This is a genomic window from Corynebacterium efficiens YS-314 (assembly GCF_000011305.1).
Taxonomy (GTDB): Bacteria; Actinomycetota; Actinomycetes; order Mycobacteriales; family Mycobacteriaceae; genus Corynebacterium; species Corynebacterium efficiens.
The window spans coordinates 458,814-689,499 of record NC_004369.1 but is presented as its reverse complement, the minus strand read 5'-3'; the positions used below and the strand labels follow the sequence as shown (position 1 = coordinate 689,499).

Here is a 230,686-nt window from a genome sequence, read left to right as displayed (position 1 = left end):
GGAGGCGGAACCGGAACCGATGAGGGTGGCGGCCCGCAGGATCAGTGAGGGGGTGTCGCTGTTCAGCAGGATCTGCGCCACCCGTTCGCGCGAGCGCATGTGTTTGGACAGGTCCTCCAGTGCGCGGTCGCGGGGATGCAGACCGGACAGGTAGACCATCTGTTTCACCCCGGCGCGGTCGGCGGCGCCGGCGACATTCTCCGCGGTGCGGCGTTCCTGTTCCTCGAAGTCGATGTCCTTGCCACCCATGGAGTGGACGAGGTAGAAGGCCACATCCACATCCTGGAACAGGGCATCCAGGTCGGCGGGTTCGATGAGGTCGGCCTCGACCATCTCCACCTCGGTGTGCCAGTCGAATCGTTCCAGGCTCTCTTTCCGGCGGGAGGTGGCGCGCACGGTGAAACCGGCGGCGAGTAATTCGGTGACGAGGCGACCCCCGACATAGCCGGTGGCCCCGGTGACCAGGACGCGGCGTTGTGGATGGCGGGCGCGGTAGGTGAGGGTGGGCTGGATGTGGCTGTTCATGGGCGCGAGTATAGGGATTTTCCATGGTGTGGCTCATCACAGTGCCGTGAGGTGCATCTTTGCAGAGACATCCCCAAACGAACCGGTTTGTAGTACACTTCAAGAAGTATTAACTTTTAAGATAATATAAACAGAAACAAAGCGAGTTTCATCATGCGCCTGTCCAGAAAACTCACCATCGCAGCGCTGCTGTCCGCACTCTCCATCACCGGGGTCAGCACGGCCCAGGCCCAGGACATCTTCGACGGTGGTCGCCTCGCCGGCGGTTCATCCCAGATCACCAACCTCAGCTCCACCCCGGAGAGCCAGGCACTGCCGGAGGTCGACCAGAAGGTGGACCTCGAGCGCTACCAGGGCAAGTGGTACCAGGTCGCGGCCATCCCACAGCCCTACACCCTGCAGTGCTCCAATGACACCACCGCGGAATACGAGAAGATCGATGAGAACACCATCTCCGTGGCCAACTCCTGCGGCACCCCATTCGGCCCCTCCGTCATCCAGGGCAAGGCGACGGTGCGCTCCGACGCCTCCCTCAAGGTCACCTTCGGGGGCGTGCCCTTCCAGACCGAGGAGGGCGAGCCGAACTACCGCGTGACCTACCTGGAGGACGACTACTCCCTGGCGATCGTGGGCAGCCCCAACCGCCTGTCAGGTTTCGTCCTGTCCCGCACCCCGGACCTGAGCCCTGAGGACTGGACCAAGGTCCGCAACATCACCGAGGACCGTGGCTGGTGGTCATGCGCCTTCGTGACCGTGCCAGCAGCAGGCAGCAAGACCGACGTCGCACCACTCTGCACCCTGTAGAAACCACCGGGAAACACAACAGGCCCCAGGGGGATCATGATCCCCCTGGGGCCTGAAATATTTACGCCACTAGCCGGACTTGGCATCCTGACCTGCTGGCGGTGCAGCAGCGCGCGAACCGGCATCACCCTCGGCCCAGGCGGCATTGGAGAGGGAGAGCTCATTGGCCATATCCTCGAGGAACCGGATAACCACCTCGCGCTCCTCACTGGTGAGGCGTTTGGCGGATTCAAAACGACGCGCCTGATGCCTGCCCAGGGTCTCCATGGCCTCGGCACGGGTGGCCTGGGTGACCTCAAGGGCGAACGCACGACGGTCAACCGGGTGAACCTTTCGGATGATATGTTCACCCTTTTCCAGACGGTTGAGCATCTTGGTCACCGATGCCGGAGACAGGTTGAGGTGTGCACCCAGCATTCCGGGGGTCACCACCTGACCGGTATTGCCCGCCACCATCAGATAATGCAGGGCACGCATGTCCTGCGCGCTGAGCGCCATATAACGCGAGGCGGCCGCGGCGACGGCCCGCTCGGTGTCACGGAGATTCGCCAGCGCCTTCATCAACCGACCGATCTGCGCGACATCAGCTGGTGACACGTCTGAACGGTCGATGAGCTCGCTGCGCGGGTCACTCGATTTCACATCATAGAGATTGTTGAGTGGCGACTCGTCCCCGTGTTTTGTTTCGGATTCCTGCATAGATCAATGATAACGCCTTTTTCTTTCAATGTCAGATACTGTTAAAAATTGAAAACATTAACCTTTAAGATATTATTGTCGGGTATGCAGGTATACTTGCTCACACCACCGTTGTTGGACCCCTATTTCCCACTCGGAGTACAGAAAAGTCGTAAATGGTGACGTGGTGGCGTAACTGACAGGTTTTGACAGGCGATATTCGAAATGGACAACGGCATGACACTGACAACCGAGCAGTTGGCTCCCCCGGGCTTCGACTTCAATGAGGAGATCTACCGGGAACTCAATCGCACCTTCTCCTCCCTGTCTAACCGGTGCAGTGGTTACGGGCCGGAATTCCGGGCCTGCCTCGACACCGCATTCCAGGCACTCCGTGGTGGCAAACTGGTGCGCCCCCGCATGCTCCTGGGCACCCACCGCACCATGACCGCAGATGCGACGGCAGGCACGGCCAACCGCGAGGCCGCCCTGCAGATCGCGGTGGCCACGGAACTGCTGCACTTCGCCTTCCTGGTCCATGATGATGTCATCGACGGGGATCTCTACCGCCGCGGCAAGCTCAACTTCATCGGCCAGATCCTCAAACAGCGTGACCCCGACAACTTCTCGGACAGGGGCCCGGATCCGGAGCATCTGCACTGGGCATGCTCCAATGGCATCCTCATCGGCAATCTCTTCCTGGCCGCCACGCACCAGGTCTTCGCCCGGGTTGATCTGCCCCACCCCACCCGCCTGCGACTGCTGGACCTGCTCGACCACACCATGAACGACAGCCTGGTCGGGGAATTCCTCGACGTCGGACTCAGTAGCCGGGCGATCACACCCGATATCAGCACCGCCCTGGAGATGAGCCGGCTGAAGACCGCCACCTACACCTTTGAACTCCCTCTTCGTGCCGCGGCCATCCTGGCCGGGCTGTCGGAGGAGGATGAGCAGAAGGTCGGTGTGATCGGCACCCACCTGGGCACCGCGTACCAGCTGCAGGATGACTACCTCTCCACCTTTGGCGAAGCAGCCGAACACGGCAAGGATTCCTTCTCCGACCTCCGGGAGGGCAAGGAGACCACCATCATCGGGTTCGCCCGCGCCACCCGGTACTGGAAGGACATCGAGGTCAACTTCAACAACGCCGAGCTCACCACCGCGCAGGGGGAACAGATCCGCGATCTGCTCATCCAGTGCGGTGCGGAGGAGTACTCCCGCGACACCATCAGGCACCACCTGGATGCGTGCCGCGCCTCCATCGCAGACCTGCGCAGCAACCTGAACCGTGAGGTCATCGACCTGCTGTTCGCCCAGGTTGATCAGCTGGACAACCGCCGGTCCTGATCACCTCCATCCACCACCCACCCCCTTTGTGAAACGGAAACGACCACCATGTCTACTCGCATCAGCACACCCCCCGACCCGGTTCAGGGTGATAAGCCCCGGAAAACCGGGCCTGCGCGTTGGGTCCGGGTCCTCCTCCCCGCGGTCCTGATCCTCGTCTGGCTCGCCGCCGCCGGGGTCGGGGGACCGTACTTCGGCAAGGTCGGTGAGGTCTCCTCCAATGACCAGACCGCCTACCTGCCCGAGTCCTCTGATGCCACGCAGGTGCAGCAGCAGCTGGGTGAATTCAGTGACTCTGACTCCATCCCGGCGGTGGTGGTCATGGTCGGTGATGAACCGCTGACCGAACAGGAGATCGGTGAGCTCAATGCGGTGGTGGCCGGTTTAACCGAGTTGGAGGGTGTCGGTGCGGAGGTGTCCCCGGCCATCCCGTCCGAGGACGGTCTGGCGGTCCAGGCGTTCGTGCCCATTGACAGTGGTGCGGAAGTGGCGGATGTCGTCGACAAGCTCTCTGAGACGTTGAGTGGGCAGACGCCGGACAACGTGACCACCTATGTCACCGGACCCGCCGGGTTCAGCGCCGACCTCGGCGCTGCGTTCGCCGGTATCGACGGGTTGCTGCTGGCGGTCGCCCTCGCGGCGGTCCTGGTGATCCTCGTTTTCGTCTACCGTTCCTTCATTCTGCCGATCGCCGTGCTGACCACCAGTATCTTCGCCCTGACCGCCGCACTGCTGGTGGTGTGGTGGCTGGCCAAGTGGGAGATCCTGCTGCTGTCCGGCCAGACCCAGGGCATCCTGTTCATCCTGGTCATCGGTGCAGCCACCGACTATTCACTGCTGTATGTGGCCCGTTACCGCGAGGAGCTGCGCCAGTACCGGGATAAGGCCACGGCCACCCTCAAGGCCATCCGCGCCACCATCGAACCGGTGCTGGTCTCGGGCAGTACCGTCATCGCGGGTCTGCTGTGCCTGCTGTTCAGTGACCTGAAATCCAACTCCACCCTGGGGCCGGTGGCCTCCATCGGCATCATCTTCGCCATGCTCGCCGCCCTGACCCTGCTGCCCGCGCTGCTGTTCGTGTTCGGTCGTGCGGCCTTCTGGCCGAAGCGCCCCGCGTATGAGCCCGAGGTGGTCCGCGAGGAGGGCGGCATGCCGTCCAAGGGTATCTGGACCAAGGTGGCACGCCTGGTGAAGAACCATCCCCGCGCCATCTGGGTTACCACCCTCATCGTCCTGCTCGCCGGCGCTGCCTTCGTGCCCACCCTCAAGGCCGACGGTGTCTCCCAGTCCGATCTGATCCTTGGCGCCTCCGAGGCCCGCGACGGCCAGGAGGCCCTGGGCGAGCACTTCCCGGGTGGTGCGGGCAGCCCCGCCTACGTGCTCACCGATGAGACCAATCTGCAGCAGGTCGCCGATGTCCTGCTCTCCGATGACAGTTTCGACGGTGTCACGGTCTCCAGTACTGAATCCCCGGCCGGTTCCGCACCGCTCACCGCGGACGGGATCGCCCCCATGGGCCCCGGTCCCGCACCTGCCCCGACCGTGGTGGACGGGCAGGTTCTCATCCAGGCCACCCTGGTCGATGCACCGGATTCCCAGGAGGCACAGAACAGTATCCGTGACCTGCGGGCCACCTTCGCCGATGAGAACATCGACGCCCTGGTCGGTGGTGTGACCGCCACCGCCCTGGATACCAATGAGGCCTCCATCCAGGACCGCACCCTGATCATCCCGATCGTGCTGGTGGTCATCCTGGTGATTCTCATGCTCCTGCTGCGGTCCATCGTGGCCCCGGTGCTGCTCATCATCACCACGGTGATCTCCTTCGGCACCGCCATCGGTGTCTCCGCGCTGCTGTTCAACACCGTCTTCGACTTCCCCGGCGCGGACCCGGCCGTCCCGCTCTACGGGTTCGTGTTCCTGGTGGCCCTGGGCATCGACTACAACATCTTCCTGGCCACCCGGGTGCGGGAGGAGACCGTCAGGCACGGCACGAGGGAGGGCATCCTGCGTGGTCTGGCTGTCACCGGTGGTGTCATCACCTCAGCCGGTCTGGTGCTGGCCTCCACCTTCGCGGCGCTGTATGTCATCCCGATCCTGTTCCTCGCGCAGATCGCCTTCATCGTGGCCTTCGGTGTGCTCATCGACACCTTCCTGGTCCGTGCCTTCCTGGTGCCGGCGTTGTTCTACGATATCGGGCCGAAGGTCTGGTGGCCGTCTAAACTTGCTTCCCAGAAGCACGAGGATTCCGTGGCCGCCGACAAGGCCCGCGCCGCACACAACCCCCGCACTGAGGAGCTCGTAGAGGCATGACGCAGCATCAGCTGACCAACCGGTCGGTATCTTTTCTCAACAGCGCACTGGGGCTGTACAACAGGGTGGCGGTCAAGGCCTCGCACCAGGTGATCAAGCGGTACTCCACCAGTTTCAGCATGGCCACCCTGATGTTGTCGCCGCAGATCCGGCGGGACATCCGCAACCTGTACTCGGTGGTGCGCATCGCCGACGAGATCGTCGACGGCACCGCGCTGGCCGCCGGGTACACCCCAGCCGAGCTGGGCACGCTTCTCGACGACTACGAGGCCGCCGTCCTCGCCGCGCCCGCGCAGCATTTCCACACCGATCTGGCCCTCCAGGCCTACGGCGACACCGCCCGGCGCTGTGATTTCCAGGAGGAGCACGTGGTGGCGTTCTTCGCCTCCATGCGTCGGGACCTGACGGCCAGTGAGCACGACCCGGGTAGTTTCGAAGCCTATGTCTACGGTTCCGCCGAGGTCATCGGCCTGTTGTGCCTGAGCGTGTTCAACCAGGGCCGACCTGTCAGCGAGGCCCGCCAGCAGCGCATGCGGGAGGGCGCCCGTGCCCTGGGTGCCGCCTTCCAGAAGATCAACTTCCTGCGTGATCTGGCCGAGGATCAGCAGGAACTGGGGCGGACCTACTTCCCCGGCACCACCGCCGGGGCACTGACCGAGCCGCAGAAACAGCAGCTCATCGCTGATATCCGGGTGGATCTGTCCACTGCCGAACGCACCTACCCGGCACTGCCGGTGCAGGCGCGGATCGGTGTGATCGCGGCGGCCCTGCTGTTCGAGGGGCTCACCGACCGGATTGAGCAGACCCCGGCAGTGAAACTGCTGGAGGAACGCATCAGTATCCCCATCACCACCAAACTCATGATCCTGGGCAGGGCCACCGTGAAGGGTCTGTCCATGAGCATCTACAGAAAGAAGCAATAGGCATGACCGGAAACAACAGGGTTGGTTCAGCAGTAGTCATCGGTGCCGGCGTGGCAGGACTTGCCACCGCCGCCCTCCTGGCCCGCGATGGCTGGGATGTCACCGTTGTGGAGAAGAATGCCGATGTGGGTGGCCGCGCCGGCTCCCTCGAGATCGACGGTTTCGACGGTTTCCGCTGGGACACCGGGCCGTCCTGGTATCTCATGCCCGAGGCCTTCGACCACTTCTTCGCCCTGTTCGGCACGAAGACCGAGGACCACCTGGACCTGGTGGACCTGACCCCGGGTTACCGGGTGTTCTCCGGGGATACGACCACGGTGGATGTGCCCACCGGTCGTGAGGAGGCCGCTGCGCTGTTCGAGTCCATCGAGCCGGGCGCCGGGGAGAAACTGCTCACCTATCTCGACGGGGCGGAGGATGCCTACAACATCGCCATCGACCGTTTCCTTTACAACACCTTCTCCGAACTCGGCCCCCTGCTGCATAAGGATGTGCTCAGCCGTGCCGGCCGCCTGGCCTCCCTGCTGACCCGTTCACTGGAGTCCTATGTCAACAGCCAGTTCGAGAACCCCATCCTGCGGCAGATCCTCACCTACCCGGCGGTGTTCCTGTCCTCACGCCCCGAGGGCACCCCCTCGATGTACCACCTGATGAGCCACACCGACCTGGTGCAGGGTGTGAAATACCCGATCGGCGGGTTCACGGCGGTGGTCACCGCGCTGCACAAGCTGGCCACCGAGCACGGGGTGAACTTCCGTCTGTCCACCGAGGCCATCTCCATCAACACCACCAAGGTCGGTGGCAAGACCATCACCACCGATGTCAGTGTCCTGCACGACGGTGAGCTGGAGAAGATCCCGGCGGACATCGTGATCTCCGCGGGCGATCTCCACCACACCGAGAACAACCTCCTGCCGAAGAAGCTGCGCACCTACCCGGAGCGCTACTGGTCCACCCGCAACCCCGGCATCGGTGCTGTGCTGGTCTACCTGGGTGTGGAGGGCAAGTTGGAGCAGCTGGACCACCACAATCTGTTTTTCAGCGAGGACTGGACCGATGACTTCGCCGTGGTGTTCGACGGCCCGCAGGCCACCCGTCCCTCCAATGCCTCCGAGTCGATCTACGTCTCCATGCCATCCGCCTCCGAGGACGGTGTGGCACCGGAGGGGCATGAGAACCTGTTCATCCTCGTGCCCACCAAGGCCACCAGCAGCATCGGTCACGGGGATGCCTACCTGCCGGAGGCCTCCGCCGCGGTGGAGGCCATCGCCGAACATGCCATCGACCAGATCGCAGCCCAGGCCGGGATTGAGGACCTGCGGGAGCGGATCGTCGTCAAGCGGACCCTCGGCCCGGCCGACTTCGAGCGCCGCTACCACTCCTGGCTCGGCAGTGCGCTGGGCCCGGCGCACACCCTGGCGCAGTCCGCGTTCCTGCGCGGACGCAACAAGTCACGCAAGATCGACACCCTCTTCTACGCCGGTGCGACCACCGTGCCGGGTGTGGGCATCCCCATGTGCCTGATTTCCGCGGAGAATATCCTCAAGCGACTCCACGCCGACACCACACCCGGTCCCCTTCCGGAGCCGGTGCCCAATGCTGCCAGATCAGTAGGGTAAATACGTGACTGATTTCCTGATGTCCTTCATCTATCTGGGTTCGCTGATCGTCTTCATCGGCTGCATGGTGTTGTGTGACCACCGGTGGAAGCTCGGCTTCTTCCGCAACGCACCCCGTGCCGCCCTGGCGATCGGTGTCACCTATGTCGGATTCCTGCTGTGGGATGTGCTCGGCATTGTCACCGGCACCTTCTACCGTGGTGATTCCCCCTATATGACGGGCATCGACTTAGCTCCCCACATGCCGATTGAGGAGCTGTTCTTCCTGTTCTTCCTGTGCTACCTCACCCTGAATCTGACCTCCGCGGTCAGCCTGGTGTTGAAAACCCCGCTGCCTGAGCAGCGGGGGGCCACCACCCAGCCCGCCAATACCGGCGCAACCACCGGGGAGGCCCAGCCATGACCTATGTCCTCATGAGCATCCCCTTCCTGGTGTTCGCACTCGTGGCCTTCGTGCTCAAACGGGCCAACGGCACCAGGCAAATCACCTGGGTCACCCTGCTGACCACCCTCATCCTGTTCGTGTTGACGATCATCTTCGACAACATCATGGTGTGGGCCGATTTCTTCGGTTACGGCGACACCCAGCACTTAGGCATCTGGATCGGCCTCATCCCGATCGAGGACCTCTTCTATCCGCTGTTCGCTGCCCTGCTGATCCCCGCGATCTGGTTGCCGGGCAAACTGTGGCGCAGGAACACCACCACCGCGGACACATCTTCTGACGCTGAAAGGGCATAACTCATTGTGATGGACACGATCCGTGTGGTGTTCTCCTCCTCCCGCCCCATCAGCTGGGTCAACACCGCCTTCCCCTACGGCCTGGCCTACCTCCTCGGGGGTGGCAGTATGGACTGGCTGTTCTGGGTGGGTGTGATCTTCTTCCTCATCCCCTACAACATCGCGATGTACGGGATCAATGATGTCTTCGACTATGAATCGGATATCCGCAACCCCCGCAAGGGTGGTGTCGAGGGCGCTGTGGTGCCGAAGAGATACCACCCCACGCTGCTGTGGGCGTCGTCGATCACCACCATCCCCTTCCTGGTGGTGCTCTACGTCGCCGGCACCTGGATGTCCACACTGTGGTTGACCATCTCGGTGTTCGCGGTCATCGCCTATTCCGCGGCGGGCCTGCGGTTCAAGGAACGTCCGCTGCTGGACGCGATCACCTCCTCCACCCACTTCACCTCCCCGGCGCTGGTCGGTGCGACCATCACGGGTGCCGATATCTCCACCGCGATGTGGCTCGCCCTGGGGTCGTTCTTCCTGTGGGGCATGGCCAGCCAGATCCTCGGGGCGGTGCAGGATGTGCGTGCCGACCGCGAGGCCGGCCTATCCTCCATCGCCACCGCCATGGGTGCCCGCGGCGCCGCACGACTGGCCACGATGCTCTACCTCGCCGCCGCCGCCCTGGTGTTCCTGCTGCCCTCACCCGCGTGGATCGTCGGCACCGCCGCGTTGACCTATGTGCTCAACTCCGGTCGTTTCTGGAACATCACCGATGACACCTGCGAAAGCGCCAACCGTGGCTGGAAGGTCTTCCTCTGGTTGAACTACCTGGTCGGCGCGGTGGTGTCCATGACCCTGATCAGCGTCTACCTCGTGTAGGGGAGCTTGTCGACGCCCCGATCCCGCTCACGGTTACGGGCTCAGGGAAAGCCCACCTGCTGAAGGAGTCCCTCAGCAGGTGGGCTTTATTGTGGGGTGTCAGGGGGTGGGGACAGCTTCGTTCTGTGCGGGTGTCACCGCGATTTTCTGCTCGGTGCCCAGGTAGGGGCGGATTCCGATGAGCGCCACCGCTGCCAGGACCACGACCACCGCAACCGCTCCGTAGAGGTAGGGCGGGGTCCATCCGGCGTCGAGAAGCGCTCCGACGGTGATGGGGGCGAAGATGGCTCCGAAGCGACCCACTCCGATGCCCCAGCCCACTCCGGTGGTCCGGAGAGCAGAGGGGTAGGACGCCGGGGTGACGGTGTACAGACCGGCCACGCAACCGTTGATGAGCATGCCCACCAGGACACCGCTGCCGAAGGCGAGCATCGGGATGGAGGTGGTGGTGATGAAAACCACCAGGGTCAGTGCCGACAGCACCGTGAACACCATGAGGGTGTGCCGGGAGTTGAAGCGGGTGGTGATCACACCGTAGATCAGGGAACCGAATGTGCCACCCAGGGTCAGTGCGAGACCACCGATGATGCCCTGGTTCTCCGTCATGCCCGATTCCACCAGCAGTTTGGGGGTCCAGGAGTTGGCGAAGTAGAACCCGAACATGATGAAGAAGAACGCTGCCCACAATTTGAGGGTGGTCACCTTGAACGGGCCCGAGAGCAGGTCGGATAGCTTCGCCTGGGCGGAATCGGCGGGATTGACGGTGCCCAGACCAATGGTGTCGGGCTTGCCGATGCGTCGGGCGATCTGCAGGGCCTTCTCCTCCGCACCCGCGGGGCGCTTCACCCGCAGGTAATCAACGGATTCGGGAATGCTCACCACGACGAGGATGACGCTGACCAGGGTGGCTGCAGCACCCGCGAGGAAGACTGAGCGCCACCCGAATTCCGGGATGAGACGGGCCGCCAACAGGCCTCCCAGTGTCGCACCCAGTCCATACCCGGCGGTGTAGATGCTCACCGCCATGCCGCGGTTCTTGTTGTTCGAGTATTCACTGGTGATCACCGTGACCGTGGCCAGGATGCCACCGATGCCGATGCCGGTGACCACCCGCCAGATCGCCAATTCCGTCGAGGAACCGGCGGTGGCTGATAGCGCCAGACCTGCCAGGTTGATGAGCAGTGAGACGATCAGGATGCGGCGGCGCCCCAGTTTATCTGCGAACGGGCCGAGGATCAGCGACCCCAGTGCCATGCCGACCAGCCCTGCGCTGAGGAGGAGTCCGAGCTGACTGCCGTTGAGTCCGAACTCCTCCGATACAGCGTTGGCGGTGAAGGCCATGGCGAGGACGTCGTACCCGTCAAGTGCGTTGAGGAAGGTGGCCAACCCGACGATGTACCACTGGAAACCACTCATCGGGGTGGTGTCGATAGTTTTTCTGATATCCATGTTCTTGCCTTTCAGGGCACGTCAATTGTCAGGTGGATATTCCGCCCACCCGGGGCGGTGGAATCATTGTCCGGGGTGATCAGTTCAGTCAGGGAATTTCCGGGTACCGGGGCAGCGGAGGTGGATGCCACCCGGGATACACAGGCACAGAGTTTCTCGGAGGCCTTCTTCTGCCTGTCGGAGAAGAACACATCACGATGATCGATCTGGCCCTCTCTATCCAACACCTTGACCTGGCAGAGTCCGCATTCGCCGCGTCGGCAGTCGGACATCATCTCCACCCCGATCTTCTCCAGGGCCTCGAGGATGGATTCATTCTCGCTGATCTCGGTGGAGACCCCCAATCGTGGGATGGTGACCCGGAAGCTCTCGGGCAGGAACCATCCGCTGTTGCCGAAGGTCTCGAAACGCAGGTTCGTGGGGTCGAGTTCCCGCTCCCGCCAGGCACGACGGATCGCATCCATGAGGCGGATCGGACCACACATATACAGTTCTGTACCGGAGTCGATGGTGTCGATGAGTGCGGGGATGTCCAGGGTGACGGACTCGGAATCAAGATAGAGATGCAGTCGGTCACCGTGTTCGGCGATCAGTTCCTCGCGGTAGGCCATCGCCTCCGGTGACCGGGCGGCGTAGTGGATGGTGTAGTCCGCACCCAGCCTGCGGAGCAGACCGGCCATCCCGCGGATGGCGGTGATGCCGATACCGCCAGCAACCAGGACGTACCGCGGTGCTCCGATGCGGAGTGGGAAATCCTGTTGTGGTCCCGTCACCGTGATGCGCTGGCCGGGGACCAGGCTGTGCATGAAGGTGGATCCGCCCCTGGAATTCGGGGTGTGGAAGACCGTGAGGGAGACCTCGGCGCCCTCCGGGTCGGCATCCACGATGGAATAGGATCGTTCCGTCTGCTGTCCGTTGATGTCCACCTTCACCTTGAGGTGCTCACCGGGTCGCACCTTGTGTGGGTGCTCCGGGCGGAGGGTGATGCGGCGGATGCGGTCGGCGATCTCGGTGGTGGCGATGACCTCGGCGTTCTGCCACAACAGGTTGGTTGCGCTGCCGGTGTCCATTAGGACTCCTTCCTGACCGGTGCGGATGTGGTGGGGATGTGCAGGCGGTTCTCCGCCTCCAGGGCCTTTTCCAGGATGCGGCGAACCCACATGCCACCGGCGTCGATATTGAGGTTGTAGAACTCGTAGTCGGGGTTGGCGTCGATCGCCTCCTGCTGGGCGGTGAGCATCTCCTCATCCTCCCCGAATACACCGTGCACGCCGTCGCGCAGCTGCGTGGTGATCAGCTGGCTGTCCAGGCGGTAGTTGCGCTGGAAGGACCAGAAGTAGTGGGAGGACCGGTCGGTCTCCGGGGTGATGGTGTTCATGACATAACCGTTGACACCCTGGCTGCGGTCCCCCTCCGGAGCGCCGGTACCGGCCTTGGCCACGCCGACATCAATGCAGATGGTGGATGGGTAGTAGTAGTGGATGATCTGCCAGCGGTCCACCTTGCCCTCATAGCCGGGGAATTTGTCATTCATGTTCTTCTGCCAGAACGGTGGTGGATCGATGTCGCGCATCCAGCGGGACACCGTGACGGAATCCTCGGTGTGGGTGACCTCAAAGTCCGCCTCGCTGAGCTCATCCTGGCCGATGGAGGACGAGTGGACGAATTCCTCGTGGGTCAGATCCATGAGGTTGTCCAGCACCAGCTGGTAGTTGCAGGCGGCGGCGATGGTCTTGCCGTCACCGGTCCACTCGGGGTGGGTCATCTGGTGCATATCCGGGACGGTGGTGGGATCGGCCAGGGTGGGATCGCCCAACCACACCCAGATGTAGCGGTACTGTTCGACGACCGGGAAGGAGGCGACGGCGGCGGAGGGGTTGAGGGTTTCCTGCGCCGGCATGGACATGCAGCGACCCGCGGAGTTGTAGACCAGTCCGTGGTAGGGGCACTGGATGCCATCCCGGCCGGTCAGTTTGCCCTTGGACAGTGGGGCCAGGCGGTGCCAGCAGGCATCGGCCAGGGCCACGGCGCGGCCATCCTGGGTGCGGTAGAGCGCCAGTGGTTTATTGGCGATGGTCCGCGAGATGATGCCCTTGGAGGTGACCTCATGGTCCCAGGCTGCGACATACCAGGCATTGAGTGGATGCGGGAGGATCTTGGCGGTAGTGGTCGAGCTGGCGGTGGAGCTGGCGGCTGAAGTGGTGGTCATCGGTGCTTCTGCTTTCTGGGGAAATGTCAGGCGGCTGGAGTGACTATCTAGAGAACTATCTAAACTCATAGATAGTTGGTGTTGTGAGTCACAATTTAGGCCAGCATGTGCGCTACGGCAATAGAAAAGAGGGTAAAACTTGCGAGTATCACCCCCGCACATTTTTGACAGCCCAGCTCAGGGCGAGGACACCTACACCCGATGGGCATGAGACGGAGAGGACACAGGGTACAAAAGAAGCGTGAGTCTCAGGAATGCACTTTTGGCACTGTTATCGTCCGGCCCCATGACCGGCTACGACGTGGCGAAGCGATTCGCCTCGTCCGTGGGTTTTCTCTGGCACGCCCCGAATTCCCAGATCTATCCCGAGCTGCGGAAGATGGAGCGCGAGGGCCTGCTGGCCACCCGTGAGATCCCCTGGGGAACCAAGGGGGTGACCAAAACGGAGTACTCGGTCAATGATGCTGGCCTGGATGCCCTGACCTCCTGGCAGGAGGAGCCCATGACCTACACCCCGGACCGTGACCCCGCCCGCCTCAAGGCCGCCTATTTCGAGATGGGCTCCCCTGAGGCGGCACGGCACAACCTGCGGGAACACATCTCCCACTTTGAGTACCAACGCGCCCAGGCACTGGATGAGATCAACCGCATCGACTCCGGAACCAGCCCGACGCTCACCCGGCGCCTACAGAACCTGCCGGAGGAGGACCACGCGAAAACCATCGCCTTCAAACGGTTCGCCTACGAGGGTCGTGTCATCCAGGCCGAGGCGGAGATCCGCTGGGCGCAACGCGGACTGGAACTGTTGGAGGAACTCGACGACACCGGGGGTGTGTAGGGCCAGGGCCCCGAACCTCTACCGGAAATCCCTTGAGCCCCTGCTGAGCCACTCCCCGACCGGCAGGGGCTCCAATTTGTCCGCCACCACGTTCACCGCCCCGGTGGCATTCTGCACAATCCCGCGGATGATCAGCGTTTTCGCGGTGCGTGCCAGCACCCGTTGCCGGTCCCACAGTCCGGGCGAGACCATGACGTTCATCAGGCCGGTCTCATCCTCCAGACCGAGGAAGGTCACCCCGGAGGCGGTCTGGGGGCGTTGACGGTGGGTGACCACCCCGGCGATCCGGACGCGGGTGCCGTCCGCCACATCGGTGAGCAGCCTGTCCGCAGGCACGACACCCAGGGCATCCAGGTGGGCACGCAGCAGGGCCATGGGTTGGGCGTCGTGGGTGACCCCGGTGGCCGCAATGCTCGTGGCCATCAACTCGAAGGCACTCATCCCGGGCAGCGCCGGTGCCTCGATCGCGGAGATCCCGGGCAGCATCCCGGGGCGTTCGGTGGCGGCGATGCCCGCCTGCCACAACGCTTCTCGACGACCAACCCCCAGGCAGTCCAGTGCCCCGGCGCGGGCGAGTGCCTCGATGTGGGCCACGCCCAGGTCAGCCCGGCGTGACAGGTCCGGAATGGAGGTGTACGGGGCATGCTCCGCGATGCGACGGGCGGCCTCCTCCCCCAGGCCCTTCACCAGGTCCAGGCCGAGGCGGAGGTGACCGTCGGGGGCGTCGGCCTGCACGCCGGACTCGTTGATGCTGATGGGCAGGATCTCCACCCCGTGGCGGCGGGCATCGGCGATGAGGGACTGCGGGGAGTAGAACCCCATCGGCTGAGCACGCAGCAGACCTGCGCAGAATTCGGCCGGGTAGTGGTGTTTGAACCATGCGGAGAAGTACACCAGGGTGGCGAAGGACTGCGAGTGGGATTCCGGGAAGCCGTAGGCGGCGAAGGCCACCATCTTGTTCCACAGTTTGTCGGCGGTATCCCCGATGATCCCGTGGGTGTCGGCAAGGCCCTGGTAGAAACGCGACCGTAACGCCGCCATGCGGGTGGGGGAACGTTTGGAGCCCATGGCGCGTCGTAAAGCATCCGCCTCCCCGCCGGTGAACCCGGCGGCATCGACAGCGATCTGCATGATCTGTTCCTGGAACAGTGGGATGCCGAGGGTCTTGCCCAGGGATTTCTCCAGGACCGGGTGGTCATAGGTGACGGCCTCCTCGCCGCTGCGTCGGCGCAGGTAGGGGTGGACGGACCCGCCCTGGATGGGGCCGGGACGGATGAGGGCGACCTCCACCACCAGGTCGAAGAAGGTCCGCGGTTTCAGGCGCGGCAGGGTGGACATCTGGGCACGGGACTCCACCTGGAACACCCCCACGGCGTCGGCGCGGCACAACATGTCATAAACGCCCGCATCGGCGAGGTCGAGTTCCCAGAGGTTGACCGTGATGCCACGGTGGTGGGCCACCAGGTCCATCATGTGGTGCAGGGCCTCCAGCATGCCCAGGCCGAGCAGGTCGAATTTCACCAGGCCGGCCGCAGCGCAGTCGTCCTTGTCCCACTGCACCACGGACCGGCCCTCCATGCGTGCCCATTCCGTGGGAACCACATCGGCGATGGGGCGGTCGCAGATGACCATGCCCCCGGAGTGGATGCCCAGGTGGCGGGGTTGTCCCTTGAGCTGCCCGGCCAGTTCCACAACATCCGCCGGTGGTTCGGAGGCGCCCCTGGACCAGGCATCGACGGTACCCTGGGGGTAACCGAGTGCGCGGGCGGCATCACGCAGCGCCCCCTTGGTGCGGTAGGTGATCACATTGGCCACCTGGGCGGCATTGTCCCGGCCATACCGGGTGTAGACATACTGGATGACCTCCTCACGCCGGCCGGATTCGATGTCGATGTCGATGTCCGGCGGGCCATCCCTATCCCGGGAGAGGAAGCGCTCAAACAACAGTCCCGCGGTGATCGGTTCCGCGTTGGTGATGCCGAGGACGAAACACACCGCGGAGTTCGCCGCCGACCCCCTGCCCTGGCAGAGAATGGTGGCGTTGTGACAGAACTGCACCAGGTCATCGACGATGAGGAAGTATCCGGGGAATCCGAGCTGTTCAATGACCCCCAGTTCATGGCGGATCTGCGCCCGGGCCCGCTCTCGCACCTCCGCCGGGCGGGAACGGTAGCGACGGTCGAAACGTGACTCCACCAGGTGGGTCAGCCAGGTCATCTCGGTGTGTCCGTCCGGGGTGTCCCACCGGGGCAACTCGGGGGCCACCAGGTCGAAGGTGAAGGCGCACCCGGAGGCGATCTCCACGGTGGTGGCCAGCAGGTCCCCACACTGCGGGTAGGCACGGGCCAGTGCCCCACCGCTGCGCAGCCAGGTCCCACCCATGGGGTGCAGGCTGCTTTCCGCCTCGGCGAGGTTGGCGCGCAGGGCGAGTGCGCATTTGGCCCCGGCCAGTCGCACGTGGTCCCGGGTGGCGGCCGTGGGCATGGTGCTGAGGATGCCCCGCAGGCCCGTCCGTGTCTGGATGGAGCGAAGAATATCATGGTGGTCGGTGTCCTCCGGCAGCATCCGGGCGGGGAATTCCAGCACCACATTATCGCGCCCGAAACACTCGATCAGGTGATCGATCTTCTTCTGCCATTCCACCCCCGCCAGCACAACCCAGTGACCAGCCCCCTGCTCGGCGACCTGCGGGAGCAGCGGGTAGTCCACACTGCCCTTCTCCCCGGCGGACATGGCGGCACCGGTGATGAGGTGACTGAGCCTGCGGTATCCCTCCACACCCCTGCACAGCACGGTCAGAACCCCTTCCCGCAGTGAAAGCTCCGCACCGAACACCGTAGCCAGACCCACCTCCGCCGCCGCCTCGGCGAAGCGGACCGCGCCATAGAGGCCATCGCGGTCCACCAGTGCCAGCGCGGAAAGGCCCAGTTCATGAGCCCGGTCCACCATCTCCCCCGGATCGGAGGCACCGGCCAGGAAGTTGTAACTGCTGGTGGCGTGCAGCTCCACGAAGGGGATCTCCCCCGACCGCTCCCCCTGCCGACTCCCCCGTCGTTCCCCCGGCACCTCCGTCGAGCCGGGACCTGGTCGGGGCGTCGACAAGCACTCAGGTTCCGCCTCGTGCAGCACCGGCCGCGGGGTGCCCACCTCGCGCCCGGAGAGGATCCCCTCGACCATCGACCAGGGCAGCGGTCGACCGGTCAGCCCCCGCGCACCGGTATCCCATTCCATGCCCACCAAATTACCGGATTAGAACATTCTTTCCATCCCTACCCCACCCCTTCCGCCTCGCCGCCGCACCGACCGAACTAGACCGAGCTGTACAGAATCCGGTCTAGAATGCTAGTGTCCTAGACATCGATTCACCGCCCACCCACCTCAAGACAAAAGGGATGTCGAATACATGAAGCTTGGTCGTATCACCACCACCGCCATCGCGGGCCTGTTCGCCGCCACTGCCCTGGTGGCCTGCGGTTCCGACTCCGACGGCACCAGCACCACCACCCAGGACGGCGACGGCGCCACCATCCGCATCGGCACCACCGATGCCGCCAAGGAAGCCTGGACCGTCTTCGAGGAGAAGGCCGCCGAGGAGGGCATCACCCTCGACGTGGTCAACTTCTCCGACTACTCCACCCCGAATGACGCCCTGGCGCAGGATCAGCTGGACGTGAACCTCTTCCAGCACCTGAAGTTCCTGGCCGCCTACAACGTCGGCTCCGGCGAGGACCTCACCCCGGTCGGTTCCTCCGAGATCGTCCCCCTGGCACTGTTCTGGAAGGACCACGACTCCATCGACGGCATCGAAGGCGAGCAGGTCGCCATCCCCAATGATGAGTCCAACCAGGGCCGCGCCATCAACGTCCTCGTCCAGGCTGACCTGGTCACCCTGAAGACCCCGGGCATGATCACCCCGACCCCGGCCGACATTGACGAGGAGGCCTCCAAGGTCTCCGTCCTCCCGGTGGATGCCGCCCAGGCCCCGACCGCGTACCATGAGGGCACCCCGGCCATCATCAACAACTCCTTCCTGGACCGCGCCGGCATCGACCCGAACCTGGCCGTCTTCGAGGATGATCCGAATTCCGAGGAGGCCGAGCCGTACATCAACGTCTTCGTCACCAAGGCCGAGGATGCCGATGATGAGAACATCGCCCGTCTGGTCGAACTGTGGCACGACGCTGATGTCCAGGCTGCCGTCGACCGCGATTCCAAGGGCACCTCTGTGGCCGTGAACCGCCCGGCCGATGAGCTGCAGGCCATCCTCGACCGCCTCGAGGCCGCCGACGAGTAATTCAGCTTACTTTTAACGCCCCGTTGAGAGCTTGTCGACGTCCCACCAACGTCGCTTCTGCCCCAACGGGGCGTTAAACTGTCCTCCTGTTCCTCTGTAACAGCTCTTCTGTAATTTCCCCCGATCCACCTCATGAAATGAGGACACCGCTGTGTCTACACCCGCGTCCACCCCGGCGCCTGACGGAAGCCATCAGCGCGACCACCACCCCGGTACACGCGTTGAATTCCGTGGAGTGACCAAGGTATTCACCAACAATAAAAATACCGAGACCGTCGCCCTCGACGATGTCAGCCTCACCGTCGAACCCGGTGAGGTCATCGGCATCATCGGATATTCCGGTGCCGGTAAATCCACCCTGGTCCGCATGATCAACGGCCTGGACACCCCCACCTCCGGTGCCCTGCTGCTCGACGGCACCGACATCGTCGGCATGCCCGAGGCGAAGATGCGCAAACTACGCAGCCGCATCGGCATGATCTTCCAGCAGTTCAACCTCTTCCAGTCCCGCACCGCGGCGGGCAATGTCGAATACCCGCTGGAACTGGCGAAGATGGACAAGGCACAGCGCAAGGCACGCGTGCGGGAGATGCTCGACTTCGTCGGCCTGTCCGATAAGGGCAGAAACTACCCCGAGCAGCTCTCCGGCGGTCAGAAACAGCGCGTCGGCATCGCCCGCGCGCTCGCCACCAACCCGTCACTGCTGCTTGCCGACGAAGCGACCTCCGCCCTCGACCCCGAGACCACCCAGGAGGTCCTCGCCCTGCTGCGGAAGGTGAACAAGGAACTGGGCATCACCATCGTGGTGATCACCCATGAGATGGAGGTGGTCCGCTCCATCGCGGACAAGGTCGCTGTCATGGAGGCCGGTCGCGTCGTGGAATACGGCAGCGTCTATGAGGTGTTCTCCAACCCGCAGACCACCGTGGCCCAGCGTTTCGTGGCCACCGCCCTGCGCAACACCCCCGACATGGTTGAGGAGGAGGACCTGCTCTTCCACGAGGGCCGGTTGTTCACCATCGACCTGACCGAGGACTCCGGCTTCTTCGCGGCCTCCGCCATCGCCGCCGACAACGGTGTCTCCATCAATGTGGTCCACGGCGGTGTGACCACCCTGCAGCGGCAGTCCTTCGGCAAGATCACCGTCCGACTGACCGGTAACCCGGCGGCGATCGAGGAGTTCCACCGCTCGCTGACCCGCACCACGACCATCAAGGAGATCACCCGATGAACCAGATGATCATGGCCGCCGACTGGGACCGCCTGGGCGGCACCTTCCGTGATGCCATCCTGGACACCCTCATCATGGTGTCCATCACCATGGTGGTCTCCGGCCTGCTGGGACTGGCGGTGGGCCTGCTGCTCTACACCACCCGCGCCGGCGGCATCCTGCAGAACAAGGTGGTCTATTCAGTACTGAATGTGCTGGTCAATTTTGTCCGCCCCATCCCCTTCATCATCCTGATCGTGGCGATGAAACCCCTGACCATCGCGGTGATGGGCACCTCGATCGGCCGCGATGCAGGCATCTTCGTGATGGTGGTGGCCGCGATGTTCTCCGTCGCCCGCATCGTGGAGCAGAACCTGGTCACCATCGATCCCGGTGTCATCGAGGCGGCCCGTTCCATGGGTGCCGGCCCGTGGACGATCATCCGCACGGTGATCATCCCCGAGGCCCTCGGACCCCTGGTTCTGGGTTACACCTTCATCTTCATCGCCATCGTGGATATGTCCGCCATGGTCGGTTACATCGGTGGTGGCGGTCTGGGTGACTTCGCCATCGTCTACGGTTACCGTGCCTTCGACAATGAGGTGATGTACGTGGCCGTCCTGGTCATCGTCATCATCGTCCAGGCGGCCCAGCTGCTGGGCAACTGGCTGTCGAAGAAGATCATGCGACGGTAGTCACTCCGTCTGATCCGGGTTCGGGATCATTCCCCGTCACATCAGCAGGGGCGCATCCATACAGGGGTGCGCCCCTGTTCTGTTCCCCGGATACCCCACCCGGGGTGGATAATCAACGATTTATCCGCTTTACAACAATTCGTTCACAATCCTCCGAAACCCCCTGACCTGCTTAGGCATAACATGACCCCTGGGGTTACGGTGGGAGAATGATTGTGCAGCGTCCCTTCATCGCCCCTACCCGTCTGAAAATGGCCAGCCTGGCGGTTCTCAGTCTCGGTGCCCTCATGCTCACCGCCTGTGGCACCGAGAACACCGAGGCCGGTGGCACCCCTGCGCAGACCATGGCCGCCACCGCCGATGGGGAAAATGTCACCTCCCCCGGTAATGCGACCTCCGGGCCCGTCCCGCTCGGTTCCGCGGATGCAAGCATGAAGACCCTGCGCCCTGACGCCCCTGCCCAGCTCATGGTCACCGATGTGCGCATCGGTTCCCATGCCGGTTTCGACCGGGTTGTCTTCGATCTCACCGGCGAGGGCGAGCCCGGCTGGTTCATGGACTACACCGACTCCCCCAGCCAGCAGGGCAGCGGAAATCCGATCAGTTACGAGGGTTCCACCGCACTGAACGTCAACATCGACGGCACCGTCTACCCCTTTGATCTGGGCATGGAGGATCCCCAGATCGGCACGGTGAAGGGTGCTGGCAACCTGGTCACCGAGGTCATCAGCGCGGGCACCTTCGAGGGTCGTTCCCAGTTCGTCATCGGCCTGGACGGCAAACGCCCCTACTCCGTGACCGTGCTGCAGGATCCCCACCGTCTGGTCGTGGACATCCTCGCCCAGTAACCCCCTCGGGGCGTTAATAGATCGCCTCAATCCGCCACCTGCCTTCAGCCAGATCAGCAGCCACGCCCGGGGGTCAGACTCGGGCTCGGCCCCCATAGCCCCCAGCGCCCCTAGCGCCCCTGTGGTCCCTGCCCCGGACACCGCCCGCCCCACCACCTGGAGGCGGGCGTATCGCTGCCCGGAGCTGTCCCACCAGCGGTCATCCACCGGCCACGGTCCCGCCCACCCGGTCACCAGATACCGGCGTGGCCCCCAGCCCAGAGCATAGGGTGAGTCGGTCAGCCGCACCTCGGCGGTCACTGTGACCCGTGTGCCCGAGGCGCTGATCAGCACCACCTGGGCCGCCGGATGGTTGATCCCACCGCCCAGGCGCGCCGGCAGCGGGGTGGGCAACCGGCCCAGCCACTCACCGCCGGGCCTGCGCACCGGATCGGGTTGCTCACCGAAGGGCACCAGGATGATGCGCTCGGCCACTCCCCGACCACCGGCGGGTACCGGTTGGAGAACCGCGGTGATGCCCAGGGTGGACTGCACACGTTCAACCACCTGTCGCGCCACCGCCCGGTGGCTGGTGCCGGTATCCCACAACCCCTCGCTGGCCATCTCCGGGGGGACGCATTCCAGCGGGGTCAGCCACAGGGCGGTGATCCCACCATCGGTCTCCTCCACCACACCGCGCGCGGTCAGCCAACCATCCAGCTGCCAGCGCACCCGGTCCGCCGTGGCGCCTTCCGTCAGTGGTTCGCTGGTCCGCCACACCCTGCTGCTGGTGGTGCCATCGGTGAAATCGGCGGTGACCCGCAGCACCTGGCAGACCACACCGGCCTCGGCCAGCCGCGCATGCAGCTGCACCGCCAGGGCGCGCGCCCGGAACGCCGCCGCGTCCACGCGGGTGATCGGCTCCTCCGATATGTGGGAGACCTCCCAGTTCGCCCCATCAATCGGCGGGGCAACACGGCGTCCATGTCTGGCGGTGGCGATGGCGTGGCAGCGCAGACCGGCCTGCCCGAAACGGGTCGCCACCGACCCCACCGGAAGCGCGGCGAGTTCCCCCAGCGTGGTGATTCCCAGATCCTGCAATGCCTGCACCACCTGCCCATCACATCCCAGGGCCTCCTCTGCCACCAGCACCCCGAGTGGTTGCTGTGCCAAAAAGCTTGTCGACGCGCCGGACCGCACCACCCCGCCCCCGACCACGCGGGTGGCAATCACCGCCGTGGTGACCTCGTCGGCAACCCCGGCGATGATATCGACACCGGTGCGGGAGGCGGCGTCGATAAGCAGCTGGGCGGCGACCTCCTCCGAACCGTGATAGCGGGCGGCGGCGTCGGCAGCGATGATGACCAGCCCGGGGCGGAGCACCTCGACGCTGGAGGCGACCTCACCGAGGGAGGCGATGACGCCCTCGAACATGCGGGCATCGCGTTCGGGGTCGGCGTCGATCACCTCCAGGTCCGGACAGACCGCCCGGGCCTGGCGCACCTTCATCCCGCGGCGCACCCCGCGCCGGCGTGCGGCAAGCCCACACGCCCGGATCCGGTGGTGCTCGGCAATGGCCAGGGGATCATCCGCGGGCGCGGGATCATCCCTGTTCAAGCGCACCGCCTGCACCGGCCAGTCGGGGAACCACAGTGCCATGATGCGCATGATGGCCTCACACCACCCGGAGCCCACGGTGGTGTCCACAGTGGCACCCACGCTCCCCGAGCACCACCGTCCCACCCGCCGGGGCATGGCCGCGAGCGGTGATGCTGATATGCATCTCTACACCCCGGATGCGGCCCTGACCAGGTCCGATACCCAGATAATCGGTGGTCCGTGCATCCACCGTCACCGCTGGTGATGGCACACCGGTGCCCACCATGATCAGGGCGGCGGTCCCCCGGCGGAGTTTGCCCAGCAGCGGCCGGGCGCGGGTGGGTGAGAGCGTGGCCTCCGTGCCGTGGTAAACCACCAGATCAAGTCCCTCGCACAACACCGCGGCGACGTTGAGCGGCTGGGGGCCGGGGTCGGGGATGACGATGATGTTCTCGCACACACCTCCGGATTCGACCACCCCGGCATAGGCGAACTCCCGCCACCCGATCATCGCGGCGTATCCACCCCGGGCGGTAACATGGGCAAGAAGTTCAACCACCAGCAGTGGCTGATCAGGGAACAGCGTCACCGCCCGACGCGGAAACCCCTCCCCGGGCAGGAACCGGGATAACACCTCCGGAGCTGGGAGAACATCCTCCTGTGTCGGCGGCGTTTCTGGCTGAGGAGCATGCCCCTCCCGCAGTTGTGGAACGGCTGCACCCATCGCGGACATGCGGGAACGCAACGCGTGGATGCGCTCCGATCTGCCCATCCCGGCGAGATCCGGGAGGGGCGACACCGGACCATCCCCCCCCATTCCTAGAACATGTGTTCCATTCATGAAATCCAGTTAACACGACGGATTACACCGATGCAACCGGTTGAACCGGGAGGGGCGGCACAAGCAGGCGCAATGACAAACCCGGCTGGAACATCAGCTCTCGCATGATGAACCAACCGGGTTGTGCTGATCCGGGACCGTGGGACTAGATCAGGCCCTGCAGAATCGCGGGGCTGTTGAGAATAAACCCAGCGATACCGCCGAGCGCCGCGAGGATCGCAATGATGATTGGCAGCATGCCCATCCCCTCGGACTCTTTCTTCTCAGGAGCATCGTCGGATTCGGTGACCTCCACAGGATCTGCGGTAACAGTCACGGTGGGAGTGGTGGTGACAGTGGTCGGCTCAGCGGTCACGGTCACGGTCGGTTTCGTGGCGGTGGATGTCGCCGGAGCCGGGGTGATGGTCACGGTTTCCTTCGCCCTGGTGGTGGTCACGGGTGCCGGGGTCACAGTGGTGGTTCCCGTGGCTGCCGTTGAGGTCACCGGTGCCGGGGTCTCCACAACAGTCTCCGGCGCGGCGGTGGAAGTGGTTGGCTCCGGTGTGACCGTCACCGTCTCCCGCGCCTTGGTGGTGGTGACCGGCGCGGGGGTCACGGTTACCGTCTTAGTGGCCGCTGTTGACGTTGCCGGGGCCGGGGTCTCCACAACGGTTTCAACCGGCGCGGTGGAGGTGACCGGTGCTGGAGTCACGGTCACGGTCTCCGTAGCGGCAGTGGTCGTGATCGGTGACGGCTCAACCACAACGGTCGACGGCTCGACCGTCACGGTGGTTGGTTCAGGCGTTTCCGTCACGGTGGAGGGGGCTGCTGTGACCGTGACCGTGGGGGCATAGGTCGTGGTGGGCACAGACTCCGGTGCTGGAAAATCACCTGACTGGTAGGAATTCACGCATGCAGTGGCAGCCCTGTCCAGCTCATAGTAATTCCAAGATTCCTTAAATTCGCTACGGATGGATTCCACACGCACCTTGTGTGGATTGATGATCGGTCGCAATGCGGCGCTGGGCACCGAGTATTCCAACTTACTGATGCTGTACTCATTGACCTCACTCTGGGCAGTGATGGCGTAACTGAACTGCTGAGCTCCCCAATCCGCACCGGCGGGAATCACCGGAGCAGAACCGAAGGGGTAGCTTTCAAACTCCGCTCTGGTCCAGTTGGGAGCGATCTCAACCTCTACCGAATATCCGTTTTCCGCATAATCCTGATACTGCACGTGATCACGTGAGTTGGTGAAGAAGAAAAGAGACCGCTCGTCATAACCGAACCCTGCATTGTCTATGGCAGATCGGAGCGGTTCGGGATAACCCGGGAAGATGAACGATTCCCCCTCAGCCTGTCGACGATCCACATCCTCGAACTGGGCCTTCAATTCCGGAAACAACGCCCGGAGCTTACCCTCGAGTGCGAGGTGCTCGTTAATCAGGGTCTGGAAGAAATCCTTGGAAACCTGCGTCTCCCGATCCGACAGCGTAGCCACACAGATGGGACGCCCGGAGCGCTCCTCGCTGTGGAGCTGCACCGCGCTCGCGGCAGGGACCACCGCAAGGGAGGTGGCAAAAATAGCAACCGAGGTAAGCCTGGCAATCAACTTCGTTTTAGACATCTAATCCTCAAAACAGACTCTAACCTTAGAAGGTTAATGGCGAACAGGTGGCCTGCAGCATATGCACAGGCCCTTGACAATCTAGATATAAATTACCGGATACTTTCCAGAATGCACTTTTCCACCCACATGGATTACCCCCACCCGAGCAACCTCAACAGCTGGGAAGAAACTCCGCCAATGGCGGCAATTCCTGTCATTTCCCCGGTGAGGGTAATTTCCATCCCGTCGATTAGGCTGAATCATCATGGACCCCATGAGCAGCTACAGCCAGATGCGATCACACATCACCCCGATCCCGACCCCACCCATCGTGCGGATCAGTGCATCGGTGTTGGTGGGCGGTGCGGTGGCCGCGCTCACCACGGATCTCTCCACTGGCGTGCAGGTCGGCATCATGGCAGCCTGCCTGGCCGCGGCGTTCCTCATCACCCTGGGACATCCCTACCGCGGTGAGATGAAGCGGTACCGGGCCCAGCACGGTGTGGCCATGGTGCCCACCGTGGGGCAGATCATGCCCCTGTTTCTCACCTGGCTCGCCCTGATGCTGGCCCCGTTGCTCGGTGGATCCGCTCTGTGGGTGAGCATCCTGGTGTGGGTGCTGGTGTCCGGGTGGATGTTTCTCACCTTTCCTCATGTGGATGGCAGCCGGGCGTTGGCGTTCGTCGAGAAGCCCGACCGGGATACCTGATCCGACCCCGCCCACGCGACACCGCCTGAGAGAACCACGTGAACAGTGGCATCTCCGGGCGGTGTTTTTTCGCTACCGCTTCCGTTTGCGGTCTTTTTCCTGTTCGTCCAGGATCTGTTTGTTCCGGCGGCCCATCTCGATGAGTTTGAGGTTGGCCCAGTTGTAGAAACTGTGGCCGAGGATGAAAAAGGCCCACACGATGAACCAGATGGGCAGGGCCCACCACAGGGAGAAACCCGACTGCCACATCACCAGGGCGGTGAAGATGATGCTGAACAGCAGGGTGCGGGTGGGTTGGAAGGTGAATTTGGCGGCCTTCTGGTCGAAGTTGTCATTCGACCCGGCACCGGCCGGGGTGGATCCCCCGCGATTACGGGCCATCAGTCGAGATCCCTTGAATGGGCCCAGCGGGTGAGGGCATGGCGGTTGGACTGCTGGGTCTTACGCAGGATGTTCGAGGCGTGGGTTTCCACCGTCTTCACGGAGATGAACAGCTCCTTGCCGATCTCCTTATAGGTGTAACCGCGGGCCAGCAGTCGCAGCACCTCCAGCTCACGGCGGGTCAGCGCATCCACGATCGGATCATCAATCACAGCACCCTTCTCAACAGCGGCATCCTTCTCCGGCGCATCGACGATGCCCGCGCCCGCACGGGAATCAGGGGCGGCGAAGGCATCCAGGACAAACCCGGCCAGGCGTGGGGAGAAGAAGGCGTCGCCCGAGTTCACCCGGTTGATGGCCTCCACCAGTTCCTCGCCGGAGATGGATTTGGTGACATACCCGCGTGCCCCGGCGCGGATGATGGCGATGACATCCTCGGCGGCATCGGAGACACTCAGGGCGAGGAAGATGGTCTCCACGCCGGCCTCGAGAACCCTGCGGATCACGGCGAGGCCGCCACCGTCGGGCATGTGGACGTCGAGAAGCACGACGTCGGGACGCGTCTGGGTGATGCCGGTGACGGCATCGGCCACGGTGCCGGCCTCGCCCACGATCTCCACCGCCGAACCCAGCTCAGCCTTCACGCCCGATCGGAACACCGAGTGGTCATCAACCAGAAACACTTGAACCATGCCTCATAGGTTACCGCTATCGGGGGTCCGGGGAGATCGAAGGCCGAGGGCCTCACCGACAATCCCCCACCCACATTGGGTTAGCACTTTCGCTCCCATTCTCTGTCCTGGTTCCACCCGGGATAGTATTGCGCCCGTGAATATCAGATCACCACTCCTCATCCTCACCGCTCCCATCGCGGTGGCCGCAGTTTCCGCCATTCCGGTGGAGGCGGCGCCGGTGGTCGCGCCGGTGGTAGCGCCGTCGAAAAGCCTCGACGTTGCCCTGGGCCCGGGGGTGGAGGTGATCACCACCGTCGAGCTCTCCCAGTCGGAGATCCGGGAGATCTCCCTGCCCTATCTGCGTCAGGTGCGCGCCACCATGTACGACAACAACGTGCCTTTCGACGGCCGACCGCTGCGTGAGGCGGTCACCGCGCGGGGGCTCACCCGGGATCAGTATGTCCATGACCTGCTCTGGAGTGGTGACATGGAGCGGATCGCGGTGCAACGCGCCGTGGAGGAGAAATACTCCGGGCGCATCAGCCACGACCGCGCCAACAATACCGGTGCATTCACCGCCACCCTGCCCGGTGGCGTGCGGTCCTACGCCGAGAACCTCTGCCAGGGACACATCACTCTGCAGCGCTGTCTGGAGGCGCTGACCTACGGGGAGGAGCGCCACCTGCGGCGGTCCAACGGTATGGCCAATTCCGACTCGGGCCATCTCTACAACATCCTCAATCCCCGGAATTCATACGTGGGCGTGGGGGCGGTGGACCGCTTCTATGTCACCCACCACTCCCCCGTCCCCTCCTCCACCCAGCCATTGGCCGACGGTGCCACGGTGCTCAGCCTCGCAATACCGGAGAACGACATCCTCCGGGATTTCTCCCTCATGCCCTACCGCTCCCGGCTGGCGCCGGGTGAATCCACCGATGTGATCATGCACAACGGCGATGGGTTTGATCTGCCCGGAACGCTGTCATCCGGTGATAACAGCGTGGCCACCACCTCGGGTGCCACGGGGGACACCACCATCACCGCGCTTGCGCTGGGAAAAACCACCATCACCTTCCTCAGCCAGGATGCACGCCACACCGATTCCACTTCCATCACGGTGGCAGAACCTAACTCTGTATCCAGTCCGGGGTCCAGCGCAGAGTCCAGTTCCGGGTCCAACCCGGTTGTGGCCATCATCATCGCGATTCTGGCCACGCTGGGGATCAGCGCCGGTCTGCTCGGTGTGACCGCCGTGCCCGGTGTCTTCTGAGGATGACCCCCGGCGTCAGGGTGCTGGTAATACTCTCCGGCATACCCCTGAAATTGGTTGATGACATCTGCTACCGGCCACATTCCCACGGTTTCACCGGGCGGTCCACCCGCGACGTGCCTACGATCAACTGATGGTCACAGCACATACTGATTCCGCACACAGCACCCCCTTGCGCACCGTTGTCGTTCCGGCGGCGGGCCTGGGGACACGTTTCCTCCCGGCCACCAAGACAGTGCCCAAGGAGCTGCTGCCGGTGGTGGACACCCCCGGCATTGAACTGGTTGCCGAGGAGGCCGCCGAGGCCGGCGCCCAGCGACTGGCGGTCATCACCGCCCCCGCCAAGGACGGTATCCTCGCCCATTTCGGCGACTTCACCGAGCTGCGGGACCACCTGGTAACCAAGGGCAAAACCGCGGAGGCTGCCAAGGTTGCGCGGGCTGTGGAGATCATCACCGTCCAGGGTGTGGTCCAGGAGGAACCCCTCGGCCTCGGGCATGCGGTCAGCCTCGCGGAGGGTGCCCTGGATGATAATGAAGAGATCTTCGCCGTCATGCTCCCCGACGATCTCGTCCTGCCCATCGGTGTCACCTCCCAGATGATCCGGGTCCAGGAGCAGTTCGGTGGAACGGTACTGTGTGCCATGGATGTACCCCTGGAGGAGGTGTCCAAATACGGTGTCTTCGACATCGCGGACATCCCCGGCCAGCCCGGCGTCAAGCAGGTGCTGGGCATGGTGGAGAAACCCTCACAGGAGAAGGCACCCTCCACCTTCGTGGCCACCGGCCGCTATGTCTTCGACCGTCATATCTTCGATGCGCTGCGGCGCACCACCCCGGGCAAGGGTGGGGAGATCCAGTTGACCGACGCCATTGATCTGCTCATCCGGGAGGGCCACCCGGTACACATCCTTGTCCACGAGGGGCAGCGTCATGACCTGGGCAATCCGGGTGGCTACATCATCGCCTGCATGGAGCTCGGCATGGAACACCCCGTCTACGGTGCCTCCATCCGGGAGGCCGTCACCCGCGCCGCGGCGGCACTCGCCCCGGCGACACTCGCCTCGGTGCAACCGCTCACATCGTCATCGTGATGGCGACCTCGGTGCCCTCCCCGATCTCGGATTTGATCCGCACCGTGCCCCCGGCGCGCTCCACACGGCCGTGTACGGATTCCGTCAGACCGTGGTGGCCGTTGGGGATGTTATCCGGGTCAAAACCGCATCCGCGGTCGCGGATGAAGATGCTGAGCTCGCCGAGCAGGATCTCGGCATAGACATCAGCGGTGTCCACACCGGCGTGTTTGGCCACATTCACCAGAGCCTCCCGCGCGGCCAGCACCGCGGCATGGGTCTCATTGGTGAGGGGTTCATCGGTGCCCACGGTCACCGGCACGATACGCAGACCGTAGAGATCCTCCACCTCACCGCAGGCCCGTTCCAGGGCGGTGAACACGGTGCCGGTGGTCTGCGGGGTCTTGTCCTGGGAATCAAACAACCACTGTCGTAGTTCGCGTTCCTGACCGCGTGCCAGGCGGGTCACCTCGGCGGGGTCATCGGCGCGTTTCTGGATCAGCGCGAGGGTCTGCAACACCGAATCGTGCAGGCGGGAGGCGATCTCGGCACGTTCATCCGCCGCGGCCTTCTCCGCGCGTTCCTGCCCCAGCTGGTCCCACAGCCGCACCCACAGGGGCACCCCGAGGGCGGCGACACCCAGCAGCGTGAGGATCACCGTGGCCAGGGCCGCGAAGAAGTTCGCGTGCCCGTCCCAGTTCATCACCACCACCACGATCGCCGACAGCACCAGCACCCCGCCGGTGGCGATGATGAAGATGTTGGTGCTGGACTCCAGTCCCCTGTCGTAGGCGATCCACACCATCAGCACACCGATGCCCACGACGGCGACGGGGATGAACGTCGCCAAGCCGAACCCGGTGGTCAGGGTGAGCGAGACGCCCGCGCCGGCGAGGGCGAGCGCAACCAGCAACCAGGACGTGAGCCGTCCGGGACGTGGGGTGCTTTGCGACGCCCCCTCCCGCCCCTTATCGCCCATCCTGGTGAAAATCCACACCAGAGCATATGCCGCGATGCCGACACCGTTGAGGAGCGAGGAGATGATGAGGAGGGCCCGCACCCAGAACAGGGACACCCCCAGGTGCTGCGCCAGACCCGATGCCACGCCCGCCACCACACGCCCCTCACGGGAGCGGGTGAACTTGGGATACAGCGGTGCCAACTGCTGCCCCGCCGGCTGCGGGGTGTACGGCACGGGTGTGTTACTCATGCCCTGATCTTGTCATGTCCACTTCATCCCCGACCATCAGGGAACACCCTGATCCACCCGAATTCAGGGCATCCCCCGATGTGGTTTCCCTGATAGAAGGGTCACAATGAACCTATGAGCACCCATGAGGAACACCCACCGCGTACCCACACCCCGCCCGGGTTCATCCCCTTTGCTCAGGAGGATGCCACCTCCCAGGCCTCGACACCGCCCACCGGGGTGCTGGGTCAGATGTGGGCGACCCGCCCCGTGCGTTTCCCCTCCAGCCAGGGTGGCAACGCCAAGGTGGCCGGGGTGTGTGAAGGCATTGCCATCCGCTACCAGATCGATCCCACCCTGGTGCGCCTGGCCTTCGTGGTGTTCGGTTTCCTCGGTGCCGGGGTGGCCGCCTATCTGCTGGCCTGGCTACTCATGCCCCGCTACTCCGTCCCGGTCTCCCCACTCGAGGCGATCTGGACACCCGGCCATCCCCAGGATCGCACGCACGGCTGGTGGCTGGCCATCTTCTTCGTGTTCTTTTCCGGAATGTTCACCTCCGGGGCGGTCCAGCTGTTCGGCTCCGCTTCCCTGATCACCTACGCCCTGCTGGGGGCGATGTGGTGGGGGTTGCACAAGCGACAGCCCCTGCCACCCCGCGGATTACTCGCCAACGGACACTACTCGATACAGGACCCCACGATGACCACTCCCAACACCAACTTCGACCCGAACCTCTACCCGCAGCCCCAGCCTGACCTGAGTGAGATGCAACCCGTCCAGGGTTACAGCGCCCCCTTCGCCCAGGAGTACCGCACCACCACCCCGGCCTGGGATCCACTGGCACCCAACCCTAACACCTGGGATATCCAGCATGTCCCCGCGCACCGGCCGGAGAAGAAAAAGAAGCGGGTCTGGCCGTGGGTGCTCGGCATTCTGGTGATTGGAGGGGTTGTGTCCACGGTGGCACTGGGAACCATCGTCGATGAGACCTACAGCGGACTCGAGGACACCACCGCCATCGGCGACATGATGCTGGCCCCCACCGACGGCAACCTCCAGGATTCCTACACCTCCGGTGTCGGCGAGATGGAACTCGATCTCACCGGCCTGACCGCCGTCGATGAGGACCGCAGCGTCCAGATCTCCTCCGGCGTGGGTGAGGTCACCGTCATCCTCCCCGAGGAAATCCCCGTGAACCTCACCTGCATGGCGGGCATCGGCACCACGCGTTGCGACGTCCCCAACCTCAACGCCAATGCCGACCAGGACGCAGGGGCCCTGAACATCCACGTCAACTCCGGCATCGGGGAGGTGAGGGTCCAATACGCGGAGTAGACACAGACACTAATTTTCCAGAACCTCTCCAGCTCACCACCATTCACAGGTGGAAGCTGTGGGAGGTTTCTCAATGTTCAGGGTTGTGCAGTTTATAAATCGGCCCCGGCTACACCACCGATATGGAGAATCGACCACCGTCATATAACAAAACGACCGATCCTCACTGTACAACCACCCCCGAGGGGGTAGAGGGCCCCCTAATGGGTGTGCCCTTGGCGAGTGAATTACAGCGCCATCGGCATCACTGAAAACCCATCCTCACACCCAACGGATCCCCAAAAAATAGTTATCAGCTGGCAATTCAATCAGAGAACCATGCAGAGGTGATTGATATCTAGGTTTGGATAGGTAAATAAGACATTTTGCATTCCATAGAATCAAATAGAACCTGTGATTAGGGTGAGGGTTGCTGAGTATGCACAGTGATTTGGCTCTCTTTTGGGCAGTTTGCTGTGAACAGACTCAATAAATGATCAGGTAACACTCTCAAACCTGGAGGACCCTTGAAAATCAGGAAATCCGCTCTGGCCATCAGCCGGAGCATGCGGATCGGCATCGCCGCCATCACGAGTACCGCACTGGTTGCGGGAACCCTCATCGCCGTCCCTGCCCACCCACTACTCCCCGTTACAGCTGTAGCGCAGGCGCAGGAAGCACCATTCGCCACCGCTGAAGGACAGCTCATCGACCTGTCCCTCTTCACCGACTCAGTAGACCCCGCAGACCAGGATCGATTCCTGGCCCTGCTGGAAGCCATCCGTGCTGAGGCGCAGTACCCAGGAAACGAGAGCAATGACGCCAACGTTGACCTGACTCTCCTTGAGGGCATCGATGTCACCATTGGCGGTGTAAGCCTCCCCCTCACCGATCTTCTTAACATCCAGGGCCCCGCCGGCGTTCTGGGGGCCACCGCCTCCACCCCGGCCGGTAACCAGGCCTACGCCGCAGCAGGTGTGCTCACCGACGACGGCTCCATCGACCTCAGCGCTACCTCCGGACCCGGCGGCGTAGAAACCGTCCTGGATCTGTCGGATATCCTGGCACCGCAGCTCACCGATGGAATCATCGATGAACTGTCCCTCCGCGTCGGAGCTGTCAGTGCCAGCGCCGAACGCAATGGCGACGAAGTCACTTCTGAGTATGCCCTGGCCAATGCAGATCTGGTTCTCGACAGCCCGCTGGTGGCAAGCGTCACTGATCTCCTCATCAGCGAGGATCCTGCCACCCCGGGTGTGGGCATGCAGGTTGACGACCTGGTATCCGGGGTTGCAGGAGAGGCCGGTCTGGTCAATGGAATCCTCGGGGCACTCGGCCCCGTTGTCACTGCAGCGAATGCACTACCTTTGGGAGTGATCAGCCTCGGAGACCCGACGATCACCCTCAACTCCAACATCCAGGAGACCCTAGAACTTCTCCTGGGTGGGCCGCTAACCTCCAGCAGCGGGGCCGTGACCCTCAACCTGGAAACCGGGGAGGTCATCATCGACCTGGAAGCTCTAGGTGGCACTTCCGCCGTTGATCCCAACACCGACCTGCTCACCGAAGATGCAGTCGCAAGGATTTCCACCGAGATCAACTCGATCCTCACAGATCTGGTGGCAGAGGTCCGAACCGCGGTTCTGGACGGACTGCTGGAGACCTCCGTCACCATCAATGTAGATCTCCGCCTCCTGGGAGGTTCAATCGCCGCGATCAACATCGATGGCACCCTCAACCAGATCCTCAATGGTGACGATGTCTCAAGCCTCACGCTGCTGGGAACTCTTGGTCTGCCGGGTATCGATGCGGTTCTTCAGAGCGTCCTCGGCGCAGTTGGTGACGTTATCGAGGAAATTCTTAACGAAACCGCCGATGGTGTGATCGACACTCTCCTCCAGGATGTCGTTACCGATGTTGTCGGCCCACTGACCGGCAACCTCAGCACGATTCTGAACAACCGGGACATCCTGCGCATCACCCTCAATGATCAGCCGAATCCACAGATTCGCGAACAGATCACGCGCGACAACCCGGCTCGCCCGAATGAAGCAACGGCCCCCATCACCCGTCCTGATGAGGCTTTCACCGTCTCCGCACTGCGCATCAACGTCCTTGACGGTGTAATTGATCTTCCGCTGGCCCGTGCAACCGTGAATGCGGATGCCAACTGGGTTGCAGCCCCGACTCTGGCTGCGATTGCAGATCAGACCGTAACCCTGGGTGATGCGATTGCCCCGGTCATCCCGGCGGCGACCCCTTCCACCGCCACCATCGCCGTTGATGGTCTGCCAACCGGCGTGACCTACAACACCACCACCAACACCATCTCCGGCACCCCGGCAGCTGTGGGCACCTACGAGGTGACTGTCACCGCCACCACCACAGGTGGCACCGCAACGCAGACCTTCACCATCACCGTTGAGAATCCCGCCGTTGCTCCGGCCATCGGCAACATCGACGACCAGGCTGGCCTTGTCGACGAGCCCATCACCCCGATTGATGTGGACGTCACCCCGGACGACGCCACCGTCACCGTTGTGGGTCTGCCAACAGGCGTGACCTACAGCAACACCACCGGCCAGATCACCGGCACCCCCACCATCGTCGGAACCTTCAACGTCACGGTTACCGCCACCAATGACGCGGGAAGTGCCACCGAGCAGTTCACCCTGACCGTCACCGATCCTGATGAAGAGCCGGGTGCAGTTGCTCCGACCATCGGCAACATCGATGATCAGACCGGTACCGTCGGTACCCCGATCGAGCCGGTCGAGGTGGAGGTCACCCCCGATACCGCTGAGGTCACCGTTGAGGGCCTGCCGGACGGCGTGACCTACAACGACACCACCGGCGAGATCACCGGCACCCCCACCGAGGCCGGAGTCACCACCGTCACCGTCACCGCAGTCAATGATGGCCGCACCGTGACCGAGACCTTCCTCTTCACCGTGGAGGAGCAGGTCGACGCCCCCAACATCGGTGACATCGATGATGTGGATGGCACCATCAACATCCCGATCACCCCAATCACCGTCGAGGTCACCCCGGGTGATACCACCATCGTGGTCGTGGGTCTGCCAGACGGTGTGGACTACAACGAGGACACCGGTATCATTTCCGGTACCCCGACTGAGTCCGGCACCTTCACCGTCACCGTCACCGCAACCAACTCCGCAGGTAGCGACACGGTCACCTTCAACATGAACATCTCTGACGGTACCGGCAACGGTGGCGGAAGCATCGACAACGGCAGCATCGGTAATGGCAGCAGCGACAACGGCAACGGCGGCGCTGATAACGGTTCCTCCGCGTTCCTGCAGCAGTGCCTGGATTCCCCGGCCGCCGGCCTGGTCGGACTGCTCGCCGCCTTGGGTGCTGTCTCCGCCATCGCGGGCCCGGCACTCGAGCCACTGCTCAAGTCCATCGGCTCCGCAGTTGAGCAGCAGATGCGCCAGCTGAACGCCGCCACCTCCGGCGCACACCAGCCGGAGTGGGTTCAGACCATCAACCGTGGTCTGAATGACGCAGCCAATGCTGTCAACCACCAGATGGTGTCCAACGCACTGTTCGCCACTGCTGCCCTGGCACTGGTCTCCTCCCCCCTGCTGTGCAGCACGGATGGCCCCGGATCCAGCGCTGGTTCCAGCATCGGCTCCAGCTAGTTAAACCCCAGGCCCACTGATCCCCCGGGATCGGTGAGCTGAACACAACAGTGTCCCGGTGGGAACCGTGAGGTTCCCACCGGGACACTGTTGTTTTGTCTTAATCCAACTGCCCGCGCAGTTCCTCGGCGAGATCAGCCACCTCGTACAGATCATCCTCATCGAAACGCTCCGCCACAGCGTGCTCCTCAGGGGACAGGGCGAAGTACTTCAGGGCCGTGCTGATCTGGGTCTTCTCCTTGGCGTCCACATGCAGGGTCACCTCGCCCTCCCCCACGATCAGGGCGGCCAGGGCTGCGACAACCATGAAGGCATCGCCGTACCCCTCCACCTGGGTGTCGGTGTAGTTGCCGGACAATTTGTCCAATCCCAGCTCTGTGAACACATCGGTGACATCAACGGTCTCCCCCGACCGCTGTTGCAGGTGTTTGAGCAGTGCGGTGGCCTCGTCGGAGGTACCGAATACATTGTTCAGGTCGCTCATGGTCTTTTCTCCTCAATCGGTTAGCCGTAACTGGTGCGCACCACCCTACGTGGGGGGAGCCTGGGCGTCGTCAAGCAAAGAGGGCGACCACCGGAAACACCGAAGGCGGCGCACAACCGTCGAGGTTACGCGCCGCCTTCAGATGAGGGGGATCTACTCCCACTCGATGGTTCCCGGTGGCTTCGAGGTCACGTCGAGCACAACGCGGTTGACGTCGGCGACCTCATTGGTGATGCGGGTGGAGATACGCTCCAGGACCTCATACGGCAGGCGGGTCCAGTCGGCGGTCATGGCATCCTCGGAGGACACCGGGCGCAGCACGATCGGGTGACCGTAAGTGCGGCCGTCACCCTGGACACCGACAGAACGGACATCGGCGAGCAGGACCACCGGGCACTGCCAGATGATGCCATCCAGGCCGGCTGCGGTGAGCTCGGTGCGGGCGATCAGATCGGCGTGGCGGAGGGTCTCCAGACGCTCCTCGGTGACCTCACCGATGATGCGGATACCCAGGCCCGGTCCCGGGAACGGCTGACGGGCAACGATGACCTCGGGCAGGCCGAGCTCGCGGCCAACCGCACGGACCTCGTCCTTGAACAGCAGGCGCAGGGGCTCGACGAGCTCGAACTCGACATCATCAGGCAGCCCGCCCACGTTGTGGTGGCTCTTGATGTTGGCGGTACCGGCACCGCCGCCGGACTCCACCACATCCGGGTAGAGGGTGCCCTGGACCAGGAAGTCCACGGTGGAACCCTCCGGGGAATCCTCCAGCACACCGGCGACAGCGCGCTCGAAGGAACGGATGAACTCCGCACCGATGGCCTTGCGCTTGGCCTCCGGCTCGGTGACACCGGCCAGCTTATCCAGGAACGCCTTACGCTCATCGACGGTGACCAGCTTCGCGCCGGTGGCAGCCACGAAATCCTTCTCCACCTGCTCACGCTCACCGGCGCGCAGCAGACCGTGGTCAACAAAGACACAGGTCAGGCGGTCACCGATGGCGCGCTGCACCAGGGCTGCGGCAACGGCGGAATCCACGCCACCGGACAGACCACAGATGGCACGACCCTCAGGGCCGACCTGCTCACGGATCTTCTCGACGAGTTCCTCCGCAATGTTGGCCGCAGTCCAGTTCTGCTCCAGGCCGGCGATCTCGGTGAGGAAGCGGGTGAGAACCTGCTGACCATGCGGGGAGTGCAGCACCTCGGGGTGGTACTGGACACCAGCCATCTTGGCCTCGACATTCTCGAAAGCCGCGACCGGTGCCGCCTCGGAGGAAGCGGTGACGGTGAAACCCTCAGGGGCCTCGGACACAGCATCGCCATGGCTCATCCACACCTTGTGGGACAGCTCCAGACCGTCGTGCAGAACACCACCCTTGACCTCAAGATCAGTACGGCCGTACTCACGCTTGCCGGTGGCGGCAACCTTGCCACCCAGCGCGTGGGTCATGGCCTGGAAGCCGTAGCAGATGCCGAAGACCGGCAGCCCCAACTTCAGGATGTCCGGATCGATACCCGGCGCGTCCTCTGCATACACAGACGACGGTCCACCGGACAACACCAGCGCAACAGGGTTCTTTTCCTGAATCTCCTGCGGGGTGGCGGTGTGCGGGATGACTTCGGAGTAGATGCCGGCCTCACGCACTCGTCGTGCGATCAGCTGCGCGTACTGTGCACCGTAGTCGACAACGAGTACTGGGCGATGATTAGGTGTAAGGCTCACAGAACATCACTCTACTAGACACACCTGCAGATGTTATTTTCCGGGCCTGAGCACCGGGAATGAGGGGGCTGACCGGGCATGGCAGGGGTCCGTCGGGGACCGGGGCTGCTGGTCAGCAGGGGTCGGTCAGCAGGGGTCGGTCAGCCAGAATTTGATGAACCCCGCCAACTCATGGAAGACCTGGTAGATGATGATGTTTTCCTTGATGGTGCGCACATTGGCGACCTTCACCTCAGACAAATCCGTGCACTGCTCAAAAAAGTACTTGACCCGCCGGGTGTGGGGTCGGCTGGTCACCATGATCGCCGACTCCCAGTTCTGTTCCTTCGCCAGCTCGTGGAAGGTCCGGGCCTCACCAGAGGTGATCACCGGATAGGGATCCATGCACCAGGTCCTGGTCCCCTCGGGGCGGTCATCCCCGGCACAGTGACTGTAACCAACCTTGTCCTTGCTGCCTGCGGGGTTGGACACCACGAAATTCTTGATCCCGTACTCCAGCGCGATCTCCGCACCAAGTTCATGCCGGCCATCGGATGCACCCGCAATGACCACCACGACATCGGCATCCTCCGACCGCTCATTGGGTGGGTAAACCGTCCAGAACATAAAGGCGGTGAAACCCATGATGGCAGCCATGGTCAACGACACGACCATCACCAGCGCCGCCCGGATAGTCGCAGTGACCATGCCAGTGCTGTTGATACGTTTTCGCTGTCTGATCCCCATGCCGTCCCATCGCTGATACTCCCCGAGTCCGGTGATGAGACTACCAGCAGCATCCGGGTCACCACCACGGTGAATAGGCCGGGAAACCGGAGGCACACTTAACCCAGAGATCCTGTCTCCAGAAAGCACCAGCAATCTCTGGGTTAAACACAGCGGTTTCTGGAAACAGGATCTCTGGGTTAAGTGTGCCCACCCCAAAAACACGACATCGCATCACCGACATCGGCACTGATGCCGTGATTCAGCGCACTGATGTCTGGGATGCGATGTCGTGGTTACGGATTTCAGGCGAGGTGAAGAGGGGAAATGTAACGCCCCCCTCTCAGGAATCACATGCCAGCCTCAAGCCAACAGATTCACTCAACTCGCGTGATGCACCGGGGCGAGTCCGTACACAGGGGTATCCATCCCCTCATAACGTGCCTTGAGCTGAAGCGCGAGGTACCGGGAATAGTGGCGCGACTGGTGCAGGTTGCCACCATGGAACCAAAGATTGTCCACCTGGGTGGGTTTCCACATATTGCGCAGCTCCCCCTCCCATGGGCCAGGATCTTTGGTGGTATCTGACCCCAGGCCCCAGACGCGTCCCACCCGGTCCGCAACATCCTGGCTGATCAACTCTGCGGCCCAGCCGTTCATGGAACCGTAACCGGTGGCCAGGATGATGACATCAGCTGGCAATTCCGTGCCATCGGTGAGCACCACGGAGTCCTCGGTCACATGGTCGATACTCACCCCGGAACGGACCGGGATGCTGCCATCCGCCACCAGATCCGAGGCACCGACATCAATGTAATAGCCGGAACCGCGGCGCAGGTACTTGAGGAAGAGCCCGGAATCATCATCCCCGAAATCCAGGAGGAAACCGGCCTTCTCCAGCCTGGAGTAGAACTCGGCATCGGCCTCACGGATCTTGTCGAAGGCGGGGCGTTGTACATCGGGCAGGATCGCGTACGGCCAGGAGGCGAAGAGCAGATCAGCGGTGTCGGTGTCGATGCCGGCCTCCAGCGCATCCTCTGAATACAGGGGCCCGAACACCTCCCGCATGAGCGACTCCGAACGCACGATATGGGTGGACGAACGCTGGATCATGATCGGGTGCGCGCCGTTTTCATAGAGATCAGCTGCGATGTCGTGGGCTGAGTTATTGGCTCCCAGGATCACCACATTCTTGCCGGCGTCCCCCGGCCCTCCGGGATGTTCCGATGAGTGCCGGATCTCGCCCTTGAAATTCTCCTGACCTGGAAGGTGTGGTCTGTTGGGCACACCAGACATGCCTGTCGCCAGCACCAGTTGGGTCGGGTGGAGCTCAAGTTTTTCACCGTCCCGAGTGACATGGACGGTCCAAGTACCGGTCTCCTCGTTGAACTCCGCCGAGGTGCACTCCGTGCGGGGCCAGAAATCCAGGTCCATGATCCCGACATAATGTTCCAACCAGTCCCCCATCTTGTCCTTGGGGGTGAACACCGGCCAGTCATCCGGGAACGGTAGATAGGGCAGATGGTCGTACCAGACCGGATCATGCAGACAGAGGGAGTAGTACCGGGACCGCCACTGGTCTCCCGGACGGTCGTGTTTATCGACCACGATGGTGGGCACTCCGAGCCTCTTCAACCGGGCAGCCAGTGCGATCCCACCCTGCCCACCACCGATGATGAGAGTATAGGGTTGTTCCGACCTGCCCAGGGTGGCCCTGCGTTCGGCCCGTTGATCGTGCCAGTTCTTCCGGTCGGGATGCACGCCGTGCTCCGCACCCTGTGGGCGCCTGCGCCCAGCTGGCTCCGGGTGTTTTTTCAATCCCCGGGCGGAAGTCAACAGGGTCCAGCATTTCCCGTCGCGCAGTCGGGCGATGCCCCGTGAGTGGAATTCTGCGGTATCGAAGGTGAACTGCACGCGGAGGACCCCCGGGGATTCCTCAATGGCCTCGGTGACCTCCACATCAGAGATCGCGCACCGTGGATGAGTGGCGGAGATCATTTGACGAATTTGCTCCACCCCCTCTGCGGTGGTGAGGTTCCACGTGAAAGCGAGGAGATCCCGCCAGTATCCCTCCTCTTCGAAAAGGTCGGCCACGGCATCCGGATCCCCGGCGGTCGTGGTGTCACTGAGCTGATTCAACCACTCGGCGCTGAGGGCGTGCGGGTCTTGGACGGATGCGGTCATGTGGACTCCTTCGCGATATGAGTGCTCTACATCACTCAGACTTCTTGATGGGAGTCAGATTACATAAAACTTCCGCCTCGCGGTGGAAGTTGGATACACCGCGGGACGGAAGGGGATCAGCGTGCGGCGGGAGGTAAACCGGGCCCCACCGCAGCCGGTGAGGATGCGCACAGGACACCTGGACAGATATAACGGCGACCCCCGTTACCGTGTGGCCAGCCCCGGCAACTACCGATAATCACCCCAGCCCGGCAGTGACCCCGAACAGGGCCCAGGCCAGGGCGAAACCGACGATAGCGATTGCGGTCTGGTTCACTGTCCAGGTCTTCAGGGTGGTGGAGACATCCATTCCCATGAGTCGACCGACGAGCCAGAATCCCGAATCGTTGACATGGCTGGCGATCACCGACCCCGCAGCGGTGGCCATCACGATCGCCGCGAGCTGGAAATCGTTGTATCCGGCAGCAGCCACAGCCGGAGCCATCAATGCCGCGGCCGTGGTCAGGGCCACGGTGGCGGAACCCTGGGCTATGCGTAGCACAGCGGCCACTACGAAACAGGCCACGATGACGGGCAGGCCCAGTTCTGCCATGGAATCGGCGAGGACATCACCGATGCCGGAGGCACGCAGGACACCACCGAACATGCCACCGGCGCCGGTAATCAGCACCACTGAACAGATCGGACCGAGCGCGCCTTCCACAGCCTTGCCCAGGGCGGAACCGCTGACCCCACGACGGGCACCCAGGGCCCAGAGTGCAATGAGGGTTGTCAGTAACAGGGCTATGGGGGTGGCGCCGAGGAAGCTGAGAACACTGACCACCGGGGAATCCGCATCGACCCATCCGGCGGTGGCCGCCATGTCAGTGCCGGTGTTACCGAAGATTAACACCATGGGGATCAGGAGAATGGCGATCACCACCCCGGCGCCGGCCGGGTTGTCAGGCTGTTCACCGGAGGTCTTGCCGCCAGCCAACAGGTCAGGAACCGGCAGGGGGAATTTACGACCGACATACTTGCCCAGCAGATAACCGGTGACATACCAGGTGGGTATGGCGATGACCAGGCCCACGAGCAGCACAAAACCCACCTGGGCATCATAGAACTCGGAGGCCGCGATGGGACCGGGATGCGGTGGGACGAAGACGTGCATGACGGAGAAGGCACCGGCGGCGGGGATGCCATAGGTCAGGACGGATCCGTTCATCCGGCGGGCCACCGCGAAGATGATGGGTAGCATGACCACCAGGCCGGCGTCGAAGAAGATGGGGAAACCCATGATCAATGAGGCCACACCCAGGGCCAGCGGTGCACGTTTCTCCCCGAAGAGACGGACCAGGGTGTTGGCCAGGGAGGCTGCACCACCGGAGGTCTCCACCAATCTGCCGAGCATGGCACCGAGACCCACCAGGAGAGCCACCGAGGCCAGCGTGCCCCCGAAGCCATCCAGGAGCGTATCGACGATCGCGTCAACCGGGATCCCGGCCACCAACGCGGTGAGGACAGACACCAGAACCAGTGTCAGAAAGGCATGGAGCTTGAAGACAATAACGAGGACGAGGATCAGGGCGATGGCCCCGGCCGCGATACCGAGCAGAGGCCCGGCGCCTAATGTTTGTTCCCAGGTTTCCACAGATCGATCTCCTTAAAGTTTGTGGTTCACAAAACACTATAGGAAATAGTATGATCTATGTCTCTTATTGGTGGAATTTCGCGATCTGTGGCCAAGCCTTTGGTGGCGAAGGCACCGACCCGGGACGGCTCAACCGCTTATCCTGATCAAGTATTCAGCATGACGCGCGGTGTAACCAGAGCCCGTGGACTCCCCTCTGACGGTGGCCACCGCTCATGGAGGACAGATGTGGCGGGAAAGCGATTAGCATTATATCCGGTCAATCCGGAGATCGTTCCCCCAAGGCAGCAGGGATCTCAGGATGAAGCAAAGAGCTCTCTAGGTGAAGCTAGCAGAAAATCCTGAGCAAAACACTAATTCCCCGCCCCAGTGACCGGTGCAATCCCTCCCCGAAAACAACAAAGGAGCCTGCCGCGCATCCACCCGGTATGCGAACCAGAGGGACGTCGACAGGCTCTCAGCGCAAGCCCAGACCTAAACCTACCCGTTGAAGTGCAGCGGCACCTTCTGGAAGCTCTTCAGGTCGGTGAAGCCACACTTGGCCATGGCCCGCTTGAGGCCGCCGCTGAAGTTCTCCACACCCCATGGCAGTGTGGATGGGCCCTTGAGGATCTGCTCGAGGGAGGGCACCTCGTCGGTGAGGTAGCCGGAATCGGTGACCAGGCCCCGGGGGAAGCGTGGGTGGGCAGCCACAGCTGGCCAGAAGTATCCCTTGCCGGCGGCCTCCTTCGCACGTGCCAGTGGGGATCCGAGCACAACCGCGTCGGCGCCACAGGCGATGGCCTTGACCACGTCACCGGAGTTGTCGATCTCACCGTCGGCGATGATGTGCACGTAGCGGCCCCCGGTTTCGTCGAGGTAGTCGCGGCGGGCGGCGGCGACGTCGGCGATGGCGGTGGCCATGGGGACCTCCATGCCGAGTGCGAGGTCGTTGGTGTTCTCCCCGCCGCCGACGATGATGCCCACGGCACCGGTGCGCATCATGTGCAGCGCAGTGGTGTAGTCATACACACCACCGGCGATGACCGGCAGCTCGATGGACCCGATGAACTCCTTGAGGTTCAGGGGTTCACCGCCGGTGTTGACGTGTTCGGCGGAGATGAGGGTGCCCTGGATGACCAGCAGGTCGGCGCCGGCCCTGGCCACCACTGGCGCCAGTTCGCGTGCGTTCTGTGGGGAGACGCGCACGGCGACGATCTCACCGGAGTCACGGACCTGTCCGATGCGCTCGGCCAGCAGATCGGTGTCCAGCGGTGCGGCGTGTAGTTGCTGCAGGGCGCGGGTGGCGGCGGCCTGGTCGCCACCACCGATGATCTCGAGCGCACCCTCGCGGCCCCCGTCGCCCTCATAGGCGGCCAGGACGGTCGCGATGGCTGCGTCCAGGTCGGCGTGGCGTCCCCAGAGTCCCTCGGCGTTGATGACACCGAGTCCGCCTTGCCTGCCCATCTCGATGACGAACTCGGGGCTGGCCAGCGCGTCGGTCGGGTGGTTCATGAACGGCAGTTCAAACTTGTAGGCATCGATGTGCCAGTTGGTGTCGACGTCCTTGGAAGAACGGGTGCGGCGACTGGCGACAACAGCGATATCGTCCAGGCTGTAAGTGCGTCGTGCCTCGCGGCCGATGCCGATTTCTACGTAGTCACGCATCTGTGACAGGCCTCCCTTGAAGTTCGTATACCCCAAGGACATTACCCGAGCACCCGGGCAGATACGTAAGCAGCCCGCCACCGTTGCGGTGGCGGGCTGCCGGATCCCTGCAGTGCTTTACGACGCCTGTCAGCACCCGCACGAACTAGTGGTAGTTCGGTGCCTCAACGGTCTGCTGGATGTGGTGCGGGTGGGATTCCTTCAGACCTGCGCTGGTGATCTGGACGAAACGTGCGCGCTGCAGATCGGCGATGGTCGCGGAACCGGTGTAGCCCATGGCCGCACGCAGGCCACCGACCTGCTGGTGGATAATGTTCTCGATGGAGCCACGGAACGGAACGCGACCCTCGATACCCTCGGGTACCAACTTCTCCTCGCTGCGGACATCTGCCTGGAAGTAGCGGTCCTTGGAGTAGGAACGCTTCTCACCGGACAGGCCACGGCCCTGCATGGCACCCATGGAACCCATGCCGCGGTAACGCTTGTACTGCTTGCCGTTGATGGTGATGGTGTCACCGGGGGCCTCGGCGGTACCGGCGAGCATGGAGCCGAGCATGACGGAGCTGGCACCGGCGGCAAGTGCCTTGGCGATGTCACCGGAGAACTGCATGCCACCATCGGCGATGATGGGGATACCGGCCTCGCGTGCAGGTACGGCGGCCTCCATGATGGCGGTGATCTGTGGTGCGCCGACGCCGGCAACCACGCGGGTGGTGCAGATGGAGCCCGGGCCGATACCGACCTTGATGGCGTCCGCGCCGGCCTCGATCATGGCCTTGGCGGCCTCACGGGTGGCCAGGTTGCCGCCGATGATCTCCACGCCGGGGAAATCCTTCTTCACGCGGGAGACCATCTCCAGCACACCACGGGAATGGGCGTGGGCGGAGTCGACGACGAGGATGTCCACGCCTGCGTCCACAAGGGAGCCGGCACGCTGGTAGGACTCGTCACCGGTACCGATGCCCGCGGCGACGAGCAGACGTCCGGAGGCATCCTTTGAGGAGTTCGGGAACTGTTCGGTCTTGACGAAGTCCTTGACCGTGATCAGACCAACCAGCTTGTTGTTCTTGTCCACGATGGGCAGCTTCTCCACCTTGTGGGTGGACAGCAGCTGCAGTGCGTCCTCCTTGGCCACGCCCTCCTCAGCCACGATCAGCGGCATCGGGGTCATGACATCGGTGACCAGGCGGTTGGGGTCGGACTCGAAACGCATGTCGCGGTTGGTGCAGATACCCAGCAGCGTGCCGTCCTTGTCCACCACCGGCAGGCCGGAGATGCGGAAACGGGCGCAGAGGTTGTCCACCTCTTCGATGGTCATGTCGGGGGTGCAGGTGACCGGATCGGTGACCATGCCCGATTCGGAACGCTTGACCAGTTCGACGTTTTCAGCCTGCTCCTCGATGGAGAGGTTGCGGTGGAGCACACCGAGGCCACCCTGGCGCGCCATGGCGATCGCCATGCGGGCCTCGGTGACGGTGTCCATTGCGGCGGAAATGATCGGGGTGCTCAGTCGGATGTTGCGGGTGACCTGGGTGGAGGTGTCAACATCGGACGGTACGATATCGGATGCGTCGGGCAGAAGAAGTACATCATCGAAGGTCAGTCCGACGAGTGCTACCTTGTTCGGATCATCTCCGCCGGTGGAAACTCGGCTCTGGGTGGTCATTTTGCGACAATTCCTCCTCATTTGGTGTCCACAATTATCTAAACCTTAATGCCAAAACCTCATTTCAGATAACTTGGCAGGTTCCCCACCCGGCCCACCGACCCCCGGGAGCGGGGCATCTGGTTGCCCATTTCACCCCGGGGGCAATAGGGTTACCTGTGTGAACTTTGATGCGATGATGCCCCGCGACCCGTTTGCCGACGATCCCAACGACCCGGCATCCTTCCTGAACGACGATGCCGATCACATGGAGCCGTTGTCACCGGAGGAGCGCATCCATGTGCAGCAGGATCTCAAGCTGGTGGAGGAATTCAAGAAGGTGCTGCAACCCCGTGGCATCGAGGGGATCTTCTTCATGTGCGAGGACTGCGAGGAATTCCACTACTACGACTGGGACATCATGGCCGCCAACATGCGCGCCACCCTCGCCGGTGAACTGAGCCCGGTCCATGAACCCAGTGTCCAGCCCAATGTCGAGGCCTACGTGCCGTGGGATTACTGCCTGGGTTATCTCGACGGCCTGGAATCCCGCTAGCGCTACAGAGAAAAAGGGCTGTTGCCCGCACACCCCCTCATCGGGAGGTGTGCGGGCAACAGCCTTTTTGTTATTCGCCGATGATCTGTGGTGGGGCGACCTGTCCCCCACCGGCGTTGGGGTTGGCGTTGCCGTCGCTGTTACCCGGACCATCACCGGTACCATCCCCGACCGGTGGCCCCGGCTCCACCGTAGGCGCGGGTGGCTGGAAGGTCTGGGTCGGCTGCGGTGTCCAGGCCGGTGCCTGAACCACAGTGGACACAACCGTCTGGGTCTGAGTCCGGGTGGCGGTTTCTGTGACGGTCTCCGGCGCTGGTGCCGGTGCCGGCTCCGCAGGAGCATTCGTCTCGGTCACGGTCGCGGTGGTCGTGGCTGTCTCTGTCACGGGGACCGGAGCCGGGGCGTGGGTGCTGCGCGGAGCGGAACTACGCTGACGCTCATCCATCTCGGCGAGCATGGTCCGGGCCTGTTCAAGCAGTTCACGGGCACCTTCGACATCACCGCTGGCGGTGCGGCTGTCCGCCTCCTCCAGGGTGGAGGCGAGCTCCACCACGCGGGCATTGTCGGTCTTACCGAAGAGGGTGGTGCTCAATCCGTACAGGGGTGAATCCGCATCTGCGTTGTAGATGGCGGTGCCACCACCGGCAATGACCAGGGTCGCTGCCGCAGCGCCGACCAGTCCGTGCAGGAACGGATGTGACCTGCGCCCACCGGCACCTGTACCAGCCCCACGACGGGCACGCCTGGACCTGCGGGACCCAAGGGGGATCACGCCTGCACCGTTAGGCTCCCCTCCAGCTCCGCCAGCCTCATCGGCCTCGGCGGAACCGCCCACGGGTGCGGTGATCGGCGCGAATTCCGTGGTGCCCGGATCGACGTCATCACCATTGCCACCGGCGTCGGGAAGCAGCACGGACAGGTCCGGCACCGCCGGCATGTTCGCGTTGACCTCCTCCCTCATGCCGAGGAGGAGGCCTGCCAGGGCGTCTTCACCATCGGAGGGGTCAACGCCGCGGGACAGACCGGTGAGGAATTCATCGTCATTGAACAGCTCCTTCAGCTGTGCATTGACCATGTCCTGACGATCCGGATCACCACCACTGGGACGTTGGGTCATTACTTATTCTCCTGCTGCTCGAGTGCGCTTCGAAGTGTTGTGAGCGCCCTGTGCTGGGCCACCCGCACAGCACCGGGGGTGCTGTCCACCATCTCTGCAGTTTCTTCTGCGGATAGACCCACCATCACTCTAAGAATTAGAATGTCGCGCGCCTTCTCACTAAGTAGATCGAGAAGTTCCCTCACTCTGTTACTTCCATCCGCTACCAGTGCGAATTCCTCCGGGGAGTTGGCATCCGGTTCGGTGTCGGGGATCTCCTCCGTGGGGGTGGACTTGTCCCTGGCCATGGCGCGGTGGGCATCGGCGACCTTGTTGGAGGCGATGCCGTAGACAAAGGCCATGAAGGGACGACCCTGGTCGACGAAATTATGGATGGATGTGGCCACCGCGAGGCAGATCTCCTGGGCAACATCCTCCGGGGTGGGTTGGCGACCACCACCGATGCGTGCACGTGCGTAGCGCAGCACCACCGGGTGGATGATTTCCATGATGCGCTGGAGCGCCCGGCGATCACCGGCCGTTGCCTGGGGAACCAGGTCCGCGAGCTCACGCTCGGAATCAACCACCGTCACGCACCTTCCTGCCTTCTTGAACGGTCCACACATTTCCTCAACACATTTAGCCTGCAGGAATGCACCTCATCCGGGCAGCAGCAAGCGCCCGGCTATCCACCTATCCTAACAACACGGCACCCGGTTCATGGGTGCTATGTGGGAGACCTCAGCCTAACTGGTGGGCATCATCACAGTGAAATGCCCCCGAAAAAACCGGTTTACGCAGGGTTTATTTGCAGGGGAAAAGAATTCACCCGACATTCACCTATGGCCAAGCGCGCAGGTCATCTAGGGTATGGACTAGACAGTTTCCCGACAAATCAACACCCGGCAATAATTCAGCCACCCGCAGGTCACCAGGTGTTCATCATGGCCGTCAACACTGTCCTCTCGGGTACACAGCCCGCCATATGTAATGCGAACTTGCTCAATAGGGAGTATATGAAGATGACATTGCCTCACCAGCTTCCGGGACCAAACGCTGACTTCTGGGATTGGCAGCTGCAGGGATCCTGCCGCGGCGAAGCCTCTGATGTGTTCTACCACCCGGACGGCGAGCGTGGCCGGGCCCGCCAGCGTCGCGAGCTCCGCGCCAAGGCCATCTGCGCCTCCTGCCCGGTGCTCCAGGAATGCCGCCGGCACGCCCTCGCGGTGGCCGAACCCTACGGCGTGTGGGGCGGGCTCTCCGAATCCGAGCGCCTGACCATCCTGCGCAAGATCGAGCGCAAACAGCCGGTGGCTGTTTAAACAGTAGTGACCCGGTTATTCAAACCGGGTCTTTTTGCTTCTCTAGGGTGGAGCGTATGTATCCACCCCGTTTAACGCCCGGGCCACTACCCCGGGAACTGGAAGAACACCTGCGTGGTCTCATCACCTCCGAGGCCACGCCCACCATCCCCGTCGAGGCGCCCTTCGACGCGACCACCATCGGTCACGTTCCGGAGGGTGGTCAGTCATGCGTCGATAAGGCTTTCTCGCTCGCACGGGAGGCGCAGCGCGGGTGGGAGGACACCCCGCATGCAACACGGCGGTCCATTGTCCGGACCTTCCATTCCCTGGTGTTGAAGCACCGGGAGCTGCTCATGGACATGGTGCAGCTGGAGACCGGCAAGAACCGTGCGGCGGCATTTGATGAGGTGATGGATGTCGCCTCCACCGCCCGGTACTACGCCGCGCGCGCCGAGAAACTGCTGACGCCCAGGCGTCGTCAGGGCACCATCCCGGTACTGTCCTCCACCGTGGAGCACCGCTACCCCCTGGGCGTGATCGGGCAGATCAGCCCGTGGAACTACCCCCTCACCCTGGCGATCTCCGATGCGATCCCGGCCCTGCTGGCCGGTAACGCGGTGGTGTCCAAACCCGACGAGCGCACCCCGTTCACCGCCCTGCTGGTCACCAGTCTGCTTTACGACGCCGGACTGCCCCGCGACATTTTCCACACCGTCACCGGACCGGGCCCCGTGGTCGGCGGTGCCATCGCCGAACACTGCGACTATCTGATGTTCACCGGGTCCACGAACACCGGCCGCATCCTCGGTGAGACCGCAGGCAGGCGCCTCATCGGATTCTCCGCGGAACTGGGCGGCAAGAATCCCCTGATCATCGCCGAGGACGCCGACCTGGACAAGGCTGTCGATGGTGCCGTCCATGGCACAATCTCCAATTCCGGGCAGCTGTGCGTATCCATCGAGCGGATCTTCGTCGTCGGGTCGATGTACCCGAGGTTTGTCGATGCCTACGTCCAACGGCTGCAGTCCATCCGCATGGAAGCCGGGTTCGACTGGGACGTGGAAATGGGCTCCCTGGCCTCGCAGCAACAGCTGGACACCGTCACCCGCATGGTCGATGAGGCCGTGTCCAAGGGCGCGGAGGTGCTCACCGGTGGCCGGGCCCGACCCGACCTGGGCCCCTATTTCTATGAACCCACCGTGCTCACCGGTGTCACCAAAAAGATGGAGCTCTACCGTCATGAGGTCTTCGGGCCGGTGGTGTACGTGGAGGCGGTTGCGGACCTGGCCGAGGCCATCGTCTACGCCAATGACACCGACTACGGCCTCAACGCCGGGATCTTCGCCGCCCGCGACACCGCCCTGGCTGCCGCCCCACTCATCCGGGTCGGCGGGGTGAATATCAACGATTCCTACTCCGCCACCTGGGGAAATATTGACACCCCGCTCGGAGGCGCCAAGGATTCCGGCCTGTCCGCCCGCCATGGCGAGGAGGGCCTGCTGAAATACACCCAGACGCAGAACATCTCCGAGCAGCGGTACCTGCAACTGCGAGGACCGCGGTCGCTGAAGCGCAAAACCTACGCGTCTCTCATGACGGCGGGGTTGAAGGCGTTGGCAGTGATGCGTCGATAAGCACAAAAACCGGCCGGGTGGGGCACCCGGCCGGTTTCTGCTACATCACCTCTTAGTGGTGGTGACCGTGACCGTGGTCAGCGGTCTCCTCCGCAGGCTTGTCCACAATGGACGCCTCGGTGGTGAGCACCATGCGGGCAACGGAACTTGCGTTGACCACAGCGGAGTGGGTGACCTTGACGGGGTCGATGACACCCTGGTCAACCAGGTTGCCGTACTCGAGGGTCGCGGCGTTGAAACCCTCGTTGTTGGGCAGGTCCGCGATGCGTGCGACGATCACAGCACCGTCAAGACCGGCATTTGCGGCGATCCAGTAGGCCGGCTTGCTCAGAGCAGCAGCCAGGGCGCGGATGCCGACCTTCTGATCACCCTCGAACTCCTCGGCGTAGGCCTTGAGGGTTTCGGCGATCTGCACCAGGGCGGAACCGCCACCGGCGATGATGCCCTCCTGTGCGGCGGCACGGGCGGCGTTGATGGCGTCCTCGACGCGCAGCTTGCGCTCGTTGACCTCGGTCTCGGTGGCGGCACCGACACGGATGACGGCGACACCGCCCGACAGCTTGGCCAGACGCTCCTCGGCCTTCTCCCGGTCCCAGGTGGAATCGGTGGTCTCGATCTCACGGCGGATCTGCTGACGACGGGCCTCCACAGCCTCGGCGTCACCGGCGCCGTCCACCAGGATGGTCTCATCCTTGGACACGGTCACGCGGCGTGCGGTGCCGAGAACCTCGACACCGGCCTCGCTGAGGTTGATGCCGACCTCGGGATCAACAACGGTGGCGTTGGTGACAACAGCCAGGTCATCCATGAAGGCCTTACGGCGGTCACCGAAGTACGGGGACTTCACAGCGACAGCCTTGATGGTCTTGCGGATGGAGTTGACCACCAGGGTCTGGAGCGGTTCGCCCTCGATGTCCTCGGCGATGATGAGGACCGGACGGTTAGACTCCACGATCTTCTCCAGCAGCGGGAGGAAATCCGGCAGGGAGGAGATCTTATTGCGGACCAGGAGGATCGCAGGATTCTCCAGCACCGCGGTCTGGGTGTCGGTGTCGTTGATGAAGTACGGCGACAGGTAACCCTTGTCGAAGGAGATACCCTCGGTGATGTCCAGGGTGGTCTCCAGGGACTGGGACTCCTCGACGGTGACCACACCGTCCTTGCCGACCTTCTCCATCGCCTCGGCGACGATCTTGCCCACGACCTCATCGCGGGAGGACACGGTTGCCACGCTGGCGACCTCCTGCGGAGCGGAGATCGGGGTGGCGCGTGCACGGAGTTCATCCAGGGTCTTCTGGGTTGCGGCCTCGATACCCTTGTTCAGCTCGATGGGGTTCGCGCCGGCTGCCACGTTGCGCAGACCCTCGGCGATGAGTGCCTGGGCCAGCAGGGTGGCGGTGGTGGTGCCGTCACCGGCGATGTCGTTGGTCTTGACTGCAACAGACTTGACCAGCTGGGCGCCGAGGTTCTCGAAGGGATCCTCAACATCGATGTCACGGGCGATGGTGACGCCGTCGTTGGTGACCAGCGGGCCACCGAACGCCTTGTCCAGGACCACGTTGCGACCACGGGGGCCCAGGGTGACCTTGACGGTGTTGGCCAGGGCATCCACGCCCCGGAGAATGCCTTCGCGGGCGTCCTGGTCAAAAGCAATGAGCTTTGCCATGAACCTGTCCCCTACTTCTCGACGATTGCGAGGATGTCACGTGCGGACAGGAGCAGGTACTCCACGCCGTCGAACTTGATCTCGGTGCCACCGTAGCGGGAGAAGATGACCACGTCGTCTTCCTTGATGTCCAGCGGGATGCGCTCGCCCTTCTCATCGAAGCGGCCCGGGCCGACTGCAATGACGGTGGCCTCCTGCGGCTTCTCCTTCGCGGAGTCAGGGATGACCAGGCCGGAGGCGGTGGTGGTCTCAGCCTCGTTGATCTGAACCAGGATCTTGTCTTCCAGCGGCTTGATGTTGACGTTTGCCACGATGAATCCTTCCATGAGAAAAGAGTGTCTTGTTGTGCCGGTTGTGGATTTCCAGCACAGCCGTCGTCGCGGGTGAACAACTGTGTGTCAAACAACCTACTGGCACTCTACCCTCACGAGTGCCAGCACTCAACCGCTAAGGGTGCTAAATCGTGTTCGCTGTTCGCGAACAGGGATGGGAGCAGGATCACCTCAGGAGTTCAGGGGCCGATTCGCATTCGCCCGTGCCGTGGCCGCGGGAATGTGCTCTGCGATGCGGGAGGCGGAGGTGGGGGCATGACCGAACTCGGTGCGGGCAGACAGGATCGCAGCCACCGCATGGATGCTCACCGCTGGAGCCACCATTGAATACACAGCCGTCCCCGGAATGCGCATATCCGGGATGAACTCAGGAACCCGGCTCAGTTCCGCATAACTCCGCGCCAGATGCGCACCCACCAGGCCCGAGAGCACATCGCCGGAACCGGGGGTCGCTGACCAGGAGTGGCCTGCGTTGACCACGTAGGCATAATCCGAGGTGGCGACCACCGTGGCACGCCCCTTGAGCAGCACGCAGCAGTCCAGTTCACGGGCCGCGGCCAGGGCCGCACCGATCGGATCGGTGTGCGCGGACGGGATCTGGGCACCCGCCTCACGCAGAGCATCCGCCAGTCGCTCGAATTCCCCCTTGTGGGGGGTCAGGACAGTGGGTCCGGCGCGGTGACGGAGGGTCTCCAGCAACTCCGGTGAGCGGGCGATGAGGGTGATGCCATCGGCGTCGACAAGCACCGGCTCGGGATGCCCGAACAGGGTGGCCAGCTCCCGCACCTGCTCCTCCCCCGTGCCACGCCCGGGGCCGTAGACCCAGCTCTGTACGCGCCCACTCTCCCCGATGGTCGGCGTGGCCACCACCTCGGGCAGCGCCGCGAGGACCTGCCCACGCACGGCCTCATCACCGACGAAACGGACCATCGAACTGGTCGCGCGCACCGCACCGGAACATGCCAGCACCGCCGCCCCCAGATACTGCGCGCTACCGGCCACAATGCCGACCACTCCCCCGGTGTACTTGTCGGATTCGGGTGTGGGTTCCATGTCGAGCAGGATGAACTGCGAACCGATCGGGAACACCCCGGGCACCGGCGGCACCGGCGCAGCATCGGGATTCTCCAGTTCCGCACGCCATGCCCGGGAGGTGTAGAGGGTGGGGCTGGCGTCCTCGAACTGGACCTCCTGGAGCGCCTCCGCCAGGCTGAGCCCGGCTCCCTGGCTGGTCCCCTGCCCACCCTGCCCCGTGCCGTTGACGCGGATATCCGACATCAGCACATACCCGCAGGCCGCGGACACCGCATGCGCCCGGCGCAATCCGCCGAAGGTGATGGTCACATCGGCATTGATATGGGTCGGGATCTTCTGACGCGCGATCGGCGCACCTGTTTCGTAGCCCTCCAGCTGCACCAGCGTGGGCTCCGGGAGGGCCCCGGTATCCGCATCGACACCGGAGGGGATGTCCACCGCGAGCACCGGAATACCTGCGGAGTAGAAATGCTCCATGAACTGTGCGGTGTCCACCTGGATGCCACCGCGTCCACCGATCCCGAGGATGCCGTCGATGACCAGGCAGTAGTCATAATGAGGTGGTTTGCCGGTCACCACCGTGCCACCGGCGGCGGTGAAGAACTCAAGGGCCCGCTCATGGACCCGGTCCCCGCCCAGCAGGAGCGCATCCACGTGGTGTCCCTCGCTGGCCAGGAATGCCCCGGCGTAGAGGGCGTCGCCACCGTTGCCGCCGGAACCGACCAGCAGGAGGATGTCCTCCTCTGCGAAGTCCCCGGCAACCTCTCCGGCCATCCCACCGGCTATCTCCCCGGCGTCTTCCCCGGCCGGATGCGTGAGCATCGCGCGGGCGACGGCGGCGACAGCGGTCGCCGCCGACATCATCAGCTCATCGGGGTGGTCCTGTACTGCAAGTAGTTTATTTTCGGCACGGCGGATCTGGTCAACGGTGAACACAGACTTCATGCCGGTTAAGTCTAGGCTGTCAGAACACCTGAGGTGTCTCAACCGCCAAAGATGGGTCCGTTCCCACAGTCAGGGCGGATCCACCAGCGCCTTCGTGGATGCGTTGGGCAGCCAGGGCGGCGATCATCACGCCATTGTCGGTGCACAGCTTGAAGCTGGGCACACGCAGTTCGATGCCGGCGGCATCACAACGCTCCTGGGCGAGTTCCCGCAGACGGGAGTTCGCGGCCACACCACCGCCGAGCAGCAGCACCTTCGCCCCGACGTCCTGGCAGGCGCGCACAGCCTTGAAGGTGAGGACATCGCAGACGGCCTCCTGGAAACTGGCGCACACATCCTCCACCGAGATGACCTCGCCGGCGCGCTCGGCGGCCTCGACATAGCGTGCCACGGCGGTCTTGAGGCCGGAGAAGGAGAAATCATGGCGGGAATCGGACTTCTTCATCAGACCACGGGGGAAGGCGATGGCCTGCGGGTCACCCCGGCGCGCCAGCTTGTCGATGACCGGCCCACCCGGGTATCCCAGCCCCAGCAGGCGCGAGACCTTGTCATAGGCCTCACCGGCGGCGTCATCGAGGGTGGAGCCGAGCTCCTTCATGGGCAGGCCGACAGCCTCGACCTCGAGCAGCTGGGTGTGCCCGCCGGAGACCAGCAGCGCCACCGAATGCGGCAGGGGTTCGCCGTCGAGGTTGGCCACGGCGACATGTCCGCCGAGGTGGTTGACGGCGTAGAACGGCACATCCCAGGCGGCGGCGTAGGCCTTGGCGGCGCTGGCACCGACCAGCAGGGCGCCGGCCAGACCGGGGCCGACGGTGGCGGCCACCGCATCGGGTTTATCGATGCCCGCCCGGTGCAGCGCCTCTCGCATGACCGGCACCATGGATTCCAGATGTGCGCGGGAGGCGATCTCCGGCACGACACCACCGAAACGTGCGTGATCCTGCATGGAGGATGCCACCGCGTCGGCGAGGATGGTCAGGTTGCCCTGCTCATCCAGGTCGACCACGCCCACACCGGTTTCATCACAGGAGCTCTCAATACCCAGGACAATCATTGTTTAGAGAATAGTCCCCGGCATCAGTTTCCGGAACTTCCGTCGGAACTTCCGCCGGAGCTTCCGTCACTGTCGCGCCGGTCGCTCAGGCGGGGTCGCTGCATGGTGTAGGCATCCGCGCCGGAGGGCCGGTAGTAGTTCTTACGGGTGGCCAGGATCGTGAAACCGAAGGCCTCATACATCCGGATCGCGGGCAGGTTGTCGGTACGGACCTCCAGGAACACCGGGCCGTCGTGGCTGTCAGCCACGTGCATCAGCTGATCCATGAGGACCCGTCCCAGACCCCGGCGCTGGAATTCGGGGTCCACGCCGATGGTGTGGATCTCGAATTCAGGATCCTCCGTCGGCCCCATCATCGCCAGTCCCGCGTAGGCGACCAGATGGTCATCATCGAATGCCCCGATGTAGAAATTGGTGGGGTGGGAGAACTCCACCACGAACACATCGCGGGGCCAGGGGTTGTCCCCGGGGAAGAGCACCCGTTCCAATTCGGCACAGCGTTCGGCGTCCCCGCGGCGTAGCTCCCGCAGTTCAAACTGGTTCGCTGTCATAATTCCACCTCCGGGATGGCAGCCGATCTCGGCTTTGCTTTGGGTTCCTTCGCGTCCGGTCGGCGCAGGTACATCGGCACCAGCGGCCCCGGGGTGGCGGTCAGGTCCGCGACCGCCACCAGGTGGGCGGGCAGCGGCGTCAACGAGAGCTTGTCGACGCCCTCAAGTGCCTCCGGCAACTTCTCCCCCAGGTGTGCCGGGATGGAGATGACATCCACCTCATGGGGTAATTCGAGGTGCCCCGGCGCGATGACCTCCGGTCCGGCGGTGCGGGTGCCGTTGTCATAGGTGGCCCAGTAGATCTCCCGCCGGCGGGCATCGGTGGCCACCAGGGCGCGTGGTGTGGAGGAGAAGTCAATGCCGTGAGCGATGGCATCGAGTGAGCACACACCATGGACGGGTATGCCGAGGGCATCACCGAAGGCCGCCCCGGAGACCATGCCCACGCGTAGTCCGGTGAAGGGGCCCGGTCCGCAACCGACCACGACGGCTCCGAGGTCGGCGAAGGTCAGGTCGGCGTCGGCAAGCGCCGCCTTGACCATCGGGGTGAGTTGTTCATTGTGCTCACGGGTGTCTTCGATGATGCGCTGGGCACGGGTGGTGCCGGTGGAGGCGTCGACGATGCCGACGATGAGGTCCGGGGTTGAGGTGTCTATGGCTAGTACTAACACGGGGAATCAGCGTACCTTCCGGCCGTGGGCCAGATCGATGAGGTGGGCGAGCACCCGGCCGTTGCTGGCGCGCAGGCCGTTGTGTTCATGCCCACTGGTGATGTACAGCTTCACCCCGGGCAGGTGACGTGCGGTTTCCAGGGAGAAGTCGAGGGGGACGAAGACATCATTGGCATAGACAGCCGCGGCACCCGTGGCACCGGAGGTCTCCAGGGCGGCGGCGTCATAGAGTTTCGGCCACTCCTGCTGCGCCAGGGCGAGGGCGACGTCCTTCCAGGGGCGCAGTGCGGGGACGGTGTCCGCCCACTCGGGGAACACGTGCTCACCGGTGAGCAGGGTGGGATCCTCCCGGAAGGCCTCGGGGTAGACGCGTTGTGCCGCCCAGTCGGTGACCACGCCGTCGGCGTAGGAGGATTCATGCAGCACGTAGTAGAGGGGGTTGCGGGCACCGAAGGGCAGTAGGTCCGCGAGGTCGTGGAGGAAGGCGTTGGAGCGGGGGTCACGCTCCAGCAGGTGGTGGAGGTCCAGCCAACCGTCATTGCTGCCGAGCAGATGCCCCAGTGAACGCAGACGCGATTCGGAGACCACCTCCCCGGTGGGCAGGATGATCTCACCCGCCCGGGCACGCTCCACCAGCCGTTGGATGCCCACCCGGTCTTCCGGGAACCGCCGGTAGTACTGCTCGGAGTTGTACCGCATGCGTTCATAGCAGTTGGCGTAGACATCCTCCGCGGGGCGGTCGATGGCGCTGAGCCCACCGGTGATGAATACATCATCCAGGGAATCCGGGTGGGTGGACAGGTAGTGCAGGGTGGTGAAACCACCGAAGGACTGGCCGAGCACATTCCACTGCCTGACACCGAGATACTCGCGCACGGCCTCACAGTCCCGCACGATGCCGTCGGCCCGCAGGTGGCTCAAGTACTCCACGATCTCTGCGGTGGTGTGCTCCTCCAGGATGCGGTCGGAGACCGGGGTGGACAACCCGGTGCCACGCTGATCGAGCATGACCACCCGGTAGTGTTCCAGGGCTGCCTTCAACCAGCTCGGGTTGAGGGGTTCCAGGCTGGGGCGGGGTGCCTCATTGCCGGGCCCTCCCTGCAGGAACACCAGGTACGGCAGTGTCTCTCCACCCGGCCGGGTGGCGATGCGGGCGAAGATGTCGATGGTGCGCTCATCGGCCACGTCAGTGGTCAGGGGGACGGTGAGGGTGAGTTCGTCCAGGCGCAGTTCCCCGAGGTGGGTGGTGCTCAGTTCAGTCATGCCATCCAGGTTACGCCCGCGGGTGGACACGGGCCCGCCCCCGGTCAGCCCCCAATCGGGCCACCCGGTCGGGCCACCCGGTCGGGCCACCCGGTCCGTCCCCGGGCGGCCCCCGGATCACCTCCCGGCAACCCCGGCACCTACAACAGCAGGAACAGCACCTGACAGGCCAGGATCTTGCCGATCATGGCAGTGGGGTACACCGTGGCATACCCACGGTTGGCCAGGTCCGTGCCGGTCTGGTCATTGAGGTAGGAGATGATCGCCGGGTTGGTGGTGGCGCCGGCGGCCACGCCCATGGATTCATCCCATTTCAATTTCAGCAGCCACATGCCCACCACGGCGCACACCAGCGCCGAGGTGACGGTGATGGCAAAGCCCACCCCCATGTAGACGAAGGACTGCGGATCGGTCAGTGCCTGACGGAAACCCGCACCGGCGGAGGTACCCACACCGGCCAGGAACAGCGCGAGCCCCAGCGTGGAGATGGTCCTGTTGGCGTGGAAGGGCAGCTGCCAGGTGATGGGCCCGGTGCGGTTGAGGGCACCGAGGATGAGACCGGCGACGATGGGTCCACCACCGAAACCCAGGTACATCGTGGTGTCCCCGGGCAGCGGGACGGGGATCGCCCCCAGCAGCAGGCCGAGGGACAGTCCGATGGCGAACGGCAGCAGGTTGACATCCCCCAGGGCCTTCTCGGAGTCGCCGAGGAAGCGTCGTACCTCGCCCATGCGTCCCGGTGCGGCGACCACGCGGACGCGGTCGGAGTAGTTGAGCACGGTGTCCCGGTGCGGGACGATCTCGGTGTCCCCCTGCCGGATACGCGCGATCATGAATCCGTTGGCCACCGGATCCAGTTCCGCGACGGTGCGTCCGACGATGTCCGGGTTGGAGACAGTGAACCGGGAGTACACCAGTTCGGTGTCCTCGATCTTGGTGTCGCATTCACCCCCCAGCGCGGCGATCGCCCGGTCGACCGCGTTGACGGTGCCGTTGATGACCAGTTCCATGCCGGGTTTGATGGGCAGCGTCGGATCCGCCAGGCGGTGTTCATGGGGATCCTCCACGATGCGGGTGGCGATGATCTGCTGACCCGACAACCGGGGCAGGTCTCCGATGGTGCCGCTGATCCCCTCCCCGATACGCACGCCCTTCCACACCAGGGGTTCGGTGACCAGTCCCTCCTCGCGGGCATCCTCGGTGTGGTTGACCTTGAGCAGTTTCGCGCCCACCGCCGCGACCAGGATGGAACCCAGCACGGCACCGGGGTAGGCCAGGGAGTACCCGATGACGGGGTCACCGGCCTGGGCTGGGTCCATGAGTGCGACCACCGCGGCCATACCCGGCGTGGAGGTCAGCGAGCCGGCGAACATGCCGGCGCCCGCCCCGGCCCCCAGTCCGAAGGCCCGGATGAGAACCCAGGCCAGGGCTGTCAGGGATACCAGCAGCGTGATCATGAAAAGCGTGAGTTTCCATCCCCGCGAGCGGAACTCCCGGAAGAAGGCCGGGCCCGCCGAGATGCCGATGACATAGACGAACATGGCCAGACCCAGCTGGAACACGAAGGCCGGGATCTGGATGTCCGGGTTGAGGGTGGAGACCACCAGCGCCACGATCAACACGGCCGCGGCACCGAGGGACACCCCGAATAGTGAGATCCGACCGATGGCCAGACCCACCGCGAGGATCACCGCCAGGGCGATCAGTGGGTTTGCCGCAAGGAAATCAAGCACGTTGGGACCACTCCTTCGAGATCAGCGGATTCTCACCGCGGAGATTCCTCCGGGTATCCCATGATCTCTACTCCACCGTGGTCACGGGTCCTGGGGGCGCATCCGCCATTAACTCCATTGACTCAATGATCCCGCAGCACCGGACATAAAACAACAGATACAGAAACCCTGGTGGGAAAGGACTGGTCAGCGCCTCAGTTCAGTGCCTGCTTCTCCATTGCCAGGTGAAGATGCGGGCCTCTGACTCCGGGTCCTCGGTCACGGCGGTCTCCCGGTCGATGGAGATCAGCAGGTAGGACTCGGTGATCTGCTCCACCAGTCCCCCACCCCATTCCGCCACCACCACGGCGGTGTCCAGGTCGGTGTCCAGGTCGAGGGAGTCCAGGGCGCCGATCGGGTCGGAATCCACATCGTCCGGGTCCTCCCCCAGCAGGCGGTAGGCATCCAGGTGGATGAGGGTGGGGCCACCGACCTCGGAGCGGTGTTCCCGGGCGATGACGAAGGTCGGTGAGGTGACCCGGCCCCTGACCTGCATGCCCCGGGCCAGCCCCTGGGTGAAGGTGGTCTTGCCGGCACCGAGGGGGCCGTCGAGGACCACCACGTCCCCGGCCTCCAGGGCCCGGCCGAGTTCCTCCCCGAAAGCCTGGGTCTGCGCCGCGGTGTCGAGGCGTCGGGTACCGGATGCGGGGAAATCGGGTTTCATTTGCCTTCTCCTGTGTAGTCGCGGACTGTGCGGCCGGTGGGCCGGCAGATGACCTCATAGTTGATGGTGGCCAGGGCGTCGGCAAGCTCGGTGGCGGACATGCCGGTGCCGCCGAAGATGACCGCCTCATCACCGGCGGTCACGCCGTGGGGATTATCACCCAGGAAGATGACGAACTGATCCATGCACACCCGCCCCACCTGTGGGTAGTCATGACCGTTGACGTGGACCCGCAGGTGATCCTGGGCCGCACGGGGCACACCGTCGGCATAGCCTGCCGGCACCACCGCCACGAACCCGTCCGCCTCGGCGCGCCAGGTCAGCCCGTAGGAGGTCCCCTCACCCTTTCTGATGGGCTTGACGACGGTGATCGCCCCCGCCCACGTCATCGCCGGCCGCAGACCATGGTCCAGGCCCGGGATGGGTTCCAGACCGTACAGGGCCACACCCGGGCGGACCATGTCCATGTGCAGATCCGGGCGGGTGAGCGTGGCCGGGGAATTGCACAGGTGGTTCTCCGGCACCTCCAGGCCCAGGGCGCGGGCCCGGTCGATGGCCCGCCGGAAGGTCTCCGCCTGGTGGTCGGTCTCCGGGTTGCCGGGTTCATCGGCGCAGGACAGGTGGGTGAACAACCCGGTGACCTCGATGTGCCCGCAGTCGCGGAGCAGGGTGAACACCGCGTCCCAGTCCTGTTCATCCACACCGGAACGGTGCAGCGCGGTGTCCACCTTGACGCTGACGCGGATGGCCCGGGAGGTGGGGGGTGCGTCGACAAGCACCCGGGCGTGCCGCGGGGAGATCACCGCGAGGTCGATGCCCGCCTCGACGGCGGCAGCCCAGTCCTGTTCCGGGGACCAGATCCAGCACAGGATCGGCGTGGTGATGCCGGTGGCGCGCAATGCCAGGGCCTCGGCGATGGTGGCCACCCCGAACGCATCCGCACCGTTGGCCGCCATGACCGGGGCGACCCGGTCCATGCCGTGGTTGTACCCGTCCGCCTTGACCACCGCCATCAGTTTCGCCGCGCCCACCCGGTTCTTCAGCAGACGGGTGTTGTGGGCGATGGCGTCCAGATCGATGCGGGTGGTGAGCAGATTCATGGTTTCTCATTGTGCCACCACCTCCCTGTCACTCCAACGGAAGGGACACCGTTGTGGCGGGTTCCGGTCACCGGTGGCACACCCGGGTCGGATCATCCTGCCGTCCGGGGTGACGCTTTCCACTATTCTTGACCGTGTGGCTGAGAATCTGAAAAAACATCTGTCAAAGCTGTCCAAGCGTGGACCGCACCGGGTCATGGTCGGTGACCTTGATTATGCGGGGCTTCCCGGCAAGATCTACACCCCCGCCGAGGGCAATGGTGTACCCGGCGTGGCCTTCGGTCACGACTGGATGAAACCGATCAAGCACTACCATCAGACGCTGCGTCACCTGGCCAGCTGGGGTATCGCTGTGGCCGCACCCAACACGGAAACCGGTTTCCTCCCGGATCACCGTGGGTTCGCCGCCGACCTGGATTCTGCCCTGCAGATCCTCGCCGGTGTGAAACTCGGTGCCGGTAAGGTCACCGTCAACCCGGGTGGGCTCGGTCTCGTCGGTCACGGCATGGGTGGCGGTGTCGCGGTCCTGGCCGCAGCCAACCGGAAGGCGGTCCGCGCGGTCGGTGCCCTCTACCCCGCCTCCACCTCCCCATCGTGTGTGGATGCGGCCCCTGCTGTGAAGGCCCCGGGGCTGATCATCGGCACCGCCGATCTGGGAATGTTCGACGCCGGTGATCCCGCCAAGGTCGCCGCCCGGTGGGGTGGTGATGTGGTCTACCGCGAGCTGGACAACGGCAACCAGCAGGGTTTCTCCGAGGACACCATGTTCAAGCTGCTCGTCGGTGTGGGGCGCCCGCAGACCGCCGGTCAGGAACTGGCCCGTGGCCTGCTCACCGGTTTCCTCCTCCACCAGCTGGCCGGCGAACGCTCCTACAAGGCCTTCTCCGATCCCGAGGCAGAGGCGAAGAAGGTCACGTCCTACTGGGGTATCGACCTGGAGGAGAAGGCCTTCCCGCAGGATGAGTCCCCGCTGCCGTTTCTCAACAGCAACTGACCCCCGGGGATGACCCCACCGGGTGGTCAGGCCCGGCGCAGAATCGACTGCACGGGCCCACGCCCACGGGGTCGCCCACGCCCGGGCTGCTGTGGGGTCCGCGCCACCGGGCTGGCAGGTGTGACCTGCGGTGGTGACATTGCCGCCTGCCGTCGCCCCGGTTCACCCGGACTGGTCTTAGCCACCTCGCCCTGTGCCTTGGCCAGGGCCTTTTCAAATTCCGCCATGCGGGCTGCGGTCCGTTGACGAAACTGCGCTACAAAAACCTCGTACTCCACCGCTACCACCCGCCTACCCTGCGGACACGGCCTGGCGCGTCACCGGCGGCATCACCCGAGCTGTTACCCGGCGCGGGTGCTGCCGTCGGTGGCGCAACCGGGGCAGCCGGGGTGGCTGCCTGCTGGTAATCGACCTGCACCGGCGCCCCCACCGTGGGTTCCTGGACGGCGGCTGTTGCCGCCGCCTGCACCATGCCCGGTTGTGGCTTGGGTGGTGGTTCGGCCACAAGGTGCAACTCCGAGGCCGGAGTGGGCTTCGGCGTGGGTTCGGGGTTGGGCTCTGGAGCAGATTCCGGAGCCGGTGCCGGAACCGGTTCCACAGTCGGGGTGGCAGCCAGCGGGGCAGCGCCAGGAGATGGTACAGGCGGCATCTGTGCCGCGTCCCCACCCATGGTCTGTGCGACCTCCCCGAGGAAATCAACCAGAGCCCCGACCCCCACCACGAGCAGTCCGATGCCGATCCCACTGATCGCACCGGTCAGGGTGTGCTCCCAGTCGTCATCCTCCGGGGAAGGTGGCTCCACCCCGGTCTCATCCTCATCCGGTGGCTCGGCCGGCGACTCGACCGGTTTCTCGTCCTGCCCCGGTTCCGGATCGCAGTCCTCAGCTTCTGTCCTCCCGGTGGCTGTGCCCGCCTCCGGAGAGTCCGCGGTCGGTGGGTCCACCGAGGCCGGTGCCGTCCCGGGTGTGGCCCCCGATGTCGTCACCGGTGGCGTCACCGGGGATTCGGGGATGGTACCGGCCCCACCACCACCTCCCCCACCGACCGCGGGCGCCACACCGGGGGCTGGGGCCTCACAGACCCGGCGGCCGTGCTCAATGAGCGCGCCGTAACAGCTTTCGATGGCACGGTCACGGTCACCGCACAGACCGAGGACCATGGCGGCGGCATCGTTGATGATCTCCGCACCGGCCTGCACGGTGGCGATGAACGCCTCCGGATGCTCCACGGGGTCCAGGGTGGACAGGTGGTTGCTGATCTCGGCGATGATCCCGGCGAGCTGCCCCAGGATGGCCTCAACCCCGTCATCGGATTCCCGGATGGTGGTGTCGATGGCATCGGCGGCACGCTCAGCGGCCTCCGCCACCTCCTCGGCCTCATTGCGGTTGTCCACCCAGTCCGACACCCTGTCCACCAGCTCGTTGATGATCATGCCTCCCGCCACACCACCGAACATCCGGCCCAGGGGTTTGAGCAGACCCAGGAGACCGCCGGTCTCGGAGTCACCGGCGGCGGAACGGCCCCCCGACCGCAGCTGGTCGGTGTCCAGGCCCGTGATCGTCTCATAGGCCTTCTTCAGCACCCGTTCCGGAATCGACGGACCGGGATAGGTTCCCCGACTGGCGGCCTGCAGCTGCGACACCGCACTGCCATAGGAGGAGATCGACGCGCTCACCGGCCCTCACCGTCTACCTGTCCCAGCCCACGGCCGATACCGGCATCCGCATCGCGGAACACCCCGACCTCCCGGGCGGCGGCGTCGGCGGTGGCCTCCACCGCATCTAGACGCTTGTCGACGCCCCGGTGCAACTCCTCCAGCATCGTCGCGACCTGGGCACCCCACGTCGAAAAGCCCTGACCGGCGGCGGACACAGGAAACGCCGGTGGGGCCACCCGGTGTCGTTGCCGCTGATGCGTGGCCTCCCCGAGCATGGTGCGTGCGGCGGTCAACGCCCCCTCGACGTTGAGGTTCAATCCCGACATGACAATCCCCCTGAGCAATCAACTGTGGTGTACACCAGTGTTTGACTGCTCAGGGGGTGAAATGGTTCCCGGCGAACCGGAATTGACAGCTAGGCTTCGGCGACCACCGCGGCGAGACGCCCGGCGACGCGACGGGCCTGCTCCTGCTCCGCGGCCTCGACCATGACGCGGAAGAGCTCCTCGGTGCCGGAGGGACGCAGCAGCACACGACCGGTCCCACCGAGTTCCTCCTCGGCAGCGGCCACGGCGGCCTGGACGTTGGCGCTTTTCATGATGCTGGACTTGTCGGCAACCGGCACGTTGATGAGAACCTGCGGCAGCACGGTCATCGCCGCCGCCAGCTCGGACAGGGGCTTGCCGGTGGCCGCCATACGCGCCATGAGTGACAGGCCGGTGAGGGTGCCGTCACCGGTGGTGCCGTGATCCGGCAGGACGATATGACCCGACTGTTCGCCACCGAGCGCAAAGCCACCGGCGTTGAGCTCCTCGAGGACATAACGGTCACCGACCTTGGTGGTGCGCAGCTGGATATCGGCCTTTTCCATGGCCAGTTTCAGACCCAGGTTCGACATGACCGTGGCCACGAGGGTGTTCTTGCGCAACTCGGAGTTCTCCTTCATCGCGATCGCGAGGATCGCCATGATCTGATCACCGTCGACGATATTGCCGTCGCTGTCCACCGCGAGGCAGCGGTCGGCGTCACCGTCGTGGGCCAGGCCGAGATCCGCACCGTGTTCCAGAACAGCCGCCTGGATCTGGTCCATGTGGGTGGACCCACACTTCTCGTTGATGTTGTAGGCATTCGGCGTGTTGTGGATGGCAATCACCTTCGCACCGGCAGCCTCATAGGCCTGCGGTGCGATCACGCTGGCGGCACCGTTGGCGGCATCGACCACCACGGTGATACCCGAGAGATCCGTGGGGACAGCGTCAGCCAGGTGCTGGAGGTAGCGGCCCCGGGCATCCGGAGCCTCCTCGATGACACGACCGATGCCGTGCCCGGTGGGGCCCTCCTCCGGGAGATCATCCATCACGCGCTCGATCTCATCCTCGACCTCATCGGGGAGTTTGTGGCCACCGGCGGAGAAGAACTTGATGCCATTGTCGGGCATGGGGTTGTGGGAGGCGGAGATCATGACACCCATGTCGGCGCCGTAGTCATCGGTGAGGAAGGCAACACCCGGGGTCGGGATGACACCGACACGCAGCACATCCACGCCGCGGCTGGCCATGCCGGCGGCCAGGGCAGCCGCGAGCATCTCACCGGACACACGGGGGTCACGGCCGACGATGGCCACCGGGCGGCGACCATGGGGGCGGGTACCTGCTGTGAGGACGTGAGCTGCTGCTGCACCGAGCTTCAGTGCGAGGGGCGCGGTGAGGGTCTTGTTCGCCAGACCACGAACACCGTCGGTTCCAAAAAGTCGAGTCATGCCTAACATTATGCACGTCCACCGCCCGCCCGCCCGACACCACAACCGTTATTGCCCCAATTGGGGCAGATTTCTCGGTCGGCTATGGCGGGTCGTCGACAAGCAGGCCCTTAGAAAGCGGACAACCCGCCCACCGTGGAAACACGGTGAAGCGGGTTGAACAGGCAAGCGGAAGATAAATCAGCGCTTGGAGTACTGCGGGGCACGACGTGCCTTGTGCAGACCAGCCTTCTTACGCTCAACTGCACGAGCGTCACGGGTGAGGAATCCGGCCTTCTTCAGGGTCGGACGCTCAGCCGGGTTGTAGGCGTTGAGTGCACGGGCGATGGCGAGGCGGAATGCGCCAGCCTGACCGGTAGGTCCGCCGCCACCCAGGTTTGCGTGGATGTCGAACTGGCCCTCGCGGCCCAGCAGGACCAGAGGAGCCTTGATCAGCTGCTGGTGCAGCTTGTTCGGGAAGTAATCCTCGAGGGTGCGGCCGTTGCAGGTGATCTCACCGGAACCGGCGACCATGCGGACGCGGACGATGGCGCGCTTACGGCGCCCAACGGTCCAGATCGGGCCGTCGAGAACTGCAGGTGCAGCCTCGAAGGTCTCTTCCTCGGTGGAGGTGGAGATCGCATCACCGATGGTGTTGGTGAACTCCTCGGTTGCAGCGGTTGCTGCAGCGATGTCGGCAGCGTCAGCGACGTTGCTCTCTACGTTCTCGTTCTGGATAGGCTCGGACATTACTGGGCCACCTTCTTGATCTCGTAGGTCTCCGGCTTCTGAGCAGCGTATGGGTGCTCAGAACCAGCGAAGACGTGCAGCTTCTTCACAGATGCAGCGGTCAGCTTGTTGTGCGGCATCATGCCGGTGATGGATTCCTCGAGCACACGCTCCGGGTGCAGTTCCAGGGAACGGCCCAGGGTCATGGACTTCAGACCACCCGGGTAACCGGAGTGGCGGTAGCGCATCTCGCGATCGCGCTTGTTGGAGGTGATGGCAACCTTGTCAGCGTTGATGATGATGACATGGTCACCGCAGTCAACGTTGGGTGCGAACAGGGGCTTGCCCTTGCCGCGAAGCAGGTCGGCGGCGTGGGTGGCCAGGCGACCCAGGACCACGTCAGTGGCGTCGATGACGTACCACTTACGGGTGATGTCACCGCTCTTCGGGTGGTAAGTAGACACAATGACTCCTTAAATAAGTCTGTCTAGGAACTGCCAGCCAGGAACATGCACGGAAGAATTCATGACGGCGGCCGGTGGTGACCCGATCATGCTCTGCTGTTGGGGTACGCGCTTGGATAAACGCCGCATCCCGACTCCACACACAGGGTTATAAGGGTACTCTTGTTGTCCCCATATACCAAAACGGCCCCGGCGGCCACCGGAAGGGGCCGGGGCGCGCGGGGCGCTCAGGCGCGCTGCCGCACGGCAGTGGCCACCCACCCCTTCCCCACCTTCGGTTCATCACCGCAGGAGGAGATGACCCCGTCGATGGTGCGCTGCTCCAGCTCAACCTCGAAGATCCGGCCATCCGGGTGGGTGACCACGGCGCTCTCCGGGTGCGCCTCCACTTCCAGCTGCCCCAACCCGACGGTCTCCCCGTTGCCGATCAGCTGCTCGGCGACAGCCAGTTCCGCGACCTGACCACGGGCATCCAGGGTGCCACGACCCCGATTGCCGGGGTGGAAGAACTCCCCGCGCTGTGCTGCAGTGAGCAGCGCCGCGGTGGCCTCGGCGTTGAGTCGGCCGAAGGAGTAGTTCCACGGCATCAGCAGCATCGACGGTGCGAAGCGGTGTCCTTTGGTGTGCGAGGACTCCCACACGAAACCGGAGGGGAACTGCGCGACCAGCTCAGCCGCCAGGGGCCGGCCCTTGACCGCGCAGCAGACATCCCGCTTGGCGTGGGTGCAGATCAGCAGCACGGGATGGTCCACGCGCTGGGCACCCAGGCCTGCCCCGTTGCGTCCGGGACCGGAGAGATCCAGGTCGAGTACCCCGGCCGGATCCTCCACCACCAGGCGTTCGATCACCTCCTGCTCACTGAACACCAGGAACACGGTGTGCCCGTCGATCTGGCGACCCTCCCGCCCGGGTTTGCGGATGAGCTGCAGGCCCATCTTCGCCGCCTTGAGATGCGCCTCCAGGCGGGCGGTGAGCTCCGGGGTGAAGGTATCACCGTCGAGGACATCGCAGCTCCAGGGGCCGGGGTGTTCCAGCAGGACAAAACCGTTACCGGTCTTGGCGGTACCCGGCAGGGGTTCCACGCCGACATCGGAGCAGCGGAGTGGGGATCCGGTGGTCGAACCAGCGGTCGAAACAGAAGTCAAGGAATCAACGCCCATCATAAGCTCATCAGAAGCAGGGTATTTTCACCCCAGGATACGAGAACACACCGGGTACTTCCATCATCCCGGTACCCACGGTGCACACGGCCACCACCGGCGCCCACGGCGCCCACGGTGCCCGCCGTCACCGCCGGCACCGCCGTCACCGCCGTCACCCCGACGCGACGGCAACACCCCGGTCGCCTGGGGTGCGACCGGGGTGTGTACGGGGCCATCACTATCGTGGCCTTCTGCTGCGGGTCCGGTGGGTGTCACCTCCCGGATCGGGGTGTGTCCAAGCCTTGTTATCAATGGGCTGGGAGGTGACGGGATCCAACACCGGCGGGCAGCATGGTTCTCATCTCAGATCATCTGCTCATGTGCCTCCCGGATGCGGGGTGGAAACCAACAGGGTGTGCAGGGGGTTATCCACCCCAGCTGGCGGCGGCCTGCCTGTTGACGTCACTCATGCGCTCGGCGCCCTGGGAGACGGTCTGGGAGATGGTGGCCAGGATGGTGTTGAGCTCGGCGGCGGCGTTGTCCCACTTCATCTGGGCCTCGTTGTAGGCCACGGCACTGTCACCCTCCCAGGTGGCGACCATCGGCTGCAGCTGCTGCTTCAGTCCGTCGAGAAGCGAGTTGATGCGACCGGAGGTGGAGTTGATGTCGGTGGCGGCACCCTGGATGGCACCGAATTCATAACGGATCATGTCCATGTGTTTCGTCCTTATATATAACGTGTCTGTGGATAATGTCTAGAGGTCCAGTCCCGCTCCGCCGCCCACCGCGCTGAAGGCCTGGGCGTTGTCCGCCTCGGTGGAGTCGAAGGACCGGGCGTTGGCGCGGATGTTGGTGGAGATGGAATCAAGTGCCTCCTGCAGCTGGCGGGCGGAGTCATTCCAGCGGTTCATCAGCGCGTCGAAACTCACCTGCGCCTGTCCCGCCCAGCTGCCCCGCACGGAGTCCACGACCCCGCGCAGACGGCTCAGCTCATTTTGTACCTGGTCGTTGGTGTCATCGACCTGGCCTGCGGTGGCCAGCATGACATCGGATTCTGTCCTGAAAAGATTCGACATGGGTTCGCCCCTCCTCGAACTAGTTGGTGTGTCAGTCCGGCACCGTGATCGGTGCCGGTCCCCCGAAAAGGCCTGTGTGCCCTTCCTGCCCTAGTAGGACTGCGCAAACCTCCGGGAGGTTCCCCGCATGCGGGAAATACTTTCCTCGCTCACCCGCATTCACCCGATCCGGAGGGAATCCAGCACGGTCCGGCAGGCGGCCTGCTGCACCACATTCGCCCCCAGGCGGGTGTGACACCCCACGCTGACCTGCTGGTCCGCTTCGAACCAGGTGGTCCAGGCCACCTTCGATCCGTCACCGGGATCCTCGGTGTAGATGATCCGCCCGTCGACGGTCGGTTGCCGTTCCAGGGTGGGATCCTGCGCAATGACCAGCTCCATCTCCTCCGCCACCAGATGCGGTTCCAGTCCGTGGAGGGGGTCGAGGGCGATGTGGATCCGCAGATCCGGATCCCGCCCGGTGAGCACATGCATCCCGGGGTCCCCGTCGTCGCTGTCCAGCCGGTAGCCGTGCGGCGCGGCCACGAGGAAACCCTCACCCTCCAGGACCGCCGGGGCCGCCGCGACCGTGCTTGTCGACGCCCCCTCCACCCCGGTCCCGGCCGTGGCCGTCGGGGGTGCGGGTGCCTGGGTGGTCCCGGTGACCGCAGCCTGGGGTTCGACCTCCTGGGTCGTGACCGGGGTGTCACCACCACCGAGCAGCATCCAGGTGCCGGTGACCACACCGACAAAGATGACGGTCAGGGTGATGTGCAAGAGCCGGATGCCGTAGAAATCCCGGTGGGTCCGGCCCCTGGTCGGGCGGGTGACCACCGGGTCCGGCTCCGGTTCCTCCGCGGGCAGGGGATGTTCCCGGAGGGTCTCCGCGGGATAGGACGTCACCCCCTTGCCGATGAAGGTACGGGTGAGCACCTCGGTGACCTGGTCATCACCGTCGATGACCACCTCCACATCCGGCCAGTGCACCGAGCTGAGCTGCTGGACCTGATCCACCACCGCCGGCACCGCCCATCCCTCCTTGATGCCGGTGGCCATGATGTCATAGCGGTAGACGGTGTCGGGGCCCTCGAAGATGGTGGCGGTTTCCAACACGGTCACGGTCAGGGTCTCGTTCAGCGGTTCATGCAGTGTTCCCACCGGCATCCCATCCGGTACCCCGGTCATGGCTGCTCCTCCCCCATCCTGGCCACCTGGCACACCCCGACCCGGGTGCCCCGGATGCTCATCTGCGCCCTGCCCGGTGGCTGGGTCGTGGGCCGCAGACCCAGGATGGTGCCCTCGTCACGGTCCGCGTCGAACAGCAGCACCTGGGGTGACTGGTCCTTGATCTCAGCGAGCACCGGGTCATAGAGCGCCCGGGAGGCACCACCGGATTTCCTGGTGAGCACCACATGCAGGCCCACATCACGGGCATGCGGCATGAGCTCCCGGAGCGGTTGCAGCAACCCAGCAGGCAACAGATCGTGGTCATCGATGATCAGATAGATGTCCGGTCCGGTCCACCAGGAACGCTCCCTCAGCTGGGCGGGGGTGATCTCCGGGCCGGGCAGACGCGCGGTGAGGGTAGCTACCATGTCGGTCACCGTGGACTGCGCCGTGGCGGAGGTCGCACAGTAGGCGGCGACCATGGTCTCATCCAGGGCACCGAGGTGTGCGCGCCGAAGATCCATCACCACCATCCGGGCGTGGTCACGTCCCACCACGCTCAGGCCGGTGGCGATCGTGCGGATGAGTGTGGACTTGCCACACCCCTGGGACCCGAAGGCCATGAGGTGCTGGCTGGTGGCCGGATCCCAGGTGAGGGTGGACAAGGTGGCACCACCCCGGGCGATCGGGATGCCCGCATCCCTCGTCGGCCCCAGCTCATGCAGGTGGATATCAGTCGGCAGCACACCCAGGCGGGGCACGGGTTCCTGCCCGGTCGCCTCGGCCTGGGTGCACACATGCGCGATGTCCTGGGTGGTGGACTGGGCGATGAGGATCTGCTCCCCCTGGAGGTTGAGTCCCCGTCCCGGGGCCGCCGGGACCCGCAGCTGAGCCTTGCGGTCGACAACCGAATCCATCGCCTCACCCAGTTTCAGCTCCAGACGCCCCGGGATGAGATCCCGGATCGCCGGTCTCATCGAACTCCACCGCTGTGTGCTGATCACCAGGTGCACCCGGGAGGCCAGGCCGTGGGAGGCGATGTCCACGAAGGCATCAAACAGGTCCTCGAAGTCCTGGGTGATGCTCTGCCAGCCATCCACGATGAGGAAGGTGTGGCGGTCCTCCGGGGTGTCGATGAGCGCGGTCACCTCATCGATGACCCGGCGCACCCGCTCCGGATCGCCGCGGTGGGCCACCCCTGCGACATGCGGCAACCTCTCCAGATGCGACAGGCTGGTCCCGGAGAGATCCAGCACATAGAACCGGATGTCCCCGGTGGTGTGGGTGGCCGCCAGGGATACCACGATGCTGCGCAGGGTGGTGGACTTGCCGGTCTGCGGACCACCGCACACCACCAGGTGCCCCGATCCACCGGATGGGGAGAAATCCACCACGAGGGGATCCTGGCGCTGGTGGTAGGGCCGGTCGATGATGCCGATCACCGCCATGAGGGATCCCACCTCCTCGGCGACCCCACCGATGGGGATCTCGGCGGGCAGGGGTGGCAGCCAGATGCGGTGGGCGCGCAACCCGCGCATCTCAGCGGCGGTGGTTGAGGCGGTGATGATGGCGTCGATAAGCAGCTCCTCACCCTGCTCGAGGACCGTCTCCGCGGTGGCGGCGTCCCACCCGGTGAACAGGCGCACCTGCTGCGGGGTGTCGGTGAGTCGCACCTGGCGGCTGACCGGGCCGGAGACATAACTGGCCTGGAACCGGGTGATGGAATCAGCCGCGGTGCGCAGATACCCCGCGCCGGGCTGGTTGGGCAGGTGGTAGGCGTCGGTAATGCCGAGGACCTGCCGTGATTCGGTGGCGGAGAAGGTCTTCAGGCCGATGCGGTAGGACAGGTGGGAATCCAGGCCCCGCAGACGGCCCTCCTCCAGACGCTGGCTGGCCAGCAGCAGATGGATGTGCAGCGACCGGCCCAGGCGCCCCACCGCGACGAACAGATCCGCGAAATCCGGGTGCTGGCCGAGCAGCTCGGAGAACTCATCCAGGACGATGAGCAGCGCCGGCATGGGTTCCAGGTCATCCCGGGTGGGGGCCGCCGCGTTGTAGTCATCGACGTTGGCGAACCCACCGGCGCGACGCAGGTGCTCCTGGCGGCGGTTCATCTCACCGGAGATCGCATCATGCATGCGCTCGACCAGGATGGATTCCTCCTCCAGGTTGGTGATCACCGCAGACGTGTGCGGCAGGGTCTCGAAACCCAGGAAGGTTGCCCCGCCCTTGAAATCCACCAGCACCAGATTGAGCTCCGCCGGGGAATGGGTGAGCACCAGCCCGGAGACCAGGGTGCGCAGCAGTTCGGATTTTCCACTGCCCGTGGCGCCGATGCACAGGCCATGCGGGCCCATGCCGCCATGGGCGGATTCCTTCAGGTCCAGCACCATCGGGGTGCCATGCTCGCTCAGGCCGAGGGGCACCGTGAGACGGCTGCGGGCCGGGCGCCCCTGCGCCGGGGTGGTCCACAGAGTATCCGGGGTCAGGTGGGTGTGGTCCGGGATACCCAGCAGGGGCAGCAGGTCACCGGAGGCGCGGGCCTCGGTGGTGCTGGCCCGGCGGTAGGCGGTGAGCATACGCCCAAAGGTGGAGGCCACAGCGAAGGTGACCTGGTCGGGTACCCCGAGGGTCTCCACACCCTGGGCGGTGAACACGGTCAGTTCCCTATCCACATGCAGCAGCAGGCCCTCCTGCTCCGCGCGTTGCCCCAGCTCCGTGCTGGTCAGCGCCCCGACGTTGATGATGCACGTCCACCGCGGATCATCGATAAAGGTTTCCGTGCCGTTGGTCAGTTCCGAATCAACGATGAGCACCCGGTGGGCGGCATGCTCCGGTTCCCGCGCATGCGGCACCCACTTCAACCAGTCCCACCCGCCGTCGTCCGGTGCTGCACCCCGTGCGGTCACGCTGACGGTTTCCGGGCCGTGGTGGAACAACAACTGCACCACGATCGCCCGGGCCAGATCATGCGCGCCGGGGCCGTTGAGTCCCAGGTACCGGAATGCCTGCAGCTGGACCGCCACCGGCATGCCCTGCACCGACCCCACGGCACGTACCGTGTGGCGCAGCGACACCGCACACACCGGGTCCAGATCCTCCGGGGCACCGGAATCAGGCACCTCGATGCCCGGTTGCAGGCTCGTGGTGCCCAGGCCGAAGCGGATCTCCAGGCAGTCCTGGTCCTGGGTGGAGCGTTCCCACATGCGCCTCGACCCCAGGCGGGACCACAGGCCAGACGGGTCGGGGTGGCGGTGCAGTTCGTGGACGCGCTGGGCCTGCGCATGATCCAGGGCCCGGTGGCGCAGGGCATCCAGATGACGCATATAGGTCCGTCTGGTCTCATCGGTGTCCCGGCCCTCCTGCGGGCTGAACATCATGGCCATGGACATGATCATCATGAGCGGGAAGATGAGCACCATCGGATTGAGCTGGCCACTCATCATGATCATCAGCGCCACCATCGCCAGCACCGCCGCCACCATGATCACCGGCAGCAGCACCTTGATCAGTGGGCGCGGCGCCGGCCTCTCCGCCGCGGGCACCGGTTCCGCCACCAGGGGCGCGGTGGGCAGCGGGGGTGCCGGATCGCGCTCCGACCAGGTCATCTGCTCAATGATGTAGCCGGCGACGCGCGCGGGATCTCCTGTCGGGGTGCTTGTCGGGGTGCTTGTCGACGCCTCGTTGTCCCCCGCTGCGCCACCGTCACCCGGGCCGGTGGCTGATGCCCGACCGGGATAGACGATGCGTGGTGCCGGTGGTACGGGTGGTCCGGGTGGTCCCGGCGTGATGCCGGTGTCCCCTCCCGTGGTGAGTGTGGTCAATTGCAGTTCCTCCCCGGAGTGGTCAACCTGTCTTATCCCCCGCGGCCACCCGCGTGGAGACGACTCTCATCCATGGTTGGACTGCGCAACCGGCCCATAGGTTCCCGCCGGGGGTCAAAATGGGTGTTTTCTCACCAAACCGTTTTCTGACCAGCATCTTTGGCAGACTTACAAGGCAGCACACCTGAGTTCACACCACCTACAGGGGAGGAAAACGTGGCGATCGACAACGTGCTGCGGGTCAGTGTCCGCATCGATCTCACCGTGGGCAATAAACCCTTTGCCATGGCTGATCTGTCCCTGCCCGCCTGGTCGAGTCTGGCGGAGATCCTCCAGGAGGTTCTCGACCTCACCGGGGCCCCGACCATCTCCCGGCCGTGGGTGGCACGCACCGCCACGGGGATCCCCATCGACCCGGCTCTCCCGCTGTCCCACACCCAGCTGGAACAGGGCGGGGTGCTGGTGTTGTCCCCGGAGCGTGACCTGCCCGCCCCGGTGATCCGCGATGCCGCCGAGGCCCTGGTGGAGTTGTCCTCCAGCACCCGCACCATCGGGCTGGTGGATCTGCTCACCCTCACCGGTCTGGTCGCGGTGGCTGTCCTTCTGGCCGCACCGGTGGCCGGTGGGGTGGATCCGGGTATCCGCATGCTCATCCTGACCGTGATCTGCGTGATCGTCCTGGCCTGGTTACCGCGCAGCACCGCCCCGGAGGCCACGACACCGGTCACAAGGGTGGTGCTTCCGGTGCTCATCGCCCTCCTCACCGCCGCCGCCGCGCTGGTCACGGTGGTTGATCCGCTGGCTGCCACCACCGGTGAACTCGCCTGGGGCCTGGTGTGTGCCTCCGGTGCGGGACTGACCGCCGTGCTCCTTCTACACCTGGTGCTCACACCGACGCTGATGGTCAGAGCCACCCTCACCACCATCCTGCTGCTGGCACCGGTCGCCGCCGCCGGGGCGGGCCTGAGCCGGACGGGTGATGATGTCAGTGGCCCGGCCGCCATCACCATCGCGGTGATCATGTTGTGGCTGGGTGCCGCCCCGAAACTCTCGGCGGCACTGGCGGGCCTGCGCGTACCCACGCTGCCCACCGCGGGGCAGGATCTCTCGGTCAGTGACAACGGGATGACCGACCCTACCGCCGCGGCCACCCGGGCGCAGACGTTGTATGACGCCCAGGTCCTCGCCCTCTCCCTCACCGGCGCGCTCCTCATCTTTGTCGCCTCCGGTCCGGGTACCTGGTTCACCACCCTGTTCGCCCTGGTCACCACCATCGCCTGCCTGCTGCACGCCATCCGGCAGAGCAGGGCGGTTCCCACCTGGTCGCTCATTGTGCTGGCCTGCGCCGCTCTGATCACCACGGTCATCTCCGCCTCCCGTCAGGAAGATTCCTGGGCTGCGGTGGTCGTGGGTGTGCTGATCGCAGCCCTCACTGTCACCGTGGCGGTGTGGATCCCGCGGATCCCCACCCCGGAGCCGACCACCATCGTGTGGTTGGAACGCATCGAATCCGTCTGCGTGGCCGCCACCCTCCCGCTGGCACTGCAGCTGCTTGACGTGTTCGGCATGCTGCGCGCACTCGACATCGGCCTGGGTGGGTGAGAGCGCTCATGGGTCCGCAGTTGCCCCCACTTCGGCCACGCCGTCTGCCGGTGTGCAGCATGATCCTCACCATGGTCGTTCTCCTCGGTGCCCCTGGTCCGGGAACAGCTCCCCCACCGGCGCGGGCCCAGGACGCCAGGCCTGGGGTGGTGGAACCGATGGACTGCCCTGCGGTCTCACCTGTTGATCCCACGCTGCACCCCATGGATGAGGACCTCGCCGTTTCACTGGATCGGGCCCACCGGATCGCCACCGGCCATGATGTGACCGTGGCGGTCATCGACACCGGTGTCTCACCCCATCCCCGCCTCCCCGGAATCCACCCCGGCGGTGATCTCGTCGGGGCGCACCAGCAGGAGGGGATCCCGGGTGAACTCATCGACTGTGACGGCCATGGCACCATCGTCGCCGGCATCATCGCCATGCGTCCGGACCACGGCTCCGGGTGGCCCTATGACGGCACCGGTGACAACCACATCGGTATCGCGCCCGCAGCCAATCTCATCGCCATCAAACAGACCAGTGCCTTCGTACGCCATTCCGGTGACACCGGTGTGGGCACCCTGGGCACCCTCGCGGATTCCATCCACCGTGCCCTGGACCAGGGCGCCCACATCATCAACATCTCCGTGGTGTCCTGCATCCCCGCCACCCATGAGCACCCGGGGGCGATCCATCCCCTGGACGAGGCACTCTGGCGCGCCGAACACCAGGGGGTGGTCGTGGTGGCCGCGGCCGGCAATGTGGGACAGGACTGCCCCGAGGGTTCCACCGTCTACCCCGCCCACGCCGAAACCGTGCTGGCGGTCTCGGCGCGCTTCGACTCCCACACCATCGCCTCCTACTCCGTGGCCGCCGACCAGCAGCTGCTGTCCGCCCAGGGGCTCATCCCCACCGGGTTGTCACCACGTGGCGACGGGTTTGTCAGCGGGGTGCTCACCCAGTCCGGGCCCAGCCCCTTCGAGGGCACCAGCTTCGCGGCACCTGTGGTCAGTGGGACAGCGGCCCTGATCAGACAACGCCATCCCCATGCCTCACCCGCGGAAATCAGGACAAGAATCCTGGCCAGTGTTGATCCGGCCCGCGGTGCGGTGGATCCCTACCGGGCGCTGACCATGGAACCGGCACCGGGCCCCGTCCCGGCGCGCGAGGTCCATATCAGTGCACCTGCCCCACCGGATGACTCCGCGCGGAGGAATGCGGTGGCGGTCCTGGCCATGGTGACTGCGGTGGTCACCGCCATCGCGGTCACGGCAGGTCGGTGGTGGGGATCCCGTCAGCGGCTGAAGCCCAGCCACTCCATGAACTCATCCGCCCAGGGCAGGGTGCCGTAGATCCACATCGCCCAGAACGTCACGGCGAACACGATCCAGATGAGGACGAGCAGCACCGCCATGGTGAGCATGCGGAAACGGAAGGATTTGGTGGCATACCAGGCGAAGAAGCGGTCGTACTGGTGCACGCCCCACCCGAGTAGTCGTTTGGCCCAGTTCTGTTCCAGGGACAGGATGCCCACACCGATGAAGGTGGTCAGCCAGCCCTGCCCGGGCAGTGGAATGGTGATCAGGCCGATGATCATCACCACCCAACCCAGGATCAGCGTGGCGGGGCGGACGAGGAATCCGTATTTCTTCTTCTTGCTCCGCTCGTGGGCGTCCTGGAGGCGTTCGATCCGGTCCTGGACCAGTTCACGCATTGTCCCCATGGAGTCAGTACCGCCCCTGTGGGACGGGTGGAAACGGTGCGCACGCCACGATGGTGGCGGCACCGGCTGATCCGTGTGGGGTCATCGATGTATCCTGCCAAATCCTCAAGCCAATAGACAACAGTAGATAACTTTACCTAACAGATGCCCCTCTCACCTGGCAGTTTCATCGGAGTTGTCGGCCCAACTCCCCAGGTCAGTACAACGCCCGTAGCGCATCCCCGGCGGACAGGTCACTGCCCTGCGGGAGCAGCGCCAGGATGTGCCACGGTACCTCGGTGACCTCCTCCACCCCGAGCGCGCTCATGCTGGTGCCATCGGCCACCGCATGCACCAGGCCGGTATCGGCCACCAGGTAGTAACCGTGGCCACTGTCCACGCCCACGGCTCCGGTGGGTGGGGCGTGGAACTCCACGGCCACGGACTCCCCGGACAGTTCCACCCCGGGTTCCAGGGAGTCGACCAGCATCACCGCACCCAGGCCGTCGGCGCACAGCAGCCGGTCCTGTACCGCCACCCAGTCCACCAGGGTGGCGGGCAGGGTCATCGGCAGGGCGGAGGTCTCGGGATAACCACCGATGACGGGGCGGATCTCGTGGACGGTGTGGGCGCCGGCGTCGATGAGCATCCCGTGTTGCAGCGCGGTGATCGGCTGCAGTGCCTCCCCCACCCGCATCCAGGACCGGGAGCCCGCCTGCACCACCTCGGGCAGTGGATGGGGAAACGCCACGGCCGGGTGTTCGGGGATGAGGTTGAGCATGTCGTGGCTTAGATGCCACACCGGGGTCGCATCGGTGATCCCCAGGTGTCGGCGGATCACGCGCCCCTCATGGGTCTCAGGTCCCGGCATGACCGCGCGCCCGGCGTCGGTGATCAGGTGCCACGTCACCCCGCCGTCGACGCTTTGCGACGCCCCGACCACCCCCTGCCCCGCCCGCAGTGCCGGGGGTCGCTGCCCCAGCACGGCAACGTGCATGAGGCCGGTGGCCTCATCCTGGCACCCCACCCAGGTCGCGTCCCGGTCGGGGGCGTCGGCGATGATGGGTGGGGCGTCGACAAGCCCGACGGGCACCCCACGTGGTGTGGCGTTGATGATGGCGTCGCTGGCGGGCACCGGGTCGACCGGTTCGCCGACGATCAGGCGTGCGGAGGCGAGGTTGGCCACCGGATGCACCGCCCCATCGAGGCGGACGAACAGGGCACCGGATTCCGCGCGGATGACCGGTGCGTCCCCGGGGTCGATGGCGGGGCGGAACAGGGCCATCGCCACGGAGGCGACAGCCATGAGCACACAGGCCACCGCCCCGAAAATCAGGGCCCGGCGGCGTCGGCTGAGCGGATCGTGGATCATGCGGACATCACCGAGCACCAGGCCGTGCTCCACCCGGCGCACCAGGAACTTATGCCCCGATACCTGCGCGCTGGTGGTGGGCATGAGAATCCCCTCAGCCATGGACACCCCTCCCCCGCCGACAACACTGAAGACGCCTGTGACCTTAGTGCAGGTCACAGGCGTTTGTCCGTGGATGTGAGGTTGTCCACCCCTGGGCAACCGGTGGGAACCTTCCGCCCGGTTGCGCAGTCTAACCCTGGGTTGTGCCCACCGGTTCAGCGGACTGCGGGCCGGGGGTCCAGGAGTTGAGGGAGAGGACCTCCTCGGTGGTGGTCAGCTGGGGGTCCGGGGCGAACGGTCCGCCCCCGGTGTCCTCATTCTGGTTGGTGGTGGGGCGGTGGTAGTAGGTCTCATCCCACTCCTCCGCGGTCTCCGCCAGGCCGAGCTCACCCTTGGTGGGCAGTGGCGGCAGCGGCTCCGGGGAGTTACCCGGCGCGCGCATCTGATCGAGCTGCTCATCGGTGAACAGCTGATTCACGGCGAAGATGGTGACATTCTCCTGCCGGTAGACCGGGGTGACACCGGGGGTTGTCCACAGCTCATCGTAGATCCGCAGGTTCGGTTCCTGGAAGGCCCAGAACGGCCACGGCGAGGCGTAGAAGAAACCAACATTGAGATCCACTGCGGCCTGATCCACATCATTGATCTGATCGGGATCACCATCATTACCCGCACCCAGTAGCTGGGGCCACCAGAACAGCAGGGCCGTGGCCGTGCCCTCACCGGCCGCCGGCCAGGCGTAGTGGCGGGAGACGGACTGCAGACCGTTGTAGGCGTACATCCAGCCATGTCCATCAGCCGGGTCGCCCATCACACGCAGTTCCCGGCCACCGGGCTGCTCGATCAGCCAGTCCCAGGCGGCGCGGTCGGCGTCATTGACCATGCGGTCATCATGGGGGGCGAGGATACTGAACTCGGATCCCTCCTCCACCAGGTCGCGGGCCCAGGATTGCAGCGGCACCGCGACCACGAGGGCCAGCACCACTGAGGCGGCGGCCGACACCCTGGCGAACTGTTTCACCGGGCCGAGGCAGATCAGGCGGATCACCGCGGCCAGGCCGATACCCGCGGCGGCGAAGGTGAACAGGGCTACCGGCATGATGAGGCGATGCCCGGTGGAATAGTGCAGACCACCGATGATGCCCAACCAGTCACCCCACGGCTCACCGAAGGGTTTGAGGGAGTTGACGGTCAGCGCCAGGCTGATGAAGTAGAACAGTGGCGCCCACAGGTTGATCCGCCACACCAGTGCCACCACTCCGCCGATGGCGGCGAAGACGAGCAGCGGGGTGAGGTCGATATCGCCGAAGGAATCCACGTGGCGGGTGTCCATCGTCAGGGCCCTGATCCACGATTCCGTGCGGGTGACATCCACCTCCGCGGAATAGGACAGCACATCCTCGGTCTGCTCCGCACCGGAGAGCACCTGGGGCAGCACGAGCAGCGCGCCCGCGATGCCGGTGATGGCGAGGATACCCACATCGCGCAGACGCACCAGCGCCCCGCGGGCAAAGGTGTCGGAGGCACGGCTGGGTTTCCACAGCAGGTGGGTCAGCCACCACAGCACCAGGGCGAGCACGACGATGGTCACCGCCGACGGATGGAGCTGGAACATGCCGATGAACGCCACCAGCGCGGCGAGGATCCGCACGGGGGCATACGGCAGCGACATGAACAGGGCAAGCACCACACCGGAGGCACCGATGGCGGCCACATACGGCCAGGCACCAACGTAGTTGCCCACCCAGAACAGCACCGGGGATCCGATGACCGCCAGGCCCGCGAACCCGGCACCGATCTGGGCGGTCAGCCCACGGTTGTTGATCAGGCGCCACGCGATGAGCGCCACCGCGAGCGGCAACAGCAGGCCGGACAGCACGATGCCGGTGAGGTTGGTGGCCTCATTGGGGGTCAGCTCCGCCAGGTCCGCAACGAGGAACGCACCGGCATGCCAGGCGGAGGGGTAGAACAACTCCTGCTGCGTCTCGATGTTGCGCAGTTCCCCCATCCGGGTCGAGGAGGCGATACCGGTCTCCGCGATGAACCGCACCGTGGACGCATGCCAGTGCACATCCCAGCCCTGGAAGATGTCATCCAGACCGTGGCGGGTGCTCAGCAGCAGGTCGAGGGCACGGTCGATGATGAGCCAGGCACCCACGCCGACGCCAGCCGCGGGCAGCAACCACCGGTGGTCGAGAAGCCCACCGTTGCGGGCGTAGGCGAGCGCCACACGCCACCGGTTCGGCGGTTCGGCGGGTGCGTCCTCTTCAGCAGGTGCTTCCTCAGGTGCTTGTCGACGCCCCTCCCGCCGCCGTCGAACCACCGCCACCGTGATCCACCCCAGCCGCCAGACGAGCGCCACCACCGCTGTGATGAGGGTGGCGATGGTGGCGGAACGGACGTCGAAACGCATATCCCACATGCCCAGCACCCAGGCGGCCATGCCGTAGATGCCGAAGGAGACCGGAATGGACGCCGCCGCCGCCCACGGCAGCTTGAGCCCGGAGATCCACGAGACCACCAGACCGGGAACGGTGAAGACGAGCAGAGCTATCCACACTGTGGTCAGCATGGCACCCCACCCACCGGATTCTTGATATCAGCCACGCAACGAGTGTAGCGCTGACCCTCAAGCCAGTGGTCGAAGGCTCGCGGATTCATCAGGGCGCACCCGGCAGTGCCCCACGCACCGCACGGGTTTCCTCCGCGCGGGCACGGAGTTGATCATCGTCGGGGTAATCCACCCCGACCAGGCTCAGGCCCTTCGCCGGCGCCACCGGCACATCGGGGCTGCGCTCGGTGGCGGTGAGCAGCTGCGCCGTGAAATCCCCCGCCCGGCGACCCTCCCCGACTGCCATGCAGGACCCCACCAGAGACCGCACCATGGACCAGCAGAACGCATCGGCGACCACATGGGCCTCGTAGAGCTGGGGCTCGGTCGGGGTGGACACATCGTGCCAGGTGAATTCCTGCAGCTCACGCACCGTAGAGGCATTCGGTTTAGCCTTGCAGAACGCGACGAAGTCATGGAGTCCGATGAGAACATCCGCGGCCGTCTGCATCGCCTGGATGTCCACCGGTTTCGGCCAGGCAGCGGTATCCCGCACCCGGGTGGGCAGCGGCCCGGCGGGGTGGGTGGTGATGCGGTAGACATAGTGCCGGCGCAGCGCGGAGAAACGGGCGTCGAAACCCTCGGGGGCGTAGTTGACCCCGTGGACGCGGATATCCTCCGGCAGGAGCCTGCTCAGACGCCGCACCAGCTTCGTGGGATCCCCGTCGATGGAACGCTGCTGCAGGGACTCCCGGGGAATATCGAAATGGGCCACCTGACCCGCTGCGTGGACACCGGCATCGGTACGGCCCGCCACGGTCAGCTCAACGGGGGCACGCAGGACCATGCCGAGGTTATCCTCCAGGACCTTCTGCACGGTCCGCAGGTCACTGTCCCCCTGTCTGGCCCAGCCGTGGAAATCGGTGCCGTCATAATCCAGATCGAGTCTGATCCGCACGGTTGGACTGGTTGTTGTCAAGAGTTTCCACTGCCTTTCTGAGGGCATCATCAATTTCTTCCCGGTGGGCGTCGCGCTCACTGCGTCGCTGCCACTTGCGTTGCTCGTGCTGACGCCACGTGGGTTTACGCCACAGTGCCGCCCCCAACACAGCCGTCCACCCCGCCAACATCCCGAACCACAGGCGTTCGAAGAAGCCCGGGAGGTTGGTGAACGGCCCCAACGCGATCAGGGCCAGGAAACCGCCGATGGACACCAGCAGCATCACGATGGTCCAGCCCCGGTAACTGCCGTGCACCATGGGCAGCAGGTGCCGATCCGTTGCATGGCTGGTAGCCCGGACGGCGATGATCATGGCCCACCACATCGCCACCGCGTACAGCACCCCGGCGATGTCGTGGATGCCACCCATCACATCACGGGGATACCATCCCACAGTACCCAGGCACATTCCCGCGATCCCCACCAGGACACCCACCCACCGGTGCCCGGCCACGGTATCCCGGCGGTTGTGCCCCCTTCCTGCGGGCAGCAGCATCACCGCGGCGACCACCTGCAGCGCACCGGCGAGCACCAGCCCCCGGTTGAACCAGTCATGTCCCGGGCTGCAGATATAACGGGGCCCGAAGACATCACGCAGAGGGACACACCCGGTCAACCCGAGATCACTGATGAGGTGCTCGGCGGGATAGTAATGCCCCTGCCACCGCACCGCGGCCACCATCTGCCCGATCAGGCCCACGACCGCACTGACCACCAGGAGCAGGCCGGAGAGTCGGTACACCATGACCCCATTGTTCCACCCTGCCCGGGGGTTGGGAAGACTCAGAGCATGCGGCGGGCAATGGGAAACACCCCGTACCTCCTGCCGCGGTGGGCCGGTGGTACGGGGTGTGTCTTCAGGGGATCAGAGGAGGGGGAGAATTACTTCTCTTCGTCCTTCTTCTCCTCAACCGGAGCCTCTTCTGCAGGAGCCTCGTCAGCCTGTGCGGCCTCGGTGGTCTCTTCTGCAGCGGTCTCCTCGGTTACCTCTTCAGCCGGGGTCTCTTCAACCTGGGCCTCATCGGCGGTCTGCTTGGAGGCTGCTGCGCGTGCGGCACGGGTGGCCTCTGCGGAGACGGTCTCCTCCAGAACGAGGGAGATCTGGGACATAGGAGCGTTGTCGCCCTTACGGTTCTCCAGCTTGATGATGCGGGTGTAACCACCGGCACGGTTCTCGAACTTGGGTGCAAGCTCGTCGAACAGGTAGGCAACGATGTCCTTGTTGGGGATCAGTGCCAGGACGTTACGACGGTCTGCGACGGTACCGGACTTTGCCTTGGTGATCAGCTTCTCAGCGTATGGACGCAGAGTCTTTGCCTTGGCATCGGTGGTCTTGATAGCGCCGTGCTCGAACAGCGAAGCAGCCAGGTTAGAAAGAATCTTCTTCTGGTGGCTCGCGGAACCGCCGAGACGGGCGCCCTTCTTAGGGGTAGGCATGGTGTACTCCTCGTGTACGTATGGTGTGAGCGCGGCCCGGGGGCCTATTGCGACTTACTCGGCATCTTCCGGCTCAACATCGATGTAGCCACCAGTCTCGGCGTCGTAGCCTTCAAGGGTGGATGGATCGAAGTCTTCAGGAGCATCCTTCAGGGTCAGGCCCAGACCGGCGAGCTTGATCTTGACCTCATTGATCGACTTCTGTCCGAAGTTGCGGATATCCAGCAGATCGGACTCAGCGCGCTCAGCGAGCTCACCCACGGTGTGGATGTCCTCGCGCTTGAGGCAGTTGTAGGAACGGACGGAGAAGTCCAGATCCTCAATCGGCATGCTGTAGGCGGCGATGTACTCGGTCTCCTGTGGGGAGGGGCCGATCTCGATGCCTTCAGCAGCGACGTTCAGCTCGCGGGCGAGACCGAACAGCTCAACCAGGGTCTTGCCTGCCGACGCCAGGGCGTCACGCGCGGAGATGGAGTTCTTGGTTTCAACGTCGATGATCAGCTTGTCGAAGTCGGTGCGCTGCTCCACACGGGTGGCCTCGACCTTGTAGCTGACCTTCAGGACCGGGGAGTAGATCTGATCGACCGGGATACGGCCGATGTCACCACCGGTTGCGGTCATGGTGGCGGGGACGTAACCACGCCCACGCTCGACGATGAGCTCGATGTCCAGCTTGGCATTCTCGTTCAGGGTTGCAATGTGCAGATCCGGGTTGTGGATCTCCACATCTGCAGGTGGCTCGATGTCGCCGGCAGTGACGACGCCCGGGCCCTCCTTGCTGAGGTGCATGATCACCGGCTCGTCAGAGTCGGAGGACAGAACCAGGCCCTTGATGTTCAGGATGATGTCGGAGACATCCTCCTTGATCCCGTTGATCGTGGTGAACTCGTGGAGTACACCGTCGATCTTCACGCTGGTGACCGCTGCGCCCGGGATGGACGACAGCAGGGTGCGGCGGAGGGAGTTACCGAGGGTGTAGCCGAAACCCGGCTCCAGAGGCTCAATGATGAACTTGGAACGGGAGGAATCGATGAATTCCTCGGTGAGGGTGGGTCGCTGTGAAATGAGCATTGAAGAACTCTCCTTGAATGACGCCCGCTATTTGACGTCGGTAGGCGGAAAGGATGATGAATGCGGGAAGAAACCTGCCAGCCCGGCGGGAATGCCGGGTGGGCAGAAATTACTTCGAGTAAAACTCGACGATCAGCTGCTCCTGCAGCGGAATGTCGATCTGAGCGCGCTCGGGCAACTGGTGCACGAGGATGCGCAGGGTAGACGGAACGACCTGCAGCCAGGCCGGAACGATGGCGTCGACGAGGTTGTCCTGTGCCTCTTCGAACCAGTTCATCTTCTGGGACTTCTCACGGACATCGATGATGTCGTACTGAGAAACGCGGAAGGATGGAACGTCAACTGCCTTGCCGTTGACCACGAAGTGGCCGTGGGAGACGAGCTGACGTGCCTGGCGGCGGGTGCGTGCGAGACCTGCGCGGTAGACGACGTTGTCGAGGCGGGACTCGAGCATGACGACCAGGTTCTCACCGGTCTTGCCCGGGCGACGATTAGCCTCGGCGTAGTAACGACGGAACTGCTTCTCCATGACACCGTAGATGAAACGAGCCTTCTGCTTCTCCTGGAGCTGCAGCAGGTACTCGGACTCCTTGATGCGAGCGCGTCCTGCCTGTCCCGGAGGGTACGGGCGACGCTCGAATGCCATGTCTCCGCCGACGAGGTCGACGCGAAGGCGACGGGATTTACGGGTTGCTGGGCCGGTATAACGAGCCATTTTTTATCCTCTTCCTTCCCTATTAAACGCGACGACGCTTCGGCGGACGGCAGCCGTTGTGCGGCTGTGGGGTCACGTCGGAGATCGAGCTGACCTCGAGGCCGGCGGCCTGGAGGGAACGGATAGCGGTCTCTCGGCCCGAGCCCGGGCCCTTGACGAAAACGTCAACCTTCTTCATGCCGTGATCCATTGCCTTGCGGGCAGCGTTTTCAGCGGCCATCTGAGCAGCAAACGGAGTGGACTTACGAGAGCCCTTGAATCCGACGTGACCAGAGGAAGCCCAGGAGATAACGGCGCCGTTCGGGTCAGTGATCGACACGATGGTGTTGTTAAAGGTGGACTTGATGTATGCGTGGCCCTGGGCCACATTCTTCTTTACGACGCGACGGCCGGTACGGCGCGCGCCGGAGCGTGCTTTAGGAGGCATGTTCTACTTCTTCTTTCCGGCGATCGTCTTCTTAGGACCCTTACGCGTACGCGCATTGGTCTTGGTGCGCTGACCACGAACGGGCAGGCCACGGCGGTGACGCAGGCCCTGGTAGGAACCGATCTCGATCTTGCGACGGATGTCAGCCTGAACCTCGCGGCGGAGGTCACCCTCGACCTTCCAGGTGGCTTCGATGACATCACGAAGAGAAGCGATCTGCTCGTCCGTGAGGTTGTCGGTGCGCAGATCAGGAGAGACGCCGGTCTCCTCGAGAAGCTGCTTGGCTCGGGCTGGGCCGATGCCGTAGATGTAGGTGAGAGCGATCTCCATGCGCTTGTTGCGCGGGAGATCAACACCAGCTAGACGTGCCATATGGCAGTTACCTTTCCGGTTGTTGCGATGGTTTTCTCCGTACTCGTCCACGCCAAACAACGCTTTCCCCGGACGGAAACCGGGATGTGGGTTGTGATTTGCGAGGCTCCAGCCATCGATACCTGGAGGTGAGTCAGCGCAGACGGATGTCCCGCCTGCGCCCTGAAATACGGAGGCTCAGAGGTCTACTTGTAGCGGTAAACGATGCGACCGCGGGTGAGGTCGTAGGGCGACAGCTCTACAACAACGCGGTCCTCGGGAAGGATACGGATGTAGTGCTGGCGCATCTTTCCACTGATGTGGGCGAGAACCTTGTGTCCGTTGTCGAGCTCGACACGGAACATTGCATTCGGGAGAGGTTCGACAACGCGACCCTCAACCTCAATAGCGCCTTCCTTAGCCATATCCTCCACATTCCCAGGGCTATGACTTTCGTCCGGCCCCTTCAAGTTTTTCCACTGCAAATTGCGGCATGCACACATGATGCGTATACACCGTCGATTAAGATTACACGTCCATGTGCTAAATACCAAACAACAGCTCATCTGACAACGTGGACCCCTGGGCTGTTTCCCCTCAAACTGACCTACCGGCAGCTACCAGCACCGACCAGCCACTCCCTCGCATCCCGCCGTGAATCTATCCCTCCGGCACCGCGGCTGATCCCCGGCAGAACGAAAGGGGGCATCAGAATCTGTGTCTGATGCCTCCCCCTGTCGACCCCCGGGATGTGTACCGGATTAGTAGATGTAGACCATGTCGCCGATGCCGACATTGTTGAAGTAGTGGATGGCGTCCTGCGGGTTCAGGCGGACACAACCGGCGGAGGTGCGGGCCACGTTGCCCTGGTGGAAGGCGTGGCCGTTGTAGGTGAAGTACATCGCGTAGGGCATCGGTGCGTTGCCGAACTCGTAAGAGATCTCATCCTTGACCTTGCGGTTGATGTAGAAGGTGCCACGCGGGGTCTCCTGGCCGATGCCACCGGAGGACACCGGGACAGCACCGTAGACAACCTGGCCGTTCTCCTGCAGCCAGGAGCGACCCCCGTCGAGGTCAACGCACACGTCGGCTGCCGGCGGGCAGGAGCCACGATCAAAACGGGCGGCCGCGGCGGCACGCTCGGCAGCTGCCTGTGCGGCCGCCTGCGCCTCGGCCTGCGCGGCGCGGGCTGCCTGCTCAGCGGCGAGCTTCTCCTGGATCAGGCCAGGGAAGACGCTGTTGACGGCACCGTCGACAGCATTCTTGATAGCCAGACCGGAAGGTCCGAGTGGATCAACCTGGGCGTGGATATTGTTGCGAGTCACCCAGGCCCCTTCACGGGTATCAGTGGTGATCTGGGCGATGGAATCGGTGATCTGGGCGTTCAGTTCCGCGCTTCCCGCTGCAAAGTCCTGGGCCGAGGCTGTGGCCGGTGCACCGAGGACGGAGGCGGTTGCGGCGATGGCGCTGATGAGGGCGACCACCACCCGCTTGGCGGGCTTGTTGGTGCGGGTGCGGGATGAGTTCTGCATGTGAAAGAGTATATAAGCAAATGCGAACATACTGGAGGAACACGGAGAATAAAATACTCCCTCCACACCCGCCCTCAGGTTTCACCGGCCAACAAACCATTGCATGAAGGATCAAGCATCACACCCGTGAAACTGATGGTACCCCCGTTGCGGCGGGGCCCACGATGTCGGTGGTATTACCGGCGCGGGGTGAGGATCCTCGGGCCGGCGGCGGTGGCTGCGACGGTGTGCTCCCAGTGAGCGGCATAGGAGCCATCCAGGGTGACCACGGTCCAGTCATCCTCCAGCACCGCGGAATCCGTGGTGCCGAGGGTGAGCATCGGTTCGATGGCCAGCACCGACCCTTCCTGGATCATCGGCCCGCGGTTGGGTTTACCCTCGTTGGCCAGGTAGGGATCCTCATGCATGGTGCGGCCGATACCGTGGCCGCCATAGCCGTCGACGATGCCCAGGTGCACCCCGAATTTCTGCTCCGCCCGGCGGGTGGCCCTCTCCAGCGCGTTGGAGACATCGGTGAGTCGGTTGCCGGGCACCATCGCCTGGAGGCCTTCCATCAGGACCCATTCGGTGGCGTTGTTGAGCGCGATGACATCGTCGTCAAGCTCCCCGATGCCGAAGGACCACGCCGAGTCGCCCACCCATCCCTCGAAGGTCGCACCGCAGTCGACGGATACCAGGTCGCCGTCCTCCAGGACCACATCCTTCGACGGGATGCCGTGGACGATGACCTCGTTGACCGAGGTGCAGATCGACGCGGGGAAACCCTGGTACCCCAGGAACGTGGGGATGGCGCCGGCCTCACGGATGACGGTCTCGGCGATCTGGTCGAGGTCGTGGGTGGTCATGCCGACGCGGGCTTCCGCCTTGACCGCCTGGAGTGCACGGCCGACGATCTCGCCGGCCGCCTGCATTGCGTCGAGCTCACCGGGGGTTTTGGCGGCGATGACGCGCTTCTTGGAACGGAAACCCATGGGGATCCTCTCTGGGTAGATAACTGAAGGATTGGAACGGCCCTGCGGCATACACGCAACTGCACAACACAAATGGCCGGTCCCCGCAGTGAATGCGGATACCGGCCAATTCTGCGTCCTTCAGGCCTGCTTAATCAAATGGGTCCTCAGAACTGATGCCTGGGAACTGGGGTCTACTTACCCAGTGCCTCGAGGGTGCGGGCGTTGATGTCCTCAACGGACCCCTCAGCCTCGATGTTGATGATCTTGTCACCGTAGTGGCTGATCAGCGGGGCGGTTTCATCGCGGTAGACACCGAGACGGGTGCGGATGGTCTCCTCATTGTCGTCGGCGCGACCACGGGAGAGCATGCGCTCGACAACGACATCCTCGGAGACCTGGTAGTTAATGACACCGTCAAGTGGGTTACCGGCCTTGTCGAGGAGATCAGCCAGGATATCGGCCTGCTCAACGGTGCGGGGGAAGCCGTCCAGGAGGAAACCCTCGGCGGCGTCGGCCTCGGCCAGACGGGACTGCACCATGCGGGCGGTGACATCGGTGGGCACCAGCTTGCCGGCATCGATGTACTGCTTGGCCTCGATGCCAAGCGGGGTGCCCTCGCCGATATTGGCGCGGAACAGGTCTCCGGTGGAGATGTGGGGGATACCGAGCTTCTCAGAGAGGATGGCTGCCTGGGTGCCCTTGCCGGCACCGGGGGGACCAAGGAGAACGAGTCGCATTATTTCAGAAGTCCTTCGTAGTTGCTTTGCAGGAGCTGGCTCTCGATCTGCTTGACCGTGGTCAGTGCAACAGAGACGAGAATCAGGATTGCGGTTCCACCGAATGGGGTGGCACCGGCCGAACCGGCGTCAACGCCAAGATCCAGCATAATATTGGGCAGCACAGCGATGAGCGCCAGGTACAGCGAACCGACGAAGAGCAGACGGTTCATGACGTAACCGAGGTACTGGGCGGTGGGGCGTCCAGGGCGGATGCCCGGGATGAAACCACCGTACTTCTTCATGTTCTCCGCCTGGTCCGCCGGGTCGTACTGGACGGAGACGTAGAAGTAGGAGAAGAAGATTGTCAGGGCGAAGTACAACACGATGTACTGCCAGGAGGACGGGGTCTGCAGATGCGCGATCACATTGCGCTGCCACCAGTTGTCAGTGACCTCGAGGGAACCCGAGTTGACGATCTGTGTGATCAGCACCGGCATGTAGATCAGCGAGGACGCGAAGATCACGGGGATGACGCCGGCCTGGTTGACCTTCAGCGGCAGGTAGGTGGAGGAACCGCCGTACTGGCGACGACCGACCATGCGCTTGGCGTACTGGACCGGGATGCGACGCTGACCCTGCTCGACGAACACGACACCGATGACCAGGATCAGCACGGAGACCAGGACCACCGCGAAGACCACACCACCGGAGTTGCCGAGGATGTTCATGCCATCGGTGGGCAGTCGGGTGGCGATACCGGCGAAGATGAGCAGGGACATACCGTTGCCCACACCCTTCTCCGTGATCAGCTCACCGAGCCACATCACCAGGATCGCACCGGCGGTCATGGTGATGACCAGGATGAGCAGATCGAAGAAATCACGGTCCTCGTTGAGCACCCGGATACCCGCACCGAGCAGCTGCTCGCGGTCCGCGAGTGCCACGATGCCGGCGGACTGCAGCAGCGCCAGCGCCAGGGTGAGGTACCTGGTGTACTGCGTCATCTTCGTCTGACCGGACTGCCCCTCCTTCTTCAACTGCTCGAAGTGGGGAATGACCACGGTCAGCAGCTGAACGATGATCGACGCCGTGATGAACGGCATGATGCCGATGGCGAAGATGGACAGCTGCAGCAGCGCACCACCGGAGAAGAGGTTGATCAGTGAATAGACGCTCGACTGATCCTGAGTCAGGTCGCGCAAGCGTCCGCTGATGGATGCGTAATCAACTCCCGGTGACGGGATCTGAGCACCGATGCGGTACAAAACGATCATCGCAATGGTAAAAAGTATCTTCTTGCGTAGATCGGCGTCCTTGAATGCCTGGATAATGGCGGACACGTATCCTCCTGGATCCCATACCGCCCAGCGGATCATCTATGGGAAAATGTCCGATAAGCAGCGGGATAATGTGTTTCTGGTCCTACCCCAATAGCAAATTGGGCATGATTGACTTTTTCACCCTACCAGCACCCTTTCGTTTCCGGCATTTGAACAGCACGATTGTTGGGTGTGTCATACCTCATCCCGCAGGTGCCTTCCGCCCGGCACCGACCGCCGGACGCCACGGATGAATAATTACCGGGTTGTTGAATGACATGCATCAACCCCATCAGGAGAGGAGCCCACCCCATGGCAGGAGGTAACCGAACACCGGGCAGGACGGTGACATCGAAGGTGATCGCCGTCCTGGGAGCCTTCGAGAAATCCACCCGGCCACTGGGACTGACGGAGATCGCGGAACTGGCGGATCTCCCACCCAGCACCACCCACCGCCTGGTCAATGAACTCACCGAGGGCGGTCTGCTCACCCGGAAGTCGGATGGGCGGTACCAGCTGGGTCTGCGTATCTGGGAGCTGGCACAGAACACCGGCCGACAGTTGCGCGATACCGCCAAACCGTTTGTGCAGGATCTCTACTCCTTCACCGGGGAGACCTCGCAGCTGGTGGTCAGGGACAACAATGAGGCACTACTGATCGAGCGCGTCTACGGATCCAAGAAGGTGCCACGCTCCTCCCGCGTGGGCGGACGTCTGCCGTTGAGTTCCACCGCGGTGGGCAAGGTGCTGCTCGCCTTCGAGGAACCCTGGGTGCGGGAGGCATACCTCAAACTCCCCCTGGAGGCCGCCACCGAGCGGTCCATCACGGACCCCGGCGTGCTGGCCGAAGACCTCCGCGAGATCAAGGCCCGGGGTTATTCCATCTCAGTGGATGAGCAGCGGATCGGGGCGACCTCCATCGCGGTGCCGGTGTGGCACACCGGCAGGCTCGGGGCCGGCCTGGGCGTGGTGGTGGCCACCTCGCAGTCGGCGAACATGGAGCGTTTCCTGCCCGTCCTCCAGGCAACCAGCCAACGCATCAACAGGGCGACGGCACACATCCCCCTGGATACACTTCTGGCTTCCACCCGGAAGGATTCCCGGAAAAACGGGAGGTGAGACACCGCCTCCCACCTGCCCCGATCCATCTCGATTCCACTGAGTGGAAATCTGAATAGGCTTTCATCTCCCCCGGGCGCACAATTGGTCAACAACACAGAGTGACACCAATCACGATGTTGAACCGAGAGTGATTCACAACATGGAAACCCGGTGCGGTAGCTACCACCGCGCCACCGGGATTCTGACAGGAGATGACATGACTTCCGACTCGACCACCGCACTGTCCACCGCACCAGAGACCACCTCCGGCGGCTGCCCCTACGGCCACGGCAACCCCGACGCGACGGGCACCCCGGGCACCAGCCACCACGGTTATGAGCCCTTCAACATGACCAACCCCTTCCCCGCCTATGAGGAGCTGCGCCGGGAGGAGCCGGTGATGTTCGATGAGCGCATCGGCTACTGGGTAGTCACCCGTTATGACGACATCAAGGCCACCTTTGATGACTGGGAGACCTTCTCCTCCGAAAACGCCCAGGCCCCGGTGCGCAAACGTGGCCCGCAGGCAACGAAGATCATGGAGGAAGGTGGCTTCACCGCCTACTCCGGTCTCTCCGCCCGTATCCCCCCGGAGCATACCCGTATCCGTGCGATCGCCCAGAAGGCCTTCACCCCGCGCCGGTACAAGGCCCTGGAGCCGGACATCCGCGCCAACGTGGTCGCCCGCCTGGAGACCATGCTCAAGCAGGGCGCCCCGGCCGATATCGTCCCGGCCCTGGCCTATGACATCCCCACCATCACCATCCTCACCCTCATCGGCGCGGATGTGTCCATGGTGGACACCTACAAGCGCTGGTCCGATTCCCGCGCCGCGATGACCTGGGGTGACCTCAGCGATGAGGAGCAGATCCCCCACGCCCACAACCTCGTGGAGTACTGGCAGGAGTGCCAGCGCATGGTGGCCGACGCCCACGCCAACGGTGGCGACAACCTCACCGCGGATCTCGTCCGCGCCCAGGAGTCCGGCCAGGAGATCACCGACCACGAGATCGCCTCGCTGCTGTACTCCCTGCTCTTCGCCGGGCATGAGACCACCACCACGCTGATCTCCAACTGCTTCCGGGTCCTGCTGGCCCACCGCGACCAGTGGGAGGCACTCATCGAGGATCCGAAGAAGATCCCGGCCGCGATCGACGAGGTGCTGCGCTACTCCGGGTCCATCGTGGGGTGGCGTCGCAAGGCGCTCAGGGACACCGAGATCGGTGGCCAGCCCATCAAGAAGGGCGATGGCGTCCTGTTGCTGATGGGTTCAGCCAACCGGGATGAGGCGCGTTTCGACGACGGCGAGACCTTCGACATCACCCGCCCCAACGCCCGCGAACACCTCTCCTTCGGTTTCGGCATCCACTACTGCCTGGGCAACATGCTGGCCAAGCTGCAGGCGAAGATCTGCCTCGAGGAGGCCACCCGCCTCGTCCCCTCCCTCGAACTCGCCGATGACCAGTCGGTGGAGTTCCGTGAGAACCTCTCCTTCCGTGTCCCCGTCTCCGTCCCGGTGACCTGGTCCAACTAGCAGGTCCAACTAACAGGCCCCACCAGAGTTAAAGGAAAACATCATGACCAACAGTCTCAACATCCCGTTCGTGCAGCGTTTCGACGAAGGGCTGCCTCCCCTGCTGGAGGTCCTCGGCGGCAAGGGCGCCTCCCTGGTGTCCATGACCGAGGCCGACATGCCGGTGCCCCCGGGTTTCGTGGTCACCACCGCCTGTTTCGATGAGTTCATCCGCGAGGCCGGGGTGGCCGCGGATATCGAGAAGTACCTCAGCGACCTCGACCCTGAGGATGTCACCGAGGTCGACCGGGTCTCCGCCCTCATCCGCGATGAGCTGTGCAGCCGCCCGGTGCCACTCGTCGCCCGCAATGCGGTCCACGACGCCTACCGCGAGCTCATGGCCAGGTGCGGCGGGGATGTCCCGGTCGCGGTGCGGTCCTCCGCCACCGCCGAGGACCTCCCGGACGCCTCCTTCGCCGGCCAGCAGGACACCTACCTCTGGCAGATCGGTCTGGCGGCCGTCACCGAGCACATCCGCAAGTGCTGGGCCTCCCTGTTCACCTCCCGCGCCATCATCTACCGCATCAAGAACAACATCCCCAACGAGGGCCTGTCCATGGCCGTGGTGGTGCAGAAGATGGTCAACGCCCGCGTCGCCGGTGTGGCCATCACCATGAACCCCTCCAACGGTGACCGCTCCAAGCTCACCATCGACTCCTCCTGGGGTGTCGGTGAGATGGTCGTCTCCGGTGAGGTCACCCCGGACAACATCCTGCTGGACAAGATCACCCTCCAGGTGGTGTCCGAGCACATCGGTGACAAGCACGCCGAGCTGGTCCCCGACCCCGAGGCCGGCACGCTCATCGAGCGGGAGGTCGACCCGGACCGCCGCTCCACCCGCAGCCTCACCGATGCCGAACTCGAGGCCGTCGCCATCATGGCCAAGCGTGCGGAGAAGCACTACAAGTGCCCGCAGGATATCGAGTGGGCACTGGACGCCGACCTCCCCGACGGCGAGAACCTCCTACTCCTGCAGTCCCGCCCGGAGACCATCCACTCCAACGGCGTGAAGAAGGACACCCCCACCCCCGCAGCAGCCGCACCCACCGCAGGTGCCTTTGATTTCAGCTCGATCACCGCCGCAATGAGCGGCGCGAAATAAGTTCCCCCCTTTCATAGACCACCTCGGCGATCATCTTTTCGTCGAAAAGCATCTTTTTCAGGAGTCTCATCATGGGCAACAAGTCCTTCCGCAAGCCATCCGATCTTCCGGTACCCGCAGGTGCCGAGGGCTGGGAATCGATCTACCCGTACTACCTGGTGTTCCAGGACAAGCTGATGGAGCAGGAGAACGAGAAGTTCTGGTTCTGCGACTCGCAGCACTGGCCGACAGTGTTCAAGCCGTTTGAGACCATCGGCGGGGAATTCGCCGTGAAGTGCCTGGGCCAGTACAACGCCCGCCACCTCATGATCCCCAACGCCAACGGCATCGAGTTCCGTGTGCATCTCGGATACCTCTACATGTCCCCCATCCCGGTGCCGGAGGAGCAGATCGCCGAGCGCATCCCGCACTTCCAGGAGCGCATCACCCACTACTTCCAGAACTGGGACACCAAGCTGGCGGAGTGGAAGGAGCGCGTGCTCGGCACCATCAATGAGCTGGAGTCCCTGGAGTTCAAACCACTGCCGGACATGGTCCCGATGGAGGATATCCTCTCCGGCAAGGCCAAGGACGGCACCGAGGTGCTCATGGAGAACTACGACCGCCTGATCCAGCTGGCGTACCAGAACTGGCAGTACCACTTCGAGTTCCTCAACCTCGGTTACATCGCCTACCTGGACTTCTTCAATTACTGCAAGGAGATCTTCCCCGGCATCCCGGACCAGTCGATCGCCACCATGGTCCAGGGCGTGGACATGGAACTGTTCCGCCCCGATGATGAGCTGAAGACCCTGGCACAGCTGGCCGTCGACCTCGGTCTGCAGGCTCGCTTCGCCAACCCCGATGACCCGGAGGCCACCCTCGCCGCGATCGGTGCCGCACCCGGCGGCGACCAGTGGCTCGCACGCTGGAAGGAAGCCCAGGATCCCTGGTTCAACTTCACCGTGGGCAACGGCTTCTACGGCCATGACAAGTACTGGATCGAGCACCTGGAACTGCCCCTGGGCTACATCGCGGACTACATCCGCCGCCTGGATGAGGGTCAGGTCATCTCCCGTCCGAAGGAGGAGCTCATCGCGGAGAAGGACCGCATCGTCAGCGAATACCGCGACCTCCTCGACGGTGACCAGCTGGCCATGTTCGATGCCAAGGGGCAGCTCGCCGCCACCGCCTACCCCTATGTGGAGAACCACAACTTCTACATCGAGCACTGGACCATGTCCGTGTTCTGGCGCAAGGTCCGCGAACTCTCCCGCACCCTGCAGGGCTACGGCTTCTGGGAGAACGAGGATGACATGCTCTACCTCAACCGCACCGAGGTCCGCGATGTCCTCTTCGACCTGGCCACCGGCTGGGGTGTGGGCGCACCGGGTGGTCCTATCGGTACCGTGATCTGGCCGGAGGAGATCGAGCGTCGCAAGAAGATCGTCGCCGCGCTGAAGACGGCACGCCCGGCACCGGCGCTGAACACCCCGCCGCAGACCATCACCGAACCGTTCACCCGCATGCTGTGGGGCATCACCACCGAGCAGGTCCAGTCCTGGCTCGGCAACGACGAGGACGCGGAGGAGGGTGTGCTCAAGGGCATGGCCGCCTCCCCGGGACTGGTCGAGGGACGCGCCCGCGTGATCATGGAGGCCGATGATCTCTCCGAGATCCAGCAGGGCGAGATCTTGGTCGCACCGGTCACCGCACCGTCGTGGGGCCCGATCTTCGGCAAGATCAAGGCCACCGTCACCGACATCGGCGGCATGATGAGCCACGCCGCCATCGTCTGCCGCGAGTACGGTCTGCCCGCGGTCACCGGCACCGGTTCCGCCTCCACCACCATCACCACCGGCCAACTGCTGCGTGTCGACGGCACCAAGGGCACCGTCACCATCGTCGACGAGTCCGCCACCCCGGTGGTCGAGGGCCCCGGCGCGCACAGCCACCACCACGGCGTGGATGCAGAACAGCCGACGAACCAGCCGCAGGAGGTCCCCGCCAATGTCTAACCCGACCCCCGAGACCGGTTCCCACGGTTCCCACGCTCCCCGCACAGTACTGATCACCGGTGCTGCCGGTGGCCTGGGACGCGCCTTCGCCGAAGGGTTCGCCGCAGCGGGCGACCGCGTCGCGGTGGCCGATATCAACCTGGCCGGCGCGCAGGAGACCGCGGAGCTGCTCACCACCTCCGGCGCACAGGCGAAGGCCTTCCAGGTGGATGTCACCTCCCCGGAATCCACCGAGGCCCTGGCCGCGGCGGTCGCGGAGTTCGGCGGCGGGACGATCGACGTGGTGGTCAACAACGCCGCGATCTACGCCACCGTCACCCGCTCCCCCCTTGAGGAGATCGACCCGGCGGAATGGGATCTGGTCATGGGGGTCAACCTCAAGGGCCCCTGGTTGGTCACCCGCGCGGTCAGCCCGCACCTGTCGGAGAATGCCCGGATTGTCAATCTCTCCTCAGCCACCGTGATGTCCGGGTCCGCGCAGTGGGCGCATTACGTCGCCTCCAAGGGCGGGGTCATCGCCCTGACCCGGGTGATGGCCAAGGAACTGGGTACCCGCGGCATCACCGTCAACGCAGTGGCCCCCGGTTTCACCCTCACAGAGGCCAGCCTCAACCTGATGGATGATGCCGCCACCTACGGCGTGGACCGCGGTTCCATCAAACGCGCCAGCCAGCCCGAGGACATTGTCGGCGCGACCCTCTTCCTCGCCTCACCCCAGGCCGGGTACATCACCGGCCAGACCCTGGTCGTCGACGGCGGCCGCCAGTTCATCTAAACCCCTCCCGCTTCACCACGTCGGCCCCCGGGGACCTCCCTCCCCCGGGCACCCCGGGGGCCGGCGTCGATAAGCACCAGACAAGCACACGACTTGAAGGAGAACATCATGTCCACCATTCATTTCACCGATACCACCGGCGAGACCCGCACCATCAACGCCAACGTGGGCGACTCCGTGATGGAGACCGCCGTGCGCAACGGTGTGCCGGGCATCGTCGCCGAATGCGGCGGTTCCCTGTCCTGCGCCACGTGCCATGTCTTCGTCGACCCGGCCGACTTCGAGACGCTGCCGCCGATGGAGGAGATGGAGGACGAGATGCTCTGGGGCGCCGCCGTGGACCGCGAGGACTGTTCGCGCCTGTCCTGCCAGATCCCGGTCACCGAGGGCATGGACCTGCACGTGACCACACCAGAGACCCAGGTCTAGGAGAATCATCATGAGTACCGATGCAACAACCACGGGCCTGCTGATCGTGGGCGCGAACCAGGCGGGTGTGCAGCTGGCCGTGTCCCTGCGCGCCACCGGGTTCACCGATCACATCACGCTGCTGGGCGAGGAGGATCACCGCCCCTACCAGCGCCCGGCGCTGTCCAAGGAGTTCCTGCAGGGCAAGATCGACAAGGAACGGCTGATCTTCCGCTCGAATGAGTACTGGGAGGACAACAACATCTCCCTGGTCAAGGGCGTGCGCATCGAGCGCATCGATAAAAACGACGACGGGTCCGGGGTTGCGGTGGGCCGGGACGGTTCCACTTACGCTTTTCGACGCCTCGCCCTCGCCGTGGGTGCCCGCCCCCGCCGCCTCGACCTCCCCGGTTCGGACCTGCGCGGCGTGACCTACCTACGCAACGCCGATGACGCCCTGGAGCTCAAGGCCCTGGTCGGCGATGTGCGCGACGCGGTGGTCATCGGTGGTGGGTTCATCGGTCTCGAAGCCGCCTGCTCCCTGCAGGAACTGGGTAAGAACGTCACCGTCCTGGAGCACGGCCCCCGCCTCGTCGGGCGTGCCGTGGGCGAGGAGACCGCCGGGTTCTTCCTCGAGCAGCACCGGGCGCGCGGCATCGACATCCGCCTCAACGCGCGCCTGAGCGGGTTCGTCGGCGAGGGCGGCGCGGTCACCGGCGTCGAGCTTGACGACGCCACCATCATCCCGGCCCAACTCGTCATCGTCGGCATCGGTGTCATCCCCAACACCGAACTCGCCGAGCAGATGGGCCTGGAGGTCGACAACGGCATCGTGGTGGACGAACACGCCGTGGCCTCCGACGGCACCACCATCGCCATCGGTGATGTGGCCAACATCCCCAACCCCATCCCCGGCTCCCCCGCCGGTGAACGCATCCGCCTGGAAAGCGTCAACAACGCCATCGAACACGCCAAGATCGCCGCCTACTCCCTGGCCGGCACACCCGAGGCCTATTCCGGCATCCCGTGGTTCTGGTCCAACCAGGGTGATCTGAAACTCCAGATCGCCGGACTCACCCTCGGCTATGACCAGACCCTGATCCGACGTGATGACGCCAAGAAGAAATTCTCCGTCCTCTACTACCGGGACGGACAGATCATCGCCGCCGACTGCGTCAACTCCCCCCTTGATTTCATGGCGGTCCGCGGGGCCCTGTCCAAGCGACAGAACATCCCCTTCGACGCCGCCGGTGACATCAACACCCCACTGAAGAAGCTCGCTGTTGACCTGGAGGTCGCATCATGACAAACAAGACCCTACCCGCGTGGGAACAGGCCGACGCCGGCACCCACGCCGACGATCCCCGGGCCGTTGCCTTCAATGCGCAGTACCCGGCCCGTCCGATCCCCGCCACCGGACCTGTCATCACCGACACCATCTGCGCTACCCCCTCCGCGGGTTTCGATGCACTGTGGAAAGCCATCGAACCCGAGACCCGCACCCGCGCCAACGACGTCCACCTGCCGGTCTCCACGGCCTACGCCACCCGCCTGTGCGACGCCTACCCCGAGGCCGACCGCGAACTGGTCCTCGCCGCCATCATCCTCCACGACACCGGCTGGGCACATGTGGATGAGGACCGGATAATCTCCGAGGGTTTCTCCAGCAACTGGCGCAAGGCCACCATCCGTTTCGAACACGAGGCGGAAGGCTGCGTGGTGGCACGCCGTGTGCTGCCCGAGCTGGGCTACTCCGAAGACTTCGTGGAGAAGGTCTGCGAGATCATCGACGGCCACGACACCCGCCAGGTCGCCTACTCACTTGAGGACGCCCTGGTCCGCGACAGCGACCGCCTCTGGCGTTTCGACCGCGCCGGCATCATGGCCTCCTCCTCCTGGTTCGGTATGGCGATCTCCGACTATGTCGACCGCCTGCAGCGCGAGATCATCCCCGAGCTGATCACCGACGCCGCCCACCAGATCGCCACCGCTGACCTGGCCCGCGCCGCGGCTCTCCTGCGCACGGAGGTGATCCGATAATGACCGCCGTCATCCCCGCTGCCCTGCAGCGACGCGAACAACTCAATCTGCCCTACACCCACGTCGATGACTTCTACATCAACGGTGCGTGGGTGACCGCCACCGGGGAGAAACGCAACCCCGTGGTGGATCCCGCCACCGGCCAGGAATGGGGTTCCGTCCCCGAGGCTGGCCAGGTGGAACTCGACCACGCCGTCGGCGCCGCCCGGGAGGCCCTGCCCGGTTGGGGTTCTCTGACCGCGGCAGACCGTGCGGAATATCTGGTGCGGATCGCCGAGGAAATCGAGAAGCGCGCCGAGGTACTCGCCCTGACCAATACCCGCGAGAACGGCTCCCCCATCTCGGAGACCCGCGGTGCGGCGGCGAACGCAGCTGGCATCTTCCGGTATTTCGCCACCCTGGCGCCGTTCCTCGACGATCCGGATATCCGTCCCTTCCCCGCCGGGGGTGCCGAATCCCTCGTGGACAAGGACCCCATCGGGGTCTGCGCCCTGATCGCACCGTGGAACTTCCCCATCAACCTGGTCGTGATCAAGCTGGCCCCTGCGCTGCTGGCCGGGTGCAGCGTGGTCATCAAACCAGCCTCCCCCACCCCGCTGTCCATCCGGTTCATCATCGAAGCCGTCGAGGCCGCCGGTGTGCCCGCCGGTGTGATCAACCTGCTGACCGGGTCCGGACGCTTCGGCGACGCCATGGTGCGCCACCCCGGCGTGAACAAGGTCGCCTTCACCGGATCCACCCCGGTCGGACGCAAAATCGCCTCCGCATGTGGTGAACTGCTGCGCCCGGTGACCCTCGAACTCGGTGGGAAATCCTCCGCCATCGTGCTCCCGGATGCCGACATGTCCGTCCTGTCCGCCCGTCTCATCCGGTCCTGCATGCGCAACACCGGCCAGACCTGCTACATCAGCACCCGGATCATCGCCCCCGCCTCACGCTATGAGGAGGTGGTGCAGGTGGTTGCCGACACCATCGCCGCAGGCCGCCAGGGTGATCCCCTCGACGAGGACACCATCTTCGGCCCCGTGGCCACCGCCTCCCAGTACGCCACGGTGATGGAGTACATCGAATCCGGTCACGCCGAGGGAGCCCGCGCCGTGACCGGAGGTGCCGCCACCGCCGGGCTGACCGGTGGCCTGGAAAACGGTGTGTTCATTGAACCCACGGTGTTCGCCGATGTCACCCCCGACATGCGGATCGCCGCGGAGGAGATCTTCGGGCCGGTCATCTCGATCCTGAGATACGACGACTCCGCGGGCGTGGAGGAAGCGATCGCGATCGCCAACAACACCGAATTCGGCCTGGGCGGCCTGGTGTTCGGCGCCGACGAGGACCGTGCCCTGGACGTTGCGCGCCGCGTGGACTCCGGTTCCGTCGGCATCAACTTCTTCGGTTCCAACCATTCCGCACCGTTCGGCGGGCGTCATGATTCCGGCATGGGCGTGGAATACGGCATCGAGGGCCTCAGCGCCTACCTGAGCTACAAGTCAATCCACCGGATGGTGTGACCCAGCCGGGACAGCGGGTGAACGAAAACGTTGGTTTGTGGTCCGGGGACGGGTAAAACCCCAGGACAGCTTTCACAAACCAACAGTTTTTGTCATCCCCCCATGTCCCCGCCGCACCCCGGTGACAAATTCCGTTGGTTTACACCCCAGCGCCCGGTAAAACCCCAGGACGCCATTCACAAAACAACAGTTTTTGTCATTCCCCCATGTCCCCGCCGCACCCCGGTGACAAATTCCGTTGGTTTACACCCCAGCGCCCGGTAAAACCCCAGGACGCCATTCACAAAACAACAGTTTTTGTCACGCGCCCACCCCACAACACAATAGGGCCCCCGTCCCCCGGGTAACCCGGGAGCGGGGGCCTTACTTGCTTCTACAGCTCTTATGCGGTGGTGACGGAGCCGCCAGCGGCTTCGATCTTTTCCTTCGCGGAACCGGAGAACTTGTGGGCGGTGACGTTCAGCTTGACGCTGATGTCGCCGTTGCCCAGAACCTTGACGAGCTCGTTCTTGCGAACGAGGCCGGCAGCCACGATGTCGGCAACAGCAATGTCGCCGCCCTGTGGGAATGCCTCGGCCAGGTCTGCAACGTTGACCACCTGGTAGTCAACCTTGTTCGGGTTCTTGAAGCCCTTGAGCTTCGGCAGGCGCATCTGCAGTGGCATCTGGCCACCCTCGAATGCTGCCGAAACCTGCTTGCGGGCGCCGGTGCCCTTGGTGCCGCGGCCAGCGGTCTTACCCTTGGATGCCTCACCGCGGCCGACGCGGGTCTTGGCCTTGTTTGAGCCCTTTGCAGGGCGCAGATCGTGGAGCTTGATTGGATCGCTCATTTGTTACCTACTCCCCCGCCACTTCTTCGACGACGATCAGGTGACGTACAGCCTGGACCATGCCGCGAACCTCAGGGGTGTCGGGACGGACCACAGAGTGGCGGATACGCTTCAGACCGAGGGAACGAAGATTGTCGCGATGCTTTGGCTTGGTGCCAATAGTGCCTTTGACCTGGGTAATCTTCAGCGCCATTTCTTACGCCTCCTGACCTGCGCGAGCGCGCAGAATACGTGCCGGAGCAACCTCTTCGACGGTCTTGCCACGACGGGCTGCGACCTCTTCAGGGCGGACCAGCTGCTTCAGGCCGTCCACGGTGGCGTGGACGACGTTGATAGCGTTGTCAGATCCCAGGGACTTGGACAGGATGTCCTGGATACCAGCGCACTCAAGAACTGGACGGGCTGCGCCACCGGCGATGACACCGGTACCTGGAGCAGCTGGCTTCAGCATGACGATGCCTGCTGCTGCCTCGCCCTGAACTGGGTGGGTGATGGTGCCGCCGACCATGGGGACGCGGAAGAAGTTCTTGCGAGCCTCTTCTGCACCCTTCTGGATAGCTGCGGGAACTTCCTTGGCCTTGCCGTATCCGACACCGACCATGCCCTGGCCGTCGCCAACGATCACGAGAGCGGTGAAGCTGAAGCGACGACCACCCTTGACGACCTTGGAAACGCGGTTGATGGTGACGACGCGCTCGATGTACTGGGAGCGCTCGTCCTGCTGCTGATTGCGACGGTCATCGCGGCGGCCTCCGCCACGACGCTCGTTGCGATCGTTTGACTTGTTCTCGTCGGCGGATCGACCGCCGTCACGCCGTTCACGTCCCGGCATTACGCAATCCTTCCGTTGATGTTCTTAGAAATGGTCATCATTAGAACTTCAGACCACCTTCACGTGCGGCGTCGGCAAGTGCTGCGACGCGGCCGTGGTACTTGTAGCCCGCGCGGTCGAAGACGACCTGCTCGATGCCGGCTGCCTTGGCGCGCTCGGCGATCAGCTGACCGACCTTAGCGCCCTTGGCCTTCTTGTCTCCCTCGACTGCACGGACCTCTGGCTCGATGGACGAGGCAGCGGCCAGGGTGTGGCCTGCCAGATCGTCAATGATCTGGACGTGCATGTGGCGAGAGGAGCGGTGGACGACCAGACGTGGAGCCTCAGGGGTGCCACGCAGGGTCTTGCGAATGCGGAAGTGGCGACGTGCACGGGCAACGCGACGACGAGTCGCGATGTCCTTACCGACGGAAACGCGCTTCTGCTTGTTTTCAGTGTTGCTCATTGCTTACTTACCCGTCTTTCCGACCTTGCGGCGGATCTGCTCACCCTCGTAGCGGATGCCCTTACCCTTGTAAGGATCATCCTTACGGAGGCGGCGGATCACAGCTGCAACCTGTCCAACCTTCTGCTTGTCGATACCAGAGATCGAGAGCTTGGTGGTGCCATCAACCGCAAAGGTGATGCCCTCCGGAGCCTCGATGAGCACTGGGTGTGAGTAACCGAGGGAGAACTCGAGGTTCTTGCCCTTCAGTGCAACACGGTAACCGACACCGAAGATCTCCATCTTGATGGTGTAGCCCTCGGTCACGCCAACAACGAGGTTGTTGACGAGGGAGCGGGACAGTCCGTGCATGGAACGGCTGTTGCGGTGGTCATCCGGACGGGTAACGAGGATCTCGTTGTTCTCGATGGATGCGGTGATCGGCTCCGGCAGGGTGACGTTCAGGTTGCCCTTAGGACCCTTGACGTCGACCAGGCGGCCGTCGATCTTGACCTCAACACCGGATGGGATGGCAATCGGGTTCTTACCGATACGTGACATAGTTAGTCAATCCTCCCTTTACCAGACGTAGGCGAGAACTTCTCCGCCTACGCCCTTCTCGGTAGCCTGACGGTCGGTCAGGAGGCCCTGGGACGTGGAGATGATGGCCACGCCCAGGCCGCCCAGGACCTGTGGCAGATTGGTGGACTTGGCGTACACGCGGAGACCCGGCTTGGAGACACGACGCAGACCGGCGATGGAACGCACGCGGTTGCCGGTGTACTTCAGCTCGAGGGTCAGGGTCTTGCCGACCTTGGCGTCCTCGACGGTGTAGCTTTCGATGTAGCCTTCCTGCTTCAGGATCTCGGCGATGTTCGCCTTGAGCTTGGAGGATGGCATCGACACGGTGTCGTGGTGCGCATTGTTTGCGTTGCGCACGCGCGACAGCATGTCGGCAATGGGATCAGTCATGGTCATAGAGAGTGACCTGATGCCTTTCTCGTTGGGGTTCCCTACCCACCAGAAGCGTTGACCGGGTGTTTTCTGGCAACTTTGCGCTCCCCGACTCAATAGCCGGTTTGCTCGCCACCATTTCCCACTCGGGCCGCTGAGACGGCGGGGGGCCTACAACAAAGTAGGTGTGTTTACGTTTTACATGAACTACAAAGGCACAGATCCTCTATTGAGTTGTGTCTTGAAGTCCAAACGGACAGCGTACAGGACGCCGTCCCTATAACACAAGTCCCCACCAACGCGCTTGTCGACGCCCACCGCCCCACGCCGCACGCCCCTCAGGGAGGGTGCGGCGAGCGGTGGTCGGGGCGTCGACAAGCGTCTATTGTCATGGCATGTACCGACTGACAGCACCCGACGCCGGCGGGTACCGGGAGTGGGCCTCGTGCCTGGCCGAGTTTGGTGATGGCCCGATCGACGGATCGGGGTTTGAAGGGCGGCCGGAGCTGTCCGGGGCGGCGTTCGAGGCCTATATCACCGACCGTGCACGGTGGGCGGACACCTCGATCCCGACTCCGGAGGGTTTCGTGCACTGTGACTTCCGATGGATCACCGATCCCGGCGGGCAGCTGCTCGGTTTCCTGGCGATCCGCCATACCCTCACCCCCTTTCTGCTGGAGCAGGGCGGGCACATCGGCTATTCGGTCCGGCCCACATACCGCAACCGCGGGGTGGCGGGGACGGCGCTGGCGCTCGGGCTGGCGGAGGCGCAGGCCCTGGGGGTCACACCCGTGCTCCTGACCGTGCGGGAGGACAACCCGGCATCGCGTCGCGTGATCGAACGCGCCGGTGGTAACTATGAAGATACCCGGAACGGGTTCCGTCGCTACTGGTTCCCGAACACACACCGGACTCCCTGACGCATACCCGCGCCACACGACGGGGGCAGGCCGTTCACAGCTCACATTGACCTTGGTGTGAATGATTTCTAAAGTACGAGGTACCTACTGTTTGTTTCTGGGGGAAGTCCGGTGTGAATCCGGCACTGACCCGCAACCGTGTGGTGCATCGTGCACCGAGTCGGAACACCCAGAGCAGAACTGTTGGCTCACAACCGTCGAGGACTACGGTTCTGAAGCCCGTAGTCAGGCATGTCAGCCTTTCTTCCGGGATGCTCAGAAACGTTTCCCAGAAAGAATAGGACCTGCCTTCATGGCGCTTCTCGGGACACGCACCGCTGCCACAGCCCTGGCTCTGGCAACTGGCATCGCACTCATCACCCCCCACACCGCTGTTGCGGCAACACCACCCACCGATTCCGAGCTCGAGAGCACCGCGAGCTTCCTGGCAGCGCAGCTCACGGAAAGAGGCGACGGGCTGGTCGACGGCCCGTTCGGCGGCCGAGCTGACCTCGGCCTGACCGCCGATTTCATCTTCGCCCTCGATGCCCTGGACATGCATCATGACCAGGCGGATCGCAGCTACGAGGCCCTGGTCGACAACGCCGATGACTTCGTGTACTTCCTGGGTGAGGTGGATGCCGGTCGCATGGCCAAGTTCGTCGCGCTGCAGAACACCCGCGGTGAGCGCAATGAGACCTACATCGCAGAGCTGGTCGATGCGATCCAGGACAACGGCCGCCTGATGAACGAAACCGACGGCGAACCCACCTCCGACGCACAGAACTTCTCCCAGGCGTGGGCTGTCATCGCCCTGGCACGCGCTGGCGAGACCGAGGCTGCCAGCAAGGCAGCGGATTTCCTGGAGAGCCAGATCTGCGAGGATGGCGGTGTCCCACTGTTCCCGGCGACACCTCCGACCTGCACCTCCGTGGATCCCGACACCACGGGTATGGCCGGTCAGGCACTCGCGCTGGTCCGTGGTGCTGAAGCCACCTCCACCAGGAGCGTCCTGCAGTACCTGCGCAACAACACCACGCCTGAAGGCGGCATCAACAGCCGGTTCGCCGGGATCAACGTCAACTCCACCGCCCTTGCAGCCGGTGCCTTCGCCTATGCCGGCGACCTGGATGCCTTCGAGCGCAACCACGCCTTCCTGGATGCCGTGCGATTCGACGACTCCGCACCGGAGGAGCTTCGTGGTGGATTCGCCTACAAGATCAGCGATGTGGACACTGTAACCACCGTGTCCGATCAGATCCGTCGCGCCACAGCCCAGGCGGCCCTCGGTTTCGTCGGTGGTAGCTATGCATCCTCTGAGACCCTCTACCCGGAGCAGGTTGATCCTGATCCGGTCGATCCTGATCCGGTAGACCCGGCCCCGTCTGATTCTGATGGCTCCAGCAGTGGTTCCTCCGAGGGAGGAATCTTCCTTGGTGTGCTCGGCGCCATCGCCGCGATCATCGCTGCGGTTATCGGTTTCACCGGCACCGCTGCCTTCCTCCCGGTACAGTTCTAGGAGATAGATCATGTTGAACCTCAGCAGAAAAACCACGCTGACCAGGATGGTCATCGTCACGGTGGTGGCCTGGGTTGCGCTGGCCATGTCGCCGTGGGTACCCACGGCACAGGCCGCCACCACCACTCCGTGTTCCGATGATGAAGTCACCGTGATGGTGGAGGGTTACCCACTCGCCTGTTCAGCGGCCGGGGGAACCGGATATCAGGCCCTGATCAACGCTGGTTTCTCTGTTGAGGGCACCCAGAAATTCCCTGAATTCATCTGTCGCATCAACAGCTTCCCCGATGCCAGCGTGGACAAGTGCCTGACCGCATCCCCTGCCAGTGCCTACTGGACCTATTGGCACGCACCACTGGGAGCCAACTCCTGGACCTACAGTGATTTCGGCGCCCACGCGCGTTCCCCGCAGCCCGGCACAGTCGAGGCCTGGACGTGGGGTCCGGGTGTGGAACCGGGACCAGTGCCGGTGAGCAGGTCCACGACCACAACCGAGACCAGCACACGTTCCGGCAGCCTCCGGGACTCGCCCATGCCCACCGTCCCGGCATTCACCTGGACACCCGAGGCCACCCCGACACCGCAGGATGGCTCCACAGCGAATCAGTCCGGTGAACCCACCCCCGAGCAGAATCCTGACAATCCGGATGAGGTGCTTGTCTTCACCGATGCCGAGGGCAACCGGATCACCAAGCAGGAATATGACGAACTGGTCGCCGCAGCATCACGGGCAGCGCAGACACGTACCGCACCGGGTGCCGCACCCGGTGGCAGTGCACAGGCACCGGGTTCCGCCGGTGGCGCTGTGTCCGCAGCCACCGGCACAGGCGAGTCTGCGGAGACCACCACCGAGGAACCCGACCCGAAGAGCACCCGCGTGATGACCGCCCCGGCTCTGGAGGACACCAACCAACTCAGCGCCGACGGGCAGGTGATCACCCCGCAGTACGATGCCACGAGTGCGCAGGACACCGGCGGGTTATCCCGCGCCTGGACCATCGGCTTGGCCCTGGCGTTCATCGCCCTGTTCGGTGGGGCGGCCGCCGCCACCTGGGTGCTGCGTCGTGGGGAAGTCCACGGGTGACCCTCCCGGTTGCGGTCTCCCACCAGGGTGGCCACATAGTTGGAAAATGTGAAACACAGTGAAGACAATCAAGCGTTATCTCCTGTCCAGGCGTCTGATCCACCCCATGGCCTGGTGGGTGTGGGCCCTGGGTATCGCCGGGACCGTCAGCCTGACCACCAACCTCTACGTCCTGGCCATGGCACTGGTCGTCCTGTGTTTCGTGGTCGCACAGCGTCGGGGGGCCTCCCCCTGGGCACGTGCCTTCCCCATCTATTTCATCCTGTGCGGGTGGATCGTGGTCTACCGCGTGGTCATGCACATCCTCGTCGGTGCCAAGATCGGCCAGCAGGAACTGTTCAGCATCCCCTCCTTCGATCTGCCGGAGTGGGCGGCGGGCATCAATGTGTTCGGCACGGTCTATGCGGAGGGGCTGTTGATGAGCGCCACCCAGGGACTGGTGCTGGGCACCATGATCGTCGCGGTGGGTGCCGCCAACTCCCTGGCAGATCCGAAGAAGCTGGTCAAGGCGCTACCCGGCGCACTGGGTGATCTGGGCACCGCCATCGTCATCGGTATCTCGATTGCCCCGCAGATGGCGGAATCGGCGTACCGCATCCACCGGGCCCGCACGCTGCGTGGTGATGATACCGGCGGCATCCGTGGGTTCGCCAGGATCCTCATGCCCGTCTTCCAGGACACCCTGGACCGCTCCCTCGCGCTGGCCAGTTCTCTGGATGCCCGTGGTTACGGCCGTCGCGCCGACACCCCGCTCATTGAGCAGCGGATCACGTCCGCGTTCGGTGCCCTGGGCATCATCGGTGCCACCATCGGCATCTTCGTGGTGCTGGATGCCGGTGCCCCCATGTTCGTGGCGGTGCCGATCCTCATCGTGGGCGTCGGGTTCCTGGTGATCTCCCTATTCATCGCTTCTCGACGAAAAACCTCCACCACCTACGACCAGCTGCCGTGGGCGGGCGCGGAGTGGATCACCGCCCTGTCCGGACTGGTTCCCCTCGCCGCCGCCCTGGTGGAATACAACCTCAATCCAGCATCGATGGTGACCACCTGGATCCCGCTGCACATGCCCACGCAGGTACCCCTCCTGGTCATCCTCGCTCTGGTGGTCGCCACCGCCCCCGGTATCTTCACCCCCCGGTTGCCGCGCAACTCCTTCCGCGCCCGGCGCCGGACACCACGCGTGGCCACCACAACGGACACCACCCCGGACACGACACCAGCCGGGCCCACCCGGCGCACACCTGCAGGCCGGGGCCACCGCAGGAACCCCGAGCCGGCAGCGGTGACCGCGAGCTTCCCGGTTGTCGCCACCGCTGCTGCCACGGCCCCCAAGAAAGAGGCGTTACATGAGTAACCACAACCGCGTCACCGGAACCACCGGCACCGCCGTCAAACGCGAGGCGTGGTCGGATGCCCCGGTCCTGGAGCTGGAGGATGTCTCCGCCTCCTACTACACCGATGAACGCACCCTGGCGGAACCCCAGATCCGGGATGTCAATCTCACCCTCCACGAAGGTGAGATCCTCCTGGTTCTCGGGCGTACCGGCTCGGGGAAATCCACCCTGCTCAACGCCATGACCGGCGCGATGCCGCACGCCACCGGTGGGCGTCTCGACGGTCATGTCCGCGTCGTCGGGCGCGACACCCGTGACTTCCCGCCGCGCATGCTCTCCGATGTGGTGGGTGTGGTCGGTCAGGATCCGGCGGCCTCGTTTGTCACCAACACCGTCGAGGAGGAACTGGCCTACGGCATGGAGCAACTGGGTCTGCCCCCGGCTGTGATGAGCAAACGGGTGGAGGAAACCCTCGACCTGCTCGGCATCGCCGAACTGCGTGGGGTGCCGCTGTCCGAGCTGTCGGGTGGTGAACAGCAGCGCGTGGCCATCGGTGCGGTCCTGACCACCCGACCGGCCCTGATGGTGCTCGATGAACCCACCAGCGCCCTGGACCCCAACGGCGCGGAGGATGTCCTGGCGACGGTGACCAAACTCGCCCACGACCTGGCCATGACGGTGGTCCTGGCCGAGCACCGCATTGAACGCGTGCTGCAGTATGTCGACCGGGTGGCCCACGTCGGTCAGGATGGCCGGGTCACCCTCGGCACCCCGGCGGAGATCATGACCTCCGCGGATGTGGCTCCCCCGGTCATCGAACTGGGCCGCTGGGCGGGCTGGTCCCCGCTGCCGTTGTCCATCCGGGATGCCCGGAATCATTCCCATGCCATGCGCCGACGCCTGTTCCAGCGGGGGCTGGTAGTGTCCAAGGTGCAGACCACCCGGCCGAACCCCCTGCTGCGGGCGGAGGATGTCGTGGTGGACTTCCCGGAGATCCGTGCCGTAGACGGGGTGGATCTGACCCTCTATGAGGGTGAGGTCACCGTGTTGATGGGCCGTAACGGGTGTGGGAAATCCTCCCTGCTGTGGGCTCTGCAGGGCACGGGTAAACGCAGCCAGGGCACGGTCCTGGTCCATGATGATGACGCCGCCGCCCGGAAACATACCCGCAGGAACCGCGGTGGCGCCACCCCGGATATGCCATGGTCGGATCCCCACCAGCTCAAACCCGCTGACCGTCGCCGCGTGGTGTCCATGGTGCCGCAGACACCGACCGATATCCTCTATGAATCCTCCGTGGGCCTGGAGCTGCGCCGTTCCGACAAGGATGCCGCCGCGGCGCCCGGCACTACCCGCGCCATCCTGGACACCCTGGCCCCGAACATCCCCGATGAGCTGCATCCCCGGGATCTCTCGGAGGGGCAGAAACTCTCCCTGGCACTGTCTATCCAGTTGGCGGCACAACCACCGGTGGTGTTCTTCGACGAACCGACCCGCGGGTTGGATTACGCCGGTAAGAAATCCCTGTCGGACAGTTTCAAGGAGTTGGCGCTGACCGGTCACGCGGTGCTGGTGGTCACCCACGATGTGGAGTTCGCCGCCCTGTGCGCGGACCGGGTGCTGTTCATGGCATCGGGGAAGATCGTCGCCGACGGCCCGGCCGTGGATATCCTCGCGGCCTCCCCCGCCTATGCCCCGCAGGTGGCCAAGATCACCGCCGGTATCCAGGATCCGTCCTACTGGCTCACCGTGCCCGCGGTGAAGGCCGCGCTTGGGGACGGTGCCCTGTGATCAGCGCTATCGCCCTCAAACCGAAGACCTATCTCACGCTGGGTGTGCTGGCGGTGTTGAGCATCATCATCTTCTTTTGGCCGCTGATTGTGAATCCGGAGTCGTTCCTGTCCGATGATGCACAGGCCCCGCTCTACCTGGCGTTGGTGATCCCACTGGTGTTAGCTGCGGTGGTCGCCGAGATCAGCGAGGATGGTTTCGACGTCAAGGCCGTGGCCATGCTGGGTGTGCTCAGCGCCATGGTCGCGATCGTGCGTCCCTTCGGTGCGGGCACCGCCGGTTTCGAGGCGGTGTTCTTCATCCTCATCCTGGGCGGTCGCGCCTTCGGTCCCGGGTTCGGGTTCATCCTGGGCAACACCGGATTGTTCGCCTCGGCGTTGCTCACCGCCGGCATCGGCCCCTGGCTGCCGTATCAGATGCTGGCTGCGGCCTGGGTCGCCTTCGGCGCGGGCCTGCTGCCGCCCGTGCGCGGGCGGTTGGAGACACTCATCATCGTGGTTTACGCCGTGGTCGCCGCACTCGGCTACGGGTTCCTGATGAACATGAGCTTCTGGCCGTATGCCATCGGTGTATCCACCGAGTTGTCCTTCACCCCGGGCGCTCCGGTGCTGGAGAACCTCCACACCTTCGTGTTGTTCTCCCTCACCACGTCCCTGGGGTGGGACCTGGGGCGCGCGCTGTTCACCTCCGTGCTGCTGTTGCTCACCACGAAACCAGTGCTGGGTGCTTTACGACGCGCCAGCCGCCGCGCCGCGTTCGGTGTGGAGCGCAGCTTCAGCTGAGTGGGTGGGGCGTCGACAAGCTCCCTACCAGCCCGCAGGTCCCGCTGACCCCGCCGGGTACTCCTCCAGCGGGACCTCGTCGTTGGCGAACGCGGTGAGCACGGGCTCCACGATCTCCCAGGCCCGGGCCGGGGCGTCGGCGGGCACCTCGGCGGTGTCGCTCATGTCGAGGATGGCACGCACCACCCGGCCGTAGGCCGACAGCTTCGAGGGCACCAGTTCGGTGCGCAGTTCAACGCGCTGCAGGTTGTGGCTGTAACCATGGTCGGAGACATTCGCCTCGAGCACCACCTCATCGGTGAAGGGGAAGACCAGACGGCTGCCCGGCTGCAGCTCGACCTCCTCGGGGTAGCCCTCGCGCCGGTAGGAGATGGCGATCTCCCTGCGCGGTTTCCCCAGTGCCTTGCCGGAACGCAGGGTGATGGGCACGCCACGCCAGCGGTCGGTGTCCACGTGCGCGGTGAGCTGGAAGAGCGTCTCGGTCCCCCGCTCCGGATCCACGCCCTCCTCCTGTGCGTAGTCCGGCAGCTGTTCGCCACCCGCCTCGCCTGCGGTGTACCGGGCGCGACGGACGGAACCCGGATCGATGTCCGTGGCGGCGAGAATGTCGGTGACCGTGTCATCGGTGTCGGCAGCCAGGGCGTGTGCCATGACCTGCAGCAGGTGGGATTGGAGCATGTCGCGCACAGCCCCATTGCTGTCGTAGAACTCGGCGCGTCCCTCCAGGCCGAGGGATTCGTCATAGACGATCTCAATGCTCTCGACTGCCCTGTTATTCCACCCGGCGGAGAGGATCGCATTCGCGCCCATCAGTCCGACCAGGTTCGACAGGGCGGTCTCGCAGTTGAAGTGGTCGACGCGGAAGATGTGCTCCTCATCGGTGATTTTCCACAATTTCTCGTTGAGCTCGCGGGCGGTGTCCGCGTCCTCGCCGAAGGGTTTTTCCAGGGCAAGCACGATGCCCTCGGGCAGGGTGACCCCCGCCAGGGCATCGACGGCCTGCGCGGTCACGGAAGGCGAGAGCGCGAAGTAGAGCACCGGGCGGTCACCGGGTTCCCGGGAATCGAGCAGCTCCTGCAGCTCGGCCGGATCAGTGGCATCCGACGCCAGGAAAGAGGCATGCCCGGCCAGGCTGTCGACCACCCGGTCATCGATGTCTGTGCCGGCTGCGGCGAGGGAATCGCGCACCAGCTGCGGGTAGTCGTCGATCTCCGAACGCCCCGTGGCGACGATGTTGATCCGGGTGCCCTCATACTCCCGGAGGTACCCCGCCATACCGGGGATGAGCAGACGACGCACGAGATCTCCCGCGCCGCCGAGGATGTAGAACGTCACGGTCTGCCGGTGGTCGTGTCCTGTGGGAGTCATGGCCCCACGCTAGCAACACTGTTCACCCCGGTGCAGGAGGCCGGGAACGCTAGGAGGACAGCCCCAGGATGGACAGCAGTCCGGACTGCAGGGCGGCGAAGAAACCACCGAGCATGCCCAGCAGGCCGCCGAGGATACCGCCCTGGGAGGAGCCCACGGAGGAGGATGCCTCAACCGGCTCGGGCAGCTGCGCCAGCGCCGGGGCGACGGAACCGTCGCTGACGGACCATGCCTCGACGCTGCCGGCCTCCGGGGTGGAGATGGACGCGCCGACCTGATAGGACTCGTAGGCCACGGTGTAGTCCTCGGCCACGGTGCCGTTCCAGTAGCTCCAGAAGACCGGGTTCTCCGGGGTCCAGGTCGGTGCGACACCGTCGATGCCGGTGAGGAAGCGGCCGAAGTCGCTCTCGGAGTAGGTGAACTCGAAGCCTGCAGACTCCAGGGCCTCGAAGCCGTTGCTGAACTCGGTGGCGCAGGCGCCGGTGGGCTCCTTGTCAGAATCCTCACCGTATTCGACGTAGACCCAGACATTGTCGGCGTCGACGCAGTCACGGGCGGTGGTGAACTCAGCGGCCTGTGCAGCCGGCAGGAGAGCGAGGGTGGTGGCGGTGGCGGCAACCAGGGTGGTGGCCATGCGACGGGTGGTGGTGTTCAAGGTCATTCGCCTTTCGGGAAAGCACCGTGCAGGGATCCGGCTCTACGGTTGCGGGACAGCTACGGACGTGCTTGCGTATTCGCCATGCACGGTGGGGAGATGAGATACGGACGGTGGAGGGGATCACACACCGTCAGGAAAAAGTGGTGATCGCGTGCTGCGACCTCCAGTATTGTATCCCGGCCCGTAACAATCCCCCTCCCCGCGGGGGTGTGGTGGTGGGGGTCTTTTCGTCGACAAGCACCCCGGCCCGGGTGTGCCCCCGATCACCTAGACTGGCTGCATGACCACCCCACCTGAGATCTCCAGTGTCAATCCCCTCGCCAACAAGTTTGACCACCCGGATGTGGGTCGGCGGGTGAAGTCCGCGGCCGGGGTACCCGGTGTCCTCCACGCGATGGAACATGTCGTGCCCAACAGGGGTGTGCTGCCCCTGCTGACGATGAACAAACCCGGCGGTTTCGACTGCCCCGGGTGCGCCTGGCCGGAGCCTGCACCCCATGAGCTGAGCATCGCGGAATTCTGCGAGAACGGTGCCAAGGCCGTCGCGGAGGAAACCACCCCGAAGCGTGCGACCGCGGAGTTCTGGGCCGAGCACTCCATCTTCGACCTGCGGGAGAAAACCGATCACTGGCTGGGCAAACAGGGCCGCATCACCCAGCCGATGTTCTACGACCGTTCCTCCGGTGATGAGCACTACCGCCCGATCTCCTGGGAGGATGCCATCGCGCTGATCGCCTCCACACTGAAACGGATCGAACCGGATGAGGCGGTGTTCTACACCTCCGGGCGCACCCCGAATGAACCGGCGTACATGTTCCAGCTGCTGGCGCGTCGCCTGGGCACCAACAACCTGCCCGACTGCGGCAACATGTGCCATGAATCCACCGGCAGCGCCCTGAGTGAAACCCTCGGCCTGGGCAAGGGGTCGGTGGTCATTGAGGATTTCCACAACACCGATCTGCTCATCTCCGTGGGGCAGAACCCGGGCACCAACCACCCGCGTGCACTCAGTGCCTTCAAGAAACTGAAAGAAAACGGCGGCAAGATCCTCACGCTCAATCCCCTGCCGGAGACGGGGCTGATGAAATTCCGCGACCCGCAGACGGTCAAGGGTGCGCTGAGTATCTCCGAGGACCTCACCGATGAGTACCTGCAGGTCCGTCTCGATGGTGACCGGGCGTTCTTCCAGGCGCTGAATAAGGAACTGATCCGCCGTGACGCGCTGGACCATACCTTCCTGGAGAAGTTCTGCTCCGGGGTCGAGGAGACCATCGCGCACCTGAACAGCCTGGATGATGAGACCCTGCTGCGCGGTTGTGGGCTGGCGGCCAGGGATATCCAGAAGGCCGCGGATATGGTGGAGGCCGCCGACACCGTGGTGGTGTCCTGGACCCTGGGTGTCACCCAGCACAAGAACGCCGTGTACACCATCCGCGAGATGGTGAACTTCCTGCTGCTGACCGGTAACATCGGCAAGCCCGGCGCGGGTACCGCTCCCCTGCGCGGCCACTCCAATGTCCAGGGCGATCGCACCATGGGCATCTGGGAGAAGATGCCCGAGTCCTTCCTCCAGGCCATCGAGGATGAGTTCGGTTTCGATGTCCCGCGTGAGGATGGTTGGGACACCGTGGATTCCCTGCGCGCCATGCGTGACGGCAAGACGAAGTTCTTCATGTCCCTTGGTGGCAACCTGGTGCGGGTGGCCTCGGATACCTCCGTGCTGGAGAAGGGCATGCAGTCCAATGAACTGACCGTGCATGTGTCCACCAAACCCAATGGATCGCATGCCTGGCCTGGTGAGAAATCCCTGATCCTGCCGGTGCGCGCCCGCACCGACCGGGATGTGCAGAAGACCGGCCTGCAGACCGTCACCGTGGAGGATTCCGCCGGCGCCATCCACGGTTCCACGGGCAAGCGTTTCGCCAACCGGGATCTGGATCTGAAGTCCGAGTGTGATGTCATCGGATCCATCGGCCGGGAGACCTTCGGGGATGATTTCTGGCAGCCGATGATCGATGACTATGACGTGATCCGTGATCACATCGAGGCCACCATCCCCGGTTTCCACGACTTCAACCGGCGCATCCAGAATCCCGGTGGTTTCCTCTTGCCGAACGGTCCACGCGAGCGGGTGTTCAACACCTCCGACGGCAAGGCGCAGCTGACGGTCAATGAGACCAATGTGATCGAACTGCCCGAGGGATACCTGCTGATGAACACGGTGCGTTCCCATGACCAGTATAACTCCACCATCTACGGCCTGGATGACCGTTACCGTGGGGTGCGCGGTGGGCGGCGCGTGGTGTTCGTCAACCCCGAGGACTGCCATGCCCGCGGTCTGCGTGACGGGGACCTGGTGGATATCGTCTCCGTGTTCGATGACGGCGAGCGCCGCGCCCCGAATTTCCGGGTGGTGGAGTACGACACCGCCAGGGACTGCGTGACCACCTACTTCCCCGAGGCCAATGTGCTGGTGCCGCTGGATTCCGTGGCGGAGAAGTCCAACACCCCGGCATCCAAGTCGGTGCTGGTACGTCTGGAACCGCTGGGGGTCCACGCAGACGATCTTGACAAGTAGGGCTGCCAACTGACGCCGACAGGTAACCCCGCGGGATTTTCCCTTCCCGCACCCGTGTTGCACCGGGTGCGGGTTTCATATTGAGAGGACGGATGCTGGTGAGTGACCAGGACACTGAAGCGGACCGGATGGACCGCATGTACGAGTGGTTGGGCGTGGTGTGCGATGAGTTCGACATCGACCGGGAGCTTCTCGACGCCGTCGTGCCCCAGCTGCTCGATCTCACCCGCGATGTCGCGCACGGCCCCTCCCGCCCGGCTGCCCCGATGACGGCGTTCCTGCTGGGTATCGCGGCAACCCGAGGAGAGCGTGCCACAGATGGAACAGTCGCTGCGGAGACCGACACCGCGGCGCTTGCCCGCCGGGTCCTGGCGGGTGCCACCCGTCTCCAAGAGATGATTGCCAAGGAGTACTAGATGGGAAGAATCACACAGCATCTGCAGGTCCCCCGGGTGGTGTCCACGGAGACCAAGGTGTTCGTCAACACCCGCCCGGACACCATCGCGGTGGAGGAGCCACTGGAGATCCGCGTCAACGGCACCAACCTCACCACCACCATGCGCACCCCGGGCCACGACATCGAACTGGTCCACGGCCTGCTGCTGGCGGAGGGCCTGATCAGGGATGCCTCCGAGGTCTCCACCGCCCGCTACTGCGCGGGTGCGGTGGGACCGGACAACCAGAACACCTACAACGTCCTCGAACTGGATGTGGTGCCAGCTAATCCCCGGCGTGAGTTGAACCTGGTCTCCGTGCAGCGCAACCTGCCCACATCCTCCGCCTGCGGGGTCTGTGGCACCACCTCCATCGAGCAGCTGATGGACAAGAAGGGCTGGCCGATCGAGCCGATCACCCCGGATCCGCGGATGATCATCACCCTCCCGGAGAAACTCCGGGAACGTCAGAAGATGTTCGACAAGACCGGTGGCGTGCATGCCGCGGGCCTGGCCACCCTCGATGGTGAGCTGCTGGTGGTGCGTGAGGATGTCGGCCGCCACAACGCCGCCGACAAGGTCATCGGCCACATGCTCATGAACGGTCGACTCCCGCTGCGGGACACCATCCTGGTGATGAGTTCGCGTGCCTCCTTCGAGCTGGTGCAGAAGGCCGCGATGGCCGGCATCCCCGGGGTGATCGCCGTGGGTGCAGCCACCTCCCTGGCTGTGGACACCGCCCGCGATGCCGGGATGTTCCTCGCCGGCTTTGTCCGGGGCAACAAGTTCAACCACTATGCCGGGGAGCTGGGTTAGGCTGGCTGCCATGACCACACCACTGATTGATCTCCCACCCATCGGTTTCGGCACGGTCCACCTCGACGGTGCGGCCGGTGTCCAGGCGATGGTGTCCGCCATCCGCACGGGGTACCGGCTCATCGACACCGCCTACAACTATGAGAATGAGGGCGCGGTCGGTGTCGCGATCCGCGAATCCGGGGTGCCCCGCGAGGAGCTCATCGTCACGAGCAAACTCCCGGGACGCTTCCATGAGTTCGAGCTGGCACGCCCCCGCATCGAGGAGAGCCTCTACCGCCTGGGCCTGGATCACATCGATCTGCTGCTCATCCACTGGCCCAACCCCAACCGCGACCTCTACGTGCAGGCGTGGCAGGCGCTTATCGACGCCCGCGACCGCGGCCTGGTGCGCCACATCGGGGTGTCCAACTTCCTGCCCGAGCACATCGACCGACTCGAGGCGGAGACCGGCGAGCTGCCGGTGGTCAACCAGATTGAACTCCACCCCTACTTCCCGCAGGTCGAGCAGGTCGAGTGGCACAACGCCCGCGGTATTGTCACCGAGGCGTGGAGCCCGTTGAGCAACGGGCGTGGGCTTGTCGACGAACCCCTCCTCACCGACATCGGCCGGCGCTACGGCGTGGGTGGCGGCGAGGTGGCCCTGGCCTGGCACCATGCCCGGGGCATCGTGCCGATTCCCCGGTCCACCAATCCGGAGCGTCAGAAATCCAACCTGGAGGCGGTGCACCTCACCCTCAGCGATGAGGAGGTCTCAGCCATCACCGCGCTAGGTCGCCCGGATGGGCGCATCAAGGATCAGGACCCGGCGGTCTACGAGGAGTTCTGATCTAGGCGCGTGCGATGCGGTCGGCGAGGAGTCCCGCCGTCACCCCATCGCCCTTCACCGAGGGGTGCCAGGGCATCCCGAGCGCCGGGACCCGGGCATCGACGACACCATTGACCCAGGGATCCACGGTACAGCTGCTGTGCCCGGCGGTGGCTGCGCGCAGATCCACATACTCCACCTTGAGGATCTCCGCAGCTCCGCCGATGGCAGCTTCCAGCCGGTCCATATAGGACACCAGTGCCCAGGCATCCGGTTTGCGGATATCCACACCACCCAGGCGGACGCAGATCTCCCCACCGGTGCGTGGCATGTACTCCTGGTACCCCATGAGGGTGATGGTGGCATTCGGGGCGTAGTAGCGCAGGTAGTCGATGACCGGTTCCATGCGCTGCGCATAATACTCAGGGGTCACCGCCGCGGGGTCCTGCATGGTGCCGGCGGCAACCGCCCGGTCACCGCAGCCGTTGACCAGATCGGTGAGACAGTTGATCACCGAGTACCGCAGACTGATGTCAGGGTTGCCCCAGTGGTCGTTCTTGCCGAACTGGATGATGATCTCCTCGGTGCGCGGCCCGATCGCCCCGAGTGATTCGGCGTGGCGGACCTCATCGGAGAAGTGCAGACCTGCGGAGTTGATGGAGGCGCCGTTGCAGGAGGCGTCGATAAGCTCTCCCGTCGGCAGGCCGAGGCGCGCCTGCAGCTGGGCGGGCCAGGAACCCGCGCCACGGAGACAACCGCGCTCATCGGCGGTGAAGGGGGCGTTGGTGCCGGAGGAGTGGGAATCACCGAAGACCACCACCCGCGCCCCACCTTCCGGGGCGCGGGTGTCCGCGATCCCCTCAGAGGACGTCAGCGCACGCAGCGTCCTGGCATCCTGTGCGTGGGCGGGTGTCACGCCGATCATCATCACCACCGCCAGCAGCGCTGCCACAACGCGCGTGAAACCGGACCTGGACATCAACAACTCTCCTTCTCCCCCGACTGCTGAGAAGATATTAGCAGCCCCGCAGCCCCCGGGGACGCAAAAGGCACCCACCCTCGCCGGGTGAGTGCCTTCTGTGTGTTCAGCCTATGACAGCTGTTTTACTGCTTCTTGCCGTCTTCGCCCTTGAAGGGGAAGCCGAGCTCGCGCAGCAGTGCGCGACCCTCATCGTCGGTCACAGCGGTGGTGACGACGGTGATGTCCATGCCGCGGGGACGGTCGATCTTGTCGACGTCGATCTCGTAGAACATGGTCTGCTCGGTGAGGCCGAAGGTGTAGTTACCGTGGCCGTCGAACTGCTGGTCGGAGAGTCCACGGAAGTCGCGGATACGTGGCAGGGCCACGGTCAGCAGACGGTCCAGGAACTCCCACATGCGGTCGCCGCGGAGGGTGACCTTCGCGCCGATCGGCATGCCTTCACGGAGCTTGAAGTTGGCGATGGACTTCTTCGCACGGCGAAGCTGTGGCTTCTGACCGGTGATTGCGGTGAGGTCCTCGAGTGCGCCGTTGATCATCTTGGAGTCACGGGCAGCGTCGCCGACGCCCATGTTCACGACAACCTTGGTGACGCCCGGGATCTGCATGACGTTCGAGAACTCGAACTGGGTCTGCAGGTTGGGGCGGATCTCGTCCTGGTAGCGGGACTTGAGACGCGGGGTGTAGTTCTCAGCCATTAGATATCCTTCCCGGAACGACGAGAGACGCGAACCTTCTTGCCGTTCTCGTCAACGCGGAAACCAACACGGGTGGGGTTTCCATCGGCGTCGATGACCATCACGTTGGACACGTGGATGGGAGCTTCCTGGGTCACGATTCCGCCGGACTCTGCACCACGCTCGGGTGCGGAGTTGGCCACGTGCTTCTTGATGCGGTTAACGCCTTCGACCAGAACCTTCTCGGTCTTCGGGAAAGCCGCGATGACCTTGCCCTTAGCGCCCTTGTCTGGACCTGAGATGACCAGAACCATATCGCCCTTGTGGACCTTCATTCTTAAATCACCTCCGGTGCGAGAGAAACGATCTTCATGAACTTCTTCTCGCGGAGTTCACGTGCGACAGGGCCGAAGATGCGGGTACCGCGTGGCTCGTTGTCGTTCTTGATGATGACGGCGGCGTTCTCATCGAAGGAGATGTAAGAACCGTCGGCACGACGGGTCTCCTTCTTGGTGCGCACGATGACAGCCTTGACGATCTCGCCAGACTTCACGTTGCCGCCGGGGGCTGCTTCCTTGACAGTGGCGACGATAACGTCACCAATGCCAGCAAAACGTCGGGTGGATCCACCGAGAACGCGGATGCACAGGATTTCACGTGCACCAGTGTTGTCGGCGATCTTCAGACGCGATTCCTGCTGAATCACTACTGGTCTCCTGACCTGGATTAATGTGTGCTGGATTTCCGTCCCAAACACACGTGGTCTTTGTCCTACCGGCGTCTACACACACTTCATTTTCGAAGGCAACGAACACTCACACATGGTGGCGTCGAGGGGTCTCGGAAGCATGATTCGGAAAAGCACCATCACTTCCGACCTACGCAGACGACTCAGACATTTAACCACACCCCCGGCACCCAATCCAAATAACGCGACACCCTCCTGCGTGCGCGGTGGCATGGGGCTGTGCTATGGAAACCGGTGCGCAATCACCCGCCACGCCCTAATATGGGAATTCCCGCAGCCCTGTATGAGGAGAGGACTCCATGGCCAGGAAGCACGCATCCGCTGTTCTCATCCCCGCTTTCGCCACTCTCCTGCTGGCCGGATGTGTGAACACCCCCGACACCACGGTCGAGATCACGCCCGATGAGGTGGCCATCGACGGCACCGCCGCTCCCCTCCCCGTCGGCACCCCGCCAACAGATGATGAGGTGGCGGAGGAGGATGTGCCGGAGGAGTCCTCCGTCGATAAGCCCCCGGTGCCGTGCACCGACAACCCGATGGCCTCCGACTTCGCCCCCTTCCTGGAACAGGGGATCATCCCCGTCGGCGCCCTGGGTGCCACACCGGATTCCACCGTCCCGGTCGACGATGTCTACTACCACTTCCAGATCGGTGAGAACGGTTATGATTCCTGCGCCGCCCTGAGCTACCTCGTGCTTAACGGGTCCAACGGCGATGCCGAGCGGTCCGCGGGTATCGGCGCGGCCATCCACGACGCGGTGGTGCTGTTCCACCGGGGTGAGATGATCACCGCCCCCGCCCCCTTCCAGATGAAGACCGTCGAGGAGGTCACCCGGATCGCCGATGACCGCATCGAGGTGCGCTACGGCCACGCCGGGGGTGCCTCCGCCCAGGGTGTGACCGAACGCCACCTGTTCACCTTCATCCACACCGGCGAGGGCCTGACTGGCGAGGGCTCGCTGCCCGCCGACATTGATGATCACGCGCGACTCGACCTGCAGGAGTCGAGACTCCCCTAGAGCCCAGGCGATTCCGGGCAGCAGAAAGCCCCACCCGGTGCATGACCGGATGGGGCTTGTGCTGAACGTATCCTCCCCGGGGGGGGGAAGAAGCGTTCAGTTACTGCTCAGGAAAACTACTTGGCCTTCTCGATGATCTCGATGAGACGGTAGTTCTTGTCCTTGGACAGCGGACGGGTCTCCTCGATGCGGACCAGGTCGCCGATACCGGCGATGTTCTCCTCATCGTGGGCCTTGACCTTCTTGTTGGTGCGAAGGATCTTGCTGTACAGAGCGTGCTGCTTACGATCCTCGAGCTCGACGACGATGGTCTTCTGCATCTTGTCAGAAACCACGTAGCCGGTGCGAACTTTGCGTGCGCCCTTTTCCTTGTTGCTCACGTTTGCCTCACTCATAATTAAGCCTCAGCTCCCGGAACGACGGACAGGCCCAGTTCACGCTCGCGGATAACGGTGTAGATGCGGGCGATGTCGCGCTTGACCGTGCGAAGGCGGCGGTTGTTGGTCAGCTGGCCGGTGGCGAGCTGGAAGCGAAGGTTGAACAGTTCTTCCTTGGCCTCGTTGAGGCGGTTGACCAGTTCTTCCTCGTTGAGTTCACGGAACTCGTGTGCTGGGGTACCGATAGCCATTAGAGCTGATCCTCCCTCTTGACGATACGGACCTTGCAAGGAAGCTTCTGGCCTGCACGACGCAGAGCCTCGAGAGCCATAGCCTCATCCGGGTAGGACATCTCGAAGAGAATGCGGCCCGGCTTGACGTTGGCGACCCACTTCTCCACAGGACCCTTACCGGAACCCATACGAACGCCGAGTGGCTTCTGGGTCAGCGGACGGTCCGGGAAGATGTTGATCCAAACCTTGCCACCACGCTTGACGTGGCGGTTGATGGCAATACGTGCAGATTCGATCTGACGGTTGGTGATGTAGGCAGGCTCGAGAGCCTGGATGCCGTACTCACCGAAGGTGACGCGGTTGCCGCCCTTGGAGATACCGCTACGGGTTGGGCGGTGCTGGCGACGGTACTTAACGCGCTTAGGGATAAGCATGTTTAGCCCTCCTGCTTCTGCTCAGCACGCTGACGGCGCTGGCCACCACGACGCGGACGTGCGTTGCGGTCGCCGCGGCCACGGCGCTCGGCCGGTGCGTTGATCTCGGACTCGCGACGGCCACCGACGACGTCACCCTTGTAGATCCACACCTTGACGCCGATGCGTCCGAAGGTGGTGTGGGCCTCGTAGGTGCCGTAGTCGATCTCGGCGCGCAGGGTGTGCAGCGGAACGCGACCCTCGTGGTAGCGCTCGGTGCGGGACATCTCGGCACCGCCGAGACGACCGGAGCACACAACCTTGATGCCCTTGACCTGTGGCTGGCGCATTGCGGACTGGATAGCCTTACGCATTGCACGACGGAAAGCCACGCGGTTGGACAGCTGCTCAGCGATGGACTGGGCCACCAGCTGAGCGTTGGCATCGATGTTCTTGACCTCGAGGATGTTGAGGGCGACCTGCTTGCCGGTGAGCTTCTCCAGCTCGCGGCGAATGCGGTCAGCCTCAGCACCACGACGGCCGATGACGATGCCGGGGCGTGCGGTGTGGATGTCAACGCGAACGCGGTCGCGGGTGCGCTCGATGACGACGTCGGCGATGCCGGCGCGGTCGAGGCCCTTGGACAGGAAATCGCGGATCTTGATGTCCTCGGCGACGTAGTCAGCGTAGGACTGGTCGGCGTACCAATGGGACTTCCAGTCGGAAGTGATGCCCAATCGGAGGCCGTGTGGATGAATCTTCTGGCCCACTAGTTGGCTCCTTCCTTCTGGCTTTCAACAACCACGGTGATGTGGCTGCTGCGCTTACGGATCTGGAATGCACGACCCTGAGCACGTGGCTGGAAGCGACGCATGGTCGGGCCCTCGTCGGCGTAGGCCTCGGAGATGACCAGGGTGCGTGGATCCAGACCGAAGTTGTTCTCAGCGTTGGCGGCTGCGGATGCAACAACCTTCGCAACAGGCTCGGAAGCGGCCTGCGGAGCGTACTTCAGGATGGACAGTGCCTCGACCACGGTCTTGCCGCGGACGAGATCGATGACACGACGTGCCTTCATCGGGCTCACCCGGACGAAACGGGCGGTCGCGCGGGCGGAGGTGATGTTGTCACTCATCGCTTATCGACGTCCCTTCTTGTCGTCCTTGACGTGACCCTTGAAGGTCTTGGTTGGGGCGAACTCGCCCAGCTTGTGGCCGACCATTGCATCATCGACGAACACCGGCACGTGCTTGCGTCCATCGTGGACAGCAAAGGTGTGACCGATGAAATCGGGGAGAATGGTGGAACGGCGGGACCAGGTCTTGATGACCTGCTTGGTACCCTTTTCGTTCTGAGCATCGACCTTGTTGAGGAGGTGCTCATCGACGAACGGGCCCTTCTTAAGGCTGCGTGGCATTCTTCGTTACCTCCTCTTAGCGCTTCTTGTTCTTGTTGGCGCGACGGCGACGGACAATCATGTCATCGCTGTAACGCTTCGGGCGGCGGGTGCGGCCTTCCTTCTGTCCCCATGGGGACACAGGGTGACGACCACCGGAGGTCTTACCCTCACCACCACCGTGCGGGTGGTCGACCGGGTTCATGACGACACCACGGACGGTTGGGCGCCAGCCCTTCCAACGCATACGACCGGCCTTGCCCCAACGGATGTTGATCTGGTCGGCGTTGCCGACCTCACCAACGGTTGCACGGCAGCGGATGTCGACGCGACGGATCTCGGTGGACGGCATACGCAGGATCGCGTAGGGGCCTTCCTTACCGAGCAGCTGAACGGAGGAACCTGCGGAACGAGCCAGCTTTGCACCAGCGCCCGGCTTCAGCTCCACGTTGTGGATGGTGGTACCGGTCGGGATGTTGCGCAGCGGCAGGTTGTTGCCCACCTTGATGTCGGCGTTGGCGCCGGACTCGACAACGGTGCCCTGGGTCAGACCCTTCGGGGCGATGATGTAACGCTTCTCGCCATCGAAGTAGTGCAGCAGAGCGATGTTGGCGGTACGGTTCGGGTCGTACTCGATGTGAGCGACCTTGGCCAGCACGCCGTCCTTGTCATTACGACGGAAGTCGATGACGCGGTAACGACGCTTGTGTCCACCACCGCGGTGACGGGTGGTGATGTGACCGTGAGAGTTGCGGCCGCCGGTCTTGGACAGCGGGCGCAGGAGAGACTTCTCAGGGGTCGAACGGGTGATCTCCGAGAACATGGAAACGGAGCTTGCGCGGCGACCCGGGGTTGTCGGCTTGTACTTACGAATAGCCATAATGTGTCCTTTTCTATCGACGTCTTAAGCGACGGAGCCGTTGAAGATGTCGATGGAGTCGCTGCCCTCACGAAGAGTGACGTAGGCGCGCTTGGTGGCCTTGCGGACACCGAAACCGGAGCGGGAGCGCTTGCGCTTGCCCTCACGGTTGACGGTGTTCACGGAAGCAACCTTGACGCCGAAGATCTCTTCGACAGCAATCTTGATCTGGGTCTTGTTGGCGTCACGGGCAACGAAGAACGTGTAGACGTTCTGCTCCATGAGGCCGTAAGACTTTTCAGAAACGACCGGTGCGAGGATGATGTCGCGTGGGTTGGCGATGGTAGCCATTAGTTCTGCTCCTCCTGTGCCGCGCCGGTGGCACGGTTGATGAAGGTGTGGAGAGCCTCAACGGAGAACACGATGTCATCAGAGTTGAGGACGTCGTAGGTGTTCAGCTGATCAGCGGCCAGGATGTGGACGCCGGGCAGGTTGTTGGCACTCTTCTGTGCGTTGATGTCCTCACGGCCGATAACCAGCAGGACGGACTTACGCTCGGTCAGACGCTCGATGAAAGCCTTGGCAGACTTGGTCGAGGGAGCCTGGCCTGGCACCAGTTCGGAGATGACGTGGATGCGCTCGTTGCGAGCACGATCGGACAGGGCGCCGTAGAGGGCGGCCTTGATCATCTTCTTGGGGGTGCGCTGCGCGTAGTCGCGTGGCTTCGGGCCGTGGGAGATGCCACCACCGGTGAAGTGAGGAGCACGGATCGAACCCTGACGGGCGCGGCCGGTTCCCTTCTGGCGGAATGGCTTGCGGCCACCGCCACGCACCTCAGCGCGGGTCTTGGTGGAGTGGGTGCCCTGTCGAGCTGCTGCAAGCTGTGCGTTGACAACCTGGTGCAGCAGAGCGACGGAGACCTCACGGTCGAAAATCTCAGCAGGGAGGTCGACAGAGCCGTTGGTGGTACCTTCAGCAGTCTGGACGTCCAGCGTCAGATTGGTCATGCGTGTGCACCGCCCTTCACTGCGGTCTTAACGGTAACGATGCCGCCACGGTTGCCCGGGATCGCACCCTTGATCAGGATGAGGTTGGCATCGGCGTCAATCTTCTGAACCTTGAGGTTCTGGGTGGTGACGCGGTCATTACCCATGCGGCCAGCCATACGCTTGCCCTTGAAGATGCGGCCCGGGGTCGCAGCTGCACCGATACCACCGACGCGGCGGTGTGCAGCCTGGTTACCGTGGCCGGCACCCTGGCCGGCGAAGCCGTGACGCTTCATGGCGCCGGCGTAGCCCTTACCCTTGGAGGTACCGGTGACATCAACGAACTTGACGTCGTTGAAAATCTCCACGGTGACATCCTGTCCAACCTCGTAACCGGAGACATCGTCCATGCGGATCTCGGTGACGTGGCGGCGGGGGGTAACGCCAGCCTTCTTGAAGTGACCAGTCAGAGGCTGGTTCACCTTACGTGGGTCGATTTCGCCGTAGGCGATCTGGATGGCGTTGTAGCCATCGGTCTCAACGGTGCGAATCTGGGAAACAACGCATGGTCCAGCTTCGACGACGGTGACCGGGATGACACGGTTTTCCTCGTCGAAGATCTGGGTCATGCCGAGCTTGGTGCCCAGAATGCCCTTGATCTCGTTTTCACTCATTATTTATTCTCCGCTACCAAAGTTCCGTCGATCACTGAATGTTCACATCGACGCTGGCCGGAAGGTCGATACGCATGAGAGCGTCAACCGTCTTCGGCGTCGGGTCGAGGATGTCAATCAGGCGCTTGTGCGTGCGCATCTCGAAGTGCTCGCGAGAGTCCTTGTACTTATGGGGAGAACGGATAACGGCGTATACGTTCTTTTCAGTGGGCAAAGGCACCGGTCCTACGACTCGGGCACCCGTGCGGGTGACCGTCTCGACGATCTTGCGTGCAGACGCATCAATCGCCTCGTGGTCATAGGCCTTGAGCCTAATGCGGATTTTTTGTCCCGCCACGCTAATCCTCTTCCTCGCTCGTCCCACATCTTCCATTTTTGGAGAGCGGTGGGAATTCGCTTCATTCTTTTCTCTATAACGTTGTCCGGGCTTGGGGCTCGGGCGCAACGCCAGTGTTTAACCTGACTGTCAATGTGTCTGACATGGATCACGGGCGCTGTACAAACAAACGCGCCACGGATGACCTTGCACGCACCGCGGGTGTCGTGGTCAGGAAATCGGAAGGGACCGTGAAATGTATCGCGTGGCCCTAACGTAACTGCCGCTGTTTATTTGCCATGCCCCTTCTCCGGTTCCGCCGTCACCGGTGCAAACCCGGCTTCAGGGGACCTCCTGCAGTTGAATCACACCCGGACGGACCGGATGCTCCTCGACTCCAATGAAGGTGTCATGTTTGCCGAACCAGCGTCACGCTCATACTCACGGGCATCCATCTGTGCAGGTGGATGCGCATGGCGATACGCGCCCTGTTAAGGCAACTCGACTAGTTAACCACATTGTCACCTGGAATACAAGCTCGAAATATAAGCCCTATCTGCGGAAAGTACGGGCAATTCACCAAGGCCCCCACCCGGTTACCGATATCACTCACACCAGGCCCCGAATGACAAATCTGTCATTTCCCCCACCCCGGGAAGAGGACCACCCCCGCCCCCGGCGCAGGGGCCGGGGAACGGGGGGTGGTCGGGCGTCGACAAGCGTGGTGGCGCTTAGGCGTTGCCCTTCATCGAACCGGTCTCATCCAGGTTGATGTGGAAGCTCAGCGCATCGCGCAGGTTGTGCGGGGTGTGCTGGTGCTTGTTCTGCTGGGCACGCTCGAAGTACTCCTCCAGCAGCGGACGGTAATCCGGGTGCGCGATGGAGATCATCTTCGGCGCACGCTCACGTGGGGCCAGTCCACGCAGGTCGGCGTAACCATATTCGGTGATGACCACCATGGCATCGTGCTCGGTGTGGTCAATGTGGGAGGCGAACGGAACGACCGCGGAGATCGCATCCCCCTTGGCCACCGACGGGGAGATGAAGGAGGACACGAACGCGTTACGGGTGAAGTCACCGGAACCGCCGATGCCGTTCATGATGCGGGTACCGGCCACGTGGGTGGAGTTGACGTTACCGTAGATATCGGCCTCGATCATGCCGTTGGAGGCGATCAGACCCATGCGGCGGATGACCTCGGGGCTGTTGGAGATCTGCAGTGGGCGCAGCACCAGGCTCTTGCGGTAGGTGCTGGCCTCACGGTTCATCTTCTCCGCGTACTCCGGGGACAGCGCGAAGGAGGTGGCGGAGGCCTGGGTCATCTTGCCGGCATCGATGAGGTCGAGCATGCCATCCTGGACCACCTCGGTGTAGGCCTTGATGTTCTCGAACTTCGAGTCGAGCAGACCGGCCATCACGGCGTTGGGGACGTTACCCACACCGGACTGCATGATGTAACCGTCGTAGGTGAGGCGGCCGGCGCGGACCTCCCCCTCGAGGAAGTCGAGGAAATTGCCGGCGATCTGCTTGGAGGTCTCGTCGAACGGCTTGAAGGGGCTGTTGCGGTCGGGGGAATCGGTCTCAACGACGGCGACGACCTTGTTGGTATCGATGCGGATGAAGGTCTCACCGATGCGGTCATTGACGTTGTTGATCGGGATGGGGGTGCGGTTGGGCAGGTGGGGGACGCGGTAGATATCGGCCATGCCCTCAAGCTCCAGGGACTGCCAGGAGTTGACCTCGATGATGATCTTGTGGGCGGACTCCAGGTACTCCACGTTGTTGCCCACACCGGAGGATGGCACGAGGTGGCCGTCCTCGGTGATGCGGCAGACCTCGACGATGGCGACATCCAGATGACCGAAGAAACCCTGCTCCACCTGCAGGCCCGAGTGGGACAGGTGGATGTCCTGGTACTTCATGGCGCCGGCGTTGATCTTGTTGCGCATCTCGGGATCGGACTGGTACGGCATGCGGTAGTTGATCGCATCCGCCTCTGCCAGGACACCATCACAGTCCGGTGCGGTGGAGGCACCGGTCAGGAGGTTGATGGCGTACTCATCACCCTTGGAGTGTGCCTCCTTGGCGCGGTTGGCGATGGCAGTGGGCAGCGCCTTCGGGTAGGCCGCGCCGGTGAATCCGGACATGCCCACGGTGTCGCCGTTGTTGACGAACTGGGCGGCTTCCTCGGCGGACATTACCTTCGATCGGAATTCTGCGCTTGCGATTCTCTCAGACATGCTTACTCCTCATGGGTTTGCGCGTCAGCCCGGTCCATGTTGCTGACATCACACACCAGTCTGCCGAGTGGGCTAGGCTATTGCCATGTCCTATCGGCCATAAAACATGAAGAATCGGACATCAGCTACATGAGAGCAAGATTTTAAACCACCCCGACCCACCCTATGGACCAGCCCATGAAGAAGATTGCCCTCCTGATCTACGACGGCGTGACCATGCTTGATGTCTCCGGCCCCGCCGAAACCCTGAGCCGCGCCGACGGTTATGAACTGACACTGCTCTCCCCCGCCGGCGGTTCCGTCACCACCGCCGCGGGCATCACCCTGAGCGAAACCCAGCCCGCGGCCGGGGTCAACCCCCGCGACTTCAACACTGTCATCATCGCCGGCGCCGATGAGCTGCCCATGTCCCCCATCCCCCCTGCGCTTCTCGACGCCACACGTCACCTCGCCGACGGCCCCCAGCGTGTCGCCAGCGTGTGCACGGGGGCGTTCATCCTCGCCGAACTCGGCTTCCTCAACGGCAGGCGCGCCACCACCCACTGGAAGAACGCCCAGGACCTCGCCCGCCGATTCCCCCTCGTGCGGGTCCAACCCGACACCCTCCACGTCCACGACGGCAAGTACATCACCTCCGCCGGCATCACCGCCGGCATCGACCTCTCCCTCTCCCTCATCGAGGAGGACCAGGGCGCGGAGGTCGCCCGCAGCATCGCCCGCGACATGGTGATGTTCATGCACCGCCCCGGGGGCCAGTCACAGTTCGCAGCCGCCACCCACTCACCTTCCGTGAGCAACCCCATCCTGCAGAAGGTGCTGGACACCATCCGCAAACAGCCCGGGAAACAGCACACCATCGCCGGCCTCGCCGAGGACGCCGCCGTCAGTCCCCGGCACCTGGGCAGACTCTTCCGTGAGGAACTCGGCACCACACCCACCTCCTGGTTGGAACAGTTCAGGCTCAGCATCGCCCAACAGCTGATCCTCGACGGCAACACCGTGACCGCCGCAGCCCGCAAATCCGGATTCCCCAGCGACGACAGCATGCGCCGCGCCTTCGAACGCCGTCTGCGCAGCACCCCCTCCGAATACCGGGCGAGGTTCAGCTCCACCTTCCGGTCCTCGGTCTAACCCTCCAGGAAGAAACACTCCGTGACCGGGCCCAGCTCCAGTCGTTGACCCCGCCCCGGCAGCTCAATCACCAGAGGCTCCCCCGGGGTGACGGTGACCAGCCGGGCCCAGGGATGCCGGGTCTGCTCCACGGTCCGGCGGGTGGGGGTGAACACACTGAGAGCACGGGAAACCACCACGGAGGTGCCACCTTCCACGCGGATGAGGAGCACGCGGTCGTCGAGAAGCTTCCGGGTCAACCCACCCAGGGAGGTCTCCTGCCGCAGCGGGTGCTCACTGACCCGTTCAATCCCCGTGACCACACCCAGCCGGTGGCGTACCTGCTCCCGATCATCGATGAGCAGGGGACTACCGACCTCACACCGGATGATGCCACTGTATTCCCACACCCCCGGCTGGCAAGCCACCCCAGATGCACCCGGACGCCGGACCACGACGCGGTGGGGATCGATCATCACCCGGCAGTCCGGCCCGGTGGTGTCTACGATGAACCGTCCGGTGTCCCCGTTCTCCACCCGCGGTGGCCGACGATGGCGCAACTCCCGGAGGGCCTCCACGAGGGTGTCATCATCTGTCCCCCACCCGACGCCCCGGTTCTGCAGAACACCGAAGAGGGTGGCCAGTTCCAGGTCCGGTTGTCCCTCCCAGGTCGCTCGAAGTTCCTCCAGGATGCGGGGTATGCGTGTGGGATCCTTCATCCGGTCGATGTTAGTCCACTGCTGTTGGCGATGGTGTGGTTCGTGCCGACCGCGGGGGTTTGGCAAAAACTGTTGGTTTGTGGCGGAAACGGGCTGATATCGGGGTTCTGGGGGCGCAAACCAACAGAATTTGTCATGGCCGGGTGCGGGTGGGATCTCGGTGTGAACGAAATCATCGGTTTGTGGTGGAAACGGTCTGATGTCGGGGTTCGGGGGTGCAAACCAACGGAATCGTTCACGCCCCCGGGGGAGCAAACAACAAGAAAGGCCCAGAGGAAGAAATCCTCTGGGCCTTTCTCAAGGGTTCAGATCTTCACGGTCATACAACCGCGGGATCTGAGGAGATCATTACTTGATGATCTTGGTGACGCGGCCGGCGCCAACGGTGCGGGAGCCCTCGCGGATAGCGAAGCGCAGGCCCTCGTCCATTGCGACAGGCTGGATCAGGGTGACGGACATGTCGACGTTGTCGCCTGGCATGACCATCTCGACGCCCTCAGGCAGCTTCACAACACCGGTAACGTCGGTGGTGCGGAAGTAGAACTGCGGACGGTAGTTGTCGAAGAACGGGGTGTGGCGGCCACCCTCATCCTTGGACAGGACGTAGACAGAGCCCTCGAACTCGGTGTGAGGGGTGTAAGCGCCTGGCTTGACGACAACCTGGCCACGCTCAACGTCCTCGCGCTTGATACCGCGGAGCAGCAGACCACAGTTGTCGCCGGCCTCAGCGGAGTCAAGGAGCTTGCGGAACATCTCGATACCGGTGACGGTGGTCTGAGTTGCCTTCTCCTTGATGCCGATGATCTCGACATCGTCGTTGACGTTCAGGGTACCGCGCTCAACACGACCGGTAACAACGGTGCCACGACCGGTGATGGTGAAGATGTCCTCGATAGGCATGAGGAATGGCTTGTCGGTCTCACGAACTGGGTCTGGGATGTTGTCATCGCAAGCCTGCATGAGCTCGAGGATCTGGCCAGCCCACTTCTCGTCGCCCTCAAGAGCCTTCAGAGCGGAGATGTGAACGATTGGAGCATCTTCGTCGTAGTCCTGCTCAGCAAGAAGTTCGCGAACTTCCATCTCGACGAGCTCGATGATTTCCTCATCGTCAACCATGTCGCACTTGTTCAGAGCAACGAGGATGTAAGGAACGCCAACCTGGCGAGCAAGAAGAACGTGCTCACGGGTCTGTGGCATTGGGCCGTCGGTAGCTGCAACAACGAGGATTGCGCCGTCCATCTGAGCTGCGCCGGTGATCATGTTCTTGATGTAGTCGGCGTGGCCCGGTGCGTCGACGTGTGCGTAGTGGCGCTTCTCGGTCTGGTACTCAACGTGGGAGATGTTGATCGTGATGCCACGCTCCTTCTCCTCTGGAGCCTTGTCGATCGCGTCGAAGGCGAAAGCCTCGTTGAGTTCAGGGTAAGCGTCAGCCAGAACCTTGGTGATAGCCGCGGTGGTGGTGGTCTTACCGTGGTCAACGTGACCGATGGTGCCGATGTTTACGTGGGGCTTGGTACGCTCGAACTTCGCCTTTGCCACTGTATGTCCTCCTGGACTTCGTGGTGGCTACGACTTTCGCAGCCACGAATTGGTTTTGCCTTCACTGTGAGGACCAGCCACAAGGACTGTGGAACACAGATCTAGCGCATTACAAAATGTGCCAGTTACATGATCCTAGGGGCACCGGCGGTCAAATTCAAACTACCAGTTACCCTGTGGACATTCGCAGGGTAACGGCCAGCAGAGTCCATCCCCACTGCCTGTGTAAAGAGCAGTTGGATGCATCCTGCGGGCCGCTACCCCACACCACCCTACGCGTACGCTGGCACGGCCCTGCACGCGGGGTGGGTGGGAGACGAACCTCCCGTTATCCGCTCAGGATTTAAGCGGTGCCGTTGCGCTCTGCGATGACGTCTGCAGCAACGTTGGTGGGAACCTCAGCGTAGGAATCGAAGACCATGGAGTAGTTTGCACGACCCTGGGTCTTGGAGCGGAGGTCACCGACGTAGCCGAACATCTGGGACAGCGGAACCTTGGCTTTGACCAGCTTGGCGCCGGCACGGTCCTCCATGGAGGAGATCTGTCCACGACGGGAGTTCACGTCACCGATGACCTCACCCATGTACTCCTCAGGAGTGGTGATCTCAACGGACATGATCGGCTCGAGCAGAACCGGCTTCGCCTTGGCGACAGCTTCCTTGAACGCCTGGGAACCGGCGAGCTTGAAGGCCATTTCCGAGGAGTCGACGTCATGGTAGGCACCGTCTTCGAGGGTGGCCTTGACGTTGACCAGCGGGTAGCCGGCGAGGTAGCCGTACTGCATGGCGTCCTGGATACCTGCGTCCACGGAGGGGATGTATTCCTTCGGGATACGTCCACCGGTGACGGCGTTCTCGAACTTGTAGATGGCGGACTCGCCCTCTTCCAGCTCTTCCTGTGCAGGTGCGTAAGGCTCGATGGAGATGATGACCTTAGCGAACTGGCCGGAACCACCGGTCTGCTTCTTGTGGGTGTAGCTGAGGGACTCAACCGGCTTGCGGATGGTCTCACGGTAGGCAACCTGTGGGTCACCGATGTTGGCCTCAACCTTGAACTCGCGCTTCATGCGGTCGACCAGGACGTCGAGGTGCAGCTCGCCCATGCCGCCGATGACGGTCTGGCCGGACTCCTCGTCCAGGTGGACGGTGAAGGTCGGGTCCTCTTCAGCGAGCTTCTGGATGGCGACACCCAGCTTCTCCTGGTCGGACTTGGTCTTCGGCTCGATGGCAACCTGGATCACCGGATCCGGGAAGTCCATGGACTCGAGGATGATCGGGTTGTTCGGGTCGCAGAGGGTGTCACCGGTGGTGGTGTCCTTCAGGCCGATGAACGCGTAGATGTTGCCGGCGTGTGCAATCTCAACAGGGTTTTCCTTGTTGGCGTGCATCTGGAAGAGCTTGCCGACGCGCTCCTTCTTACCCTTGGTGGAGTTCAGGACCTGCTCGCCTGGCTCAACCTTGCCGGAGTAGACGCGGACGAAGGTCAGCTTGCCGAAGAACGGGTGTGCTGCGATCTTGAAGGCCAGTGCGGACAGTGGCTCATCGTCGGAAGGCTTACGGGTCAGGGTGACCTCCGGGTCCTTCACGTCGATACCCTCGACCTCACCGGTGTCCAGTGGGCTCGGGAGGTAGTCGACGACAGCGTCGAGCAGTGGCTGGACACCCTTGTTCTTGTAGGCGGTGCCACAGAACACGGGGTAGACCTCGGAGTTGACGACCATCTTGCGGATGGCGGCCTTGATCTCCGGGATGGTCAGCTCCTCGCCACCGAAGTAGCGGTCCATGAGTTCCTCGGAGGACTCTGCGACGGTCTCGAGCAGCTTCTCGCGGTACTCCTGGGCGCGGTCGACGAGATCAGCGGGGATCTCCTCGACGGTGGCCTCGGTGCCGATCTCGGTGGTGCCGCGCCAGGTCAGAGCCTTCATCTCGATGAGGTCGACGACGCCGTCGAAGGCATCCTCTGCACCGATCGGGAGCTGCATGACCAGTGGCTTCGCACCGAGGCGGTCCTCGATGGTGCCCACGGTGAAGTAGAAGTCAGCGCCCAGCTTGTCCATCTTGTTGACGAAGCAGATACGTGGGACGTTGTACTTGGTGGCCTGACGCCAGACCTGCTCGGACTGTGGCTCAACGCCTTCCTTGCCGTCAAAAACAGCAACTGCGCCGTCGAGGACACGGAGGGAACGCTCGACCTCGACGGTGAAGTCGACGTGACCCGGGGTGTCGATGATGTTGATCTGGTTCTCGTTCCAGAAACAGGTCACCGCGGCGGAGGTGATGGTGATGCCGCGTTCCTTCTCCTGCTCCATCCAGTCGGTGGTTGCGCCACCGTCGTGGGTCTCGCCGACCTTACGGTTGATGCCGGTGTAGAAGAGGATGCGTTCGGTGGTCGTGGTCTTACCGGCGTCGATGTGAGCCATGATGCCGATGTTGCGGACCTTGTTCAGATCCTTAAGCACTTCTTGTGCCACAGTGGTACCCCAACTTGTTGGTTGTGGCGCTTCCCCTCCCACCGGGGCACCGGGAGTTGATCCCATCGGGTTCAGTTCCCGGTGCCCAGATGATCAGGTCAGACACCTACGGATAATTCTCTCGTTACATTTTGCCACTAAGTGGTGGTGCTGGCATAGTGCCAGCCGCAACCACGTGTAAGTTCCTGTGTAACACACTGCCCAGGCAGTGGCGACCGGAGAGGTCGCGGGGTTTTGATCTCCACTAATGAGACCAAAAGCCCAGTCACCGTTTCCCCACCATGACTGTGCGGTACGACCGTGGAACGGACGCAGTCGGACAGCCGGTGGGGAGAAGTGATTGGGCGGTCATGGCATTTCTTACTACCAGCGGTAGTGAGCGAAGGCGCGGTTGGCCTCTGCCATCTTGTGGGTGTCCTCGCGACGCTTCACGGAAGCGCCAAGGCCGTTGGCTGCATCCATGATCTCGTTGGCGAGACGCTCCACCATGGTGTTCTCACGACGCTGACGGGTGAAGGTCACCAGCCAACGCAGAGCCAGGGTGGTGGCACGTGCCGGGCGAACCTCGACAGGAACCTGGTAGGTTGCGCCACCGACACGGCGGGAACGGACCTCGAGGTCGGGGCGGACGTTGCCCAGAGCCTTCTCGAGGGTGCCGACCGGCTCGAGACCGGTCTTCTCGCGGCAGATCTCGAGAGCGCCGTAGACGATGCGCTCTGCGGTGGACTTCTTGCCGTCGAGGAGGATCTTGTTCACGAGCTGGGTGACGAGCTCGGAATCGTATACTGGGTCCTTGACTACAGGACGCTTGGGAGCTGCTGATTTACGCATTGTTTCTTATCCCCTCTTCGCGCCGTAGCGGGAACGAGCCTGCTTGCGGTCCTTGACGCCCTGGGTGTCCAGTGCACCACGGATGATCTTGTAACGGACACCCGGAAGGTCCTTCACACGACCACCACGGACGAGCACCATGGAGTGCTCCTGGAGGTTATGGCCCTCACCCGGGATGTAGGCGGAAACCTCGATGCCGGAGGTGAGGCGCACACGGGCGACCTTACGCAGAGCGGAGTTGGGCTTCTTGGGGGTGGTGGTGTACACACGGGTGCACACGCCACGACGCTGAGGGGAACCCTTCAGTGCCGCGGTAGCCACCTTAGCGGTCTTATCGTGGCGGCCCTTGCGGACCAGCTGCTGAATAGTTGGCATGAACCATCCTTATTTCGGAGTTGTTCTTTTTGCTGACGTGACGCCCGGGGGACGAACACGAAGGCTGAGCTTGTCGATGGCGAAGGATTTGAAAAGTGTCCAGACACGCAAAAAAGGGGGCTCTTTTTGGGGCCCGTCCAAACATGTCACGAACAACCTACTCAAATGCAAACATGCGCCACCGCGTCCCGGATAACCAGGGGCGATACCGCGCTTGAGTGCGAGGTGCCGTCAATTCCCAACTACAAGAGTGGGACTCAGCCACCCACATTATCAGCTACGACCGGAAAACACCAAATCCCTTGTTAGAATGGTTCATGTGACTGTTCCTCAAGGAAACGAACCAGCAAGGAAACTCGCCACTGACCTCAACCGAAACCAAGTCGTGGATGAGCTTTCTGAAGCTGTCTCCCGAGGTCAACTTACTTTGGAGGAGTTTGAGCAGCGTTCCACCAAAGCGTGGAACGCCCGTCATTTAGACACTCTTATAGAGCTAATTTCTGACGTGAACGACAACCCCTCCACATTGCTTGGCCAGCAATTTCCCGGTGCTTCCTATACGCCGGCGTCCTACGAGACCACTCCCCCAGCCATGCAAAACGCGGTGGATCCGGTCAATATTGTCCGAAACAGAATCACTGGCAATCCGAATGGCTCCAAAATGTCTTTCTCATTTATGGGTGGCACCGTGCGCAAAGGTGGATGGCATGTGCCTAATCTCCACACCTCCTTCGCCATGATGGGTGGCAATCAGATCGACCTGCGCGACGCCTTCCTGGAGAGCGACCGCATTCAGATCAACGCCTACACATTCATGGGAGGCATCGAGATCATCGTTCCCGAAGGCGTTTTTGTCATTTGTGACGGCATCGGCATTTTTGGTGGTTTCGAGCAGTCCGTGGACAAGGCCGGTGCGCTCAATCCCGCGCGCCTGCCAAACAATGCGCCCACGGTTCACGTCAAGGGCCTGGCGTTCATGGGCGGAGTCAGCGTAGTCACCAAGAGAAACATTTAGAAAGCTTGTCGACGCGCCCCTCCACCACCTAAAAGTAAATGCTCAACACATACCCCGGTGCACTATTGAGACTAAATGTCTCGTATTCGTAGGCCCGCTCCCCCAGTGTTGGGTGCCTAAAACGTTTGATGCCAGATCCGAATGACAAAACATCAGCAGACGCCCAATTCTGGCGGAAAACAGAACTTTTCTGATGGAGCTCGTCGATAAGCTCCTTTAAACCTGGCGCGCTGGGGCGTCGGGCGTACTCGAGGCGCAGTTTGGCTGCGAACTCCGCGCTGAACTGCTCCCGATCAACCCAAAACTCCGCGGCTGTTGCGCCGATAAAGCAGTGCCGCGCAGTGTTGGGCCGATCGGGCAAATCCCTCAAAATCGGGGCGTAAAGTTCCGCGCAGAGCTGATTTGTAGCCAAAATATCCATCTGCTCGTTGCGGATCCACGCTGGCTTATCTGTGACCGCATCAACGATGTCCTGGAGGGGTGCCGTTGGCGTCTCCACAGTAGGTAGGTTGCGCGGATGATCAGCGCGATACGCCAAGTTGTTCAGGTGCTCGCGCTCAATCGGGCTCAGCTGGAGGGCCTTAGCTAACGATTGCAAAATTTCAGTCGATGCACCTTTGAGATTGCCGCGCTCGAATCGGATGTAGTACTCCAAAGAAATGCCCGCCAGATCCGCGACTTCTTCCCGCCGAAGCCCCGGCACACGACGATCACTCCACGGCTGCGTTTCTAGTCCCGCAGCCGCCGGCTTAATCCGTGCACGCCTGGTGGTGAGGAAATCTTTAACTTCCTGTTTGAGCAGCTCATCCATACCCTGTCATCTTAGAGTGGGCTTTTTATATTTCCGGTGGAGTCCATTAGCGTGGTGTATCTGTAACTGCCGGTGAGGGACCCCATGAACACATGAGGCGACCACCGCAGGTACCTTTCGACTCAACTCCTACATATCCTCGAAAGGACAACCCACGATGGCCGCTGGACCCTATTCTATCGACCCCACCACCTACCTCGACGAATTGCTCGCCCAAGCATCCCCCGATCTCATGCGAGAAATGCTTCAAGGCTTCATCAACCAGATCCTCTCCACCCAAGCCGACCAGGTGTGCGGCGCCGACTACGCCACCGTGTCTCAGGACCGGGTTAACACCCGCAACGGATACCGCCACCGCGACTTCGACACCCGGGTCGGCACGGTCGATGTCGCGGTCCCGAAACTACGCACCGGATCGTTCTTCCCCGACTGGTTGCTGGAACGGCGCACGAGGGCTGAACGAGCGCTGACCACCGTGATTGCCACGTGTTATTTGAAGGGTGTGTCCACCCGGCGGATGAACGACTTGGTCGCCACCTTAGGGATCAATAGTCTCTCGAAGTCCCAGGTATCGGAGATGGCGAAAGATCTTGATGTCATGGTCGAAGAATTCCGCACCCGCCCTCTTGATACCGGACCCTACCTCTATGTTTCGTGCGACGCACTAACCATGAAGGTTCGCGAAGGCGGGCGAGTGGTCAAGACTTCTGTCCTGTTGGCCACCGGTGTCAACGCCGAAGGGTATCGGGAGTTGTTGGGCATGCAGGTTGCAACGAGTGAGTCAGTGGCATCCTGGACGGGCTTCTTCCGCGACTTGAAAGCCCGAGGGCTCAATGAGGTCTACCTGGTCACCAGTGATGCCCACCTGGGAATTCAGCACGCGATTGGTGAGGTGTTGCCGAATGCCTCGTGGCAACGGTGTCGCACGCACTTTTCCAAGAACCTGTACGGGATGGTGTCGAAAACGCAGTGGCCAACATTGTCGGCGATGTTCCACACGATTTTCCAGCAGCCTGATGCGGCATCTGTGTGGGCTCAGGCCAGGGATGTGGTGGAGTTCTGTCAGCAGAAGTTCCCGGATGTGGCTGATTACCTGGAAGAAGCCCTGGATGAGCTGCTGGCGTTCACGCAGTGCCCGAAGGCGGTGTGGACCAAGGTGTGGTCGAATAACCCGACCGAGAGGCTCAATCGTGAGATCCGCCGGCGCACTGATGTGGTGGGGATCTTCCCGAACCGGGATGCGGTGATCCGTCTGGTCGGGGCGGTGCTGGCGGAACAGCATGATGATTGGATCCAGCAAAGCGGTACATGTCGTTGACGAGCTTGGAGCAGACCAGGGCGATGATGACGGTGAATATCATCGATGCGGAGGCTGCTGCGCCTGAGGTTACGCGGAGGGAAGTGGCATGAACCGGCACCGGTTTCTAGCTCGTGATGGTCCGTGAGGTCGTTACGCTGCTTGTTTTATCGAAAGGGCAGATACACCACTCCCGCGGACGCTGATAATGGGAGTGCGGGACCGGAACCACTCGGAATGACCCACCTATGGACTGGCCACAGTCTGACTGTGTGCCTTCGTCAAGATTTGTCTTCCGGGCCGGTTCCGGCCCCGCACCGCGATCCGGTGATGCGGTCATGACCTCATAGGAGCGTGACCTCTCACCGTGACCACCCCGGCAGGTGCCATGGTAGTAGTCCCATCAGCGTCTTGTCTGCCCGACATCTCGGATCCGCGGCCGTAGGTAACCCCCTTCTGTCGAAAGAGATGCCCATGACAATCACAGATATCCCCATCCTGTCTCCCCCTATCGCCGGGGTCGACACCCATACTGATACCCACACCGTCGCCGCTATCACCGCTACGGGCCAGCATCTGGCGACCGAAACGTTTCCTGCCACCACGTCGGGTTATACACACCTGGCGAAGTTCCTGAACGCCCACGGTGTCGGCACCGTGGGGATCGAAGGAACCAACTCCTACGGGGCAGGACTAACACGCCATCTCGTTGACGCCGGCTATACGGTCGTCGAGGTGCTGCGCCCGACCCGCGCAGTTCGTCGGCGCAACGGCAAATCAGACCCAGTCGATGCCCTGGCTGCCGCCCGGCAAGTCCTCACCGGGGAAGCGTTGAGTATCCCTAAAGATTCGACCGGGCCAGTCGAATCGTTAAGAACGCTGCACATCACCCGGAAACAGTTGGTCTCAACGACCGTCAAACTCATGAATACGATCAAGTCGTTGCTGGTCACCGCACCCGATGACATCCGGGCCCGCTATACCACGATGACCAACCACGCCCTGATCATTGCCCTGTCTCGTTGGGGCCCGACCCCCGGAAAGTGGACGCTGATAATGGGAGTACGGGATCGGAGCCATCCGAAATGACCCCAAAGTGGACTGGCCACACTGTGTGCCTTGCTCGTGATCTGTCTTTCGGAGTAGTTCCGGTCCCGTACCGCGATCCGGAGTTTCGGTCATGACCTTATAGGAGCGTGACCGTTTCCGTGACCACCCTGGCAGGTGTCATGGTAGTAGTCCCATCAGCGTCTTGTCTGTCTGAAGCTCCGGATATGTGGATCCCCCGTGTCCCACCGCTTCAGAAAGCCCGTGAACATCATGCCCACACCAACCATTGACCTTGCTGGCCCCGTAGCCGGCATCGATACGCACACCGATACCCACACCGTGGCCATCGTGACCGAGACTGGTAAACATCTGGCGACCGATACCTTTCCCACCACCAGCAACGGATACCAGCAGGTCACCGAGTTCCTCTCAGCTTACAGCGTCGTAGCTGCGGGGATAGAAGGTACTAACTCCTACGGAGCTGGTCTGACCCGGCATCTTATTGGCCATGGACATGTAGTTTTCGAGGTTTTGCGTCCTACCCGTGCCCTTCGACGCCGGGATGGCAAATCAGACCCTGTTGATGCACTCGCCGCCGCCCGGCAGGTGCTCACCGGTCAAGCACTCAGCATCCCGAAAGACACCACCGGGCCAGTGGAGTCACTGCGCATGCTCCAGATTACCCGCCATCAACTGGTCGCCACGGCGGCAAAACTATTGACTCTCATCAAGTCTCTGCTGGTCACGGCCCCCGTGACTGTTCGGCAGCGTTATGCGACGATGACGACCACCACCCTGGTTATGACATTGTCGCGGTGCCGCCCACCCGCAGATGTCACTGATCCCGTCAATGGCACCTTAACCAGTTTGAAGAGCTTGGCTACCACCTACAACATGCTGCGGGCGCAATGCGATGAACTCGATAACAAGATCACCGATCTGGTCGAGGTCATCAATCCCGCGATGACACAAATTTTCGGCTGCAGGGCTGTTACTGCCGCAGAATTGCTGGTGAGCCTCGGTGAGAATCCACAACGGATCCGATCACAGGCTGCGTTGGCTCATCTGTGGGGCGTTGCACCTATCCCGGCGAGCTCAGGGCGGACGAACCGACACCGGTTAAATAGAGGGGGTGATCGCCAAGCCAACGCAGCACTGCACCGCATAGTCCTGGTCAGGATGCGTCACGATGAACGCACCAGGGACTATGTTCAACGTCGAATCAAAGAAGGGTTGTCGAAGAAAGAAATCATGCGGTGCTTAAAACGCGCCATCGTCCGAGAGATCTATCAAGTGCTGTGTCTGGGGCGACCTGTGAGACAATCCAGTGGGTTGCGTAGCGATGAATTCAGAGCTCTGCGCTCGAAAAAAGGGCTTTCACAAACCCAAGTCGCCAAGAAACTTGGATGCGCTCCAGCAAGAATTAGCGATATTGAAACCGGCAAGCGTCGACTATCGGAGTTGAAGTTAACCTACGAAGAATTCCTTAAAACTGCTTGACACACCATAGGAGCATCACGAAGGATTTAATCAGGAAGCAGATTTCAGGATAGCAGGACCACGCTCCTCAAACACCGCAGGGGCGAGATATCTGCACCAGGAATGCCGGCGCACCGTGTTATAGCGGGTACACCAGCGGAAGACGTCCCGGCGACAGAGCAACTGGTTCATGAATGTCTTGGAATCCTGGAGGACTTCCCGCTTCAGTGCTGCGTTGAAGGACTCCGCGAGGGCGTTGTCAGCACTGGTCCCGATTGATCCCATCGACTGCTTAATCCCGAGGTCTTTACAGGCGTCCTGGAATGCGTTCGACGTATAAACACTGCCGTGGTCCGAGTGAAAAATCGCACCCTTGAGGTTTCCGCGCTGGCCCTTGGCCATCAGCAGCGCATCCTGGACCAAGCTCGTGCGCATGTGATCTGCGATAGAAAAACCCACCAACCTGCGGGAATAACAATCAATAACCGTGGCCAGGTACATATTCGACCCATCCGCGATCGGTAGGTAGGTAATGTCCCCGACGTAGAGCTGGTTCGGCTTGTCGGCGGTGAATTTCCGACCGACAAGGTCAGGAAACACTGGTTTCTTCTGATCGGACACGGTGGTGGTGACCTTGCGTTTCTTGGTGTATCCACACAGTTTCAACGAGCGCATGATCCGGGCGACCCGCTTGTGATTCACGGGGTCATGATCTATCTGATCTTTGAGTTCGGCCGTGATCCGTTTGGCCCCGTAGCAACCATTTTCGGCGGTGAAGACAGTCGTGACCCGTGCACCGAGGATGGCGTCGGATATGAGTCGTTTTCTCCGGGCTGAGCTGCTGTTTTTCCATTTGTAATAGGAGGACCTGTTGAGTTTCAGGACTTCACATATCCGCTTAACCGAATGGTTCTTCTGGGCGTCGTCAACGAACTGGAAGCGGATCACCAGTTCGTCTCTTCCGCGAAATATTTGGCTGCTTTCCGCAGGATGTCACGCTCTTCGCGCAGTCGGCTGACTTCCCGTTCTAGTTGGCGGATCCGCTCAGCCTCGGTCACCGACATCGACGAGGGCGACTCCGCGGTGCCGGTTTTGGTGCGCGCACCTGTCCCGTACTTCTTTAACCAGTTATGAAGGGTAGCCCGGTTGATCCCGAGGTCAGCGGCAATGGTCTGAATCGAAGCCCCTGGGGAGTTCTCATACAAGGCGACAGCGTCGCGCTTGAACTCCTCTGTGTAGGTCTTGCTTGGCATGGTGGCAGATTACCTTTCCCAGCATCATGCTGGCATCAGGGTGTCTACCATCCGGGGGTCAGGTCCTGGCCGGCCAGGAGCGGACGATCACAACCCGGCGAATGCCGTTGCCTCCAGCCTGAAGATTCTTGCTACAACATACCTTCAGTTGCGTAGGCGATGCGATGAGCTAGAGGCCCGGATCAGTTCTCTTCTCTCACGGATCAACCCATATGTCAGCAACATAGTCGGCAGCGGCCCGCTGATCGCCGCTGAACTGATCGTCAGCATCGGTGAGAATCCAGAACGTATCCCATCCGAGGCGGCCCTGGCTCAGCTATGTGGCGTGGCACCACTGCCAGCGAGTTCTGGGCGTACCACCCGCCACAGACTCAACCGTGGTGGGGATCGGCGGGCGAATTCAGCTTTGTACCGAATCGCGGTAGTTCGCATGGGATGTGACCAACGCACCAAAGACTACGTGGCTAAACGCACCGCGGAAGGATTGTCGAAAAAGGAGATCATTCGCTGTCTCAAGCGGGCCATCGTGCGCGAGGTTTACCGCGTGCTGTGCGCACAGTCCAGCCGGCCTGAACCGAGGGATCTGCGTCGCCCAGACTTAAAGCAACGTCGTCAGGCCCAGCACCTGACTCAGGCAGAGATAGCGGATCGTCTTGGGTGCGCTCCTGCCAGGATCAGCGATATTGAAACGGGAAAACGCCCGTTGATGGAATTAACCACTGCCTACGAAAAACTTCTACAAAGCGCTTGACACACTATAGGAGCATCTTGACCGCGCGTCCACGAAACAGGTATCAAGCCCTACCGGCTGGGACTTCAAGACATCTCTACAGTGGATAACAACACCATTTCAATATTGTTACGCAAATTGAACTAAACCTTATCTTTTTTATAACAAAAGACATATATATGTAAATTTGGGAAAAAATATACATATACATGTTTCACTACCCCTAAGGCAAAATCGCCTTGTAGCTTAATTCAGCTACCAACCCGCCCCACCCCTTTAATCACTTGGAGTGCAATATGAGAAAGTTAGCTTCGCTAGCTGTCGCCGTAGCTTTATCTTTGTCTATCTCTCCCGCTGCGCAGGCTACCGAGATGGTCACACCTAAGGCTATGGATCGCATCGCGGTAAAGTGCAATGTGCACAAAATTTGGTCTTTTCCGAGCCTCGACAACTATGACGGCTGGGTTGTGGTCGGACATGCCTACCTTCCAGCCGAAGCTGAAAAGCGGGCGAATACCTTTGTCCCACTTGGGCACTACAAGCGGCACTGTCTCCCAGTTCCCATTGACCGCTTTCCGTTTGAAGGACTCCACAGAAGCTAAAGGATAAGGTTATCTAATTCATGCCGAAGAACTATGTTTTCCTCACTCATTTCATTGCAGAAGAAGGCGATGAAGAGCACGCGTACCGCACTTACCGCACGCGAGTGGAAAAACTCTCAGCCCTAGAGGGAGTAGAGGTAGTTTCAGTTTCTCAAGGCCTCCGCCAAGCCGATAAAGGATCCGTATGGGAATCACTTGCCAGTCAGTTTCAGATCGAACATGACGGTGCATACCCAGAAAACCATATATTGTGCAAGGTCATTACTGTCGTCACCCTGGACGATACTGCGGATTTTGAACAAGCAGCGGAATTCTTGATTATGGATGACCGAGATGCCGATATTGATCGTTATCCCAGTCGCGCTGAGGCCATCGAACAGGTGCTTCTTTCCGAAGACCAGTGAGGAGAGGTGTTGCAATAGAGAATGACTAGTAGAGTGTCGTGACTAATGTTCTGGGTACAGGTGGCGGAGCTTGATCCGTGCGTCCGTGGTGGTGAACTGCCAGTTCACGGGTCGTTGATCTGCATTGGTGGTGTCCTGCCAGCGACCGAGCTCGTGATTGAGGGTGTCGATGTCGGGTATCCGGCGGGAGAGGCATCTGTGTGGTCAAATATACGCAGACCGAGCTGGACGAAACCTATAAAGCGGGACTGTTAATGCGTGCAATCGGGAGTCAATACGCGAAGAAGTGCAGGGCAGTACGTGCCGAGTAGCGCTACAGAACATGCGCAAAAAGTGAGAGGGAACATGCGTGCGGTAGCGGGAGTCAATACGCGAAGATTTGAGGGTAAAAATACGCAGCCTTTCTAGCAGGGTTGCAGCAGGTGTTTGACCTGCGGTTATGCTTGCGACCGTCGTGGGCCTGGGGCCGGTTTTTGAGGGTAAAAATACGCAGCCTATTTTTCGTGTGGTCAAATATACGCAGACCGGGCTGGACGAAATCTATAAAGTGTCAAGCCCCGGGTTTTGTAGAGGGTCATTTACTTAAACATCAGGCCGCTTGAACCTGAAGCATTGTCCAGTCCTGATGCGCCTCTCGCGGCGGTCGGTAACCCAACGAGGAATGCAGCCGGCGGGTGTTTTACCACCCAATCCACTTCGAGGATTCCACGAGCACATCCGTTAACGACGGGTGGAGTCCATTAGCGTGGTGTATCTGTAACTGCCGGTGAGGGACCCCATGAACACATGAGGCGACCACCGCAGGTACCTTTCGACTCAACTCCTACATATCCTCGAAAGGACAACCCACGATGGCCGCTGGTGCCAAATGGGGTTTTGGGGTACCGGGATTCCGGGGATCGTGGTACCCCATTCTGATCCAGTGGTACCGCAGGTAGAAATAAAGGTGGCGGCTACAGCACATCCGCTGATAGCCGTGACACGCCCCCTTACTTCCATGGAGGAACCATGGCTTCTACCCGGGACATCATCACCGCAGTCCTATTCGGTGATTCCTATACCACCATCAGCACCAGGCTGAAATGCTCGCGCAGAGACATCTCCGCAGCGCATAAGCTCATCGACGCCCATCAGATCACGCTGCACTCACTGAGCCAGATCACCGATGAGGAACTCGAGGAGTGGAAAAATCCCCTCCGTGGGCTGCCGCAAGAATCGAAGTACCTGGCACCAGACTTTGCCACCACCTTGCACCGGCTGAAAACCAATCCGCATCACACCCTCCTGCTGGACTGGCGCTACTACCTCGTCGAAGCAGGCAGTGCAGCTAAACAGCCCTATTCCTACTCGCATTACTGCCAGCGTTTCCATGCCTATGTCGACGCCCATGACCTCTACCGCACGCTGCATCACCAGCCAGGACGCACGATGCAGGTTGATTGGGCAGGCGATACCATCAAGATCACCGACCGGATCACCGGCCAGGCACGCAAGGTGCATTTCTTCACCGCGGTTTTGCCGTACTCATCGATGATGTATGTCCACCCCAGTTTCACCATGGATATCAAGGCCTGGCTGAATTGCCATATCGCTGCACTGCGCTACTTCGGCGGGGCCCCGTTTGTCCTGGTCCCTGACAATGACACCGCAGCGATCTACCGGCCGAAGAAAAACGACCCCGCCCGTGCCGTGAGTGCTGAGTATGAAGCATTGGCCAAGTTCTACAACACTGCCGTGATGCCGACTGATGTCCGAGCCCCGAAACAAAAGGCCGGGGTGGAACGATCCGTTCAAATCGCCTACAGCCGCATCCTGGGGGTGCTGGAAATGGAAGGCCCCTTCCACAGCATCGACCAGATTGAGGACATCGTTGCTGATCAGGTCCATGAGATCAACTACGACATCGTCCGGGTAGATGGGACACGCAGGAACGAGCAATTCCAGGCTGAAGAACGCCACCTGCTGATCCCACTGCCGGATCAGGACTACACCTCCTATGAGTGGAAGGAGCTAAAAGTCCAGCGCAACTACCATATTTCCTGCGATAAGCAGTACTACTCGGTGCCCTGGAAACTTGTGGGATCCACCGTCAAAGCCCGGTTATCCAACACCGACATCACGGTCTTTGCCGGAGATCAGGTTGTGGCTACGCACCGTCGACTCCATGGGCGCTTCGGGCAATATTCCACCCACGCCGATCATGTCCCACCAGCACACCTGGATACTGCAGAGTTGTGGAGTGACCAGTGGTTTATCAACCAGGCACGCCTGGTTGGTCCCGCGACCACCACGGTGATCGAGATGATGATCAATCGGCACGCCCATCATGCCCATGGCTGGTTGGACTGCCAAAACATCCTGAAAACGCTGGGCGGGAAAAGCCGCAGCGGGTTGGAACAGGCCTGCCAAGAGCTTCTTGATGCTGATCTGTACCCGACGTATTCGGTGATCAAAAAGCTGCAGTCATCGATTATCACCAACCGCGATACCCACAAACGCAGCGTTGCTGGATCTGCGCCGACGCCGGCTCCTGATCTGGTGAAACCACAACCAGTCCAGGATCTGGATACGGGTGTGTTTCTGCGCTCATCCAGCGCCTATGAGGTCGATGATATTCCGTCTTTGTCTTTTGATGATGAGCAGGAGGGCAACCAGTGACACTGTTTAATGATGATGATCACGCGTTGTTTCGCAGTCTGCGGGCCAGTAGCTTGGCTAGGGCCTTTGAAGAGATCGTCACCGCCAACATCGATGACGATAATCCTGATGTGCTAACCCCGGAGGAGGCGTTTCGGTTGGCTGGCCAGCAGGTGGCCAGGGATCGAGAGGCTAAACGTATTTCCGAGGCGATTAGGAAAGCGAGGTTTCCTATTATGGATGCCTCGATCGCGGAAATTCGCTATGAACAGGGTCGAAATCTTAATCCGATGACGATGAAGCGTCTGGGTAATCATGATTGGGGTGCAGATCCGACCAACTTGTTGATCTTGTCGCCGACGGGGTCCGGGAAGACGTATCTGACCTGTGCGGTGGGGATTTCTGCGTGCCATAACGGCTATTCGGTGGCGTATTGGCGCATGGATGATCTGGCTAGGCGTTTGGCGGTCACTCGGATCGACACGTTGGAACACGAGGACATGCTGGCAGGCTTGTTTGGTGTTGATGTGTTGATTCTGGATGATTTTCTCACCGTGGGTGTTGATGAACGCACTGCAAGTGACCTGTTTGCGATTCTAGCGAATCGGGAGAATATTCACGCAACGATCATCGGGTCGCAGTCGACTCCGGGGCATTGGTTGGATGTGTTACCGGATAAGAACTCCGGGGATTCCATTGTCAACCGTTTATCGAGATCGTCTCGCAAGATCACCTTAGGCACGGTGGATATGCGTGAGATCACCAGTCGGGAGCGGATCGCTGCCCACGATGGTCAGTAGCTAAAAGCACGGCCCTGTCCCTGATGCTGGCGGGTTTCCTGTTTTTGAGGGAGCCTGCCGGTACCACGGGATCAGAACGCAGTACCAGTGCTCCGGAATTGCAGTACCATTTCACCCCATTTGGCAGCTGGACCCTATTCTATCGACCCCACCACCTACCTCGACGAATTGCTCGCCCAAGCATCCCCCGATCTCATGCGAGAAATGCTTCAAGGCTTCATCAACCAGATCCTCTCCACCCAAGCCGACCAGGTGTGCGGCGCCGACTACGCCACCGTGTCTCAGGACCGGGTTAACACCCGCAACGGATACCGCCACCGCGACTTCGACACCCGGGTCGGCACGGTCGATGTCGCGGTCCCGAAACTACGCACCGGATCGTTCTTCCCCGACTGGTTGCTGGAACGGCGCACGAGGGCTGAACGAGCGCTGACCACCGTGATTGCCACGTGTTATTTGAAGGGTGTGTCCACCCGGCGGATGAACGACTTGGTCGCCACCTTAGGGATCAATAGTCTCTCGAAGTCCCAGGTATCGGAGATGGCGAAAGATCTTGATGTCATGGTCGAAGAATTCCGCACCCGCCCTCTTGATACCGGACCCTACCTCTATGTTTCGTGCGACGCACTAACCATGAAGGTTCGCGAAGGCGGGCGAGTGGTCAAGACTTCTGTCCTGTTGGCCACCGGTGTCAACGCCGAAGGGTATCGGGAGTTGTTGGGCATGCAGGTTGCAACGAGTGAGTCAGTGGCATCCTGGACGGGCTTCTTCCGCGACTTGAAAGCCCGAGGGCTCAATGAGGTCTACCTGGTCACCAGTGATGCCCACCTGGGAATTCAGCACGCGATTGGTGAGGTGTTGCCGAATGCCTCGTGGCAACGGTGTCGCACGCACTTTTCCAAGAACCTGTACGGGATGGTGTCGAAAACGCAGTGGCCAACATTGTCGGCGATGTTCCACACGATTTTCCAGCAGCCTGATGCGGCGTCTGTGTGGGCTCAGGCCAGGGATGTGGTGGAGTTCTGTCAGCAGAAGTTCCCGGATGTGGCTGATTACCTGGAAGAAGCCCTGGATGAGCTGCTGGCGTTCACGCAGTGCCCGAAGGCGGTGTGGACCAAGGTGTGGTCGAATAACCCGACCGAGAGGCTCAATCGTGAGATCCGCCGGCGCACTGATGTTGTTGGGATCTTCCCGAACCGTGATGCGGTGATCCGTCTGGTCGGGGCGGTGCTGGCGGAGCAGCATGATGATTGGATTCAGCAGAAGCGGTACATGTCGTTGACGAGCTTGGAGCAGACCAGGGCGATGATGACGGCGAATATCATCGATGCGGACGACGCTGCTGCGTCTGAGATCACCCGAAGGGACGTGGCATGAACCAGTGCCGGCATTTAGCTCGTGATGGTCCGTGAGGTCGTTACGCTGCTTGTTTTATCGAAAGGGCAGATACACCACTCCCGCGGACTTGACCTATATTTCCTACCGCTGCCCACCAAATAACCCACAACCACATCGCAAACGACGCAAACGTACCGACCCAGCCGGCAATCGAAATAACAGTGTCTTCAGAGTGGGTTCCCCACAGACCTAAAGCGAACAAAATGCCACCAACGATGACTCCAATAGATAGTTTCCACATAGCTTTAAAACTAAGTCTGATTTGGGTATTTTCCTAAGAATTTGGGGGGTTAAGGGTTTTATTCCCCACGTATGGGCGCAAAAGAAAGGAGGCCCCGTTCCTACTTTTTCAAGTAGGAACGGGGCCTCAACTTCTCAGCGACCAATTAGCTGTGCTGGATTTAAGGTTTCCTTGCTCTAGAAAGCCTCATCCAGTGGGACGGAGGCACCGGTGAACTCACCGAAACCATCGTCACCGTAGATCGACTCACCGTAGGTGGGAATCGAGTAGGCGGCGTTGCGGGCTGCCTCGGTCGGCTTGATGGAGATGTTGCGGTAACGGGAGATACCGGTACCGGCCGGGATCAGCTTACCGATGATCACGTTCTCCTTCAGACCGATCAGCTTGTCCGAGCGCTTGTTGATGGCGGCATCGGTCAGCACGCGGGTGGTCTCCTGGAAGGAGGCCGCGGACAGCCAGGACTCGGTTGCGAGCGAGGCCTTGGTGATACCCATGATCTCGGAACGCAGCTCGGCCGGCTGACCACCGTTGGCGATCGCCTCCGAGTTGGCCAGCTTCGCCTCGGACAGGTCCACGAGAGAACCGGGGAGGAACTCGGTGGAACCGGACTCGATGACGGTACCGCGACGCAGCATCTGACGGATGATGATCTCGATGTGCTTGTCGTGGATGGCCACACCCTGTGCACGGTAGACAGCCTGCACCTCATCGATGAGGTGCTGCTCCACACCACGGCGACCGAGAACCTCGAGGACGTCGTGCGGAGCGGCGGCACCGCGCAGCAGACGGGTACCCACGGTGACGTGGTCCCCCTCGGCCAGGGTGCGCTCGATGAACGCAGCCGGGTTGTGCTCCATCGGAACACGGATGGAGGCCAGGCCCTGTCGCTTCGACAGCTTGTCGTAGACAACGTTGTCGGAGCCATCATCCGGAACGAGGGTCAGGGTGTAGAAGTTACCCTCATCCTCGAGGTGGATGACACCGTCGGCAGAGGCGATCGGGGCGAGGTTCTTCGGAACACGCGCCTCGAACAGCTCCTGCACACGGGGCAGACCGCCGGTGATGTCACCACCGACACCACCCTGGTGGAAGGTACGCATGGTCAGCTGGGTACCGGGCTCACCGATGGACTGTGCGGCGACGATGCCGACAGCCTCTCCGATGTCGACCTGCTTGCCGGAGGCCATGGACTTGCCGTAGCACTTGGCGCAGACACCGGTCGGGGTCTGACAGGTCAGCACGGAGCGGACCTTGACCTGCTGGATACCGGCCTCGACGAGGAGGTCGATGTTCAGCTCGGTCAGATCGGAACCGGCGGCGAGGATGACCTCACCCTCGGCGTTGGTGGCATCCCCTGCCAGGACACGACCGGACACGGAGGTCTCGATCAGGTCATGGCGGGTGTAGCCCGACACAGCACCGGTGGCGTCGAGGACCTCGGCGGCGACGGGGACGCGGACACCCTGACGGGTACCACAATCCTCGACGCGGACGATGACGTCCTGGGCCACGTCGACGAGACGACGGGTCAGGTAACCGGAGTCGGCGGTACGCAGGGCGGTATCGGCCAGACCCTTACGGGAACCGTGCGAGTTGTTGAAGTACTCGAGAACGGTCAGGCCCTCACGGAAGGAGGTCTTGATCGGTCGGGTGATGTAGTCACCCTTCGAGTTCACCACCATGCCCTTCATGCCGGCCAGGGTCCAGATCTGACGCATGTTACCGGCGGCGCCGGACTTCACGATCATCGGGATCGGGTTGTCATCGGGGTAGATATCCTCGACGGCCTGACCGACCTCGTCGGTGGCGTCCTTCCACAGCTCGACCAGACGGTCGTAGCGCTCACGGCCGGTGAGCTTACCGCGGTTGTACTTGGTCTCGATCTGTCGCGCCGCAGCCTCGTAGCGGTCGAGGATCTCATCCTTGTTCGGGAGGACCAGAACGTCGGACATGGCGATGGTGACACCCGAGCGGGTGGACCAGTAGAAGCCGGCGTCCTTCATCTTGTCCATGGTCTGTGCCACGGTGATCATCGGGTACCGGGCGGCGAGGTCGTTGACCACGTCACCGAGCATGATCTTGTCGGCACCGCCACCCTTACGGACCATGATGCCCTCAAGGTACGGGTAGTTCCACGGCAGGATCTCGTTGAACATGACGCGACCCAGGGTGGTCTCGGCGAGCCAGGTGTCACCCTGATTCCAACCCTCCGGGAACAGCTCATTCTCAAGCTCCGCCGGTGGACGCAGGTGGTCCAGACGGATCCTGACCGGTGCCTGCAGGCCGAGCACACCACGGTCGTAGGCCATGATGGCCTCTGCATAGGAGGAGTACACACCCTTCTCGGGTCCGTTCTCATCGGCCGGCTGGTAGGCACCCTGACCGCCGAACTCCTCGGGGGACTTCTTCAGGGTCAGGTAGTACAGACCGGTCACCATGTCCAGACGCGGCATGGCCAGTGGCTTACCGGATGCCGGAGACAGGATGTTGTTGGAGGCCAGCATCAGGATGCGTGCCTCGGCCTGTGCCTCGGCGGACAGCGGCAGGTGGACTGCCATCTGGTCACCGTCGAAGTCGGCGTTGAACGCCTCACAGGCCAGTGGGTGCAGCTGGATGGCCTTACCCTCAACAAGAACCGGCTCGAAGGCCTGGATACCCAGGCGGTGCAGGGTGGGTGCACGGTTGAGCATCACCGGATGCTCGGAGATGGCCTCCTCGAGAACATCCCACACCTCCGGACGCTGACGCTCCACCATGCGCTTGGCGGACTTGATGTTCTGGGCGTACTCGTTTTCCACCAGACGCTTCATCACGAACGGCTTGAACAGTTCCAGAGCCATCAGCTTCGGCAGACCACACTCGTGCAGGCGCAGCTGGGGGCCGACAATGATCACGGAACGACCCGAGTAGTCAACACGCTTACCCAGGAGGTTCTGACGGAATCGACCCTGCTTGCCCTTGAGCAGGTCGGACAGGGACTTCAGCGGACGGTTACCCGGTCCGGTGACAGGACGGCCACGACGACCGTTGTCGAACAGGGCGTCGACGGATTCCTGCAGCATGCGCTTCTCGTTGTTCACGATGATCTCGGGGGCACCGAGTTCAATCATGCGCTTGAGGCGGTTGTTGCGGTTGATCACGCGACGGTACAGATCGTTCAGGTCGGAGGTGGCGAAACGGCCACCGTCGAGCTGGACCATCGGACGCAGCTCCGGCGGGATCACCGGGATGGCGTTGAGCACCATGCCGGCCGGATCATTACCGGAACGCTGGAAGGCTGCGACAACCTTGAGGCGCTTGAGGGCACGCATCTTCTTCTGGCCCTTGCCCTCGTTGATGATGGTGCGCAGTTCCTCAGCCTCGGCGTCGAGGTCGAAGCCGCGGATGAGGGTCTGGATGGACTCCGCACCCATGCCGCCGGTGAAGTAGTCCTCGTAGCGGTCGACAAGCTCGTCGTAGAGCTTCTCGTCGCGGATCATCTGCTTCGGGGCGAGCTTGATGAAGGTCTGCCAGATCTCCTCGAGACGGTCGATCTCACGCTCCGCGCGTTCGCGGATGTGCTGCATCTCCTTCTCGGCGGCGTTCTGCACCTTGCGGCGCGCGTCGGCCTTGGCTCCGGCGGCCTCGAGTTCGGCGAGGTCCTCCTCGAGCTTCTCGGCACGCTCGGCGATCTCGGACTCGGCATCCGCCTCGACGTCCTTCTTCTCCAGAAGCATCTCTGCCTCCAGGGTCGACTGGTCGCTGTGACGGGCCTCCTCATCCACACTGGTGATGATGTTGGCACCGAAGTAGATGATGAGGTCGAGATCCTTCGGAGCGAGGTCCAGAAGGTAGCCCAGACGTGAGGGAACACCCTTGAAGTACCAGATGTGGGTCACCGGTGCGGCGAGCTCAATGTGGCCCATGCGCTCACGGCGGACCTTGGACTTGGTCACCTCAACGCCGCAGCGCTCACAGATGATGCCCTTGTAACGGACGCGCTTGTACTTACCGCAGGCGCACTCCCAGTCACGGGTGGGGCCGAAAATGCGTTCGCAGAACAGACCGTCCTTCTCAGGCTTGAGGGTTCGGTAGTTGATGGTCTCCGGCTTCTTGACCTCACCCTTGGACCAGCGGCGGATGTCGTCGGCGGTGGCCAGGCCGATGCGGAGCTCATCGAAGACGTTTACGTCGAGCACGTAAAACTCCCTTTCCCCCCGGTACCTTCTTCATGGTTCCCAGGGGATGTTGGCTTGATTTCTAGCGGTTGGTTGATCTGCTATGCGGTATCGGCGTCGGAACGCTCGTCACGGGACAGGTTGATGCCCAGTGAGGCGCCTGCCTGATCGAAGTCGTCGTCGTCACCCGCGAGCTCCATCGGTGTGCCGTCGGCGGAGAGGACCTCCACGTTCAGGCAGAGCGACTGGAGCTCCTTGAGGAGAACCTTGAAGGACTCCGGGATACCCGGATCCGGGATGTTCTCGCCCTTGACAATTGCCTCGTAGACCTTGACACGGCCGACCACGTCATCGGACTTGATGGTGAGCAGTTCCTGCAGGGTGTAGGCGGCGCCGTATGCCTGCATCGCCCACACCTCCATCTCACCGAATCGCTGTCCACCGAACTGCGCCTTACCACCGAGCGGCTGCTGGGTGATCATGGAGTACGGACCGGTGGAACGGGCGTGGATCTTCTCATCCACCAGGTGGTGCAGCTTGAGCATGTACATGTAACCGATGGAGACCGGGTACGGGTACGGCTCGCCGGAACGACCGTCGATGAGGGTGGCCTTGCCGTCCGCGTTGACCATGACGTCACCGTCACGGTTCGGGCGCGAGTTGGCGAGCAGTCCTGCGAGTTCCTCGTTGGAGGCACCGTCGAACACCGGGGTGGCGGTCAGTGAGCCTGCGGGAACGTCGTAAAGCTCCTTGGGCAGGGTCTTGATCAGCTCGGCGTTCTTCGGGTCTTCGGGGTCCACGGACCAGCCGGCGGCAGCCAGCCAACCCAGGTGGGTCTCCAGGACCTGACCGATGTTCATACGACGTGGAACACCGTGGGTGTTCAGGATGATGTCGACCGGGGTACCGTCCGGCAGGAACGGCATGTCCTCCTGCGGCAGGATCTTGCCCACGACACCCTTGTTGCCGTGGCGGCCGGCGAGCTTGTCGCCGTCCTGGATCTTGCGCTTCTGGGCAACGTAGACACGGATCATCTCGTTGACGCCCGGGGCCAGGTCGTCATCGTCCTCGCGGGAGAACCGGCGGACACCGATGACCTTGCCGGTTTCACCGTGCGGCACCTTCATGGAGGTGTCGCGGACCTCGCGGGCCTTCTCACCGAAGATGGCGCGCAGCAGGCGCTCCTCCGGGGTCAGCTCGGTCTCGCCCTTCGGGGTGACCTTACCCACCAGGATGTCGCCGTCACGGACGTCCGCACCGATGCGGACGATGCCGCGCTCGTCGAGGTCCTTGAGGACCTCCTCGGAGACGTTCGGGATGTCACGGGTGATCTCCTCGGCACCGAGTTTGGTGTCGCGGGCATCGATCTCATGCTCCTCGATGTGGATCGAGGTCAGGATGTCCTGCTCGACGATGTTCTGATTGAGGATGATCGCATCCTCGTAGTTGTGACCCTCCCACGGCATGAAGGCCACGAGCAGGTTACGTCCCAGGGACATCTCACCGTTGAAGGTACCCGGGCCGTCGGCGATGACCTGACCGGCCTCAACGCGGTCGCCCTGGTTGACCAGTGGTTTCTGGTTGTAGCTGGTGCCCTGGTTGGTGCGCTGGAACTTGCGCAGCACGTAGGTGTCGCGCTTGCCCTCGTCGTCCATGATGGTGACGATGTCGGCGGTGACGTTCTCCACCACACCGGCCTTCGGGGTGATCACGAGGTCGCCGGCGTCGTAGGCTGCGCGCAGCTCCATGCCGGTGCCCACGAAGGGGGCCTCGGCGCGGACCAGCGGAACGGCCTGCTTCTGCATGTTCGCACCCATGAGGGCACGGTTGGCGTCATCGTGCTCGAGGAACGGAATCATCGCGGTACCCACGGAGACCATCTGACGTGGGGACACGTCCATGTAGTCCACATCGGTGCGGGAGACCATGGCGATGTCGCCGTCCTTCAGGCGGACGGTCACAGACTCGTCGGTGATCACACCGTCTTCGTCGTAATGGGTGTTCGCCTGGGCGACGACGAAGCGGTCTTCCTCGTCGGCGGTCAGGTAGTCGATCTGATCGGTGAGCTTACCGTCGATGACACGACGGTAGGGGGTCTCGATGAAACCGAAGGGGTTCACGCGGGCGTAGGACGCCAGGGAACCGATCAGGCCGATGTTCGGGCCTTCCGGGGTTTCAATCGGGCACATGCGGCCGTAGTGGGACGGGTGAACGTCTCGCACCTCGATGCCGGCGCGCTCACGGGACAGACCACCCGGGCCGAGAGCCGACAGACGACGCTTGTGGGTCAGACCCGACAGCGAGTTGTTCTGGTCCATGAACTGCGACAGCTGCGAGGTTCCGAAGAACTCACGGATGGCAGCGGAGACCGGGCGCACGTTGATCAGGGAGGTCGGAGTGATGGACTCCGCATCCTGGGTGGTCATGCGCTCGCGGACGACGCGCTCCATGCGGGACAGGCCGACGCGGACCTGGTTCTGGATCAGTTCACCGACGGTACGCAGACGACGGTTACCGAAGTGGTCGATGTCGTCGGTCTCCACCGGGATCTCCTCACCGGTGGGTGAGGTCATGACGCGCTCACCTGCATGCAGGCGGACGAGGTACTCGATGGCGGTGGCGATGTCCTCTTCAGTCAGGGTCATCAGGCCATCGTTGTCGCCACCGAGACCCAGCTTGCGGTTGATCTTGTAACGACCGACCTTGGCCAGGTCGTAGCGCTTGGCCTTGAAGAAGCTGTTGTCCAGGAGGGACTGCGCAAGGTCGCGGGTGGGCTGCTCGCCCGGACGCTGCTTGCGGTAGATCTCCAGGAGGGCCTCGTCGGTGTTCGCGACACCGTCGGACTCCAGGGTGGACATCATGATCTCGGAGAAGCCGAAGCGCTCGGTGATCTGCTCGGTGGTCCAGCCCAGTGCCTTCAGCAGCACGGTGACAGGCTGGCGGCGCTTGCGGTCGATGCGCACACCGACGGAGTCACGCTTGTCGACGTCGAACTCCAGCCACGCACCGCGGGAAGGGATCACCTTCACGGCGTGCAGCGGACGCTCGGTGGACTTGTCGATGGTCTGGTCGAAGTACACGCCCGGCGAGCGGACGAGCTGACTGACCACAACACGCTCGGTTCCGTTGATGATGAAGGTTCCCTTGTCGGTCATCATCGGGAAATCACCGATGAAGACAGTCTGGGACTTGATCTCACCGGTGGTGTTGTTGACGAACTCCGCGGTCACATACAGTGGGGCCGCGTAGTTGATGTCTTTTTCCTTGGCCTCGTCAATGGTGTTCTTGACGGGCTCGAAGCGTGGCTCCGAGAGGCTCAGGGACATGTTTCCAGAGTAATCCTGGATCGGGGAGAGCTCCTCGAGAATATTCTCGAGTCCGCTGGTGATGCGGGCTCCCTCGCCGAACTCCTCCTGCTGACGTGCGCGCCACTCAGGCGTGCCGATCAGCCAGGCGAAGGAATCGAGTTGAAGATCTAGTAGCCCGGGCACCTCGATGGGCGCGGACACCTTAGCGAAGGAGTAACGCTTGGGTGCACCGGGGATATCGACGACTGACTTGGTCTGGCGGGAGACTGCCAAGATGGGTCCTTCCAGCACCTCACGCGGGTGAATCACACCGGGCTGGTCAAGGCCCGTATGCTCATCACAACCGCTGGTATTTTTGAGCAATTGGTCTGCTGAGGAAACCGTGTCCCGCATGGCCTCAGATAACACTGAATGACCTTGTCAAATCGGTTTTTCCAACCATTTTGATCAAGGTCTCGGGCATCATCCAGACGAAAAAGAGAGACGGATTCCAACGCAACGACTCAGCTTATACCACAGCCATGCGAAAGTAAAGAGGGAGATTTTTCTTCTGGTGCCTCCCGTGCTATCGGCGGGCATTCTCCACGCCGTCCACGCCGTCCACGCCTGAGCCTGACGGCGACTCACCGGTAACCTACCGGTGTTCTACAGCACTCCGGCGTTTCCCAGAGATCCCAGCATCTCTTTCACTTAGGCACCCTAACAAACATTCCGGGGTTTTTCGCAATTCGGGCACGGGAATCCCCGGGGATTGACAGGTATCAGACATGCGGAGGAACCTATGCGGTGCCTCGTGACCGGCGTCGACGTGCCCGGTCGAAGAGCCCGAAGCTGCCGGCCAACCCGATGAGGGCGAGGACGCCCCCGACGATCATGCCGATGGTGTTGGCGGTCTGTGCCGACTCCCCGTCCGGGATGTCGGACGCCTGGGCGATGAGGTCGCTGACCTGCCCGTCGGAAAGCGTCCCCTCGAACAACAGGACCTGCTCGTACTTCTCCCCCGTGCGGTCACCGTAGAAATCGTCGATCCGCTCGTTCATATCCACGATCAGACCGGTGCGCTGATCCACCCAGAAGTCACGGACCACATCGTGGTAGAGGTAACCGGTGGTGGTGCCGCCATCCTCGCGGGTCAGGGTGGTGGTGTTGGAGGGGTCCGCGAAGGACTCCGCCACATTCGCCCTGTCGATCACCTGCCGGTAGTGCATGATGGTGCGACCGTCGACCTCGGTGGATTCGACGAAATCAGCCGGGCGGGCCTGCCTGAGGGTGGTGTCCAGCATCGGGTAGGAGGTGGCCTCCGCATCCGTGGGGAACTTCAACCAGATCCCCTCCACGTCGTAGTTGAGGGTGGGGCTGGCGAGCTGACTGGTCACGGCCATCTCGGAGAGGATCTCACCGGTGAAGCGGTCCACCCGGAAGTTGTACACGGAGGCCGACAGCAGCCTCTCCTGATCATTGCCGTCAACGCCCTCCACGCCGTGCAGGAGGGTGTCACCGACGCGCAGGGTCGCCCGGTCCGCATCGGCGGGGTCCATCACCTGGAAGTGCAGCTGTCGGGTGATCGGGGTGGTGACCAACCCGGCCTCGGGGTCCGAGTTCAGCAGTGTCTGACCATTGTCGTCGGTCAGCGTGTAGGTGGTGGCGTCGAGGTCCAGAGGCAGTCGACCATCAGCGTGCACAAAGCGGGGGGCGACCAGCCCCCACACGATCAGTGCCACACCAATTCCGAGCAGGAGCGCGGAGAAGATCCTGGTTTTAGGCAGCATGCGGTCGATGTTACCTGAGGCCTGCGGCGTTCCTTAACGGGACGGAGCTTTACGACGCGGGTTCCCGCCGCCCGTTGCCAGCCCCGCCGGTGGGACAACGGGAAAACCCCGCTGCCGCGATCAAGATCGCGGAAACGGGGTTCCAGGCATCGTGGAAGATGCGTGTAAGAAGGTTCTTACTTGAGGGTGACCTTTGCGCCAGCCTCTTCGAGCTTAGCCTTGGCAGCCTCAGCGTCGTCCTTGTTTGCACCCTCGAGGATAGCCTTAGGTGCGCCCTCGACGAGCTCCTTGGCTTCCTTCAGGCCCAGGCCGGAGACGAGCTCGCGGACAACCTTGATCACGCCGATCTTCTTGGCGCCAGCGTCCTCGAGAACGACGTCGAACTCGTCCTTCTCCTCAGCAGCAGCAGCTTCGCCGCCAGCGGCACCTGCAGCAGCAACGGCGACCGGAGCAGCAGCGGTGACCTCGAAGACCTCTTCGAATTCCTTGACGAACTCAGAGAGCTCGATGAGGGTCATTTCCTTGAAAGCCTCAATGAGCTCGTCCTTGGTGAGCTTAGCCATGATGGCGTCCTTTCTGTTGGGGCGTATTCACGCCCGTAAAAGTTTGGGGTAGAACTGGTGCGCCTGATGCGGCGACTTAAGCGTCCTTCTTCTCCTGGAGCGCAGCTGCGAGGCGTGCGACCTGGGAAGCAGGGGCGTTGAACAGGCCTGCGGCCTTTGCCAAGTTGCCCTTCATGGCGCCGGCAAGCTTCGCGAGAGTGGTCTCGCGGTTGTCCAGCTCGGCAATTGCCTTGACCTGATCTGCGGTCAGAGCATTGCCATCCATGTAGCCACCCTTGACTACGAATGCCTTGTTGTCATCGCCGAATTTCTTCAGCACCTTTGCGGTGTCGACAGCCTCGCCCTTGATGAAGGCAACAGCGGTCGGACCGGTCAGGAGATCATCAAGGCCCTCGACGCCAGCTTCCTGAGCGGCGATCTTGACAAGGGTGTTCTTGGCGACGGAGTACTGGACATCATCACCCAGTGCGCGACGCAGCTCGGTGGTCTGAGCCACGGTCAGGCCACGGTACTCGGTGAGAACGATGGAATCGGTCTCAGCGAACTGTGCCTTGAGCTCTGCCAGAGCTGCTTCGTTCTTTGGATTTGCCATTACTTCGCCTCCTTCCTCTTATGTGTGTCTACTGATCCGCGGGACCTTCACCATGAGTAGATCCCAGCGGGGATCAGCTCACGAAAAAAGCCCCGTGCAAGAGCACAGGGCGCATCATATTCCACGTAAGGGAACCTAAGGCGTCAAAGTGTCTCCTGCGTGGGCCGTTCCAACAGTGTGGAAACCTTCGATCCGCGACAGCGGATGACCAACGGTCTTCGGTGAACCTTGAATACAACCGTGTGAAAGGTTGTTCAAACTTCGGGTTTTGACTTTATACCACACCGTGCCCCATACCAAATCGTCGCCTGGCCTGGGGCGTCGACAGGCATCAGCTGAAGTCGTGCAGCACCTTCCTGGCCACCCACTCCCCCGGCATGCCGTGGACCCCACCGCCGGGGCTGGTGGACGACGACGCCATGTACAGCCCCGGGCCCAGCTTGTACGGCATGCGGCGCAGGGCCTGGATGCCGCTGGTGGCTCCGCCCCCGACATCCCCGCCGATCAGGTTGGGGTTCCACCGCTCCAGGTCCACCGCACTGTTCTCCACGACCTTGAGGATGCGGTCCCGGAAACCGGGGGCGAAACGTTCGATCTGGCGGAGGATCCGCATGGTGGCCTGCTTGTCCACAAACCCCTGGGGCACATGGGCATACGCCCAGACCACCGTCGCATCCTTCGGACCACGGGAGGGGTCCGCCGCCTGCTGCTGACAGACCAGCACGAAGGGTTTCTCCGGCAGGTGGCCCGCGGCCGCCTCGGATTCCGCGAGCTGGATCTCATCCAGCCCCCCACACACATGCACTGTGGTGGCATCCGCCACCTCCGGGTTCGACCACGGGATGGGACCGTCCAGGAGGATATCCAGCTTGTAGGATCCGGGCCCGTATTTCCACTTCTTCATGATCCGGGACGCACGGTGGGACAGTTCCACACCCTTGAGCCTGGATACCTGGGCCGGGGTGAGGTTGAGCACCACCGCGTCGGCGCCGGAGAACTCGCGCAGATCCTCCACCGGATGATCGGTGTGGATGACACCACCGAAGCTCTCCAGGACCCGGACCAGCGCGTTCACCACGCTCTGCGTGCCACCGACCGCGACCGGCCAGCCATGCACCATCCCCAGGGAGCCGAACAGCAGACCAAAGGAGGCTGTCAGGGGCTGTGCCGGTGGGGTGATCGCATGGACCGCGGACCCGGAGAACAGCACCCGCGCCTCCTCGGTCTCGAAGGCGGCGCGGGCCAGGGTGCGCGCCGGCAGCAGGGCGAGCGCCCCGAAGGCCGCCATCTTCACCGGGTGCGGTGGGAAACGGAGCACCGGCCCCAGGACGTTTTCCAGATGCTTGTCCAACCCTCGGGTGACCAGTCCGTGGACATGCCGCCACCGGGAGGCATCCTCACCCAGCTGGGTGGCGGTGGTGTCCAGACCACGGCTGAGAAACGCCGCGCGACCGTCATCGAGGGGGTGCGCCATGGCGTAGCGCGAATGCGCCCAGGTCAGGCCGTGCGCCTGCAGATCGAGGTCGGCGAACGCCGGCGAGGCGATACCGAACGGGTGGGCGGCGGCCCCCATATCCACGATGGTGCCCTCCCCCAGCACGGGGGCGGATCTGGCGGCACCACCGGGACGACTGCCCTGCTCATACACATCGACCTGCCACCCCTCCCGGGCGAGGAGGCATGCTGTTGTCAGCCCGTTCGGGCCCGACCCCACGACCACTGCACGGCGTTTTCTCTCAGGATGCTTCGTCACCCCACCCACGCTACCTTTCCACTGCAATCATGGCCGGATAGCCCACCGCAGTTCTGCTGACTCCGATCAACCCCGGGGTGGGGTCACCGCCGCACGGGCCATCCACTGGATGGATATCAGCGATCTGATCGACATCAGCGTGGGACTGGTTGACCAGCTCCGCACCGCGGTGGATCATGGCGTCGATCAGGGGCGGACGGTGTCCCCCTCATCGCCCAGGAGTTCACGCAAGGCCGGGTCCAGACCATTGTGTGATTCCTGGACCCGTTCATCGGCGAAGGTCTCGGGGAGGGTGCTGGCCGCGGACATCAGCGGCCCGTGAGAACCCTCCACGAACAGGGGCAGGGTGACCCGGACATACGCCGCCAGGCGCTCCGCCGGGCCAGGACCCACGCGGTCGAGTTCGGCGGTCAGACTGTCCAACCATGCCGGGATGGCCTGGAGCAGCAGCTGAATGATCATATCCTTGCCGGAAGCCACATCGAGGTAGACACTGGAGCGGGCCAACCCGACCTCAGCGGCCACCTCGGCGATGGTGGGGACCCTCCCCTCACCGGCGACGATCAACCGTTCCGCCGCGTCGAGCACGGCCCGGTGCTGGGCAGCCCGGTGCTCCGGGACCGAGGGTTCGGTTATCTTGGGCATACCATGAAGCCTGGTCCCTGGCCGTGAGCTTCCCGTCAACCATGTCGTAGACACGGTCACAGTGCTCGATCACCTCGAGGTCGTGGGTGACCATGACGCCGGCGACACCGAGTTCGTGGCATTCGTGGGCGAGCAACCGGACGATCTCATGGGCGCGGTTGCGGTCGAGGGCGGCGGTCGGTTCGTCGACAAGCAGCAGGTCAGGCCCGCCCACCAGGGCGCGGGCGATACCGATGCGCTGACGCTCACCACCGGACAGGGTCGCCGGACGGTGCTCCGCACGGTGCGCCATCCCGACAGCCTCGAGCAGCTCATCATTGCTGCGACGCCCACGACGCCCCAGGATCCGGGCCGCCAGCTCCAGCTGATCACGCGCCTTGAGCGCCGACGGCAGGTTACCGGAGGACTGGAAGACGAACCCGATGTGCTCACGACGCACCCGTGCGAGTTCCTTCTGGCAAAAACTGTTGGTTTGTGGGTGCGGGGCCAGCAAAACGCCAGGACGGGTTTTGCAGAACAACAGTTTTTGCCAGCAACCCACCTCCACCCCACGCCCCCCGTGAACGAAATCGTTGGTTTACATGCCCCGCACCCGCATATCCCCAGGACGGGTTTTGCAGAACAACGGTTTCGTTCAACCACCCTGCCCGCGACAAAAACTGTTGGTTTGCGCGCCCCGCACCGGCATAACCCCAGGACGGGCTTTGCAGAACAACAGTTTTTGCCAGCACCCCACCTTCACCCCACGCCTCCGTGAACGAAATCGTTGGTTTGCGCGCCCGGCACCCGCATATCCCCAGGACCCCTCCCACAAACCAACGATTTCGTTCAACCCCAGGCACGAACAACGCCCCTCCCTCCCCGCAGAGGGGGAGGAAGGGGCGTCAGTCAGAACCGGAGAACCGGTGCAGAACCGATCCGTCAGGGCAGATTTATGCCTCGGCGGTGTAGTTCTTGGTGATGTGGGTATCCACTGCAACGCCTGGGCCGGTGGTGGAAGACATGGTGATCTTCTTCAGGTAGATGCCCTTGGAGGAGGAAGGCTTGATACGGAGGAGCTCATCGATGAGTGCGCCGTAGTTCTCAGCCAGTGCCTTGGCATCGAAGGATGCCTTGCCGATGGCGGCGTGCAGGTTGGAGGCCTTGTCAACGCGGAAGGAGATCTTGCCGCCCTTGACCTCTTCGATGGCCTTGGCGACATCGTTGGTGACGGTGCCGGTCTTCGGGTTCGGCATCAGGCCACGGGGGCCCAGGACGCGGGCGATGCGGCCGATCTTGGCCATCTGGTCCGGGGTTGCGATGGCGACGTCGAAGTCGGTCCAGCCACCCTGGATGCGCTCGACGAGCTCGTCGGTGCCGACGAAGTCAGCGCCAGCGGCCTCAGCCTCGGTTGCCTTCTCGCCAGCGGCGAAGACAGCGACGCGGACGGTCTTGCCGGTGCCGTTGGGCAGGGAGACGGTGCCACGGACCAGCTGGTCAGCCTTACGGGGGTCAACGCCGAGGCGGATGGCCACGTCGACGGAGGCGTCGAAGTTCTTGGAGGAGGTCTCCTTGACCAGTTCTGCAGCCTGCAGTGGGGTGTACTCGCGGCCGGCGTCGATCTTGGCGGCGGCCTCGCGGTAAGCCTTGGAGTTCTTGCTCATTGTGTAATTCCCTTTCGCGGAATTTGTGGTTTGCGGGCCGGAGCTGGCCCTGCCACAGGAAAAGTTATGGGGTGCACCCCGCCCCTTTTACCGGGTGGGATGCGGGTTGAGGAATCAACCCTCGGAATTAACCCTCGACGGTGATGCCCATGGAGCGGGCGGTGCCGGCGATGATCTTCGCAGCGGCGTCGATGTCGCGTGCGTTGAGGTCTTCCTTCTTGGTCTCGGCGATCTCACGGATCTGGTCCATGGTGACCTTGCCGACCTTGTTGGTGTGAGGAACGCCGGAGCCCTTCTGCAGGCCGGCGGCCTTCAGCAGCAGCTTGGCTGCCGGTGGGGTCTTCAGCTTGAAATCGAAGGAGCGATCCTCGTAGACGGTGATCTCAACAGGGACCACGTTGCCGCGCTGGTTCTCGGTGGCGGCGTTGTAGGCCTTGCAGAATTCCATGATGTTGACACCATGGGCACCCAGTGCGGGGCCGACCGGGGGAGCCGGGTTGGCCTGTCCTGCCTGGATCTGCAGCTTGATGAGGCCTGTGACCTTCTTCTTCTTGGGAGCCATCGTTTGACCTGCTTCCTTGTTACCGGCTCGCGCCTGGGACGATGAAACCCCATGGGCGCTGCCGTCCGGATGCTCGGTGCCGCTACCAACAGGCCTGCTCTGAGGCATTCATTGGATCGTCACGTAACCGGGCCACCGGGGATGAACGTATGAATACATGTCGGAAAACATGCGGTTGTCCACTTTACACCCCTGCACCCTGCACACCAAAAGCACCTTTCGGGTGCTTGTCGACGCCGCCACTGTCCCCCGTCGTCAAGCTCCCCGGCGGGCGCACCCGTACAACGTCGACACCCCCTGGGACAGGTCCCAGGGGGTGTGCGGTGAAAAGAGGTTAGCTGATCTTCTCGACCTGATCGAACTTCAGATCAACCGGGGTCTCACGACCGAAGATGGACACCAGGGCCTCAAGCTTCTGGTTCTCCACATCGATGGAGGAGATCGTCGCGGACACGGACGCGAACGCACCGGTGAGGATGGTGACCGCCTCGCCGACCTGGAAGTCCACGGTGACCTGCTGCGCGGCGGAATCGGTGGGCATGGCCACAACCTGCTCGCCCTCGGCGGTGGTCGGGGCTGCCTCGCCGGCAACCACAGCGGACTCCTGCGGCATGAGGAACTTGGCCACATCGCGGTGCTTGACGGCGGTGGCGTTGCCCTCGTTGCCCACGAAGCTGGTGACACCCGGGGTGTCACGCACAACCGACCACACACGGTCGTTCATCTCCATGCGGACCAGGACATAACCCGGCAGGAGCTTACGCTTGACCAGCTTGCGCTTGCCGTCACGGATCTCGGTGACCTGCTCGATGGGGACGACAACCTCGTAGATGTCCTCCTCGACCTCAAGGGTCTGGGCACGCATATCCAGGTTGGCCTTCACCTTGTTCTCATAACCGGAGTAGCACTGGATGATGTACCAGGAGCCCGGCTGCTTCTTCAGGTCACGGGTGAACTGACGCAGACGCGCACGGTACTCCGCGTCGGCGTCCTGCTCACCGGTATCACCCAGCGCTGCAGCTGCCTGCGCCACATCATCCGTGGCAACCTCGGACTCCTCAGCAGGCGCCTCGGCGAAAGCCTCACCCTCCGGGGCGGCCTCGTCGAAGGTCTCACCGATCTCGAGGTCGGCGTCCTGGACGGACTGCTCCTCCACAGCGAATTCCTCAGCGAACTCGTTGTTGTTCTCTTCGCTCATCTTGCGTGTTCTCCAAACATGTATGTTTCACAATTCCCGACCCCACTGCCGAGATACCGTCGGGCAGCGCAGGCGCTGGGTAACGCTCCTGGGGTCCATGCTACTGCCCGGACACCCCGTTGACATTCACCGACCCAGCACGGACCGGGGGTTGGGATAAAGAATCATCCCGCCGGTTCCTTACCGGAACCAGCGGGATGTTAAAGACTGTGGTGACAACCTTACCTAGGGAGTAAGTGCCTTCTCAACTCCGAGGCCTGCGATGAAATCCACACCCGACACCAGAGCGGTGAGAATGATCAGGAACACCAGGACCACGATGGTGTAGGTGACCATCTGGCGTGCGGTCGGCCAGATCACCTTGCGGATCTCGGTAACCACCTCGGGCAGGAAACTGACAACGCCCCCACCATAGGTCGCATCCTTGGCTGAAGCCGAGGCTGCGACGGCGGGAGCGCGCTTCGCCTCATAGGAGGCGGTGGAGACACCCGACAGCTGACGCTTACCAGTGGGACGCGAAGTTTCACTTGCACCGGTGTTCTGATCGTCGCTCAAGGCACTCCTCAGGTTGTAAAAATCTTGCAGGGGCGACAGGACTTGAACCTGCAACCTACGGTTTTGGAGACCGTTGCTCTGCCAATTGAGCTACGCCCCTATGCGCCACAGTGTTCTGCAGCACGGATAACACTACCAGAAATATCCGGTTACGGATGTAACATGACCGGTAAAACTGGAGATATCCGGGTTTTAGCGAAATGACACCCACGCGGAGATCACTGAAATGAGACCGTGTGGGGCCGTGTTTTCGCAGTAGCGATGGCGAGAATTGAACTCGCGACACAGCGATTATGAGTCGCTTGCTCTACCACTGAGCTACACCGCCATTATTGCTCATCCCCACGATGAACCGATTGGGTGCAGCTGGAGAAAAACAATTGAGCCCCCTAACAGAATCGAACTGTTGACCTTTTCCTTACCATGGAAACGCTCTGCCGACTGAGCTAAGGGGGCATCAGCTTCTCAAGGATTCGGAGGCTTTTGTTTTGCCCCGCTCCGTTGAAGCCTTAAGTACATTAACCCGAATCGTTCACACAACACAAATCCGCAGGTGAGGGCATGTTTTTGAACGCCCTGAAATGCGCTTAAAACACACAATGATCCGCACACCCAGCAAAGTGGCCTGTTCATCCCTCTCGAGGCCCCATTCCAAGCCTGCTGGACCGGCGTCCGTGCCCAACCCCGGCCCCGGCGTCGCTCACGGGTGCCTCACTCTGCAGGGAACGCCCCGCAAGGACCTGGATGTCGTCCCAGAGGCCCTTCTGTGAACGTTTTGGTTGGTTTGTCGGCGGTGGCCCCGCAAAACCCCAGGACCGGTTTCACAAACCAACGAAATCGTTCACCCGGCCCCGGCGGGCCAGGCACCAGCGGTCCCACCCGTGACAAAAACCGTTGGTTTGTGGGGCCGGCGCGGGCAAAACCCCAGGACGCCCGTCACAAAACAACGGCTTTTGCCAACCGCCCCTAGAATCCGCCCCACCACGGGAATGCAAAAAACACCCACCGAAGTAACTTCGGTGGGTGTTGTCTGTGCCAGATGTAGGATTCGAACCTACGTAGGCGCAAGCCGACGGATTTACAGTCCGCTCCCATTGGCCGCTCGGGCAATCTGGCATGCACTGCTTGGTGCGCTACACACTTTACTATGAACAGTGGGCATTAAGGCAAATCGGCAGGTCATGGCGGGTAAACCGGGGTCGCCCTGAGTCGCCCAGACCGGCCAGAACTAGACCGGCCAGAACTAGCCGACGCGCTGCACCGTGAAGATCGCGAGGTTGCGCAGGGCGTCCTTGACGGAGTTGTCGGGCAGGCGGTCGAGTTCGGCGTTGGCGATGGCCATGTAGTGGTGGACGTCGGCAAGCGCCTCGCGGCGACCACCGGACTGGGCGAGCAGCTCCAGGGCGCGGTCGACGGTGTCGTCGTCCTCGATGGGTCCGGTGAGGATCTCACGCAGCTGGGCACCCACCTCGGTCTGTTCACGCATGGCGTAGAGCACGGGCAGGGTGAACACGCCTTCGCGGAGGTCGGTGCCGGGGGTCTTGCCGGATTCGGCGGTCTCGGAGAAGATGTCGATGATGTCGTCGACGATCTGGAAGATCATGCCCACGGCCGCACCGAATTTCTTGAGGGCATCGACGTGTTCCGGGGTGGCGTCGGCATGCATGGAGCCGAGGAAGCCGGCGGAGGCGATGAGCACGGCGGTCTTCTCGCGGATGACCTTCATGTAGTGGTCGACGGGATCACCGCCGCGGGCGCCGACCGTCTCACGCATCTGGCCGGTGACCAGTTCACCGAAGGTCTCGGCGAAGTGGGCGACGGTTTCCATGCCGAGTTGGCTCATGATCCGGGAGGCGTGGGCGAGGAGGATGTCGCCGGCGAGGATGGCTACGGAGTTGTCCCACCGGGAGTTGGCGCTGGGGACCCCGCGACGCATGGTGGCCTCGTCCATCACGTCGTCGTGGTAAAGGGTGGCCAGGTGGGTGATTTCCACGACCACAGCGGCCTTGATCACGTTGTCGCTGAGTGGTTTGGCACCGAACTCGGAGGCCAGCAGTGCGAACATGGGGCGGAAGCGTTTGCCGCCGGCCCGGGCGAGGTGGGTGACCTTGTCCACGAGGAAGTCCTCCCCGATGGACAGTTCCTTCAGCAGGCGGTCCTCGACCTGCTGCATGGCGTTGTCGATCCTGGCGGTGAGCGCCGGGTCACCAAACTCGACCTGAGATGCGTTGTTTCCTGACGCACCTTCTTTTCCGAGCCCGTGGGAACGGGTTGGAACGGTTCGGCCGCTACTCATTCATCGCTACCTTTGGTGATCGTGTGTGGTTCCCGCCGGTAGACAACCCGGGGATACCAGAAAATGGACGTTATAGCTTTCCGTTTAACCGTAGTCGACAGCAGGGACCTAAAGCACCCTGGGGTGGCTTTCACCCGCTGCCCCCTGCGACAATGGAATGCGTGTCTGTATCTTCCGGTGTGTCCTCCCCTGTCTCCCCGTCCGTCGATGTTCTCGTGGTCGGTGGTGGGCCCTCGGGGTCGGCTGCGGCGGTGTACGCCGCCCGGCGGGGCCTGTCGACGTTGCTTATCGACGCCTCCTCCTTCCCCCGCGACAAGACCTGCGGGGATGGTCTCACCCCACGCGCCGTGCACCAGCTGGAGAAGCTCGGGGGCGCGGAGCAGGTGACCTCCACCTATTCCAACAGGGGCCTCAAACTGCACGGTTTCGGCGGGTCGGTGGAGGCCCCCTGGCCCGAATCCGCGTTCGGCACCCGTGGCTCGGCGATGACCCGGGCGAGTTTCGACAATCTCCTCTTCGAGCTGGCCAGATCACATCCCGAGGTAACCACCTGGGAGAACGCCACCGCGGAGACCCCGGTGTTAACCGGCTCACGCCTGTCTGCGGTGGAGGTCAACCACAACGGCCAGCGGCGCACCGTGACTGCCAGGCATGTGATCGTGGCGGACGGGGTTCGCTCCACCTTCGGCAAGAAGCTGGGCCGGATCTGGCACCGCGGGGAGGTCTACGGCATCGCCGCGCGCTCCTACTGCACCTCACCCGACTCCACCGAGCCATGGATCCACTCCCACCTGGAGCTGCGCGATGAACAGGGCACCGTCCAACCCGGGTACGGATGGATCTTCCCCCTGGGGGATGGCACCGTGAACCTGGGGTGCGGTGCCCTGTCCACCGATCAGCGCCCGGCGAAGGTCAACACGAAGAAACTGCTGGGGTTCTACGCCTCCCAGCAGCGGGAGGAGTGGCAGTTGGGCCCGGAACAGGATGTCGCCTCGGCGATGCTGCCCATGGGTGGGGCTGTCTCCAATGTGGCGGGCCCGAACTGGATGCTCATCGGTGATTCCGCGGCGTGTGTGAACCCGCTCAACGGTGAGGGCATCGACTACGGTCTGGAAACCGCTGAGCTCGCGGTGGAGCTCATCCACACCCACCCCCGGCGCGATGCCACCCTGCTGTGGCCCCATGTGTTGAAGACCCACTACGGCGAGGCCTTCGTGCTGGCGCGTACCGCGGCCAGGCTGCTGACCTATCCGGCGTTCCTGCCCGCGATGGGCCCGCTGGCCTTCCGGGGACCGTTGAAGAAGGTGGCCATGCCGGCGGCGGCCCGGCTCATGGGCAACCTCATCACGGAGGAGGACAAGGACATCCTCGCCCGTGGATGGCGCCTGGCGGGCAGCACCGTCAGTGCGGCCCGCCGGGGCACCCCGCTGTGGAATTCAACCCTGTGAGCCCTGTGAGTTCCTAGTTCCCCGGCTTGATGGCGGAGTGCATGGCCACGATGCCGAAGGTGAGGTTCTGCCATCCGCAGTCGGACCAGCCGTTGGCGTTGATCTCGCGGGCCAGGTCCTCCTGATCGGGCCAGGCGCGGATGGATTCGGCGAGGTAGATGTAGGCCTCGGGGTTGGAGGAGACCACGCGTGCGACCTTCGGCAGCAGACGCATGAGGTATTCCTTGTACAGGGTGCCGAACACGGGGATCACCGGGGTGGAGAACTCCGCCACGGTGAGGCGTCCGCCGGGTTTGGTCACGCGGGCCATCTCGCGCAGGCCGGCCCGGAAATCGTGGATGTTGCGCAGCCCGTAGGAGATGGTGACAGCGTCGAAGCTGTTGTCGGCGAAGGGCAGTGTCATGCCGTCGCCGACCACCATGGGGACATTGCGGTGCTTACCGGCGGCCAACATGCCCTGGGAGAAGTCGCAGGCGACACACCAGGCGCCCGATTTGGCCAGTTCCACGGTGGATACCGCGGTACCGGCGGCGAGGTCGAGGACCTTCTCCCCCGGTTTGAGATCCAGTCGCTCCCGGGTTCGTCTGCGCCACACGCGGTCCTGCCCGAAGGACAGCACCGTGTTGGTGAGGTCATATTTGTCTCCGACGTCATCGAACATTGAGGCGACGTCGAATGGGTCCTTGTCTAGTGATGCCTTAGCCACGTCACATAGTCTAGGCCACCTACGACGCGGGACCACGCCGGAGGGCTCCCCCGGTTAACCCGGCCTAGACGTCGACACGCACGGGTATCTCGGCGCGCACGCCGAGCATGCGGGCCACCCACTGCGGCATCCGGGTGACTTCGGCGTTGGGGCCGAAGAAGGTCAGCGGGACGCGGCGGGACAGGGCGATGACGTCGGTGTAGTGCTGGAACAGTTGTTCGCACAGCGCGTCCCAGCTCTTGTGGCGCACGCCCTCGCGGGCGGCCAGTCGCATGGTCCGGTGGCGGGAGTCATCGAGGATCCACTCGGCGGCTGCGGGCAGTTTCTCCTTGAAGTCCACCACGTCCAGCAGCAGTCCGTTGACGCCGTCGTCGATGAGGTCGATGGGGCCACCGGCACGGGGGCCGATGGTGGGCACACCGGAGGCCTGGGCCTCCTGGATGGCCTGGCAGAAGGTCTCGAATTCGCCGGGGTGGACGAACAGGTCCAGGGAGGCGTAGGTGCGTGCCAGGTCCTCGCCGCCGAGGGCACCGGTGAAGATGGCATCGGGCATCATCTCCCGCAGGTACTTGGCCTCGGGGCCGTCACCGACGATGACCAGCTGGATGTCCTTCCGGCCCGACAGGCTGACCAGCCGCTCCACGCCCTTCTCCGAGGCGAGTCGACCGACGAAGCCGACGACCTTCTTCGACCCGGTGGGGTCCCAGCTGCGGCGCAGCTCCCCGCAGCGCTTGGAGGGGTGGAAGCGCGTGGAGTCCACGCCACGTGCCCAGTGGAAGATGTCATTGACGCCGTGGTCACGCAGCTCATCGATGCTCATCGACGAGGGTGCGAGCGTGCGCTGGCAGGTGTTGTGGACCGTGCGGATCCACTCCCAGCTGGCGGCGGCCAGGGGTGCCAGGTGGTAGCGCTGGGAGAACCCGGCGACATCGGTCTGATAGATCGCGATCGCGGGGATGCGCAGCTGGCGGGCGGCGAAGGCGGCGGCACCACCGAGGACGAAGGGGGAGGCCAGGTGGATGATATCCGGGTTGTACTCCCGCAGCACGGTGGTCACCGAGGGCAGCGGCACCCCGATGGGCAGGGAATCGATGAGGGGGACGCGGACGGTGGGCACACGGACGATCTCAAAGCCGAGGTATTCACCGATCTCCTCCTCGAATTCGCGGGCACCCGGCGCGATGACAAGCGCCTCGTGGCCGTTGGCAGCCAGGTACTCCAACACGCGGAGAACCGAGTTGGTGACTCCGTTGACGTTCGGGAGGAATGACTCTGCAACGATTGCTACACGCATGCGTCTGATTATCTCCATGTCTTACCACCGGGGCGGTGAACCCTGGATGGCTTTATCGAGAACTTTGTTTAATTCTTGGACCAGGGAGGGTGAATTCCCCCTTAACCGTCCCGCCCTCACAGGCTGGCCGGATCCTTGGATCGTCCTCCGAGGAACCCGACCGCCACCCATAATAACCCTGCAATCACTGTTGCCACACCTGCAACGCTGAGTGCCGGGATGATCGACAGCGTCCATTCGCGGCCCTCCACCTTGACCAGTGTGGGGTCGGTGGTGGCGTAGTTGACCCAGACGCGTTGCCCCTCCCCCAGCCCGGTCGGGTAGAGCAGGCCGGTGGCCGGGGAGTGGAAGATGCCGTGTTCATCCTGGAAATCCACCGTGGTGCGCAGGGCGCCGACATCGGTGACCTCCGCCAGGGCCCGGCCCGGGTCGGCGGCGATGGTGCGGTCGTTGAGGAACGGGCCGATCACCATGGCGGCGCAGCCCAGGATGGCGGCGATGTAGAGGGCGATCACCGCCTGGCGTACCCGACGCCGGATTCTCCCCCACTCCACCTAGCGGACCTTCGCGGTGAGCTCGCGCTGCAGTGCGCGACGGGTGTCGCGAACGGTGACGGCCTCAATGACGGTGAACCCGGGGATCTCGATGGTGTCCTCCAGTTCCATGAGCAGGTCCTGGAGGGTGTTGGCGCGTCGGTAGTCCACGCCGTAGGCATCGCAGAGGTCGGAGATGTTGACATCGTGCGGGGTGCCGAAGGCCCGCTCGAAGCGGGAACGCAGGCCGGGGGCACCGGTTTCCAGGAGCTCGAAGATGCCGCCGCCGTTGTCGTTGGCCACCACAATGGTGAGGTTCTCGGGCCGTGGTTCATCGGGGCCGATGAGCAGGCCGCCGGCATCATGGATGAATGCGAGATCCCCGAGCAGCGCCACGGTGCGCGGGGCCCGGATCTCATCGGGGTGTCGGGCCTGGATGGCCAGGGCGGTGCCGATGGCCTGGGACACGGAACCGTCGATGCCGGCGGTGCCGCGTGGGGAGTGCACATCCACCCCGGCGAACGGCAGGCCGACGATGCTCAGATCACGGATCGGGTTGGAGGCGGCGCAGAACACCGTGTCCCCGGTACCCAGTCCATCGGCGACAGCGGCGGCGACATGCAGACCGGTGAAACCGTGCTCTTCCTTCGCCAGTACCTCACGAACGCCCTCGGCGGCCAGGTCGGAGGCGGCGTCGCAGATCTTCAGCCACTGTTTCTGCTGCTCACCGGTGACCTTCACGCGGGATCCGACCCGGTCGGCGTGGCGGCCGGGGTCGGTGATGACATCGGTGCGCGACAGCACGGTCAGCTCGATGGTGGGATCCGTCATCAGTTTGAGCACACCGCGGTGCAGGGTGGGGTGCCCCACCACGATGATGTGATCGGGGCGGGTGGTCACCACATACCCCTCCGCGGAGACCTGGTCCTTGAGCAGGAACTCCGCGGCCAGCGGGTGCACGGGATGGTAGGCGACCGGGGCGGTGGGTTCGGCGATGGTGGGCACCTCGGCGAGCTCCTCGATCTCCCAGGCCTCATCACCGGCGATGACGAGCGTGTTGCGGGACAGATCCACATCGACCACCCCGTGATCCACCCAGCGCTGCTCCCAGTCCACCGGGCCGCGCTGCCCATGAAGCTCGGGCAGGTCCGGTGCCACCAGCGGCATGTCGAGTGCGACGTTGATGTGGCGCGGGCTTTGCGACGCCCCGTTCCCCAACGCCTGGCTGATCCGTCCGACGTGCTCTGGGGCGGCGACCGTGACGGTCGGTGCCAGGGCACCGAAGATGTCGGTCTGGTCGATGGTCTGGCTCGACCCGGTGCCGATGAGGTGTGCGGGACGGTCCGCGGACACCACCAGCAGCGGGATGTGGGCGTGGGCGGCCTCGGTGACCGCCGGCAGGCAGTTGGACACCGCCGTGCCGGAGGTCATGATCACCGGCACCGGACGGCGCTGGACGCGCGCCAGCCCCAGGGCGAGGAAGGCGGCGGAGCGCTCGTCGATACGCACATGGACGCGCAGATCCTCCCGGGAGAGCACCTCAAGCGACAACGGTGAGTTACGCGAACCCGGGCATAACACCACGTCAGTGATGTGCGGGCTCAGGGCTTCAATGACTTCGCGGGCAAGTTCCTGTGCAGGCGTGACGGACATGGCAACCAGTCTAGATCCCGGCCAGGACAGAATAGGATTCCCGCACGCGCTCAAACCACCAGTCGCGGCGATCCGCAGGCGCGGCCAGGCCCGCCAGACGATCCGGTTCCGGGGTGATCACGCGGGTCTCCATGAACCCGTCGGTGATGGTGTGCGGGGCGGCGACATCCTCGATGAAGAACTGCGAGGTGGCAAGGCCCGCGGCGGCTGGGGGGACGTCGATCAGGTCGTCGTCGTCAAGCTTGGGCAACGCGGCGACCGCGGCCAGACCCGCGTTCATGCCCACCACCGTATCCAGGGCGCTGGCCACCGTGATGTCCATGGTGCGCGCCCGCAGATGCTCCGCCACCTCCAGCACCCGGCGCACCCCGCCCAGGGGCGCGACCTTGACCACCGCGACATCCGCGGCCCGCAGTTCGGCGACACGGTAGGGATCATCGGAGCGACGGATCGACTCATCCGCCGCCACCCGCGCGAAGATCCCACGGCGCTGCAGCGAGGCCCGCACCTGCGCCAACTCCTCGACGGTCGCACAGGGCTGCTCGAGATAATCCAGCGGCCCCAGGTGTTGGGCGGCCTCCAGGGCCTGCTCCACCGTCCACCCGGTGTTGGCATCCACGCGGATCACCGCGCCGGGGCGGGCCTCACGCACCGCCTGCACACGCGCGATGTCATCGGCCAGCGTCTGCCCCTTCTCCGCGACCTTCACCTTCACGGTGCGGCAACCCGGGAACTTCTCCAACACGGCCGCAACCTCCTGCGCGGGGACGGCCGGGACCGTGGCGTTGACCTCGATGTGGGTGCGCAGCGGCTCAGGGAACCCCTGCCAGGCCGCCTCGATGCCCGCAGCCAACCACGCACTCGACTCCACGGCGTCATACTCCAGGAAGGGGGCGAACTCACCCCACCCGGCGGGCCCGTCGATGAGCAGGGCCTCACGCGTGGTCACCCCACGGAATCTCACATTCATGGGCAGCGACACCACATGGGAGCGCTCGAGGATCTCGGAAAGGGAAGGCAGCGTCATGAGGCTCCAGTTTAGGCCCTCGCCCAGGCGGCATCGGTGCGGGCATGATGGAGGCATGACATCCACAGACCGCGTGACACCGCAACAGATCCGCGACGCCGGACTCAGCTGGACCATCAACGACAAGACCATCACCGCCACCTTCAAGACCGGCGACTTCGCCACCGGCCTGGCCCTGGTCAACCTCATCGGTGAATCCGCCGAGGCCCACAACCACCACCCCGACATCGAACTGACCTACCCCACCGTGACCGTCACCCTGACCAGCCACGACATCGATGACCTCAGCGAACGCGACCTGCACCTCGCCCGGGTGATCAACGACCACGCGGAGCAGCTGGGGGTGGAGAAAGCCTCCTGAACCTTCTCCGTTGGGGCGGCAGGGGCCCACCTAAGCTGTATGCATGACCAACTACAGCACCGACAACCCCTTCGACCCGACCCAGTGGGCCACCGTCCCCGGCTTCGATGACCTCACCGACATCACCTACCACCGCCACGTGGGCACCGACCGCCGGGACGGCATCGTCCGCATCGCCTTCGACCGCCCCGAGGTCCGCAACGCCTTCCGACCCCACACCGTCGACGAGCTCTACCGCACCCTCGACCACGCCCGCCGCACCCCCGATGTGGGCACCATCCTCATCACCGGCAACGGCCCCAGCAAGAAGGACGGTGGCTGGGCCTTCTGCTCCGGTGGCGACCAGCGCATCCGCGGCCGCTCCGGCTACCAGTACGCAACCGCCCATGACTCCGACGACACGGTGGCGGACGAATCCACCGTCGACCGCAACCGGGTGAAGGCCGAGGGCGGACGCCTGCACATCCTGGAGGTGCAGCGCCTGATCCGCACCATGCCCAAGGTGGTCATCGCCGTGGTCAACGGCTGGGCCGCCGGCGGTGGACACTCCCTCCACGTGGTCTGCGACCTGACCATCGCCTCCCGCCAGGAAGCACGCTTCAAGCAGACCGACGCCGACGTCGGATCCTTCGACGCCGGCTACGGTTCCGCCTACCTGGCCAAAATGGTCGGCCAGAAATTCGCCCGCGAGATCTTCTTCCTCGGCCGCACCTACTCCGCAGAGGACATGCACCGCATGGGTGCCGTCAACATCGTCGCCGACCACGGCTCCCTGGAGGCCGAGGCCATCCAGGTCGCCCGCGAGATCAACGGCAAATCCCCCACCGCCCAGCGCATGCTCAAATTCGCCTTCAACCTCACCGACGACGGCCTCATGGGCCAACAGGTCTTCGCCGGCGAGGCCACCCGCCTGGCCTACATGACCGACGAGGCCGTGGAGGGCAAGGAGTCGTTCCTGGAAAAGCGTGACCCGGACTGGTCGGAGTTCCCCTACTACTACTAGAGGGGCCTCTGGGTATTCCGGGCTGGCGTGGCAAAAACTGTTGTTTTGTGTTGGGCATCCTGGGGTTTTGCCGGGGTCAGCCCCACAAACCAACGATTTTTGTCACGGGGTGCGGGGTGTTCGTGGACGTCTTCCCGGGGTGGTGAACGAAATCGTTGGTTTGTGAGGGGCATCCTGGGCTTTTGCGGGGCCGGGCCCTATAAACCAACGATTTCGTTCATGAGGTATCTGCTGATCTGGCTCCTGATACCCTCTCCCCCACCCCATAAGGGAAGAATTCACCCAAAGTTCATCTGTTTGGTTCTCTTAGGCAATGTCCGTCATGTTTGTGCCACCCGGGATGGGTAGCGCTCCGGCCCGCCCCCGAAAGGCCATGTCAAAGCTGGGCCGGAGCCAACAATTCTGGCCACCCCAGTACGACCCCTTACCCAAATCCGGGGCTGGCGATGCTGGTCGTTGTCACGCATCCCCTGCTCAGGGGCGCTTTCCCGATGCCCGGATCGCACCGGTCATGCTGCATACTTCTCAGTTGTGACCGAGTTGATAATTCTTCTGATCGTGATTGTCACGGCGCTCGCCTTCGACTTCACCAATGGATTCCACGACACCGGCAATGCCATGGCCACCTCCATCGCAACCGGCGCCCTCAAGCCCAAGGTGGCTGTAACCCTGTCCGCGGTGCTCAACCTCGTGGGTGCGTTCCTCTCCGTTGAGGTCGCAGCCACGGTGGCCAAGGGCATCGTGGATCTGGACCAGTTCAACCTCTCCAACCCCGGGGATTCCCACCAGTTGCTGCTGGTTGTGTTCGCCGGACTGATCGGCGCGATCCTCTGGAACCTGCTGACCTGGCTGCTGGGCATTCCCTCCAGTTCCTCCCATGCCCTGTTCGGTGGTCTCATCGGCGCAGCAATCGCATCCATCGGCTTCGGTGGCGTTGTGTGGGAAGGTGTCCTGGCCAAGATGATCCTGCCGGCGCTCGCCGCCCCGGTGGTAGCCGGCCTGGTTGCCGCGATCGGCACCTTCGCCGTCTACGCGCTGACCAAGACCGTAGCCGACAAGGACAAGAACCGTTATTTCCGGTGGGGTCAGATCGGCTCCGCCTCCCTGGTCTCCCTGGCACACGGCACCAATGACGCCCAGAAGACCATGGGTGTCATCTTCCTGGCACTGGTGGCCACCGGCCATGTGGGTGCGGATGCCGATATCCCCTTCTGGGTGAAGGCATCCTGTGCATTCTTCATCGCCTTCGGCACCTACCTGGGCGGATGGCGGGTCATCCGCACCCTGGGCAAGGGCCTCGTGGAGATCGACTCCCCTCAGGGCATGGCCGCGGAGACCTCCTCGGCCGCCATCATCCTGACCTCCTCCCACTTCGGTATGGCGCTGTCCACCACCCACGTGGCTACCGGTTCCATCATGGGCACCGGCATCGGCCGCACGGGGGCGTCGGTGCGCTGGTCGGTGGCCAGCCGCATGGCTGTTGCCTGGCTGATCACCCTTCCGGCATCCGCCCTGGTGGGCATCGTCTGCTGGTGGATCGCCCACGGTATCGGCGCCTTCTCCTCCGATCTCCTCGGTGTGCTCGTGGCCTTCGCCATCCTCATTGCCCTGTCGGTCCACATGTGGCTGCATTCCCGCAAGGCCCCGGTGGATCCGAACAATGTCAATGAGGACTGGGATGACACCACCAACGGCGTCGCCCCCGCACCGAAGAACGGACAGAAGAACACGCAGAAGAGCACCAACATCGCCCAGGGACACGCCCCGGCCACGACCTTCGAGGAGCGCAGCTAGATGAATCTCTCCACCCTCTTCGGCAGCCTCATTGATGTCACCCTCGTGGGCATCCTGCTGGGTGCCGGTCTGCCCGCACTTTTCGCACTGGGTATCCGCCTGACCCACGGGCCGTCCGTGGTGACGGCGGACGGCGCCGTCACCCACCACGCCAGCCCGCTGGGTAAGACCGCCGCGGCGATCTGCTTCGGCATCATCATCTTCGCCGTCGTGCTGGGCATCCTGTGGGTGACCAAGTCGACGATCCACCAGTACTTCGCCTGGGACATCTTCGGCACCGAGGCTTAAGGCCCCCTCGGTCACCATCAACTCATCCACCCCGCCCCGGATCACCCCGGTGCGGGGTTTCAATGTTTCAACCGGCCATTCAATGACCAGCCCACACCGAATAGTTGACACGGTAACCATTCACACGCTAACTTGATTGACATGTCAACAATCAAGCCACTTGCGCTTCTTCTGTCCCGCGTCCTCCTCGGTGTCATCCTCATCGCCCACGGCTGGGACAAGTTCCAGATCACCGGCCTCGAGGGCGTCAGCGGATTCTTCGCCTCCCTGGGTATCCCCGCAGCCGGCGTCGTCGCCCCGCTCGTCGGTGCCATCGAACTCATCGGAGGCATCATGATCCTCCTCGGTGTCTTCACCCGCTACGTCAGCGCCGTCGTCGCCGTGGTCATGCTCGGTGCCGCACTCTCCGCACACGTCAGCGCCGGCATCTATGTCACCAACGGTGGCTGGGAGCTGGTCGGCGCCATCGGTGCCGGCATGCTCGCCCTCATCGCCGCCGGCGCCGGTGCCTGGAGCATCGACGCTGTCCTGGAGCAGAAGAGAACCACCGAACGCGAGCTCGTCAACGCCTAGGAAACCGCACCAACCGCACCACCCCCACACCGGCATCTCCTCCCCCGACCCTCCACCGGGTCACGGGAGGGGTGCCGGTCTTTTTCATCCCGCAGTGTCTCGAAGTGTCGCTGTCTCGGTGCCCGACCCGGTTCCCACTAGACTTTCCAACCATGAACACCCGAATTCTCGAACCGTTGCCTATTGACCCCACCAACCCCGTGGCGATCCTCGGCGACCTCGAGGATGCGATCGCCGGCACCCGCACCTTCCTGCCCATCCCCGCCCGCGACCGGCCACGCGCACAGGCGTTGCGTGATTCCCAGCGCGCCGGGCAGCCGATTGATCCGGATATCGCCCTGGTGATGGCCACCTCGGGTTCCACCGGCACCCCGAAGGGTGCTCAGCTCACCCCCGCCAATCTGGTCAGTTCCGCGGATGCCACGCACCAGTACCTCGGCGGCGAGGGGCAGTGGCTGCTGGCCATGCCCGCCCACCATATCGCCGGCATGCAGGTGCTCATCCGCGCGCTCATCGCGGGTGTCGAACCGCTGGCACTGGATCTGAGTGAGGGTTTCGACATCCCCGATTTCGCCCGGGCCGCTCAGGAACTCAAGGACACCGGCGACCGCACCTACACCTCGCTGACCCCGATGCAGCTGACCAAGGCGATGGATTCCCTGGAGGGCATCGAGGCCCTCCGCCTCTTCGACACCATCCTGGTCGGTGGTGCCGCCACCTCACGCCCCACGCTGGATTCGGCCGCGGAGCTCGGCATCCGGGTGGTCACCACCTACGGTTCCTCGGAGACCGCCGGGGGCTGTGTCTATGACGGCCGGGCGATCCCCGGCGCGAAGATCCGGGTGCGTGATGCCCGCATCGAGCTGGGCGGGCCGATGATCGCGCGGGGCTATCGCAACGTCGAAAAGCACCCGGACTTCGCGGAACCGGGCTGGTTCCGCACCTCGGACACCGGGGAGCTTGTCGACGGCCGACTCACCGTCATGGGTCGTCTTGACGCCATCATCGATTCCGGTGGTCTGAAACTGCATCCGGAGGTGCTGGAGAAGGCCATCATGGACCTGGACGGCATCACTGGTGCGTGTGTGCTCGGTGTGCCGGATCAGCGTCTGGGGCAGGCCATCGTCGCGGCGTATTCCGGCACCCTCTCCCCCGCCGAGGTGATCCGCGGACTGGCGGATCTTCCCAGGTGGCAGCTCCCCAAGCAGCTCAAGCATGTGGAGGCGCTGCCCATGATCGGACCGGGCAAGGTCGACCGCCGGGCGATCACCGCCCTGTTCTGACCCCTAATCCTCGGCCTGGCTGAACTCCACCAGCCGCGCCACGTCCTCATCGGTGTACACCTTGGCGATCTGCTCATCATTGCCGCCGAGGAAGGTGTTGCCCACCACGAGCGCCCCGGCCTGGGTTGTGGGCACGACCGCGAAATGTCGTGGCTGGGCGTAGACCTGGCGGACCGGGTGCCCGGAGCGCAGGGCGCAGACGTGGAGCCAGACGTCGTCGGCACGCTTGCAGGTCTCCAGGAACACGTCCCCCTGTGCGACCACGTAGTCGATGAAGCTGGTGGGATAGAGCACCCCCGACACCCCGGTAGCGAAGTGGAGGAAGGATGCCTCGGAGGTGTCCGCCGCGGTCCACTTGACGTAGGGGAGCATGTGGCCGTCGCGAAGCTCGATCCGGTGCGCCCGGTAGGCGACCACCGCGTCGTTGCGCAGATCGCCGATGAACTGGAGACGCTGCAGGAACCACTCGGGGTAGATCATGTCATCATCGACGGTGGCCACCCGCACACCGGTGCCGTGGACCTCACGGAACTGGTTCCAGTACTTGGTGTGCGGACCGTACATGCCGTCGCTGCACTTCACCTGCAGACCACGGTTGACCAGACGCTGGACGGCGACGGGCCACTCCGAGTGGTAGTCCGGTCCATCCAGCCACAGCACGATGGGCGTCTGCTGGTAACCGCGGGCTATGGACTCGATGGTGAAGTGCACCTTGTTGATGCGTTTGCCGTGGGTGGTCAGGGAGACAATCACCTCGCCGGAGGTGGGGATTGTCTGCCGGGAGAATCTGTTGCGCAGCGCCAGGGGCAGCATCCGCAGCAGGGTGAGGAAGATACTCGCCACCTGTCTGATCACATATCCGATCCACATGTTCTCCGTGCCACCTCCATCAACGATTCCCGCGCGCCCTTAAGAATTACTTACCCAGAACACAATAGCGCCAAGTCGCTCACACGACTGTTTATGAACCGCCACCTGCGTTTAGACCACCACGCCCCGATGGGGAAAGATATGGGGCATGTCTTCGACCGCTGCTGATCATTCCCGTCCCACTCCCGCACAGTGGATGGCAGGTGCTCGCCCACGCACGTGGGCCAATGCCTTCGCCCCCGTCATCGCGGGTTCCGGTGTGGCCGCCCACCATGACGGTTTCGTGTGGTGGAAGGCCCTGCTGGCCCTGGTGGTTGCCTGGGCCCTGATCATCGGCGTCAACTACGCCAATGACTACTCCGACGGCATCAAGGGCACGGATGAGGACCGCACCGGCCCACTGCGCCTGACCGGTTCCGGGCTGGCTAAACCCGCCCATGTGAAACGGGCGGCGTTCCTCTCCTTCGGGGTGGCCGGTGTGGCCGGGCTCGTGCTCAGCCTCACCAGTGCGTGGTGGCTGGTGCTGATCGGGGTGCTCTGTGTCCTCGGTGCCTGGTTCTACACCGGCGGTTCCCGACCCTACGGATACATGGGCCTGGGTGAGGTGGCCGTGTTCATCTTCTTCGGCCTGGTGGCGGTGCTGGGCACCGAATTCACCCAGACCGGGTCGGCCAGCTGGGCCGGGCTGGCGGCCGCGGTGGGTGTCGGTGCGATCTCCGCGGGTGTGAACCTGGCCAACAACATCCGGGACATCCCCACCGATGCCGAGGCCGGCAAGATCACACTGGCCGTCCGGCTGGGTGATGCGGGTGCCCGCAGGCTCTACATGGTCCTGGTATCCATGCCGTTTCTCATGTCGCTAGTGCTGGGGTGGGTGGCCACCCCGTTTGCCCTCGCCGGGTTGCTGGTGGCCCCGCTGGTGATCACCGGTGCCCGCCCGGTGCTGCGCGGTGCGGTGGGACGGGAGCTCATCCCGGTCATCGGTTCCACCGGCCGGGGCATGGCGGTGTGGGCGGTGGTCACCGCCGTGGCACTCACCCTGGCGCAGGTGTTGGGCTAGCAGGTGTCGGGCTAGCAGGTGTTGGACTAGCGGTCAGCCAGTTCGCGCTGCACCCATTCCTTGTGGGCCTTGCGCTGGGCATCCCATTCGGCCAGGGCTGCGGAAGCGTTCATCCGCAGCTTGTCGAAGATGAGCATGGACAGCGGGAAGGCCACGATCAGCGCCAGCATCGCTGAGATCAACAGGGGCACCGGGGAGCTGATCAGCAGGGCGATGCCGTGGATGATGGCGGTGAGAACGACGACGAGGAGGATACGTGCGGCACCGTAGATGACCACGTTCTTCCGGGCGGTGCGCTGGACCTGCTGGTCGAGCTCGGGGGGCTGGATACTGATGGGCTCACTCACACCATTCACCCTACTCAACCCCCGCCGGGACTCACGAATGCGCAGAAGCAGACGGTTGTTACTTCGACAGGTGTTTTCCGTATTGTGGATATCAACAACATCAACCAGGAGGAGAACGGTGGGACGGCTTCTGTTAATACTGCTCATCATTGCGGCTGTAGTTCTGGTGTGGATGGCGTTCAAACCATCCACCTGGAAGCGCAATCAGCAGGTGGGAGCGGCCCAGGCACCCAAGCAGGTCAAGGGGCCGGATGATGATGAGGAATTCCTCTGGACCATCGAGAAGAACCGGTTCAAGCAACGCCGGGCCCAGGAAGAGGCGATGCGCGAGGAGGAGGAACGCCTCAAGCGCGCCCGCGAGCGGTACCGGAAACCCGGGGAGACCTCCGGGACCACATCAGAGGATGAATCCGGCACCCCGGATGGCGCTCCGGACACCAACGACAAGCAGTGACCAGCGGAAACGTAGGATAGCTTAGGCTTACCTGCCTAAAACGGAGGGTCAAGGGTCACGTTAAGTCACGCCCCATCTATATTTGTTTCATGACCTCTGCCGTACCCCCACCCTCCGCTGGCCGCAACCGGGAGACGACATACCCGACCTCCCCACCAGAACACCTCTCCAGCGACATCCTCCACCATGCTGAAAAAACCAGCATGTTCTTCAAATCGCTGGCCGACCCGACCCGCCTGTCGATCCTCTACCTCATCACCACCCACCCGGACGGCAGGGTCAGTTCCAACGCCCTCGCCCAGGCACTGGGTATCTCTGCTCCCACGGTGACCCACCACATGAAGAAGCTCGTCTCCGCGCGCCTGGTCACCCGCGAACAGGTGGGCAAATGGGCCTACCACTCCCTGCATCCGGACAACGCCGACACCGTGGCCAAGATCTTCGCTGCCGTGACGGCCGCCTGACCGAGACCCCCCTCTGGGGCGGTACCCACCGCGGCGGTGGGGCGTCGCAAAGCACGGTGCTTATCGACGCACAACAAACGGCCCGCAGGACACTTCCTGCGGGCCGAAGGTTTCGTGGGAGCTAGTTCAGTCCGGCGTAGGAGTGCAGACCGGAGACCACCATGTTGATGAAGAACAGGTTGAAGATCATGGTGACCAGTGCGACGACGTTGATCCACGCGGCCCTGGTATCGCGCCAGCCCACCGTGGCGCGGGCGTGGAGGTAACCGGCGTAGAGGATCCAGGTGATGAAGGAGACGGTCTCCTTCGGGTCCCAACCCCAGAAACGACCCCAGGCGGCTTCCGCCCAGATGGCGCCGAGGATGACGCCCAGACCGAAGATCGGCACGGTCCAGATGGCGGTCTTGTAGGCAAGGTTGTCCAGGGTCTTCGCTGACGGCAGCGGCTTGGCCACGGCACCGAAGAAGCCCTTCTCCCGGCCCTTCGGCTGCGCCATGCGTAGCAGGTACAGCAGGGAGGCGATACCGGAGACTATGCCGATGGACCCACCGATGGAGACGGTGGACACGTGGATCGGGAACCAGAAGGACTGCAGAGCCGGGACAACCGGTGCGGAATCGGCGTAGAGCTCGGTGCCACCGTAGAACAGCAGGGCGAGCATCGGGGTGATCACCCACGGCCACAGCACGCGCAGCTGCGGGCGCTGCAGCAGGAAGGCGGCACCGGTCATGGCGCCGAAGGTGACCACGAGGATGTACTCGTAGAGGTTTCCGAAGGGGAACCGGTCCGCGGACATACCACGCAGCACGATGGAAACCAGGTGCACGATCACACCCAGCCACACCAGGGTCTGGGTCATGTTCGCCAGTTTGCGGGCGCTGGCCTGGCGGGCCTCCAACGCCTCATCGGTCACCAGACCGTCATTGATGTCCGCCGCACCGGGCAGATCATGGTCGTCGTTGAAGTGGTCGCGGTCGAGGTCGTCGACGGCGCCGACGGCACCGGTCGCCCCGGCACCCGTGCCCACCAGTTCCTTCACCCGTGAGGCCTCGCGGCGGGCGTCGATGACACCCTGGATCTTCACGTAGTAGACCAGTGAGAGGATCAGGGCCAGTGCGTAGATGATGAAGGCGCTGGCGAAAGCGGTATCCGAGAAGGTTGCATAGGTCTGATTGACCGGCATGGATTCATCCACCCTATTCGTTGGAAATCATGGGATTTTATTGACACCCTACCCCCTTGCGCTGGCGGAAACTAATGCGAAACCAATGGGAGAATCATGTTCCGTCAGGCGGTGGCAGGGTTGGTGATCGGCCTGTTTCAGGCCCGTTGACTACGGTCGGGGAACAACTGTCTGCTAGTCACGGTCGGTGTCATCGAAGTAGACCTCCTCGTCCTCGTCCCGGGCCTCAAGACCGAGCAGTTCACGGTGGAAGTCCTCGTACTCGGCACCCCAGCCGGCGCGGTCGGTGCGGGCCAGGCCACCGGTCTCCACGCGGGTGGTGCCATCGGGCTGCGGGTACATGCGCACCCAGATGCGACGGCGACGCACGGTGAGGGAACCGACCAGGGCTCCCAGGGAGATCATCGTGGTCACCAGCACCCAGTTCTGGGTGGGGTCGCGGCTGACCTGGTAGTTGGCGAACTCGGAGGCACCGTCGAAGGTGATCTCCGTACCATCATCCAGGGTGACGGTGTCCCCCACCTGGAGGTTGACACGTTCGATCTTCTGCAGCTGTCCACTGTGCATCAGGGAGGGGTCCAGGGTGAACAGCTGCTGGCCACGGCCGGTGTCCAGACCGTTGTCACCGCGGTAGATGTCAATGGCCACGGCCGGGTCACGCATCGCCGGGTAGGAGGAGGTGAGCAGTTCATCGTTCTCGCCGCCCCACTCGGCGGTCGGGGCGAACAGTCCCTGGATGGCCAGCTGGTTCTGGCGGCGGTCATAGAGATCCGGGTACAGGCCGGCCGGGGGGTCGAAACGCATGGCACCGGAGGACAGGAAGAAGGTCAGGTCATCCGGGCGCCACTGCACGGTCTGGGTACGGGTCTCACCGTTGGGCCAGGTGACTGTGAAGGTCGGTGCGAAACCGTGACCCTGGAGGTAGACACGGTCACCCTCGACGCGCAGGGGATGATTGACGCGCAGCTCATAATCGGTCCAGGTCTCCGGATCGTTGAAGATGTCATCGCCGACCGCGTAGGAGATGTTCGAGCGGAACATCTCGGCCTGGCCGCTGGGTAGGTAATCGGCGCTGAAGTCGTGGGCCTCGAAACAGAAGGTGGTCAGGCCGGTGCCGTCGAAGTTGGCACCCGCCCGGAAGGAGTCGAAGTTGGCGGTGGCGGTGTTGCAGAACACCGAGTCCTGGGAATGCTGTTCACCGTCGGTGACCACGATGACCATGCCCTCGTAGTAGAACAACCGGCCCAGACCGGCGGTGAGGATCATGCCCACGATACCCAGGTGGAACACGAGGTTGAAGAACTCACGGATATAGCCCTTCTCCGCGGAGATCGAGCGGGCTCCGGCGCGGTCCTCCTCGGCGGTGAAGGTGTTGGTCCGCCAGCCCTTGAGCAGGCGCAGGGCCTTGGCCTCCACCTCGTCGACGGACTTGGTGACCACCCCGGTGCCGTGGTGCTGCAGTCGGGCGAGGTTGCGCGGTGCGCGGACCACCGGGGTCTTCATCGCCTTGTAGTGCTCGAAGGAGCGCGGCAGGATGCAGCCGACCAGGGAGATCAGCAGCAGCACATAGATGGCGGTGAACCAGGTGGAGGAGAAGACGTCGAAAAGCTGCAGGCGGTCGTAGAACTCCGCGAGGCGCCCGTTGTTCTCGATGTACTCGATCACGTTGGATTCGTTGAGGGACCGCTGTGGCAGCAGGGCACCCGGGATGGCCGCGATCGCCAGCAGGAACAGCAATGCCAGTGCGGTACGCATGCTGGTCAGCCAGTTCCAGGATTTCCGCGCGTAGACCTTCACGGTTTTAAGCATTGTCGTTGCCGGTTCTCTTCCTGTGGTTCAAACGGGGTATGAAAGGTTATTCAGTTATCTGCATGAGCGTCCGGGGCGGGCCGGAGCGCGCGCCCGGGTGGTGCTTCACGACGCCGGTGGCTGGGCCTTCACCCCGACCCCGGGTGGTTCCACCATCACCATCAGATGATGGTGGCACCGTACTCCACGGTCCACTGGCGCACCCAGTTGATGAAGATGGCCCAGGATCCGGACAGCAGTGCCACACCGACGAGGATGAGCATGACACCACCGAAGATCTGGATCTGGCGGGAGTGTTTGCGCAGCCAGTCCACACCGGTGATCGCACGCGAGGACCCCAGGGCGATGAGCAGGAACGGCAGGCCCAGACCCAGGCAGTACCCGAGGATGAGGATCACACCACGCAGGGCGGTCATGCCCTCGGTGCCGGCGGAGACGGAGATGATTGCCGCCAGGGTCGGCCCCAGGCACGGTGTCCACCCCAGGGCGAAGACACCGCCGAGCAGCGGGGCACCCACCCAGGTGGTCCAACGTTTCGGTGCCATGCGGGTGTCCCGCTGCAGGGCGGGCACCATGCCCATGAACACCAGTCCCATGAGGATGGTGATCACACCACCGACACGCATGAGGGTCTCGGCGTTGAGGGTGAGCATGCTGATCGCCCCGAAGACGGTGACGGTGGCCAGGACGAACACCACGGTGAACCCGAGGATGAACAACAGGGCCGCGGTGCCCACCTGGAGGCGTTTGGTTTTGACCATCGTGCCGCCGGAGGTGTACTCCACATCCCCGCCGACCACGCCGGCGAGGTAGGAGATGTACCCGGGGACCAGGGGCACCACACACGGGCTGGCGAAGGAGACGAGGCCGGCGGCCAGGGCGGCGAGGATACCCAGGAGCAGGGGGCCGGAACCGACGATGTCGGCGAACTGCTGGCCTATCCCCTGTGCCAGAATGATCTCATCCATCTCAGGCCTCCTCAACCAGCGGCAGGGCCACGTCGAGGATCTCATCGGCGGTGATCTCACGGAGGAACACCGCGGCGGGGCGGTGCTGTTTGTCCAGGACGATGGTGGTGGGGATGACCGAGGCCGGCACGCCACCGAGCTGGGCGGCGGTCATGAACGGTGGGTCGTAGATGCTCGGGAAGGTCAGGCCGTTGTCCACCGTGAAGTCCTGGGCGATCTCCCGGGAGTAGTCACGGACGTTGATGCCCAGGACGGTACCACCCGGGGTGGAACCATCACCGGCAGCCTGGAGCTGTTCGTGGATCTCCTGCAGGTCATCGGATTCCGAGCGGCACGGCGCGCACCACTGGCCCCAGGCATTGAGGACAACCACCTGGTTCTCATAGTCGGTGAGGTTGATCCGGGTGTTCTCATCCATCAGGGAGTCACCGCTGATCTGCTCAAGCGGTTGGCGTTCACCCTCCTCATAGAAGATGTCCATCTGCCCGCCCGGTGAATGGAACTGGAAGGTGCCACCCGCAGCCACCGCGTTGGTTCCCGCGGTGTCCTCGGCACTGCAGGCCACCAGGGTGGTGGACCCGAGCATGATGGCGACGAGGGTGGCTGCGATTTTCCTGACACGCATGGTTGATCAGAGCTCCTGTGCTGGTTCGGTGTAGTGGACGTCCACGATCTGGTCGTCCTGGAACACCAGTGAGGTGACGGAGGCCAGATCACACTGGCGTCTGGCCGGGTTGTGCCACAGCCGCTGGCCGCGGGCAGCACGCTGGATGCAGACAATCGGCAGCTGGTGGCTGACCAGGATCGCCTCGCGGCCCTCGGCGGCCTCGCGGGCACGGTCGACGGCCTTCATCACACGCGCGGCGATATCCACATAGTGCTCACCCCAGCTGGGCTGCAGCGGGTTGTACATCAGCTGCCAGCGCACGGGGTTGAACAGCTGGGAACGCCATCCCCGGGTGCGCAGACCCTCGAAGCGGTTGCCGGCCTCCAGCAGGTCATCATCGGTGTGGAGTTCCAGACCGGTGACCTCCACGAAGGGTTCGGCGGTCTCCTGCACACGCTGGAGCGGGGAGGCTGCGAGGTAGGCCACATCGTGGTCGGCGAAGGAGGCTGCGGTGGTCGCGGCCTGTTTCCGTCCGCGTTCGGAGAGTGAGTATCCGGGCATGCGACCGTAGAGGATCTTCTCGGGGTTGTGTACCTCGCCGTGGCGGACGAGGTGGACAATCGTGGAGCTCATGACACCTTAGGGTTCAGGGTGGGTACGGTGCGCGGGTGGCACCGTACCGCAAAGGGGGTTTTCCGGTTGTTATGCGGTGGCAGCTGCGGCCGCGCGGGCAGCAGGAACCAGGGCATCGTCGATCTTCTGGAAATCATCGTCCGTCAGGGCCGAGGACACAAACCAGGTCTCGAACACACTCGGTGGGGCGTAGACGCCGTGATCGAGCAGTGCGTGGAAGAACGGTGCGAACCGGAAGGTGTCGGCGTTCTTCATGTCGGTGAAGTTGTGCCCCTCCCCCTCGGCGAACCGGATGGACAGCATGTTGGAGGCGCGCTGGATGTGGTGCGCCACACCCTCGCGGGTGAGCGCGTCGGAGATCAGGCCGTGCAGGCGGTCGGCGTTGGCGTCGATGGTGCGGTAGACCTCCTCGGTCGCAGCGCTTAACGACGCCCGGCCCGCCGCCACAGCCACCGGATTACCGGACAGGGTGCCGGCCTGGTAGACGGGACCCTGCGGGGCCAGCATGTTCATGATCTCGGCGCGACCACCGAAGGCGGCGGCCGGCAGACCGCCGGAGACGACCTTGCCGAAGGTGACCAGGTCGGCGCGGACCTTGTCCACACCGAACCAGCCGCGGTAGGAGGTGCGGAAACCGGTCATGACCTCATCGAGGATGAGCAGTGCGCCGTCGGCATGCGCGATGGCCAGCAGGTGCTCATTGAAGTGGTCCTGCGGTGCGACGGTGCCCATGTTGCCGGCGGCCGCCTCGGAGATGATGCAGGCGATCTGGCCGGGGAACTCGGCGAAGGCGGCGCGCACGGCCTCGATGTCGTTGTAGGGCACCACGATGGTGTCGCGGGTCTGCGCACCGGTGATACCCGGGGAGTCCGGCAGGGCGAAGGTGGCCACACCGGAACCGGCGGAGGCCAGCAGGGAATCCACGTGACCGTGGTAGCAGCCGTCGAACTTCAGGATCTTGGGGCGCTGCGTGTAACCGCGGGCCAGGCGGACCGCGGACATGGTGGCCTCGGTGCCGGAGTTGACCAGGCGGACCTCCTCCACGGAGGTGCGGTTGATGATGTCCTGCGCCAGTTCCACCTCACCGATGGTGGGGGCACCGAAGGACAGGCCGTCGACGATGGTTTTCTGCACCGCCTCCAGCACGGCCGGGTGGGCGTGTCCCATGAGCATGGGGCCCCAGGAGCAGACCAGGTCGACGTACTCGTTGCCGTCGACGTCGATGAGGGTGGAGCCATGTGCCCGGTCGATGAACCGGGCCTGACCACCGACGGAGCCGAAGGCCCGCACCGGCGAATTCACACCTCCCGGGGTGAACATCTTGGCTTTTTCAAACCACTCGATGGAACGGGAGACGTTGGCGGAAGTACCCGACGGGGAAGCAGACATATCAACCATTGTATTGATTCAACCTCACAAACCAATCCTGCGGATTAACGGGGGAAACCTATGCATCGAGCAGTCGTTCGACTGCAGCCTTCGCATCGGCGATGACGGCGGGCACTCCCACACCGGAAGCCCAAGCTCCAATGGCTTCCAGACCCTTAACCTGGGAAATCTCTGTGCGTGCCCGGGCGACGGTGGCGATGTGGTCAACACCATAGTTCGGCAGACCCCCGAACCACCGTTGGACGAAGATCTCGGACAGGCCGGCGGCGCGACCGTCGAAACCGGTGATGGTCTGGAGATCATCCAGGGCCGCATCCACCAGGTTGTCCTCATCCATGCGGGCGGTGGCCTCGTCGCCAAGCCGTCCGAAGGACGCGCGCACCAGCGCGCCACCCCGTTCGCCCAGGTGGGGCCACTTCTTCGAGGAGAAGGTGAATGCCTTGGCGGTGATGGCCGGCTCCCCGCTGGCCACCAGCACGCCGGAGACATCCGGCAGCCCCTCGGCGGAGTCAAAGCGCATGCCGACCACCGCGGAGGAGGCCAGCTGGATGGTCTTGAGGTGCTCGGTGGCACCCGGTGCGACCTCCCGCAGCAGGACCGCCGCGGTGGGGGCGGGTACGGCGAGGATCACCCGGTCATAGGTGCCCTCTCCCCCACCCTTGATCTGGAAACCGCCGCCGTTGACCTGGGTGATGCCGGAGACAAAGGTGTCGAGGTGGATGTCGGCACCGCACTGATCGGCCAGGGCCTCATAGAGTTCGGCATAACCACCGCGGAAGGTCTGGAACACCGGGGTGGTCTCGGAGTTCTTCCGCGCCTCGGCGCGTTCAGTCTCCACGAGTTTCACCGCACCACTCAGGGTGACGGGCTCACCGGACTCCGCCAGGCGGTCGAGTGCCTCGGCCAGGGCCGGGACGGTTGCCCGGATGCCCAGGTCGTCGGCTGAGGAGGAGTACACCCCACCCAGCAGCGCGGAGACCAGCACATCGGCGACCTCATCGGAGTACCTGGCGCGCACCAGCGCGCCCACGGAGGCGTCCCCGCCGACCTGCCAGTCGACTGGGGCGGTGCCGGCTTCAGCGTCGATAAGCGTCCGGGTCTCCTCGGAGAGGATCTCCTCCAGGCCCGCGGAGGAGGACGGGATGCCCATGACACCGCCGCGCGGCATGGGGCGCAGGCGCCCACCGGCATAGATCTGCGAGCGGGCGCCCGACGGGGTCACCAGTGAATCGCCGAGGCCGAGTTCATGGAAGAGCTCGGTGGCATCGGCGCGGGTGGCCAGGTAGGCCTCCGCACCCATGTCGGTGGGGCCGGATGCGAACGGGACGGTGAAGAGTTTGCCACCGATGCGTTCACCCGCCTCCAGGACATCGATGTGGGTATCCGGTTCGGCCTTGTGGATCTCATAGGCGGCGGTCAGGCCAGCGAGACCCGCGCCGATGATGGCGATGCGCATGTGTGAAAACCCCTCGTGATCGTCTAGGAAGCGTGGATGATGGAGACAGCCTCGGTGATGTTCTCCGCCACGGTGTTCGGCAGGACACCATGACCCAGGTTGAAGATATGGCCGGTGGCGTTGCCCGCGGCGATCGCGGCGGCGGCCTCCCCCTTGATGCGGTTGATCTCACGGGTCAGGGGTTCGGTGCCCGCGAACAGCAGCGCCGGATCCAGGTTGCCCTGCAGCACCTTCGGACCGGACACCGCGGCAATGCGCTCAGCTGCCTTGTCCAACGGTACGCGCCAGTCCACGCCCATGACCTCGGAGCCTGCGCGGCTCATCGCGCCGAGCAGCTCACCGGTGCCCACACCGAAGTGGATGCGTGGCAGCTGGTACTGTTCGACCTCCTGAAGGATCCGGGTGGAATACGGCAGGACATGCTCGGTGTAGTCACGTTCGGTGAGGAAACCGGCCCAGGAATCGAACAGCTGCATGGCGTCGATGCCGGCATCGATCTGGGTTTTCAGGAAGTTGACCACGGTGGGTACCAGGCGTTCCATCAGCGCGTGCCAGGTCTCCGGCTCGGCGTGGATCATGGCCTTGGTGCGCTCGTGGTTCTTGGAGGGCCCGCCCTCAACCAGGTAGCTGGCCAGGGTGAAGGGGGCACCGGCGAAACCGATGAGGGCCTGGGTGTCGGTCAGTTCATCAAGGATGATGGAGATACCCTTGGACACCTCGGTGACCTCGTGGTCGAGGATGGGCAGGTTGTCGATATCCGCCCGGGTGCGCACCGGCTGGTCCATGACCGGACCGCGGCCCGGGACGATCTCCACACCCACGCCCGCCGCACGCAGGGGGACGACGATATCGGAGAACAGGATCGCGGCATCGACATCATGACGGCGCACCGGCTGCATGGTGATCTCGGCGAGCAGTTCCGGCATGAAGCAGGAATCCAGCATGCTGATGCCCTCACGGACCTTGAGGTACTCGGGCAGGGAACGTCCCGCCTGTCGCATGAACCACACCGGGGTGCGGGTGGGGGTCTTGCCGTGGGCGGCATCGAGGAGGGGGGCGTTGTTCAGGACACGACGCGTTGCGGGGATCAACTGAGAAGACATGGTTTCAATAGTGCCCCATCCCCCCAAATTTGGGAAAAGAAGCCACACCTTATGTTGATGGCGGGTGTCCACCTAAGGGTGGAGGTGGGGATGACCGGGGCGGGCAGGGGCGGGACAGGCGGGGGCGGGCAGTGGCGGGCGGGTCAACCGGCGCCGGTTCAGAACCGGCGGGCCCACCCGGAGCGCCATTCGATCACCACGGTGGAGGCCAGCATGAGGACCGTGGCGGCCATCGGGTGCAGCACCCCGGCCATGGCCGCCACCACCGTCACCACGTTATATCCCCAGGCCAGGAGGATGTTTCCGTTCATCAGACGGACGTACCGGCGGGCCAGCAGGAAGAGCCGGGGCACGGAGCTGACCTCCCGGCGCAGCAGGATGACATCGGCGGCCGGGTCATCGGAATCATCGCGGATCTCCGCCGGGTCATCCACATCCATGAGTATGCCCACATCCGCCACCCGCAGGGTGTCCAGGACGGAGCTGTCCCCCACCATCGCCACCGTGGAACCGCGGGTGTGGATGGCGCGCACCGCCTGCGGTTTCTTCCCCGGCGCGATACCCGCCAGGACATGGGAGATGCCGAGCCCGTCGGCGAAACGACGCGCGACGGGGTAGGTGTCGCGGCTCAGCATGACGGTTTCCACACCGAGGTCCTCCAGGTCGGTGATCGCATCCTGGGCGTCGGGGCGTTCCTGATCATGCAGGGTGATCACACCCCGGTCCCGGCCCTTCCACCGCACAATGAGCGGGGCACCGCCGGAGATCGCCGCCGCGGCGAGGCGCGGGCTGAGTTGGGAACGGACCTCCGTCATGGAGCTGGGGCGCCACAGCAGTGCGTCCACTGCGCGGAGCCGGACCACCCCGTCGGAGTCGCGGAGGGGCACCTCGACGGTGCCGTGGAAGGAGCCCTCCTCGGTGATGTCGACGGTGCCCACCTCGATCCAGTGGGGGATGTCCTCACCGCCGGCGCCGGTGTCGCGGGCTTCACGGGCCGCGCGGACCAGCGCCTGGGAGACCGGGTGGTCGGATTCCATGGCCAGGGCGCCGGCGACGCGGAGCACCAGTTCCGGGTCCTCGCCCGTGTCCGCGGTGACGGTCTCGACGTTCATCACCCCGTCGGTGAGGGTGCCCAGGCGGTTGAAGATCACCGTGTCCACATCATCGATGATGCGCAGTGTCTCACCGGAGCTGACCAGGATGCCGCGGCGTGCGGCGGCCTCCACGGAGTTCCTGGTGGCCAGGGTGGTGGACAGCGCGAGGGACATGGGCCCCACACCTGCGAGGATGGACAGGGCGGTGAGGAAGGCGGCGTTGATATTTCCGCTGATCAGCGCCCACAGGATGAAATCCCCGACCGCGAGGATGAGCGCCACCGGGACGAGGGTGGCTGCGGACCGCAGGGCCGCCCTGTTGTGCCGGTTTTCCTTGACGGTGGCTTCCCGCACCCACCGCGACACCGCGGCGATGCGGGTGCGGTGGCCGGTGCGCACCACGCGGACCTTGATCTCGCGTTCCAGGTTCAGGCCCCCGGCGAAGACCTTGTCCTGGACCTTCACCGTGCGCTGGTCATGTCCCATGATGATGCTCGCGCCGATGCGGGTGCCACCGCCGATGACCACCCCGTCCACCGGGATCACCGACCCGGGTGCCACGATCACATCATCATTGACGCGGACCTCCTGCAGGGGGATCTGCAATTCCGCGGGCTTGCGGGTCAGTTTATGTTTGCGGACCACGGTCACCGGTTGCTGCGGATCGATCTGGAGACGTTCCAACTCCGCGAGCAGGCTGGACTGGGCGGTGCGACGTGACAGGAGCCGGCCGCCGAGCAGGAGCACGGTGATGCCACAGGCCACGTCGAAGAACACCTCACTCTCGGAGTGCACACCGTAGTTGAAGGCGAACCAGGTCAGGCTGGAACGCCACCCCGGGTCACCGGCTGGGGTGAAGATGAGCATGGCTGAGGACCACGCATAGGCCGCCAGCACCGCCACGGAACTGGTGGCATCCAGTGCCGACAGACCACGACGCACCCCTCCGGCCGCCGCCCGGTGGAAGGGCCAGGCACCCCAGGTGACCACGGGCAGCGACACCGCGGCCGTCACCCACTGCCAGTAGTCGAACTGCAGTGACGGGGTGGAGGAGATCACCAGTGCAAACAGAGCCAGCGGCAGGGACAGCCAGAAACGCCGTGGGGTGATCAGTGCGCGGGCGGTGAACAGGACATCACCGGTGGCCCCGACATCCCCGGCCGGGCTACTGCCCCGCCTGCGGGAGAGGAACCCTGCCTCCCGGGCGCGGAGCACCTGGTTTTTCTCCTCCCGGGCATGCTGGCGCACCCGGGGGCTGATCCGACGTGAATCACCCCGGTTGCGGCTGCGTTCCAGTCGTTTCTCATGGCTGTGCTCCCCAGCCAACCGGTGGGACCGGCGGATGAGGGAGGAGGCGGTGAGGTGGGCGGTGACCCCGAAGCGCTCAAAGACCCGGATCAACCGCTCGGGGTCCTCGTCCTCGTTGGCGGAGATCCAGGCGGTGGCCGAGGGGTAGACGATGGTGGCCGCCACACCCGGGATCTCCTCGAGCGCCTGCTCAATGGGGATCAGTGAGGGGGCTCCGTCGAGGTTCTCCAATTCGAAGGCCAGCGATACCTTCCGGGCCGGGACCTGCTCCTCCTCATCCTCCGGGGTGTGCCGTTCGGCATCCACCCCGACACCTGCCCTGCGGGCGGCGGACCTGGCCAGGGTGATCGCCTCGAAGACGGAGGTGTCCAGGTCCCGGTCCCCGTCGGCCTGAGACGCACGGGGGTGATCATCTGACTGCTCACTCAGCTGATCCGGGTTGCGGTCCTGCTCAGTCACTGGGCATTCCTTTCCTGAGGAACGACGCAGGTGAGGGGGAGGGAGGGAAACCTGCTGCCCAAAGTATAGGGCCGTATGTGTCCCTCATTACAGGCACACCGGCGCTGCGGGCTTGTCGACGACCAAACCTACCCGCGCATCTGCCTGGTGCGGTGGTTCTGGGCGACCAGCTCGTTGACATCCGGGCGGAACAACAGCAGGCAGCCGGCGGCGAGCAGCAGCGCTATGAGGGCCAGTGAGGGACCCCCGGCGCGGGTGACAAAGGACAGCAGATCCACCAGCATCACCAGCAGCGCGATGGCCAGCAGCAGCCGACGGATGTTCTTGCCACTGCGGGGTACCTGGGAGATCAGGGCAGCGATGACGATGCCGGCCAGTCCATTGACCAGGCCGATGAATTTCTGGTTGTTCACCACCACCTCCTGTGACTCCGCATCGGTGTCGGTGGGGCCGGTGTACCCGGCGGTGTAGAGCACCAGCCCGGTGAGGACCATGAGAATGGCCGCCCCGATGAAGAAGGCGAACGCCCATTTGAGGGAGGGGGGAATGCCCGTGCCGTCATTGGGTTTCCGGGGACGGCGGTTGGCGTCATCGCCACCGGATGCGGGGGTCGGGAACATGGTGGGCACGGTGGACTCCAATGGTGGTGCGGAAGAACACGGGGTCAGGAATGAAGTTCGGGTGGATGTGGTCTCGGGGAGTATACGGGGTGTAACCAACCGCCGCCGACCGTCGTGCTGACAAGAACTACTTGAGCAGCTTCCTGCCCTCGGGTGGGCCGAGCCACGCCAGGGCCTCCGGCCTCCGTGCCAGCAGATAGGCGAGGACACCGGCGACCGCGGCAAGGATCTGGATGGAGCCGTCGACGGCGAACAGGGCAATGGGGACATCACCGGTGGGACTGGCCAGGAAGAGGAACAGCGCCCGGAGGGCGAAGAACAGACTGAAGATCATCAGCAGCATCAACGCGGTGGGCAGGCGTTTGCCCCGTTTGTTGACGATCAGGATCATCCAGGCCAACACCCCGACGATGATCATGTTGAGCAGGCCGACGAGCAGCGTGGCGGCGGTGACCGATGCGTTGAGCACCACATCGGAGACCCCCTCCGCCGCGTCCTGGCGCCGGGCCGCCGCACGCATCGCGGTGGGATCAAGCAGCCCCATGACCACGTTGAGGATCTGGTGGAGCAGTTCCAGTCCCACCATCGCCGACCACAGGATCAACATCTGGCGGACAGTCTCCGGTTTGTCCCCACCGGGTGTGGTGGTGCCGGGTTGGCCGCTGCCCTCCCCCTGTATCCCGGCAGGTGTGGACCCGGGGCGTTGTGGTGGCGTGGTGTGGTGTCTACTCGGCGTGCTCATAGGGTTTCCAGTTTAGCGGGTGTCAGCGGTTGTTCAGCTTCCGTGCCGCCTCGGTGGCGAAGTAGGTGAGGATCTGGTTCGCGCCGGCGCGTTTGATGGAGATCAGCGATTCCATCATCACCGCTTCGGTGTCCACCCAGCCGTTGCGTCCGGCGGCCTGGATCATGGCGTATTCACCGGAGACCTGGTAGGCGGCCACCGGCACGGGCGAGATCTCAGCGACGCGGGTGAGCACATCCAGGTACGGCAGGGCGGGCTTGACCATGACGAAGTCCGCGCCCTCGGCGATGTCCAGTTCCACCTCGAGCAGGGATTCCCGCAGGTTGGCGGGATCCTGCTGGTAGGTGCGGCGATCGCCCTGCAGGGAGGACCCCACGGCCTCACGGAAGGGACCGAAGAAGGCGGAGGCGTACTTGGCGGAGTAGGCCATGATGGCCACGTCCTGGAAACCCTCGGCATCCAGGGCGGACCGGATGGCGGCGATCTGGCCGTCCATCATGCCCGAGGGGCTGACGATGTGGGCACCGGCGCGGGCCTGCGCCACGGCCATCTGCTGGTAGAGGGGCAGGGTGGCGTCATTGTCCACCACGGCCGCACCGTGACGGTCGGTGGTGACCACGCCGCAGTGGCCGTGGTCGGTGAACTCATCCAGGCACGTGTCGGCCATGACCAGGACATCATCGCCGAACTCCTTCCGCACCGCGGCCAGCCCCCGGTTGAGCACGCCCTCCGGGTTCCAGGCCTGGGAGCCGTCGGCGTCCTTGTCTGCGTCGACAGGCACGCCGAACAGGTCGACGCAGCGCACCCCGGCGTCGAGCGCCTCGTGCACGGCGCGCAGCAGGGAATCCTCGGTGTGCTGGTGGACACCGGGCATGGAGGTGATCTCGCGGGGTTCGGTGATGCCGTCGGCGAGGAACATCGGCAGGATCAGATCCGCCGGGCGCAGGGTGGTCTCGGCGGCCAGTTCCCGCATCGCCGGGTTGGCGCGCAGACGACGGGGACGGCGGATCAGGTGGTGGCTGTAATCAGAGGGCGTGGACACGGGTGCGGGCCTTTCTCAGCGGATACGTGTGCAGGTTGCACTCAATCATAGGTCGACGGGTGGACACCAACGCCCACCCTGCAGATAACCTCCCTCATCCGCTCACCGGGTGCGTCATCTCCACCGGTGTGGTCTATTCCTCGGTACAGGTTGTCTGGTTGCTCTGGGCTACTGTTCACCTGACTCCTCCCGATCCTGAAGGAAGAAAGCACCCAGGGAACCTGCCAGGGTGGCGAACACCGCCACGGAGTACACGGCCAGTATCAGGTGCAGCAGCTTGGCAAAGGGATCGTCGGTGGTCACCCCGGTGCCGGTGATCGTGGTCAGGGCTGCTTCATACAGTGCTGTGGTGTAGTCCGTCTCCGACCCCATCACGTAGAGCAGCTGACTGGCGGCCAGGATGACAACCACGGTGACCGACACCAACCAACCGATCCGGTTCGACAACAACCGTCCTGCAGACCGGGAACCACGCACCCCGGCGGAGAGAATACCCCCAACCCGGGCCGCCCGGGTGATCCGCGCCAGTCGCAGAGCCCGGATTGCCTGTAATGCCCGGATGAACCGTAGGAACGGCAGCAGCAGGAAGATAACCTGCCACCAGTTGCGTCGCCAGAATTCTGCCTGGAAACCAGCGATATAGGCGCGCAACGCAAACTCGGCGACGAACAGCGCCCAGAACACCCACCCGGTGATGTTCAGGATGCGCACCCACCCCGGTTCGGTAACAAGGAGCTGGCCCAGCACCACGAAGAGGAAGACCAAACCGAGAAACCCCATCGGCCGGTCCAACCGGGTCGCCAGGATCTCGGCAGCCTCCACGCGCGCAATCCGCGATGACCATCGGCGGCTCACGATATTTCGACCTCCAAAAAATGGGCGACTCTCCCGCCGGGTGGTCCGGGCTCAGACCGTCCGGGGGCAGAAGCGGTGATTCTGGGCCGAACCTACCATTCCGGGTACAGGTAGCAGCCTCAGCACGTCTGGTGTTTACTCCTGCTTCACACCCAGGCTCACGACGGGGTTGCACGTGTGAGGTCTCTTCTTCCCTTCCGTAGACCGATCTCATAGGAGGTGAAGGCGATCAGAGTGACGATGAGCAGCGGGAGGACAAAGCCCGCCATCGCGGTGGTAAACCCCTCCAGGGCATCGTGCTCAGTAGCTGCAAGGACAAGATAACCAGTGTAGGCGAGATACAGTCCGAGAAAAACTGCCCCCTCCCACCGCGCAACGATAAATCCGGTGAAGACAACGGGCAACAGGGCCGCTGCTGTGGCCAGCATCACCGGAAGGTCAAAGGCTATGGCTGCACTGGACACCGGGATGCCATCGAGCGAAATCATAGCCGGCAGCCCCAGCACCACTCCGATGTTGAAGATGTTGCTGCCCACGATATTTCCCACGGCGATGTCCCGTTCACCACGGCGGACCGCGGTAATGGAGGTGACCAGTTCAGGTAACGAGGTACCGATGGCCACGACGGTCAACCCGACAACGAGACTACTGATGCCCAACCCGGTGGCAATGTTGACCGCTCCGTCAACCAGGAGGGTGGCCCCGCCCACCAGCAGTGCGATCCCGACCACAATGAGCAGGAGAGATCTGAAAGTGGATATGGCAGGTGGCTTTTCGTCTTCGTCCCCGGTGTCGGTGTCGGAGGCGGAGGAAACGGCGGCGGATTCCGTGGCACCGACCGGTGGCCGTGCTTTGCGACGGCTGGCGATAATCGTCCACACCGTATGCGCGACGACCACGCTGAGCAGGATCAGACCATCGACCGCGCTGATGACCCCATCGAGGGCCATCACGAGCAACCCGGCCGATAGAGCGACCATGACGGGAATATCGAACCGTACCAGCCCGCGTGTGACGACCAGGGGGAGGATCAGGGCGGAGAGCCCGAGAATAAGCAGGATGTTGACGATATTGCTACCGACGACATTTCCCACAGCCAAACCGGGTTCACCCTGCCAGACGGCGCCGATGGTGATTGCCAGTTCCGGCGCGGATGTGGCTGCTGACACCACGGTCAGTCCGACCACCAGGGAGGAGATTCCCACCCGACGGGCAAGCACTGACGCTCCGCGCACCAGTAGCTCACCGCCCACAACCAACAACAGGAGCCCGGCGATAATGCGTCCCACATCCAATAATCCCATGACCCGGAGTGTACCGAGATCACGGGTTCATCGGCACCGTGGAAGGCCAGCGTGATGTGCGCCAGGTGGGGTGGGTTTCACCGGGTCGCTTCGTGAAACGACGCTTCCTTAAGACGCTTTACGACGCCGCCGCTTCTTCCTCGGAGGCGGCAGCTCACCCTTCGCACGGAGGTCGGCGACGTGATCAGCCAGAGCGTCGACCAGGTCGGGGACCTCGGCGATCTCTGGCATGACATCCACCCGCAGGCCCAGTTCGCGGGCGGTGTCCGCGGTCATCGGGCCGATGCAGGCGATGATGGTGCGCGGGTGGGGCTTGCCGGCGATGCCGACGAGGTTGCGCACGGTGGAGGATGAAGTGAAGCACACCGCATCGAAACCACCGGTTTTGATCATGTCGCGGATGTCGGCGCTCGGGGGCGCGGCCCGGACGGTCCGGTAGGCGACCACGTCGTCGACTTCCCAGCCGAGGGCGACCAGCCCGTCGACAAGCACGTCCGTTGCGATGTCCGCACGTGGCAGCAGGACGCGACCGACCGGGTCGAGCTCCTCGATGTATTCGGGGAAGACGTCGACGATGCCCTGGGCGTTCTGGCGGTTGCGTGGTGGCAGCAGCTCGGGGGTGATGCCCAGTGCGCGGATCTCGGCGGCGGTCTTCTCCCCCACCGCGGCGATGCGCACACCGGCGAAGGAGCGGGAATCCAGGCCGAATTCGGTGATCATGTCCCAGACGGCGCGCACGGCGTTGACGCTGGTGAGCACGACCCACTGGTAACGGCCCTCGACGATGCCCTTGATGGCGCGTTCCATCTGCGCCGGGTTGCGTGGCGGCTCCACGGAGATCGTCGGGACCTCCTGCGGGATGGCACCGTGGCTGGCCAGGCGCGCGCTCATGGCGGCGGCCTGGGGCTTGGCGCGGGGGACGAGCACACGCCAGCCGTAGAGGGCGCGGTTCTCCCACCAGGAGTACTTCTCCCGGTCGCTGACACCCTCACCGAGGGTGACCACGAGCGGGCCGGGCAGCTCCGCGTCGAGCTTGGCCAGGGCACCGAGGGTGGTGTCATAGGTGCGCTGCATGCGTGTGGTGCCGTTGACGGTGACCGATACCGGCAACTCCAGAGGCAGATCGCGGGTTTTCAGCTCCGTGGCGATGGTGGCCAGGTTCTCGGCGCGGGCCTGCAGCACCAGGGGCTGTGGGGCGCTGGCCAGCTGGTCCCAGTCGACATCCTCGCCGCTGACATCGGTTTCGGTGTAGGTCGAGCCAAGGGCGATGCCCGCGAAGGCGGGGACGGTGCCGGGCAGGGACATGCCGGGCACCACCTGGAAGCTCATGCCGGCCTCGGACACGGCAGTGATCTCGGCCAGGGTGCTGTCGCTGCTCAGCGGGTTGCCGGTGACCAGGCGGATGACATCGCCGCCCTTGGCCAGCTGCTCGGCCAGGATGCGGGCGATCTCCTCCGGGTCGGCGTGGTCGACCTCGATGATCTCGGCTGCGGTCGGGGGCGCGGGACGTGGTGGCTTACGACGCGCACCGCCCTCCTTCGCCTCGGCGCACAGCCGTTCGTATTCCTCCTCGGCGGCCTTGAGCTTGTCCTCCGGGACGGGGAGCTCAGCGGCGACGAAATCCCGCACGCTGGACAGCACCTGGGCATCGGTGACGGCACGGACGGTTTTGCCCAGGACCTCGCGGGCACGGACAGTCAACAGATCCGGGTTGCCGGGGCCCGCCCCCACAAAGATGACCTTGCCTGGAATCAGCTCTTCACACGGCACCTCATGGGGTACCAGTGACACAAGCCTGCGTGCAACGTGCGTTTCAACCCCGGTGGTCTCGGGAACCTGGCTGGTTCCGATCCCCCTGGTATCAGCCATCTCGGCCTTCTCGGCGATAGTCATCAATATCTTTTCTAGTTCTTGTCCCGGACAAAACCCGTACCCATCACCAGACGGCACCAACCACCCGACTACAATCAGCATCAAGCTCTCATGCATATCGGACGGCCCAGCCGCGGTGGATGATGGGCACTGACCATGCCCGGATGGGGACGTAACTGGTCGGCGCACAAATTCACGCCCTGTCAAGCCGGGCGGCTCCCACTGGGATCCGCAACCGATGTGGTCAAAAGCGACCACCCGCTTGAGGGGCGTTCACCGTGTGGTATATACACGATAATTCAGTGTGCCCGTTTTACGAAAACGGTATGTTTTCCCTGTCGAATATCATGCTGTTGGCCAACTCACAGCACCGCCCCATTCCATGGGACAAAAAGCGAAGCTGCGTTCCATAAAACCGCCGGAAAACAGTGATCCGGGCAGCTCATCCCCGTGATCCACCATTCAGGGGCGGGCCCGCCCAGACCGGGATTCCGCGTACCGAAGACGGCACACCCTGTATCCACCCCTCCCCCGTTACCGCACCTGCAATCCGCCGTGCCGTGGCTCGAAACGGACATCACAGCCCGATGTGTCCCACCCCATACCCACAGCTGTTCCGCTACCCCGGTGCTCCCGATAGTGTTTGAGGTAGGAAGCCACCACAACAGGCACAACAATATAAGGACCGTGATGGGCGCATGGCACGCTTATTCGAGACGAACCGGATGCGGCATTTCTACGTGTGGTTGGCGGTGTTCCTCCTGGTCAATATCATCGCGGTCAATATCGGTATCAACATCGGGCTCGATGCGCACACCGCGGTGGTCATCCCCCTGGCGGTCCTCACCATCGTCCTGCTGACCCATCTCATCCGTTCCGGCATTGCACCCCGGATCGGTCTGGGCACACCCGCGCGGGTTCCGGCTGCCCGCATGTGGTTCTACCTGCCGTTGTGGTTGCTGGTGGCGTGGCCGCTGGCGCAGGGGCTGCGCACCGATCTCACCCTGATGCTGCTCATCGCCATCATCGGGCACTTCATCGCCATCGGCATCCTGGAGGAGGTCCTGTTCCGTGGTCTGCTCTTCCGGGCCCTGCTCGATGAGGGCAAACCGGTGCGGGCGGTGATCATCTCCACCCTGACCTTCGGCGTCGGCCATGCCTTCAGTCTCCTGATCGGACAGGGACTGACCGACACGGTATTCCAGATCATCAATGCCACCGTCGTGGGATTCATTTTCACCATGATCGTCTACCTCACCCGCAGTCTGCATGTGGTCATCGCAGCCCACATCCTCTACAACATCATGGCCACGGTGACCGTGACCTCGGAAGGATATACCCTCCTGTTCGCGGGCCTGGTGGTGGCGGTGATCTATGGTGCCTGGTTGCTGCATCTCGCCGGGGTGTGGCCCCGGGTCCGGAGCCGCCGGCCAGGACCCGCGGGAGTAGTCACCGCGCTACCCTAGACAGGTGCCCACATTCACCGAGCGCAAGTCGCCCGGGCATGTCATGATGGGGTTTTGTCGGCACGCACATCCGGTGCCGGCAGGTTCTTCATCCCGAAAGGCACTTCCATGTCCCAGCGCATGTTCACCCGTCGTACCGCCACCACTGTCCTGGCGCTTGGTGCGTCCGCGGCTCTCCTCGTGGGTTGCTCCGAACCGGAAGCCGAGGACACCGGAGACGACACCACCGCAACCGGCACCGCCGGCACCACCTCCGAGCAGGCATCGTCTGCGGAGCAGGTGACCATCACCGTCTACACCTCCGAGCCGGAGGAGAAGGTCGATGAGATCAACGCGGCGTTCATGGAGGCCAACCCGGATATCAAGGTGGAGGTCTACCGCGCCGGCACCGGTGACCTGAATGCGCGCATCGCCGCGGAGAAGGCCTCCGGATCGATCGAGGCGGATGTCCTGTGGGCCGCCGATGCCCCGACCTTCGAGTCCTACGCCGAGGCCGGTGACCTCGCCGAGCTGGAGAACGTCGATTCCTCCGACGTGATCGAGGAGGCCCGCGATGAGGAGAACTTCTACGTGGGCACCCGCATCATCCCCACCGTCATCGCCTACAACACCTCCATTGTCGATGAGGCGGACCTGCCCCAGTCCTGGGCTGACCTGACCGACCCGAAGTACGCCGACATGCTGGTCATGCCGGATCCCGCTGTGTCCGGTGCGGCCGCCTTCAACGCCTCGGTGTGGAAGAACGACCCGGCCCTGGGTGAGGAGTGGATCAACGCCCTCGGTGAGAACAACCCGATGATCGCCCAGTCCAACGGCCCGACCTCCCAGGAGATCGCCAGCGGTGGCCGTCCGATCGGTGTCGTGGTGGACTACCTGGTCCGTGACCTGGCTGCCGCCGGTTCCCCGATCGCCACCATCTACGCCGAGGAGGGCTCCCCCTACATCACCGAGCCGGCCGGTGTCTTCGCCGACTCTGAGCAGAAGGAAGCCGCCGAGCGCTACATCAACTTCCTCATCTCCGTCGAGGGTCAGGAACTGGCCGTGGAGCAGGCCTACCTGCCGGTCCGTGAGGATGTCGGCACCCCGGAGGGCACCCCTGAGCTCTCCGAGATCGCCCTGATGACCCCTGATCTGGAGGTTGTCACCGCGGATAAGGACGCCGCGGTCGAGGTGTTCCAGAACGCAATGAACTAACCTGCGTCTACTGTTTCACGCATGCGTTCATCCTCCTCGTTGACCTTCATGCGGGCGGGGGTCTGGCTGATTGTCATCGGCCTGTTCATCTCCCCGCTCGCCCTGGTGGTCAGCCTCGCCCTCGGTGGCAACCAGATCCCGCAGCTCATGCAGCAGGGTCTGGGCACCGCCGTGTGGAATTCCACCTACACCACGCTGCTCTCGGCGATCGGGGCGGTGATCATCGGCACCGCCATCGCCCTGTTGTTGGACCGCACCAATGCCTATGGGCGTGGTACCCTGCGTCTGTTCCTGCTCTCCCCGTTGTTGATCCCGCCGTTCATCGGGGCGATCGCGTGGCTGCAGTTATTCGGCCCCAACCAGGGCCTCAACCGGCTCTTCGGTACCCAACTGTGGGATATCTACGGCGCGGACGGGGTCACGGTGCTGCTCATCGTGCACTCCTACCCCATCGTCTATGTGGTGATGGCCAACGCGCTGCGCCAACTGCCCTCCGACCTGGAGCAGGCCGCGCGTATCTCCGGGGCCGGCACCGTGACGGTCCTGCGCACCATCACCCTCCCGCTGCTGCACCCGGCACTGCTCTCGGCGTTCACCCTGACCGCGGTGGCCAACCTCGCCGACTTCGGCATCCCCGCCCTGATCGGGTCCCCGGCGCGCTTTGAAACACTCGCCACCATGATCTACCGCTTCATGGAATCCGGCACGGTGGACAATCCCCTGCAGACGGTCTCCACCATCGGTGTGGTCCTGTTGTTCCTGGGTATCGGGGCCGTGTTCGCCGATTACCTGGTGTCCCTGCGGGCCACCACCCAGCTGCAGGACACCGGTGCCGCGCTCACCTTTGATCTGGGCAGGGCACGCCTACCGGTGACCATCATCGCCTGGGTCATCGCGCTGGCCTTCACCCTCGCACCGATCCTGGGCCTGGCCTACCGGGCGCTGCTGCCCGCACCGGGTGTGCCCTTCACCCGGGAGACCATCACCCTGGGCAACTTCGAGGCTGCGCTGAACAACCCCCGGGTGATCGAGGGGTTCACCAACTCGGTGACCCTGTCGGTGGCCGCGGCGGTGATCTGTGGTGTGCTCGGCTGGCTGGTGGGTCTGCTGGTCACCCGCACCCGGCATGTCACCAACACGCCGATGACCCTGGTGGTGCTGCTGCCCACCGCACTGCCGGGCATGATCATCGGTGTGGGCTGGTTGATCCTGGGCCGCTACACCGATCTGTACAACACCCGCTGGATCATCCTCGGTGCCTATGTCTGCGCCTTCACCGCCCTGGTCCTGCAGGCGGTGCGGGCGCCCCTGGCACAGTCGCCGCTGGCGATGGAGGAGGCCGCCCGCATCGGCGGAGCCGGCCGGGTGCGCGCGCTGCTGGACACCACCGGGGCCATGACCATCCCGGCGGCGGTCGCCGGTGCCGTGCTGGTCCTGGTCACCGCGGTGCGTGAGCTCACGGTGTCGATCCTGCTCATCGCGCCGGGCACCACCACCCTGGGTGTGCAGGTGTTCAACCTGCAGCAGGCCGGAAACTACAATCAGGCATCCGCGTTGTCGCTGATGTTCGCCCTCATCGGTATCGTGGCGCTCTCCGTCACGGTCCGGGGCCGGGAGGAGAGGTAGGCACAATGTCCTCCATCACCATCACCGATCTGTCGGTGGCCTTCGCCGATGGCACGGTGGGGCTCGACCACGTCAACATCGATGTCCACCCGGAGGAGTTCGTGGTGCTGGTCGGCCCGTCGGGTTCCGGCAAGACCACCCTGTTGCGCACCGTCGCCGGGTTCATCGCCCCCTCGGGAGGCCACCTCACCATCGCGGGTGAGGACATGACGCACGTCCCGCCGGAGAGGCGGCGCATGGGCATGGTGTTCCAGCAGCATGCGGTGTGGCCACATATGTCGGTGGCGGGCAATGTGGCCTATCCGCTGAAGAGGGCGGGGATGGATCGGGCGTCGATAAGCAGGCGCGTGGAACGCGCACTGACGCTGGTGGGGCTCGACGGGTTCGGCAGGCGCAAACCTGCGAGTCTGTCCGGTGGGCAGCGTCAGCGGGTGGCGTTGGCGCGCGCGGTGGTCGCCGACCCCACCGTCCTGCTTCTCGACGAAGCCCTCTCCGCCCTCGACGAACCCCTGCGCGACTCCCTGCGCCGCGAACTGGTCGCCCTGACCCGACGCGAGGGTCTGACCACGGTGCATGTCACCCATGACCGCGCGGAGGCCATCGCGATCGCCGACCGGATCGTGGTGCTGGATAAGGGGCGTGTGCAGCAGATCTCCACCCCGGCCGAGCTGATCGAGGCACCGGCGAGCGCCGCGGTGGCCTCCTTCATCGGTGACGCCACTCTGCTGCCGGCCACCATCGCCGGTGAACATGTGGAATGCTCGGTGCTGACCACCGCCTGGAAACGCGACCAGGTCCGGGAGATGGCCACCCTGCACCCGGGCGATGCCGTCACCATCGCGGTGACACCACTGACCGTCACCGTGGTCCCACCGGGCACCCCACGGTCCATCGACGCGGTGATCACCTCGGCGCTCTTCGAGATCACCTCCCACAGCATCACCGCCGAAACCCCCGGCGGGCAGAAATTCCGGGCGCAGGTCACCGGCCTCACACCCCAGATCGGTGAGACAATCGGCCTGGAGATCGTTGAACCGCTGGTCTATCCGGCATAGAGAAAGGACTCATGTCATGTTGCAGGCTCTGTTCGGGGACAACCCCGACCGCGGGGAGTTCAACCGGTTGCGGACGCGCGTGGAGGAACTGGAGCGCACCGTCACCCGTCAGCAGCAGGCCATCGACATGCTCATGGCGGAACTCGGGATGGAGGCCTCCTCCCTGCCCGCCTCACTGCGCCGCGACCCGGACATCCTCCACCCCGAGGTGATCGCCCTGCTGCGCGAGCGCAGGGAGATCCCGGCGATCAAACGCCACCGCGAACTGACCGGTGCGGGACTGCGGGAGGCCAAGGAACTCGTCGACCGCGAGAAGGGGAAATACCTCTAGATGAGTAAGTCCTATTAGGACTCTCGCGCGCAGGTCTGTTCAACGAGGGCGGAGAGTGCTTGAGTTTTTGGTGTGAACAACAAACTAAACACTCTCCTGACCACACTCTACGTCACCCTGGTCGACCGTGTCCTGCCCGATCTGGACTACGACCGGACTCACCGCCCAGGGCGCCGACCAGCCCTCGATGACGCCGAACTGCTGTGCCTGGCCGTCGCCCAACACCTGCTGCACGGATCCTCCTCAGAATCCCGATGGGTGCGCTACGCCCGGGCACACCTGACCGGAATGTTCCCGGCGATGCCCCAACAATCGGGCTACAACAAGCGCATCCGGGCCGCCGGCCCGTTGATCAGCGCGGTGATCACCGCCCTGGCCAAAGACACCGCCTCCTGGCACGAGATCCTGCGACTACTCGACTCCACCCCGGTACCCTGCGGCACCTCAAGAGAGACAGTCAAACGCTCTGACCTGGTCGGGCATGCCGGCTACGGCTACTGCGCTTCGCATTCGAGGTTCTTCTGGGGTTTTCGCCTGTATCTGGTCTGCACCCCGGACGGGATGCCGGTGATCTGGGGGCTGGCCAACCCGAAGATCGGCGAGCGGGAAACCACCCAGGTCCTGCTTGATCATGACTGTCATCTGGTGCACGACGGGCAGGTCATCCTGGCGGACAAGGGCTTCGCCGGGAAAGAGTTCGAGGCGTTTGTCACCGACGAGCTTGGCGCCCACCTCGTCCGTCCCGACCGCAAGGATGAAAAGCCCCGGTTCGGGGCCCTCGGTGGTATCCGCCAGTGGGTCGAGTCCGTCTTCGACACGCTTAAAGGCCAACTCGGCCTCGAGCAGCACGGCGGGCGCACCGTCGAAGGCGTCTACGCCCGAGTCGCCGCGAAACTTTTGGCCCTGGCCGCCGGGATCTGGCACAACTGGCTCATCGACGCCCCCAACAAACGCTCCCTGATCGCCTACGACCACTAAAAATCAATAGGACTTAATCATCTAGAGGGACAGGAACGTTGCGCGCATCCGCTCCACATCGGGCTCCAGCCCGGTGAACAGGCGGAAGGCATCCACCGCCTGGTGGATCGCCATGCGGGTGCCATCCAGGGTGCGGCAACCCAGCGCACGGGCGTCCTTGAGCAGCTGAGTCTCAATGGGCATGTACACGACATCCCCCACCCAGTGGTGTGGGGTCAGGCACGAGGTGTCGAAGGCGGTGCCCGGGTGGGCGAGCATGCCCATCGGGGTGGCGTTGACCACGCCGTCCGCGGCGGCGATGGCCTCCTCCACACCACGGGCGTCGATGCCGTGGACGGCCTCGCGACCGATGGCAGAGTTGATGGCGTCGGCGAGCGCCTGCGCACGGGCCGGATCCAGGTCCGCCACCTGCAGCTGTTCCACCCCGTGGGTGACCAGGGAGTAGGCCACGGCATTACCCACGCCGCCGGCGCCGACCTGCACCACGGTGGTCATGGTGGCGTCGGGCAGGCCCTCCTCCAGTCCGCGGGCGAACCCGGTGACATCGGTGTTGTGCCCGCTCGTGCGACCGTCCTCACCGATGACGACGGTGTTGACCGCACCCAGCTGGGCGGCCTGCTCGGAGACCTCATCCAGCAGCGGCAGGACCGCCTGCTTGTAGGGGTGGGTGATGTTGAGGCCGTTGAAACCGGTGGAGCGGGCGGCGTCGAGAAGCTCCTGGAGGGAGCGACCCCGGGCACGGTCGGTGAGGGTGTCGATGCGTCGGTAGACGGTCGCCGCGCCCTGGGCGAGGCCCTCCGCCTCGTGCATGGCCGGGGTACGGGAGAGGGAGATGTCCTCGCCGATCAGTCCGAGGAGAATACTGTCGTGGTTCATTACTGTGACGCTGTCCTTTGAAGATGGTTGTTGGCGAGGATGTCCACGGCGAAACCGTACCCGTCCACGCCGGCACCGGCGATGACGGCCGCGGCGACCGGGGAGATATAGGAGTGGTGGCGGAAGCTCTCCCGCGCGTGGGGGTTGCTGATGTGCACCTCCACGGTGGGCAGCTCGGAGGCCTTCACCGCGTCGAGCAGTGACACGGAGGTGTGGGTGAGCCCGCCCGGGTTGAGCACACACCCGAGGTGGGTGCCCCGGGCTCGGTGCAGGGCGTCGATGAGATCGCCCTCGTGGTTGCTCTGCACCGCATCCACCTCAAGTCCGTGGTGTTCTGCCCGCGCTCGGACCAGCTCCACCACATCATCCAGGGTGGCGTGGCCGTAGATCTCCGGTTCCCGCAGCCCCAACATATTGAGGTTGGGGCCGTTGAGCAGCAGAATCCTGCCCGTCATCATCAGTGTCCTTTCTCGGTTTTTTCTCATCTGGTCCGGCGCGTGGTTAGCGCGGGACCCCGCGCTCGGCGTCGCGGATCGTGCGGTACTGGGCGGCGAGCCGAACCGGTGCGTTGGTCTCACCCCAGCCGGTGAAACCACCGCGGCGTTCCACGACCTCGATGAACATGGTGCCCAGGGTGCGGGTGTAGAAGTGGAGGAATTCCCCACCGTGGTCATCACGGTCATAGAGCAGGTTGTTCTCGCGTAGCAGATCCAGGAACTCCGGGTCGAGATCGAAACGTGCCTGCAGGTCCTCGAAGTAGTTCTCCGGGACGGGGAGGAACGCCAGGCCACGCTTGCGTGCACGGCGGGCCACCGCGACGATATCGGTGGTGGTGAGCGCGATGTGCTCGGGGTAGGCGGCGTCCAGGAAATCACCCTGTTCCCCGTCCTCCGGGGCGATGCTGAGCAGCAGACGCACGGCGTCATTGGGTGAGCTCATCACCTGGTTGCTGATCAGACCGATGGGGCTGGGGAACTCATCGCGGTCGCGGGCCTCCAGCGCCATGAGGGAGGTGTAGAAGAGGATGGACTCGTCGAAGTGCTGCCAGGGCTGAGCGAGGTTGATGTGGTCGATCCCGGTGATGAGGCTGTCGGACACCTGGTCGGTCTTCTCCACACCGAACTCATCGAGCCAGGTGGGGAATCCGTCCGGGCTGACCTCACCGAAGAACACCTCGGTGCCGTCGGGGGCGTAGGCGCCCCGCAGATCTGCCTCATCGTCCTCGCGGGTCCGGGCGATGGTGCCCGCCTGGAGGAGATGGGCGCGCTGCTGCGCGGAGGCCGGATCCGGGGTGGCGAAACCGAGCCCGGTGATGGTGGTGGCGGCGCCGGTGGGCCCGCGGTCACCGATGACGATGCGGACCGGCCCCTGGGTCCAGACCTGGAAGTCGGATTTGCTGCGGTGGTGGCCACCGAGCTGGAAACCCAGCTGGTGGAGCACCCGGATGGTCTCCCCCAGCCGTCCGGTGGAGATCTCGAGGAAATCCACACCGGCGGGTTCTGCGACCTCCGGCAGCGGGGACAGCTGCAGGGTCACATCGCGTTCGTCCTCGGCCAGGGCGTGCCACGTCTGGTCCTCCAACCAGCGCAGGGACCGCAGACCATCGACGGCCGTGCGGGCCACATCGGCCTTGCGGAAGGAATCATTGAAGATCTCCAGGGAGATGGGTCCGTCGTATCCGGTGCGGGCGAGGTGGGTCATGAATTTCACCAGGTCGAAATCGCCCTCCCCGGGGAAGACCCGGTGGTGGCGGGACCAGGACAGGATGTCCATGCTGAGCTTGGGGGCATCGGCAAGCTGGACGAAGAAGATCTTCTCGCCGGGGATCTGCTCCACCGCGTCGGTGGACCACCCGCGGGAGAGGATGTGGAAGGTATCCAGGCAGGTGCCCACCTGGGGGTGGTCGGCCATGTCGACGATGCGCTGGGCATGCTCGAAATCGTTGACGAACCGCCCCCACGCCAGCGCCTCATAAGCGATGCGGACCTGGTAGCGCTGTGCCAGGTCCCCGGCGCGGCGCAGCTGGCTGGCGAAGAGTTCATCATCGTTGATGGTCGCGGTGGCGACATTGGAGCACAGCAGGATGGTGTCGATCCCCAACCGGTTCATCAGTGCGAACTTCGCCTCCATGCGGCGGAGATTCTTCACGAACTGTTCCTCCTCCACCCCCTCGAAATCCCGGAAGGGCTGGAAGAGATCCAGGGTCAGCCCCAGGTCGGCGGCCCGCTGCCGGATCTGCTCCGGGGAGTGGGGGGAGACGGTGAGGTCCTGTTCGAAGATTTCCACGCCGTCAAAGCCGGCGTCGGCGGCGGCGCGGAGTTTCTCGGCGAGGGTTCCTGATAAACAGACGGTGGCGATCGACGTGCGCATTAGCGGTAGGACTCCTGTGCATCATGGTTATCAGTGTTTTCCCGGGAGGTGGCCCCGGCATGCACGCCGGGGTTCCTGCCCGTGCGGGTCACCGACCCATCAGCGCCGACCACGACGGTGGTGGGGCGTGCGGCTACGGTGGTGACACCGGCACGGGCGAGATCTGCAGCCTCACCGCGGGCAAGGTGCAGGGCATCAATCTCATCGAGGTTGAGGTCCTTGGTCTCCTTGGCGGTCAGGGCGGCACCCGCGGCGACGAGGCAGACCACGCCGACGAAGATGGCGACCCGGACCCAGTTGTCCCCCTCCGCACCGGCCAGCAGGGAGGCGATGACCGGGGCGAAGCCACCGGAGACCGCGAAGCCGATCTGCGTGCCCAGCGCCAGGCCGGTCACACGCACCGAGGTGGGGAACATCTCTGCGTAGAAGGCCGGCCACACCGCATTGGACATGGAGTACAGCAGACCGGACATGAGGATGCCCATGGCGAAGATCATGACCCAGCTGCCGGAGTAGATCGCACCCAGGTAACCGTTCATGGCCAGACCGGCACCCAGGGCTCCGAGGATGAAGACGGGGCGGCGACCGAAGCGGTCTGCCAGTGCGCCGGAGAACGGGATGGCCAGCAGGGCGACCAGGTTGGCCACCACGGGCACCATGAGCATGGTGGAGCGGTCGAGGCCGACCACGTTGGTGGCGAAGGACAATGACCACACGGTGAAGACCACGTTGACGGAGTTGATCATGGCGGCCACGGCCACACGGGCGACGGCGGCCTTGTGGTACTTCAGGGTCATGGCCAGCGGGGACGGACCGCCGGCGATCTCCTGCTTGTTCTCACGGAAGGCCGGTGGCTCCTCCAGACCGCGGCGGATCAGGAAGGCGACGAGCACAACCACGGCGGACAGCCAGAACGGCACACGCCAACCCCAGGACATGAGGGCGTCCTCGCTGAGGAAGATGGTGAAGGGGATGAACACGGCCGTGGCCAGCAGAGTGCCGAACTGGGTGCCGTGCAGGGTCCAGCTGGCGGTCAGCGCGCGTCGGTGTTCGGTGGCGTGCTCCAGGGAGACTGAGATCGCACTGGACTGTTCACCGGAGGCAGACAGGCCCTGGATGATGCGGCAGATGACCAGCAGCGCCGGGGCAAGGTAGCCGGCCTGGTCGAAGGTGGGCAGGCAGCCCACGATGAAGGTGCTGGCGCCGATGAGGAACAGGCACAGCATGAGCACGAATTTACGGCCATAACGGTCGGCCAACGGCCCCATGATCAGGGCACCGAGCGGGCGGACGACATAGGCCACACCGACGGTGGCCATGGAGGCCAGGATCGCGACACCCGGGGCGGTGTCCTCGGGGAAGAAGAGCTGGTTGAGCACCAGGGCGGCGGCGGTTCCGTAGACCGCGAAATCGTAGTACTCCAGTGCTGAACCGATCCAGCTGGAGAGCGCGGCCTTCTTCGGGGTCTTGACGGGCGCTGCGTCGGGCGCTGCGTCGGGGGTTGAATCAGTCACAGCGGTCGACCCAGCGGCCGGCATCATGTCATCCCCGTGGTCACGGGGATCCGGGTTCACAGAACCCTGTGTGTTCTTACTCATCATCGTTCCTTGTTCTTAGGGTTCTTGCGGGACGGTTCAGAGGCCAGTGCCTCCAGTGCCGCATCAACGTCTGACCAGACCGGTGGTCTGGAGTAGGGCGTTTTCGTGGCACCTCCGCCGGTGGCGGGTTGTCTGCATCTATCGTCCCGGGTGTGGGTCGCGCTACAGGTAGGGATTATCTGGGTCCTGACCTACCGAGCTCTAGGCTATGCAGAGGATCTGATGTGTCCCTTGCGATGAAGACTATTCTCCTGTGACCTATAGTACAAATGCATATAGCGCAATTCGGATATGCAGACTTCGCATATCGCCCACGTCGACCCCATGAACAGGAGCCCCCGAGATGAACATGGAACAGTTGAGATCGTTTGTGGAGGTGGTCCGCCACGGCCAGATCTTCCGTGCCGCCGAGGAACTCCACATCTCCCAACCCGCCCTGAGCAGGCAGATGGCCGCGTTGGAGGCAGAGGTCGGAGCGCCCCTGTTGGAACGTCATTCCCGCGGGGTGCATATGACCAAGGCGGGTGAGGCGCTGCATGATGAGGCCGTGGAACTGCTCAACCGGATGCAGTCGGTGATCGATGAGATCAGATCGGGTGAGCACCTGATTGTCAGCATCAACATCGGGGTGCCACCCGGTTTGCCCAGCGCCTGGCTGCGGGAACGCCTGAGCACCAGGGGGGAGAATTTCCGTGTCTCCCTCATCGAGGCCCCCACCGATGAACAGCTCATCATGCTCAAGCAGAAGAAGCTGGACATCGCACTGGCCCGGCGTCAGAGCGAGGCCTTCCCCACCCACCTGGTGTATCAGCAGCGCCTGGGCATTGTCATCCGGGAGGGATCGGAACTCCGCCACACACTGCGCCACCGGGAATCCGCCACCCTGGAGGACATGGAGGGGCTGCGGGTGCTGGCCCATTCCCGTGGTGAGGTCCGTGTGCAGGAGGAGATCCTGAAAAACGCGATGTTATCCGCGGGGGTGGCAGCGACCTGGATCTTCCGTAAATTCGGTCAGTACAGCGCCCTGATCGCCGACCTGGTCGAGGCGGATGTCGCCCTGACCACCAAGACCTCGGCGGGCAAGAACTTCCCCGGCTGGGTGTGGATCCCCCTGGTGGGTGAGGATGCCGCCGGTGATGATCTGGTGGTGCGCACCTGGGCCACCTGGGATCCACAGCCCTCCCCCGAGGTGACCACCCTGCTGCGCCGATTCACCGAACCTGTGCTCATGCCACCCGAAGCCGTGGGCCACACCGCCACACCCAGCGCAGCAGAAACTCCCCCCGACACCGCCTCACCGGCGACATCAGGGGGAGATTCAGAAACAACCTAGGCCTGATCGATGGCCTCGATGAAGGGGGCGAGATCACCCGGGTTACGGGAGGTGATCAGCTTCCAGCCGGCGGTGTCACACACCTGGACCGGCACATCGTGCCAGTTCGCACCGGCATTCTCCAGGTCGATCCTCACAGAGATGTAGGACGTGAGGTTCTTGTCGCGGGCGAGTCCGGCGTCGATAAGCGTCCACGGCGCGTGGCAGATCGCCGCAACGGTGCGGCCCGCCCCGGCCTGCTTCTTCAGCACCGCGAGGACATCATCGTCCAGGCGCGCGTTGTCGGCGTTGACGGTGCCACCGGGCAGCAGCAGCACGTCATAGTCGTTGTTCAGGTGGCTGGCCAGATCACCGTCGACGGGGAACTCCAGGTCCCAGTCCTTATCTCCCACCACCGTCTGGACGGGCTTGCCGTTCGGGGTGACCACGGTGACCTCGTGCCCCAGCTCCCTGAGCTTGTCGACGGGCACCACCAGCTCATCCTTCTCGGTACCGAAATCGGTGGATACCACAAGAATCTTCTTTGACATGTACTTCTCCTTAGGCAATTGGTGCTTCGGATCGTGTGGCCCCGATGGTAGCCAAACATGCCCGTCGTGTCAGAGAAGCCCGGTGAGCGGCAGGTAAGTGCTAGTGGACCGGTGTCAGTTCGGAGGCGTAACGGCGGGCATCCTGGGTGGAGACCACGATGCGGCCGATGCTGACCTTGTCCAGCTCGATGACCAGGCCCGGGTCCTTCCGGCGGCACACGGAGAAGACATTCTCGTGGTTGCTCTCCTCGTCCCGCTCGGAGGTGTGGGTGCCGGCGACGAACAGGCCGGGGATCCGGGTCAATCCGCGGGCACCGGAGGCCTCGACAGACCCGAGGGCGTCATCGACGACCTGGATGTCACGGATCGCGCGCAGGGGGACGGTGAGATGACTGCGCCGTGCACCGATCTTCTCCCACCAGGAGAGGTGGATGGTGAGGTGCTTCTGGGTAATCTTCAATTCAGCCACAACAACGGGTCTCTTCCACGTGCCGGGGCGAGCAACCTCGCCGGTTCAAATCAGATACAGCCATTCTTGCACGAACCAGCGGATTATTCGTCACCGGGAGCAGACTGTCACCCAACTCTACGGTGACTGGCGGGATGGCCTACGGAATCCCGGGCCGGAAGCCACCACCGGAAGCCCCCACCCGAGGGCCTACCCCAGGAGGGTGGCTGCACCCTGCTCGATGAGCTGGGCTGCGACCTGTTCCGCAAGCTCCTCGGGGCGCTCACCCGCGCCCTGCGCGGAGAAGACCAGCTGCTCGGAGCCGTCGAGGGCGAAGACACCGGCGGTCAGGGTCATGGTGTCACCGGCGTAGCCATCGAGGGTGGCGTGGGCGGCCACGGGTGCGGTGCAGCCGGCCTCCAGGCGGTTGAGCACGGTGCGCTCGGCGACGGCGGTGACATAGGTGTCGGCGTGCATGAGCATGTTCAGGCCGGTGATGATGTCCTCGTCCTCCACACGGCACTCGATGGCCAGGGCGCCCTGGGCGGGTGCCGGCATGAGCATGTCGGGGTCGAAGACCTGGGTGGCGCGGTCCTGCATGCCCACGCGCGACAGACCGGCGAACGCCAGGACCACCGCATCGAGCTCACCGGAGGTGACCTTGCCCATGCGGGTGTCGATGTTGCCCCGCAGCGGCAGGATCTCCAGGTCGGGGCGCAGGGCCTTGAGCTGGGAGATGCGACGTGGTGCGGAGGTTCCCACCTTCGCCCCCTCGGGCAGCTCCTCCAGGGTCAGGCCATCGCGGGCGATGAGCGCATCACGGGCATCGGCACGGGTGGGCACCACCAGGTGGAAGCGTGGGTCCGGGGCGGTGGGCAGGTCCTTGAAGGAGTGCACCGCCACATCGATCTCGTCGGCGACCAACGCATCGCGCAGGGCCTGGGTGAACACGCCCACGCCGATGCGTTCGACCGGGGACATGTTGACATCGCCGGGGGTGGTGACGATGGTCAGTTCGGCATCACGGCCGAAATGCTTGAGCCGATCACGCATGTGACCGGCCTGGGTGGTGGCCAGTTTCGATCCGCGGGTGCCGATTCTGAGTGTCATTGCGCTCCTTGATTGAAGGTGGACGTTAGGACCCGTCCACAGACACGGACTGGCCTGTGGTGGACGGTGAATTCACGATCGCGACAATACCCGCATCGGGCAGGTCGGAGGCGTTGACCGAGGTGATCGCGGGGGGCGCGGTGGTCTGCACGGCCTCCAGGCCGAAGAGCTCCTGGAGGGCGGACTCATAGGACACCGAACCGGAACGGGCGGCCAGTTTCTTCACCCGGACGGTCGGCTCGTGCAGGAACTTATCCATGACACGACGCACGGTGCGGGTGACTTCCTTCCAGTCCTCCTGGGAAATGTCGGGGGTGCGCGCCTGGAGGCGGTCCAGCTCGTCGAGAAGCAGCTCGTTGGCGCGCTTACGCAGCGCGGACACCGCCGGAACCACATCGCGGATACGCTGCTCGGAGGTGAAGGCCTCCAGTTCCTCGCGCACGATGGCCAGGGCATCAGCCCCCTCGGCTGCAGCGCCGGTGGGATCCTCGCGTTTGGCGCGGTGCAGGCGCTCGATGTTGACCAGGTCCACCCCGGGCACCTCTGCGCAGGCGTCATCGATGTCACGCGGCATGGACAGGTCCACGAGCATGAGCTGGACACCGGCCGGGATGTCGGCGGGTTTGACGGTGAAGTCATCGGCTCCGGTGGCGGAAACCACCATGTCCACGCGGTCGAGGACACTGGCACGGTCGGCGAAGTCGACGACCTCGGCGGGCACCCCGGCCTCAAGCGAGTGGGAGGCCAGGCGCTCGGCACGCTCACGGGTGCGGTTGGCCATGATGAGCTTGTCGACGCCCTCCCGACCCAGGTGGGTGGCGGCCAGGGAACTCATGGCACCGGCGCCGAGCACCAGCGCGGTCTTGCCCGCCAGGGGCTTGTCCGAGGCGGGGTCGATGCCCATCTGGGTCAGCGCACGGTCGATGGCGAAGGACACCATGGAGGCACCGGCCTCATCGATGTCGGTTTCCGTGTGGACGCGTTTGCCGGTGTGCAGGGCGGTCTGTGCCAGGGCGTGCAGGGCCGGGCCGACGGTGCCGGCCTCGGTGGCCTGCTGGTAGGCGGTGCGCACCTGACCGATGATCTGCTGCTCACCGACCACCATGGAATCCAGGCCGGAGGCGACCACCAGCATGTGCTCCGCGGCGGCGTCGGCATAGCGGACATAGAGGTATCCGCGCAGGGTCTCGATATCGACCCCGCTGATCTCATGCAGAACCTCCACCACGTCATTGACACCGGTGTGGAAACTGCTGGTGACGGTGTACACCTCGAGGCGGTTACACGTGGAGACGATCAGCGCCTCCGACAGTGATGGCCGCTCGACGAGTGCGGAGGTGGTTTGACCACGGACGGAGTCGTCCATGCTGAGGCGCTCCAGAAGCGCAACAGGTGCTGACCTGTGGGACATCCCCACAACGAGCACGCTCACTATCTCACCCGACTTTCAAAGGAGGGACTGATCAATCAAAAGAATGAATCAAAGTTTGTTGATTAACGGTATCGCTCAATCGACGGAGTTACAACAAAGCGTGGGCTAACTCATCATTATCCACTTCCCAGCTGGCGAATTCCTCATCATCCACGAGGATGACCGGCACCCGGTCGCCGAACTCCGCCTTGAGGGCGGGGTCATCGTCGACGTTGCTCACCACCAGATGCACCCCGGCCGCGGTGAGAACAGGCATGATCTGTTCCCGCACGCGGACGCATGATCCACAGTTGTCACGCACGATCAGTTCCACCCTGTGGTCTGAACTGTGGTGTAAGGCCACGTTCCCGCCACCTTCCCCTGACTCTCGGGTACCCATGCCCGGCACCGTGAGGCGCAAGGCTTTACCATGGATACGATACCCATTTCGGGCCCCGATAACATGTCCGACCAGTTTTTTCTCTCCAGCATCCCCCGCTCCCCGATGCCCACTCGGCGTAAGGAAGGTTCCTGTCACCACATGAGTCCAGCCAACGGAAATGACAACTGGGGTTTCGACATGTGGGGCTCCCCGGAGGATTTCCTCTCCAACTGGAGTGCCACCCGGGGCAATCTGCGCAGGTTCATCGAGGATTACGCCGTCCCACCCATCGATGATGAGACCCAGCGTGAGGCCGGCCAGGCCGCGGCGGCGGAGGCGGTTGCCTCCATCTACGGCCTCGGACTGGAGGATTTCCATTCGGGTGTGGATTCCGTCACAGGTGCCATCGAGGCGGCCGGTGCGGTCCATGTGAACCTGCCCGACCCGGATGTCCCCCAGGATGTCGGGGCCGCGGCCTTCTTCGATGTGGACAACACCCTCATCCAGGGTTCCTCCCTCATCGTCTTCGCCCAGGGCCTGTTCCGGAAGAAGTTCTTCACCGTCCATGAGATCCTCCCGGTGATCTGGAAACAGCTGAAATTCAAGATCTCCGGGTCCGAGAATGCCCACGATGTGGCACAGGGCCGTGAACAGGCCCTGGAGTTCATCCGGGGTCGTTCCGTGGAGGAACTGGTGGAACTGTGTGAGGAGATCGTGGACCGGACCATGTTCGACAAGACCTGGCCCGGCACCCGCCAGCTGGCGGATATGCACCTGGCTGCGGGCCACCAGGTGTGGCTGGTCAGCGCCACCCCCGTCCAGCTGGCGCAGATCCTCGCCCAGCGCTTCGGGTTCACCGGTGCCATCGGCACCGTCCCGGAGGTCCGGGACGGGGTCTTCACCGGGCGACTCGTCGGTGACATCCTCCACGGTCCGGGTAAGCGTCACGCGGTGGCGGCGCTGGCCTCCATTGAGAAACTCGATCTTGCGCGCTGTACCGCCTACTCCGATTCCATCAATGACCTGCCGATGCTGTCGATGGTGGGCACCGCGGTCGCCGTCAACCCGGACCGGAAGCTGCGCAAGGAGGCACTTGAGCGCGGATGGGACGTGCGTGATTTCCGTTCCCTGCGCAAAGCCGCACGCACCTTCGGTATCCCCGCCCTGGCCACCGCGGCCTTCAGCGTCACCGGGTGGCGTCTGCGCAACCGGTGGCGTACCAGGTTCGTGAAATAGGTCCGGGACACAGATCCATAACACAGATCCGGGAAACGAAAACACCACCCACGGATGAGATCCGTGGGTGGTGTTTGACCTCGAAGGTCTACTTGCCGAGTTTTCTACGCTGAACGCGGGTACGACGCAGCATCTTGCGGTGCTTCTTCTTGGACATGCGCTTACGACGCTTCTTGATGACAGAACCCATTGACGGTTTCCCTCGCTTTTATCGATGTTGTACGTACAAAACCTGCCAGCACCTATTACCGAAGTGCACATTCGGACCCCGCGGACCGTGACGGTGCGTGCTACCGCACCATCCGATTAGTCGCGATGGTTTAAAGTCCATAGGTGTGCGCTGACACGAATGGGAATCATCTTACCCCCAGTGGGGAACGCTTCAAAACCCCACCCCTCTACACGCTCCGCAGGCAGGGGGACACACACCTGATGTCCTAAGGGTGAGGGGCACACCGGCAGGGCCGGGGACGGGCTGGAGGCGGGATCGAAAAACCGCCCCATTGTTCACCGGTGGGTATCAAGCAGTGATGCCCCTGGGAACAACGAAGCGGTCCCGATGCCAGATGGTGGTCAGTCCCGGCCCATGCCGGTCACCACCGTGTCGGCTGTATCGCATGTGTTGGCTGTGCCACCGAGGATCCCCGGCGGCCACCGGCGACCACCGGGACCCGGGTCAACCAGCCTCGTAGAACGAGGAGTCCAGGTAGTCATTGACTGCCTTCTCCTGGACACGGAATGACCGTCCCACGCGGACCGCCGGGAGTTCACCGGAGTGAACGAGGCGGTAGACAGTCATCTTGGATACGCGCATGATCTCCGCGACCTCGGCAACCGTCAGAAAGGTTCCTTTATCTTCTCTAGCCATATTCATCACTACCCTTCAGCCTTACGCGCGCTGCGGGCTTCCCCTCCCACAGTACGATCACGCATACGCCTGGTTCAGCTTAGCGTGATTTTTGTTATTAGTGCGACAATTGTTGCCTAGTTTTGCGATCAATCGCCCTACGGCAGCGTGGGAGCCGGGCAAAGATGCTGCTCAGCACACCGGGGAAGAGAAAACGTTTTCACGGTTTCCCCCACCAGACAACAACCTGATTACATCACGGTAACGCTAGTTGCGTCCCATCTCGGCTGAGCGGTCGGCGCAGGCCTGGGCTGCCCGGAAGAAGGCGCCACGGATGCCACTCTCCTCCAGTTCGCGCAGGGCCGCCACCGTGGTGCCGGCCGGTGAGGACACGCCCGCACGCAGATCGGAGGGCTCACGGCCGGTCTCCTTCAGCATGGTGCCGGCACCGTCAAATGCGGACACGGCCAGCTGTTTGGCGGCCGCGCGGGTCAGGCCGAGGCTGACACCGGCGTCGATAAGCGCCTCGGTGACCAGGAAGAGGTAGGCGGGTGAGGAACCGGACAGGGCGGTGACGGCGTCGAGGTCGGATTCCTCGACCACCATGACATCGCCGACGGAGGTGAGCAGCTCCTGGACCAGCTCGAGCTGCTCCGCGTCGACGAACCGGCCACCGGTGACGGTGCACATGCCCTTGCGCACCAGCATCGGGGTGTTCGGCATGACACGCACGATCGGCATGCCCGCGGAGACCTTCTCCTCCATCGAGGCGAGGTTGATGCCGGCGGCCATGCTCACCACGACGGTGGACACCGAATTGTTGTCCACGGTGGTGGCGATCTCGGCGAGCACATCAAGGATCATCTTCGGCTTCACGCACAGGAAGACCACGTCGGCGCCGTCCACGGCCTGGGCGTTGTCGGTCATGGTGACCACGCCGTAGCGTTCCTCGAGTTCCGCCCCGCGTTCCTCACGACGGTTGGTCACACGGATGTTCTGGGGGTTCACATCGGCTGCAACCAGACCCGAGACGAGCGCCTCACCGATCTGACCGCCACCGATCACAGCAATAATTGTCATGCCCTCCACACTGCCATCCCACCGGCACTCCGTGCAGCCCGACAGACGAAAACCGCCCCCTCCGGTGTGGAACTGGGACCCCGGGGAGGGCGGTTAACGCAGGTGTACGGTGCGCGGACCGGAATGCGGGTTAGAACACCACGAGCAGCGGGCCGAAGGTCATGACCAGGCCGACGATACCGGCCAGCACCATGCTGAACCCGTCGCGGGAGGTGCGCAGCGCGTGGACAATGCCCACCATGCCGAGGGTGACCGCGACAGCGAGGATGGCCACTAGCCAGTTGCTCAGGCGCTCCCACAGCATCTCGAAGGCGAGGAACACGGCAGCACCGAGCACCACACCCACGATGGCCATGAGCAGCACGGAGAACACCGAGATCTTGGCGGACTCCTCCGCGGCATCCTCGTGGTCCCCATCCCGGTCGGTGGCGTCGACCCGGTCGAAATCGCCGGTGACCGCATCCATCTGGGTGGTGTCCGCGGGTGAGGCACCGGCCGCGAACTCCGCGTCGGCGGCCTCCTCACCGGTGGCTCCGGCTGCGGGTGCCACCGCGGGGGTCGGCTTCACCGCTGATGGTGGGACCACCGGGAAGGCACCGGTGGTGAGACGGATCGGGTCCTTCTCATCCACGATGCTCAGCACGATGGTCTCATCGGTGCTCGGGGCGGGACGCGCAGGCGCATCCTTCTCCGCCTTGTCTGTTGCACTGTCCTTGAACACCGCGAGCTTCGGCTCGGCCTTGGGTGCCGGCTTGTCGACGGGCTTGTCGACGACCTTCTCCGTCGCCAGGTCAGCCGTCTTCCCCCCGGCCTTGGGTGCGGGCGTGCTTGTCGACGCCTTCTGCTCTGCCTTCGCAGCTGGCGTTGCGGGTGTCTTCGGCTCGGACTTTGGCTCTGCTTTCGGCTCCGGCTTCTGCTCGGGCTTAGGCTCTGCTTTCGGCTCCGCCTTCTGTTCCGGTTCGGCCGGGTCGTCGATCTTGACGGCCGAGTGCTTGGACTCAGCCGGCTTCTCCTTCACCGCGGGAATGGAGCCGGTCAGCTCAGCGACGGAGATGCCACCATCTTCGATGCTGCGACGTCGGCGACGCCGGGGGGCATCAGTGGAATGTCCCTCCTTCGCGGCCCTGGCCATCAGCTCTGCGACTGTAAGCTTCTCTTCACTCATTGTTGGCCAACTCCTTTCCGTAACTCACTCAAGGCCTTTGTCGATTCGCGTGAAGATGACACCTTCACGCAGCGCCCAGGGGCAGATCTCAACCTTCTCGATCTCCAGCGCACGCATGGCCGCCTCGGCCACGAGCGCTCCCGCCACGATCTGATGCGAACGGTCGGCACTGATACCCTCCAGCTCGGCGCGGTCAGCTGCGGTCATGCGTGAGATGAAGGCGATGAGCTGACGCAGACCCGGGGCTGTCAGGGTGCGTGTGACATGCGGGCCCGCCGAGGATGGTGCCGCACCGGTCAGGCGTGCGAGGGTGCGGAAGGTCTTGGACGTTCCCACCGCCAGCCGCTCCGGGCCGAGGGTGCGGATCTGGCGGGCCGGTTCGATCAGTTCCGCGTCGATGTAATCGCGCAGCAGGTTGATCTTCTTGCGGCCGGGTGGGTCGGTGTCGAACCACTGGTGGGTCAGACGACCGGCACCGAGATCAAGCGAGAAGGCCATGTCCGGGTCCTCATCGGAGCCGGAGGAGATCTCCAGGGAACCACCACCGATATCGAGGTTGGTGATCCGTCCTGCGGACCAGCCGTACCAGCGACGCACCGCCAGGAAGGTCTGGCGGGCCTCCTCCTCACCGCTGAGGATGTTGAGGCGGACACCGGTTTCCTGCTCCACATGATCTAGAACAGCTTCACTGTTGGTGGCTGAACGCACGGCGGAGGTGGCGAACGGCATGAGCTCCACGCAACCGAGTTTCTCCGCCAGCTCGGCGGCCTCACCCACCGCGGAGGTAAGCTTATTCACTCCCTTGTCGCTGATCGCCCCGGTGTCGTCGAGAAGCTCAACGAGACGCAACGGGGTACGCCAATTGCTCATAGGGGTGGGATGCCCACCGGTACGAGCGTCTACCGCAATAAGATGGACAGTGTTACTGCCCACGTCCAATACACCTAATCTCACACCTAAAGGTTAGTCGGTCTAGGGTGACAAAGTGTGAATTGGTCTTCTTCGTCCCCGGTTTTCCTCGGTTTCCCGGAAACCTCCCCCGCTGCAGCATCCATCCGCAGGGGTGAGGAACTTCCTCCTGATTTCCCTCGTGAATGGTATGAATTCACCAATCCGACGGATGCCGATCATCAGTTCAGCATCGATCTCACGTGGCTGGAATCCCACTGGAACTGCACCTTCGGCACCCCCGATTGTCTGGGGGTGGATAGCACTAATCCTCATGTGGGGTGCTGCACCCACGGTGCCTTCCTCGCCGATGAGACCGACCGCGATCAGTTGTATGATGCCGTCGCGGAGATGCCCGCGAAGTACTGGCAGCTGCGTCCCGCGGGGGTGGATGAGTTCTACGCCACCGATGACGGCACGGAGATCGAGCCCTGGCTGGAGTGGGATGAGCTCGATGATGAGGACGGCAACCCCGAGCCCGCGCTGAAAACCCTGACGGTGGATGGGGCCTGCATCTTCGCCAACCGACGCGGGTGGGCGACCGGCCCGGGGTGCGCGCTGCATCAGTGGGGCGCTGCGGAAGGACGCGACCTGACCGTCGTCAAGCCCGAGGTCTGCTGGCAGGTACCGCTGCGCCGGGTGGAGGCGTACGAGGAGCGTGCCGACGGCCACGAGATCCTGCGCACCACCATCACCGAGTACAACCGCCGCGGCTGGGGCAACGGTGGGGAGGATTTCGACTGGTTCTGCACCACCTCCCCCAGGTGTCACACCGGTGGTGAACCGGTGTGGAAAACCCAGGAGAATGAACTGCGCGCCCTGATGGGCGATGAATCATACGAGGTGCTGGCCACCCACCTGCGCCAGCGTGCCGCCGCAGCGGAGGCCGTGGAGGACACCCTGTCGCCGTCGGCGCGTGACAATCTCTTCAGCACCCACCCCACCACCGCGCTCGTCAGATCAGGCCGGTGGGACCGGGCCGAGGCCGACCGGAAGGCTGGCCTGAGCCAGTAGAACCCGGTGGCTGCGCCGCTGTGCAGCTGGCAACACTGTGTAACGATCTTGTCCGCCCCGGCGGTTAAGATGGGGAACCTATGCGTTCTGATATCCCCCGGGGGCAACTGGTGGCCACCACCGACCCTGATCTCCGGGGCAGAACTGAGATGAACCACACGATGACTCACCAACGACTCACCAACGAGGAGGTCTGATATCTCTCACCGAGGCGTAGCCGGGGAACAGGACACCCACAGCCGTCCGGGAACAGTGTCCACGTTCCTGTACTCCCCCCTGCGCAAAACCACCTGGCGCAGCGTGGTGGCCAACAAGGTACGCATGGCACTGACCGTCCTGTCCGTGGTGCTGGGCACCGCCTTCCTCTGTGGATCGCTGTTGCTGACCGATTCGCTGGAACGGTCCTTCCTGTCCATCATCGACGCCGGTGTGGAGGGGGTTGATGTCGGTGTGATCGGCACGCAGAACAACCGCGCGGGTGTCCCCTTCGAGGTGGTCGAGGAGATCAGGAACTCCCCTGAGGTCCGCGCTGTCAACATCGTCGGCGACGGCCCCGGTCTGCCCTCAGGTACCTCAGTGGTGGGGCAGTCCGCCCTCATCCTCACCGACTCAGCCGGTGATCCCCTGCAGGCCGGGTCGTCCGGCACCCACCCCTTCGCCGTCTATGAACCCGGCAACTGGGTCGGGCCGGAACCCGTGGTGGTCGAGGGCAGGGCACCGTCCGGGGATGAGGAGATCATCGTCAACACCTCCGCCGCCGACCGTGGCGGCCTGGGTGTGGGTGATGAGGTCACCGTCATCACCCCGACCGAACGCATCGAGGCGAGCATCTCCGGGGTGTTCGACTCGCGGTCGGATGTAGCCGGATGGGTCGGCATCGGGTTCGCCGAGGAACGCTACCTGGAGCTGTTCACCGACGGGGCCAACGCCTCCCAGATCGTCATCGCGGTCCATGACGGGGTGGATCCACTGGAGGTGCGCAACCAGATCGGCCGGACCTACCGGTTCCTCACCCCGCTGCTGCCCGAGCAGATCATCGAACGCACCACCGGGGACACCGCCACCCAGCTGGAGTTCATCACCTATATCCTCATCGCCTTCGCGGTGATCGCGCTCATCGTCGGCGCGTTCATCATCGCCAACACCTTCGCCATGATCGTGGGCCAGCGCACCAGTGAGTTCGCCCTGCTGCGCAGCATCGGGGTGTCCTCCTTCCAGATCGGTTTCTCCGTGGTCATGGAGGCGGTCGTCATCGGTCTGATCGGTGGTGTCCTGGGCCTGGTGGTGGGCGTGGCGGTGATCCATGCCCTGGTGTTCATCCTCAACCAGACCGGCAGTGAACTGTCCTCCATCGAGATCTCCTACGCCACCGGCGCCTTCCTCATCCCGTTGTTCTTCGCCCTGGCCGCCACCGTGATCTCCGCCATCGCGCCGGCCCGGCGGGCGGGTAACCTCCCGCCCGTCCAGGCCTTTGAATCAGCCGACAACCGGCGCTTCAATCGCTCGATGACCGCCAACCTCCTGGCCACCGCCCTGATCACCCTGGCCATCAGTCTCACCGTGGCCGGCGGGTTGGTCTCCGCGGTCAATGATGAGGAACTGGGCACCGAATCCCGGCTCGGGCTCATCGCCGCCGGCGCGTTGCTGCTGTTCAGCGGCATCGCCCTGATCGGCCCGAGCCTGGTGCGTGCCATCAGCCGGACCCTGGGGGTGGCGGTGTGCGCACCTTTCGGTGCCGTCGGACGCCTCGCCCAGCGCAACACCCTGCGCAACCCCCGTCGATCGGCAACCACCGCCCTCGCGGTGACCCTGAGCGTGGGATTGGTCTCGTGCGTGGGCGTCATCGGGGCCACCACCCGGGCCAGCGTGTTCAACACGGTAGAATCCTCCATCACTGCCTCCTTCGTCCTGGATTCCATCGGCGGTACCGCCATTCCCGGCCAACCCGCCGGCGGATCCCGGTCACTGTCGCTGTCCGCCTCGGTGGCACCCCATGTGGCCACCACCGAGGGTGTCGAGGACGTCGGGGTCCTGATGACCGCCCCCCTGCAGGCCAACCGGTGGGACAATGAGACCACCACCGTGTTCCGCGGTGATATCGCCACCTTCATGGACATCTCCGTGCGCTCCGGTGAGGCCTTCACCGATGAGGAACCCGGGGCGATGATCTCCACCACCTACGCCAGCCAGTCCGACCTCGGGGTGGGTGACACCATCACCCTCAACCCCTATGGCTCCAAGGACGGCATCCGCATCCCCATCACCGGTGTCTACGCCGAGACCGGTCTGCTCGGTCACATGGCCATCAACTTCCCCGCCGCCGAACGTGTCCTGACCTCCCCCTCGGCCTATCACCGTTCCCAGGTGTTCATCACCTCCGACGGGACGGTTTCCGACCAGCAGCTGCGGGAGAACCTCACCCAGGCCGTCAGCCAGTTTCTGGTGGTGCAGGTCAAGAACAAGGATGAGTTCCGTGGTGGCCTGGGCACCCAGATCAACCAGCTGCTCGGCATCGTCTATGGTCTGCTCGCCCTGGCGGTGATCATCGCGGTGCTCGGCATCGTCAACACCCTGTTCCTGTCGTTGAGTGAACGCACCCGGGAGCTGGGGATCCTGCGGGCCACCGGTGTGCAACGCGCCCAGATCAGAACCATGGTCACCCTGGAATCGGTGATCTTGTCCCTGCATGGTGCACTCTTCGGCATCACGGTGGGCACCTTCCTGGGCTGGGGTGTGGTCAGTGCCCTGCGCAGCCGCGGCATGGCCCCGGTGGAGTTCCCCTGGACCCAGATCGGGTGGATGCTGCTGGCCGCGGTGGTCATCGGTGCGGTGGCAGCGCTCATCCCGGCGCACATGGCCTCCCGCACCGCGCCCTTGGAAGCCATCAGCTCCTGACGGGGTGCCGTGTGACTATCTGCCCTCACCCCTCCCCCGCCGCCGTGCGGGAGGGCAGATAATAAAGAAAACGGGGCACCCCCTTCTTTCAAGGAGATGCCCCGCGGCCAACCACAGGGGTCAGAGTTCGTATTTATACCCCAGCCCACGCACGGTCACGAGGTGACGGGGGCGTGAGGGCTCCTCCTCGATCTTGGAGCGCAGCCGCTTGACGTGGACATCGAGGGTCTTGGTGTCGCCGACATAGTCGGCACCCCAGATGCGGTCGATGAGCTGGCCACGGGTGAGCACACGGCCGGCGTTGCGCAGGAGGTATTCCAGCAGGTCGAATTCCTTCAGCGGCATGTTCACCGCCTTGCCGTCGACGGTGACGGTGTGGCTGTCCACATCCATGCGCACGCGCCCGCCCTCGAGGATCTGGTCGTCGGTATCATCCTCGGCGGCCTCGGCCTCGGTGTCCCCCCGGCGGCGCAGCACCGCGCGGATACGGGCGATGAGCTCGCGGGAGGAGTACGGCTTGGTCACATAGTCATCGGCGCCGAGTTCCAGACCGACAACCTTGTCGATCTCGGAGTCACGCGCCGTCACCATGATCACCGGCACGTTGGAGACCAGGCGCAGTTCCTTGCACACATCGGTTCCGGACATGCCCGGCAGCATGAGATCGAGCAGGACGATGTCAATGTCGTTTCTGCTGAATTCCACGAGTGCGGTGGGACCATCGCCCGCGATGATGGTGTCAAAGCCTTCTTTTCTGAGGAGGAAGGCCAAAGGATCCGCCAACGATTCCTCATCTTCAACGATCAGGATGGTCGTCATGTTTTTTCCTTTCGGCGTCCGGTTACCTTGGACGCGGTCGAGCGAAGCGTGGAATCCAGGCCCACACGCTTGGGGGTTTCAGCGGGGGCTTCCGATTCGGGGTGGTACACGGGTAGTTCGAGGGTGAAGGTGGAACCTGTCCCGGGCCGTGACCACAGACTGATATTACCGCCGTGATTAGCCATCACATGTTTGACAATAGCCAATCCAAGGCCGGTTCCGCCTGTTTGTCGGGATCTGGCCTTGTCTACCCGGAAGAAACGTTCGAAGACACGACCCTGGTCCTCCGGTGCGATACCGATGCCACGGTCGGTCACCCGGATCATCACCACATCATTGCAGACGTTCTGGGAGACCGACACCGGCATGGACTGCGGGGAGTAGTTGATGGCGTTGCTGATCAGGTTGGCCAGGGCAGTGACCAGCAGGGATCGTTCGGCGTTGACCCACACGTCGGTGCGGTCGCCGCGGACCAGTTCGATCTGGGCGTTGTCAGCGGCGAGCTGGGTGCGTTCGATCGCCTCGTCGATGATGTCATCGACCTTGACCGGTTCCATGTCGGGCAGACGTTCCGCGCCCTGCAGTTTGGACAGGGAGATCAGCTCGTTGATCATGTCGGCCATGCGGTGGGCCTCCCGGTGCAGGCGGGCACCGAAGTACTCGACCTGTTCGGGGTCGTCGACGGCCTCCATGAGGGCCTCGGCCAGCAGCGCCATGCCGCCGACGGGGGTCTTGAGCTCGTGGGAGACGTTGGCCACGAAATCACGCCGGGCCGATTCCATGCGGACATTCTCGGATTCGTCGGTGGCGTAGATGATGACGAAGCGGTCGTCGATAAGCGTCAGGGGTTTGACGACCGCCCGCACCGCCGTGACCCGGTTGCCCGGGCGACGGGGGTTCACCGAGGGGTTGACGTCCAGGGTGTGGGTGTCCTTGTCATCGAAGGCCTCCTGCGCCACCCGCCAGACATCACTGTTGACGGTGCGTTGATGGACGATACCCAGCGAATGGGCACGCCCGTTGGAGAGGATGACATCCCCGGTGCGGTCCACCACGGTGATGCCGGTGGGTGAACCCTGGATGGCCAGGTGCAGCACCTGGCCGACCGTGGTCACCTGGTTCTCGGCCAGGGTGGTGGCGGACTTGTGTCGGCGGAACCGTTCCTTCGCCCAGCCGTAGGCAGG

Annotated in this window: 209 protein-coding genes, 4 tRNA genes, 4 pseudogenes and 1 riboswitch (2 of these 218 only partly in view); of the genes and pseudogenes, 74 read left to right on the top strand and 143 right to left on the bottom strand. The window is 63.6% G+C overall.

Annotated elements, in window-relative coordinates; genetic code table 11:
• Window positions 1-525, bottom strand: partial view of an SDR family oxidoreductase gene (locus CE_RS03370; RefSeq protein WP_006769675.1) — the 5' portion only. The gene continues 1,038 nt to the left of window position 1, outside the view; 525 of the gene's 1,563 nt are visible here — the first part of the coding sequence; it begins with the start codon at window positions 523-525; the stop codon falls past the left edge of the window.
• Between the two features lie 153 nt (window positions 526-678).
• Between CE_RS03370 and CE_RS03365 the strand changes: the two genes are divergently transcribed.
• On the top strand, window positions 679-1,329 hold the full coding sequence (locus CE_RS03365; RefSeq protein ID WP_006769676.1) for a lipocalin family protein: 651 nt from the start codon (window positions 679-681) through the stop codon (window positions 1,327-1,329).
• 69 nt (window positions 1,330-1,398) lie between these two features.
• On the opposite strand, the gene CE_RS03360 is transcribed toward CE_RS03365, so the two are convergent.
• Window positions 1,399-2,028, bottom strand: a complete 630-nt coding sequence (locus CE_RS03360) for a MarR family winged helix-turn-helix transcriptional regulator (RefSeq protein WP_006769677.1) — start codon at window positions 2,026-2,028, stop codon at window positions 1,399-1,401.
• A gap of 204 nt (window positions 2,029-2,232) precedes the next feature.
• On the opposite strand from CE_RS03360, the gene CE_RS03355 reads away from it, so the two are divergent.
• From CE_RS03355 to CE_RS03325, 7 genes are read left to right on the top strand one after another with little or no spacing between them, the layout of a single operon-like run.
• Window positions 2,233-3,357 carry a polyprenyl synthetase family protein gene (locus CE_RS03355; protein WP_006769678.1) on the top strand — a complete coding sequence of 375 codons (1,125 nt, stop codon included), beginning with the start codon at window positions 2,233-2,235 and terminating at the stop codon, window positions 3,355-3,357.
• 48 nt (window positions 3,358-3,405) lie between these two features.
• Window positions 3,406-5,670: an MMPL family transporter gene (locus CE_RS03350; protein ID WP_006769679.1), complete on the top strand. Its 2,265-nt coding sequence runs from the start codon at window positions 3,406-3,408 to the stop codon at window positions 5,668-5,670.
• Entirely contained in the window at window positions 5,667-6,593 is a 927-nt protein-coding gene (locus CE_RS03345) for a phytoene/squalene synthase family protein (protein WP_006769680.1), read from the top strand. Before CE_RS03350 ends, CE_RS03345 begins: the two co-directional genes overlap by 4 nt.
• 2 nt (window positions 6,594-6,595) lie before the next feature.
• Window positions 6,596-8,212, top strand: a complete 1,617-nt coding sequence (locus CE_RS03340; protein WP_006769681.1) for a phytoene desaturase — start codon at window positions 6,596-6,598, stop codon at window positions 8,210-8,212.
• 19 nt (window positions 8,213-8,231) lie between these two features.
• The gene (locus CE_RS03335; RefSeq protein ID WP_006769682.1) at window positions 8,232-8,615 is read left to right on the top strand and encodes a lycopene cyclase domain-containing protein; all 384 of its coding nucleotides are present in this window, start codon (window positions 8,232-8,234) and stop codon (window positions 8,613-8,615) included.
• Complete coding sequence (locus tag CE_RS03330) at window positions 8,612-8,953, top strand: lycopene cyclase domain-containing protein (RefSeq protein WP_006769683.1); 342 nt, start codon at window positions 8,612-8,614, stop codon at window positions 8,951-8,953. The genes CE_RS03335 and CE_RS03330 overlap by 4 nt, the downstream gene beginning before the upstream one ends.
• A gap of 9 nt (window positions 8,954-8,962) precedes the next feature.
• A complete protein-coding gene (locus CE_RS03325) occupies window positions 8,963-9,823 on the top strand; it encodes a prenyltransferase (protein WP_006769684.1) in 861 nt (286 codons plus the stop codon).
• A gap of 99 nt (window positions 9,824-9,922) precedes the next feature.
• Here CE_RS03325 and CE_RS03320 read toward each other — a convergent pair whose 3' ends face one another.
• From CE_RS03320 to CE_RS03310, 3 genes are read right to left on the bottom strand one after another with little or no spacing between them, the layout of a single operon-like run.
• Window positions 9,923-11,272, bottom strand: coding sequence for an MFS transporter (locus CE_RS03320; protein WP_006769685.1), 1,350 nt, complete (start codon window positions 11,270-11,272; stop codon window positions 9,923-9,925).
• Between the two features lie 11 nt (window positions 11,273-11,283).
• A complete protein-coding gene (locus CE_RS03315; RefSeq protein WP_006769686.1) occupies window positions 11,284-12,342 on the bottom strand; it encodes a PDR/VanB family oxidoreductase in 1,059 nt (352 codons plus the stop codon).
• Window positions 12,342-13,481, bottom strand: coding sequence for a Rieske 2Fe-2S domain-containing protein (locus CE_RS03310; protein WP_006769687.1), 1,140 nt, complete (start codon window positions 13,479-13,481; stop codon window positions 12,342-12,344). The genes CE_RS03315 and CE_RS03310 overlap by 1 nt, the downstream gene beginning before the upstream one ends.
• 241 nt (window positions 13,482-13,722) lie before the next feature.
• Here CE_RS03310 and CE_RS03305 point away from each other — a divergent pair, with 241 nt between their 5' ends.
• Window positions 13,723-14,319 carry a PadR family transcriptional regulator gene (locus tag CE_RS03305; protein WP_011075079.1) on the top strand — a complete coding sequence of 199 codons (597 nt, stop codon included), beginning with the start codon at window positions 13,723-13,725 and terminating at the stop codon, window positions 14,317-14,319.
• An 18-nt stretch (window positions 14,320-14,337) separates the two neighbouring features.
• Here CE_RS03305 and CE_RS03300 read toward each other — a convergent pair whose 3' ends face one another.
• Window positions 14,338-17,550, bottom strand: coding sequence for an error-prone DNA polymerase (locus tag CE_RS03300; protein ID WP_035109726.1), 3,213 nt, complete (start codon window positions 17,548-17,550; stop codon window positions 14,338-14,340).
• 172 nt (window positions 17,551-17,722) lie between these two features.
• Between CE_RS03300 and CE_RS03295 the strand changes: the two genes are divergently transcribed.
• From CE_RS03295 to CE_RS15195, 4 genes are all read left to right on the top strand, one after another.
• Window positions 17,723-18,613 carry a MetQ/NlpA family ABC transporter substrate-binding protein gene (locus tag CE_RS03295; RefSeq protein ID WP_006769690.1) on the top strand — a complete coding sequence of 297 codons (891 nt, stop codon included), beginning with the start codon at window positions 17,723-17,725 and terminating at the stop codon, window positions 18,611-18,613.
• Window positions 18,614-18,764: 151 nt separating this feature from the next.
• A complete protein-coding gene (locus CE_RS03290) occupies window positions 18,765-19,844 on the top strand; it encodes a methionine ABC transporter ATP-binding protein (RefSeq protein ID WP_011075077.1) in 1,080 nt (359 codons plus the stop codon).
• Window positions 19,841-20,518: a methionine ABC transporter permease gene (locus CE_RS03285; RefSeq protein ID WP_006769692.1), complete on the top strand. Its 678-nt coding sequence runs from the start codon at window positions 19,841-19,843 to the stop codon at window positions 20,516-20,518. Before CE_RS03290 ends, CE_RS03285 begins: the two co-directional genes overlap by 4 nt.
• A gap of 209 nt (window positions 20,519-20,727) precedes the next feature.
• A complete protein-coding gene (locus CE_RS15195; RefSeq protein WP_143758409.1) occupies window positions 20,728-21,366 on the top strand; it encodes an AMIN-like domain-containing (lipo)protein in 639 nt (212 codons plus the stop codon).
• Between the two features lie 13 nt (window positions 21,367-21,379).
• Here the strand turns inward: CE_RS15195 and CE_RS15815 are convergent.
• The 3 genes and pseudogenes from CE_RS15815 to CE_RS03270 form a co-directional block, all read right to left on the bottom strand.
• Window positions 21,380-23,004 (bottom strand): annotated as a pseudogene (locus CE_RS15815) (Y-family DNA polymerase).
• Between the two features lie 16 nt (window positions 23,005-23,020).
• Window positions 23,021-23,785, bottom strand: coding sequence for a hypothetical protein (locus CE_RS03275; RefSeq protein WP_011075075.1), 765 nt, complete (start codon window positions 23,783-23,785; stop codon window positions 23,021-23,023).
• 145 nt (window positions 23,786-23,930) lie between these two features.
• Window positions 23,931-25,391 (bottom strand): hypothetical protein, encoded by a 1,461-nt coding sequence (locus CE_RS03270; protein WP_006769695.1) that lies wholly within the window; start codon window positions 25,389-25,391, stop codon window positions 23,931-23,933.
• Between the two features lie 247 nt (window positions 25,392-25,638).
• Between CE_RS03270 and CE_RS03265 the strand changes: the two genes are divergently transcribed.
• Window positions 25,639-26,082, top strand: a complete 444-nt coding sequence (locus CE_RS03265) for a hypothetical protein (RefSeq protein ID WP_006769696.1) — start codon at window positions 25,639-25,641, stop codon at window positions 26,080-26,082.
• A gap of 72 nt (window positions 26,083-26,154) precedes the next feature.
• On the opposite strand, the gene CE_RS03260 is transcribed toward CE_RS03265, so the two are convergent.
• Window positions 26,155-26,463, bottom strand: a complete 309-nt coding sequence (locus tag CE_RS03260) for a hypothetical protein (protein WP_006769697.1) — start codon at window positions 26,461-26,463, stop codon at window positions 26,155-26,157.
• The gene (locus CE_RS03255) at window positions 26,463-27,155 is read right to left on the bottom strand and encodes a response regulator (RefSeq protein ID WP_006769698.1); all 693 of its coding nucleotides are present in this window, start codon (window positions 27,153-27,155) and stop codon (window positions 26,463-26,465) included. Before CE_RS03255 ends, CE_RS03260 begins: the two co-directional genes overlap by 1 nt.
• Before the next feature lie 136 nt (window positions 27,156-27,291).
• Between CE_RS03255 and CE_RS03250 the strand changes: the two genes are divergently transcribed.
• Both CE_RS03250 and CE_RS03245 read left to right on the top strand, forming a co-directional pair.
• A complete protein-coding gene (locus tag CE_RS03250) occupies window positions 27,292-28,407 on the top strand; it encodes a hypothetical protein (protein WP_006769699.1) in 1,116 nt (371 codons plus the stop codon).
• Window positions 28,408-28,540: 133 nt separating this feature from the next.
• A complete protein-coding gene (locus CE_RS03245) occupies window positions 28,541-29,500 on the top strand; it encodes a UTP--glucose-1-phosphate uridylyltransferase (protein WP_006769701.1) in 960 nt (319 codons plus the stop codon).
• Here the strand turns inward: CE_RS03245 and CE_RS03240 are convergent.
• Entirely contained in the window at window positions 29,484-30,689 is a 1,206-nt protein-coding gene (locus CE_RS03240) for an ATP-binding protein (protein WP_006769702.1), read from the bottom strand. The genes CE_RS03245 and CE_RS03240 overlap by 17 nt on opposite strands.
• 114 nt (window positions 30,690-30,803) lie before the next feature.
• On the opposite strand from CE_RS03240, the gene CE_RS03235 reads away from it, so the two are divergent.
• Window positions 30,804-32,003, top strand: a complete 1,200-nt coding sequence (locus tag CE_RS03235) for a PspC domain-containing protein (RefSeq protein WP_011075072.1) — start codon at window positions 30,804-30,806, stop codon at window positions 32,001-32,003.
• A gap of 506 nt (window positions 32,004-32,509) precedes the next feature.
• The gene (locus CE_RS03230; RefSeq protein WP_006769705.1) at window positions 32,510-35,647 is read left to right on the top strand and encodes a choice-of-anchor G family protein; all 3,138 of its coding nucleotides are present in this window, start codon (window positions 32,510-32,512) and stop codon (window positions 35,645-35,647) included.
• Window positions 35,648-35,747: 100 nt separating this feature from the next.
• On the opposite strand, the gene CE_RS03225 is transcribed toward CE_RS03230, so the two are convergent.
• From CE_RS03225 to guaB, 7 genes are all read right to left on the bottom strand, one after another.
• A complete protein-coding gene (locus tag CE_RS03225; protein ID WP_006769706.1) occupies window positions 35,748-36,131 on the bottom strand; it encodes an imm68 putative immunity domain-containing protein in 384 nt (127 codons plus the stop codon).
• A 153-nt stretch (window positions 36,132-36,284) separates the two neighbouring features.
• Window positions 36,285-37,856, bottom strand: coding sequence for a glutamine-hydrolyzing GMP synthase (gene guaA / locus CE_RS03220; RefSeq protein WP_011075070.1), 1,572 nt, complete (start codon window positions 37,854-37,856; stop codon window positions 36,285-36,287).
• Between the two features lie 126 nt (window positions 37,857-37,982).
• The gene (locus CE_RS03215; protein ID WP_231295151.1) at window positions 37,983-38,543 is read right to left on the bottom strand and encodes a YdcF family protein; all 561 of its coding nucleotides are present in this window, start codon (window positions 38,541-38,543) and stop codon (window positions 37,983-37,985) included.
• A 399-nt stretch (window positions 38,544-38,942) separates the two neighbouring features.
• On the bottom strand, window positions 38,943-40,745 hold the full coding sequence (locus CE_RS03210) for an NAD(P)/FAD-dependent oxidoreductase (protein WP_006769711.1): 1,803 nt from the start codon (window positions 40,743-40,745) through the stop codon (window positions 38,943-38,945).
• 238 nt (window positions 40,746-40,983) lie between these two features.
• Window positions 40,984-42,378 carry a GntP family permease gene (locus tag CE_RS03205; RefSeq protein WP_006769712.1) on the bottom strand — a complete coding sequence of 465 codons (1,395 nt, stop codon included), beginning with the start codon at window positions 42,376-42,378 and terminating at the stop codon, window positions 40,984-40,986.
• 480 nt (window positions 42,379-42,858) lie between these two features.
• A complete protein-coding gene (locus CE_RS03200; protein ID WP_035109739.1) occupies window positions 42,859-44,025 on the bottom strand; it encodes a GuaB3 family IMP dehydrogenase-related protein in 1,167 nt (388 codons plus the stop codon).
• Between the two features lie 145 nt (window positions 44,026-44,170).
• Window positions 44,171-45,691: an IMP dehydrogenase gene (gene guaB, locus CE_RS03195; protein ID WP_006769715.1), complete on the bottom strand. Its 1,521-nt coding sequence runs from the start codon at window positions 45,689-45,691 to the stop codon at window positions 44,171-44,173.
• A 160-nt stretch (window positions 45,692-45,851) separates the two neighbouring features.
• Between guaB and CE_RS03190 the strand changes: the two genes are divergently transcribed.
• The gene (locus tag CE_RS03190; protein ID WP_035109742.1) at window positions 45,852-46,226 is read left to right on the top strand and encodes a DUF5319 domain-containing protein; all 375 of its coding nucleotides are present in this window, start codon (window positions 45,852-45,854) and stop codon (window positions 46,224-46,226) included.
• A 70-nt stretch (window positions 46,227-46,296) separates the two neighbouring features.
• Here the strand turns inward: CE_RS03190 and CE_RS03185 are convergent, their stop codons facing one another.
• Window positions 46,297-47,343 (bottom strand): hypothetical protein, encoded by a 1,047-nt coding sequence (locus CE_RS03185; RefSeq protein WP_006769717.1) that lies wholly within the window; start codon window positions 47,341-47,343, stop codon window positions 46,297-46,299.
• On the bottom strand, window positions 47,343-47,948 hold the full coding sequence (locus tag CE_RS03180) for a sigma-70 family RNA polymerase sigma factor (protein ID WP_197535358.1): 606 nt from the start codon (window positions 47,946-47,948) through the stop codon (window positions 47,343-47,345). The genes CE_RS03185 and CE_RS03180 overlap by 1 nt, the downstream gene beginning before the upstream one ends.
• Window positions 47,949-48,344: 396 nt before the next feature.
• On the opposite strand from CE_RS03180, the gene CE_RS03175 reads away from it, so the two are divergent.
• Window positions 48,345-48,644: a WhiB family transcriptional regulator gene (locus tag CE_RS03175; RefSeq protein WP_041628404.1), complete on the top strand. Its 300-nt coding sequence runs from the start codon at window positions 48,345-48,347 to the stop codon at window positions 48,642-48,644.
• A gap of 56 nt (window positions 48,645-48,700) precedes the next feature.
• Entirely contained in the window at window positions 48,701-50,260 is a 1,560-nt protein-coding gene (locus CE_RS03170) for a succinic semialdehyde dehydrogenase (RefSeq protein ID WP_006769720.1), read from the top strand.
• Between the two features lie 52 nt (window positions 50,261-50,312).
• Here the strand turns inward: CE_RS03170 and groL are convergent, their stop codons facing one another.
• The 10 genes from groL to alr form a co-directional block, all read right to left on the bottom strand.
• On the bottom strand, window positions 50,313-51,926 hold the full coding sequence (groL, locus tag CE_RS03165) for a chaperonin GroEL (RefSeq protein ID WP_006769721.1): 1,614 nt from the start codon (window positions 51,924-51,926) through the stop codon (window positions 50,313-50,315).
• 11 nt (window positions 51,927-51,937) lie between these two features.
• Window positions 51,938-52,237 (bottom strand): co-chaperone GroES, encoded by a 300-nt coding sequence (groES, locus tag CE_RS03160; RefSeq protein WP_035109804.1) that lies wholly within the window; start codon window positions 52,235-52,237, stop codon window positions 51,938-51,940.
• A 192-nt stretch (window positions 52,238-52,429) separates the two neighbouring features.
• Window positions 52,430-54,238 carry a bifunctional ADP-dependent NAD(P)H-hydrate dehydratase/NAD(P)H-hydrate epimerase gene (locus CE_RS03155; protein WP_006769723.1) on the bottom strand — a complete coding sequence of 603 codons (1,809 nt, stop codon included), beginning with the start codon at window positions 54,236-54,238 and terminating at the stop codon, window positions 52,430-52,432.
• A 19-nt stretch (window positions 54,239-54,257) separates the two neighbouring features.
• The gene (gene tsaD / locus CE_RS03150) at window positions 54,258-55,292 is read right to left on the bottom strand and encodes a tRNA (adenosine(37)-N6)-threonylcarbamoyltransferase complex transferase subunit TsaD (RefSeq protein ID WP_006769724.1); all 1,035 of its coding nucleotides are present in this window, start codon (window positions 55,290-55,292) and stop codon (window positions 54,258-54,260) included.
• A 23-nt stretch (window positions 55,293-55,315) separates the two neighbouring features.
• A complete protein-coding gene (gene rimI, locus CE_RS03145) occupies window positions 55,316-55,843 on the bottom strand; it encodes a ribosomal protein S18-alanine N-acetyltransferase (protein WP_006769725.1) in 528 nt (175 codons plus the stop codon).
• Window positions 55,840-56,514 carry a tRNA (adenosine(37)-N6)-threonylcarbamoyltransferase complex dimerization subunit type 1 TsaB gene (gene tsaB, locus CE_RS03140; protein WP_006769726.1) on the bottom strand — a complete coding sequence of 225 codons (675 nt, stop codon included), beginning with the start codon at window positions 56,512-56,514 and terminating at the stop codon, window positions 55,840-55,842. The genes rimI and tsaB overlap by 4 nt, the downstream gene beginning before the upstream one ends.
• Before the next feature lie 6 nt (window positions 56,515-56,520).
• Window positions 56,521-57,777 (bottom strand): alpha/beta fold hydrolase, encoded by a 1,257-nt coding sequence (locus CE_RS03135; RefSeq protein WP_006769727.1) that lies wholly within the window; start codon window positions 57,775-57,777, stop codon window positions 56,521-56,523.
• Window positions 57,778-57,917: 140 nt separating this feature from the next.
• Window positions 57,918-59,510, bottom strand: coding sequence for an aspartate:alanine exchanger family transporter (locus CE_RS03130; RefSeq protein ID WP_006769728.1), 1,593 nt, complete (start codon window positions 59,508-59,510; stop codon window positions 57,918-57,920).
• Between the two features lie 199 nt (window positions 59,511-59,709).
• The gene (tsaE, locus tag CE_RS03125) at window positions 59,710-60,213 is read right to left on the bottom strand and encodes a tRNA (adenosine(37)-N6)-threonylcarbamoyltransferase complex ATPase subunit type 1 TsaE (RefSeq protein WP_006769729.1); all 504 of its coding nucleotides are present in this window, start codon (window positions 60,211-60,213) and stop codon (window positions 59,710-59,712) included.
• Window positions 60,210-61,313, bottom strand: coding sequence for an alanine racemase (gene alr, locus CE_RS03120; protein WP_006769730.1), 1,104 nt, complete (start codon window positions 61,311-61,313; stop codon window positions 60,210-60,212). The genes tsaE and alr overlap by 4 nt, the downstream gene beginning before the upstream one ends.
• 136 nt (window positions 61,314-61,449) lie before the next feature.
• Here alr and CE_RS03115 point away from each other — a divergent pair, with 136 nt between their 5' ends.
• Complete coding sequence (locus CE_RS03115) at window positions 61,450-62,307, top strand: dienelactone hydrolase family protein (RefSeq protein WP_035109806.1); 858 nt, start codon at window positions 61,450-61,452, stop codon at window positions 62,305-62,307.
• A gap of 26 nt (window positions 62,308-62,333) precedes the next feature.
• On the opposite strand, the gene CE_RS14780 is transcribed toward CE_RS03115, so the two are convergent.
• From CE_RS14780 to eccCa, 11 genes are all read right to left on the bottom strand, one after another.
• Complete coding sequence (locus CE_RS14780; RefSeq protein ID WP_143758408.1) at window positions 62,334-62,534, bottom strand: hypothetical protein; 201 nt, start codon at window positions 62,532-62,534, stop codon at window positions 62,334-62,336.
• 53 nt (window positions 62,535-62,587) lie between these two features.
• Window positions 62,588-63,982, bottom strand: a complete 1,395-nt coding sequence (locus CE_RS03110; RefSeq protein WP_006769733.1) for a hypothetical protein — start codon at window positions 63,980-63,982, stop codon at window positions 62,588-62,590.
• Complete coding sequence (locus CE_RS03105) at window positions 63,979-64,290, bottom strand: hypothetical protein (protein ID WP_006769734.1); 312 nt, start codon at window positions 64,288-64,290, stop codon at window positions 63,979-63,981. The genes CE_RS03110 and CE_RS03105 overlap by 4 nt, the downstream gene beginning before the upstream one ends.
• An 89-nt stretch (window positions 64,291-64,379) precedes the next feature.
• Window positions 64,380-65,723 carry a phosphoglucosamine mutase gene (gene glmM, locus CE_RS03100; RefSeq protein ID WP_035109753.1) on the bottom strand — a complete coding sequence of 448 codons (1,344 nt, stop codon included), beginning with the start codon at window positions 65,721-65,723 and terminating at the stop codon, window positions 64,380-64,382.
• Window positions 65,724-65,903: 180 nt separating this feature from the next.
• Window positions 65,904-66,452, bottom strand: a complete 549-nt coding sequence (gene rpsI / locus CE_RS03095) for a 30S ribosomal protein S9 (RefSeq protein WP_006769736.1) — start codon at window positions 66,450-66,452, stop codon at window positions 65,904-65,906.
• Window positions 66,452-66,895: a 50S ribosomal protein L13 gene (gene rplM / locus CE_RS03090; RefSeq protein ID WP_006769737.1), complete on the bottom strand. Its 444-nt coding sequence runs from the start codon at window positions 66,893-66,895 to the stop codon at window positions 66,452-66,454. Before rplM ends, rpsI begins: the two co-directional genes overlap by 1 nt.
• 227 nt (window positions 66,896-67,122) lie before the next feature.
• Window positions 67,123-68,058, bottom strand: a complete 936-nt coding sequence (locus CE_RS03085; protein WP_006769739.1) for a sucrase ferredoxin — start codon at window positions 68,056-68,058, stop codon at window positions 67,123-67,125.
• A gap of 404 nt (window positions 68,059-68,462) precedes the next feature.
• Window positions 68,463-68,753, bottom strand: coding sequence for a WXG100 family type VII secretion target (locus CE_RS03080; RefSeq protein WP_006769741.1), 291 nt, complete (start codon window positions 68,751-68,753; stop codon window positions 68,463-68,465).
• 39 nt (window positions 68,754-68,792) lie between these two features.
• Entirely contained in the window at window positions 68,793-69,113 is a 321-nt protein-coding gene (locus CE_RS03075; RefSeq protein ID WP_006769742.1) for a WXG100 family type VII secretion target, read from the bottom strand.
• Window positions 69,114-69,272: 159 nt separating this feature from the next.
• Entirely contained in the window at window positions 69,273-70,277 is a 1,005-nt protein-coding gene (locus CE_RS03070) for a type VII secretion-associated protein (protein WP_006769743.1), read from the bottom strand.
• On the bottom strand, window positions 70,274-73,867 hold the full coding sequence (gene eccCa / locus CE_RS03065; protein WP_006769744.1) for a type VII secretion protein EccCa: 3,594 nt from the start codon (window positions 73,865-73,867) through the stop codon (window positions 70,274-70,276). The genes CE_RS03070 and eccCa overlap by 4 nt, the downstream gene beginning before the upstream one ends.
• A 432-nt stretch (window positions 73,868-74,299) precedes the next feature.
• On the opposite strand from eccCa, the gene eccD reads away from it, so the two are divergent.
• Window positions 74,300-75,685, top strand: a complete 1,386-nt coding sequence (gene eccD / locus CE_RS03060) for a type VII secretion integral membrane protein EccD (RefSeq protein WP_006769745.1) — start codon at window positions 74,300-74,302, stop codon at window positions 75,683-75,685.
• Between the two features lie 71 nt (window positions 75,686-75,756).
• Window positions 75,757-77,019, top strand: a complete 1,263-nt coding sequence (gene mycP / locus CE_RS03055) for a type VII secretion-associated serine protease mycosin (protein WP_231295152.1) — start codon at window positions 75,757-75,759, stop codon at window positions 77,017-77,019.
• On the opposite strand, the gene CE_RS03050 is transcribed toward mycP, so the two are convergent.
• The 15 genes from CE_RS03050 to secY form a co-directional block, all read right to left on the bottom strand.
• Window positions 76,962-77,390 (bottom strand): TIGR02611 family protein, encoded by a 429-nt coding sequence (locus tag CE_RS03050; protein WP_006769747.1) that lies wholly within the window; start codon window positions 77,388-77,390, stop codon window positions 76,962-76,964. The genes mycP and CE_RS03050 overlap by 58 nt on opposite strands.
• A 196-nt stretch (window positions 77,391-77,586) precedes the next feature.
• Complete coding sequence (gene eccB, locus CE_RS03045; RefSeq protein ID WP_006769748.1) at window positions 77,587-78,843, bottom strand: type VII secretion protein EccB; 1,257 nt, start codon at window positions 78,841-78,843, stop codon at window positions 77,587-77,589.
• 130 nt (window positions 78,844-78,973) lie between these two features.
• Window positions 78,974-81,355, bottom strand: coding sequence for a DUF6541 family protein (locus tag CE_RS03040; protein ID WP_006769749.1), 2,382 nt, complete (start codon window positions 81,353-81,355; stop codon window positions 78,974-78,976).
• An 88-nt stretch (window positions 81,356-81,443) separates the two neighbouring features.
• Window positions 81,444-82,340 (bottom strand): tRNA pseudouridine(38-40) synthase TruA, encoded by an 897-nt coding sequence (gene truA / locus CE_RS03035; protein WP_049783603.1) that lies wholly within the window; start codon window positions 82,338-82,340, stop codon window positions 81,444-81,446.
• Window positions 82,264-83,079 carry a DUF998 domain-containing protein gene (locus CE_RS03030; protein ID WP_006769751.1) on the bottom strand — a complete coding sequence of 272 codons (816 nt, stop codon included), beginning with the start codon at window positions 83,077-83,079 and terminating at the stop codon, window positions 82,264-82,266. The genes truA and CE_RS03030 overlap by 77 nt, the downstream gene beginning before the upstream one ends.
• Window positions 83,080-83,216: 137 nt before the next feature.
• Window positions 83,217-83,771 carry a 50S ribosomal protein L17 gene (rplQ, locus tag CE_RS03025; protein ID WP_006769752.1) on the bottom strand — a complete coding sequence of 185 codons (555 nt, stop codon included), beginning with the start codon at window positions 83,769-83,771 and terminating at the stop codon, window positions 83,217-83,219.
• A gap of 54 nt (window positions 83,772-83,825) precedes the next feature.
• Entirely contained in the window at window positions 83,826-84,842 is a 1,017-nt protein-coding gene (locus tag CE_RS03020; RefSeq protein WP_006769753.1) for a DNA-directed RNA polymerase subunit alpha, read from the bottom strand.
• Between the two features lie 109 nt (window positions 84,843-84,951).
• Window positions 84,952-85,557, bottom strand: coding sequence for a 30S ribosomal protein S4 (gene rpsD, locus CE_RS03015; RefSeq protein WP_011075048.1), 606 nt, complete (start codon window positions 85,555-85,557; stop codon window positions 84,952-84,954).
• Between the two features lie 22 nt (window positions 85,558-85,579).
• Complete coding sequence (gene rpsK, locus CE_RS03010; RefSeq protein ID WP_011075047.1) at window positions 85,580-85,984, bottom strand: 30S ribosomal protein S11; 405 nt, start codon at window positions 85,982-85,984, stop codon at window positions 85,580-85,582.
• A 3-nt stretch (window positions 85,985-85,987) separates the two neighbouring features.
• Window positions 85,988-86,356, bottom strand: a complete 369-nt coding sequence (gene rpsM / locus CE_RS03005) for a 30S ribosomal protein S13 (RefSeq protein ID WP_011075046.1) — start codon at window positions 86,354-86,356, stop codon at window positions 85,988-85,990.
• 185 nt (window positions 86,357-86,541) lie between these two features.
• Window positions 86,542-86,760, bottom strand: coding sequence for a translation initiation factor IF-1 (gene infA, locus CE_RS03000; protein ID WP_006769757.1), 219 nt, complete (start codon window positions 86,758-86,760; stop codon window positions 86,542-86,544).
• 336 nt (window positions 86,761-87,096) lie between these two features.
• Window positions 87,097-87,867, bottom strand: a complete 771-nt coding sequence (locus CE_RS02995; protein WP_041628369.1) for a L,D-transpeptidase — start codon at window positions 87,865-87,867, stop codon at window positions 87,097-87,099.
• A 176-nt stretch (window positions 87,868-88,043) separates the two neighbouring features.
• Complete coding sequence (gene map, locus CE_RS02990) at window positions 88,044-88,838, bottom strand: type I methionyl aminopeptidase (protein ID WP_006769760.1); 795 nt, start codon at window positions 88,836-88,838, stop codon at window positions 88,044-88,046.
• Window positions 88,839-89,011: 173 nt separating this feature from the next.
• Entirely contained in the window at window positions 89,012-89,557 is a 546-nt protein-coding gene (locus CE_RS02985; protein ID WP_006769761.1) for an adenylate kinase, read from the bottom strand.
• Entirely contained in the window at window positions 89,557-90,879 is a 1,323-nt protein-coding gene (secY, locus tag CE_RS02980) for a preprotein translocase subunit SecY (RefSeq protein WP_011075044.1), read from the bottom strand. The genes CE_RS02985 and secY overlap by 1 nt, the downstream gene beginning before the upstream one ends.
• Before the next feature lie 291 nt (window positions 90,880-91,170).
• Between secY and CE_RS02975 the strand changes: the two genes are divergently transcribed.
• The 9 genes from CE_RS02975 (at window position 91,171) to CE_RS02935 (ending at window position 101,362) form a co-directional block, all read left to right on the top strand.
• Complete coding sequence (locus tag CE_RS02975) at window positions 91,171-91,977, top strand: IclR family transcriptional regulator (RefSeq protein ID WP_006769763.1); 807 nt, start codon at window positions 91,171-91,173, stop codon at window positions 91,975-91,977.
• 199 nt (window positions 91,978-92,176) lie between these two features.
• The gene (locus CE_RS02970; RefSeq protein WP_035109760.1) at window positions 92,177-93,493 is read left to right on the top strand and encodes a cytochrome P450; all 1,317 of its coding nucleotides are present in this window, start codon (window positions 92,177-92,179) and stop codon (window positions 93,491-93,493) included.
• A gap of 43 nt (window positions 93,494-93,536) precedes the next feature.
• Entirely contained in the window at window positions 93,537-94,634 is a 1,098-nt protein-coding gene (locus CE_RS02965) for a PEP/pyruvate-binding domain-containing protein (RefSeq protein ID WP_006769765.1), read from the top strand.
• Window positions 94,635-94,705: 71 nt separating this feature from the next.
• Window positions 94,706-96,631 carry a PEP-utilizing enzyme gene (locus CE_RS02960; RefSeq protein WP_006769766.1) on the top strand — a complete coding sequence of 642 codons (1,926 nt, stop codon included), beginning with the start codon at window positions 94,706-94,708 and terminating at the stop codon, window positions 96,629-96,631.
• Entirely contained in the window at window positions 96,624-97,406 is a 783-nt protein-coding gene (locus CE_RS02955) for an SDR family NAD(P)-dependent oxidoreductase (protein ID WP_006769767.1), read from the top strand. The genes CE_RS02960 and CE_RS02955 overlap by 8 nt, the downstream gene beginning before the upstream one ends.
• Window positions 97,407-97,514: 108 nt before the next feature.
• Window positions 97,515-97,835, top strand: a complete 321-nt coding sequence (locus tag CE_RS02950) for a 2Fe-2S iron-sulfur cluster-binding protein (protein ID WP_035109762.1) — start codon at window positions 97,515-97,517, stop codon at window positions 97,833-97,835.
• A gap of 10 nt (window positions 97,836-97,845) precedes the next feature.
• A complete protein-coding gene (locus CE_RS02945) occupies window positions 97,846-99,120 on the top strand; it encodes an NAD(P)/FAD-dependent oxidoreductase (protein WP_006769769.1) in 1,275 nt (424 codons plus the stop codon).
• On the top strand, window positions 99,117-99,854 hold the full coding sequence (locus tag CE_RS02940; protein ID WP_006769770.1) for an HD domain-containing protein: 738 nt from the start codon (window positions 99,117-99,119) through the stop codon (window positions 99,852-99,854). Before CE_RS02945 ends, CE_RS02940 begins: the two co-directional genes overlap by 4 nt.
• On the top strand, window positions 99,854-101,362 hold the full coding sequence (locus CE_RS02935) for an aldehyde dehydrogenase family protein (protein ID WP_006769771.1): 1,509 nt from the start codon (window positions 99,854-99,856) through the stop codon (window positions 101,360-101,362). Before CE_RS02940 ends, CE_RS02935 begins: the two co-directional genes overlap by 1 nt.
• Window positions 101,363-101,744: 382 nt before the next feature.
• Here the strand turns inward: CE_RS02935 and rplO are convergent, their stop codons facing one another.
• From rplO to rpsH, 6 genes are read right to left on the bottom strand one after another with little or no spacing between them, the layout of a single operon-like run.
• Window positions 101,745-102,191, bottom strand: a complete 447-nt coding sequence (rplO, locus tag CE_RS02930) for a 50S ribosomal protein L15 (protein ID WP_006769772.1) — start codon at window positions 102,189-102,191, stop codon at window positions 101,745-101,747.
• 7 nt (window positions 102,192-102,198) lie between these two features.
• Window positions 102,199-102,384: a 50S ribosomal protein L30 gene (gene rpmD / locus CE_RS02925; protein ID WP_011075040.1), complete on the bottom strand. Its 186-nt coding sequence runs from the start codon at window positions 102,382-102,384 to the stop codon at window positions 102,199-102,201.
• A gap of 3 nt (window positions 102,385-102,387) precedes the next feature.
• A complete protein-coding gene (rpsE, locus tag CE_RS02920) occupies window positions 102,388-103,023 on the bottom strand; it encodes a 30S ribosomal protein S5 (protein ID WP_006769774.1) in 636 nt (211 codons plus the stop codon).
• A 40-nt stretch (window positions 103,024-103,063) separates the two neighbouring features.
• A complete protein-coding gene (gene rplR, locus CE_RS02915; protein ID WP_011075039.1) occupies window positions 103,064-103,468 on the bottom strand; it encodes a 50S ribosomal protein L18 in 405 nt (134 codons plus the stop codon).
• 3 nt (window positions 103,469-103,471) lie between these two features.
• A complete protein-coding gene (gene rplF / locus CE_RS02910) occupies window positions 103,472-104,008 on the bottom strand; it encodes a 50S ribosomal protein L6 (protein ID WP_006769776.1) in 537 nt (178 codons plus the stop codon).
• 18 nt (window positions 104,009-104,026) lie between these two features.
• Window positions 104,027-104,425 carry a 30S ribosomal protein S8 gene (gene rpsH, locus CE_RS02905; protein WP_006769777.1) on the bottom strand — a complete coding sequence of 133 codons (399 nt, stop codon included), beginning with the start codon at window positions 104,423-104,425 and terminating at the stop codon, window positions 104,027-104,029.
• Between the two features lie 371 nt (window positions 104,426-104,796).
• On the opposite strand from rpsH, the gene CE_RS02900 reads away from it, so the two are divergent.
• The 6 genes from CE_RS02900 (at window position 104,797) to CE_RS02875 (ending at window position 111,810) form a co-directional block, all read left to right on the top strand.
• Complete coding sequence (locus CE_RS02900) at window positions 104,797-105,321, top strand: GNAT family N-acetyltransferase (protein ID WP_006769778.1); 525 nt, start codon at window positions 104,797-104,799, stop codon at window positions 105,319-105,321.
• A gap of 100 nt (window positions 105,322-105,421) precedes the next feature.
• Window positions 105,422-105,492, top strand: a riboswitch (cobalamin riboswitch).
• Between the two features lie 121 nt (window positions 105,493-105,613).
• Window positions 105,614-106,819 carry a terpene cyclase/mutase family protein gene (locus CE_RS02895; RefSeq protein ID WP_006769780.1) on the top strand — a complete coding sequence of 402 codons (1,206 nt, stop codon included), beginning with the start codon at window positions 105,614-105,616 and terminating at the stop codon, window positions 106,817-106,819.
• Window positions 106,820-106,829: 10 nt separating this feature from the next.
• Window positions 106,830-107,903 carry a hypothetical protein gene (locus tag CE_RS02890; RefSeq protein WP_006769781.1) on the top strand — a complete coding sequence of 358 codons (1,074 nt, stop codon included), beginning with the start codon at window positions 106,830-106,832 and terminating at the stop codon, window positions 107,901-107,903.
• A 106-nt stretch (window positions 107,904-108,009) separates the two neighbouring features.
• Window positions 108,010-109,257, top strand: coding sequence for an energy-coupling factor transporter transmembrane component T (locus CE_RS02885; RefSeq protein ID WP_006769782.1), 1,248 nt, complete (start codon window positions 108,010-108,012; stop codon window positions 109,255-109,257).
• Complete coding sequence (locus tag CE_RS02880; protein WP_006769783.1) at window positions 109,250-111,028, top strand: ABC transporter ATP-binding protein; 1,779 nt, start codon at window positions 109,250-109,252, stop codon at window positions 111,026-111,028. The genes CE_RS02885 and CE_RS02880 overlap by 8 nt, the downstream gene beginning before the upstream one ends.
• Window positions 111,025-111,810 carry an ECF transporter S component gene (locus CE_RS02875; protein WP_006769784.1) on the top strand — a complete coding sequence of 262 codons (786 nt, stop codon included), beginning with the start codon at window positions 111,025-111,027 and terminating at the stop codon, window positions 111,808-111,810. Before CE_RS02880 ends, CE_RS02875 begins: the two co-directional genes overlap by 4 nt.
• Window positions 111,811-111,834: 24 nt before the next feature.
• Here the strand turns inward: CE_RS02875 and CE_RS02870 are convergent, their stop codons facing one another.
• Together CE_RS02870 and CE_RS02865 are read right to left on the bottom strand one after the other, a co-directional pair.
• Complete coding sequence (locus CE_RS02870; protein WP_006769785.1) at window positions 111,835-113,178, bottom strand: glucose-6-phosphate dehydrogenase; 1,344 nt, start codon at window positions 113,176-113,178, stop codon at window positions 111,835-111,837.
• Window positions 113,179-113,227: 49 nt separating this feature from the next.
• On the bottom strand, window positions 113,228-113,839 hold the full coding sequence (locus tag CE_RS02865; protein WP_006769786.1) for a hypothetical protein: 612 nt from the start codon (window positions 113,837-113,839) through the stop codon (window positions 113,228-113,230).
• 277 nt (window positions 113,840-114,116) lie between these two features.
• Here CE_RS02865 and CE_RS02860 point away from each other — a divergent pair, with 277 nt between their 5' ends.
• The 4 genes from CE_RS02860 (at window position 114,117) to CE_RS02845 (ending at window position 118,493) form a co-directional block, all read left to right on the top strand.
• Entirely contained in the window at window positions 114,117-116,414 is a 2,298-nt protein-coding gene (locus CE_RS02860; protein ID WP_006769787.1) for an FdhF/YdeP family oxidoreductase, read from the top strand.
• A gap of 92 nt (window positions 116,415-116,506) precedes the next feature.
• Window positions 116,507-116,830: a DUF6457 domain-containing protein gene (locus CE_RS15500; protein WP_006769788.1), complete on the top strand. Its 324-nt coding sequence runs from the start codon at window positions 116,507-116,509 to the stop codon at window positions 116,828-116,830.
• A complete protein-coding gene (gene fdhD / locus CE_RS02850) occupies window positions 116,831-117,664 on the top strand; it encodes a formate dehydrogenase accessory sulfurtransferase FdhD (RefSeq protein ID WP_006769789.1) in 834 nt (277 codons plus the stop codon). It abuts the gene before it with no gap.
• A 10-nt stretch (window positions 117,665-117,674) separates the two neighbouring features.
• Entirely contained in the window at window positions 117,675-118,493 is an 819-nt protein-coding gene (locus CE_RS02845; protein WP_035109766.1) for an aldo/keto reductase, read from the top strand.
• A 1-nt stretch (window position 118,494) separates the two neighbouring features.
• Here CE_RS02845 and CE_RS02840 read toward each other — a convergent pair whose 3' ends face one another.
• The 4 genes from CE_RS02840 to rplN all read right to left on the bottom strand — a co-directional run bounded on the left by CE_RS02840 (window position 118,495) and on the right by rplN (window position 120,834).
• Complete coding sequence (locus CE_RS02840; protein ID WP_407921249.1) at window positions 118,495-119,400, bottom strand: SGNH/GDSL hydrolase family protein; 906 nt, start codon at window positions 119,398-119,400, stop codon at window positions 118,495-118,497.
• A gap of 176 nt (window positions 119,401-119,576) precedes the next feature.
• Window positions 119,577-120,149 carry a 50S ribosomal protein L5 gene (gene rplE / locus CE_RS02835; protein ID WP_006769792.1) on the bottom strand — a complete coding sequence of 191 codons (573 nt, stop codon included), beginning with the start codon at window positions 120,147-120,149 and terminating at the stop codon, window positions 119,577-119,579.
• On the bottom strand, window positions 120,149-120,463 hold the full coding sequence (gene rplX / locus CE_RS02830; RefSeq protein WP_006769793.1) for a 50S ribosomal protein L24: 315 nt from the start codon (window positions 120,461-120,463) through the stop codon (window positions 120,149-120,151). Before rplX ends, rplE begins: the two co-directional genes overlap by 1 nt.
• A 2-nt stretch (window positions 120,464-120,465) precedes the next feature.
• On the bottom strand, window positions 120,466-120,834 hold the full coding sequence (gene rplN, locus CE_RS02825; RefSeq protein WP_011075030.1) for a 50S ribosomal protein L14: 369 nt from the start codon (window positions 120,832-120,834) through the stop codon (window positions 120,466-120,468).
• Between the two features lie 341 nt (window positions 120,835-121,175).
• Between rplN and CE_RS02820 the strand changes: the two genes are divergently transcribed.
• The gene (locus CE_RS02820; protein WP_006769795.1) at window positions 121,176-121,895 is read left to right on the top strand and encodes an LppP/LprE family lipoprotein; all 720 of its coding nucleotides are present in this window, start codon (window positions 121,176-121,178) and stop codon (window positions 121,893-121,895) included.
• A 116-nt stretch (window positions 121,896-122,011) separates the two neighbouring features.
• On the opposite strand, the gene rpsQ is transcribed toward CE_RS02820, so the two are convergent.
• The 12 genes from rpsQ to CE_RS02760 form a co-directional block, all read right to left on the bottom strand.
• Window positions 122,012-122,290 (bottom strand): 30S ribosomal protein S17, encoded by a 279-nt coding sequence (gene rpsQ, locus CE_RS02815; protein ID WP_006769796.1) that lies wholly within the window; start codon window positions 122,288-122,290, stop codon window positions 122,012-122,014.
• A 2-nt stretch (window positions 122,291-122,292) separates the two neighbouring features.
• Window positions 122,293-122,523: a 50S ribosomal protein L29 gene (gene rpmC, locus CE_RS02810; RefSeq protein WP_006769797.1), complete on the bottom strand. Its 231-nt coding sequence runs from the start codon at window positions 122,521-122,523 to the stop codon at window positions 122,293-122,295.
• Window positions 122,523-122,939, bottom strand: coding sequence for a 50S ribosomal protein L16 (gene rplP / locus CE_RS02805; protein ID WP_006769798.1), 417 nt, complete (start codon window positions 122,937-122,939; stop codon window positions 122,523-122,525). The genes rpmC and rplP overlap by 1 nt, the downstream gene beginning before the upstream one ends.
• 2 nt (window positions 122,940-122,941) lie before the next feature.
• Window positions 122,942-123,688 carry a 30S ribosomal protein S3 gene (gene rpsC, locus CE_RS02800; RefSeq protein ID WP_006769799.1) on the bottom strand — a complete coding sequence of 249 codons (747 nt, stop codon included), beginning with the start codon at window positions 123,686-123,688 and terminating at the stop codon, window positions 122,942-122,944.
• Window positions 123,688-124,050 carry a 50S ribosomal protein L22 gene (gene rplV, locus CE_RS02795; protein WP_006769800.1) on the bottom strand — a complete coding sequence of 121 codons (363 nt, stop codon included), beginning with the start codon at window positions 124,048-124,050 and terminating at the stop codon, window positions 123,688-123,690. Before rplV ends, rpsC begins: the two co-directional genes overlap by 1 nt.
• Window positions 124,051-124,053: 3 nt before the next feature.
• Window positions 124,054-124,332 carry a 30S ribosomal protein S19 gene (rpsS, locus tag CE_RS02790; RefSeq protein WP_003854296.1) on the bottom strand — a complete coding sequence of 93 codons (279 nt, stop codon included), beginning with the start codon at window positions 124,330-124,332 and terminating at the stop codon, window positions 124,054-124,056.
• 16 nt (window positions 124,333-124,348) lie between these two features.
• Window positions 124,349-125,191, bottom strand: coding sequence for a 50S ribosomal protein L2 (gene rplB, locus CE_RS02785; RefSeq protein WP_011075029.1), 843 nt, complete (start codon window positions 125,189-125,191; stop codon window positions 124,349-124,351).
• Window positions 125,192-125,215: 24 nt separating this feature from the next.
• The gene (rplW, locus tag CE_RS02780) at window positions 125,216-125,521 is read right to left on the bottom strand and encodes a 50S ribosomal protein L23 (protein WP_006769802.1); all 306 of its coding nucleotides are present in this window, start codon (window positions 125,519-125,521) and stop codon (window positions 125,216-125,218) included.
• The gene (gene rplD / locus CE_RS02775; RefSeq protein WP_006769803.1) at window positions 125,521-126,177 is read right to left on the bottom strand and encodes a 50S ribosomal protein L4; all 657 of its coding nucleotides are present in this window, start codon (window positions 126,175-126,177) and stop codon (window positions 125,521-125,523) included. The genes rplW and rplD overlap by 1 nt, the downstream gene beginning before the upstream one ends.
• Window positions 126,174-126,830, bottom strand: coding sequence for a 50S ribosomal protein L3 (rplC, locus tag CE_RS02770; RefSeq protein WP_006769804.1), 657 nt, complete (start codon window positions 126,828-126,830; stop codon window positions 126,174-126,176). Before rplC ends, rplD begins: the two co-directional genes overlap by 4 nt.
• Before the next feature lie 31 nt (window positions 126,831-126,861).
• A complete protein-coding gene (gene rpsJ, locus CE_RS02765) occupies window positions 126,862-127,167 on the bottom strand; it encodes a 30S ribosomal protein S10 (RefSeq protein WP_003854291.1) in 306 nt (101 codons plus the stop codon).
• A 710-nt stretch (window positions 127,168-127,877) separates the two neighbouring features.
• Complete coding sequence (locus CE_RS02760; RefSeq protein ID WP_011075028.1) at window positions 127,878-129,386, bottom strand: acetyl-CoA hydrolase/transferase family protein; 1,509 nt, start codon at window positions 129,384-129,386, stop codon at window positions 127,878-127,880.
• Between the two features lie 177 nt (window positions 129,387-129,563).
• Here CE_RS02760 and CE_RS02755 point away from each other — a divergent pair, with 177 nt between their 5' ends.
• On the top strand, window positions 129,564-130,517 hold the full coding sequence (locus CE_RS02755) for a GlxA family transcriptional regulator (RefSeq protein ID WP_231844060.1): 954 nt from the start codon (window positions 129,564-129,566) through the stop codon (window positions 130,515-130,517).
• Here the strand turns inward: CE_RS02755 and CE_RS02750 are convergent.
• From CE_RS02750 to rpsL, 5 genes are all read right to left on the bottom strand, one after another.
• Entirely contained in the window at window positions 130,514-131,215 is a 702-nt protein-coding gene (locus tag CE_RS02750; protein WP_006769809.1) for a hypothetical protein, read from the bottom strand. The genes CE_RS02755 and CE_RS02750 overlap by 4 nt on opposite strands.
• A gap of 348 nt (window positions 131,216-131,563) precedes the next feature.
• Complete coding sequence (tuf, locus tag CE_RS02745) at window positions 131,564-132,754, bottom strand: elongation factor Tu (protein ID WP_006769810.1); 1,191 nt, start codon at window positions 132,752-132,754, stop codon at window positions 131,564-131,566.
• A gap of 343 nt (window positions 132,755-133,097) precedes the next feature.
• Window positions 133,098-135,224, bottom strand: coding sequence for an elongation factor G (gene fusA, locus CE_RS02740; protein ID WP_035109769.1), 2,127 nt, complete (start codon window positions 135,222-135,224; stop codon window positions 133,098-133,100).
• A gap of 363 nt (window positions 135,225-135,587) precedes the next feature.
• Window positions 135,588-136,055 carry a 30S ribosomal protein S7 gene (gene rpsG, locus CE_RS02735; RefSeq protein WP_006769814.1) on the bottom strand — a complete coding sequence of 156 codons (468 nt, stop codon included), beginning with the start codon at window positions 136,053-136,055 and terminating at the stop codon, window positions 135,588-135,590.
• 6 nt (window positions 136,056-136,061) lie between these two features.
• A complete protein-coding gene (rpsL, locus tag CE_RS02730; RefSeq protein ID WP_006769815.1) occupies window positions 136,062-136,430 on the bottom strand; it encodes a 30S ribosomal protein S12 in 369 nt (122 codons plus the stop codon).
• Window positions 136,431-136,749: 319 nt separating this feature from the next.
• On the opposite strand from rpsL, the gene CE_RS02725 reads away from it, so the two are divergent.
• A complete protein-coding gene (locus CE_RS02725) occupies window positions 136,750-137,445 on the top strand; it encodes a DUF1707 SHOCT-like domain-containing protein (RefSeq protein WP_035109818.1) in 696 nt (231 codons plus the stop codon).
• Window positions 137,446-137,473: 28 nt separating this feature from the next.
• Here CE_RS02725 and CE_RS02720 read toward each other — a convergent pair whose 3' ends face one another.
• Window positions 137,474-138,256, bottom strand: coding sequence for a helix-turn-helix domain-containing protein (locus tag CE_RS02720; protein ID WP_006769818.1), 783 nt, complete (start codon window positions 138,254-138,256; stop codon window positions 137,474-137,476).
• Window positions 138,257-138,413: 157 nt separating this feature from the next.
• On the opposite strand from CE_RS02720, the pseudogene CE_RS02715 reads away from it, so the two are divergent.
• From CE_RS02715 to CE_RS02705, 3 genes and pseudogenes are all read left to right on the top strand, one after another.
• Window positions 138,414-139,666: pseudogene (locus tag CE_RS02715) on the top strand (IS256 family transposase).
• A 355-nt stretch (window positions 139,667-140,021) separates the two neighbouring features.
• A pseudogene (locus tag CE_RS02710) lies at window positions 140,022-140,588 on the top strand (transposase); the annotation flags it as partial.
• A gap of 285 nt (window positions 140,589-140,873) precedes the next feature.
• Complete coding sequence (locus CE_RS02705) at window positions 140,874-142,103, top strand: IS110 family transposase (protein ID WP_006770550.1); 1,230 nt, start codon at window positions 140,874-140,876, stop codon at window positions 142,101-142,103.
• 30 nt (window positions 142,104-142,133) lie between these two features.
• Here the strand turns inward: CE_RS02705 and CE_RS02700 are convergent.
• Window positions 142,134-143,335, bottom strand: a protein-coding gene (locus CE_RS02700; RefSeq protein ID WP_173362560.1) for an IS3 family transposase whose coding sequence is annotated in 2 segments (ribosomal slippage) — window positions 142,134-143,041 and window positions 143,041-143,335 — 1,203 coding nt in all. Because the reading frame shifts where the segments join, the coding sequence is not laid out codon by codon here.
• A gap of 70 nt (window positions 143,336-143,405) precedes the next feature.
• Between CE_RS02700 and CE_RS14775 the strand changes: the two are divergent.
• The 5 genes and pseudogenes from CE_RS14775 to CE_RS02675 form a co-directional block, all read left to right on the top strand.
• Window positions 143,406-144,086, top strand: a pseudogene (locus CE_RS14775) (transposase); the annotation flags it as partial.
• Window positions 144,087-144,687: 601 nt separating this feature from the next.
• Entirely contained in the window at window positions 144,688-145,071 is a 384-nt protein-coding gene (locus CE_RS02690; RefSeq protein ID WP_011075020.1) for a hypothetical protein, read from the top strand.
• A 1,008-nt stretch (window positions 145,072-146,079) separates the two neighbouring features.
• The gene (istA, locus tag CE_RS02685; protein ID WP_011074949.1) at window positions 146,080-147,729 is read left to right on the top strand and encodes an IS21 family transposase; all 1,650 of its coding nucleotides are present in this window, start codon (window positions 146,080-146,082) and stop codon (window positions 147,727-147,729) included.
• Window positions 147,726-148,508 (top strand): ATP-binding protein, encoded by a 783-nt coding sequence (locus tag CE_RS02680; RefSeq protein WP_011074950.1) that lies wholly within the window; start codon window positions 147,726-147,728, stop codon window positions 148,506-148,508. The genes istA and CE_RS02680 overlap by 4 nt, the downstream gene beginning before the upstream one ends.
• Before the next feature lie 120 nt (window positions 148,509-148,628).
• Window positions 148,629-149,885, top strand: coding sequence for an IS256 family transposase (locus tag CE_RS02675; protein ID WP_011075016.1), 1,257 nt, complete (start codon window positions 148,629-148,631; stop codon window positions 149,883-149,885).
• A 438-nt stretch (window positions 149,886-150,323) separates the two neighbouring features.
• On the opposite strand, the gene CE_RS02670 is transcribed toward CE_RS02675, so the two are convergent.
• From CE_RS02670 to CE_RS02590, 17 genes are all read right to left on the bottom strand, one after another.
• A complete protein-coding gene (locus CE_RS02670; RefSeq protein ID WP_006770266.1) occupies window positions 150,324-154,325 on the bottom strand; it encodes a DNA-directed RNA polymerase subunit beta' in 4,002 nt (1,333 codons plus the stop codon).
• Between the two features lie 80 nt (window positions 154,326-154,405).
• Window positions 154,406-157,903, bottom strand: a complete 3,498-nt coding sequence (locus CE_RS02665) for a DNA-directed RNA polymerase subunit beta (RefSeq protein WP_035110049.1) — start codon at window positions 157,901-157,903, stop codon at window positions 154,406-154,408.
• A 488-nt stretch (window positions 157,904-158,391) separates the two neighbouring features.
• Window positions 158,392-159,381: a DUF3068 domain-containing protein gene (locus tag CE_RS02660; RefSeq protein ID WP_006770268.1), complete on the bottom strand. Its 990-nt coding sequence runs from the start codon at window positions 159,379-159,381 to the stop codon at window positions 158,392-158,394.
• A 176-nt stretch (window positions 159,382-159,557) separates the two neighbouring features.
• Entirely contained in the window at window positions 159,558-159,944 is a 387-nt protein-coding gene (gene rplL / locus CE_RS02655; protein ID WP_006770269.1) for a 50S ribosomal protein L7/L12, read from the bottom strand.
• A 76-nt stretch (window positions 159,945-160,020) separates the two neighbouring features.
• Window positions 160,021-160,536, bottom strand: a complete 516-nt coding sequence (gene rplJ / locus CE_RS02650) for a 50S ribosomal protein L10 (RefSeq protein WP_006770270.1) — start codon at window positions 160,534-160,536, stop codon at window positions 160,021-160,023.
• Between the two features lie 331 nt (window positions 160,537-160,867).
• Window positions 160,868-162,289: a phytoene desaturase family protein gene (locus CE_RS02645; protein ID WP_041628402.1), complete on the bottom strand. Its 1,422-nt coding sequence runs from the start codon at window positions 162,287-162,289 to the stop codon at window positions 160,868-160,870.
• A 186-nt stretch (window positions 162,290-162,475) separates the two neighbouring features.
• A complete protein-coding gene (locus CE_RS02640) occupies window positions 162,476-162,877 on the bottom strand; it encodes a TetR/AcrR family transcriptional regulator (protein ID WP_196794354.1) in 402 nt (133 codons plus the stop codon).
• Window positions 162,840-163,427 (bottom strand): ABC transporter ATP-binding protein, encoded by a 588-nt coding sequence (locus CE_RS02635; RefSeq protein WP_407921237.1) that lies wholly within the window; start codon window positions 163,425-163,427, stop codon window positions 162,840-162,842. Before CE_RS02635 ends, CE_RS02640 begins: the two co-directional genes overlap by 38 nt.
• 439 nt (window positions 163,428-163,866) lie before the next feature.
• Complete coding sequence (gene rplA / locus CE_RS02630; protein ID WP_006770275.1) at window positions 163,867-164,577, bottom strand: 50S ribosomal protein L1; 711 nt, start codon at window positions 164,575-164,577, stop codon at window positions 163,867-163,869.
• A gap of 127 nt (window positions 164,578-164,704) precedes the next feature.
• Complete coding sequence (gene rplK / locus CE_RS02625) at window positions 164,705-165,139, bottom strand: 50S ribosomal protein L11 (protein ID WP_006770276.1); 435 nt, start codon at window positions 165,137-165,139, stop codon at window positions 164,705-164,707.
• Between the two features lie 334 nt (window positions 165,140-165,473).
• Window positions 165,474-166,337 (bottom strand): transcription termination/antitermination protein NusG, encoded by an 864-nt coding sequence (gene nusG, locus CE_RS02620; RefSeq protein WP_006770277.1) that lies wholly within the window; start codon window positions 166,335-166,337, stop codon window positions 165,474-165,476.
• A gap of 225 nt (window positions 166,338-166,562) precedes the next feature.
• Window positions 166,563-166,892 (bottom strand): preprotein translocase subunit SecE, encoded by a 330-nt coding sequence (gene secE, locus CE_RS02615; protein ID WP_006770278.1) that lies wholly within the window; start codon window positions 166,890-166,892, stop codon window positions 166,563-166,565.
• A gap of 27 nt (window positions 166,893-166,919) precedes the next feature.
• Window positions 166,920-166,992: transfer RNA gene (locus CE_RS02610), tRNA-Trp, on the bottom strand.
• 156 nt (window positions 166,993-167,148) lie between these two features.
• Window positions 167,149-167,220: transfer RNA gene (locus CE_RS02605), tRNA-Met, on the bottom strand.
• A gap of 55 nt (window positions 167,221-167,275) precedes the next feature.
• Window positions 167,276-167,348 (bottom strand) — tRNA-Thr (locus CE_RS02600).
• Between the two features lie 577 nt (window positions 167,349-167,925).
• Window positions 167,926-168,008, bottom strand: a tRNA-Tyr gene (locus CE_RS02595).
• Window positions 168,009-168,135: 127 nt separating this feature from the next.
• Window positions 168,136-169,188, bottom strand: coding sequence for a polyprenyl synthetase family protein (locus tag CE_RS02590; protein WP_006770279.1), 1,053 nt, complete (start codon window positions 169,186-169,188; stop codon window positions 168,136-168,138).
• 152 nt (window positions 169,189-169,340) lie between these two features.
• Here CE_RS02590 and CE_RS02585 point away from each other — a divergent pair, with 152 nt between their 5' ends.
• Window positions 169,341-170,636 carry a geranylgeranyl reductase family protein gene (locus tag CE_RS02585; protein ID WP_143758405.1) on the top strand — a complete coding sequence of 432 codons (1,296 nt, stop codon included), beginning with the start codon at window positions 169,341-169,343 and terminating at the stop codon, window positions 170,634-170,636.
• Between the two features lie 13 nt (window positions 170,637-170,649).
• Here CE_RS02585 and CE_RS02580 read toward each other — a convergent pair whose 3' ends face one another.
• The 5 genes from CE_RS02580 to CE_RS02560 form a co-directional block, all read right to left on the bottom strand.
• The gene (locus CE_RS02580; protein ID WP_011075007.1) at window positions 170,650-171,342 is read right to left on the bottom strand and encodes a demethylmenaquinone methyltransferase; all 693 of its coding nucleotides are present in this window, start codon (window positions 171,340-171,342) and stop codon (window positions 170,650-170,652) included.
• Between the two features lie 64 nt (window positions 171,343-171,406).
• Window positions 171,407-172,636 carry a glycosyltransferase family 4 protein gene (locus CE_RS02575; RefSeq protein WP_143758404.1) on the bottom strand — a complete coding sequence of 410 codons (1,230 nt, stop codon included), beginning with the start codon at window positions 172,634-172,636 and terminating at the stop codon, window positions 171,407-171,409.
• Window positions 172,637-172,752: 116 nt separating this feature from the next.
• On the bottom strand, window positions 172,753-173,190 hold the full coding sequence (locus tag CE_RS02570; protein ID WP_006770283.1) for a DUF3592 domain-containing protein: 438 nt from the start codon (window positions 173,188-173,190) through the stop codon (window positions 172,753-172,755).
• Window positions 173,191-174,822 carry a 2-succinyl-5-enolpyruvyl-6-hydroxy-3-cyclohexene-1-carboxylic-acid synthase gene (gene menD / locus CE_RS02565; RefSeq protein ID WP_006770284.1) on the bottom strand — a complete coding sequence of 544 codons (1,632 nt, stop codon included), beginning with the start codon at window positions 174,820-174,822 and terminating at the stop codon, window positions 173,191-173,193. It lies immediately after the preceding gene.
• 10 nt (window positions 174,823-174,832) lie between these two features.
• Window positions 174,833-175,849, bottom strand: coding sequence for an o-succinylbenzoate synthase (locus CE_RS02560; RefSeq protein ID WP_006770285.1), 1,017 nt, complete (start codon window positions 175,847-175,849; stop codon window positions 174,833-174,835).
• Between the two features lie 55 nt (window positions 175,850-175,904).
• Here CE_RS02560 and CE_RS02555 point away from each other — a divergent pair, with 55 nt between their 5' ends.
• The 6 genes from CE_RS02555 to menE all read left to right on the top strand — a co-directional run bounded on the left by CE_RS02555 (window position 175,905) and on the right by menE (window position 181,151).
• Window positions 175,905-176,210 (top strand): 4a-hydroxytetrahydrobiopterin dehydratase, encoded by a 306-nt coding sequence (locus CE_RS02555; protein WP_006770286.1) that lies wholly within the window; start codon window positions 175,905-175,907, stop codon window positions 176,208-176,210.
• A 43-nt stretch (window positions 176,211-176,253) separates the two neighbouring features.
• Entirely contained in the window at window positions 176,254-177,213 is a 960-nt protein-coding gene (locus CE_RS02550; RefSeq protein ID WP_006770287.1) for a 1,4-dihydroxy-2-naphthoyl-CoA synthase, read from the top strand.
• A gap of 531 nt (window positions 177,214-177,744) precedes the next feature.
• Window positions 177,745-179,007, top strand: coding sequence for an inorganic phosphate transporter (locus tag CE_RS02545; protein ID WP_006770288.1), 1,263 nt, complete (start codon window positions 177,745-177,747; stop codon window positions 179,005-179,007).
• Entirely contained in the window at window positions 179,008-179,295 is a 288-nt protein-coding gene (locus CE_RS02540; protein WP_011075003.1) for a hypothetical protein, read from the top strand.
• Between the two features lie 141 nt (window positions 179,296-179,436).
• Window positions 179,437-179,868: a DoxX family protein gene (locus CE_RS02535; protein ID WP_006770291.1), complete on the top strand. Its 432-nt coding sequence runs from the start codon at window positions 179,437-179,439 to the stop codon at window positions 179,866-179,868.
• 152 nt (window positions 179,869-180,020) lie between these two features.
• A complete protein-coding gene (menE, locus tag CE_RS02530) occupies window positions 180,021-181,151 on the top strand; it encodes an o-succinylbenzoate--CoA ligase (protein ID WP_006770292.1) in 1,131 nt (376 codons plus the stop codon).
• A gap of 3 nt (window positions 181,152-181,154) precedes the next feature.
• Here the strand turns inward: menE and CE_RS02525 are convergent, their stop codons facing one another.
• On the bottom strand, window positions 181,155-182,021 hold the full coding sequence (locus tag CE_RS02525) for a hypothetical protein (protein ID WP_006770293.1): 867 nt from the start codon (window positions 182,019-182,021) through the stop codon (window positions 181,155-181,157).
• A gap of 148 nt (window positions 182,022-182,169) precedes the next feature.
• On the opposite strand from CE_RS02525, the gene CE_RS02520 reads away from it, so the two are divergent.
• Window positions 182,170-183,081, top strand: a complete 912-nt coding sequence (locus CE_RS02520; RefSeq protein WP_011075000.1) for a 1,4-dihydroxy-2-naphthoate polyprenyltransferase — start codon at window positions 182,170-182,172, stop codon at window positions 183,079-183,081.
• Window positions 183,082-183,107: 26 nt separating this feature from the next.
• Here CE_RS02520 and CE_RS02515 read toward each other — a convergent pair whose 3' ends face one another.
• Window positions 183,108-183,428, bottom strand: coding sequence for a DUF4229 domain-containing protein (locus tag CE_RS02515; protein ID WP_231295174.1), 321 nt, complete (start codon window positions 183,426-183,428; stop codon window positions 183,108-183,110).
• 118 nt (window positions 183,429-183,546) lie between these two features.
• On the opposite strand from CE_RS02515, the gene CE_RS02510 reads away from it, so the two are divergent.
• A complete protein-coding gene (locus tag CE_RS02510) occupies window positions 183,547-183,882 on the top strand; it encodes a hypothetical protein (protein ID WP_035110023.1) in 336 nt (111 codons plus the stop codon).
• Between the two features lie 89 nt (window positions 183,883-183,971).
• Window positions 183,972-184,346 carry an ArsR/SmtB family transcription factor gene (locus CE_RS02505; RefSeq protein WP_011074997.1) on the top strand — a complete coding sequence of 125 codons (375 nt, stop codon included), beginning with the start codon at window positions 183,972-183,974 and terminating at the stop codon, window positions 184,344-184,346.
• Between the two features lie 121 nt (window positions 184,347-184,467).
• On the opposite strand, the gene ccsB is transcribed toward CE_RS02505, so the two are convergent.
• The 15 genes from ccsB to CE_RS02430 all read right to left on the bottom strand — a co-directional run bounded on the left by ccsB (window position 184,468) and on the right by CE_RS02430 (window position 202,811).
• Complete coding sequence (gene ccsB / locus CE_RS02500; protein ID WP_006770298.1) at window positions 184,468-185,529, bottom strand: c-type cytochrome biogenesis protein CcsB; 1,062 nt, start codon at window positions 185,527-185,529, stop codon at window positions 184,468-184,470.
• Window positions 185,530-185,703: 174 nt separating this feature from the next.
• Window positions 185,704-187,338 (bottom strand): cytochrome c biogenesis protein ResB, encoded by a 1,635-nt coding sequence (locus tag CE_RS02495; RefSeq protein ID WP_006770299.1) that lies wholly within the window; start codon window positions 187,336-187,338, stop codon window positions 185,704-185,706.
• A gap of 161 nt (window positions 187,339-187,499) precedes the next feature.
• Entirely contained in the window at window positions 187,500-188,306 is an 807-nt protein-coding gene (locus CE_RS02490) for a cytochrome c biogenesis CcdA family protein (protein WP_006770301.1), read from the bottom strand.
• A gap of 1 nt (window position 188,307) precedes the next feature.
• Window positions 188,308-188,931, bottom strand: a complete 624-nt coding sequence (locus CE_RS02485) for a TlpA family protein disulfide reductase (protein WP_006770302.1) — start codon at window positions 188,929-188,931, stop codon at window positions 188,308-188,310.
• A gap of 6 nt (window positions 188,932-188,937) precedes the next feature.
• Window positions 188,938-189,546 carry a histidine phosphatase family protein gene (locus CE_RS02480; protein ID WP_006770303.1) on the bottom strand — a complete coding sequence of 203 codons (609 nt, stop codon included), beginning with the start codon at window positions 189,544-189,546 and terminating at the stop codon, window positions 188,938-188,940.
• A gap of 69 nt (window positions 189,547-189,615) precedes the next feature.
• Window positions 189,616-190,944 carry a glutamate-1-semialdehyde 2,1-aminomutase gene (gene hemL / locus CE_RS02475; protein ID WP_006770304.1) on the bottom strand — a complete coding sequence of 443 codons (1,329 nt, stop codon included), beginning with the start codon at window positions 190,942-190,944 and terminating at the stop codon, window positions 189,616-189,618.
• Window positions 190,945-190,993: 49 nt separating this feature from the next.
• Window positions 190,994-192,391 (bottom strand): protoporphyrinogen oxidase, encoded by a 1,398-nt coding sequence (locus tag CE_RS02470; protein WP_006770305.1) that lies wholly within the window; start codon window positions 192,389-192,391, stop codon window positions 190,994-190,996.
• Window positions 192,392-192,414: 23 nt separating this feature from the next.
• Window positions 192,415-193,494, bottom strand: coding sequence for a uroporphyrinogen decarboxylase (gene hemE, locus CE_RS02465; RefSeq protein WP_006770306.1), 1,080 nt, complete (start codon window positions 193,492-193,494; stop codon window positions 192,415-192,417).
• Window positions 193,495-193,652: 158 nt separating this feature from the next.
• A complete protein-coding gene (locus tag CE_RS02460) occupies window positions 193,653-196,325 on the bottom strand; it encodes a heavy metal translocating P-type ATPase (protein WP_173362590.1) in 2,673 nt (890 codons plus the stop codon).
• 158 nt (window positions 196,326-196,483) lie between these two features.
• The gene (locus CE_RS02455) at window positions 196,484-196,975 is read right to left on the bottom strand and encodes a hypothetical protein (RefSeq protein ID WP_006770308.1); all 492 of its coding nucleotides are present in this window, start codon (window positions 196,973-196,975) and stop codon (window positions 196,484-196,486) included.
• 127 nt (window positions 196,976-197,102) lie between these two features.
• Complete coding sequence (locus CE_RS02450) at window positions 197,103-197,717, bottom strand: hypothetical protein (protein ID WP_011074992.1); 615 nt, start codon at window positions 197,715-197,717, stop codon at window positions 197,103-197,105.
• A gap of 22 nt (window positions 197,718-197,739) precedes the next feature.
• Window positions 197,740-198,759, bottom strand: a complete 1,020-nt coding sequence (gene hemB / locus CE_RS02445; RefSeq protein WP_011074991.1) for a porphobilinogen synthase — start codon at window positions 198,757-198,759, stop codon at window positions 197,740-197,742.
• Window positions 198,760-198,927: 168 nt separating this feature from the next.
• A complete protein-coding gene (locus tag CE_RS02440; protein ID WP_011074990.1) occupies window positions 198,928-199,614 on the bottom strand; it encodes a hypothetical protein in 687 nt (228 codons plus the stop codon).
• 158 nt (window positions 199,615-199,772) lie between these two features.
• On the bottom strand, window positions 199,773-200,918 hold the full coding sequence (locus CE_RS02435) for a calcium/sodium antiporter (RefSeq protein ID WP_006770312.1): 1,146 nt from the start codon (window positions 200,916-200,918) through the stop codon (window positions 199,773-199,775).
• Between the two features lie 108 nt (window positions 200,919-201,026).
• The gene (locus CE_RS02430; RefSeq protein ID WP_035110026.1) at window positions 201,027-202,811 is read right to left on the bottom strand and encodes a uroporphyrinogen-III synthase; all 1,785 of its coding nucleotides are present in this window, start codon (window positions 202,809-202,811) and stop codon (window positions 201,027-201,029) included.
• A gap of 677 nt (window positions 202,812-203,488) precedes the next feature.
• Here CE_RS02430 and CE_RS02425 point away from each other — a divergent pair.
• The 6 genes from CE_RS02425 to CE_RS02400 all read left to right on the top strand — a co-directional run bounded on the left by CE_RS02425 (window position 203,489) and on the right by CE_RS02400 (window position 209,440).
• Window positions 203,489-204,256: a CPBP family intramembrane glutamic endopeptidase gene (locus tag CE_RS02425; RefSeq protein WP_006770314.1), complete on the top strand. Its 768-nt coding sequence runs from the start codon at window positions 203,489-203,491 to the stop codon at window positions 204,254-204,256.
• A 108-nt stretch (window positions 204,257-204,364) separates the two neighbouring features.
• Window positions 204,365-205,450: an ABC transporter substrate-binding protein gene (locus CE_RS02420; RefSeq protein WP_006770315.1), complete on the top strand. Its 1,086-nt coding sequence runs from the start codon at window positions 204,365-204,367 to the stop codon at window positions 205,448-205,450.
• 21 nt (window positions 205,451-205,471) lie between these two features.
• Window positions 205,472-207,076, top strand: a complete 1,605-nt coding sequence (locus CE_RS02415; RefSeq protein WP_011074987.1) for an ABC transporter permease — start codon at window positions 205,472-205,474, stop codon at window positions 207,074-207,076.
• Between the two features lie 5 nt (window positions 207,077-207,081).
• Window positions 207,082-208,131: an ABC transporter ATP-binding protein gene (locus CE_RS02410; RefSeq protein WP_006770318.1), complete on the top strand. Its 1,050-nt coding sequence runs from the start codon at window positions 207,082-207,084 to the stop codon at window positions 208,129-208,131.
• Between the two features lie 16 nt (window positions 208,132-208,147).
• Complete coding sequence (locus CE_RS02405) at window positions 208,148-208,462, top strand: hypothetical protein (RefSeq protein WP_006770319.1); 315 nt, start codon at window positions 208,148-208,150, stop codon at window positions 208,460-208,462.
• A 72-nt stretch (window positions 208,463-208,534) separates the two neighbouring features.
• Window positions 208,535-209,440 carry an IS982-like element ISCef3 family transposase gene (locus tag CE_RS02400; RefSeq protein WP_011074985.1) on the top strand — a complete coding sequence of 302 codons (906 nt, stop codon included), beginning with the start codon at window positions 208,535-208,537 and terminating at the stop codon, window positions 209,438-209,440.
• Between the two features lie 21 nt (window positions 209,441-209,461).
• Here CE_RS02400 and CE_RS02395 read toward each other — a convergent pair whose 3' ends face one another.
• From CE_RS02395 to CE_RS02380, 4 genes are read right to left on the bottom strand one after another with little or no spacing between them, the layout of a single operon-like run.
• Complete coding sequence (locus tag CE_RS02395) at window positions 209,462-210,316, bottom strand: quinate/shikimate dehydrogenase (NAD+) (protein ID WP_006770320.1); 855 nt, start codon at window positions 210,314-210,316, stop codon at window positions 209,462-209,464.
• Entirely contained in the window at window positions 210,316-210,771 is a 456-nt protein-coding gene (aroQ, locus tag CE_RS02390) for a type II 3-dehydroquinate dehydratase (protein WP_035110031.1), read from the bottom strand. Before aroQ ends, CE_RS02395 begins: the two co-directional genes overlap by 1 nt.
• A 46-nt stretch (window positions 210,772-210,817) precedes the next feature.
• Window positions 210,818-212,686, bottom strand: coding sequence for a bifunctional sugar phosphate isomerase/epimerase/4-hydroxyphenylpyruvate dioxygenase family protein (locus CE_RS02385; RefSeq protein ID WP_006770322.1), 1,869 nt, complete (start codon window positions 212,684-212,686; stop codon window positions 210,818-210,820).
• The gene (locus tag CE_RS02380; RefSeq protein ID WP_407921248.1) at window positions 212,686-214,227 is read right to left on the bottom strand and encodes an MFS transporter; all 1,542 of its coding nucleotides are present in this window, start codon (window positions 214,225-214,227) and stop codon (window positions 212,686-212,688) included. The genes CE_RS02385 and CE_RS02380 overlap by 1 nt, the downstream gene beginning before the upstream one ends.
• Before the next feature lie 406 nt (window positions 214,228-214,633).
• On the opposite strand from CE_RS02380, the gene CE_RS02375 reads away from it, so the two are divergent.
• A complete protein-coding gene (locus CE_RS02375; protein ID WP_231295175.1) occupies window positions 214,634-215,617 on the top strand; it encodes a LysR family transcriptional regulator in 984 nt (327 codons plus the stop codon).
• On the opposite strand, the gene CE_RS02370 is transcribed toward CE_RS02375, so the two are convergent.
• From CE_RS02370 to CE_RS02350, 5 genes are all read right to left on the bottom strand, one after another.
• A complete protein-coding gene (locus CE_RS02370; RefSeq protein ID WP_006770325.1) occupies window positions 215,614-216,147 on the bottom strand; it encodes a type 1 glutamine amidotransferase domain-containing protein in 534 nt (177 codons plus the stop codon). The two genes, CE_RS02375 and CE_RS02370, sit on opposite strands and share 4 nt — an antisense overlap.
• Before the next feature lie 100 nt (window positions 216,148-216,247).
• Window positions 216,248-216,616, bottom strand: a complete 369-nt coding sequence (locus tag CE_RS02365; protein WP_006770326.1) for a hypothetical protein — start codon at window positions 216,614-216,616, stop codon at window positions 216,248-216,250.
• 189 nt (window positions 216,617-216,805) lie between these two features.
• Window positions 216,806-217,705 carry a hydroxymethylbilane synthase gene (hemC, locus tag CE_RS02360; protein WP_006770327.1) on the bottom strand — a complete coding sequence of 300 codons (900 nt, stop codon included), beginning with the start codon at window positions 217,703-217,705 and terminating at the stop codon, window positions 216,806-216,808.
• 25 nt (window positions 217,706-217,730) lie between these two features.
• A complete protein-coding gene (locus CE_RS02355; protein ID WP_173362562.1) occupies window positions 217,731-219,137 on the bottom strand; it encodes a glutamyl-tRNA reductase in 1,407 nt (468 codons plus the stop codon).
• An 88-nt stretch (window positions 219,138-219,225) separates the two neighbouring features.
• Entirely contained in the window at window positions 219,226-219,516 is a 291-nt protein-coding gene (locus tag CE_RS02350; RefSeq protein WP_006770329.1) for a glutaredoxin family protein, read from the bottom strand.
• Window positions 219,517-219,657: 141 nt separating this feature from the next.
• Between CE_RS02350 and CE_RS02345 the strand changes: the two genes are divergently transcribed.
• Complete coding sequence (locus CE_RS02345) at window positions 219,658-220,734, top strand: HAD-IB family hydrolase (RefSeq protein WP_035110037.1); 1,077 nt, start codon at window positions 219,658-219,660, stop codon at window positions 220,732-220,734.
• An 88-nt stretch (window positions 220,735-220,822) separates the two neighbouring features.
• Here the strand turns inward: CE_RS02345 and CE_RS14755 are convergent, their stop codons facing one another.
• The 5 genes from CE_RS14755 to CE_RS02325 all read right to left on the bottom strand — a co-directional run bounded on the left by CE_RS14755 (window position 220,823) and on the right by CE_RS02325 (window position 224,780).
• On the bottom strand, window positions 220,823-220,924 hold the full coding sequence (locus CE_RS14755) for a 30S ribosomal protein bS22 (protein WP_003855542.1): 102 nt from the start codon (window positions 220,922-220,924) through the stop codon (window positions 220,823-220,825).
• 486 nt (window positions 220,925-221,410) lie between these two features.
• Window positions 221,411-221,602: a helix-turn-helix domain-containing protein gene (locus CE_RS02340; protein WP_035110058.1), complete on the bottom strand. Its 192-nt coding sequence runs from the start codon at window positions 221,600-221,602 to the stop codon at window positions 221,411-221,413.
• A gap of 246 nt (window positions 221,603-221,848) precedes the next feature.
• Complete coding sequence (proC, locus tag CE_RS02335; RefSeq protein ID WP_006770332.1) at window positions 221,849-222,661, bottom strand: pyrroline-5-carboxylate reductase; 813 nt, start codon at window positions 222,659-222,661, stop codon at window positions 221,849-221,851.
• Window positions 222,662-222,791: 130 nt separating this feature from the next.
• Window positions 222,792-223,826 (bottom strand): hypothetical protein, encoded by a 1,035-nt coding sequence (locus CE_RS02330; protein ID WP_006770333.1) that lies wholly within the window; start codon window positions 223,824-223,826, stop codon window positions 222,792-222,794.
• Window positions 223,827-223,850: 24 nt separating this feature from the next.
• Window positions 223,851-224,780, bottom strand: coding sequence for a Ppx/GppA phosphatase family protein (locus CE_RS02325; RefSeq protein WP_011074978.1), 930 nt, complete (start codon window positions 224,778-224,780; stop codon window positions 223,851-223,853).
• 33 nt (window positions 224,781-224,813) lie between these two features.
• Here CE_RS02325 and CE_RS02320 point away from each other — a divergent pair, with 33 nt between their 5' ends.
• Window positions 224,814-225,788, top strand: a complete 975-nt coding sequence (locus CE_RS02320) for a hypothetical protein (RefSeq protein ID WP_011074977.1) — start codon at window positions 224,814-224,816, stop codon at window positions 225,786-225,788.
• Window positions 225,789-226,109: 321 nt separating this feature from the next.
• Entirely contained in the window at window positions 226,110-228,683 is a 2,574-nt protein-coding gene (locus CE_RS02315; protein WP_006770336.1) for an ABC transporter permease, read from the top strand.
• Between the two features lie 120 nt (window positions 228,684-228,803).
• Here CE_RS02315 and CE_RS02310 read toward each other — a convergent pair whose 3' ends face one another.
• Window positions 228,804-229,502: a response regulator transcription factor gene (locus CE_RS02310; protein WP_006770337.1), complete on the bottom strand. Its 699-nt coding sequence runs from the start codon at window positions 229,500-229,502 to the stop codon at window positions 228,804-228,806.
• Window positions 229,499-230,686, bottom strand: the 3' portion of a protein-coding gene (locus CE_RS02305; protein WP_006770338.1) for a sensor histidine kinase. 54 nt of this gene lie beyond the right edge of the window; the window shows 1,188 of its 1,242 coding nt (coding positions 55-1,242); the start codon falls outside the window, past its right edge; it ends in the stop codon at window positions 229,499-229,501. The genes CE_RS02310 and CE_RS02305 overlap by 4 nt, the downstream gene beginning before the upstream one ends.

What these genes read in the sequence shown, in the direction of transcription:
- CE_RS02585 (WP_143758405.1), top strand. Translation starts at nt 169,341, where the DNA reads ATGGAATGCGTGTCTGTATCTTCCGGTGTGTCCTCCCCTGTCTCCCCG.
- CE_RS03235 (WP_011075072.1), top strand. Translation starts at nt 30,804, where the DNA reads ATGAGCACCCATGAGGAACACCCACCGCGTACCCACACCCCGCCCGGG.
- CE_RS02955 (WP_006769767.1), top strand. Translation starts at nt 96,624, where the DNA reads ATGTCTAACCCGACCCCCGAGACCGGTTCCCACGGTTCCCACGCTCCC.
- rplD (WP_006769803.1), bottom strand. Translation starts at nt 126,177, where the DNA reads ATGACCAATCTGACGCTGGACGTCCAGACTGCTGAAGGTACCACCAAC.
- CE_RS02450 (WP_011074992.1), bottom strand. Translation starts at nt 197,717, where the DNA reads ATGAGCACGCCGAGTAGACACCACACCACGCCACCACAACGCCCCGGG.
- CE_RS03330 (WP_006769683.1), top strand. Translation starts at nt 8,612, where the DNA reads ATGACCTATGTCCTCATGAGCATCCCCTTCCTGGTGTTCGCACTCGTG.
- CE_RS03070 (WP_006769743.1), bottom strand. Translation starts at nt 70,277, where the DNA reads ATGACCGGGGTACCGGATGGGATGCCGGTGGGAACACTGCATGAACCG.
- CE_RS02420 (WP_006770315.1), top strand. Translation starts at nt 204,365, where the DNA reads ATGTCCCAGCGCATGTTCACCCGTCGTACCGCCACCACTGTCCTGGCG.
- rpsM (WP_011075046.1), bottom strand. Translation starts at nt 86,356, where the DNA reads ATGGCACGTCTAGCTGGTGTTGATCTCCCGCGCAACAAGCGCATGGAG.
- CE_RS02415 (WP_011074987.1), top strand. Translation starts at nt 205,472, where the DNA reads ATGCGTTCATCCTCCTCGTTGACCTTCATGCGGGCGGGGGTCTGGCTG.
- CE_RS02410 (WP_006770318.1), top strand. Translation starts at nt 207,082, where the DNA reads ATGTCCTCCATCACCATCACCGATCTGTCGGTGGCCTTCGCCGATGGC.
- CE_RS02950 (WP_035109762.1), top strand. Translation starts at nt 97,515, where the DNA reads ATGTCCACCATTCATTTCACCGATACCACCGGCGAGACCCGCACCATC.
- rplV (WP_006769800.1), bottom strand. Translation starts at nt 124,050, where the DNA reads ATGAGTGACAACATCACCTCCGCCCGCGCGACCGCCCGTTTCGTCCGG.
- CE_RS02310 (WP_006770337.1), bottom strand. Translation starts at nt 229,502, where the DNA reads ATGACGACCATCCTGATCGTTGAAGATGAGGAATCGTTGGCGGATCCT.
- CE_RS02660 (WP_006770268.1), bottom strand. Translation starts at nt 159,381, where the DNA reads ATGCTGCCTAAAACCAGGATCTTCTCCGCGCTCCTGCTCGGAATTGGT.
- hemC (WP_006770327.1), bottom strand. Translation starts at nt 217,705, where the DNA reads ATGACACTCAGAATCGGCACCCGCGGATCGAAACTGGCCACCACCCAG.
- CE_RS03175 (WP_041628404.1), top strand. Translation starts at nt 48,345, where the DNA reads ATGACATTGCCTCACCAGCTTCCGGGACCAAACGCTGACTTCTGGGAT.
- rpmC (WP_006769797.1), bottom strand. Translation starts at nt 122,523, where the DNA reads ATGGCTATCGGTACCCCAGCACACGAGTTCCGTGAACTCAACGAGGAA.
- CE_RS02960 (WP_006769766.1), top strand. Translation starts at nt 94,706, where the DNA reads ATGGGCAACAAGTCCTTCCGCAAGCCATCCGATCTTCCGGTACCCGCA.
- rpsK (WP_011075047.1), bottom strand. Translation starts at nt 85,984, where the DNA reads ATGCCTCCTAAAGCACGCTCCGGCGCGCGCCGTACCGGCCGTCGCGTC.
- CE_RS03135 (WP_006769727.1), bottom strand. Translation starts at nt 57,777, where the DNA reads ATGACTGAACTGAGCACCACCCACCTCGGGGAACTGCGCCTGGACGAA.
- CE_RS03315 (WP_006769686.1), bottom strand. Translation starts at nt 12,342, where the DNA reads ATGGACACCGGCAGCGCAACCAACCTGTTGTGGCAGAACGCCGAGGTC.
- CE_RS02870 (WP_006769785.1), bottom strand. Translation starts at nt 113,178, where the DNA reads ATGACTCCCACAGGACACGACCACCGGCAGACCGTGACGTTCTACATC.
- CE_RS03215 (WP_231295151.1), bottom strand. Translation starts at nt 38,543, where the DNA reads ATGGTCACTGCGACTATCCGGGCGGCGCTGGTGATGGTCGTGTCGTTG.
- CE_RS02900 (WP_006769778.1), top strand. Translation starts at nt 104,797, where the DNA reads ATGTACCGACTGACAGCACCCGACGCCGGCGGGTACCGGGAGTGGGCC.
- nusG (WP_006770277.1), bottom strand. Translation starts at nt 166,337, where the DNA reads ATGAGCGAAGAGAACAACAACGAGTTCGCTGAGGAATTCGCTGTGGAG.
- CE_RS02525 (WP_006770293.1), bottom strand. Translation starts at nt 182,021, where the DNA reads ATGTGGATCGGATATGTGATCAGACAGGTGGCGAGTATCTTCCTCACC.
- CE_RS02945 (WP_006769769.1), top strand. Translation starts at nt 97,846, where the DNA reads ATGAGTACCGATGCAACAACCACGGGCCTGCTGATCGTGGGCGCGAAC.
- rpsI (WP_006769736.1), bottom strand. Translation starts at nt 66,452, where the DNA reads ATGTCCGAGCCTATCCAGAACGAGAACGTAGAGAGCAACGTCGCTGAC.
- CE_RS02380 (WP_407921248.1), bottom strand. Translation starts at nt 214,227, where the DNA reads ATGATGCCGGCCGCTGGGTCGACCGCTGTGACTGATTCAACCCCCGAC.
- rplR (WP_011075039.1), bottom strand. Translation starts at nt 103,468, where the DNA reads ATGAGCAACACTGAAAACAAGCAGAAGCGCGTTTCCGTCGGTAAGGAC.
- CE_RS03355 (WP_006769678.1), top strand. Translation starts at nt 2,233, where the DNA reads ATGGACAACGGCATGACACTGACAACCGAGCAGTTGGCTCCCCCGGGC.
- CE_RS03310 (WP_006769687.1), bottom strand. Translation starts at nt 13,481, where the DNA reads ATGACCACCACTTCAGCCGCCAGCTCCACCGCCAGCTCGACCACTACC.
- CE_RS03360 (WP_006769677.1), bottom strand. Translation starts at nt 2,028, where the DNA reads ATGCAGGAATCCGAAACAAAACACGGGGACGAGTCGCCACTCAACAAT.
- tsaE (WP_006769729.1), bottom strand. Translation starts at nt 60,213, where the DNA reads ATGAAACCCGATTTCCCCGCATCCGGTACCCGACGCCTCGACACCGCG.
- CE_RS02820 (WP_006769795.1), top strand. Translation starts at nt 121,176, where the DNA reads ATGGCCAGGAAGCACGCATCCGCTGTTCTCATCCCCGCTTTCGCCACT.
- CE_RS02495 (WP_006770299.1), bottom strand. Translation starts at nt 187,338, where the DNA reads ATGCTTAAAACCGTGAAGGTCTACGCGCGGAAATCCTGGAACTGGCTG.
- rplA (WP_006770275.1), bottom strand. Translation starts at nt 164,577, where the DNA reads ATGAGCAAGAACTCCAAGGCTTACCGCGAGGCCGCCGCCAAGATCGAC.
- groL (WP_006769721.1), bottom strand. Translation starts at nt 51,926, where the DNA reads ATGGCAAAGCTCATTGCTTTTGACCAGGACGCCCGCGAAGGCATTCTC.
- rplK (WP_006770276.1), bottom strand. Translation starts at nt 165,139, where the DNA reads ATGGCTCCCAAGAAGAAGAAGGTCACAGGCCTCATCAAGCTGCAGATC.
- CE_RS15195 (WP_143758409.1), top strand. Translation starts at nt 20,728, where the DNA reads ATGATTGTGCAGCGTCCCTTCATCGCCCCTACCCGTCTGAAAATGGCC.
- CE_RS03210 (WP_006769711.1), bottom strand. Translation starts at nt 40,745, where the DNA reads ATGACCGCATCCGTCCAAGACCCGCACGCCCTCAGCGCCGAGTGGTTG.
- CE_RS03335 (WP_006769682.1), top strand. Translation starts at nt 8,232, where the DNA reads ATGTCCTTCATCTATCTGGGTTCGCTGATCGTCTTCATCGGCTGCATG.
- hemL (WP_006770304.1), bottom strand. Translation starts at nt 190,944, where the DNA reads ATGGTTGATATGTCTGCTTCCCCGTCGGGTACTTCCGCCAACGTCTCC.
- CE_RS03260 (WP_006769697.1), bottom strand. Translation starts at nt 26,463, where the DNA reads ATGGCCCGTAATCGCGGGGGATCCACCCCGGCCGGTGCCGGGTCGAAT.
- menD (WP_006770284.1), bottom strand. Translation starts at nt 174,822, where the DNA reads ATGTCCGTCACGCCTGCACAGGAACTTGCCCGCGAAGTCATTGAAGCC.
- CE_RS02575 (WP_143758404.1), bottom strand. Translation starts at nt 172,636, where the DNA reads ATGCGTGTAGCAATCGTTGCAGAGTCATTCCTCCCGAACGTCAACGGA.
- CE_RS02520 (WP_011075000.1), top strand. Translation starts at nt 182,170, where the DNA reads ATGTCTTCGACCGCTGCTGATCATTCCCGTCCCACTCCCGCACAGTGG.
- CE_RS03295 (WP_006769690.1), top strand. Translation starts at nt 17,723, where the DNA reads ATGAAGCTTGGTCGTATCACCACCACCGCCATCGCGGGCCTGTTCGCC.
- rimI (WP_006769725.1), bottom strand. Translation starts at nt 55,843, where the DNA reads ATGACAGCGAACCAGTTTGAACTGCGGGAGCTACGCCGCGGGGACGCC.
- CE_RS02555 (WP_006770286.1), top strand. Translation starts at nt 175,905, where the DNA reads ATGACATCCACAGACCGCGTGACACCGCAACAGATCCGCGACGCCGGA.
- CE_RS02480 (WP_006770303.1), bottom strand. Translation starts at nt 189,546, where the DNA reads ATGAGCTCCACGATTGTCCACCTCGTCCGCCACGGCGAGGTACACAAC.
- rplO (WP_006769772.1), bottom strand. Translation starts at nt 102,191, where the DNA reads ATGAGCGATCCAATCAAGCTCCACGATCTGCGCCCTGCAAAGGGCTCA.
- rplQ (WP_006769752.1), bottom strand. Translation starts at nt 83,771, where the DNA reads ATGCCTACCCCTAAGAAGGGCGCCCGTCTCGGCGGTTCCGCGAGCCAC.
- CE_RS02755 (WP_231844060.1), top strand. Translation starts at nt 129,564, where the DNA reads ATGAAGAAGATTGCCCTCCTGATCTACGACGGCGTGACCATGCTTGAT.
- CE_RS02330 (WP_006770333.1), bottom strand. Translation starts at nt 223,826, where the DNA reads ATGAGTGAAGAGAAGCTTACAGTCGCAGAGCTGATGGCCAGGGCCGCG.
- hemE (WP_006770306.1), bottom strand. Translation starts at nt 193,494, where the DNA reads ATGTCTTCTCAGTTGATCCCCGCAACGCGTCGTGTCCTGAACAACGCC.
- tsaD (WP_006769724.1), bottom strand. Translation starts at nt 55,292, where the DNA reads ATGATTGTCCTGGGTATTGAGAGCTCCTGTGATGAAACCGGTGTGGGC.
- CE_RS02965 (WP_006769765.1), top strand. Translation starts at nt 93,537, where the DNA reads ATGACCAACAGTCTCAACATCCCGTTCGTGCAGCGTTTCGACGAAGGG.
- CE_RS03020 (WP_006769753.1), bottom strand. Translation starts at nt 84,842, where the DNA reads ATGCTCATTTCACAGCGACCCACCCTCACCGAGGAATTCATCGATTCC.
- CE_RS02375 (WP_231295175.1), top strand. Translation starts at nt 214,634, where the DNA reads ATGGAACAGTTGAGATCGTTTGTGGAGGTGGTCCGCCACGGCCAGATC.
- CE_RS03185 (WP_006769717.1), bottom strand. Translation starts at nt 47,343, where the DNA reads ATGACCCAACGTCCCAGTGGTGGTGATCCGGATCGTCAGGACATGGTC.
- infA (WP_006769757.1), bottom strand. Translation starts at nt 86,760, where the DNA reads ATGGCTAAGGAAGGCGCTATTGAGGTTGAGGGTCGCGTTGTCGAACCT.
- CE_RS02395 (WP_006770320.1), bottom strand. Translation starts at nt 210,316, where the DNA reads ATGAACCACGACAGTATTCTCCTCGGACTGATCGGCGAGGACATCTCC.
- CE_RS03075 (WP_006769742.1), bottom strand. Translation starts at nt 69,113, where the DNA reads ATGTCGAATCTTTTCAGGACAGAATCCGATGTCATGCTGGCCACCGCA.
- CE_RS14780 (WP_143758408.1), bottom strand. Translation starts at nt 62,534, where the DNA reads ATGGCGGAATTTGAAAAGGCCCTGGCCAAGGCACAGGGCGAGGTGGCT.
- rplL (WP_006770269.1), bottom strand. Translation starts at nt 159,944, where the DNA reads ATGGCTAAGCTCACCAAGGACGAGCTCATTGAGGCTTTCAAGGAAATG.
- CE_RS02470 (WP_006770305.1), bottom strand. Translation starts at nt 192,391, where the DNA reads ATGCGCATCGCCATCATCGGCGCGGGTCTCGCTGGCCTGACCGCCGCC.
- CE_RS02455 (WP_006770308.1), bottom strand. Translation starts at nt 196,975, where the DNA reads ATGTTCCCGACCCCCGCATCCGGTGGCGATGACGCCAACCGCCGTCCC.
- CE_RS02845 (WP_035109766.1), top strand. Translation starts at nt 117,675, where the DNA reads ATGACCACACCACTGATTGATCTCCCACCCATCGGTTTCGGCACGGTC.
- CE_RS03345 (WP_006769680.1), top strand. Translation starts at nt 5,667, where the DNA reads ATGACGCAGCATCAGCTGACCAACCGGTCGGTATCTTTTCTCAACAGC.
- CE_RS02340 (WP_035110058.1), bottom strand. Translation starts at nt 221,602, where the DNA reads ATGGCTAGAGAAGATAAAGGAACCTTTCTGACGGTTGCCGAGGTCGCG.
- rpsS (WP_003854296.1), bottom strand. Translation starts at nt 124,332, where the DNA reads ATGCCACGCAGCCTTAAGAAGGGCCCGTTCGTCGATGAGCACCTCCTC.
- CE_RS02940 (WP_006769770.1), top strand. Translation starts at nt 99,117, where the DNA reads ATGACAAACAAGACCCTACCCGCGTGGGAACAGGCCGACGCCGGCACC.
- CE_RS02535 (WP_006770291.1), top strand. Translation starts at nt 179,437, where the DNA reads ATGTCAACAATCAAGCCACTTGCGCTTCTTCTGTCCCGCGTCCTCCTC.
- eccCa (WP_006769744.1), bottom strand. Translation starts at nt 73,867, where the DNA reads ATGACCTGGTCGGAGCGCGATCCGGCACCCCCGCTGCCCACCGCGCCC.
- rpsH (WP_006769777.1), bottom strand. Translation starts at nt 104,425, where the DNA reads ATGACCATGACTGATCCCATTGCCGACATGCTGTCGCGCGTGCGCAAC.
- CE_RS02485 (WP_006770302.1), bottom strand. Translation starts at nt 188,931, where the DNA reads ATGCGTGTCAGGAAAATCGCAGCCACCCTCGTCGCCATCATGCTCGGG.
- glmM (WP_035109753.1), bottom strand. Translation starts at nt 65,723, where the DNA reads ATGACTCGACTTTTTGGAACCGACGGTGTTCGTGGTCTGGCGAACAAG.
- rpmD (WP_011075040.1), bottom strand. Translation starts at nt 102,384, where the DNA reads ATGGCGCTGAAGATTACCCAGGTCAAAGGCACTATTGGCACCAAGCCA.
- CE_RS03285 (WP_006769692.1), top strand. Translation starts at nt 19,841, where the DNA reads ATGAACCAGATGATCATGGCCGCCGACTGGGACCGCCTGGGCGGCACC.
- CE_RS02370 (WP_006770325.1), bottom strand. Translation starts at nt 216,147, where the DNA reads ATGTCAAAGAAGATTCTTGTGGTATCCACCGATTTCGGTACCGAGAAG.
- CE_RS02505 (WP_011074997.1), top strand. Translation starts at nt 183,972, where the DNA reads ATGACCTCTGCCGTACCCCCACCCTCCGCTGGCCGCAACCGGGAGACG.
- rpsD (WP_011075048.1), bottom strand. Translation starts at nt 85,557, where the DNA reads ATGGCTCGTTATACCGGCCCAGCAACCCGTAAATCCCGTCGCCTTCGC.
- CE_RS02985 (WP_006769761.1), bottom strand. Translation starts at nt 89,557, where the DNA reads ATGCGACTCGTTCTCCTTGGTCCCCCCGGTGCCGGCAAGGGCACCCAG.
- CE_RS03040 (WP_006769749.1), bottom strand. Translation starts at nt 81,355, where the DNA reads ATGCTGACCACAGTGTGGATAGCTCTGCTCGTCTTCACCGTTCCCGGT.
- CE_RS02860 (WP_006769787.1), top strand. Translation starts at nt 114,117, where the DNA reads ATGACCACCCCACCTGAGATCTCCAGTGTCAATCCCCTCGCCAACAAG.
- rplX (WP_006769793.1), bottom strand. Translation starts at nt 120,463, where the DNA reads ATGAAGGTCCACAAGGGCGATATGGTTCTGGTCATCTCAGGTCCAGAC.
- rplE (WP_006769792.1), bottom strand. Translation starts at nt 120,149, where the DNA reads ATGGCTGAGAACTACACCCCGCGTCTCAAGTCCCGCTACCAGGACGAG.
- rplC (WP_006769804.1), bottom strand. Translation starts at nt 126,830, where the DNA reads ATGAGTGAAAACGAGATCAAGGGCATTCTGGGCACCAAGCTCGGCATG.
- CE_RS03240 (WP_006769702.1), bottom strand. Translation starts at nt 30,689, where the DNA reads ATGAGTAACACACCCGTGCCGTACACCCCGCAGCCGGCGGGGCAGCAG.
- CE_RS03320 (WP_006769685.1), bottom strand. Translation starts at nt 11,272, where the DNA reads ATGGATATCAGAAAAACTATCGACACCACCCCGATGAGTGGTTTCCAG.
- guaB (WP_006769715.1), bottom strand. Translation starts at nt 45,691, where the DNA reads ATGACCACCCAGAGCCGAGTTTCCACCGGCGGAGATGATCCGAACAAG.
- rplF (WP_006769776.1), bottom strand. Translation starts at nt 104,008, where the DNA reads ATGTCACGTATCGGTAAGAACCCGATTGCCATCCCATCCGGTGTTGAG.
- fdhD (WP_006769789.1), top strand. Translation starts at nt 116,831, where the DNA reads ATGGGAAGAATCACACAGCATCTGCAGGTCCCCCGGGTGGTGTCCACG.
- CE_RS03255 (WP_006769698.1), bottom strand. Translation starts at nt 27,155, where the DNA reads ATGGTTCAAGTGTTTCTGGTTGATGACCACTCGGTGTTCCGATCGGGC.
- CE_RS02540 (WP_011075003.1), top strand. Translation starts at nt 179,008, where the DNA reads ATGAATCTCTCCACCCTCTTCGGCAGCCTCATTGATGTCACCCTCGTG.
- CE_RS02705 (WP_006770550.1), top strand. Translation starts at nt 140,874, where the DNA reads ATGCCCACACCAACCATTGACCTTGCTGGCCCCGTAGCCGGCATCGAT.
- alr (WP_006769730.1), bottom strand. Translation starts at nt 61,313, where the DNA reads ATGAATCTGCTCACCACCCGCATCGATCTGGACGCCATCGCCCACAAC.
- CE_RS02995 (WP_041628369.1), bottom strand. Translation starts at nt 87,867, where the DNA reads ATGCAGAACTCATCCCGCACCCGCACCAACAAGCCCGCCAAGCGGGTG.
- CE_RS02315 (WP_006770336.1), top strand. Translation starts at nt 226,110, where the DNA reads ATGGCACTGACCGTCCTGTCCGTGGTGCTGGGCACCGCCTTCCTCTGT.
- CE_RS03170 (WP_006769720.1), top strand. Translation starts at nt 48,701, where the DNA reads ATGTATCCACCCCGTTTAACGCCCGGGCCACTACCCCGGGAACTGGAA.
- rpsE (WP_006769774.1), bottom strand. Translation starts at nt 103,023, where the DNA reads ATGCCGGGACGTGAACGGCGTGACGGCGGTCGATCCGCCGACGAGAAC.
- CE_RS02840 (WP_407921249.1), bottom strand. Translation starts at nt 119,400, where the DNA reads ATGATGATCGGCGTGACACCCGCCCACGCACAGGATGCCAGGACGCTG.
- rplP (WP_006769798.1), bottom strand. Translation starts at nt 122,939, where the DNA reads ATGCTTATCCCTAAGCGCGTTAAGTACCGTCGCCAGCACCGCCCAACC.
- CE_RS03300 (WP_035109726.1), bottom strand. Translation starts at nt 17,550, where the DNA reads ATGGAATGGGATACCGGTGCGCGGGGGCTGACCGGTCGACCGCTGCCC.
- CE_RS02720 (WP_006769818.1), bottom strand. Translation starts at nt 138,256, where the DNA reads ATGGATGAGCTGCTCAAACAGGAAGTTAAAGATTTCCTCACCACCAGG.
- CE_RS02590 (WP_006770279.1), bottom strand. Translation starts at nt 169,188, where the DNA reads ATGAGTAGCGGCCGAACCGTTCCAACCCGTTCCCACGGGCTCGGAAAA.
- CE_RS02880 (WP_006769783.1), top strand. Translation starts at nt 109,250, where the DNA reads ATGAGTAACCACAACCGCGTCACCGGAACCACCGGCACCGCCGTCAAA.
- CE_RS14755 (WP_003855542.1), bottom strand. Translation starts at nt 220,924, where the DNA reads ATGGGTTCTGTCATCAAGAAGCGTCGTAAGCGCATGTCCAAGAAGAAG.
- rpsL (WP_006769815.1), bottom strand. Translation starts at nt 136,430, where the DNA reads ATGCCAACTATTCAGCAGCTGGTCCGCAAGGGCCGCCACGATAAGACC.
- proC (WP_006770332.1), bottom strand. Translation starts at nt 222,661, where the DNA reads ATGACAATTATTGCTGTGATCGGTGGCGGTCAGATCGGTGAGGCGCTC.
- CE_RS02760 (WP_011075028.1), bottom strand. Translation starts at nt 129,386, where the DNA reads ATGTCTGAGAGAATCGCAAGCGCAGAATTCCGATCGAAGGTAATGTCC.
- CE_RS03350 (WP_006769679.1), top strand. Translation starts at nt 3,406, where the DNA reads ATGTCTACTCGCATCAGCACACCCCCCGACCCGGTTCAGGGTGATAAG.
- CE_RS02345 (WP_035110037.1), top strand. Translation starts at nt 219,658, where the DNA reads ATGAGTCCAGCCAACGGAAATGACAACTGGGGTTTCGACATGTGGGGC.
- menE (WP_006770292.1), top strand. Translation starts at nt 180,021, where the DNA reads ATGAACACCCGAATTCTCGAACCGTTGCCTATTGACCCCACCAACCCC.
- CE_RS03200 (WP_035109739.1), bottom strand. Translation starts at nt 44,025, where the DNA reads ATGCGTGACTACGTAGAAATCGGCATCGGCCGCGAGGCACGACGCACT.
- truA (WP_049783603.1), bottom strand. Translation starts at nt 82,340, where the DNA reads ATGCCCTCAGAAAGGCAGTGGAAACTCTTGACAACAACCAGTCCAACC.
- CE_RS02560 (WP_006770285.1), bottom strand. Translation starts at nt 175,849, where the DNA reads ATGACGCTGCCTTCCCTTTCCGAGATCCTCGAGCGCTCCCATGTGGTG.
- CE_RS15500 (WP_006769788.1), top strand. Translation starts at nt 116,507, where the DNA reads ATGCTGGTGAGTGACCAGGACACTGAAGCGGACCGGATGGACCGCATG.
- CE_RS02405 (WP_006770319.1), top strand. Translation starts at nt 208,148, where the DNA reads ATGTTGCAGGCTCTGTTCGGGGACAACCCCGACCGCGGGGAGTTCAAC.
- CE_RS03270 (WP_006769695.1), bottom strand. Translation starts at nt 25,391, where the DNA reads ATGTCTAAAACGAAGTTGATTGCCAGGCTTACCTCGGTTGCTATTTTT.
- CE_RS02865 (WP_006769786.1), bottom strand. Translation starts at nt 113,839, where the DNA reads ATGACCTTGAACACCACCACCCGTCGCATGGCCACCACCCTGGTTGCC.
- rplJ (WP_006770270.1), bottom strand. Translation starts at nt 160,536, where the DNA reads ATGGCAAATCCAAAGAACGAAGCAGCTCTGGCAGAGCTCAAGGCACAG.
- ccsB (WP_006770298.1), bottom strand. Translation starts at nt 185,529, where the DNA reads ATGCCGGTCAATCAGACCTATGCAACCTTCTCGGATACCGCTTTCGCC.
- CE_RS03050 (WP_006769747.1), bottom strand. Translation starts at nt 77,390, where the DNA reads ATGGGGACAATGCGTGAACTGGTCCAGGACCGGATCGAACGCCTCCAG.
- CE_RS02425 (WP_006770314.1), top strand. Translation starts at nt 203,489, where the DNA reads ATGGCACGCTTATTCGAGACGAACCGGATGCGGCATTTCTACGTGTGG.
- CE_RS03085 (WP_006769739.1), bottom strand. Translation starts at nt 68,058, where the DNA reads ATGATGGGCGTTGATTCCTTGACTTCTGTTTCGACCGCTGGTTCGACC.
- map (WP_006769760.1), bottom strand. Translation starts at nt 88,838, where the DNA reads ATGGGTTTCCGTTCCAAGAAGCGCGTCATCGCCGCCAAAACCCCCGGT.
- rpsG (WP_006769814.1), bottom strand. Translation starts at nt 136,055, where the DNA reads ATGCGTAAATCAGCAGCTCCCAAGCGTCCTGTAGTCAAGGACCCAGTA.
- CE_RS02550 (WP_006770287.1), top strand. Translation starts at nt 176,254, where the DNA reads ATGACCAACTACAGCACCGACAACCCCTTCGACCCGACCCAGTGGGCC.
- rplB (WP_011075029.1), bottom strand. Translation starts at nt 125,191, where the DNA reads ATGGCTATTCGTAAGTACAAGCCGACAACCCCGGGTCGCCGCGCAAGC.
- CE_RS02690 (WP_011075020.1), top strand. Translation starts at nt 144,688, where the DNA reads ATGCCGAAGAACTATGTTTTCCTCACTCATTTCATTGCAGAAGAAGGC.
- CE_RS02490 (WP_006770301.1), bottom strand. Translation starts at nt 188,306, where the DNA reads ATGGATGAGATCATTCTGGCACAGGGGATAGGCCAGCAGTTCGCCGAC.
- CE_RS02435 (WP_006770312.1), bottom strand. Translation starts at nt 200,918, where the DNA reads ATGGGATTATTGGATGTGGGACGCATTATCGCCGGGCTCCTGTTGTTG.
- CE_RS02970 (WP_035109760.1), top strand. Translation starts at nt 92,177, where the DNA reads ATGACTTCCGACTCGACCACCGCACTGTCCACCGCACCAGAGACCACC.
- CE_RS03265 (WP_006769696.1), top strand. Translation starts at nt 25,639, where the DNA reads ATGGACCCCATGAGCAGCTACAGCCAGATGCGATCACACATCACCCCG.
- istA (WP_011074949.1), top strand. Translation starts at nt 146,080, where the DNA reads ATGGCTTCTACCCGGGACATCATCACCGCAGTCCTATTCGGTGATTCC.
- CE_RS03180 (WP_197535358.1), bottom strand. Translation starts at nt 47,948, where the DNA reads ATGTGTGGACCGTTCAAGAAGGCAGGAAGGTGCGTGACGGTGGTTGAT.
- CE_RS02385 (WP_006770322.1), bottom strand. Translation starts at nt 212,686, where the DNA reads ATGCGCACGTCGATCGCCACCGTCTGTTTATCAGGAACCCTCGCCGAG.
- rplW (WP_006769802.1), bottom strand. Translation starts at nt 125,521, where the DNA reads ATGGCTACCATCGCCAACCCACGCGACATCATCCTCGCACCGGTCGTT.
- rpsQ (WP_006769796.1), bottom strand. Translation starts at nt 122,290, where the DNA reads ATGAGTGAGGCAAACGTGAGCAACAAGGAAAAGGGCGCACGCAAAGTT.
- eccB (WP_006769748.1), bottom strand. Translation starts at nt 78,843, where the DNA reads ATGGCTGAGGGGATTCTCATGCCCACCACCAGCGCGCAGGTATCGGGG.
- CE_RS03340 (WP_006769681.1), top strand. Translation starts at nt 6,596, where the DNA reads ATGACCGGAAACAACAGGGTTGGTTCAGCAGTAGTCATCGGTGCCGGC.
- CE_RS02430 (WP_035110026.1), bottom strand. Translation starts at nt 202,811, where the DNA reads ATGACTATCGCCGAGAAGGCCGAGATGGCTGATACCAGGGGGATCGGA.
- CE_RS02935 (WP_006769771.1), top strand. Translation starts at nt 99,854, where the DNA reads ATGACCGCCGTCATCCCCGCTGCCCTGCAGCGACGCGAACAACTCAAT.
- CE_RS03325 (WP_006769684.1), top strand. Translation starts at nt 8,963, where the DNA reads ATGGACACGATCCGTGTGGTGTTCTCCTCCTCCCGCCCCATCAGCTGG.
- CE_RS02975 (WP_006769763.1), top strand. Translation starts at nt 91,171, where the DNA reads ATGGCAGGAGGTAACCGAACACCGGGCAGGACGGTGACATCGAAGGTG.
- CE_RS03225 (WP_006769706.1), bottom strand. Translation starts at nt 36,131, where the DNA reads ATGAGCGACCTGAACAATGTATTCGGTACCTCCGACGAGGCCACCGCA.
- CE_RS03030 (WP_006769751.1), bottom strand. Translation starts at nt 83,079, where the DNA reads ATGGTGTACCGACTCTCCGGCCTGCTCCTGGTGGTCAGTGCGGTCGTG.
- CE_RS02890 (WP_006769781.1), top strand. Translation starts at nt 106,830, where the DNA reads ATGTTGAACCTCAGCAGAAAAACCACGCTGACCAGGATGGTCATCGTC.
- CE_RS02895 (WP_006769780.1), top strand. Translation starts at nt 105,614, where the DNA reads ATGGCGCTTCTCGGGACACGCACCGCTGCCACAGCCCTGGCTCTGGCA.
- mycP (WP_231295152.1), top strand. Translation starts at nt 75,757, where the DNA reads ATGGTCGTTCTCCTCGGTGCCCCTGGTCCGGGAACAGCTCCCCCACCG.
- CE_RS03080 (WP_006769741.1), bottom strand. Translation starts at nt 68,753, where the DNA reads ATGGACATGATCCGTTATGAATTCGGTGCCATCCAGGGTGCCGCCACC.
- CE_RS02885 (WP_006769782.1), top strand. Translation starts at nt 108,010, where the DNA reads ATGGCCTGGTGGGTGTGGGCCCTGGGTATCGCCGGGACCGTCAGCCTG.
- CE_RS02750 (WP_006769809.1), bottom strand. Translation starts at nt 131,215, where the DNA reads ATGAAGGATCCCACACGCATACCCCGCATCCTGGAGGAACTTCGAGCG.
- CE_RS02350 (WP_006770329.1), bottom strand. Translation starts at nt 219,516, where the DNA reads ATGGGTACCCGAGAGTCAGGGGAAGGTGGCGGGAACGTGGCCTTACAC.
- CE_RS03245 (WP_006769701.1), top strand. Translation starts at nt 28,541, where the DNA reads ATGGTCACAGCACATACTGATTCCGCACACAGCACCCCCTTGCGCACC.
- CE_RS03275 (WP_011075075.1), bottom strand. Translation starts at nt 23,785, where the DNA reads ATGAATGGAACACATGTTCTAGGAATGGGGGGGGATGGTCCGGTGTCG.
- CE_RS03155 (WP_006769723.1), bottom strand. Translation starts at nt 54,238, where the DNA reads ATGAAGTCTGTGTTCACCGTTGACCAGATCCGCCGTGCCGAAAATAAA.
- CE_RS03365 (WP_006769676.1), top strand. Translation starts at nt 679, where the DNA reads ATGCGCCTGTCCAGAAAACTCACCATCGCAGCGCTGCTGTCCGCACTC.
- CE_RS03105 (WP_006769734.1), bottom strand. Translation starts at nt 64,290, where the DNA reads ATGTCGGGATTGAACCTCAACGTCGAGGGGGCGTTGACCGCCGCACGC.
- aroQ (WP_035110031.1), bottom strand. Translation starts at nt 210,771, where the DNA reads ATGACGGGCAGGATTCTGCTGCTCAACGGCCCCAACCTCAATATGTTG.